The following is a 230,686-nucleotide window of genomic DNA, read 5'->3' as shown; positions in this document are numbered from 1 at the left end:
TGGTTCCGAATGGCAGATGTTGCCGTGCCGTTGGCGATTGCTCTGTCCGCTGCGTGGTTGTTTAGCATGATCTCCCACCGGCGAACTCCAGCCATTACCCTGATAGGTATTTTGGGGGTCTTAGTGCCGGCCATGCTCTTGCTTTCCACGGCCTTTGAGCGCGGAGTCGACAATACGGCTCCAAGCGATTCGAAACTATCGAATCGCTTTGCCTGGCAAGAGGCTTGCGCATGGGCACGCGACCATACTCCAAAGGACGCCCTGTTTTTTATCCCGCGCCACGGACAATCATTCAAATGGTACGCGGAGCGACCAGACTACTTTAATTGGAAAGATGTTCCCCAGGATCAGGCGTCACTTGTCGAATGGTTTAGACGCAACAACGAAATCTATATGCACGAAAACTATTGGGGAGAGCAGGTCCCCTATCGTTCTTTGGGGTATCTCGGCGACGAAAAGATCAAGGAACTTGCCTCGCAACACGGAATTGATTTCGTGCTCGCCAAGGAATATCCACCACTGGGATTACCGGTGGTCTTTGAGAACGATTGGTTTACGATTTATCAAACATCACCGTCTCTGCCTGTTGAAGAAGCTGGGAGCAATGCCACACAATGAACGATTTCCCTGTACCTGATCCTCTCTTACGAGCGGTCGTGTTTGATCTCGATGGCCTGATGTTTGATACGGAAGTGCTCTACCAAGAGGTGGGAAGTACCGTGTTGGCTCGACGTGGCTGCGAGTTCACGGCCGAATTGCTCGATCAGATGATGGGCCGTCAGTCGGCCAAGGCACTGCAAATCATGATCGACTATCACGGGCTCGACATCACCGTACCAGAGCTTGCCGATGAGTCGATGGAAGTCATGCGAGAACTATTGGAAACTCGCTTGACTCCGATGCCCGGTCTACTAACTTTGCTTGACGCTCTAGAAGCAGCGGAGATCCCCAAAGGAATCGCCACCAGTAGCACGCGAGATTTCCTTGACCATGTCCTACTGCTTGCGAATCTTACCGATCGTTTTCGCTTTACCTTATCGGGAGACGACATCGAGCATGGCAAGCCTGCGCCTGATGTTTATCTACTGGCAGCGGAGAAGCACAATTGCCAGCCTGCGGAGATTCTTGTTCTCGAAGATAGCCAACTCGGTTGTCAGGCAGCAGTTGCTGCTGGGGCCTATACGGTGGCAGTCCCTGGTGGTCATTCCCTCACCCATGTGTTCCCCGGTGCCAAGTTCATTGCAGATTCATTGGTGGACAACCGCATTTATCGTGCTTTGAATATTGCAACGGACAGCTAAACGAGTGAAGATGATTGACTCGACTCAAGAGATGCGACACACTAACAACTAGTTCTAGTCCACACGCGGAGGTCTTCCGATGCCTACTCTTGAAACTACCGTCAATGGCTTGAAAATGCCCAACCCATTCGTGATTGGCTCGGGCCCTCCGGGAACCAATGGCAATGTGATCGGGAAGGCTTTTGACGAGGGCTGGGGAGCGGTCATCTGTAAAACCATCAGCCTGGACGCGACCAAAGTCGTCAACGTCCAACCGCGTTACGCTCGACTCCGAGCGCGCGATTCGAAAGAAATCATCGGTTGGGAGAACATCGAACTCATTAGCGATCGGAGTTTTGATATCTGGGTTGAAGAGCTCAAGGCCGTCAAAGATAAGTATCCTGATCGCATTTTAATCGCTTCCATTATGGAAGAGTTTAACAAAGACGCCTGGGTAGAAATCGTCGAGCGATGCCAAGACCTGGGAGTCGATGCCTTCGAGCTAAATTTCTCTTGTCCCCATGGACTCCCTGAACGCAAGATGGGATCCGCCATGGGCGAGAACCCCGACATCTTGAGCGAGGTCTCTGGCTGGGTAAATGCCGTGGCTAAAGTTCCCGTGTGGGCAAAAATGACACCCAACGTCACGCATATCGAAGATCCCACCCGGGCAGCACTCAAGGCAGGTTGCGAAGGGGTAAGTGCAATCAACACGATTCGCAGTGTGTTGGGAATCGACCTCGATACTTTGCGGCCCGAACCGCAGGTCGAAGGTTACACGACTCCCGGTGGCTACTCGTGCCGTGCCGTGATGCCGATTGCTCTGCGGATGTGCATGGAGATTGCCCGTGTGATACGTGATGAATTTCCCAATAGCACGCTTAGTGGAATCGGTGGCGTCGAGACGGGCAACGATGCGGCTCAGTTTATTCTGTTGGGAGCGGATACCGTCCAGGTGTGTACCGGGGTGATGAAGTTCGGGTACGGAATGGTGAAGAACATGTGCGACGAACTGTTGGCATTCATGGTAAAACATGAGTTCGAGACGTTAGACGATTTCAAGGGCCACAGTGTGCAGTATTTCACCACACATGCGGATCTCGTGAAGCGGCAAGCCGAAACTCGCGCTGCGGCTAAAGCCGAGCATGATAAACGTATGATTCGCGACGACGCGCAGTGGACCGGCGACGAATTTGTTGATCAATCCGATGCTTTGGCTCGGGGATAGTCCAAGAGGCTGTATGCCAACATGGAAGTTGCCTCGATTCCCGACTTATCGCTTAGTGAGTGTTTGCGGATCACAGCCAATCAATTCGACATCCAGACCATTGCTGAACGCAAAATCGACGCCACGAGTGTGCTCGAGTATTATCAACAGAGCGATCGGGGCTATCGGCTGTTTCATTCACGCGATGGGGCCATGCATGTGGCCCTCAATTGCGGGGAAGAATTTGCCACAACTGGCTATCTTGGGCAAGTCGAGTTGATCGCCGAGAGGTTGAAGCACGGCGATAGAATTCTGGAAGTCGGTTGTGGAGTAGGTTTCAATCTCCGCAATCTGGCAATCCGCCTGCCTGATTGTCAATTCTTGGGAGTCGATCTCTCAGCGGATCACATCCAGTCAGCTCGCAAGGATGCAGCCGAGTTGAATAATGTAGAAATTCAACAGGGTGATTTTCATTCGCTCAAGTTTGCTAATGCTTCGTTCGACGTGGTATTCGCTGTCGAATGCCTGTGCCAAGGCTCCGATTGGCGGGGCACCCTTGCCGAAATTCAGAGGGTGTTGCGTCCCGGCGGAAGGCTAATTGTCATCGATTGTTTCCGGGACGCTCCGCTAGAAAACTATGACTCCGATCTGCAACTTGCCGCACGGTTGGTAGAAAAAACGATGGCTGTCGAAGAGTTTGCCGTGCTTGCAATGTGGCTTCAACAGGCGGACAATGAAGGCTTAAGATTGCTTGAGCAACGAGATTTGTCGAATGACATCAGCCACAACCTGGCCCGTTTCTACAGTTTGTCGCGCAGATTTTTCAAGATGCCGATGGCCGCTCGAGCATTTCTCAAGGCATTTCCTCAGCGACTATTAGAAAACGCAATCTCGGGACTGTTGATGCCTTTCACCGTGGGCAGTGGAGTGCATCGGTACTACATGCTGACGCTCAAGAAGCAATGAATGATTTGCTACCTCGCTAAAAGTGTGTTGGCTTGCGCGTCAAGAGTTGCCCGTGACCAAGTTCACCGACGAACTTACCGTCGCGCACTTGAACTTTGCCGCGAACAGTCACAGCGCTTGGTCGCCCTTCGATCTCCCAACCTTCGAAAGCGTTGTAGTCGACTGCCATTTCTTGGTTTTCGACCGACAGCGTCCCTCGGTAGTTGGGATCATAAATCACTAAGTCAGCATCGCTGCCCACTTGAATCGTCCCCTTGCGAGGATACATTCCAAAGAGACGGGCAGCTTGGGTGCTGGCAGCATCGACAAACGTATTCAGGTCGATGCGTCCTTTGCAAACACCGTGGGTGTAGAGGATATTGACTCGATCCTGGACCGAGGGGATACCGTTGGGGATCTTGCTGAAATCGTCCCGGCCCATATCCTTCTGACCTATGAAATCGAACGGGGCATGATCGGTCCCGACGGTGCTGATCAAACGCGACCTGAGCGCCGCCCAGAGGGCGTCGTGCTGAGTTTCATCGCGCAACGGGGGGGACATGACGTACTTGGCACCCTCGAAATCAGGTTTTTCCGTGTAGGACTTGTCGAGCACGAAATGCGGAATCACCGATTCGACCCAAGCATGGACTCCTCGCAACTGGGCCTCTTGTACCGCTTGAAGGGCTTCTCGACATGATGTATGGACACAGTAAACATGGGCACCAGTCATTTCGGCAAAGGTCATCAAGTGATGCACCCCTTCCGCTTCAACATGTGGAGGTCGTGAATCGTTTTGCCACTCTGGTCCAGTCTTCCCTTCGCTTAGTAGCCGAGCCTGCAGTTGGGCGACGAGCGTTTCATTCTCGCAATGCGCGGTGACAATCACACCCAATTGCTTGGCCAGAGCTAGAGTCCTAAAAAGTTCTTCGTCGTTGATACCCAAAGCCCCTTTGTACGCCAGGAAGATCTTAAACGAAGCAATGCCTCGATTGACGATTTCGCGCAGCTTGCCCTCGGTCTGATCGTCGAATCTTGAAACCCCCATGTGGAACGTATAGTCACAGCCACTCTCCGCAGCACGAGAGAGCCACAATTCGTAGCTCTCCAAGGGATCTTCGCTACGGGAAGGACAACACATCTCGATCAATGTCGTAGTCCCACCGACGAGTGCTGCTCGGCTTGCAGTCTCGTAGGTATCCTTGGCATAGGTCCCCATGAAAGGGAGGTAGATATGCACATGAGGATCGATGAACCCAGGAAACACATATTTCCCTGAGGCATCAATGACCTCGATATTCTTTCCTGCATCAATATGCGGAGCAATCTGAGCGATGACTTCCTCTTCGCAGAGAATGTCTCCGAAAAAATCCTCTGAAGCCGTGATGATGCGACCGTTCTTGATTAATAGAGACATATGCGACCTGCCAAGATCAAAGGGAACGTGACTTAAGTTGAAGCGAGAAGTACTTATTCGCCAATTGTGACGCTCAAGAGGGGCGGGTCAAGCCGTTTGTGTGGAAATTACCTGTTGCACTGGTGAACTACTAGGATTGCTTGGATCGACATGAATTAAGGTGTTTTCTGTGATCTCCTGCGAGCTAATCTTGTTCAGATTGTCCTCCATAGAAGAAGTCAAAATGAGCATCCTTGTTCAGACTTCATCGAATCAATGCGCCTTCAGGCTATGCCACGACGTCAATGACCAAACTACAAATCCGAAGCCGGTGTTTCCTCTTGGCGCTGTTGGTTTCCGCACAAGCGGGGTGCCTTCTTTTTGGAGTCGCTTGGGCGACTGGATGGCTTTGGGATACTTATCAATTTGTCGTCAACGACTATGTTTCCTCCGCTGGACGGGCCGAAGCTCATGAATTGGCGATCGAAGTGAAGGCCTTAGGAGTCACCACATCTGAACCTGGCACGCAGGATTGGCAGAAACTACAGCAGCTATGTGAAATCACAAACATTCCAAACGACGGTGTGCTCTGCATCATGCGTAGAGACAATGGTGCTTTGCTCTGCCATCCAGATCTCAAGGCCGATCCAGGGCTATTGCGATTGTTTCCAGGAAAAAGCCTCCTGACTAACGACGAAACTTCCGGCCCGATCACGCAGTTAGTCCGGGAAGCAGAGTCCCAAAGACTGCCTGTGGTCAATGGCAAAGTGGAACTTTATGGGCAATTGCATACGTTTACGGGCTTTAGCATGCCCAGCATCAATGCAATCTTGGGCGTTTACCAATCGAACGTGTCCATCGCTTCGTTTGCTGCATCGACGATTCGGCCGGTCATGCAAATCGGTTACATCCTCGTTGCATTTATCGTCGGAGCTACGGCGATGATCACCATATTTCTACTGAATCGGTATGAAGATGGACTAGCTGATTCTAATTCGAAGCTCGAAGAACAGGTCACCGAGCGAACTCAATCCCTGGTACGCACACGCAACGCGGTTACATTCGGACTGGCCCGCCTAGCCGAGTTTCGTGACATTGCCACCGGGAAGCATTTGGAACGGATCCGGTCGTATGTGTCCATCCTAGCTACAGAAATGGCTCGTACGAATCCTGAGATCGCGCCGGGTTTTGTAGCTGACCTCGCGGCAGCTTCTTCGCTTCATGACATTGGCAAAGTCGGCATTCCTGATGCGATACTTCTTAAACCCGATCAACTAAAGCCCAGTGAACGCAAGGCGATTGAAATGCATACAACATTCGGGAAGGAATGTCTGTCTGCGATTCGAAAGCAACTCGGCAACGACGATTTCTTGGAGGTTGCCGAGCAGATTGCTGCAACCCATCATGAACACTGGGATGGCAGCGGCTATCCCCAGGGACTGCAAGGAAAGGAAATACCACTGACTGGCCGAATCGTTGCTTTGGCAGATGTGTATGACGCGCTCACATCCGATCGCCCCTATAAGAAGGCAGTATCACATGAGGCGGCGCGTGAGTGGATTGTCACTCGCTACGCGCAGCAATTCGACCCCGCAGTAGTTGAGGCCTTCGTTGCCCGCGAAGATGATTTTCGCCGTATTTGTCATAGCAAACGCGATACTCGAACCAAAGCGGCTCAGAAAACTAACCCTGTCTCAGACTCATGCGAATTCGATAGTGCGGTATTGGCTGTGACCAGATAGACTAGATCTCTATCAGCAGGCACACCGCTGTTTCAACCTCTAGCCGATAACCATTGAGCAGTGAAGCATTCGAAAGTACGCCGCCAGATCGCTTGGGAAGCAGCTCGCCTGATTCGTGAGCAACCAGAGATGCGCCACTCCGACGCCCGTCGCGAGGCCGTCGAGCGACTTTACCCACAGGGCATTCGGCAAGTCGACATACCTTCCGATGCAGAAGTTGGTCAGCAAATGCGTACACTCGCACGGGCCGATCAGCCCACAGATTGGGACCGTCGTTTTCAACTTTATGCCGAATTGCTGCATCCCCTTGTTGATGTGAAACAGAATCCCTGCTCCCATCCTGAAGGAGATGCGCTCTACCACAGCCTGCAAGTTTTCTTGCTTGTCCGAGAGGAAATTCCGTACGATGAGGAATTACTCACAGCGGCATTGCTGCACGACGTGGGTAAAGCCATCGATCGCAAGCAACCCCAGGCTGCCACGCTCAAGGCACTATTAGGAATTGTAACCGAGCGTACTCTGTGGTTTCTCGAAAATCTGGCGGCTGGGAGTTCGCACTTGAACGCTTCGTTGGGAATCCGTGCCCGCAAGAGGCTTGAAACCTCAGAAGATTTCGATGAGCTCTTGTGTTTAGCAAAGTGTGATTTGGCAGGGCGACAAATTGGCATAGTCGTGCCTGAAGTCGAGGAAGCCTTAGAAATGCTGCGAGAACTGGCCGTCTCGCATGATGATTTGTCTGATTCAGAATAGTTCGCTAGCTTGCGATTATTGCGTATTTTTCTTGCAATCGGCCCGCTCTTTTGGGATACTCACACTCGGGACAGAAGTATCGCACTACCGGAACAAGCGAGGCGAATCATGGCACGGGGATCTGGCTATAAGTACACATCTAAATGCGGCACTCTAACAACCTCAGCGTTTCTGCTGGCCTTCGGGTTTTTGGGAGCGGCATACTCGTTTGGTGCTGCTGTGGGTTTGCATCGGGTGGTTAATGGCTTGAATCAGCCCGTGTTTGCCACATTTGCTCCGGGGGATAAAGAGCGCCTGTTTGTCTTGGAAAGAACTGGCACTATCAAGATTGTTAACTTGTCGACTGAGACAATTATCTCGACTCCGTTCCTGACGGTTCCAGACACGGATAGCAGCAGTAGTGAGGAGGGCCTGCTTGGCCTGGCTTTCCATCCGAACTACGCAACGAATGGCAAGTTTTACATCAACGTGACAGTGGACGATGACGGCGGTACGGCAGCGACACGCACTCACATTCGAGGATACACGGTCTCGGCGGATCCGAATGTTGCCAATCCAGCGGCAACGGAACTGCTCGCTTTCAATCAACCGCAGTCTAATCATAACGGCGGCTGGATCGGTTTTAGTCCGGTCGATGATTACCTGTACATCATGACTGGTGACGGAGGTAATGGAAACGATACTGGCACAGGCCACACGGCCGGCATCGGCAACTCTCAAGACATCACTTCCAACTTGCTTGGAAAAGCGCTGAGGATCGATGTCGATGGTACGAACGGCACGGGAGGTAATTATGGCATTCCTGCTTCGAATCCGTTTGTCGGTGCTACAGGGGATGATGAAATCTGGGCCTATGGACTTCGTAATCCCTATCGGGCAAGTTTTGACAGACAAACGGGTGACCTCTGGATCGGGGATGTCGGACAAGGCTCTCGTGAGGAGATCGATTTTCAACCAGCCTCCGACACCGGCGGAAGGAACTACGGATGGCGAGTTCGAGAAGGATTCATTCAAAACCCAGCCTATCCGAATGATCCTACTCCTGCTGGGGCAGTTAACCCAGAGTACGACTATCCTCGCGGTGGTGGGGCCGCGGTGACTGGTGGCTATGTCTATCGTGGTCCTGATCCGGAATTGCAAGGACAGTATTTTTTTGGCGATTCTCAGCAGAATTTTATTCGCACATTCGACCCCTCGAATCCTATTGGGACCGCAACCAACATCCATGGTTCGCTGCCTCCTGATGCCGGTACGCTCAATGCGCCTGTCTCTTTCGCCGAGGATTTCTATGGAAATCTTTACGTCTTAGATTACACGGGAGAAATATTTCGTTTTGTCACCGATGCCGTTGTTCCTGGGGATTTCAACGGCGACGGGAAAGTCGATGGTGATGACCTGGCAAAGTGGCAAGCAAGTTACGACTTGGACGGTGGCGCCGATGCGGATGACGACGGCGACAGTGATGGTGCCGACTTCCTCATCTGGCAACGCAATTTCGGCAAGACGGCTCAGGATCCGCCGAGTCCCTTGAGCAGCGAACCGCATCAAGTTCCCGAGCCAGCAACATTTGCGCTGTTGGCTGCTGGAATACTCGCTAGTTGGTGTGCTCGGCGGAGGTGAAATGCAAGTCTAAGAGGTCAACCAATCTTCTGCAGGACAAAGCAAGGTAGGGTCGGTCCCGATCGGGTTCGATTTTGCACTCAAGCAACTCGGGAAGACACTAAAAAGCAAATTGTCTGCCGAGATGCGGTCGCGCACAATGGAGTGAATTCACTCTCCCAGACGTCGGAAAGCGCCACGTTCTATTCGAATTATCAAAGAATCCGCAGACTCTGCTGCGGACCCATTATCGTGAACTGGGTGGCCGATTTCTACAATGGTTTCTAGTCTGAAAATGAGCTTCGCTCTCGCCTCGTGAATCAAAGCAGACATTGTCTCGGCGAAAGGAAACGTGCTCTGCACGGTTGGCAGGTGGACGCATAGTTTTCCCAATCGTTAAAGCTTCGCGCATTCGGCTTGCTGCTAGCATCGCGTCGGCTGAGAAAGGGGGTTCAGCCATATCCGGTTCAATTTCACTGACCGATAGAACTGTCAGAGTCCGACTTTCTTATCGACTTGCTAGCAGTGAACCGTTTGTCTATGCCCGGGTTTTGGACACATCGAGCGGCATCGAACCTCATGTCTATGTGCGTTCTTGTGCTCTCGTGCGCGCTGCTCGATGGGTGTAACCGGACCAAGTACCGACGCGCCGCGGATCGAGAATCCTATTGCTTGATCGAGAGCCGTGAAACCGACCCAAGGTGGGAGGTTCCGATTCGGACAGTCGAACCGCAACCCGCTTCCCGCATGTATTTTGCTGCGGAGCAGGACTGTGGTCTGAAACCGCAGGACGATCCCGCCGCCCATCAATACATGGACTATCCCGATGGTTTCAACAATACGAAGTACTACTCGAAAATCGGCGACAAGGGCTATACCGAGAATCCGATGTGGGCAGAGTTCCTGCCGCGGAACAACGAAGGAGAGATTGAGCTAAATCAGCCGCTCGCGATGGATCTGGCCCTGCTGAACAGTCGAGAGTATCAAACACAATATGAATCGGTTTATCTAACTGCTCTTGATCTCTCCAGCAATCGATTTGAGTTCGACGCGCAATGGTTCGGAGGAGTCGGCGCTGATTTTACGGCAACCGGCGAGGACTTGGGGGACTCGCGGTTTCTCGATGTCACAGCTAGCCGACTGGGCTTCACCAAGAACTTGCCTGGTGGGGGACAGTTTGCGACAGGTGTGTTGAACAACCTGTTTTGGGATTTTGGATCTAGTGGCATCGAGGGGGGCTCGGCAGCTCTGGTCACGACCTTCACTCAGCCCTTGTTGCGAGGTGCATTTCGTTATGTCCGGCTGGAAAGTCTCACTCAGGCAGAACGCAATCTGCTTTATTCGGTACGCGATTTCGCTAGGTTTCGCCGACTTTTCTACGTTGATGTTGCTACAGGTTATTTGAACCTTCTCAACCGGTTACAGGGCATTCGAAACGCACGCAGTAATGTGGAAAACCTGCGTCAGAATCTGGTGGAATACAACTTCTACGTGCAGCTGGAAATCAAATCACAAATCGAGCGTGACCAGGTCTTCCAGCAATATCAAAATGGCCGTTCGTCGCTGTTGGGGTCCGAACAAGGTTTTGCTCAAGCCCTGGACGCCTATCGCTTTCAACTAGGGCTGCCGTCCTGGGTGCCATTAGAATTAGACGAATCCCTGCTCACTCAGTTCGAATTAGTCAATCCAGAGATTATCACGCTTCAGGAGGAATCGCAGGAGCTATTCATATCGCTCATGGAGTATCTCCCTCCAACGGAGGCCCCTCGGTCCGTACTGCAGTCGACGTTCGATGAGTATCGTGAGATCCGAGATCGTGTGGAAGCCTTCGTACCCGAGGTCGATGAGGAGTTAAACAAGTGGATAGGACAGTTAAAGAAGGTTGAGATGGCATCGCTCTCAGCAGACGATCGAATGGACATGGAGCAGCAAGTCTCCTATGCCGAAGATGTCGAGGAACTACTGACAGAAATGAAGGACGCCCTGGCCGATCGCGCAACGTTCGACAAAGACCTGCAAGAGCTCATCCATGCAGCTAGTGCCGAAGGTTTGCAGGCGACAGTAGATCCGTTGCAAGTTGACGATGAAGAGCGGCCGATGACGCCCAACGGGCAAGCGTGGGAAGCACTTCAGCAGGCGATTGGCGAGCAGCTTCGAGGCGAGCTGGCCGACCTCTATTTGGCCCAGACCTTGGTGCGCCTGTTCTTGATCGAGATCGAGCCTCACGATGTGCAGCAAGAATCGGCCATCACTTATGCGCTCAATAATCGCTTGGACGTCATGAACAGCAAAGCGACCGTGATGGACGCTTTCAGAAGAGTCGAGGTTGCTGCGGACGCACTGGAAAGTGACCTAACGGTATCGGGCGGTGTGACGATTGGTAGCGATCCTTCGATCAACAATGCCTATCGCTTTGACTCCTCAGCCAACAGATATCGAGTAGGTGTCGAATTCGATGGCCCCCTCAATCGCCTCAACGAACGCAATGTCTACCGTGCGACACAAATTGCCTATCAGCGCGCCAGCCGCTCGTACATAGCCGACAAAGATCTAGTTGCGAACGAAGTTCGTGAGATTCTTCGCCAATTGGAATTGAGTCGGCTCAATTTCCAGATCGCCCGCCAGACGCTGGTCGCGGCGACACGACAGGTTGATCAGACACAGATCGATTTACGGCGAAGTTCGGCAGCCGATTCCAACCTTACTTTGCTGCTCTTGGGAGCGTTGGATGGTCAATTGAGTGCTCGGAACAATCTGATCTCGAACTGGGTCCAGTATCGCATTCAGAAGATGAATCTGTTCGCGGCTCTCGACATGCTCTACCTGGACGAAACCGGTCATTGGATCAATGAAGAGTCCGGGTGGGAAGAACTGGCTAATTTCCATGCGATAGATCCTGATTATTTCCCACCGCAGTTCTCGGATGAAATGGCAGGTATTCAGGACCGAGCGTCCGAGGAAGAAGATGGCCAATCAGTTTCCGATGGCGAGCCAGAACTGCTGCCTCCTCCTGAGATGCCACCGATTCCAGAATTGATTGCGCCTTGAGTAGTCCCCGGGCTAGGGATAGCGCCGACAGTCGTCGGAACCGAGATTGACTACCAGACAAGTGAGTTCGAATGAGTGTCGGTGCTACCCGAAGATATACACCTTCAATTGCTGTGTTTTTTCGGTTTTCGGTGTATCGTAACGCCAAGCTCGGTTAGAATGCAAAGGTGAGCTCTACTTAGTTTGGACAATTGCAATGAAACCGATCTTCTCTTTCTCGATTGTTTTGGCTGTGATGGTCGCACTTGGTTTCGGTGCTATCAAAGTTCCGGGGCTGTTCGGCGATTCTCGCTCTGACTCCGATGAAGCGGCAACCTATGTCGTGAGGCGGCGTACCCTCAAAGATCGCATCATTGAACGCGGTACGATGGAAAGTCAGAAGACAGTCTACGGCAAATGTGAAATTCCTGGTCGAAATAAAATTACCTTCATCGTTCCCGAGGGGAGCCAGGTTAAGAAGGGTGACAAAGTAGCTGAGTTTGAGACGAATGATACTGACAAAGAGATTCAGAAAAAAGAAGTTGAAGTCAACGATGCCAAGGGGAAACACGCAGAGACCATTCAGGCTCTAGAGATACAACTCAACAAGAACAGCACAGATATTGCGACGGCTCAACTTGAATTCGAGTTGGCTGTGATCGACCTCGAAAAATACATCAAGGGCACGTTCGCTTCAGAGGAAGCCGACTTAGAGAGAGCAATCAAGGAAGCCCAAGCCGAACTAGAGAAAGTTCGAGACGAGCGAAACTACACCGAGCTGCTTGTAAAAAAAGGTTATCGCACACCGCAGCAATTGCTGGAAAAGGACCTCAACGTGCAGCGGTATGAGTTTCAAGTAGAGCGAGATCGTCGAAAACTGGAAGTCCTTCGCGAATACGAGAAGAAACGCCAAGAGACGGAGTTGAAAGCGAAGGCAATAGAAAACGAATTGAAACTCGCACGATCCAAAAAAACAGCTGAGGCCGAGCAGAAGAAGGCTGAGGCGGCAGTCGCCAACGCCAAGAACTCAGTAAAGATCCACGAACAACAGTTGGATGAACTGAAGGAGTTGCGTAAAAAATGCACGTTGCTCGCCGAGCAAGACGGAACGGTCGCGTATGCAAATGAGCGGTGGTATGATGCGTCCCAGAGAATTCGCGAAGGAACGGAAATGTATTCTGGACGCGATGTCTACTATCTTCCCGACATGACTCGGATGCAAGTTAAGGCGCAAGTGCACGAGTCGGTCATTGATCGCATCAAGGTCGGACAACATGCGGTGATTCGACTGGACGCCTTCACGGATATCAAATTGGCGGGAACAATCTCCTCTGTGGCGGGAATGGCTGCTAGTAGTTATTCCAATGTGCAGAACTATGAGACAATCGTGCAGATCGACGAATTGCCGGAAGGCTTGGCAATCAAACCTGGCATGACGGCTGAGGTCGATATTCTTGTGGGAACCTATGAGGATGTACTCGCTGTCCCGGTCAGCGCAGTGACTGAGCATTTTGAGCAATCATACGCGTATGTGCTGGATGGTGGTAAGGTGGACCGACGGGTGGTCAAGACTGGACGGATCACGCATTCTTTCATAGAAATTACTGAGGGTCTCGAAGAGAAAGAGATCGTTGCCCTGGACGCTTACCAACGCGGCCTCGCAGATTTTGCCGATGCTGAGAAGAAAGCGATTGTCGGTGACATGCCCCAGCCTGTGCCTGCTCAGCCGGGGGCCAAGTAATGCTGCTCAGTGGGCGCCAGCGGGCCTTGTTGCGCACCGCCGTGAATGGCGTAATGCTACACAAGTTGCGATCCTTGCTTACCGTATTGGGCCTAGTTTTCGGAGTGGCAAGCGTCATTGTAATGCTAGCCGTCGGCGAGGGTGCTAGTCGCCAGGCCCAGGAACAGATCGAAGCGCTCGGGGTCACCAATGTTATCGTCCGAACCGTCAAGCCCACGGAGAGTGACGCGGAAGTCGACTTTCGAGCTTTCGAGCAAGACTATGGGCTGACTTACGCTGACCTGCGACGGATTGATGACACAATCGTGTCCGCCATCAGAATCACACCGATGCGCGAATTTCCCCAGGAGGCACGTTATGGCGCACAGAAAATCGATTGCCGCCTCGTGGCGGTTCATCCTAGTTATTTTGAGGCCAATCGAATTGGCTTAGCTCGCGGTCGATTTCTTGAGCCGGTCGATTTGGAGCAACGTGCGAATGTATGCGTGATCGGCGAGGAAGTTGCTCGAAAAGTTTTTCGTGAGCAATCCCCCTTGGGAAAATCCATTCAAGTGGCCAATCGCCACTTCTTCCAAGTCGTTGGTGTCCAGAGCTACAAGACTCCCTCTGCTGGGGTTGGTTCCAGCCTCTCCGCACAAGACTTGAATCGCGACATCGTGATTCCGTTGAGCACGGATCGAAGTCGGATCGGCGATGTCATTGAGCGGGTAGAACAGGGGAGCTATTCAAGGCAACGACTTGAGTTGAGCCAGATTACCGTCGAAGTCCGGGACCGATACCAGGTGAAGTCAACTGCCAATGCGTTAGAAGGACTGCTGGCAAAATATCACCCGCAGAAGGACTATGTCATCACCGTGCCGCTCGACTTGCTGGAGCAGGCGCAGGCGACGCAGCGAATTTTCAATTTTGTCCTCGGTGCTACGGCAGCGATCTCGCTGCTCGTGGGTGGCATCGGCATTATGAATATTATGCTGGCCACGGTCAGCGAACGTACCCATGAAATCGGCATCCGACGCGCACTAGGGGCAAAGCAGTCGGACATTATCTTTCAATTCTTGATCGAAACCGTTACGCTCTCTCTGTTCGGAACGGGCCTCGGTGTGTTGCTCGGTTTGGCAGCACCGTCGTTGGTTACCTATCTCTCTGGAATGGATACCGTTGTGACCATCTGGTCAGTTGGCGTGGCAGTCGTCGTTTCTTTAACTGTTGGGATTGCCTTCGGCATTTATCCAGCACGCCAAGCAGCCCGACTGGATCCTATCGAGGCATTACGTCGTGCCTAGCGACAAGCTGAGATCATTCGTCCTACTCTGGTCCGGCTGCCGCCTTGCGGCATGCAAGGGGGCTCTGTGGATTTGTAAGGGAGTTGCGTCGGTCGCGCTCTGCTGCGCTGGGGCTACGCATCGCGGTTAACAAGATGTAGCGGGAAGTTTCAGCCGATTTCTTCGGCGAGCTCTTCGGCTTCGACTAAGAGTTTGTCGATGCGTTTCTTGGCTGCGAGGTAGTAGCAGGCTCCTAGCGCGGCGACTACATAAGTAAGGGCACGATAGCAGAGGGCGACCATGGCGCCGTCGGTTTCGCGCAGGCCGATGGTGCCGAATAGTTTGGCAAGGCCGGTTTCGGTGAGACCCAGGCCACCGGGGGTCAGAGGTAATGCGCCTGCGACCAATGCCATCGGGACGATGGTGGCGTTCTCTTGAAAAGTCGGGCCGGTGATGGGGAGGCCACGGCTGATGCACCAGAAGGCGCTTACCAATAAACAATGCGTGGTGAGTGCGAGACAAAAGGCGGCGACCAGGTAGCGACGACGGCTACGGAAGTTGGCAAGACCTTCGCTCAGTTGGCTCAGAGAATGACCAACCAAGGGGAGCTTGCCAAGGAGGTTTTGCATCCACTCGCCTGAGACAAGCCGGCTGGTCATGAGCAGTAGCATTCCCACTCCGACCAGCATGGCGGTCCAGACAACGGCTTCGACGCCACTGAGTAGGGGACTCTTGCGGAGCGAGTCGCTGGCAAACAGCAGTCCCACACTGGCAACGACGAGCATCCCTACCAGTCCGACGAAGCGGTCGATAAACACGGACGCCACCGCTTCGGTCCGGTGCCCCGGTTGTTCGTGGGCAATGAAGGCGGCTTTGAACAGATCGCCTCCGACGCTGCCGGGCATGACCTGATTGAGCATAAATCCGAGTGTGCCGAGTCGGAAGGCATCGCTCAGTAGGAATTGCATGCCGAGACCATGGACGAGCAGATACCAGCGGACGAAGCTGCAGGAGAACGAGATGAGTACCATGCCAAGGGCGAGGGCAAGAAATGACCAGTCTTTGGGTTCGCTTATCAAGCGCGAGAAGCCGGCGTCCCCTTGGATTTTTACCAGGAGGTAGGTGACTATCCCGAGCGCGAGGGCAACCTTGCACACGGTAATCAGCATTCTCAGGCTTCTGGGGAGTTGGCTCATGGGAAGAGGAAATGCACAATGACCAATGCTAGAGGGAGAATCCCTACGCATGGGTCATTGTTCTTTGGACATTGGAAATCCTGCCTTCTTCTGCGGCGTTGACAATTGGGTGGGAGAGTGATAGTTTGCCAGTTCGTCGCCGACAGGGCCAGGGCGGTTCCTACGGACTGCGGGCAGGTGGCGATGTTCGTTTCCCGGGGGATTAGCTCAGCTGGGAGAGCGTCTGGCTGGCAGCCAGAAGGTCAGCGGTTCGAGCCCGCTATCCTCCACTTTCAATTTTTGCCTTACCCGGTCCCTATTTCCAAGACGGATCGGGTTTTTTATGCGCGGTGGAATTCAATAAGCGGATCGGCCTTAGCCGCCGGTGAGAGGGTATTTACCTGCGGCTAGCGCCGATCCGCTCATTAAGTTACTCTCTGCTGGAGAATAAGAGTGCCTGGCGAACGATTTGAAATTGAACCCGAAGAGTCCATTCGTGAACCGCGACAGGGTTCGGGATGCTTGAAGGGCTGTCTGATTGTCGTAGCAGTCATCGTGGCTCTCTTTGTGATCTTTGGGGTAGTCGCTTTCTTTCAGTGGCGGGGTTGGGCGACGGCGATGGCAACGACTGCCATTGAGCAGTCGTTGGATGCGTCGAACTTGCCGGCACAGGAGAAGCTCGAGGTTCAACGTGAACTCGGCAGGGTCATGGAAGCTTTTAAGGCGAACGAGATCACTGTGCCCCAGTTCGGGGAGATCATAACGGCGTTGTTGGAATCGCCGCTGTTGAACATGATCGTCGTTTCCGTCATCGAGGCACAATACCTGGATAAGTCGGATCTCAATGCGGAGGAAATCGCTGCTGGGAGAGTTACTCTGCGACGGTTTGTCAGCGGCGTGATTGATGAGAGGATCAACGAAGAGGATATCGAAAAAGTGCTGTCACATATCGCGGATCTGCAACCCGATGGCACATGGATCTTCCGGCAACAAGTAAGCGATGAGGATTTGAGGGCGATGCTGGCCTCTGCCAAAAAGGAAGCAGATGCTGCCGAAATACCGGAAGACGTTGCCGAAGTGGATCCTTCAGAAGAAGTACGGCAGATTGTTGATGGGGTGCTCGGGGAGCAGATGCAGTAGTCGCTAGAGGCGAGGACGCTCCGCTCCGCCTCGTGAGGCTCGGCGGACTCGTTGCGGCTAACTCACCAACGGTCCGGTGGGCGTCTCGCGAAGATTCCGCAGGTGCGGCTCGTCGAGAATCTGGAACGGGCTTACGAGTTCTTGCCAGTTTTCGCCACGCTGAGTGATACGATTTTCTGCGATTGGTCCCAAGCGATCCGCTGCCAGCGAGAGGTAGCTTACTCGTTCGGGCCTGATTCCCATGATACGCGCTGCGGTGGCGTCGACGGCTGGTAGGGAGCTGCCGACTAGCACCAATCCCATATGCTTCATGCTCCCCAAAATTGGGCCGTCCCCTTCCATGCAGTCAATGGCGTCCACGATAGCAAGTGATTTGGGGAGCGATGCATTGATATCGACTACTGTCTGGGGGATGCCGTTGTGGTGCAGCACATTCTTGGGCCAACCATATTTGATGCCGGGAAGCGTGCCGTAGAAGTTTTTCATTGCACAGGTGACGCCCACCCAGTGGTGGGTTTTCATTTTGGGTAGCGACACGACGTAGTCAGCCTCGCAGACGCTACGAGGGAAATAGATTCCCTTGAGCGGGCTGACTCGACCTCGGTTGACGCGCCAGGCAACATCTTCGTAGTTCAAATCGGCAAATTCTAGTCGTGCATCTCGCAGTGCCTCAGAGACGCCTGATTCGACCAGGGCCATCTCCGTGTCTCGGACATGACCGGGTGCTTCACCCACGGTGACAGTTGCGCCCCAACCGCGGAAAACCTCGGCGGCAGCGATGATCACGGCAGGGTGCGTGGTCATGTGGGGGATTTGGCGGGTTGGCTCGACCATGTTGGGTTTGAGGAGGACCCGTTTGTTGGCGAACTGGTGAGGAACTAAGCCGCAAGCGTTTAGCCCATCGCGAATTGTTTGGACCAACTGGCCGTTGTATTGCTGATTGCGGGCGACGAAAACTTCGGCAGTGGGCAACATCCAGTGGGCCAATGCCTTGGCCCCCGCAAAGCCGGCGATCGCCACGCCCCCGGCGGCCAGCATTGTGCGGCGGGTGGGTTGAGAGAAGGATTCGGGTGAAGTGGGTTTGCGAGGAATTGTCATGCGGTTGCCTCCGACTGGATTCCTGGAAACAGTTCCTTTTCTTCACTGGCCGCCAGCAAGAGCAGAGCCAACTTGTACTCGCTGGTTCCGCTGGCCATTTCACGCCCGTACGCCTGTCGAAGGTAATCTGTGGCTTGCTGAGGACGGCGACCTTGGGCAGTTAGCCCGAGCAATCCGTAGCACATCGAACTGGTTGTGGTTTCTGGTCTAATGTGGTTTTGCAGATAGTCAAGTGATGCCACCACGCGAGGGTCTTTGTTCTCTTCTCCGGCCAAGGCAAGCATAGCAAGCCCTGTCGACTGAACCTGGGGCATCATCTGTTGTCCAAGCACCATCGTGTTGCCATAGTTGCAGCCTCCGGCAGGAAGGAGTCGGTCTGCGATCATTCGCACACCTTCGCGGGTGCGATTGTGGCCATGAAACCCCGCTGCTTTGAGGGCGATAACGAACATGCAAGTCGGCTCCATCCAGGCATGCGTATCAGCTGCCCAAGACCAACCAAGGATACTAGGATCGTGGCCGACATCCGGGTGACGATCCGCAGGCTTGCCCTGGGTTACTAGAGCCCAATCAATGGCTCTCTTGATATGGCTTGCGAAAGTGACTTGATCGCAAGTTGTCCAAGCAAGAATCGCCAGACTTGTGGTCCAGGCAGGGGTGTCACGCTCGGCAAGAGCACAGACTGCCCCATTGCTTTCTTGAGAATCAACAAGTTGATTCGCCAGACGAAGCGCGGCTTCGTGATTGTTGTTGATTTTCAGTGCCAGGCAGGCTAGCGAAGTCGGTTCGGCAGCCCAGGGACCATCAGGACTGTATGCGCAGCGATTGGCCGAGGCTAATTGGTCGATAGTCTGCTGAATGAAATTCACTTTGATATCTCAGATCGCTAAGCCGTAAGCGACAGGTGATTTCTAATCACCACATAAGGAAAGTGTAGGTTGCAAAATGGCAACAAAACGGGCAGAAATCAGGACTGAATTGGTACGAATTGTCCAGTCCTACCGAAAGGAGAGGGGGCCCCGTCTTGACGGGGGAAAATCTTGAGACTATTTGGCCAATTCTTTTTGACTTCGGATGGAACTGACATAAGTTTCAAGTGTGGTCGGAATGACAGGTTGTCAGCCGGCTACAAAAGGTGAGCGCTGCGGGCGCCACCTGCGAGACTTCTCTTCTCCTGACCTTTCGGTTACTCACGGACGTCTAAGGTGAGAGTAGTTGAGCAGAAATTGAGCCTGCTGTGTTATCAACCTCGATAAAGGCAAACCAGCCGCAAGGTTGGGACGCAAAGCCAAGGGACGCCTAACAGCGTACGCCTGGCTGCCGAATGGATACACGACATGCAAAGCAATGATGCTAGCCGACGCGAGAAGTGAGGCACGCTAACTTGTAACAGTTCAGGTTCTGACATCGCAATATTGCAGGCTCTATGGCCAGGAGGGTCGACGACGCGATGGCAGTTCCTACTAACGGGAGCGATTTTGCTCCTGACAACCCTGAAGGGTGTCGACAAAGTCGGCACCGGGAATTGGAGGAATGCTATGAAGAATTTTGCTAAGAAGGTACAACGTTTCCTCGTTTCGGAAGACGGCCCTACCGCTGTTGAGTATGCAGTCATGCTCGCCTTGATCGTCATCGTCTGCTTGACAGCGATTCGGTCTGTAGGTACCAACGCCGCGGCTACCTTTACGGGTGTCGCTGGTCAGTTGACATCTAGCTGATCGAACGTGGGTGTCTCCCTTTCAGGGAGTCAGAACTACGGTTGAATTAACTCCTCTCGGGATCCACTTGGGTCCCGGGAGGTTTTTTTGGTTTGTACTGGATAATAGGGCGTACGTTGGGCATCGCCCACCAACTGCTTCTAGCACAGAAAGGTGGGCGGTGCCCACCCTTAGGTATTTGAAAAAGTCTCGCTTGCCGTTCAATTCGTAAGCTATGGTTCTTTAGAAGAAGCCCAAACAATGGGTGGTAAGCGTCCCTGCTGGGGAAAAATGGGGAGAAAAACGCCATGTTCAACTTGATTCCAGAACAGATGTTTACACATGTGTTTCAATTAGCGTGTTGTGCGTTAGCGATCATGACTTGTCTGGCAACATTCTTTCTGGCTCCTCGAAGCTAAAGCACCGAAAACGGTGGTCGACGCGATAAATCTATCAACCTCGCTCAACGGACAAACCTCATGAACGAATTCGTACAATTTTTTAGTGAAACCTGGCATGTCTGGCTTGTAACCTTCACGTTGATTGTGGCCGCCGTGATTGATGGCCTTCAACTCAAGGTCCCCAACTGGATTACCTACCCGATGATTCTCAGCGGTTGGGTGTACAGTGCAGCGCTGTCCCCTTATGCAGGCTGGGAAGGCCTGGGATATAGCTTACTTGGAACGGTCGTGGGACTTGCCTGCCTGCTCCCGCTCTACGCCATCGGTGGGATGGGTGCTGGCGATGTGAAGCTGCTTGCTGGCGTGGGAGCCTGGATGTGGCCATCAGTCACGTTCATGGCGTTTGCCGTATCGGCCATTGTCGGTGGAGTCATTGCTATCGGCATGGTGCTTTGGACCAAGTCATGGAACAAGCATCGCGACCAGTTTTGGGGCATCTACAACGAAATTGTTACCGTTAAAGATCCTGAGAAGCTTGCTGAAATTGCCGCCGAGAGGAAGCCACGCATGTTCCTGCTTCCCTATGGAATTCCCATTGCAATTGGCTCGATTGCCTACTTCGCGTGGCACGGGATGCAATTGTAGGAAACCTGGTCGCACGACCGGGACAATCGGAGAATTTCCCCAAATAAGTGGACGACAGGGGCTGAGAGAGCCGAAGAATCAGACAAGGCGTTAGAGTCCAGCCAATTTGAAGGACGATGCGCCGAGAGAGGACGAGCCATTTATCGCGGATTCGTTCTGAAAAGTAAGCCTGACGGAATTTGGGCAAAGTAAACCGTAATGGACTGACTATAACAACCATTCACAACGACACGTTGTGGCAGACAACCGGAATCCGATAATTCCGACCTCATGCCAGGGGGGTATGATGCGTCCGAAATCTTTACTACTGTTGGCGCTTGCGCTAGGCTGCGGCCTGGTTGCCTCGATCGGCATTAGCCAGGTGCTCGACAGCAACAACAAGAAGCAAGCTTCTATCGAGACAGTGCCCATTTACGTGGCTCTCCAGAATATCAATCTGGGAGATCCGGTGAATGATGGCATGGTAAGCCTCCAGGAGTGGCCCCGGGACAAAGTTCCTGTAGGTGCTATTACCAAATGGGAGGAGATCGAAAGTCGCCGCCCGAAAACGACCATCTTCCAGGGCGAGCCACTCAACGATGGCAAATTCCTGGCCAAGGGCGAAACGCACGATCCTATCTCCGGGATTCCACCGGGAATGCGGCTCAAGACCGTTTCAGTCGATGCCCGCAAGAGTGCGGCAGGACTTCTGAGCCCTGGTGATCGGGTCGACGTCCAGCTCTATATTCCACAGAACGAGCGACAAGGCATCCCGCACGCCTTCACAAAAATCATTCTGCAAAACATCCGCGTCTATGCGGTCGACCAGACTGTCCAACGCACTGCTGAAGGAACCGAGGAACGAAGCGTTGCCAAGACATTGTCTTTGGTTGTTACGCCTCAGCAGGCGAGCCGCATGACCACGGCCGAAAACATGGGCGAGCTGAGCTTGATTCCACGTCACCCGGACGATGACTTGATAGTCGATGACGCGGAACAATCTCTTGAGGATATCTTCGCCCGAAGCGATTCGAGTAATCGTGAGAAAGAGCGGGCGGCATTTGATAAGAGCGACGAGGATATCGAAGCTTCTCTCCGCAAAGACATGAGCCACAACCCGACGGTCGCCGTCGAGCCTCCGTTCCGAATGAAGTTGATTTTCCCAAATGAGGTCAGTCAAGTTGATTTTGACAATACGACTGGCGAACCTTTGGAAGCTGAAGATGACTACAATACCTACCGTCCAACCGATTCTGTTGACATGGAATCAGGCGAAGAGGAATCGTCTGGACCTGATTTCAGTGCTGATAATCCCGATGGGAAATTCCCGATAGATTTTGAATAAACCCAGGACTGAACACTGGCTGTAGTAGCAAGGATGTTACTTATCCAGTGACTGATAGAAGGTTGCCGACCCTGTCGGTTGCCAGTTTTCAGTATACTCAAAGCGAAGGAAGTACAAGGATGTACCCGGAACAAACTCCCCGCATCTCCGTTGCCAGATTGGCATTTCACAAGTTCACTCTGGCTCGCTTGACACTTGCCACCGTGACTTTATTCACCAGCATTAGCACGGCTGCCTTTGCTCAGATACAACAGTCGCAGGTGATCCGCAATATCACCCAGTCGACCGAGCGTTTGGAGCTGACCGTCAATTCGAGCCGCATTCTCACGCTCGAAAAGCGGATTCCAAGAATGGTGGTCAACAACCCCGAGTTGGTAACCGTCACTCCGATCAGCGCCAACCAAGTGCAACTCGCTGCCCGTAAGCCGGGTGTGACTCAAGTGAATTTGTGGGACGAAGACGACAATGTCTATACCGTAGACGTAATGATCTATGGCGATGTCCGAGAACTGGAACTGGCCTATGAACGTCTGTTTCCCGAATCGTCGATTAAAGTGATGCGTTTGACCAACAGCCTGGTGCTGGAAGGTTTCGTTGAAAAGCCAGAGTCGGTGGGCCCCATCATCCGTCTGGCAGAAGACTACGCACCAAAGATCATCAATAACATCTCCGTCGGCGGGGTCCAGCAGGTCATGCTCAAAGTAAGGGTCATGGAAGTCTCTCGAACCAAACTCCGCAATTTAGGAGTGGATTTTGCCAGCTTCAGTGATAGCGGCGGGTTTGTTTCCAGTATTTCAGATTTAATTACAAGCTCAAGTATTTCGGGCGGATCTGTCACAGCGACTAGTGATACTACAATTGATTTTGGAGTCTTGGGCAGTAACAGTGCCTTTTTTGGCTTCATCGAAGCCTTACAAGAGAATCGGCTTGCAAAAGTACTCGCTGATCCAACCATCACGACTGTTAGTGGCCGTCCGGCTCAGTTCAATGTAGGTGGTGAAATACCCGTTCCAATCCCTCAAGGGATCAATCAAGTTACCATTGAGTACAAGCCCTACGGCACACAGATCGACTTCGTGCCGATCGTCCTGGGGAATGGAAATATTCGGCTCGAAGTTCGCCCCCGTGTTAGCGATCTCGATTATGCAAATGCCATCGGAATCGTAGGAAGCACGACGCCCATTCCAGCTCTGAGAGTTCGTCAAGTGGATACCGGCGTTGAATTGAAGGCAGGCCAAACCTTGGCATTGGCTGGTTTAGTTCAGACGAAAGTATCAGCTCAGGAACAGGGGATACCGTATGTTAGCGATCTTCCCTACATTGGCGCCGCTTTCCGTTCCGTCCGTGAAGAAGTTGAAGAGATTGAACTCCTGATCATGGTGACTCCTGAGCTGGTTGACGGCATGGATCCTCATCAAGTCCCCCTCTGTGGACCGGGGATGGAGACAGTATCTCCGACCAATTGCCAGCTCTACTTTGGTGGCCACTTGGAAGTTCCCGCCTGTGGACCTTGTGCCCCGAATGGGTGTGGGTTGAATTGTGCAAACGCCTATAACAATCCACAGCAGTGTATTGCCACGGATGGTTATGGTCAGCCTATCGGCCAGCAATATGTTCCTACGGAAGCAGATTATGAGTATGGGGACCAGAATTATGACTCACTTTCTGTGCCAGCCGAAACGCTGCAACCGTCAACCCCGACAGAATCTGATGTGCAACCGACGGCTCCTGGGGGGGATAGGTATCCAGCAGGCAATCTGCCGACTGATCCCTCAGCCATGCAAATGAGGGCACCTTGGATGGAAACAGACCAATCAGCGTACTCCAACCTTCAAATTCCTCAAAATCGGCAACCGCAACCCGAGTCTCAGCCCCGACAGGCCAGCACATCAACCCCAGGATTGATGGGCCCGATCGGATACGACATGGAAAAATAAGCTACGTTAGCACAGGAAAGTGTGTAGCTCCTTGGCGACTGCACCCTTGATTATGCTCCGTTGAACTATCCATAAGCTGAACTCGAACCATGGCCAATGTACTCCGAATAGCGGTTGTTGATCCCGACGACGCCTCGCGAGAAGCGCTCAAGAACGTACTCCTCCAGTTGGACAGTGTCTGGCTTGAGGCGGAGAGTTCTCGCTACGATTTCTTTGCTGACGTTGTCGAGCAAACCAAAGCCGATATTGGTTTGATTGCAATGGACGCAGATCCTGCGCGAGCGATCCAGCTTATAGCGGAAGTATCTGCTCAATCGCCGCAATGCACTCTACTTGTAACAAGTAGTAGTACCGATGGCCGTCTGATCTTGGAATCCATGAGGGCGGGGGCGAAGGAGTTCCTCACCGAGCCTCTCAAAGAAGAAGATTTGATCACGGCACTGAACCGTGTGAAACGTCAACATGCTGGTGAAAGTACTAACGCTGCAGTCGGTTGCCGTGTGGTTGCAGTGGCGGGTGCCACAGGTGGTGTAGGCACTACGAGCGTTGCAGTCAACATGGCTTGTGCCATGGCGGCGGATGAGTCCAACTCTGTGGTGTTGGTTGATCTTGATGTTGCGTTGGGAGATGCCGACGTATTCCTTGATACGATTCCTGAATACACTTTGGCGGACGTGGCGCAAAACGTCTCGCGACTTGATCTAACACTGCTCAAGAAATCACTTACAAAACACTCGTCGGGTCTGCACCTTTTGCCTCGCCCGGTGCAACTCGAGGATGTGCAGCAAATCACTGCTGACAGTCTTCAACGAGTCATTGGGCTCTTAAAGACCTCCTTTACGCATATCGTGATCGATTTGTCGAAGTATTTCGGTGAGCTCGATATGCAGGCAATCTATATGGCGGACGACATCCTGATGGTTACGCAGCTGGATCTGCCTTGCCTGCGAAATGTGGTCCGCCTGATGATGACTTTTGATGGTGATGAGTCACTGCGTAGTAAGGTCAAGGTCGTTGTCAACCGAGTGGGCCAAGACTCGGGGCAAATAAGCCTCAAAAAGGCTCGGGAATCGATTGGCCGCGATATCTATTGGCAGATCCCCAATGACTACCGGACGATGATCGAAGTACGCAACAACGGTGTGCCATTGATTCAGCATGCTCCGAAGGCGGGTATCACCAATTCAATCTTACAGCTCTCCGACGCCGTCTGTGGCAAGATTCGCGAAGAAGGCGAACTAAGTGACAGGGACTCCAAGAGTCGTCGTTGGCTGAATCTTTGGCCAGCGAAGTAGTTCTAGCATGACTTCTCGCCTCTTTCTCATGTAGGGCTAAGGATATGCTAGCTCTCATGCGAGAACTGTAGGCTTCCTTCAGGACAATTTGTCGTCCCCTCGATCAGGTTATTGACGAGTTATTTTCGATTCGTCATGCTCTTGCGCTACTCTGATTTCCTCTCGACGGATTTATGTTGTGGTCATGTGGCACGAAGTAGGTTCGGCCATGCATTACCTTCAAGCTCTTCTAGTTGCTAGATACATCAGGGCACCGCCACCCAGCGATGACCTAGCACTATTCTTGACTTTATCGCCACGGCAGTTCTATTGGTTGCGAAAGTCCAACTACCTACGCGAAAGTTTTGTTAATCGTGGCAGAGAACTAGAGTGGCGATGGAGGCTTCTTTCAAATGCTTTCTCGTTTAGGAGGTGTCTCATGAGAACTCTCACCCTAAGTCTTATATCGTCGTTCGCGCTTATCCTTCTGTTGGTGAGCCAGTCCAACAGTCAAACTGTCAGTCACTTATCTAATCCCGGTACACTGCACACAATCACCGATATCTCGGGTTTTATGACAACTGGGGAAGATATGGGCGGTATGCGTGTGACGGCACACTTTACCCCCGATCTGACAACTACCAATCAGACTGTCTTCTGGACCCCTGGAGTTGCTGGTGCAGGGTCTGCTCTTGGAACAGGCTGGCGGCTTGATGAAGCCGGTGACACTTGGGACAACCTTTGGCGGTTGAGCGCTGACGCACCAACTGGCTCGAATTTGACCCTTTATGGTCTCACCCTCGAGGGATTTCTGCCAAGTTCTCAGCCGGTCTCTGTTAGAGCAACGGTCTTCGATCGCACCGATCCATTCTTTGGCACCGACGGCTCATATCGGGGAAATGACCTGGATGCCTTTGCATCCGCTGGGCTCTGGAGTCACGTGCGGGTCGTGTATTTTGACGAGGTTGATAACTTGGCTGACCCCAATTTGGGTCCACAGGGAGATGTCTATCGAGCGATGCAGATTCAATTCGGCCAGCTGATAGATACTGGCCAACTTCCCATCTTCGATCCAATACCGTTTTTGGCTGGGGATGAGCTTCTATTCTTTCAAGATACGGACACGGTGGGGCCTCGTATCCCCAATGGAGATCCAGGCGATGAAGGGTTACCAGAACCCACCAGCCAAATACTACTCCTTTTAGGTATGATCCTTTGCCAAGCTTCGCGCGGACGTGACCGATCGAAATAGTCTGAGAAAGAAAAGTTCTAAAGTGGCTGGCAGATCGCGATATCGGTTACGGCAACTATTGCGATCTTGCCAGCCGAGGGTTGAGATGCCCTATTGGTCGTTTTACTGATGCAAGGATTAGCCCCTAAAAAACGCCGTTGGGGTGGGGTTACTCGCATTATTCAACCCATTCTCTTGCTTAGCAAGCCAAGAACACTCGGTATCTTGCCGTCACAAACGGCTCAATCGTCATCTTATATCTCATGCCCAAATATGCTGGCATGAACCTGCTCCTCTTAGCTCAACCTTACCGGAAATGAGCTATCTTTGCTTGAAGCACTTTCGATCATCTGAGTGATCCGTACGGACGGACTCGATGCGAGATTGCGACCCGAGCCGACTTACCAATCGTGGAGCGACATACAATGACCAAACTCAATACCACCTTGCCTCCCGCTGGCGAGGACAAGAAACTGGAGTTTGAAAAGCTCAAGCAGAGCATTCACTCCAAGTTGGTGGATAAACTCGACTTGTCGCATGTCGGCGAATTGCAAGGAGACGTGCTCCGCCGCGAGATTCGCCTGGTCGTCGAGCACCTCTGTGACACGGAAGACACCTTTCTCAATCGCAACGAACGCGACAAGTTGATCGAAGAGGTCTTGGACGAAACGTTTGGCCTCGGACCGCTGGAAATGCTCCTTAAAGAACCGAAGATCAGCGAAATCATGATCAACGGTCCCAAGAATGTGTTCGTGGAATCGGGTGGCAAGTTGATGAAATCAGAGGTCACGTTCCGCGACGACAAGCATCTGATGCAAATCATCGATCGAATCGTGTCGAAAGTAGGTCGCCGTGTGGACGAAGTTTGTCCCATGTGCGATGCCCGCCTACCGGATGGTTCGCGTGTGAATGCGATCATTCCCCCATTGGCGTTGGACGGTCCCAGCTTGACGATTCGCCGTTTTGGTTCGAATCCGCTCAAGCTTGAAGACTTGTTGAACTATAAAAGCATGACGCCTGAAATGGTCATGCTGCTGGAAGGGGCCATGAAGGCTCGACTGAATATCATCATCTCCGGTGGTACGGGCTCTGGTAAAACGACTCTGCTCAATACACTGTCGAGTTTTATCTCGAATGAAGATCGCATTGTAACGATCGAAGACGCGGCAGAACTCCAGTTGCAGCAGAGCCATGTCGTGCGATTGGAAACCCGTCCTCCCAATATCGAAGGCAAGGGTAAGATATCGGCGACCGACTTGGTGCGGAACTGTTTGCGTATGCGACCCGATCGAATCATCATCGGCGAATGCCGTGGACCAGAAACGCTCGATATGCTGCAAGCGATGAACACGGGACACGATGGTTCGCTTACCACCTGCCATGCCAACACCCCGCGCGATGCCATCGCTCGGTTGGAAACAATGATCATGATGGCCGGCTTTGAAATGCCGATCCGAGCGATGCGTTCTCAAATCGCCAGTGCGGTGGATCTCATCGTGCAGGTGAACCGTCTCTCGGGGGGGCCTCGCAAGGTGACAGCCATTACCGAGATCATCGGCATGGAACAAGATACGATCGTGATGCAGGATGTTTTCCAGTACAACCAAGAAGGAGTCGACGGCAATGGCCGTGCGACCGGTTACTTCCAAGCTACGGGAATTCGTCCTACTTTTATTCCTCGTCTAGAATCTCACGGAGTACGACTCCCAGCCAGTGCCTTCCGCGAACGCATGATGCTTCGCGATTGATCCAAAATAATTGTGCTTGCCGGGGGGCGAGAGGGGGACCCCGGTGAGCTATTTTTCCTAGACAAACAAACTACCGTTGAACCACCATCAGAGCATTGAGAGTCCATCATGCTTCCAAGTGTCCTAATTATTGGCGCAGTATTCCTGGGTGTCGTCGCGTTGATCGTGGGAATCGCCGTCTTTTTTCGCGACCAGTCCGTGTCGCAGATGGAAGACCGCCTCTCCTCGATTACTGGTAAGGGAGATAAGAACGATCCTGCGGGTCTGACGGAACTGACCCAGTTGCTCTCCAGAGAGCGCGGCAAGAATGCTTTCGAGACTGCGTTTGGCAATTTGTTCAATTTGAACTTACTGTTCGAGCAAGCTGAAGTGACGATGTCGACAGCGGCATTCTTGTCGATTTGCTTGGGATTAGGCGTAGGTTCCGCCTCCATGGTAGGCCTGGCGGGACTCAATGTGATGTTGGCTCCCGTCGTGGGCATCTTCTTCGCATCCTTGCCGTTCTTTTGGCTAGTATTCCGCCGAAAACGGCGTTTTGCAAAATTTGCTGCACAACTTCCTGAAGCGCTGGAATTGGTTGCCCGAGCCTTGCGTGCAGGCCATAGTCTTGCCGCTGGGTTTCACCTGGTGTCGCAAGAAGGGTCGGATCCAATTGCTTCAGAATTCGGGCGAGTATTTGAGGAACAGAATTTGGGTCTTCCCTTTGAGGAAGCGCTCTCCAATTTGTGTGATCGGATTCCCAACCTCGATCTCAAGTTCTTTGTCACCGCAGTAATATTGCAGAGGCAAACGGGTGGTGATCTCGCTGAAATCCTCGACAAGATCGGTCGCCTGATTCGCGAACGATATGCAATCTGGGGACAAGTTCAGGCACTTACTGGCGAAGGTCGCCTGTCCGGCATCGTTCTCTTGGCGTTACCGCCGCTGTTGTTTATTACCGTGTATCGCATGAATCCCGACTATCTATCACTCCTGTTTACCGACGAGCTTGGTAAGAAAATGCTTGTTGGAGGCATCGTGATGCAGTTGTTGGGTGCATTGGCAATTCGCAAGATCGTTAACATCCGAGTCTGATATGAGTTTGCTCGCATCGAGTCTATTTGATTCTCCATTGGTCCTGCACCTCTCGATCATCGGCTGTACTGCCGCTGTGATTTGGTGGTTACTTGAAATCTTGGCGGGTGGAAAACCACGCGCTGAAGAGCGACTCAAGGAGATGCGCGATCCAAACAGCCGCAAGGCTGACTTGCTGCAAGATAAAAAGGAGAAGAACGGCGCGATGTCGCGGGTGTTGTCGATGGCATCCCCTGCGCTTTCCAAGCCACTTCAGCCGAAGTCGACTGAAGACATCAGTAAGACCCGCATGAAACTCAACCAAGCTGGTTTTCGCGGCCCTAAAGCCGCTGAAGGCTTTTGGGCTCTGAAAATGATCGGGCTAGTGGTTGGTTTTCTCGTAGGCGGTGGTGCGATGGTCTTCACGAGAGGCCTTAATATCGATTCGCTCACTTACTCCGCTGCCATCGGATTGGTGATGTTCTTCTTGCCCGAAATCGTTATCTGGTTCGTTACCAAGAGCCGACAAGATAACATCTTCTACGGTCTTCCGGATGCGCTCGACCTGATGGTCGTTTGCGTTGAGGCCGGTTTAGGACTCGATCAGGCCATGCGGAAAGTGGCTGAGGAAATGAAGAAAGCGTACCGGATCATTGCCGAGGAATTTGGTCTCTGTAATCTGCAACTCCAAATGGGGCGTGCCCGCAACGAGGTCCTCCATGACCTGGGGGCTCGTACCGGGGTCGATGATCTGAAGGCATTGGCAGCAATCTTGATCCAGGCCGATAAATTTGGCTCTAGTGTGGCTCAGGCTCTGCGCGTCCAAAGTGATTCGATGCGGACACGTCGTCGGCAGATGGCGGAGGAAAAGGCTGCAAAAACAGCGGTGAAACTCATTTTCCCGCTCGTCTTGTTCATCTTCCCAGCCATCTTCGTGGTGCTAGTAGGCCCAGCTGCTATCACCATGATCAACGAGCTGTTCCCGTCGATGAACCCGACCTAGGGCAGCCCAAAACACAATAGGCAAGCCTGGCAAAAAATCCGGGTTCCTACAGAAGTTCCGCAGCTTCTCTCTATTATGGGTCGATAGTGACGATGGGTGCCGCAAAGGCTGCGGTGCTGACTGCCTATTGGTTTACCACCCCGCAAGGTGACCACTAGGAGTAACAGGAAACTCCAAACCTCTAGTTTGCTACAAAACTGGTGGTAAACCCTCGCACAACACGTTGGACCCTGACGATGAAATTGCTAGGAATACTTTCGATTACTTGCTCACTGATCATTTCTGCGACGAGCTTACAAGCTCAATGTCAAGGTGGCCAAGCTCAATGCCACCCATGTCATGGGAGAACACTTTGTGAGTTGTACGTTGCCGGATACTGTGCCAATTCAAACTGGCCTCGCTACTACATTCCGCCCGCGCGATGCGCTGTGAACAATGCCTATTCGGCGATGATTGCCAACGGTTGGCGGAGACAGAATCTGCTTGGGGATTACCATTTTGATCCCGATACAAACGAGCTGACCAAAGCTGGCAAGTTGAAAGCCAAGTGGGTCCTCACTCAAGCACCGCAGGACTATCGTTCGATTTACGTGCAACGTGGCGAGGATGAGTCGACGACAGCGAGTCGAATTGCGGCAGTGCATAGCTGGGCTTCGAACCAGAGTTCTGTTTCTGAACCAGTCATGGTCAATGATACGCATATTGTGTCGGAAGGTCATCCTGCCGGCGCCGTTGATAATGTGTTTGTTGGATTTCAAACGAACCAACCTGCTCCAATTCTGCCTGCTGCGAGTGGGTCAGGAAGTTCGAGTTCGACTACTCAGTAACTGTTTGAATGCCGCGCCGTGGTTTGAGTATTTAGTTTTAGCTCGAACCACGGCCAACGATCTTATTGCGAATTCTTATCGAATTGGATCGAAACTTTCACCAAGGAGGGTGGAGTCATGCGATCGAGTTGGAAAATTAGTTGTACTCTCATTGCCTTGTCGATAGGCTGTTCTACTCCAGGATTTCCTGGATCAAAGAAAGCCTCGACTCCCAATCTGACGACGGCACCAGTTGCTCAGACAAGCTGGACTGACAAAGTCACAGCTCCTTTTAAATCAAAAAGCCCCAAAAAGTCATCGCTTGATGACCGCACCAAAAGCGATCCCATCTCATTCCAATTTGGCAGTGGACCTCCTTCGGCCGCTTTGTATCTTTCCATGGCCCAACTAAGCGACCAGGGGGGAAATGCGTCTCAAGCTAGAGCGCACTACCAAAAGGCGCTCTCGATGGAACCGAAGAACACCGAGTGTCTATTGGGCTTGGCGCGACTAGAAGATCGCGAAGGCAACTTGCAGGTTGCGATGCAAATCTATCAGCAGCTGGTAAAAGAGAATCCGCAAGATGCCAAACCGCTAAACGACCTGGCACTTTGTCACGCCCGCAATGGTCAATTGGACGCGAGTCTGCAACTCCTAGACCAGGCAGTAAGAATGCGACCTGACAAGGAACTCTATCGCAACAATATCGCCAAAGTATGGATTGAGAAGAATCGGCCCGATTTGGCATCTAAGCATATGATGGCCGTCTACAAACCTGCCGTGGCGAACTACAATATGGCCGTGTTGCTTCAGCAACGAGGACGGTCAGCCGAGGCTGTTTCCTATTTGAACTTAGCACTGGCAGAGAACCCTCAGTTCGAAGAGGCCAAAACTTTGCTGGCCGGACTAAACGTTCCGGTTCCCAACAGAGTGGAGCAAGTTTCTCAGCTGAGCAACGGAATTCAGGTTTCCATGCCCTCGACGACGGTGCGTGCTCCAGCGTCGAACGACCATATCCTTCCGACTCCGATGTATCCACCTTCGCAGTCAGCTGCTACCAACTATCCCTCGACGGGGGCTCAGTCGATGATTCCGCAGCCACAGAATTTCCCTGCGGAGACTGCTTCCAAGCCGGTAGGATATTCACCAAGTGATTTTCCGCCGGTGAGGTAACTCTCGAAGCGGTTTCGCAAAACATGTTTAGGAAAGCACTCGCTCCGCGACTCGCATCTTTGCACTTCGCGCGCGGGGATTGCTAGCAGCTTCTGCTTCGGTCGGGGCAATCGGTTTTCTGGTAAGGACTTTGAGTCGTTCGTCGCTTCGGAAGGCATGTTTGACGAGGCGATCTTCCAGCGAATGAAAGCTGATGATCGCGAGGCGGCCTCCAGGCTTGAGGCAATCAGGAAGTGACTTCAGCGCTGATTCCAGTGAATCGAGTTCGCCGTTCACAGCGATTCTCAGCGCCTGGAACGTGCGCGTGGCAGGGTCGATCTTGGAGACATGACTGCGTGGCACACAACTTCTAACTAACTCGGCTAGTTGCTCGGCAGTTTGAATCGGTGCTTTGCGTCGAGTGGCTACTACTTTTTTGGCGATGCGTCGGCTGCAGCGTTCCTCTCCGTACCGGTAGATGATGTCAGCCAGGTGGTCTTCGCCAATGTGGGCAAGAAGTTCAGATGCAGACTCTCCTTCATCGGGATTGAAACGCAGGTCGAGCGGACCACCGGTCTGGAACGAAAAGCCGCGTTCGCCGTCGGCGAGTTGATCGCTGGAGAGACCCAGGTCGAGGAGGATGCCATCGACGACGGGGATTTCAACTTGGGCTAGGACTTCAGGAATTTCCGCGTAATTGGCCTGAACTAGCTTGATAGGCTTGCCGGCCAAGATAGTTTCTGCTCGGTCTATGGCCAGTGGATCGAGATCGACTGCTAGGACCAGTCCCTCTCCTCCGACACGCTCAGCAATGGCAGCGGTGTGCCCTCCCCCGCCTAGTGTTCCGTCTACGAAAGTCTTCCCCGCAGAGGGCTCCAACCATTCGATCACTTCGTCAAACAATACTGGGATGTGGATACTACGCTCCAAGAGAGTCGTCCTCACTCGGCGGCATTGGGATGGTAAAGTCGCATTGCTTCATCAATGCATCCAAGTCTTTCACTACCAGATTACCCCGACGAGCGTCGATGATACCTCGACGCTTGAGATTCTGGATTTGCCGATTGGCGACCACTCGCACAGTACCGATCATATTGGCCAATTCTTCGTGGGACAGATTATTGATCAGTTGTACCTCGTGATTAGCAGATTCAGGATCGACGTGACGGAGGATAAGCCTTGCCAGCCGGATTCCTGTGTCGTGCAATGTCAGATCGCTGGCGAGTTCTGACAGCATCGACATCTTACGGCCCAGATAGGGGAGAAATGTTCGGTTGAATTCTGGATGATGCGCGATCCAGTTGCGAATTTCTTCGGTAGGTGCTGAGAGAAGCGTCACATCATCCAAGGCTTCGGCAGAAAGGTTGTGTGCTTGGCGGTCTAATAAGCTGACAACATCGAATGCTTCCCCGGGGCCGAGGAGAAACAGTGTGATCTCTCTTTCGTTAGCCTCAGCACGGCTAACTAGCTTGACCCTTCCTTTGACAACGATGAAGAATGTGTCCTTTGTTTGCTGAGCTTCAAGGACCACATCCCCACGCGAATGTTCGACAGGCTCCAAATGAAGCAGGCGATCTTGCAAAAACTGATGGTCACATCCGTGAAAGAGGGGGGATTGCGACAAGACTCTGTGATATTTCTCGTAATTTGAAGAGGAGGGGAGCATGATACTATGTCGTAGAGTAAGATTATTGTCTGGGGCAAAAAACACTTGCCGGGACTTTAGCATAATCGCTCTAGGGCAGTCTTCTCAATGCTCGCGCGCAAAAAAAGGCCGACGATGCATCGCGGGGGGAGGATAGCATCGCCGGCCCAGGCAGAATTTCTAGCTTGCAGCTAGTATTAGGCTGCTTTGTTCAACTCTTCAAAACTACGTAGCGAGAGCCCATGTTCGTCCTGACGAATAGGAGAACCCCCTCTTCGTCGGTATCGGACTTCAACTCAGACATCAATTTATTCTTGCTATTGATCTGTTGGCGGTTTACATGAGTAATCACGTTTCCTGGTTCCAGGCCTTCACGTTGGGCCGGGCTGCCATCACGAACGTCAGCGATGAGAACACCCTCGATTCCTTCCAGCCCAAGTTGCGTTGCAATTTCCGGTGTCAGTTCCTGAACGGCCAAGCCAAGTTCCTCAAGCTGATCGGATTCCGCATCTTTTGGAGTTGGAGTCGCCGCACTCAGATCTTCTGGCAAAACCTCGGGACGCAGAGACAACTCGATCGACTTGCCATCTCGGATGACCTTCAACGAGTGGCTCTTCTCCATGTCTGCAGATTCGACGAGGAGTTGAAGTTCACGGGGATCGGTGATCGCTTTTCCTGAGAACTCAACTATGACGTCACCGGATTGGAGGCCTGCTTTTTCGGCTGGTGTGTCGGCATGGACTTGGTTGATCAGGACCCCGGTACGCGGACCAACATGAAACTGTTTGGCCAATTCGGCAGTTACGGGTTGGATGCCAACACCCAAGTAGGCACGGCGAACCTTTCCATCGGCCACAAGTTGTTTGCCAACCCATTTGACCATGTTCACGGGAATCGCAAATCCGATTCCGTCGTTCCCTCCCCCTGAAGAGGAAATGGCCGTGTTGATTCCGATGACCTTGCCATCCAGGTTTACAAGGGGACCGCCACTGTTGCCGGGATTGATGGCTGCATCGGTCTGCAGAAAATTCTCACGGGCGGCGATGCCAATGCCGCGATGCTTTGCACTGATGATCCCCGCAGTGACAGTGCTCTCTAGTCCAAAGGGCTGCCCCAAGGCAAGAACCCAGTCGCCGATTTCAACGACATCGCTATCGCCAAGTTTGGCAAAAGGAAAGTCCGTGTCGGATTCGATTCGCACGATCGCGATGTCGGTTTTTGGATCCGTTTTCACATCAACCGCCTTGAATTCGCGACCATCATGCAGTCGGACAATCACATGATCGGCACCATCAACAACATGGTTATTTGTCAGAATGAGTCCCGACTTGTGAATTAGCACACCCGATCCAATACCCGTTTGGCTGCGGTGTGGAACGGCTTGCTGTTGCCTGCGCCCTTCATTGAATAAGTCTTCAAACGGAGTGCCTTTGAAGGGGTTCTCGCCCTTTGGCAAGCCTTGATCTTGAGTAGCACTTTGCTCTTCTTTCCTTGACTCGATTGCGACAACCGCGTCCATGACTTCACCGGTTGCAGCCCTGAAAGCGCCAGAAAGATCGCGTGCCGCTGCAATCGCAGGGTTGACGGTGTCTGTCGCCGAAACGTTTTCAGTTGTATAGACTCCTAGCACAGCGGCAACCATGAAAAGTTTTGCCACAGTACTCGTTATGCGGGATTCTCGGATCTGTGCTATGAGATTCATCTCAACCTCCAATTGACGTTTTGTTGCAATCAACCCCCGCGGCAATTGCGGTAAGTGCTAGTACGTCGCAAAGAGAAAAAGGGTCTTGAATTTGGCCCGAGTTGCAACAAAAGTTACAGAGTCTGAACTAGACACTGCCAGAGAGGCATATGAGGAATCCTATCAATACCAATGGCACGGATAGGATATGCGAGGGTCCTAGAAAGTTGAGCTAACGAATTGCCAATCCCCCTTCCCGTCAATTCATTGAACTGAACGCGGGAGAGGGGGATTGGTGAATCATGAAACAAGAGAGCCAACTAGCTGGCACTTCCTGCCATGGCTTTCTTGATGAGGCCCACGATAGCGACGAGAACTGCCCCGCCAATTCCCGAGGTACCGGCGTTTCCAAGAATTGCGCCAGCGCCGCCGCTATTTAGAACCGATTCGAGAATTCCCATCCAGTCGGCAGCCTGACCTCCCAGCACACCGCCGACGATGCCGACGACTGTTTGCACAAGCTTTGTGAGGTTCACGTTCTTTAGCAATGCGCCGACGATATTTCCGCCGACGCCACCTCCAAGAATTTGGACAATAATTGGAATGAGTGTTTCCATAACGTTTCTGCCTTTCAATGAAAAGTTGGGGTGACCCGCTGCGATCACGACAAGGGACTCTATTTACAAGCTAACCAGCCGGGGGATTGGAATCAATCACAATCCGGCTCTTGGGCTCCGAATTTTGACTCTATTCATCTAGTCGAATGCGGGTAGACTCCGATTGGGCAACATAGTGAACTAAGCGGTCGTGAGTAGAATTCCAAGATTCCTGCTTTGCCGACCTCTTCGGAATCTTGACTTGCAAATTGGCCTACCCCGCAATGGATTGGCAGATACACTTCAGTCGACACATAAACCTTTGGCCGATGACTATGGAACCTTGGATCGATTACGAACTCCCTGCCGACCTCATTGCCCAGCAGCCACTGGCGCATCGTGCCGATGCTCGGCTGATGGTTCTTGATCGAAGTACCGATTCAATCGACCACTATCATATCCGAGATCTAGCGAACCTGCTCCATTCTGGTGATCGGCTCGTGCTGAATGACACAAAAGTAATCCCTGCTCAACTGAGGGGAATCAGGGACAGTACTGGAGGCCGCTGGCAAGGGCTTTATCTTGGCGCGAACTCTAACGGCGATTGGCGAATAGTCTGCAAGACCCGAGGCCATCTGCATCCCCCTGAGCAGATCAAGCTCGTCGATCGCGATGGAAGAACGCGCGCAACACTGTGGCTGCTCGAACAAATTGAAGAGGGACAGTGGCTGGCTCGGCCGACTGAAGATCGCCCGACTTTGGAACTACTGGAAGAATTCGGCCACGTTCCGCTGCCGCCTTATATCCGCAAGGGAAATATGGTGGACTCGGACATCGCCGATTACCAGACCGTCTTTGCGCGCAATCCGGGAGCCGTAGCAGCACCGACAGCCGGGTTGCATTTTACTCCCGATCTCTTACGGGCTCTCGAACAATCAGGAGTAGAACTCTCAGCAGTGACCTTGCATGTGGGTTTGGGTACCTTTCGACCGATTACTGTCGATGACCCCTTACAGCATCCTATGCACGCTGAGTGGGGGGAACTCAATACTGTAGCAGCCCAGGAGCTAACTACCACGCGAGCTGAAGGGGGGCGAATTATCGCCGTGGGTACGACCGTCACGCGGGTACTGGAGTCGGTGGTGGCGGCTCAGAAACTCGACCGCCAAAAAACGTCATCCATTGGACCCTGGCAGGGAGAGACAGACTTATTCATCCATCCCCCTTACGAGTTCCAACTCGTGGACGCCCTACTAACCAACTTTCATTTTCCCCGCACAACGCTGCTCCTCTTGGTGCAGGCACTGGGGGGGACCGAGTTAGTCAGGCGAGCCTACGAAGAAGCCATCCGTGAGGAGTACCGGTTCTACAGCTACGGTGATGCGATGCTGATCGTGTAGTTAAGAACTGAGAGTCAAGAGACGAAAGCCAGAAGAATGGCTCTGGACTCTTGTCTTTCCGCCTTAGTCACTACTTACGAACCTAGTACTGCATTGAGTTGCGATGCGGAGTTGTCGAAGCTGGCTGCCGTTTCATTCGACAACAAGCCGATCGATGTAAGGCAGGTGGCGACAATCAGGGCGAGCATCACGGCATACTCTACTGCAGTTGGTCCATCTTCGCTCTTCAGAAATTGTTTGATGTGCTTTAACATAAGAAATCCATCCAGATAAGAGGAGTGCTCGCACCGCTTGCAGTGTGAGTGTCCATGTCCTATCTGAACCCTAGGTTACAGATGCACGCGGTGCAGGAGAAACTACCTGGAGAGGAGCGACAAAAGTGGCGGATTGCCACCGCGTGGTGGCTCTGCACGGGCTGTAACGAATGCGCATGCAAACGCTGTAGCGCAAGAACCATCGGCTTCCGCCGACGGCTATGAAAGAGGGAATTCTACAGAGTTCGTACAAGACGAACGACTACGCTTGGAACGAGCTTCCACAGCCGCAGCTCTTTACCGCATTCGGGTTATCGAACGTAAAGCCGCGCTTTTCCAAGCCTTCATAGAAATCGACCGTTGTGCCGTCCAAGTAGAGGGCAGACTTCTTGTCGACAACCACAGGGATTCCGTGGAACTCGAATTTCGAATCAGCTTTTTCATCGTAGGCACGGTCGAAACCGAGCGAATAGCTAAACCCACTACAACCACCCCCGGCGACACCTACTCGTAGCAGTGTGTCGTCTTCGAGTTTCTGGTCTTCAATAATCCGCTTGACTTCTTTGGCGGCGTTTTCGGTCAAGACAATGCTCATCTTAGGAATCCTAGCTATGGGGGAGGGAAATTTGGTCGTTTGTAGTCGCCTCTCGACTACTCCCTAAATTATAGCAAAAACTCCGCAAAGAAAAGGCGAACCCGCTCAGCCGGCCAGTTTTCGCAGTTTTTCAATGGCAGAGGTGACGGATTTTATCGCTGAATCGACTTCCGCAGGGGTATTAAATCGGCCCAGGCCAAAACGCAGGCTACTGCGGGCCAGGTCTTCGCTGAGCCCCAGGGCCAACAGCACATGGCTCGGTCCCGGCTCATGCGACGAGCAGGTCGCCCCCGAACTTACCGCCAGGTTGTCCATCTCGATCAACACGGCCTCACCATCGATATCGCCGAAAGCGACATCCAAGTTCCCCGGCAGACGCAGTCGATCCCCAGCCGGATTTCTCTCATCGAGCGTGGGACCACAGAGCTGGACACCGCTGAGGCGTTCTTGCAAACCTGCAAATAATTGGTCGCGCAAGCCGGCAAGTCGTTCTTCTTCGGTTGGCAATTCATCAATGCACAGCTCCAACGCCCTGGCCATGCCAACGATGCCCGGTACATTGAGTGTCCCGCTGCGACGGCCCCCTTGTTGACCGCCGCCAGTGATCTGAGGAGAGAATCGCACAATGGGACTACCCCGTCGGACATAGAGGGCACCAATTCCCTTCGGTCCATAAATCTTGTGTCCGGAGAAGCTCATCAGATCGACACCCAGTTCGCGCACACTAACAGGAATCTTGCCAACAGCCTGGGTTGCATCGCAGTGCAACAGAACTCCGCTGTGGCGACACACGGCCGCGATTTCCGCCAAGGGCTGGATAACACCGATCTCATTGTTAGCGAGCATCACGCTCACCAGGATTGTGTCGTCTTGAATCGCCTCGGCCACCTGTTCCGGATCGAGCCAACCGGCTCGAGTGGATCCATGTCGCTCAACTTCCAGCAGAGTTACTTCGTAGCCCTGCTGTACGAGACGTTCCAAAGGATCCAACACGGCCCGATGCTCAGTCCGCACACTCACCAAATGTTTTCCCCGCCGCTGGTTCCGCTCAGCAAGGCCACGGATGGCAAGATTGTTACTTTCAGTCGCACCGCTGGTGAAGATGATTTCTTGCGGATCAGCACCGAGTTGGGCTGCGAGCGAAGCGGTAGCAAGTTCCACTGCAGTGTGAGCTTCTGCGCCATATTCGTGCCCAACACTTCCCGGATTGCCATATACTTCAGAGAAATATGGCAGCATAGCCTCGACCACGCGCGGATCGGTCCGCGTGGTGGCGTGGTTGTCCATGTAGATGGGTGTGCTGTGTGCCATGACTCTTTTTATTGTAGCGAACCATAAAGTCGAGAGTTAAGAGATAGCGGACGTTTTAAGGCATCGCTTCTACCGGCTGCTAACGCCGACCCGCACATGTGGATTGCTATTATCAGGATTTTGTGGAGATTCGGACGGTTTCCATTCTAAGATTCAACAGTCACAACAGAATTTCCTGATGAGCTCTGCTACTGTACTATTCTTCGAAGGGGGGTGTCATGCCCAAGAAACTACTCCGACGCGGACAATTGAAGTGCCAGTCGCTGCAAGATGCTCCCGGTCAAACTTGTGCGTTAAATAACAGGTAGTCAAAGAACGGTTCGGAGCATTGGGCAGCGAGTTCGTGTGCGACATTTCTGGCTGCAGGTCGGAAAGGAGAGCGTGCAAGCGTGCGACGGTCGTACCCTTCTCCAGTAGGCACTGGTAGCATAGGTGGTGCGGTAACTTTCTCCGACTGTGTAGCCACAAAGCTGAGTTCAAGAATAGGCGTTGCCTTAAGTCCTTCTTTATCATCGCCATATGTCAACGCAATCGCAGCGTTCAAAGCCCAAGCGGGACTTTCCACGGAAAAGACATCTCGCTGCACATCTTTCATCGGACTGACGACTTCGTCGTAAGTAAGTTGCCATGTGGCCAAGTCGCTCGCGTCGACGTCGCCATCGTCGTCGCTGTCGCCATCGGCCGGCACGGCATTGGACTTTCCAAACCCGCGTTGCCAGGCGAGGAAATCGTGACCATCGACATCGCCGTCGGAATCAAAATCGGCCGACGGCGCAATCTGTGCCTCATACGCACCGATGTCGATCACAAGCGATTCCGGTGGATCGCCGTCGGCGACGCGCGCCAGACCTCGTTGATCAAAAGAGTCTGGATCAAATTGGACAGATGGATCGCCGGCATCAATCGCCGGACTGCCAGGCAACAGGGCATGGGTCTTCGTGGGTCCCCCATTGTCTGCCAAGGGACCGAGGAGTGGAGAGACGTTCAACAAATTTCCTATTCCCGAATTGCCCCCGAGGGTTGAACCAGTCGAATTTCCTATCAGACTATAATTGGCCTGGATGGAACCATTGAACTGAAACATGTCCTTTTCCACAGAGTGAGCCGTGTTGTCCGCGACAATCGAGCCTTCGAGGATTGTTGCGTGCTCTTGATTCCAGACGCCGCCCACGAGAAATGACGCTCGATTGTTGGTTATTGTGCTTTGTCTGAGCGTGAGGTTTGCATTGGAAAAGATTCCTCCTCCTGCTTCGGAAGACCCTCCGGCAAGGTTTCCGCTGACCGTCGAGTTGTCAAGGGTGAGCGGCAAATTGTGAAAGATACCACCCCCAAAACCATCGTCTCCGTAGATTGCATTGGCGTAAACTAGAGAGCGCGTAATGGTGGTTTGCGCTTCGGAAAAAATGCCTCCCCCAACACTCTGGAAACCGCGGCTTTCGTTGTGACTGATCGTGGAAGTCGCGATGTCGGCCACTCCCGTAACGAACAATCCTCCGCCCCATCCTTCAGAACCGTAAATAACGTTGCCGCTGATGTTGGAATCGACAATGGTGGCCTGATTGTCGACCCTCATCCCAGCGCCCCCGGCCTTCAAGCCGTACGTACCGTTTTCGATGACCTGAGAATCAGTCATGGAAAAATTGCCAAAGAAACGAATTCCGCCCCCCTGTGAGAGTTCTCCTTCGGTGACGTTCTGGGCAATCGTCGTCCCGGTGATATTTGCCAGGTCCGAACCAAAGATTCCTCCACCGGCGGAATGATCTCCGTGAGTCTTGTTGGCGAGAACTTGAGAATCCACGAGCGAAAGTGACCGATCGAAGAAAAGCCCTCCGCCCGTGGAGAACTCGCCGGTCGTCGAATTACCTTGGAGCAGTGATTCTACGATCAAGGAGCTCATCGTCGAATAAATCCCGCCTCCTTCGGAGGATTCGCCGTAAGTGTGGTTATCCCTGATTTCAGATAGCGCGACCGATGTATTTGGTGCGAACACTCCCCCGCCACGCGAGTTGTGGCCATGGGTCGTATTGCCACTCACCAAGGCATCTTCTAACCTGGTAGATAAGCGACTATAGACGCCACCGCCGCCCGAACGCGGTCCTTCAGTCTTGTTAGTGGAGATTGTAGAATCGTTAATTTGCACTTCGTCAAACCATGCCGAGATACCGCCACCAGGTGAATCCGCGCCCCTGGTAAAACTATTGCCGATCACAGAGTTAGTCACCGTCGCACTCCGCTTACTATATACGGCACCTCCCGGCGAGTCGTCTCCCTCGGTGCCGCTACTGAAAATTTCCATTCGGTTGAGCGTGAGTACGCCAAACGTTTCTGAGTAGATTGCACCTCCCGGTTGATCAGCACCGGTTGTAAGCCCATTGACCAGACGAAGTCCTGCGACGGAGTTGTTGCCTGTGGGTGTTTGAAGGTGAAAGATTCGCGAATTCTCTTGGGCGTCGATCGTCAAGGTATCTGCGCCAGGACCCTCGATCGAGACAAAGTCGGTAATGAGAAACTCACCGGAAGTGAGAGAGATTGTCCCCGATACCGCGCTCAAGTCTATGGAATCGAACCCAGGATTTTGGTTAGCATCGTCGATCGCTTGGCGCAAACTGCCTAATCCCGCATCGTTGAGATTCGCGACGGCGAAAGTTGCGAGTAGTCGGCGGGATTCCAGGGGTTCAATGCGAAGCGAGCGAGTAAGCCCTCGACCGGTGGAATGGCTTTGACCGATCCACGATCTTGGTTTGAAGGACTTGAACGCTGACATCAGATACCGCATTGATGATCCACCATTGTAGAATGCCCAGCGCGAGTGATTTCTATTCTAATGAGGGTCATAATGCTTGTATACGCAGATCATGGTCACAGCGAGAGCCTTCGATCAAGGTATCAAAATTGTTCAATTCTTATCCTGGGATTCTTTGCCTTACCGATTTTTCTCAACGATCGGCTTGCTAGAAGAGAGATTCCAAGGACAGATAATGCCATGCTCGAAGGCTCCGGAATTGTGAATCTATAAACTGCGCCAGCCTGATCACCTGCTTCATCGTCAAGACGAGCTCCCACCACAAGCGTGGAACCGTCGAGGTCAAGTGAGACTCCAAATTGGTCGTATAAGGAGCTAAATGGCTGACCAGTGCTGACCCATCCCAGCTCATTCCACCCGGCCGACTGTCTTCGGAAGACGTAGACACGTCCTTCTGCATGACCAGTCGCCAAGACGGCTGCGAAGTTTCTTGAAACTGCTACTCGAGATCCGAAGCCATCTCCTGCGAAACTATCTGAGGATGTGAGACGTAGTGTCTCTATCCAATCTGTACCGGACCGCTCATAAACAGAGACGACCCCTGGCTGGGGGCCATCTTTGCTGGGTCCGCCAAGAACTCTGCTCACCATTAATGTATCCCCCTCCAGGTCAATATCCGTGCCAAAACCGCCACGAAAAAGAGGATCAGAGGGGACGAGCCGGTCGGTTGCCTGCCAAGTATCGCTAATTGCTTGGTAAGCGTACACCGCACCACTGTTTGTCGAACCGGCGTCTTCCGTTGGAGAAGCGATTACAGCGGTGCCATTCTGTAAAACAGCTCCACCGCCAAAGCCTTCATTGCCACCCACCAGAGTAGCTATTGGCTTCCACTGATTGGCTAACGTCTCAGTAAATTCGTGGACGACCATCGTCCCGGTGCCAGGGGCTCCATGCCCCACTGCCACGTTGCCATCGATCGCAACGAGTCCACCACCCCAACTGAGTTGCCCAGTAGGTTGATTCTCCCAGCCTGATGAACCCTCAGTGAAGACATATGCGGCGTCTCTCCCTGCGACGATGGCCCGAGAGGGAGTAGAAGTATTGCCATAGCTGATGGCCACGCCGATTCCGAAGTCCGCCGTGAAGCTGGGGGCAATAAGTGTTGCCTGAAAATTCGCTCCAGCAGGAGACAGGTGGAACACGTCGGCACTCCCTCCGTAAATACCGAGTCGCTTTTCGGAAACGATAAGTTGCTGCCCCTGCAAGGCGACCTCGCCCCCGAAAAGCCCGCTCCCTACCGGCGAAGGTGGCAGGATCTTCTCCATTGGAAACGATAGTTGACTAGCCAAGCACTTCGGTGAAAAGACACATGGTTCGACTCCAACTAGCAGGAGGGCGAACCAACAGATGATGAGTCTTCGCATTAGCCACTCGTTCCAACAGTTGAGGTGGGGCAAGATAACCAAGCCTGGGTTTTCCAAGGCGTATAGCCTGGAAACTACTCCCGATCTGGCGAGTCATTCATTATAACTGGTGAGAACGGAATACAAAACGACTGTGTCCTCTGGTCCTGGAAGTAACTGGCAATAAAAACCAGAAGGCATGGGGTGCAAGCGATGGGTATACCCCGATCACTTAGGTCGTGTTGCTCCTTGCGGAACGACAAGTACTCAACCAAACAATGCCCGCACCACGATTTGCGACCATGATTCGAATTCGTCCAGTTCGTTGAGCAATTCGGCGATGGGCCGGAATCCGGCGTTGAGAATCTCTGTCTCGCGGGGTTGGACGAGTGGCTCGGCCAAGTCGAACAGATGTACGACCCCGAGATGTACTTCGCCGACGGGGGTTTCGTCGTCGTTGATCAGGCCGACGCATTCTTCGGTGTAAGCGGTTTCGAGGGCGACTTCCTCGGCTAGTTCGCGTTGCATGCCGACACGGTAGACGTCGGCGATGCTGCCGGCATCGGCATCGTCGGTCGAGATATGTCCGCCAATGCCCACGCTTCGTTTGGCGTGAAGCCGTTTCTCGCCCTGCCCTCCCCCGCGGGTGTATTGGAACAAACAGGGCACTCCATCATCATCGGTGTAACGAAAGACCATGTAGGGGATCAGTTGCTTGAAACTGGGGTCCTGTTCCATCTCACTGCGGGGCCGATAGCTCAAGTTCTGACTCTCGAGAAGCGCTGGCAAATAGGTATTCAGATCTGGAGAGAACCCCTGAAAATGTCCCAGCTCATGAAATTCGCTAGTAGGCAGGACAAGAACTCGTTCCTCGGCAACGGTCGGCATGGTGAATCCCTTCGGGTTTGATGAATCCGGACATGAGTTAGCTTTGAAAACGAGTGTATGAGATGTAATAGAAAAAATGTAGGGGCCCGCTTGGGAAAAGTTCAATCGCTCTACTAAAAGAGCGGTGGATGGCCCATCTGGCGCCGCCAATTTGAGAGATGCCCCAAGTGAGATGCCTCGTGCGTGCTCATCAGATGGGCGATTAAATCGCCGGTCGTTGGCAGCATTTTTTTGAGAAACTCAAAGGGAAGCGGGTTGGGACGCTCCAACATGTCGGTGGGGACCTCGGTGCTGAGTGCAGTCACGGCGGCATGTCCGGCTGAATAGGCGTGCCAAAGTTCGTCTTTCGTGGGGTACGGAAACTCCTTCGAAAGTGGCAGCGATTGGGGACCAAATTCTTTGTGCCATTTTTCTGGAAGTTGCTTCATCCCTCCCATCAGTTCAAGAGCGAAGTCGGTACAGATGGCCAGATGTCCCAGAAGCCACGCCGGTGGATTAATTCCTGGCGACGGCTGGGCGCGCATCTCTGCCTCAGGAATGTCCTTAAGCAGGGCTTCGCAGTAGCCAAGATTGAAGGCATAGACTTGTCGGAAATAATCGTTCATTTTGTTTCCAGTTGGGTTTCAGTTGACACTTCGTTTCGAATGATTCTGATTCCAGCGACCCGTAGAGTCGAGGCTATTCGTTTTGTAGACTTTCTTCTTTTTCGCGCCACTCGGCATCTTCCTGTTCTAATTCTTCCTGCTCTTCGACAGCTTCGCGGTGTTCGCGGTCGCCCCGGCCCCCTGCTCTGCGGCGATCAAGTTGTTCAATGTCCTCGATATTGCCGTAAACGATCAAGGTGTCACCGACTTGGATGCTGTCATCGCCTCGTGGCGTACCATGAAATTTTCCTTCGGGAGACCGAATTCCCAGAATGAGGATTCCCTCGTCCGACAGACGCAGTTCCATCAGCGGCTTATTGGCTAGCCAGTCTTGCGGCTCGACGATCATTTCGCTCACCGCGTAGCCACCCGAAAGCTCCAAGAGGGCCACGTAGTCGCGGACATCGAGATCGGTAAACGTCTTTAACGCCCAGGCAATGATGCGGTTCATATGTCGCTCGACCCAGCGACTGGAGAAGAAAAACCAAAGTAAAATCAACCCTCCAGTTAAGGCTGCCAGAGCAAGCAGCTGTTGATGCCAACTTGTACCAATGGCTCCACCAACAGATACCATGATCGTGGCAATGACCGTCGCCACGCCGATGTTACCCAACAGCATGAGCAACATGATTATTTGACGGCGAACAGGATGATTGACGGTATTCTCCGCCTCGACGGTAGTATATCCCACTCCGGTGAATGCAGACCGAGCTTGGAACTTAGCCGCTTCCCGCGACAGGCCTGTAAACATGAGCGCTAGGGCGGCGACACGCGTAACCATCAGCGACAAGGTCAGGGCAACGAGAACAGAGAATACACCAACTAACTGGGTCAAATGATTGCTCCTATGAGGGCAGAGAACTTTGCTCAGAGGATGAGTATAACGTGGTAATCCACATCGCGTCATTCCCACACAAACGGGCATCAAAGAGGAGTGCAATAAATACTACTTCCCTGCTGGCCTCAGCGGGCTGTGAGCAAGGATGTAGCGTTTCTCGCCGACCGTCACGAAACGGACTGTCGCTCGGCGGTTCTTGCCGGAGCCAGAAAGTGCGACGATCTTGCCGACGCCATGATCTGGATGGACCACAGTCATCCCCTGGAAAAACGCGTCGGGCGAAACCCGCGACTCAGAGGCTTGTACCTCTCCAGCCAGTGCTGCCGCGGTCGTAATTTGCCCAGCCACCATCGGCCAGTTCGGTGATTTTTGAGTTAACTCTTTTTGTGCTGGTTTGGCTGCCGCGCCGAAATCGAAGGAAACATCGTCGGTGTCTTCTGATTGGTCGACGTCTAAATAATCATGCTCCTCGTCGAGCCAGGATTCGTCGTTCCAATCCTCCATCTGGTCCACAGAAGTCTCCAGATGCAAGGCTTCGCGAGGTATCTCCATCAAAAACGAACTGGGGACCGTGTGACGACGCTGGCCACGAAAGTCTCGCTCGACGGCAAAGCTGAGTTGGAGTTCGTCTTCGGCTCGCGTAATACCCACAAATGCAAGTCGGCGTTCCTCCTCCATCTGGGCTTCGTCGCTGGTACTGCGTTCATGCGGCAACAGGCCATGTTCGACCGCCACGATAAACACCACTGGAAACTCCAAACCCTTGGCCGCGTGGAGCGTCATCAGGGTGACCTTGTCCGTTTCGCTCTCCCAGTCGTCGGTCTCGTTCACGAGCCAGGCATTTTCTAGATAAGTCTCTAACTGCCCACCACCGGGATTTTTTTCGTCAAATTGGCGGGCATCGGTCAAGAGTTCCTCGATGTTCGCCAGGCGATTGAGGTCCTCCTCACTGTCGCTTTCGCTCAAAGACCCCCGATAGCCTGATTCTTCCAGCACCGTGCCGAGGATCTCCTCCACGTCACTATCGGCTAAACCACAGAGGCGTTCCATCAGCGCCACATAAACGGCAACCTTCTTCGCAGAACGGGCGGCAAGATCTGGAATTGTGGCAGCCTCGCGGGCCGCGTCCAGCAGCGATATCCCTTGGCGGTAGGCATGGTCGCTCAAGAGATCGACCGTCTTGCGGCCAATGCCGCGGGTCGGGGTGTTGATCGTGCGCAGCACAGCCTGGTCGTCGCGAGGATTGTTGATGAGCTGGCAGTAAGCCAGCACGTCTTTGATTTCTTTGCGCCCGTAGAACTCTTGGCCACGGATGATCTGGTAGGGAACGCCCGCCTCGCGTAATCCCCGCTCCAAGGCACGCGATAAGGCATTCACTCGGTAGAGGATAGCGAAGTCGCAAGCGCGACGCTGACCTGATTCAATCGCTTCGGCAATTCGCTTGGCGATGCCAGCGGCTTCGGCGTCCTGGCTTGCGTATTCCACCAGGCGAACGGAAGTGCCTTCGTCGTTGTCGGTGAAGAGCGACTTCTGTTTGCGACGCAGATTGTGGCGAATTAGGTCATCGGCTACGCGCAGAATCCGCTTCGTGCTGCGGTAGTTTTGTTCTAGCCGGACGACTTTTACTTGGGGAAAGTCCGTCTCAAATTGCAGGATGTTCTTGATGTCGGCTCCACGCCACCCATAGATTGATTGGTCGGGGTCGCCTGTCACTGCCAGATTGGGGTAGTCGACCGAGAGGGCACGGAGCATGACGTATTGCACATGGTTGGTGTCCTGATACTCGTCCACCAGCAGATAACGAAATCGCTCATCCAGCTCAGCGCGGACCTCGGGACTTTGAAATAACAGCTGAGCGACGTGGAGCAGCAGGTCGTCGAAGTCGACTGCGGACGAAGCGATTAGTCTCTTTTGGTAGGCGGGGTAGACCTCGGCAACAATTTGGCTCAGTGGGCTCCCAGGGCGCGGTTCGAATTTGTCGGCCGTGATTAGCTTGTTCTTTGCGTCGCTGATAGCATGAGCGATCCGCTCCGGGGTATAGTGGAGCGTATTGATCTTGGCCACATCGATGACCCTGGCAAGGGTTTGCTTGGCGTCAGTGGTGTCGTAGATCGTGAAATTTGGGGTCAGACCGACTAGGTCTGAGTAGTGCCTGAGCAGCCGAGCCCCAAAGCGATGGAAGGTGCTGACCCAAACGCGCTGGCCGGGTGCCAGTTCCTCGACCCGCTGATGCATCTCATCGGCTGCCTTGTTGGTAAACGTGAGAGCCAGCATCTGAGAGGCGGGGATCCCCTCCCGTAGCAGGTGGGCAATGCGATGGGTCACGACCCGGGTCTTGCCACTGCCAGGCCCAGCGAGTACGAGCATCGGTCCGTCGACATGCCTCACGGCGTCGCATTGGGCAGGATTCAGTGCTTCGAAGAGTGGGTCCACATGTTACCTTTCGCCGGAAACGAATTTGCTAGCCGTCGGCGAAAGCCAGCAATCATTCCATCCTATGCCGCGCGGCTCGTGTGCGCCAATGACAGCATCTGAATGTGAAGTCGAGAATTTTTCCCCTCAAGCGAATTTTTTCTGGTATTGAGTAGCTACTTGTTGCTATACTTCCGGCCATAAGGAGTATCCGGTTGCCCGGAGATGTGGCAACCTTTCACTAGACATCACACCCCCAGGGAGGGACCCCTCGATGACCCGCATTCCACTGAATCAAGCTGAACTTGCCAACCAGGGCATGAAGGATCGCCTTGAGATGAGCACCGCCGAAATCGGCCTTGCCGTCCGCACGACCAACTGCCTCGAAGAAAAAGGAGTCTTCACGGTCGACGACTTGCTGCACTGCACCCGCGAAGACTTGCTAAGCATCTCCAACTTTGGCGAGAAGACACTCGACGAGGTTTACAACGCGCTAGCCCAGATTGGGTTTCATCGGCCGCAAATGCCGCGCTAGGCTTTGCAAGCCAAGGTCAGGTGCTTGCGTTTCTAATACTTAGGTAGCGCTGCCGAGAGTTTCTTCGACGAAAGCCGCGATTGTGTCGCAGATTCTATCTAGTGGCAGATCATCGGCTTCTTTGCCGAATGGCTCTTCGATGACCTCGGCGGTGACTTCCATGGGGAGCAGGAAACCAATTGCCAGGAGTAGGATTGGCAGGGCAGAGATCCCATGGTCGAGAGTCACCGTCCAGGGTGAGAATAGAACAAAGGCCACCGTGCTCCAGCGCAGTAGAGATCGATAGGAAGAAGCAAGAGGCGTGGACTTGATCACCGCAGACTTCCAATTATTCACGTGCATGGACATCCAGTATCCACACGGTATCTTTCAGCGCACCCGCGCGATTCCAAAGGTTGAGCAAATTATGGAATTATGGATCTGACCAGCTAGGTATCCAGGCAAAATGCGAGCCTGGAAGCTGTTCTCCATCATACCCGGGCAGCGGCTCGATGTACGCCTCTTCGCGAAAATGTTGTCGCAACGCATGGGGGTAGGCAACAACCAGCAAATCAGCAGATGTCGAACATTCAGGGCAGGTAATAAACTATTGTTACCATTCACGTAGATTTCGTATTCCTGCCACATGCCCTCAGCTACTCGAATGTCTTCTGCTGGCAGTCAATAAAATCGTTTGAACGAACCAGGGACCAATTTCGTAGAGAAATTGCATCATTCGCGATTTGCAGGGTGAACTTTTTCGACATAGAGTTGCATCTTCTCAACACTCATCAATTATTACTGCCTGTGAGCTAACTATGGGTTAGAGTTGTTTAACTATTTTGAAAGTCAGCAAGTGTGATAGCACCACTGGCAACCAAAAAAGCTACTCCTCCGGCCAACTTATCCCAGGTCGCAAAGTCACGCTAACTTAAATTCCTCGCCAAATTGAGGAACAAAGGTAAAAAATCCTTGCCAACCAAGGGTCCTGGAGTTTAAACCATTAGATAGGGGCCAATGATCCCCCATACCTCTTTTTGTGAGATTAAGATGAAACGCTATTTGAAGCCCGCGGCTATTTGTTTGTGTCTCATGGCACTGACTCTTCTGGAGAAGAGTACAGTCAAAGCTCAATGCAGCACATGCCCAACCCCTGTGGTGGCTTTTTCACCAGTGGTACAGCCAACCGTAGTGACTTTTACGCCTGACAACAGATGGTATCCAGGCAGGATGCTTGATAATTGGCGAATGCGACGTTGGGGGTTTTCTGCTCCCACGACTGTGACGACCGCTTTTGCCCCAACCACGGTTGGGTTTGCGCCAACTGCGTCCACGGCTATCCCCATGACGGTAGGATTTGCACCTGTCCAGACGGCGGGATTCGCTCCCACAGTAACCTCTGTGAATCACGTGACGGCATTTGCTCCCCTTGGCCAACGCCAGGTACTGATGCGTCCGGTGATTGTGGGGAGTCCGGTAGTTACTAGCAGTTGTTCAGCCTGTAGCGCCCCTGCCCCTTGCTCTGCTTGTTCGAGTTGTGCCCCTTGTTCTTCATGTGCGTCGAGCGTCTCACAAGCAACTTTTGCTGAGCCTGCCTGCTCAAGCTGTTCTGGAAGTGGTAGCTCGATCACTTACTCCACACCGAGCAGTTCATCGAGTTCCTCGCAGATGTCTGCCCCAGCTCTGACCCCTCAGGAGGCCGCTCCGCTGCGTTCGGACTATCCTCCTGCAAGTGATCCTGCAAGTGATGACGTTGTTCCTCAGAACGATCCAGGGCCATCAGAATCGAGTACGTACTTCGAAGCTCCAAAGCTGTTTAATCCTCAAGATCGAACAGCCCAGAATAATTCGAATCGAGCCAAACCCATCAATCGCTCGCCGAGCGTTGATGTCTGGACGGCCGTCTATAGCAAGCCTGTGACGACAGACAATATCAGTACCACAACGACCAAGCGTAGCCAAGCAGAAATCGACGCTGCTGGTTGGCACTCGGTCCCTGCCAAATAGTGGCAGATGAGTCCTTGGTAGCCGTCGCCGGCAGGCGATGGTTGATCCGAGGCTTATGACCCTCGCCTTCCGGCGACGGCTATTATTGAGAGTGAAAGACCCTCGCCAGTTAATCGACTGGCGAGGGTTTTCTTGCGTCTCGTCATCCCGACGGGAGTTCCGCGACCAGAGGGATCTGGATAGCAACACCATCACATATAGAGTACCTGTGATGGGTCAACCTGGATTCCTCAGTCGCCAAGGCTCCTTCGGAATGACAGGCGCACTAAGCTGAGCGTCACCTACATGACGGCGAAGTAGTTTTCGACGGCGTAGTCGAAATACTCGCGGCACATGGTGGGCATGGTATCCAGATAGTTGCAGTAATTGCGGATCTGCAAAAGTAGGTCGCGAGGCTGGCAACAGCGGAACGGCCGATTGATGGGATGGTAGTGCGTAGCGATCAAGTAGTCCACCGAGTCCTGGTTGTATTCCATTCCCAGAATCGGTGCCATGATCTTGAACAGCTGGCGGAATTCCTCTTCGCTTGGATCTGGCACTTCGATTTTGTACGGAATACGGCGAAGGAAGGCGTCATCGACTAGGTCTTTTGGCTCGAGGTTCGTCGAGAAAATAATCAACTGATCGAAGGGAACTTGAATCTTCTTGCCATTCACAAGTCGCAGGAAGTCGTACCGCTTTTCCAGTGGCACGATCCAGCGATTCAAAAGCACGTCGGTCGTCATTCTTTGACGTCCGAAGTCGTCGATGACCAATGTGCCACAATTGCTTTTGAGTTGTAGTGGTGCTTCACTGACATTGTTGCCGGTTCCAGGACTGACTTCCAGTGCATCCATAGTCAATTCGCCACCGACGACGATCGTTGGCCGACGGATGCGAACCCAACGTTTATCGATCTCCCGGGCGTGCAAGGGGCCCGCAGCCATTTCTAACGGTATCTCTTCGTGAAGCGCTGGATCGAAAACCCGCATGACTTCGCCATCGATGCCAATCGCGCGCGGAATCCAGACAGTGTCACCGAAGGCCTTTGTGACCCGCTCAGCAATACTTGTTTTTCCGTTGCCTGGAAATCCAAACAGGAACAAGCCACGTCCGGAGTTCACCGCAGGTCCCAAGCGTCTGAGCATGTTCTGATTCACAAGCAAATCGGAGAAGGCACGTTCCAGATCCCCTCTGGTTGGGTGAACTTTGGTGAGTGTCTGCTCGGCGACACTTTCGATGTAGTGTTCGAGGGGAACAGGCGCGGCGCCGAAATAGCTACAATACTCGGTCAGCTTTTTCGCCTGCTCCCGGCCCATTTCGGTAAGCTGATAAACATAATCGTTCATCGGAGCCGATCCGCGGTAAGCGACCAACTGAGCTTGCTTCAACGTCGCCAGGACAGGTTCGATCAAACGGAAGGGAACCGTGTGGTGTTCGGCGAGTTCGTGACCTGAGCAGTCCCCACATGCCCCCAGGCATTTAATGGCCAAGTGTTCGAGTTGGCCTTCGCTGATCCCTGCTTGAGCTAGTGTTTTGGGCTCCGGAGGACACCACTCTTTGCGCTCTCTGCCTGCATCTTCGAAATTGTGGACCGGAGGAACAACGATGGGGCGTGGTCTCTCTGGAGCGACCTGAGATTGCTCAGTTACAGCTCGTTGTTCAGGTTGCGCTTCAACCGCTTCCTCGCCACTCGCAAGCCGGTTGATGCGATCCAGCAGTGCTTCGAGATTGTTGCTGGAAGGGTCTGAGTGCGACTCATCGGAGGAAGCCATATCGAGAGTTTCTGCGGGAGTGTTCATGTGCAATTGTGGGGTAGGTGGGAACGGCGGGGTACTGCTAGTACTGACAGTGGACAACGGGGGCGATGTCCGCAGTAGCGGTAGGGAAAAAACCCATGAAAGGTTAGGTCTTAGAATGAGGGATCGCAAATTATTTGGATGAGGATTGTCCAAGTTGTAGCGGTTAAACTAGCAGTCACATTCCCTGTGATGTAGCTTGATTCCAAACTGCACACAGAGGGTGCCTCCTACTTTGTGTTTCCCCGCTGACATGCCAACGACGATGAATTATGCTGAGTTAACCCCGTCTCAATAAACTAGTGATATCAATTAGTGACGCTTTCCTATGCAATACATCATCACCGCCGTTGGGCCAGATCATCGTGGCTTGGCCGACCCCATCGTCCACTGCGTGACGGAATTGGGAGCAAACATCTCGGAAATCCAGATGTTCGATCACGACGAAGAATCGCTCTTCTCGATGCTCACGCGGGTTGAATTGGCCCCTGGACGAGCGGACGAACTCCACGCGGCGGCAGCAGATATTAGTGACCGTACCGGTCTTTCTATTCGTACCTGGTCGCCGGATATTGTCGGTCGTAAGCCTCGGCTAGCAATCTGCGCAACCTATCGCACCGAAACGCCTCGGGCAGTATTGACAGCAATTCATAACGGGCTAATTAATGCCGAAGCGGCGGTGATGATTAGCAATCGTCAGGCCTGTCGGTCCTTGGCAGAAGAGTTTGACGTGCCATGGTTCACCATCGGAGACGACCAGGGCAATGCCGACGACGAGCGTCTGGTCTCAATCTGCGACGAGCAGAACATCGACTACGTGGTGCTAGCTAGGTATATGCGGATTTTGCCACCTGCCAGCGTATGGAAGTATGCCGGCGGGCGGATTATCAATTTGCACCATGGCTTGCTTCCGAGCTTTCCAGGAATGCGACCTTATCACGATGCCTACGCCGTGCGGATGCTCACCTACGGGGCGACATGCCACTTCATCATTCCGGAACTGGATGCGGGGAATCAGATTATCAACCAATCGACTTTCAGTGTGTCGCCTGGGACGTCGATTGACGAAATTGTCCGCCGCGGCCAGGAAGAAAATGAACCGGCGTGTCTCGTGGAAGGTGTCAGACGGGTGGTCGCCGGAGAGGTGCGACTGCATTTCAATCGGATTGTAGCGAATTCATGAATAAGGAGAGCTGGGCCGGCCCCGACCAATTTGGATATTTCTGTTTGTGCCAGATGTCGGAAAAGACCGGGGCCGGGGACGGCCCGGCTCATTCAGAAGCGGCAATTTTCTTGACGTTTTCTGTAGTCGTGAATAGGGTGGAGGTATCGGAACAATCGAGAGACCTCTTTCCTCACCCTGGTGAAACCCCCCATGATTCGACACCTAGCTTGGGCTCTTGCCCTCGGTCTATTTGCCACCACAAATCTTTCGGCCCAGACGATTCGTTTTGATACGAACGTTGGTACGTTTGATATGAGACTCAACCCAACGGGAAATCCGTTCCTGCAAGGGAACGTGGACAACATCCTTGCTTACGTAAATGCGGGACGTTATGACACGACCGTGATCAACCGTGCTGCAACCAATTTTGTATTGCAAATGGGTGGCTTTCAGGCAAATACTTTGTCGCTTCCGGAAAGTTTCAATGAGTTCCCCTCGGTGCCAACCTTTGATCCGGTAATCGTAGACGAAGATGGCGATGGCCAGGTCGATTTTGATCTCGGAGGTCTCTCCAACACGCGAGGAACCGTTTCTCTGGCATTGAGTGGTAATCCCACGAATCCTAATTCGGGGACGAGCAGCTTTTTCATTAATCTCAATGATACCAACGACTTCCTGGATGACTCAGGATTCGTCCCTTTTGCTGAAATTGTGAATATGGAAACCGTCAATCTAATCATGGCGCTTCCTCAGCAGAACCTCGATCCAAGTGGCGGCAATCTCGGGGCTATCAATATTCCTGTGCTGCAAGATAACCATCTGGTAATCATCGAACGGGCATTTGTTGTCCCGACTCCGGAGGCGATTATTGCTTCTAGTTCACCAGCTGCGAATTCCTCAGCGGCAAGTTCGAGTAGTGGTGGCCCGGCGGCTTCGACTGCTACAGACCTCGCAGTGCCAGAACCTAACACTTTACTGCTAGCAGCGGGCGCAATGATGATGCTAGCGCTGCGAAATCGCAAGCGCACCGCTTAAATCGGCTCTCGATTTCACCGTTGAACGCCCAGGGATTGCAATCCCTGGGCGTTTTTCATGCGCCGGGAAAAATTTCTGGGAGCGGCAATAACTGCTATTGCGGCGCTAAGGGCCACTTTCTACGATTCCACCCGCCTCGAATCGTCCGAGGCGTGAATCTCTTCTACTACCAACTTATCTTCGCATGATTATTGTCTCGATGGGTGATACCTCGTGGGGCACAGTACGCGCACATGGGCTGCGAGAAGTATTGAAACACTTCTCCGCATCAGATATGCGCGCTGAGAACTGCACACAGAGAAGTCGCGATCGAGCCTGACAGGAGAAGCATTGCATGAGGATTACAACTCGCCTCTTGCTGAGTAACTGGTTTGCACACGTCGTCATACTGCTCTCAATATGCAGTTCCAGCGGCAGTCTCTCTGCGCAGGTCATGCCGGCTGATGGAGCCTCCGCAGGAGCTGGGGCCGTGACTCCGGTCAGCTACACCAGTTCCGGAAGCTACCTCAACCGTTCCTTGGGGACTCCCCTGCGCTTTGACTACCATACTCAAGGCTATGGTACCGAGACGGGAGTCGTCAGGCTGGGCACAATGCCCGTGTTCCCTTTGGACAACGCGGTCTGGTTCGTCGATGCAGCTGGAACTCTCAGCGAGGATTTTGGCGGTGGTTTCAATTTGGGTGTTGGCTATCGTGAGATGGTCGATTTCAACAGCACCTTCGATCCAGAACGTATCTTGGGTATGAGTTTCTGGACAGATGGCCAAAGCACGGATGCAGACAACTTTTTCACGGCGCTTGGATTCGGGCTTGAGTCCTTAGGCGAAGCATACGACTTGCGTTTGAACGGTACTTTCCCACTGAGTCGCACTCAGACGGGGGACGCCAAACTCATTGATTTCGACGCACCCATCTTCCAAGGGAACGAACTCTATTCTGGAATCGAATCGGTCGTTACTGATACTGCCTATTCGGTTGTTGATGCAGAGGCGGCCAAGCGAGTGGGCAACCTCGACGCGTGGGCACTGATGGGCGTGTACTATCTTGGCAGTGGCGGTACCGATGCTACTGGCGTGCGCGCTGGAGTGCGAGGTTATGCACTGCCTGACCTGGCGCTCAGCTTGCAAGTGACCGAGGACGACATCTACGACACGAATGTGATGTTTGGAATTACCTGGTTCGTTGGACGTACCCACAGTGGCAATGCGCCTTGTGGAATTCTGGCAGATCGGTTCCGCGAACCGGTCTGGCGCAACGACTTTATCGCGACGACGTCATCGGTCTCAACCCGTGGAGCAGGCGATGCTTTGACCGACGCTGATACAGACGAGTTGTTCAACTTCATCCACGTCGATAGCAATGCGGCTCTGGGAGGAGATGGTACAATCGAGAATCCTTATACCACTCTCGCCGAAGCCCAAGGCCCTGGTCCTGGCGGACCTGGTGCCCAATCGGAAGGCTCGTACGTCTACGTGCATTCCAACTCGGTACTTAGCGGGAATTTCACGGCACTTGATAATGTCAAAGTTCTCGGCGAAGGCGTGAATCAAGATGGCGACATGGTCACCCATACCGTCGACAGTGTGGAAGTAGGCACGCTTGTCTTGCCAGAAACCTCTCCAGGTGCTGGAAGTGCTCCTGCGCCGATTATCAATGGCGTGGGCGACGTCTTCACGCTGGCAAACGACAATCAGATCAATAACTTCAATATCGTGGGTGGCACGAATGCCATCGTAGCTAATGCAGTGAACGCTCCCCAATTGGCGAATCTCGATATCGACACACCGACTGGTATGGGTATCTCATTCACCGATATCACGGGGACTGCTGTAGTTGAAAACACGGTCACGATCGATGATGCCGGTGTTACGGCATTCTATATCAACGGTGGCACAGATGGGATGAACCTGAATCCGATTATAACAACCTCCGTGGGCCGCGCTTTAGAGATCGAAAATCGCACCGGGGGCATAATTGCCTACGGCGGAATGATTACCACCACTGGCGGAACAGGTGTATTCATTCATGACAACACAGATGCCAACATCGCCTTTTCTAACGAGCTCAATCTCACCACTGATGCCGATGTCAATGCGCTCACGATCATGAACAACAATGCCGACGCAGCGACGCCGTCAACGATTCGGTTTGACGGTTTGCTGACCGTGAATGCCTCTGGCACAGGCAATGGTGTCGATATCGACGGTACCGACGAAGACGTCACCTACCAATTCGCTGATCTGCTCATCAATTCTGTGGATGGCACAGGCTTCCTGGCCGCCAATGATGGAACGCTAATCGTCACAAGTGCCAATGGAACCAATGCCGTAACAGCCACTGGCACAGGAACAGCGATCGACATCGACGGGATGGATGTCGGGACCGGTGGAATCACGTTTGATACGGTCAACACGGATGGAGCTACCAACGAAGGTGTCAGGTTGGCAAATCTCGAAGGCACCGGCTTGGTCACGATCGGTGGCGGCACGGACCCCGGCGATGGTGGCGTGATCCGGTCTGATGGTACGGGCATCAGTATCGACAATGTGGCCAACGTAGCCGTCAATAATGTCACGATCGACAACTCGGCCAATGCGGGTGTCGGTATGGAAATCATGAATCAGGACGAAGCAACGGATGCCGTTTCCTTGGCTGGTGTGCAGATTACGACCTCTGGCACTGCCAACGGCCTCGACATCAACAACAATTCGGATGGCACGATTACGGCCTCGGATCTGGTTGCCTCGGCGGTCGATGGCAATGCTGTCAATGTCGAGCAAAACACTGGAGGCACGAACATCTTCAACGATCTCGATGCTTCGACCTCCGGTTCCGGAGATGCAGTCTTCATAAATAATAATGACGGCTCGACCACGACGATCAATGGGATGACATTGGCTGCGACTGGCACAGGTAGCGGATATGTCGCTCAGAACAAAGGCACGGTTGCGATTACGGGAGATACGGAAATCAGTACCGTAAGCGGTGCGGCACTCAGCATGAACGACGTCGAGGTCGATGCGGCAGGGATCTCCGTTGATAAAGTGACCGTCACTGCCGGCACAGAAGATAGCGTTTCCCTCGTCGATTTGACAGGAACAGGCGATGTTGTTGTGGGTGCTGATACGAGCGATCCGGGTTCGATCACGACCACGGGACGAGGTGTGTTCGTCGACGGAGGGACCAACGATATCACAGTAGATACCGAAGTGACGGCCAATGGTGCAGGACGCTCTCTGGAAGTAGTCAACCGCACCGGTGGAGTCATCACCTACAACAGCGATACCACGGACAATGCCATGGGCATGCGAATCGCCGACAACACGGGTGGCACGGTGAATGTGACCGGCGATTTGACCTTCAACACGGGTGCCAACGACGCGATCACGATTGACAACAACAATGGCTCCACAGTCAATTTCTCAAACGCTGGCAGTATCGATCTAGATACAACCAGTGGGAGCGGTGTGCATCTGACGGGACAGAACACCAATGTGGCAATCGATGCGGATATCACCGGTGGCACAGGCACCTCGGTCGATATCGAAGGAAACGCCACGGCTATCGTCAACGGCGATATCACGAATACGGCCGGACGCTCCTTGCGAGTTCATGGTCTCACAGCTGGTATCGTGAATGTTAATAGCGAAATCAACGACACGGGTGAGGGTATCTCGCTGGATAGTAACACGGGTGGCTCGATTAACATGAATGGCGATTCGACACTCAATACGGGTGCCAACGACGCGCTGACCATCACTGGCAATAGTGCGGCCAATACCATCAGCTTTGCTCCTGGGAGCGAGTTGGACATCGATACGACATCTGGTCGAGGCATTCTCATTAGTGGTAACGGCTCGACAATTGTCAATGGTACGCACACCGTCGACACAGGCACTGGTGTTGGCGTTCAAATCGCCAATGCCCGCAGTGCGACAGTCAACGGAGTGACTATCAACTCTTCCGGCAACGACGCTGTAAATATCACTCACGGCAATGCATCCGTTTCCGATGTTACTCTGGGTTCTGTAACTGTAGAGTCCGGCGACCGTGGTGTGAATGTGTCGGCTACGGGTTCGGGCCAGTTTGATCTGACGATGAACAACGTCGATATCAGTGGCATTACCCAGGAAGGTATCTTGTTCGACACCAATGGCAATGCTAATCGCGTTGACTTTACCATGACTAATAGCAATATTGTGGCAGGTAACGATCAAGCCCTGGAAGCGACCCTAGATGCGGCTATCGGAGACGTACGATTCTTGGTTCAGAACAATGTGTTTAATAGCAACAGCGCTGATGCCACGGTTGACATTTTAGTCGCAGGTGGAACTGAGTTTAGTGGCACGATCGGCATATTGCAAAACAACTCGGATCCACTTACGCCACCTATCGGAGACAACAACCGATTTATCAGCACGAATGCAGCTGGAGATCCATTCGCCATCGAGGTCAACAATGCTGCAGCGACTGTCAACCTGGACCTGCGCGACAACACAGCCCAAGGCGGAACTGTAACCTTCCAGCTAGACAATACGGCAGGAACATTCAACCTGGTGGACTCTGTAGATACCATCGCGGGTGACAACAACGTAGGCACTGTTAGCACGAACGGTGTGATTAACAATATCGCCCCCCCCGTCTTGCAGCCGACGCCATAAGTCGTCACACAATCTCGCGGGAATGTTGAATGGATGGCAAAGCATTGGCATGCCCCGACTGTGGCTGGCGAACCGTGTGCAGCCACGACGAACTAGCCCGCAGGCTACGGAAGTTAGGTCTACTACGGCGAGCTCCGCATCCACCGGATGATCTGGTGGACGAGCTGGTTCACACCAATCTCGCGCGGCTGACTTGTGATCAATGCCACGCCGCGGGCTTAGCCATCGTCGAGGCGGACGATGTGAGCAGCTCCGCAGATGCTGACGACTGGCAACAAGCGGCGATCTGTGAAATCTGCCGCAAACCCGTGCCACCTGAGCGGCTGGAAATCTTTCCCTCGGCTCGCCGTTGTGTTACCTGCCAAGATGCTGAGGATCGCGGCCTAGAACCCTCGGCAGTAGAATACTGCCCGAAGTGTGGGTCTCTCTTAGAAATGCGGGTCAGTCAGAGTGGCGGCGTGACACGCTACAAGCAGTTCTGCACAGGGCAACCCGCGTGCCGGCTCTAGGCGATGCGGAACGAGTCTGTCATCATTGACATTTCGCAATCCGAATTCCGCATTCCCAATTCCCTTTATGTCTTTCCAACTTGTTGCCACTGCTGCCTTTGGGCTCGAAGCCGTCGTCGTGCGGGAACTGGCTACCCTGGGCTATGAGGGCCGCGTTGCACGGCCGGGGCGAATCGAGTTCGACGGCGACGAAGCGGCGATCTGTCGCTCAAATCTTTGGTTGCGCTCGGCGGATCGGATCCTCTTGCAGTTGGCAAAGTTCTCCTCGCCAGACTTCGATGCCTTATTCGACACTGCCACTGAGTTGTCCTGGGAAGAATGGATTCACGTCGAGGCGGCAATCCTGGTTCGCGGTCGTTCGCACAAGTCTCAGCTATCGAGTGTTCCGGCAGTTCAACGGACTGTGAAGAAAGCAATCGTCCAGCGACTGCTGAACCAATTCCCCGAGCTTCCCGAGACCGGCCCACCGGTCCCGGTGGAGATAGCGATACTCGACGACGAAGCAACCTTGTCGATCGATACATCCGGCGAGGGATTGCACAAGCGTGGCTATCGCAAGTTGGCCGGGCCAGCGCAACTCCGTGAAACGTTGGCAGCTGCCTTGGTTCAATTAAGTTTCTGGAAGCCCGAGCGACCACTTGTCGATCCATTCTGTGGCACCGGGACAATAATCATTGAGGCAGCCATGCTTGCGCGGCGCATGGCCCCGGGACGCAATCGTGTGTTTGCTGCCGAGCAATGGCCAACGTTTCCCGGCGAACCCTGGCGGATAGCCCGGGAGGAAGCCGCCGACTTGATCTTGCCGAACTTGGAAGAGCGGCCGATGGGCACGGACATCGATTCTGAAACGCTGAGCCTGGCCCGCTATCATGCCGAGCAAGCTGAGGTCGCGGAAGATGTCCATTTTCAGCAACGAGCGTTTGCGGATCTCACCAGCAAGCGGCAGTTCGGCTGCACAATCATGAACCCACCGTACGGACTTCGCATGGGAGAGGAACGAGAAGTCGCGGAACTCTATCGCACGTTTCCCGAGGTGCTGCGAGGATTGAAGTCGTGGTCGCACTACATTCTCTCAGCTCGCGAAGACCTGGAGCAACTGGTTGGCCAGGAAGCAGATCGCCGTCGCAAGTTGTACAACGGAAAAATCGCCTGCACTTACTATCAGTTTTACGGGCCGCGACCACCGAAAGACTCGCAGTACACACAGCCAGCAGAAGCACCGGCATTCGGTGGTTTGCGAGACGAGGCTCGGCGACAGGCCGAAGAATTTGCCAATCGACTTAAGAAGCTTGCCCGGCATCTGCGGCGCTGGCCTACCAAGCGCGGGATCACCTGTTATCGACTCTATGAGCGTGACATTCCTGAAGTTCCGCTGGTCGTTGATCGCTATGAAGATGCACTGCATCTTGCGGAAATCGAGCGCCCGCATGAACGTACTGCCGCTGAACATGCCGACTGGCTTGACTTGATGTGCCGCACTGCTGCTGAAGCACTCGATGTGCCGCGCGAGGCAGTCTTCCTGAAACACCGCGCCCGGCAACGGGGGACCTCCCAGTATGAGCGAGTGAGTGATCGTCAGGAAATCCTGACGGTCACCGAGGGAGGCCTCAAGTTCAAGGTGAACCTGTCGGATTATCTCGACACGGGCCTGTTTCTCGATCACCGTATCACTCGCGAGATGGTTCGTAAGACGGCAGCAGGAAAACGGTTTCTCAATCTGTTCTGCTACACGGGAGCCTTCACCGTGTATGCCGCGGTTGGTGGCGCTGCCTCGACGACTTCAGTCGATCTATCGGCAAACTATCTCGACTGGGCCGTCGAGAACTTGCAACTCAACGGCCTGGCAGGTCCGCAGCATCGATTCATCCGAGCCGATGCGGAAGAGTTTCTATCTGATTTGAAACCGGACGAGAAATTTGATCTAGCAGTCGTCGATCCGCCCACATTCTCCAACAGCAAGCGATTGGAGCACGACTGGGATGTGCAACTGGGGCACGTTCCGCTACTCAACAAGCTGATAGAGCACATGGCACCGGAAGGTGTGATCTATTTCTCCACCAATTCACGAAGATTCAAGCTCGACGAAGCAGCACTAAAGGGTGTTGCGATTCGTGAGATTAGCAAGCAAACCGTGCCAGAAGACTTTCGCAACAAGCGGATTCATCGCTGCTGGCGGTTGGTGGCGCGTTGAAAGACTCGCTCTGCTGCGCTGGCGCTTCGCATCGCGGCTAACAATTCGAAATATATTCGCGTAGTTCGGCGAGTTCGCGTTCGAAGCCACCGGAGAGAATCGGAAAGCGGCACCAACTCTTGGGGTCGAGGTTTTCGTCGTCAAGATGGAACGACGGGGCATAACGTTCGCGTTTCCATTGATTGCGACACCAGAGCTGGAAAAAACGTTCGACCCAGGTGCCAAGTTGCTCGGGCGTGTACTCAGGGAATAGTTCTCGCACCGATTGAAATACTTCAACTGGCATGAGCTTATCTCGAATCGCGGCCCTCTCGACTGCGTCGAGTACCCGATAGGGCATCAGGTCCCCTTCATCAGTTTGTCCCTCCGAGGCTGGACGCAACTCAGCCGTCGGCTGCTGGGCATTGATCACTGAGAGTGCTCCCAACGGGCCGACCCCTTCGGGGCCAGTGGACTCCATCCACTTGAGCCATTCAAGTAAATAGGCCTTGTCGATACCGGCGATGGGGGCAAGTCCTCCGGCGGTGTCGCCATCCATCGTGGCATAGCCGACGGCGGCCTCGCTGCGATTGCTCGTGGTCAGCAGCAAAGAGCCGCTGAGGTTAGCGAGTAGCCAGGCTCCGGGAGCACGAGCGCGGGCCTGAATATTCTGCAGAGCCGTGTCGTCTTGTTCCCAAGTTAGTGGTCGGCCGACGACTTGTGAAACCGTTTCGACATAGGCATCCACCATGGTGTCGACATTCCACTCAAAATATTTAGCACCTATAGACTTAGCGACATAACGGGCTGCATGACGTGTGACATCGCCACTATTGCGGGTCGCCTGATAGGCGCATGTGAGTAGCTCCCCCACCAAATCGTCGGCACGGCTCGCTTCAGAGAGCCGTGACATCTGCGACAATTTCCTGGCGAAACTCTGGCAACCCAACTCTGCTACTCCAAACTTCACCATCAACCAAGCCATCGTCGCGACCGTGGCAGAGTCGGCACCACCACTAAGCGAAATCACGAGCCCCCCTGCCCTGCTCTTTCGCAGGTAATCAAACAAACCCAGCGCGACCGCGCGAGCAAATTCCTCTTCTTTGGGAGGAGGTGAAGCGTCCCAAGGACTCGGTTGAGTTGGTTCAATTTCCTTTTCAGGGGGGGAAAGGTGAAAGTCGCAGTCGAGTGTCGTGCCATCAAGCTCAATGATGGGCAATTTTGCGGCGGCTCGATCGGCTCGTGTGGCGTCCACATCAATGTCGGCATGTGCCAGGGCATAGTCCTCGAAAGAAAATCTCGGCCCTACGGCAACCAGTTCACCGCGTGTAGCAATTAGTGTGCCACCATCGTAAACCACATTGCCTGCTTCGTTCCCTAACAGATTGGTGTATGCGTAGCTGACATGAAACTCGCGACTACCGCGGAGTACAATGTCACGGCGAATTTCTTGTTTCGCGAAGGCAAAATGGCTCCCACTGGGATTGAGGATGATGTCTGCCCCCCGCACTGCAAGTCGTTTGCCGGTCCGCTGAGCAACCCACGCATCGCGGCAGATTTCCATGCCAATCTTGATGCCTCCGCATTCAAACATCAGATCGCCAACAGGATACTCATTGCCAAGGCAATCAACCTCGCTCACTTTTCCGACGGGCCATGGCTTGAACCAGCGTGGTTCGTAGTGGATGCCGTCTCCGGCAAGGCACTGCTTGGCGACGAACCCGATCAGTCGCCCATCGCAGACAAATGCACAGGCGTTGAAGATTTGCTCCTCAACCACGAGCGGCAAACCCAGCGCAACGGCGAGCCCCTTCGTAGCGGGCAATATCTCGGCGAGCATATCGAGCGACGTTTGCTGAACGCCCTGTGCGAAAAAAGCATCTTCGCAACCATAGCCACTGATGCACAACTCGGGCAAACAGAGCAAGGAGACGTCTGCCACTCGTGCTGCCTCTAAAGCGGCAACAATATTTGAACGATTAACGTCCCATGCAAGCGGGGTTTGGTTGAGCGCAGCAGAGGCAAGGCGAATCTGATTCATGCCTCAAATATACGCAGCGGGCTAAGTAGCGTCATCCCTACCAAGCTTCAGCAATTCAAGTCGCAATGCGTTCAAGGCCTGTTTAGCAGTGCGAGCCTGCAAGATTGCAGGATGACTGGCGCAGCCGAATCGCCATTTGTGTGTGCGCTCTTCTGTAGCCAGTGCCATGCAAACGTGTGAATCCGCCCGATAGGGATCGGGCGGATAGGCCGCAACCGACAACCCATAGTCCGCACGCAACCGATGTCTTACCAATTCTGCCATTACGGCGGCGACGGCCGGTTCGTGATCCTCGATCTCGGCGTTCAATTCAGCCGAGGTTGACATAGAATCGAGATCGGCACGATCGTTGATAGTCATTCCGCCGACAAATACATTGCTATGGCCATCGACCGCCTGAAGCCACTCGGCGATTCGACCTGCGGTGGCCCATTCTGCGACGGCAAGAGTCTTGCCTCGCTGTTTGAGTAGTCGCAAGACAACATGCTCCAGTTCATCGTCTTCTTCACCAAAAACTACTTCACGGAGCGATTCACGAATCACTGTGATCGTTGGTTCCATCGTCGCAAGACACGTTTCTTCCTTGTCGGCGGTCGCCGTGATGCGGAGCGTGATTGTCGCGTCACTCACGGTAATACCCACCTTCGGTTCACGACCCCGCCGAATCAGATCGGGAAGCATCGCTTCGAGTTGGCTCTCGCCGAGGCCAAAACATTTGATTCGGCGGTGGCGAATTACAGTTTGCACTTGTTGAAGTTGGCCGATTCTTTCCGCAACGGTATTGGCCCACATCTCATGCATTTCAACCGGCACCCCAGGCAAGGCGAACAAGCCGCATGGTTCTCGACCCGTGCGTTCGACCAACATTTCAATACCTGGGGCCGTTCCATGGAAATTGGGAATCGGTCGTGATCCTGCGGGGAAGTCGGCCTGCACCTGATTCCGCTCGGGCATTTCACGTCCGCGGCTTGCGTAGAGATTCTGAATATGTGCCAGTGACTGGGCATCTCGCACGAGCGTCGTTCCTGTGGCTGCGGCGATCGCCTCCCGCGTCAGATCATCAGCAGTCGGGCCAAGTCCACCTGTCATGACAATCACATCTGCCCGCTCGATGGCCACACACAAGACGGCGATGTTGTCTTCGAGTTCGTCACCGACGGTAGTGTGAAAAGCGACTTCACAGCCAAGTTGCGTCAGTTGCTGGCTAAGCCATTGGCTATTGGTATCAAGCCGCTGGCCAGTGGTGATTTCGTCGCCGATGGAGATGACTTCTGCTCGCATATTGAGCAGTTTGGTGGGAAAGTCACGAATTGGGAAGGGGCAGCGCTAAATCAGCAACCTAGCCCTCAGCGAATGCCGTGGGTTCTTCTTGGTCCACTTCCCTGAGCGTGGTATAATCAGAGTATGACGAAATCCCTGGAACAAGCAATCGAACGGCTAAAGAAGATTCCTGAAGATAGGCAGGAATTGCTCGCCCAAATGTTAATCTTCGAAATGGAAGAGGATGAGCGTTGGCAACAGTCTACTGCCGAGCACGCCGACAAGATTTCAGCTCTAGTAGCAGATGTATTGGAAGCCGAACATCGAGGCGAGTGTGAGACTCTAGACCCGGACAAGCTGTGATATCAAAGCTCACACCCGGATTTCGTCGGGATTTTGACAAGCTGCCCAAGTCAGTTCAGGAGCGGGCACGGGCTGCTTATCGTCGTTTTCAAACAGACTCTTCACACCCAGGATTGCAATTTAAACGATTGCAAACAAGTCAATCGCTTTGGTCAATTCGAGTGACCGAATCCTATCGTGCGGTGTGCGTGAGAGAGTCCGCAGACAAAGTCATTTGGTTTTTCATTGGCACTCATGCCGAGTACGATAAACTTCTCTCTAACCTGTAACCCAACTCTTGAAATAGCAAGATCTTCTCTACTTTACCACCGTCACCCCAAAGCTCGTCCTCGCCCCACAGCGTGGACCGCGGTAGTAGCCGTAACCGGGGCCCCAGCATGGTGGCGGACCCCAGGCGGGGCCACCATAGTAATGTTCCTCTACGACTACTGGGGGTCCTTGGGCCAGTGCCACCGGCGCCGGGGGGGTTTGCATGATTTGAATTACGTTCGTGGCGACACCCTGGTTGTGGAGATAAATCACGTCGGCCGCCGTGACCGGACGAGACATTCCTGAAGTACGGACATAGTTCTGAATCAGCGACGGATCGACTCCCGAGTTGGTCATCGCGACGACCTCTTCGATCGAGGCGGCACCGACCGGAATTTGGCGTCCCATCTGTGCGGCAATCTCTGCACGGTTCTGCGCCTGCATGGCGTCCATCTCAGAACCCACGACGCCTCCTGTTACTGCGCCAAGTCCGGCACCAATCAGGGCACCGGTTCCGGCGTTGCCGCCAGTTGCGTCGCCAATGATCGCGCCCGCACCTGCGCCGGCTAAAGCACCCAAACCGGCACCTCGGTCGGCGTAGTAGGGCGACCGGCATCCAAGAGAGGAAACACCGACAATCAATAACATAAAGAGAGAGACCCTCTGCCGACGAGCAATTTGCGCACGCATAACGATTACCAGTTGAGTGAGGTGCAGAAGCGGGAACGGATTACGGGGCGGGAATCGTCCCAAGCAGCAGGCCGACGGTCAAGATCAGCGAAGGGGTGACAGCAGTGATTGGGCAATCTCATAAATCACTTCTTGGATACTAAATGCCCTCAAAGAACTGCCTCCATGAGTGCAATGAACCGCAGGTTTTGGCCTCCGCTAGCAATTCAGGTTGCAATCAGGTGCGTCTAGACGTAAACTTAAGGCAACTCGGGATTTGTGGCCGCTTGCAGCCGAAACTGCTAAAGAGCCAGTGACATTAGCCTGCTGGCGCGTATTCTCAGTTATTGAGACTTAATGCAAGCAGCAACAACCTAACGAAGCTTGCTTGTATCAAGCCGCATTTACCGAGAGTATGTGCGGCTTTTTTTATTGGCAACCGATTACGGCAGTGGCCGCCAAGGACACCACCTACCCCAAGCCTAGCAAGAAGAACCATGAGTCACGTTGAAATGTCAAATCCTCCGAAGAATGCAGGAACATCGGACCACACGCCTCGCGAACCCGCAGAGGGCTTTGGGGAAGATTTCTCCACGCTCTCTGTCCACGCCGGCGAAGCGCGGCAAAAGCCGGGGGACTCGATCACCGATCCGATTTTTTGTGCCTCGACTTACACATTCACCGATACGCAGGCGGTGATCAACTACATCGAGCAGAACCAGGCTCGTGAGGAATATGGCCGCTACGGCAACCCGGGAGAAAGGGTCGTCGAACGCAAATTGGCCGCACTCGAAGGGGCCGAAGATGCCATACTCTATTCGAGTGGCATGGCAGCCTTTGTGGGCCTCTTGATGACGAAGCTCAGCGCCTGCGATGAAGTCATCTTCTTCGACGAATGTTACCATCGCAGCCGTGAGTTTTGTACTAAACATCTCTCGCGGTTTGGTGTGGTGACGCGGCAGGTTCGTGCCTGCGATTATGAAGCGATGGAAGCAGCCATCAATCCACACACAAAGCTCTTGGTAAGCGAGTCACCAACCAATCCGCACATGAGCTGCGTCGACTTGGAACGGTTTGCGCAGATTGGAAAGGAATACGGAGTCGAAACACTCATCGATGCCACCTTGGCAACGCCTTACAACTTGCGTCCAATCTCAGCCGGGATCGACTACGTGCTCCACTCCGCGACGAAGTATCTGGGTGGGCACAACGATCTGCTGGCTGGTGCTATCATGGGCAAGAAGGACAAGCTGGAACCCGTACGCAAGCTCCGCGGGATCATGGGAGCCGTCAATGGTCCCCAAAACGTATACCTCCTTTCACGAGGCTTAAAGACCTTTGAGCTCCGTATGCAGCGGCACAATGAGAATGGTCAGCGTGTTGCCGAGTTTTTGGAGAATCATCCTCGCATCGAGCGGGTATTGTATCCTGGTTTGGCCTCGCATCCGTATCATGAAATCGCTCAAGAAACGATGCGCGGTTTCGGTGGACTGATTACTTTCTTTGTAAAGGATGCTGACTGGCGTGAGACGGCCAACATCGTCGACGCGGTAAAGATTCCGCGAATTGCACCAAGCCTGGGTGGCGTCGAATCGCTCATCGAACAACCCTTAGTGATGAGCTACTACCAATGCACCCCCGAAGAACGCCGCGAATATGGCATCCCCGACAATATGATCCGGCTCTCCTGCGGCATCGAGAACAGCGAAGATCTGATCGCAGACCTAGAGCAAGCGCTGAGGAGTTGAGGGTGCAGTGTTGAAAGTTGAGTAAAGGAAATAGGCCACAGATGAACGCGGATTTTGCGGATTTTCGCGGACTCTTATTTTACAAATCCGCGTCTATCCGATTAATCCGCGCTTGTCCGCGGCTAATTTCTTCCTGACCCTCAACACTAAACACTCAACCCTCAACTCACATGCAATTCCGAACTCGGGCTATCCATGTTGGCAATGAACGCTGTCCTACGACAGGGGCTGTGGTGCCGCCAATCCATGTCGCTTCCACGTTTGTGCAACCTGGCGCGGGCGAATGGGGCGAGTTCGACTACTCGCGGAGTGGAAATCCTACCCGTAAAGCATTGGAAGCTACGCTTGCCTCACTCGAAGCTGGCAGCGGCGCACTCGCCTTTGCCAGTGGCATGGCCGCTACCCACTGTGTCACAGCCATGCTCCGCTCGGGGGATCATATTGTCGCCGGCAGCGATATCTACGGTGGCAGCTATCGCCTGTTTCACAAAGTAGCCAATCGAGCGGGCATCACCATCACTTTGGTCGACACCACCAATCCGGAGAATCTCCAGCAGGCCTTTACTGAGAAGACGAAACTCGTCTGGATCGAGACCCCCGGCAACCCGCGAATGTCGATCACCGATATTGCCGCCTGTGCCGAGATCGCCCATGAGCACGGAGCACTATTGGGCGTCGACAGCACGTTTGCCACACCCGTGCTTTCGCGACCACTGGAATTGGGGGCCGATATCGTGATGCACTCGGCAACCAAATACCTCGGCGGACACAGCGATCTCATGGGTGGCGCGCTGGTGATGCGCGACCAAGCCCTTCGCGACGAATTATACTTTGTGCAGAACGCCACCGGGGCCATTATGGGACCACTCGAATGCTTCTTGTGTTCGCGCGGTTTGAAGACTTTGGAGTTGCGAGTCCGCGAGCAGAGCCGCACCGCCCTCGCCCTGGCCGAGTGGCTCGATTCCCATCCGCAGGTCAATCGTGTGCTCTACCCCGGATTACCCGAGCATCCCGGCCACGAGATTGCTAAAAAACAAATGGACAGTGGCTTCGGCGGAATGCTCACCTTTGAACTCAAAGGCAACTTCGAGCAAACCAAAGAGTTCGTCCAAGCAACCAAGCTCTTCCAACTGGCCGTCAGCCTGGGCGCCGTAGAATCGCTCATCGAACAACCCGCTTCCATGTCCCACGCCAGCTATGATGCTGCTGACCGAGCCAAACACGGGATCACCGACGGCCTGATCCGCCTCTCGGTTGGCCTGGAGGCTCTTGACGATCTCCAAGCTGATCTGCAGCAAGCGTTTGAATCCGTACGCTGAATTCAGATCAAACCGCTTTGGGTGCGAGACGGTTCCTTCCACTACTGAGATCACGATCCAAGTAATCGAGCATAGTCATTTACGGGGTCTCGTTACTCTGAGGAAGATCTCCTTCCTCAACCTCAGTCACCGTGAGATCGGAATTGATTGCTCGAATGATCCCTTCCTCATTGCGCCACCAGAATACGATCGAGGGCTGGCCATCGGTCGTTTTTCCCTTGCCAAGATATTCGTAGTCGGTGGACGACTTGGTTACCAGGAATGGTGTGATAGCGCCTAAATGTCCCATCACTTGGGTGTCCTCGTCCGACAACTCTCCATCCCGTGAAAACAAGACTGCCCATTCCCCCCAATCAGTGATGCTATCAGGAAATTTACCTTCTGAGAGTTTGAGATAACCTTTCAAAGCAGAGATGATACTTTGTTCGCCACCCGTGGCTTCTGTGATGCTTTTCAGTTTCTGGATGCGATACCCAGGAGGAACCTCCAGACTGAAAAGTGATTGTTCAAACTCCTGGTTGAATTGGAAGTCTTTCATTACGATCTGCCGGATCTTTGTCCCCTTAACCAAGGGTCCGAACTCGATTTGAACCAGTTCGTTCGTTGCCACGTCGATCCACAAGACATATTCCTGATGCTGAACCTTGGCTACAAAGCCATCAACAGTACGACCGTCGAGTTCCTTACGATCCAAACGCCGCTCCGGCTTGCCTGAATGGTTACGTAACTTTTCAAACCAATCCAGAATAGTTTCATTGGTCGGAGGATTCTTACGCTCCACAGGAGTAGGAACAATTGCCGTTTGTGTATCCGTTAGCAGTGTCAAACGCGGAACTCCAAAGGCATCTGAGATCGAAACCGTTTGCAACAATTCGTGACGCTGCCGCCCGTTCTCAGCCACCATCACGGTGCTCTCGATGGGTTGCTCCGAATCGTCCATGTAAAGCAGATAAACATAGCGAAACGCACCAGCTTCGCGAAGCTGTTTCATGACCTGGCCAAACGCAGAGTTCGTCGAGGGCGAGAGCACGGCAATACCGATCGCCAATAACAAGCTGGCGGCCAACGCCATTGAAACCCAGGTACGCCGCGAAGAACTCGATTCCGATGCAGTTCGTCGTCTTTCAGAACGAGGCGAAAGCTGTTTCGCTTTTGCTTTGATCCGCTCGATCGCAGCGAGGTCAATCGGCTCGGAAAGAACCGCTGACACGGCCGCTTGCAGTTCTGGATCCAAGTCGAGAGCTGAATCATTTGCAGGGATATTTTCAGACATTATTCTGTTCCTCCATCTAAGACTTGCAGTTCAGATCTTAGCCGTTTGCGTGCCTTGTAGAGGCATGTCGAAACAGCCTCGGGTTCAATCTCTAAGACCTCGGCAATAGTGCCTCGATCGAGATGTTCATAGTAAGTCAATGAAAACACGGCTGCCTGTTGATCCGGCAAGCGACTAGTTGCTTCGCGGAGCCAGACGGCGAGCTCAGCACCAATGGCCTCCTCGGCAGGCCCGCTCTGGGTGGCCCGATCGCTTTCGATCAGTTGCAGCACACTCCGGCGACTTCGCCGCATGTCCAAAGCCCTCAATGAAGCAAGACGCACAAACAGTCCAAGCCAACTTTGGATGGGCCCCGCCGCATGCAGTTTGACCGCCTCACTGAAGACATTTTGCGAAACATCCTCGGCATCTTGAACGGAACCGAGAATTCTATAGGCAATCCTGAATACCCGTTCAGCGTGTTTATCGACCAAACAGGCCCAATCGGGCTGGGTTTCACTCGCCACGGGACTCTCCTTCGGAAGAATGAATTGGTATCAACAAGAAGATAGTCGATGAGTTGATCTCAAAATGACCCAAAAATTCAAAAAAATCTCATACCCACTGCTTCGGCTCTAGACTCTTGACCCTAAGCTCTCGACTTTCTTTGAAGGCACGAAAAAAATGCCGAAAAACTACCCAACGCCAGGTACGAGGCTAAACCGCATCGGTTACAATAGCTACCATGCGTTCGCACTGATTTGCCCGCTCCACCATGCGGAAACATCAAAGAGGAGATTTGGCATGCTCTTCAGTTCACTTTCAAGCAGAACATATTCTATAACGGTCACCATGGCTTGTTCGCTATGTCTGACCCCGATCGCCCAAGCCGACGGCGACCTGCGAACCGTCGTCCTCACCGGCGACCAAGCCCCCGGCGCTGACCCCGGGGTCGTGTTTAGCAGCTTCCCAAGCTTCGGCATAGGTGCAGGCGTTCCTCCCATGATCGACGCTATGGGTCAGACTGCATTCTTTGGGCAACTCACCGGCCCAGGCGTGAACTCGACGAACGACGATGGCATCTACAGTGAGGGGAAAGGCACTCTAGCCGAAGTCGCTCGCAAGGGCGACCAAGCTCCTGGCGCGGACTCTGGTGTTGTGTTCAGCGGCCTGCGATCCCCCGTCTTAAGTGCTGCGGGGCAAACCGCGTTTGGTAGCTTTCTAGCGGGTCCTGGTGTAAGCTCGACGAATGGGATCGGGATTTACATCGAGGGAGGTCACTCACTTTTCGAAGTGGCCCGTGCAGGCAACCAAGCCCCGGGTGCCGACCCTGGTTCTGTCTTTAGCGGCCTCAGCTTTCTCAACCTCTCCGTGCTTAACACCTCGGGGCACACTGCATTCAGCGGAACTCTCACTGGCATGGGAGTGAACTCGACAAATGGCATCGGTATCTACAGCGGTGGAAACGGCTCCCTGGCCGAGGTGGCACGCGCCGGCGATCAAGCCCACGGAGCCGATCCCGGCATCTTCTTCAGCAGCTTCGAACTCCCCTTGCTGAACGCCACGGGCCAAACTGTGTTCATTGGCGTACTTGCCGGCCCGGGCGTGAATTCAAATACCGACTCCGCCATCTATAAAAATGAGGGCGTTCCGCTGACCGAGGTTATAAGAGAGGGCAATCAAGCCCCCGGTGCCGACCCCGGCGTCGTGTTCAGCGGCTTCAACAGCAACCTCGGGATCAGCAGCGTGCCCGTGCTCAATGCCGCGGGGCAAACTGCTTTCTTCGGCGTCCTCACTGGCCCGGGCGTGAACGGATTAAGCAACACTGGCATTTACAGTGAGGGCAGAGGCCCTTTGACAGAAGTGGCCCGTGCAGGCAATCCGGCACCTGGCGCGAGTCCCGGTGTCGTGTTCTCCAGCTTTTTTTCTGACCCTGTAATCAACTCTACAGGACAGACTGCGTTCCAGGGTCGCATCAGAGGTCCGGGAGTCTTTTTCAACGAGGCCATTTATAGCGAAGGGAGTGGCACGCTCGCCGAAGTGGCCCGCGAGGACAACCAAGTTCCCGGTGCCAATCCCGGAGTGACGTTCAGTCATTTTGATTTAGGCTCCCTTGTACTAAACGGTGCGGGACAGACCGCTTTCAGTGCGTACCTTTCCGGCTCGGGTGTGAGCTTTGCTAATGACCTTGGCATCTACGCCACAACGCGCGACGGCTTGCTCATCGAGATTGTGCGCGAAGGAGATCTCATCGATGTCAACGACGACCCACTGATTGACGATCTGAGAACGATCTCCCTGCTAAGCGTCCTTAACAAGACCGGAAACGAAGATGGGCGCGCGTCAAGCTTCAACGACCACGGACAGCTCGCCTTCAGAGCTACCTTCACTGATGGCACAGAAGGCATCTTCGTCTCCAACCGCGTCGCCATCCCCGAGCCCACTACAGCAGCGCTCCTCGCCCTCTGCCTTTCCGCACTTATTCCCCGACGGCACAGCAAGTAGGGTGGGCACTGCCCACCAAACTTCATTTTTGCTCTATTCATGTTGGTGGGCGATGCCCACCCTACGTCATGCTTATCCGCATCTGCGGATACGGGCCTACCATCCACCTACTCTAATCACCTTCTTGCTCCGCGTCTCCGCGCCTCTGCGAGAAACAATTCCTGACCTGGCCCAGATTTTCTCGTAGAAATTGTGCCACCCGATTTGAGATAATGGGGTATGCGGAATATAGTATTCCGTTCGCACAGCAAGTTGAAACTGGGAGTTCAGTCGTCGTAAGAGGAGATTTTGTTTTCAAAACTATTGAACAAACTCTATAAAACAAGGGGTGAAACGAATAGTTTTGTTTTGAAACAAAGTTTTCGCACAAAATGACAAAAACAATTCCCCACCCCGCGCTCAACCTGCGCGCAGACTATTCATCAGCCCTCCAGATCCTAATAGAATATGTGCCTCCTGATTTGTTATGATACGAGTCAAGATTCGAGAGACTAGAGTCAAGAGACAATCATTCTGGCTCTTGACCCTAAGCTCTCGACTTTCTTTGAAGGCACGAAAAAAATGTCGAAAAACTACCAAACTCCAGGCACGAGGCTGAACCGCATCGGTTACAATAGCAACCATACGTTTCCCTAATTTCCCCTCTATCATACTGGAACATTAAAAGAACATATTACATGCTCTTCGTTTCAAACTTCCGCCGCGCGTTGTTGACTGCGACGACCTTGGCCATTTCGTTTTGTCTGGCCCTCACCGCCCAAGCCGACGGAGACCTGCGAACCGTTGCCCTCACCGGCCACCAGGTACCAGGTGCCGAGCCTGGAGTCCGGTTCGGCGGCTCCGTTGCGCCTCCGGCGCTAAACGCCGCCGGACAGACCGCGTTTGTCGGCGGTCTCATTGGCTCTGGTGTGGACTCGACGAATGACTCCGGCATCTACCTTGAGGAGGGCGGCACGCTGCGTGAAGTTGCCCGTGAGGGCAATCAGGCCCCCGGCGCTAACCCCGGTGTAGTATTCGGACCCTTCTATCCCCCTTTGTTAGATGCCGCAGGTCACACCTCATTCCGCAACTTTCTCGCTGGTCCGGGCGTGAACTTTACGAATGAGTATGCCATTTACAGCGATGGAACCGGCACTTTAGTCGAAGTTGCCCGAGGGGGCAGTCAGGTTCCTGGCGCCAATCCTGGTGTCAAGTTCTTTTTCTACTTCAGTGTTCCCTCGATTGTACTAAATTCTCCTGGGCAGACCGCGTTCCGAGCCGAGCTCAACGGAGAAGGGGTGATTTCAACTAACGACGAGGGAATCTATAGTCAGCGAGGAGGCACACTGGCCGAGGTTGCCCGTGCTGGCAATCAAGCCCCCGACGCAGGTGCTGGAGTGGTGTTCAGAGGCTTCTCCGACCCTGTGCTAAACTCCACTGGGCGAATCGCTTTCTTCGGGGAACTGAGTGGCACAGGAGTAAATGGAGCGAACAATTCCGGAATTTATAGCCAAGTTGGCGGTACTCTGGCAGAAGTCACTCGCGAGGGTAACCAAGCACCCGGAGCCGCCCCCGGAGTTGTGTTCAGTTTCCCTGACTCCACCTCCCCCGTGCTTAATTCTGCGGGGCAGACTGCGTTCAGAGGTTTCCTCACAGGTCCGGGTGTGGACTCGACGAACAACAGCGGCATTTACAGCGGATGGAGAGGCTCACTGGAAGAGGTAGCCCGCGCAGGGAACCAAGCACCCAGCGGCGGCCAAGGCGTCGTTTTCGTCGGCTTTTCTGCTCCTGTGATAAATGCTGCGGGACAGACCGCATTCGGCAGCCGTCTGACCGGCACTGGTTTGAACTCGTTGAACGATTATGCCATCTACAGTGATGGAACCGGCACGTTAGCCGAAGTTGCTCGAGCGGGCAGTCAGGCCCCTGGCGCCAATCCCGGTGTCGTTCTCAGATTTTTCCTTTCCCCTATGTTAAATGCCGCAGGGCAGACCGCGTTCGAAAACATTCTCGCTGGTCCGGGCGTGAACTCGACCAACGACTTCGGCCTCTACGCAACAGACCGCAACGGCCAGCTTGTTGAAATCGTACGTGAAGGCAACGTAATCGACGTCAACGACGACCCGCTGGTCAACGACCTGCGGACGATCTCCTCCTTCAGTGTGGCCACGAACACCGGCAACGAGGACGGCCGCCCGTCGGGCTTCAACGACGTCGGCCAGCTCGCCTTCAGTGCACAGTTCACTGATGGAACTTCGGGTATTTTCGTCTCCAACCGAGTCGCGGTTCTACCTGAACCCGGTGACTTCGATCTAGACGGTGACGTGGATGGCCGGGACTTCCTGGCTTGGCAACGCAATCCCGCAGTCGGCGACCTTGTGAATTGGCAACTTAACTATGGTTTTAATTCACCCACTTTCTCGGCTGCAACTGTTGTCCCCGAACCCGCCACCGCAGCACTACTCGCCCTCTGCCTCCAGGCCCTGCTCCCCCGGCGGATTCGTTAGTAGCTTCATGCCGGAACTGACAAGGCTTGTTCCGGAATACGCCCCTCGGCTCCAATCTCCGTTTTGCATTGCGCCTTTGCGCCTTTGCGAGAGATTACTTCTTGGACTGGCCCACATTTTCTTGTAGAAAATGTGCCACTCTATTTGGCATAATGTCCCTTAAGGCTACTTGTTAACCACCCGCACTCAGAGCAGGAAATCCGCTGCCAAATCAGCCGCATCCCGCTAGCGATCGGTTCATCCAGTGCTGCGTGAAAGGTGCCAACGCTAACCGTGTGCTAACATGTTCGGCTGATGCATGCTTTGAAGGGAGTTTTTTCCGGCGTGAGAGGAGGTTTTGTTTTCAAAACTATTGTGCAGACTCTATAAAACAAGGGGTGAAACGAATAGTTTTGTTTTGAAACAAAGTTTTCGCACAAAATGACAAAAACAATTCCCCACCCCGCGCTCAACCTGCGCGCAGACTATTCATCAGCCCTCCAGATCCTAATAGAATATGTGCCTCCTGATTTGTTATGATACGAGTCAAGATTCGAGAGACTAGAGTCAAGAGACAATCATTCTGGCTCTTGACTCTCAGCTCTCGACTCTCCACAACTGGCAACGGACAACTAACCACGGACCAAATATGCAACTCGGATTTGTCAGCGCCATCTTTGGTGATTTATCCCTCGAAGAAGTCCTCCGGCATGCCCGCGACATCGGCTACGACTGCGTCGAAGTCATGTGCTGGCCCCCCGGGGGACCCGATCGCAAGCATGGCGGTGTGATGCACATCGACGTGACCGAGTTTTCTCAGTCGCAAGCGGACGATGTGAGAGCGCTCTGCGAAAAGTATGGCGTGGGCATCTCGGCCTTGGGCTATTACTCTGTGCCACTGTCGGCTAACGAAGAGCAGGCCCGCGCCGCCATCGAACATATCCCCAAGGTAATCGACGCCGCAGTCAAGCTAGGTTTGGACAATGTCAATTCATTTATCGGAGCGAATCAGAACTTACCGCTAGAGGAGAATTTCAGAAAGTTCACTGAGGTCTGGCCAGCTCTGATCAAGTATGCCGAAGATAAGAACATTCGTATTGGCATTGAAAATTGCCCGATGCTGTTCGAGAACACTTGGCCCTCTGGCTTGAATCTGGCTCGCACTCCAGCCATTTGGCGGCGGATGTTTGAAGCGATTCCGTCGGCGAACTTTGGCCTAAACTATGATCCATCGCATTTGGAGATGCAGTTGATGGACCCCATTGCTCCGATCAAAGAGTTTGGCAGTCGAATCTTTCATACTCACGCTAAGGATATGCGTGTGAATCTCGACCAACTTGACGAAGTCGGTTCGCTCGCACTCCCCATGGAGCGTAGCACTGCCAAGATCCCCGGTTTGGGAGACATCGATTGGGGTCGCTGGATCGCGGCACTCACGGACGTGGGGTACGATGGTCCCGTCTGTGTTGAGGTAGAAGACGAATCCTTTGAAGGCTCAGTCGAACGACGCCTACAATCGCTGAAGATTAGCCATAATGTTTTGCGGCCTCTGATTGCTTAAAATCACTTTTGCAACCGAAACAATTCAGTGCAATCCCGTGGCCTGGACAGTACCCAAGATACTACGACTATGCTAGAATAGAATTTATTGAACTATAGTATAATTCCTCTTATCCGCGATTCCCTATGCAAATCATTACCGCAACTTTTCAGGCAGGCCGCATCGAGTTACCCGGCTCGATTGATTGGCCAGATGGAACTCAGGTGGAAATCAGACCACTACCTGGGTCAGTTCATTCCGAATCGATGAAAAGTGACAACTTTTTACCGAAAGGATTTTTTGAAAGTCTTCGGGCGCATTGGGGAACGGAAGCATTTGAGCGTCCTTCGCAGGGAGAGCTTCAACAGCGAGAGGATTGGTAATGCCTTGGCTCCCCGACACGAATGTCTGGATTAATCTGCTCAAATATCCTGACAGCTTACTTGAGCATACTTTGCTTAGTCATTCTTCAGATCAAATCTTCTTGTGGTCCGTTGTCAAGGCCGAGCTTTAGCATGGAGCTCAAAAGTACGGAAGAACCGACCAGCGACTGGCAGTACTCCAAGAATTGTTTTCCCAGTTCGCTTCACTTCCGTTCGACGATACCGCTGCCTGGCACTACGCCTTACTACGTCATGAACTCGAATTAATCGGTTGTTTATCGGTCCCAATGATCTTCAGATAGCCGCCATCTGCCGCTCTCATGGAGTGACACTTGTTACTTCCAACACGCGTGAATTCTTACGCGTCCAAAATCTAAAAATCGAAGATTGGTCTGCCCCATAGAACTGAAAACTTTACCTCGAATGGTGGTGAATCAATTAAAACGTCACCGGCAGATCAACAACCTCTACCAGCCTTTGCAGATACTCACTCCGCGGTATCTCAATCACCCCCAAACTTCCCGTGTGCGAAGTCCACTGCTGGACGTCGAGCAGTTGGTAGCCGCGGGCATTGAGATGTTCGACCAAACGGAAAAGTGCGACCTTCGAGGCATCTCGCTCTCGATGGAACATACTCTCGGCAGCAAACAGCCCTCCAACGCTTACGCCATAAACACCGCCGACGAGTTTATCGGCCTGCCACACTTCGACGCTGTGGGCGTGACCAAGTCGGTGAAGTTCACAATAGCCCTCAATCATGTCAGGAGTAATCCAAGTGCCACCCGCACGCCCAGGGCCAGTTGCGCAAGCCCGCATTACTTCGCCGAACTCCTTGTCGAAGGTAGTCGTGAACTGTCCCGAACGAACTCGCCGCAAGAGTCGCCTCGAGGCACGAAATCCATCAAGCGGCAATACCGCTCGAGGATCAGGTGACCACCACACATGCGGCTCAAAATCATCCATAGGCCAAGGAAATATCCCATGACTGTATGCGTCCAAAAGCCGCTCAGGCGCAAGATCCCCTCCTACAGCTACCAGGCCGTCAGCGGAGGACTCTGCTGGATTCGGGAAGTATTTCGGGGGCATGGGAAAAATGCGGTACGCTTTCACGTTCGAAAATGCTTGAAATTCGCTCACTGGGATACAAAAGCGAAAAAACTAGTATAATGAAACCGTAGGCCGCGTGCTGTGCGCCGACCGCGTGATGTGCGCCGGAAATGGCATTTGAGTTGCAACTCCAGATTTCCCAGGCTTCTATACCATGCAGCAAGAACCACATAGTGATGAATTCGGTGCTTTACCGGTTGTCGAAGTTCGTAATCAGACGACTCCGTCGCTGCTGGCCGAAACTGTGCCTGCCGATCAGTTGGTCACCCAGAAGGATCTCTCGCGGCTACGTCGTTTATTGTGGATCTTTGGCATCCTCATGGCGTTGCTGATTGCACCTTCCCTTGCTGGTAGAATCCAGTATGCGCTGGTTGAAGCTGAGGAGCGAGCGAAGTTCGATGTCGCCAGCGACAATATCCATCAGCTCGATCTGATGCAGCTTAACGATGCCTCGCGAATGTTGTTCGATTATGTCAGCCCCAGTGTCGTTCATATTCGTACTCATCGTGGAAGAGACATGGGCCAAGGAGCCGGTGTGATTGTAGACGAGGCCGGTTATATCGTCACCAATTATCATGTGGTTGAAGGAGTCGGATCGCTGGAAGTTCAATTGAGCGATGGCCGCCGTGGACCGGCAAGTGTCATCGGCAGCGACCCGCTAGTCGACGTTGCAGTATTGAAGACAGAACTTGACGATTTGCACGCTGCCCAATGGGGCGATAGCGACAACCTAAATGTTGGCGAATGGGTCTGGGCCTTGGGCAGTCCCTTTGGATTTCAGAAAAGCATCACTTTTGGAATTCTTAGTGCCAAGAATCGCCGGGGGATCACCACCGCGCGAGACCCCGGAGTCTCCACAGAACGAAGTTCGATCTATCAGGAGTTTTTGCAAACCGATGCAGCAGTTAACCCTGGTAACAGTGGCGGTCCCTTGGTGAACGTCGAAGGCAAGATCATTGGCATCAATACAGCTATTTACGGCAATACCTATCAGGGAATCAGCTTCTCGATCCCCAGTTCCATCGCTCAAGCCAGCTATGAGCAACTTCGAAAAGTGGGACATGTGGATCGTGGATATCTGGGAGTTGGTCCCCGGTTGGTCCCCGATCCTGTGGCACGACTCTTAGGCTTGGAAAAAGACCAGGGGGTACTGGTAGCCGACATCCGCGATGACACACCTGCAGAAGATGCCGGGATCGAATTGGGAGATGTCCTGCTAACATGGAACGGCGAGGAATATTCTGATCCAACCCTTTTGAGCCGAGCCATTGCTGCGACTCCAATCGGTACGACCGTGCCGGTAGATCTGATCCGTCAGAATCGTGACGGTATCAAGCGACTGACCGTCCAGGTGAAGGTAGGTGCGCGGCCGCAGAATGAATCGCTTTAGCTCACTGTCCAAGTACCAAGCCTAGCCGAATGCACACTTGCTTTCGGAACTTCCGGACCGCGTGGCGGACCGGCTAAGCTATTAATCCCTTTAGCCACCTATCACGGATGACCAATCGTGCCACTCAATGATTTGCAGGATGCGAAAGAACAAGTTCGTCAGGCCGTCGACATCGTCGACCTGATCGGGGGCTATATGGCTCTGCGTCGTCAGGGGCGCAATTTCGTCGGCCTCTGCCCCTGGCACGATGATTCGCGCCCCAGTCTGCAAGTAAACCCCGAGCGTCAGTCCTTCAAGTGCTATGTCTGCGACATTGGTGGTGACGTCTTCAGCTTTATCATGCGAACCGAGGGATTGGAGTTCCGCGAAGCTCTGGAAATGCTGGCCGAACGGGCGGGAATTGCGTTGACTCCGACGAAGAACTCCGGTCAGCCTAGTCAGTTCGATCGCCGTAATCTGCTCGCAGTGATGGCATGGGCTGAGCGTGAGTTTCATCAGTGCTTGCTGCATGATCCCGCGGCAGAGGGTGCCCGGCAGTATCTTGCCGACCGCGGAATCAATAGTGAAAGTGTGGAACGTTTTCATCTCGGTTATTCGCCAGAAGAATGGGATTGGCTCCTGCGTCGAGCCCAGGCGGCAGAATTTTCTGGGGAAGTTCTCGAACGCGTAGGGCTGGTGCTGCGCCGGGATTCGGGAGGATTCTACGACCGATTTCGAGGGCGGCTGTTGTTCTCGATCCGAGATGCTCTAGCGCGTCCCATCGCCTTCGGTGGGCGTGTTCTCCCTGGGGCTGTCAGTAGCAGTCCCGAACGGACCGAGGCCAAGTACATCAATAGCCCCGAGACGCCGCTGTTCAGCAAAGGGACACAACTCTACGCACTCGATCTAGCACGGGATGCGATTTCCAAGGAGCAAGGCCTCGTAGTGATGGAGGGCTACACTGACGTGATTATGGCCCATCAGTACGGGATTAATAATGCGGTAGCTGTGTTGGGCACTGCTCTCGGTGAGAAACATATCCCCTTGGTACGTCGGTTCACTGATAGCATCACGCTAGTACTCGATGGGGATGAAGCAGGGCAGCGTCGCACATTGCAGATCCTGGACGACTTGCTAGCACTCTTTGTAGCTCATGAGATAGATTTACGAATTTTGAGCTTGCCAACAGGGGCCGATCCATGTGATGTTATTTCATCGCAAGGAAGCGAGGCCTTTCAACAAAGGCTTAACAAATCACTCGACGCCCTCGATTATAAGATTGACGCTGTGACCAAAGGATTGGCATCAGCCCCTGGCACTCATCGCTCTGCACTGGCAGTGGAAGAGCTACTCGGTACGCTCGCTCGCGCGCTGCCGACCAGCGCTCGTTCTACTTCGAGGGCACTTCTTCGTGAACAACAAGTCTTGTCGCGTCTCTCGCGACAATTCGTCGTTGGCGAAGGAACACTTCGATCCCGTTTGGCAGCAGTTCGACAAGATCATAGCTCTCACCCTACGCGGCGCTCACAAGATCAAGACGCTCCCACTCACGAAAAGGCAACTCCCCTCGCCGCTTGGGAGCGCGAACTCGTGGAGATGATAATTCACCATCCGAACGTACTTGCCGAATTGTCCGATCACCTCACAGAACAAGACATCCCGCATGATGTATGCCGTGAAATTTTCGAGACTTCGCTCGAACTGATGCACGCCGGTCAAATCCCAACTTTCGATCAACTAATGCTAGCCAGTGACGAAGCAGCTGTGAAGAATCTGTTGGTGGATTGCGACGAATCAGGCCGCGAGAAAGCCGAAAGCGATCTCCAGCAACGTGTAAGCGACTTGTTGGCTTTGCTAGCCAAGCAAAAGCAATCGGTCCGCCATCAGGCGGCTGTAACTGAAATATCTCAGAAAACACTTAATCCAGGTGACGAAGACCTGGCTCTTAGCGCTATTTTTCAGGACCTGAAAAGAAAGGATGAATCCCAACGCCGACAGGCAGGTTACGCACCCACGGATGGGTGAGATGTCTGACTCGGTTCCCCGCTGCAACTTTTTCCCAAACACAGGAAGTGTAGGAGGAGTTTTCGATGACCCAAGCTACGAAATCAAACGCTACGAAACCCAACGAATCCCAAAGCTCGCCCGTTACCAAGATTTCTTTTGCCGAGCTTGTTACTTTAGCCAAGACTCAAGGTTTTCTGACCTATCAGCAGGCCGATTCTCATCTGCCGGATGAATGTGCCGACTCGGTGCATGTCGATCGTCTGCTTGACCTAGTGGACACTCTCAAAATTGATTTTGTTGAAGGCGAAGGAAGTCCTCGCTATTCAGAAGATGTGGTTCTCGGCGACCGAGAAGCCATGTACACGGATGAGCTTCCCAAGCTGACCGATGATCCGATAAGAATGTACTTGTCGCAGATGTGCCGGATTCCCTTGTTAAATCGAGAAGAGGAAATCATCTTGGCCAAGAAGATCGAACTCACACGCAAGCGATTCCGCCGCAATCTCTTGCGTTCATTCTGTGCTTTGGCCAACACAGTTGAGGTACTACAGAAAGTGCATGCCGGAGAACTTCCCTTCGATCGCACGATTAAGGTCTCGCTCACCGAACGGCTGACCAAAGAGCAAGTTTCCAAGCGGATGCCGATTAACCTTCCCACGTTAACGCACCTGATGGGACAACAACAGCTGGATTTTGCCATTCTGATCAACCGGCTGGCACCCGCCGAAGAAAAGCAAGCAGCCAGGGCTCGCTACATAAGTCGCCGTCGTAAGATGCTGCACTTGGTCGAGGAAATGAGTCTGCGCACCCGTCGGGTGCAACCGATGATGAAAGTCATTGAGGAACTTTCCCAAAGGATGGACCGCTTGCAGAGCCATCTCCAGCAATTGAAAGCCGAAAATGCCTCGGTGGCACGCATGGAACCTGTCCGCCGCGAATTGAAGGAACTGATGCTCCGCACACTCGAATCACCTCAGAGCTTGCGGAATCGCTGCCAATTGCTTCGCAAGCAATTGAAGGAATTTGAGCGAGTGAAGCGCGAACTTTCCAGCGGCAACTTGCGATTGGTCGTTTCCATCGCCAAGAAATACCGTAACCGCGGTATGAGCTTTTTGGATTTGATCCAAGAAGGCAACACAGGTTTGATGCGAGCGGTCGATAAATACGAATATCGACGTGGATTCAAGTTTTCCACTTATGCTACTTGGTGGATTCGCCAGGCGATTACGCGAGCCATCGCCGATCAAGCCCGCACGATTCGCATCCCAGTTCATATGATCGATGTCCTGAGCAAGCTGCAGCAAACGGCCAAGCGACTTCAACATGAGATGGGCCGCATGCCGACGCACGAAGAAACCGCTTTGGCGGCGGGTATCGACCTCGATGAAAGTCTGCACGTACTAGATATCGGCCGTACTCCAGTAAGTCTCGACCGCCCCATAGGCGAGGGAGATGATTGCAGCTTTGGTGAATTTGTGGAAGATTCTCATTCAGACAATCCACTGAAGTTGGCCAACAATGGGCTACTTCGTGAGAAAATCGACGAACTCTTGAAGACGCTTACCTATCGAGAGCGGGAAATCGTGCGGCTGCGCTACGGCTTGGCTGATGGCTACTGTTATACACTCGAGGAAGTCGGCCGCATCTTCAAAGTGACTCGCGAACGGGTACGTCAGATCGAGGCCAAAGCAGTTTCGAAATTGCAGAACCCCGTACGGAGTAGCGAACTCAGCGAATATGTAGCCGACAGCCCAGTCCTGGCAGAAGAAGAAGTCTGGGATACGGCTCCCGTAATCGAAGAACTGGCCGCTGCCTAAACCAGTCCGATAGAAATAAAAGACTTGGCGACCTCGACCAATTTGGTCGGGGTCGTTTTGCTTTACTTCACAGTGGTCCGTCCAGTCGAACCTGCATAGCTGAGCGTTGAGGAAGTTGGCTTTAGATCTGTCTCTAAGTCTCGATCCGGTCGAATACCCATTTCTCCCAATTCAGTATGATACGCTCGAACTGCATCTTCTGGTTTGGCCTGTCCATCCGCCAGCGCTCTCAATTGCCTTATGAATGAAAGCTGATGCTCTGCATTGTTAATCTTTCTACCAAACAAGGCTGCACGAGCACCATGCTGCTTGGCTTCCCACAACATTTGAAAAGCGTCATAGGTTGTTCCTGCCGACCCTCCCAAGATTCCTACGACGAGAGAAGGATCGTACGTCACTAGTTCCGCCATCGGTTCGGGGCCGAAATAGGGAATCTTGAGAAAGATCGGTCGGGCAGTGGGAGGAACACCGGCCAGTGCACGGGCGATCGAATCATTGACGAACCTGGGGACATCCTCTGCGGCAAGATTCGTACACGCATTGGGAGGAAAGACTTCCAGGAAATGGCGAAATCCCTTCTCCTCAGCCTCGATTCGAAATGCCCGATAGGCTTCTAGAGCCAGGCGATCTAGGGTCGCGTCATTGTTGAACGTGATCGAATAGAGACCCAAATCGGCACCCAAGCGGCGCTCTTCGGGGGTGCAGTTCGCATGGCCACACATCGCATGATCGATGGTTGCCGAGCGAAAGGACAGCGAGGGCTGTGTTCCGTAAGCACCCACTCCCCCTGCCAGCCAAATGTCGGTTGTGTCATTGGCTCGGATCGCTGGTGTAACGGGACTCTTCTCAAAGAGTCGCTTTGCGATCGTCAGGCGAGCGCTCGTGTTGACACTCATCAGCATAATATCAACGAGACCTTGTTCGACTATTTCACAAATCGTTGCGTGGTAATCTGCAAGCGTGAGAAACTCTGATTCGCTATTTGTGGGATTTCGGCGCCGACCTGGCGCGGAGATGCCGAATGCCATGTCGGCGTCCTTGGCATCCGCCACGATAAAATCATCGCAGGACGGGTCTGCAGCGATGCGTGATAGTTTTTCGTCGAGTGTTTTAGCCATCCTTATCTTTCATTAGGCTGTTTGGTCCTGTTAGTGCATCTCCGCCTCAACGGTACCAATACCACCGCGATAATAATTGAACCTGACCTGAGGATGGTCCGCCAGCAGCGACATTGGGACCGAACTATCGGGGATTTGCTTACTGATCATGAGGGCTGTCAAGCGCATGCCGAACGGATTGTCGTGATGGCCAGGATGCCAGATCGAAACAGTTTCTGCTTTCCAGGTCTCGACAGGGCCCACGGTGGCTGCACAGGTCGGGACTTGGGGGACGTACCCACCGCCCGAGGTTCGCGCGTTCTGAATGACCGTCATGGGGTGCAGATCGGTAATGCGAGTCCCTAGCTGGCGATACTCTTCCGGCGAGGGAGGCTGGTCCTGGTAGGGGCCATTGCGTTTGGGGGGATCGTTGAAGGCCCAGTGCTTGACTTCGCCCTGCCCTCCTTGCATTAACACGCAGCGAACGGCGTCGTAACTCTTGGAATATGCTTCTAAATCTGTCGGGAAGTGGATGTTTCCTGTCGGCATCAGCAACTCAGGACGAATGCGATCAAAGCACAGTTCCATATCGGCTTTGGCGAAGGAAAGGGGGTGATCAGTGGCTACCGGCTTACCGTCCTCGATCCATTCATCCATGCCCCAGAAATGGGCGTTATGAAGTTTCAAACCAAGTTCGTTGACGATCTTGGCTACCAAGGGGAGTTGCTCAGTAGGTCCAATCGGACCGCAAATGCCTGCCGGATTGTCAGGAGTTGCTTGCTGCCAGGCCTGGATATACTCCAATGCCTCGGCACAGAAGAATTCTTCCAAGGTATCGTAAATAACGACTTCAAAACCGTCGCGCGAAAGTCCCACCAAATCAGCGGCAGTAAGCCGAGCCGCGTCTTCGAGGATTGCCAGATCAAGGGTTGTGTAATCCCACCACTCGGGGGCAACCTTACTAAGGGGACGGCCCACCTATTTTTCTCCTAGAAGTTCGCGAAGCAAATCGGATTGGGGATAGGGATGTCCTCGATGTTGAGTGAAAGCCTCCGCATAGGAACTGCCAATTTCTTGGCCTCGCATCGCACCTAACCGCTTCATGGTCTCGATGTATTCATCCATCCCATGGTGGGCTCGGAGCCACTCACGTTGCGAAGCATGGCTGGCAAGCATCTCACTCTTTCGCTCTATCACCTCGGTGATGTCGACACACACCGTGTGGCTCGCAACTTCTCTCGTATAGGGATCACATCCTTCAATGGGATCACAGTAGTAGAGCCAGGGAATCATGGATCCTGCGACTAACGGCAATGACGACCCATTGGGAGCGGAATAGCCGAATGCGGCACTCCTCGCCAATTGATGCACTTGCTCGTGATCGAGCATGTAGTCGAAGAGCGGATGAGTGAAGACTAGCGAGGGGGCAATCTGGCGGAACAAATCGATCACTTTTCGATTCGTCGGCTTATCGAAAACAACATTCAAATCACGTTCTTCTACGCAGTGGTAGGTACCACCGAGAACCTTGGCGGCCGCCGCGCCTTCGGCACGACGAATCTCGGCGATCTCATCCCTCGACATGGTAGCCGATCCACAATCCCCAGGAGTGGCGGTTGCAATGTGGATTTCCCAGCCCAGCTCAGCGAGGCGCAAGAGAGTGCCTGCGCAGAACATCTCCGCATCGTCGGGATGGGCCAGAAATGCCAGGGCTACTCGCCTCGGAGAAGATTTTGATGTCATGAATTTTTGCGCCACCTGTGGACAACGACATTGAAGTGCCTGTGTACCTCGACTCGAACTGAATCGGAATATGAACGTAGACGAATAGCGATTCTTGCATGTGACCACCCATTCTGTACATAGTCTATGACGTAATGGATTTTTCGAGTGTCATTCCCTGAATACCTACGCAATAGTGTTAATCAAGCAACTTCATAAAAGAGCTTCCAACAAAGTGATGCGCCGGAGCTTGAGAGATCACTTCCTGCGGGAGGGTGGTCATCTACCAGTTAGCAGCTAACTCCATTTCCCCGGGTTAAAGTTCGGTCAGCTCGAGGTTGCGCCAACGCACTTCGTAGGGACCAGTTCCCTTGCCAATTTGGTGAACTTGGAGTCCGATGAATCCACTAGCCATGCCGCTTTTCTCGTCGACAAGGTCTGCAACGGGTACTCCATTGATCCACGTCTGAATCGTCTTCCCCTTGGCAACTACGCGGTATTGGTTCCACTCGCCCTTCTTGAAGGCTTCTTGAGCCTGCTTATCACTACGGTCTTCGCTGAGCCAGCCGGTGTCGAGGGCCTCGCCATAGATGAAGCCCGCCGTGCCGTTGGTGGCAATCTCTACCTGTGGGCCATGCACTCGGCCTTCCGGTGTATCGCCTTCGCACTTGGAGCGTATCTGGACGCCCGAGTTTAACGGATCATCGACTTTCACTTCGAAACTCAATTCAAAATCACCATAATCCTTCGTCGTGCAAAGAAACGAGTTAGGACTTCCTTCGTTAGTTTTTCCAACAATCATGCCATCTTCAACACGATACGATGCCGTTCCATTTCGTTGCTGCCAACCATCGAGCGACTCGCCATTGAATAAGGAGACTTTGAGCTGGCGATCTTCCTCAGCGCAAACACCGTAAGCCAATGCAACTAGGGCCAATGTAAAAGTAACGACTTTCAAATAGTTCATTTCAAATCTCCAAAGATTGCGTATCCAGTGTAGAATGAGTGAAGTTAAGATATCACCTACGCCGTTGCTCCAGTGCCGCGATATTGAACGGCAACACAAACAATCCATTCGACCGAAGTTATAACAAAATACCCCCGGCAGGATTCGAACCTGCGACCTGCGGTTTAGGAAACCGTCGCTCTATCCCCTGAGCTACGGGGGCTCGTGTTCTCTATTTTTAGTCCGGGTTGCTTTCGGAGGATACCCCTTCCTGATCCTGTCCGAGCAAGCTGTGTGTGGTCGAGAGGTCTCCTTGGCCAGGTGTGGTCAGGCGAAATGTCTGATTTTACCCTTCAGTTCGCTCTGGACGCAGCGAGTGGAAAAAACGATAATGAATTCGCCAGTAATTGCATTTCCCTCCATTCCATGATGATCTTTCATTATGTTTGTACGAAGACCATCTCGAAGCTTCCAGTCAGTCACGCGATTGGTTTTGGGGAGCGTGTTTGCAGCGGCTTTGCTTATGATGACCGGTCCGGTGCTAACTGCAGAATCGCACAATAATTGTGGCTCGCCCGTTTCGTCTGAGGATAGCTCTTCGCTCGGTGAGGTCGTTGGGGTGGAGTTTCGTCTGGTGCGAATCCGCACTTATTGTCCCTCGTGCCGTACACTTACTTTCGACCAGGGATTCAAGCCTGTTGCTCCGCGTCTACCTCGGGCACTGGTGGGACACTGTCTTTCGAATGAGCTCTGCGCTCCATTGCGCTGCTAAGACTGTGCATAGTGATCTATGCCAAGCTGCTCGCTTTCTTGCAGTTAATCGTAGACATCGATTGGCCTTTCGCATTAGCAGCGTTCTTCTGCCTGAGAAGTAGTCCAGACAAGTATTGGCTTTGGCTGTCGAGATGTGCAAGCCATTCACTTCTGAGTAAACGTCATGAAGAAATTCGTCAAAGGAGTTTGCCAATTTCAGCAAGATACTTTTACCTCACAGCAACTTCTCTTGGAGGGATTGGCCAATGGTCAACAGCCACTGGCACTGTTTATCACTTGCTCCGTCTCGCGCATTGTACCCAATCTGATTACAAAAACTGACCCTGGCGAATTGTTTATTGTTCGCAATGCGGGCAACTTCGTTCCAGCCTATGGAACAGTTGCTAGGGGCGAAGCTTCTACGTTTAAATACGCAATCGGCGTGCTGAATATCAAAGACATCATAATCTGCGGGCATTCGCAATGCGCAGCGCTGAACGGCCTCTTGCCCCCGGATCAACTTCCGGATTTGCCAGCAGTCAATTCGCGGTTTGGCCAGGCTGAATCAACGGCGCGCATTATCAAGGAGAACGACTCCCACATCACAGACTCTCAGACACTGCTCACCGCAGCTGTAGAGATCAATGTTCTCGTGCAACTGGAGAGTCTCCGCACTTATCCTACGGTTGCATGGGCTTTGAATCGGGGTGATGTGCGACTTCACGGCTGGGTCTACAAGTTCGAAACTGGCCAGGTATTTTTCTATCAGCCTGATCAAGAACATTTTGTTCCGCTCGATGAAGCAGCCTTGGGTCCCAGGAGCGAACAGGCATTTTGCATACCATTTGATCTATCACGATTTCATCTTTTTTTCTGGAGTCCATGCATGAGTTCGAAACATTCAGCCTCTACACCGTTGTTACGCCGAGTTGCTCAAGACCACGAATCGCAGATTTGTTTTGGTGCCGCTTTGATTTGCTTGGGGATTGGTCTTTGCGGACTAGTACTCAACATGTTCTTTACGCTTCCTGCGTCGCTTGACGCTTTATTTGTGACCAGCGTATTTTTCGGGCTGCTTGGTACAGTGCGTGCTGCTCACCTCCAGGGTGAGTACTCCTCTGGCCGTTTGGACCTTCCTCGGGAGGATTCAGCTACGCACGATCAAGAAAAAATCCGTTCCGCTGCTTAGTAGTCCCAGCATCCTTTTCGCCAGGTTACTTACTCGCCACTCAAGAGACCAATTGCCTTCACCCGGACCGATTCAACGATGTTTAGATTCAAGCAAGATTTCCTCGCCTCGATTGTCGTCTTTCTCGTAGCCCTGCCGTTGTGCATGGGTATTGCGATTGCCTCAGGCGCACCCGTGGCAGCGGGGCTGATTACAGGCATCATTGGCGGACTTGTTGTGGGCTCCATCGCAGGTTGTCCTCTGCAAGTGAGTGGCCCTGCGGCGGGGCTTACAGTGATTGTTTATGAGATTATCCAAACGATTGGCCTCGAAATGCTGGGGTTGGCCGTGCTGCTGGGTGGAGCGATCCAGGTCGTGGCAGGTTTACTGAGATGGGGTCAATGGTTTCGTGCTGTTTCTCCAGCGGTGATTCAGGGGATGCTCGCAGGGATCGGTTTTTTAATTCTGGCAAGCCAGTTTCATGTGATGATCGACGACAAACCCAAGGGGACAGGGGCTCAGAATTTAGCGACTATCCCTCAAGCCATCGGCAAGAGTCTAGCCATGCCGCAGTTCGCGCCGGTTGAGGTTCGTGAGCTTCGCTCCGATCTTCTCCATGAAGTAGGAGAGCTCCATCGGCGTCAAGTGAACATCCAAGAGCGGCTTGCCGAGCACGCCCCGCACGTTCCTGGAGCTGAACCCTCTGTGGCAGAAGACGCTGAGCCGCCAGCAGTCACCATGCCTGAACTTGTCGATCAACAGCAAAACCTGGTCGAGCATTTGAAGGCACTCACAAGCCAGGTTCAGCGACTTGAAACAATCACCGAAGGAAGCAAACGCTCGCAACGGATTCAGGCCGCCACGGCCGAAGCCCTTACCCAGAGCGAGGCTGCGCTGGCAGGCATGCAAGACGGCACGCTGAATGAAGCATTAACATTGCAAAAGGAAAGCATTTTGGCGTTCGACAATTTGCTGGCGAATCTCAAGAACCATCATCTGGCCGCTGCGTTGGGGGTCGTGACTATTATGACGATCCTTCTCTGGCAGGCGTCTGCTCCCAAAGCCCTCAAAGTTGTGCCGGCACCCCTGGTTGCCATCATACTTGCTACAATTTTAGCAACCGTGTTCGTTATTCCCGTGTTGTATGTCGAGATCCCCGACAACCTTTGGGAGGATGTAAGGTTTCCTAATCTTGCGATGCTCAGCAATGCTCCCTGGGCTGAACTGGCGAAGGCGGCCATCTTGATCGCTGTGGTCGCCAGTGCCGAGACGCTGCTCTGTGCGACGGCTGTCGACCAGATGCAGCAAGAGTCACGTACCTCCTATGATCGTGAACTCTTTGCCCAAGGGGTGGGCAACGTGCTTTGTGGATTAGTAGGCGCCTTGCCGATGACGGGAGTCATTGTTCGTAGCTCGGCCAACATCCAGGCAGGTGGCAAAACGCGTCTGTCGGCAGTCCTCCACGGCTTTTGGCTCTTGTTATTTGTCAGCGCACTGTCGTTCTTATTGCGGTTGATCCCCACTTCGAGCCTTGCGGCCATGCTTGTTTACATTGGCTACAAGCTCATTAATGTTAAAGCAATCGTTAAGCTGCGTGAATATGGTTGGGGGGAAGTTGCCATCTATGCCGCCACAGTGGGGACAATTGTGTTCACCGACTTGCTCACCGGTGTACTAGTAGGAATTGCTCTCTCGGCTCTGAAGATTCTTTACACTTTTTCCCACTTGGAAACAGAACTTTCGATGGGTGAAAATGGTGAAAAAACAGCCGTATTGATGCTAAAAGGGTCGGCAACTTTCATCCGTTTGCCGAAGCTGGCCGCCATGCTGGAGAAGGTTCCTGAAGATGTGGATCTCCATGTGGACTTTTCCTATCTAGACTATATCGATCACGCCTGTCTTGATCTCTTAATGAACTGGGCTAAACGGCATGAATCTGGCAAGGGAAACCTAGTCATCGATTGGGGTTCGCTCCACTCGCGATTCGACCGCATGGCACGCATTAAGAAAGACGAATCCGAGCGTAAGGATGAAGGGAAACAGCTAGCAGCTAGTAGTTAGCTCAGGAAGAGAACTGTCTGGCCAGTAGCGAACGACTAATAGCTCTCTCCTACGACCAGGTTTCTTCTTCCTCGATTGGATTCTCCTCAGCATCTAAGACGGCTAGATCCTTTTCACTAAACAGATAGCCGAGCGTGTATCGAAAAGGGACCAACAGGGCGATAAACAACGGGAACAGAATCCCGGCGGCACTACTCTTTATGATCCACAGCACTACGAGGCAGGCGAACTGGATTAACGTGAAGAGGTGCAACGTCTTTTTCGATACCCGTCGAACATAGTGGGTCGAGGGATATAGCGCTGGGTCCGTGAGCCAGAGTCCAATGCGTTGGAAGAACTGGTTCCCTCTCATCGAAACGACCCCCATGTACAGGAAGAGCCCGAACAGGACTGCCAAGGGAATGTAGTGCAAGGCAGGCAACAACAGCAATGACATTCCAATAAGAAGATGGATCGAAACACCTGTAATGCGATTTTCTCGTACGTGAAGGATCTGGGTGTGCGATACGCCCCTTTTATCGATCACCTCTTCCGAGGTGGCCAGGCTGCGCAAGTGATTCAGCGAACGGACCGTAGCGGCAACTAACCACGGCAAACCAAAGATTGAGCAAATTGCGATCAAGACGCCCACAATGCCCAAATCGAGATGGTAGGACGAACCCTTCTTCAGACGGTTATCGGGGCTGTTTACGAGTCGCACCGTGATATTCTGGTCCAGAAATACCAAGACGCTACTCAATAGGCCAGGGGCAATCGTACCCCAGATGAGCCAGTTAGGAGCGTCCAGGAAGGGCACCAGCCAAGGACGTCCGGAGGTGGTTCCAAAAACTGAAGGAGCTGGCAACGGTTCCAAGGGGGTAACATCTCGTGCGAAGTAAGCAATCGCGGCCATAGAAGCGATGGCAATGGTCGGCCCAAAATCTGCGAAAAACTCCCGTACTGCCGGCAAGAGGAGATGACTATGTCGAAAGCGGCTCAAACTCATCGCCACATAGAAAGTCCCCAACGCCAGGAGCAGAGACAGGTTGGCTACGCCATAACCCTGGGAATTTCCCTCCGGGACTCGGTCGTAAATGGCGATCAAGTTTTTGACGGCTTCAGAGATAAAAATCAGTGATATCAGGGCAGCAAAAATTTCGTCAGTAAACCGGGTAAAGAATCGCATCAGGCAACTGGCATCCGTGACGGACATGATCACAACGAAGACGGCCGTCCAAATACCCACCCAAGTATAGGCAGGTAAAAATGGGATGTCGTGTGTATCGCAGTAGGTATAAAGAATCGCTGTGAAAGCGAGCATCGGCCCTGTACCGCCGATGAGAGCAAGCGGTTGTCCCGCGAACAGGGCATAGACGATTCCACAGAAAGCGGTCGCGACGATCAGTTCCACAGCACCGATGTGGTCTTCAGTCAACTTTCCCATGAGACCACCGAAGATGATCGTGGGTGCCATGCAAGCAAAGAAGAGGAACAACGTCGAAGCGACGCACTTGCGATTCAAGCCATCTCGAAAATCGCTCGCATAGTAAGGCAATCGGCGGCGAATGTCCGCCAACAATCCTCCGAAGAGCCGGCCACTATATTGCAGCCCTTCGCTAGAATCGACGGGAACCGCCGGGGCGACTTCTCCTTCGATCCTGGAAGCCACTGCTGCTCGAAAATCCTCGGGTGTCTTGGCGATTTGGGCTTGGTAGCGGAACTCGCCATCCGACATCAACCGGGCGACACTTGCTAAGGAATCAAGATGTTCTGCCGTAGCATCGGTCGGCCCCACAAGCAGAAACACGAACCTCGTAGGAACCCCGTCGGGGGCACCGGCGTTGATTGCGTGCTTGAGCCGAGCAATCACAATCTTCGGCTCTTCGATGCAAGAAAGATAAGAATGCGGTACCGCCACCGAATGGCCGATGGCAGAAGCGGCCAGCTTCTCACGATTCCTGAGGGCGGCAAGCATCTTGGGAGCATCGGTCGCCGAGAGCGCCCCCGTGCGGATCAGCATGTCCACCATTTGCTGGATCGTGTCGTCAAGACTCGTTGCCGAAACATCGAGCATCAAGAGACCGTCGTCACATGCTTCCAACAATCGCTTCAAATCAGGGTCTTTCGGGTTCGTGGTTAGCTAGAACTTGGGAAACTTGGTGCGGTGCAATATAGCCGCCCACTATTCATTGCTGCAGCACCAAAACTGGGTGATTCTTGGTAACTGGCAATTTGCTTTTGCACGAGTTAGAGGGGGCCCCACTTCGACGTGCAAATCTCGCTCTATTTTGGACGGTTCATCTGCAAGATTTCTCGAATTTTTAAGTGTGGATACGCGAGTAGAGTAAGCACTATGCTCTGAATTTACTCTCCCAGATTTCTAATTTGGCCACGTATGACTTGACTTGGAGCAAGATCCGCGTGGAATTTGCCGCGAGAACCATTATCGCTACACAGGGGGCTTGGCTCTACAACGATTCTTGGGCCAGGAAGTCTCGGGAAGAAGAGGGATGGAGTCTGTAGGCGTTGCGAAGAGCTCGATTCGCTTCGTGTCGAGCAGCAGTTCTTTGGAAGAGTGTCAGTCGCGGCGCGGCGAAAGGCTTATTAACGTCGGCGTGCTGGCTCGACTTTTTCGAGATTAAAGTCGAGATCTTCGCGATCTTCGGTGATCTCCGCTTGGAGCGTACTACGGGAGTTGTAGACTGCAGGAATGTATTGAACCAATTGGTCCGCGGGAGGCGAGCCATCCTCGCTAGGGATCTTCTTGCCGCTGGGTTGCTGGGCTTCGATCCAGACTTGGTAGGTACCAGCAGTAGGTCCTTGTTTGCGCGGGAATTCATAGTGCCCATCGATGAGGTCTGCCGCAACACCCTTGCCCTCACTAGAATCCGCAGGAGCGAAGCTGATCGACCCATTGGTTACGGGCTGGCCATCGTAAGTGACCTGCCCACTAACAGCAAAACGGGGAGGCCCGCTTGGACCGCAGCCTAAAGTTGCGCAGAAGGCGCCTAGAAATCCTGTCGCGATAACACGCCGTGCTAACTCGATTGATCTGCCTAGCTTCATGCTATCCTTAGAAAGAGGAATCAACGACTTCCCCACCATCGGAGGTGCCGAGCGCCATCCACACCAAGAGATCAGTATCATTGGAGATGAACTTTGTCGATCCATCCGCCATAGCTAGATTGACTCCGCCAGTATGATAACTGCGGGCTGAATGTTGCCATAGTCCCTTCCAACCGTCCGAGGCTTGCTTGCAAGGAGCAATTTCTCTGGGGAGGCCAAGTCGATCGCAATAACGTGTCCAATCTTCCGCTTTGAAGCCGTTCAGCGTATTCAATTGCCCTGATGGGACGTTGGGCACCCAGTCATGCATGTAAAGGGAAGCGGGTCCAAAGTGCATGGCTCCACGCGTATCCAAATCGGGGACCAGCCGCAACTCACTCACCGCCGCGGTATTGCTGGTGCCATCAGTGAATTCGCTGAATCTTCTGCCTTTCACTGGGTCGACAGAACTGACCACAAAAGAACCTAAACCCGTCATATGAATTCCCGTCGCGGAGGTACTAGGTCTTGCTTTCAAAGGGTTTCCACCTGCACTCGTGTCTGCCAGCCAGCCAGCGAGTTGGTCGTTGGGAGAGACATCTTCAGCCCAGAACCATCCCAATCCCGCGTTGCCTACGTAGTTGCCTCGGGCTCCATAGAAGGGATTCACAATGCCAATTTCAGAAGCCTGGTTAATTTCTGAGGGGCAGGCAAAGGTCTTGATGAAGATGTGATGTGCCGGATTGATAGCACTTTGATTCAATTCCAAACCCTGGGTCCAGTCCATCACACCGTGGGCGTTGGCCTCTTCGATGTAGGGCATGATCAATGTGATCCAGCTATACATCGATTTGACCTGCGTACCGCCGTTGAAAGTTGGATCGCGGACGTCGCCTGGAGGAAGTGTATTGCGGGCGCTGGCGTAGTTGTGGACCGCCAAGCCGATATTGTGCAGGTTATTGGTACACTGAGCGCGGCGGGCCGCTTCGCGGGCAGCCTGAATGGCAGGCAACAGCAGGGCAACCAAGACGCCGATGATGGCAATGACCACCAACAGCTCAACCAAAGTAAACGCGCAGTGAGAACGGGTATTGCGGCGAACCATCACGATATCTCCCCAATAGAACGTGTAGGATCGGCCAGTGCAGCAGTTTGGCCGAAGTGTGTACCACCCTGAATTGTAATAGTTTACCCCATCTAAATCAATTCCCTTTGTCGAGAAGGGACATTGTTTTGCAAAACTCTTCTGGCACGATTCTGAATCGAGTGTGGGGGAAAGCCGTAAGGCTCCTCCTAGAAGTCTTTCGAGGTGACTTCGGCGTTTCCGAAGAGTCACTATCAATCTCAGTTAGGACAGATTTTCGACTTTTTCTCCGTGATTTTCTTGGCATTTTCTCAAGAGGGTGGGTAGACTGCAGGGTGAGTCAAAGTTCTATGCACTTTTGGTTCCCGCCCCATCCGTAGGTCGGTTGGGCCGGATAAAGTACCTCACATCTAAGGGGAATGTCTAATGAAGCAGTTAAGTACTCTTGCAATCGCTTGTGTCGTCTTAAGCTTCGCCACCTCGGCGCAGGCCACCATCTTGGACGACTTTAACAGTGGCGTGATCGTCACCGACTTCCAGTTTGATGATACACTTGGCACGCAGATTCAAAGCGCTGCCAACTCTGCCGCGGGTGGGCTCATGTTTGATGTAGATACAGACAATGACCTAGTCGTCACCGATGGCTCAGGACACCTTGATGCTTCGGGAAAGAACAATACGGAGTTTGGAAGCAACTACGTAGATATTGCTGGAATTACTTCAGGGCGAGTCATTGGGCTATTCGATGTTCAGTGGGCGTTCGATGAGAACGTCTATGACTCAGCACAAGATGAAGAGTTCCGTCTTTCGCTTATCCAGTTCGATCCTCGCTCGACCTTTGTCACGGGTGAGATCTTTTTTACTCGCACTTCTGCGACGGAAGTGGAACTTGTGGGCAATGCTGTTGGTACTGGCGCCACCGACACATCTACCGTTACTCTGGGAAGTAGCGGGCAGTTGTTGACCATGCTCGACGTAAATCTGAGCGCCAGCACAATGGAATTGCTCTATTCGTCTGACAATGGCACTTCATTTGTTTCTGCCGGCGTTGGTGCATTGGATCCTACGCGGGGGATTGAATCTGTTCGCTTAGTTATCAACGAAGACTTTACCGGCGACAGGCTCTTGATCGAACGCTTCGCGGTGTCACATATTATTCCTGAGCCAGCCACAATGAGTCTTTTGCTATTTGGCTTCGTTGGCTTGGTAGGACGTCGCCAACGCGGCTAGGACGTTGAGCTACATTAATTTCATTGTTGCTTTAAAAATCGGGGCTTCGTGCAACTGCTCGAAGCCCCTTTTCCATTTTGAGGTAGGCACATTGTAGCACGCCTCTCCGAGTCGTAACCAATTATGACTCGGAGAGGCGTGCTACTCTAAGGGACAAGAGATGGAGTATTCAAGATTACCATTGGTGGTCTTATTAGCGGTCGCCCTGACCGACGCGACAGCCTCCGCACAGCAGGTCATTGAGGCTGAGAAGTATGCCGTTGCCAGTGGGCACGAGGCTGCGACCACCATCGGACTGGAAGTGCTTCGCGATGGGGGGAACGTCATAGACGCCGCTATCGCAACTTCATTGGCCGTGGGGGTTGCCGAACCCTATGGCTCTGGCTTGGGTGGCAAGCTGATACTTCTCTATCGCGAAGCGGCCACAGGGAAAGTGTATTCCATTGTGGCACTGTGTACTTCGCCGGCTGATTTGGATCCAAAAGAGTTTACCCAACTCTCCTCTGCAGAACGTAAGATTGGCTACAAGTCCGTGGGAGTGCCGGGGCTGGTTGCCGGGCTTGATGAAGCCTATGAACGGTGGGGGTCGAAACCCTGGCAGAGTTTAGTTGAGCCAGCCGCTCAGTTGGCCGAAGACGGCATCGAGATCGATGCGACAATGCAGGGCCTCTACAAGTCGCATGTCTCAGACTTGCAAAAAGATCCCGAGGCATCGGACCTCTATCTGTATGAGGGAGAGCTCCCACCGATTGGTGCGCGACTCAAGAACGCCGACCTGGCAGCGACACTCCGTGTGATAGCGAATGAAGGTGGGCGGGCATTTTATGAAGGGACGACGGCCAAAAACATTGTCCGTGCTGCCCAGAAGGCAGGCGCGGCGATGTCAGTCGATGATTTCCGCAACTATCAAGCCGATTTCGGCGAGCCACTTTCGGTTGAGTACCGGGGATATCGAATTTATTCCTGCCCACCACCACTGACAGGTGGAGCAACGGTGCTTGCTGTACTCAAGGCCATGGAACAACAACCACCTCTGGGTGCCGACGCAAGCTTTCTGACTTATGCAAATCGAATGGGGCGAACCTTACTGTGCCTCTATCCACAGATTCAAGCCGAACTGGCGGATGCCGACACTTCCCCGAGCGATGCCGAGGCTATGCTCACCCAGCAGGCTGCTGAACGGCTAGCTGCGGCAGCCAGCCAGGTTGATCCCCAGAATCCGTATCCGAAGACTGAAAAAGTTGACGCTGCAGCTGACGGTTTGCCGGCGGCCAGCACCACGCATTTGGTCGTCGCCGACTCAGCAGGCAATATGGTGAGCCTCACCCAATCGCTGAGTCTTCATTTTGGGGCCGCGGTCGTGGCCCCTGGAACAGGGTTCCTACTCAACGACAGCATGAGTAATTTTTCTACGCATGATCCAGAAAACGTGAATCATGTGGGTGCCGGCAAACGAGCGCGTAGCACGATTGCGCCAATTCTTGTCACCCAAGGAGATCGGGCAGTGCTAACGCTGGGGATCCCCGGCGGCCAGCGTATTCCTACCACGACGACCCAATTACTCTGGCAGTTTTTTGATCGTGGACAAAGCTTGAAAGAGACATTTGCAGCGCCCCGATTCCATCTCATGCGGCCCGTGACCGCTAAGCAACCGTTCAACTTGATGGAGTTTGAGAAGGACGCCCCGGCAAGCTGGGATCAAGAGTTGGCAGGCCTGGGATGGAAAACGAAACGCTATCCCCGCAACGGTCATTACTTCGGGGGCGGCAATGCGATCGAGATTGCGGAAACCGGCAAATTAATTGGAGTCGCCGACCCCAGACGCACAAACTTCGTCGCGGGAGATTAGAATACAAGCTCGGCTTGCACATATCATGCACATAAGCAAACGGAGGTAAGAGGTTTAGAAGAAATAGAACACAGATGAACGCAGATACAGCGGATTGACGCGGGTAAGAATGACCGTTGTTTCTCGAATCCGCGCAGATCTGCTGAATCAGCGTTTGTCCGCGTTCCATTTATTTCTTTCATACGCTTCCTAACCTACATGTATTTGCCAGTTCGATTAATTGCGTGTGTGGGGATGTTTCTCTTGCTGGGCACCAGCGCTCGGGCTGTTATCATGCTCGATGGTGATTTTGATCACGGCGGGCTGGATGAAGCCAACTCATCCGTGGTTGGCAGTCAGGTGCAGTTGGCAGGTCGAGACAACTACAATCCGGGGCAGTGGAAGTGGTTGTATTTCTCCGCCAGTGGTGTCAATGGACTCCAGCCAATATTTCAGATCGACGATGATTTCAACACGGGTGGCAGCAGTCTCAACGGCCATGAAATGGTTTACAGCTACGATCAGGAGAATTGGAGTTTCTTCGACAATAATGTCCGCAATAGCAGTGCAGATACATTTACGTTTTCCAACGATAGTGCCTTCTCTCAAGACCAGGTCTGGGTTGCCTATGGACTCCCCTACCCCGCCGCCCGAACGGCTAATCATACCGCGGAGCTAGTCTCTAGTCCCTGGGTAAGTCCAACCCTCAGTGGCAACAGCTCCTTGGTGATCGGCCAATCACCAGGGGGAATCGATGATCTGGGTCGCACCGTTGCGCCGCAGGACATGTATGGTTACAAGATTTCCGATCCTACGGGGGCGGCAGTCAAGAAGAAAGTCGCCCTGGTAAGCGGAGTTCACTCCAACGAAACCCTGGGGAACTTCAATCTAGAGGGACTCGTGGATTTTCTTGTGAGTGACGAATTAGAAGCAGCCCTGCTGCGCAAGTACGCTGATTTTTACGTCTATCCTATGGGGAATCCTGACGGTCGTTTTGCAGGGTACAATCGCAGCACAGTTCAGCGAGAATCACTCGACCCCAATCGGTACTGGGTACCCCCTAACTACAACAATCTGGATGATATCGAAGTCGTAGGGGATGCGTTGATAGCCGACACGGGAGGCGATGTGGACTACCTGCTCGATTTTCATTCGACTGTGAACGATACGTATGCCTATCATCATGGACTGCTTTTACCAGCCTATCAATCAGATCCGATGTGGTTGAATCTCCTTTCTTTAGAACCGAACGTAATCACTGGCGGCGCATCGTTGATTGATGACACGGGCGCCAAGTTTGGACGTGACCATCTCAATGCTGAATTCTCAGCGACGTTCGAAACTCGTTTTCTGGCGGGCGAGAACGTCGACCGTTTCCTCGCGCTGGGACGCAACTTTGGCCTCGCCTTTGAACAAGCTTTTGTTGTTCCTTTGGATCTGAATTTCGATGGCCAATTCAACGCTCAGGATTGGACAAAATTCCTTGCCGGCGCCGAAACCAATCTGTCCGTACTCTCGACAATTGACGCTTATGCGGCTGGCGACCTGAACGGAGATGGTTTCAATAACCTTGTTGATTTTGGTATCTTCAAAAACGAATACATCGCCGTCTATGGTCTTGCCGGTTTCCAGGCGCTCGTTGCTGAAGTGCCGGAGCCGAATTCGTTATTGATCCCGTTACTTTTGCTTGGCAGTGTTCCACTGTTGAGACCCATTCGACAACCCATCAGTTTCCTAGGTCATTAAGGAGCTATCCATGTCTCGCAATCAATTGTTCCAATTCGCAAGTGTGGCGATTTCCAGTGCGTTACTTTTTTGTCAGCCATCGCATGGGGTCGATTTCCATGCGTTCGAGTTTACTGGCGGTGCAGGCGCCGAGTTATTTCAGGCTGCCAACACAGGCAATCCTGGCGGTCAAGTGTGGGACCAATCGAACGCCCTGACTGAATCTTTTACGGACGGTGCAGGGAATTTTCGCATTACTAAATTCAGCGACAATATTGCCAGCAATTATCTGCAGATTGATAACATTACTTCCTCTACTGTTGGGAGTCGCTATATCGTCGTGCGGATGTCAGGCTGGGATTTTTACGACAGCGTTGTGGGAGAAGGTGAGGAGATACGATTTGATTTCTTGGACGACGACACCGGCAACAGTGGAAGTTCGGTGACATCGCAAGTCCGTATCGACCGAAATACGGATACTGGGGACATCGAACTTCGCGGAACGGCGATTGGTGTAGGTTCAAGTGATATCTCCAGTCGTGCCACGCTTAGTACAACCCAAACCTCTCCATTCACGATGGTTTTGGAACTCAACAAGACCTCGAATACGTATAAAGTCTTTTATAAAGATGGATCGAATCCTTCTCAGGCTCTAGGCGCGGCTCCTATTTCACCAGACCGCAATGGGAATTCGATGCGTTTTACAGTGAACAACAATTTTGGCAGTACTCTTGACGAGTTCTTCTCGATCGACCGAATTGCCCTTTCCGACGCGAATCCATTGAATGACCTCATGACACTAGAGGTGGATCGTATCACTGGCGTAATGACGCTTAAAAATACGACAGGGCTAGCATTGAGCGGACTGCGGTCGTATTCGATCACTTCGGAAGCAGGTGCCCTGAATGCAGCGAACTGGAAGTCAGTGACAGATAACTATGATCAGGCTCCTCAAAATGGAAGCGTCGACATTGATGGAGCGTGGTCGAAGACTTCGACTACTGCTTTCGATTTGAGCGAAGGCGTCATTGGTGGCAATGGCGGAAACCTGAGCAACAATCAAATGGTCGTCTTGAGCCAAGGGAGCGGTCCCTGGATCAAGAGCCCGATTGAAGATTTGGAGATCACTCTTAATTTTGATGGCGGAATTACCCGCAAGGCAAACGTCAATTTCGTTGGCAACGGTGGGAAACGATTCCAAGTGGGAGACTTGAATTTCGATGGCATGCTAACTGTGGCCGACTGGACGACTTTCAATGCAGGGGCTGAAACAAACCTAGCGGGGTTGTCCGAGGTGCAAGCGTATCAAGCCGGAGATCTCAACAATGATGGCTTCAACAACATTATCGACTTTTCTATCTTCAAAGATGCTTATGTGGCAATCCATGGATTGCCAGCTTTCGAGGCAGCAATTGCTGGCGTACCCGAACCAAGCACAGCCCTACTGTTGACAGTAAGTACTTTGTTACTCGCAAGCCGGCGCCGACGAGTCACACAAAACCCTGGACATAGCAACAGCGAAATACCTACTCCCAAAGAGGAACTTACCATGAAATACACCTTTCGACCAATTTCCCTATGTCTGGCAGTGGCGGCCCTGCTGATCGCCAGCAGCACGACAAACGCCGCGATTCTTGAAGAATTCTTATTTGACGATTCGAATGGCACACTGCTCGATGGAGCCACAAACAACGTGAATACTGGCAACATGTGGCTAGAAGATACTGCTGATATGACAGGTTCCTCAATCCAAAATGGGAAATACCGCATTCAGAAAGCTAATAATGAATTTGGAACCAATTATCTGGATATTGCCAACGTCACCAGTGGCAAGTCGTGGCTCGTAGCTGAAATGTCTGGTTGGAACTTCTCTTCTCTTGTTGGCCCGTCAGAATTTGACGCCGCTGAACTAGAAGAAGTACGTTTCGCATTTATCAATAACGACAATCTCCAAGGTAGTGAGATTGTGGGACAAGCGAACATCCAGCGCAATCCAGCGGGCGGCATCGAACTTGTGGGAAGGCTCACCACAGGTGCTCCAGAGTTCGGTCCGCTGCCACTTACACTCAGCCGAGCAACTCCCTTCACCGTAGTATTGGAAATTGACGAGGACTCCGAAGAGTACTCCGTTTACTACAAAGATAATGCGGGACCTTTCAATCTACTGGGGACGGCACCTCACGCTGCTGGGCGGGATGGGAACAATCTTCGCCTTACAGTTAATAATAATTTTGGTGGCACGGGGGAATTCTTTGACATCGATCGTATCTATCTTACCGACACAAATCCAACGAATTTGAATCCCGATAAACTCACTTTGCAGGTCGATGCCACTACTGGCCTGATGCAGATTACCAATGATACCTCGTCTACCATTGAGATGGATGCTTACACGATCACAAGTTCTACACTCAGTGGCGATTTGAATTTCGCCGGATGGGATAGTTTGAGTGACAAGAATCCACTCGTCGATCCGGTCGATGGCCCCGATGGAGGCACAACTCTAGGCGATGGCCCTGGTGAAACGTGGGACGAGGCTCCTGGATCCACTGACAAGGTGCTTGCCGAGCGGTTTCTCTTAGGAAATTCTGTATTTGCCGGCAACGCCAATCGCACGGAGATGCTTGGCAACGCCTTCAAAGTGGGTGGCGACATAAACTCGCTCAATTTCCAGTATCGCAACGCCGATACGGGCGCCGTCGTGACTGGTAATATCGTGCCTGCGTCGTTAGGAATCAGCGGTGATTTCGACAATGACGGCGATGTTGACGGTCGCGACTTCCTCGTTTGGCAACGCGGTGGGACGACTCCGCCTTTGAGCTCCGCTTTGCTTGCCGCTTGGCAAGCTCAGTACAATGGTGGCGCACTACAGGCTGCCGCACAGGCTGTTCCAGAGCCCGCCGCGATGCTGTTAGTTGGCATGGGGTTGGTCGGCTTGGGCTGCTTCCGAACTCGTCGATAGAATCCACGAATTCGAGGCCTAAAGCTGATAGCTAGTTTGTGGTATGCTGAAGAACTGCGTATCTCCGCGGACGTACCGCGGAGCAGACTTCTAGCCTAAACCGCCAAGTAGCGTGTCGCATATTCCTCATAGCACTGGTCCCTACACAGTCGTTGGCTTGGGCGAAGCGCTGTTTGATTGCTTTGGCGAGCGGGCTGTGCTGGGTGGGGCGCCGGTGAACCTGGCGGTGCATGCGAATCAACTCTTGCGTCACAAGAATTGTCATGGGGTAATTGCCAGCGCCATTGGGGATGATCCCCTCGGCGAGCGTCTGAAGAAGGAACTTGCTTCGCGGAGGATGACTACCGAACATCTGGCGGTTCTCGCTGATTTGCCGACGGGGACGGTGCAAGTAACAGTCGATGCCGCTGGGCACCCTGAGTACGAGATCACAGAGAATGTTGCCTGGGATCGGATCGAATTCACTGACTCGCTCTCTGAATTGGCAGGGAAGTGTTCGGCCGTTTGCTTTGGGACCTTGGCCCAACGATCGCCGACGAGTCGCAAGTCGATTCAGCAGTTTCTCGATACGGCCAAACATGCCTTGCGAGTGTGCGACACCAATCTTCGGCAGCAGTTCTATTCGGCAGAGGTAATCGAAAGCAGCCTACAGGCGGCTAACGTCTTGAAGCTCAATGAAGAAGAACTCACGGTGATCGGCGAGTTGCTGCAGCTGGAATCACGTAATCTTAGCGTCGACGAACAGGTAGCGGGTATACGCGAGCGGTTTGACCTATCCGTGGTTGCCCTCACCCGAGGCGAAGCGGGGACGGTCCTCTATTCAGCTGACGAGCGAGTCGAAGGGAAAGTGCCAAAGTATCCGCGACAGCCTCAGGCAGACAGTGTTGGAGCGGGAGATTCGTGCTGTGCGGCGCTGATAGTCGGGCTGCTATTGGAAAAACCGCTCGCTGAAATCGTCGCTCTCGCCAATCGTGTGGGGGCCTTTGTCGCTTCAGTGCAGGGGGCAACGCCGGAATTGCCGGTGGAGATTCTTGATCGAGTGTGAAGGCCGCCGTCGCCGCAAAGCCGCAAGCGGCTATTCTAACTGTTTTCTAAAGCGGGTGACACTGATGGTGAGGACCACGATAGCGCAGATCGTCAGCCCGGTGACCATCGGCACGAGGTCCATTAGGCCGGCACCCCGCAGAACGATGCCGCGCAGGATTTCGATAAAGTACGTCGCGGGGATGGCAAACGTAATAAGGTAAATCGGCAAAGGCATCTGGCTGCGGGGGAACACAAATCCCGAGAGGAGCACCGAGGGGAGCATCACAATGAAAGCGAATTGCACGGCCTCGACCTGACTCTTGGCAATGGTCGAGACCAGCAATCCCAGACCCAGCGAGCAGACCATAAACAGCATCGAAAGCGACAACAACAGACCCACGCTACCGCGGATCGGCACGCCGAACAGATAGATCATCACGGTGAGCATGATCAGTGTCTCAATAAATCCCACGATGGCATAGGGAATCAGTTTGCCCAAGAGCAAACCCGCGCGGCTCACGGGGGTGACAAAGAGTTGCTCCAGCGTGCCCAGTTCCCGCTCGCGGACGATCGCGAACGAAGTGAGAAACAAGGTCACCAGCTGCAGAATGATGCCGACCAGTCCGGGGACGAAGAAGTGATCGCTCTCGAGGTCGGGATTGTACAAGAGTCGCGGACGGATATCGATCGGCAGATCTGCTTTTCCGGTGGGATCGCGGGCAGGGGCCAATTGGACTGCCTCGGCCTTCTGCTTGGCCAATTGGAGCGAGAGGTTGACGCCCAATAATTGCGACGTGTTGAGGGCCGTGGTCGCGACCTGGGAATCGCTGCCGTCGATAAGTACCTGCACCTCGACTTGCTCTCCGCGAAGCAGCCGGTCGGAATAGTACGGCGGGATTTTCATCCCGACTTTCGCATCGCCGGTGGCCATCCAGTGATGGAAGGTATCATCGTCTTCGACATAGGCAACTGTATCGAACCGCCGTGTGTTGACAAACGAATCAACAAGCTGCTGGCTCGGCTGACGGCCATCCATATTGAAAACGACCATCGGGATGTGTTCGACCTGGATATCGATGGCGTAACCAAAGATGATCGTCTGCATTACGGGCACGACCAACATGAAGAAGATGGTCGAGGGTTGCCTGCGGATGTGATAGAACTCTTTCACCAGGATGGCTAGCAAACCTGCAAAGGGACGGCTGCGTTTCGTTGGAGGAGCAGGTGCTTCAGGTGGGACAACGCCCAGGCCAACTTTTTGAGATACCGTCAATCCCTGGGCGTTGTCGGGGGCTGGAACAATTGGCTCTGGAGGAACCGTGTCTTCTTGCGCATTTTTCGTGAGCGTGACAAACACATCCTCTAGTGTTGGCGGCACCTCACGGATGTCGGCTTCGTCTACCGAGGTCGATAGTTCGGCAGCGAGATTCTTAGGCGTGAGATGTTCATCGACCATCACGTGGACTGTCTCGCCAAAGAGGGTCGCATCACGGACACCGTCGAGCTTGCGAATCTCGGAAAGCCGTTCCGCTGGTCGAGGAACTCGCAGCTCGTAGCGGCGAGAGCCAGCAGGGGACACAGCGGGGAGCGACTTCAAGTCGGACGGTTTGCCCAGCACCAAGAGCTGGGACATGTAAATGTAGCCCACGTCCGTGCAGCGTTCCGCCTCGTCCATATAGTGCGTGGTGACAAACAGCGTGACCCCACGACCAGAAAGCTCGAACAACAGGTCCCACAGTTGCCTGCGTGCCACGGGGTCGATTCCCGCCGTAGGTTCGTCGAGAAACAAGATCTCCGGATCGTGAATAAGCGAACAGGCCAAGGCGAGCCGTTGCTTCCAGCCGCCGGAAAGCGTGCCCGCCAATTGGTCGAGTCGATCTTCCAATCCGGTGAGGCCGAGCACCACTGCTTGCCGCTCGGCAATGCGGTCGCTGGAGAGCCCGTAGATGCGGCCATAGAACTCGATGTTTTCTCGAACCGAGAGGTCCGCATAGAGGCTGAACTGTTGCGACATGTAGCCGACACGCCGCTTGATCTGTTCGGCATCGCGCTCGGCGTCGTAGCCCAGGACATTTGCCGAGCCGGACGTGGGAGAAAGAATACCCAGCAACATGCGGATGATGGTCGATTTGCCGCTGCCGTTAGGACCAAGTAGCCCAAAGATCGATGCCCGCTGGACCTGGAAGCTGACGTCGCGCACGGCAACCAGTTCGCCGAAGGAACGACTTAACTCATGGACATCAATGACGACAGCGGAAGACTGATCGCTCATTGCGTGGGCTTCTCCGCTTTTCCTGGCACTCGATCAAGCCAGACGTCCGCCGAGATTCCTGGTCGCAGCACATCGAGTCCCTCCTTGAGCGTCACCTTGATGCGAAACACTTGTTTGGAACGCTCCTCGGGAGTCTGCACGTTGCTGGGCGTAAATTCGGCGCGACGCGAGATAAAGGTCACTTCGCCTGCAAAACGCCGATTGGGCATGCTGTCAACAGTCACTTCGACCGCTTGCCCCAGTTTTAAATCCATCCATTTCTGGGGGACGTAGGTCCGAACCCAGTAGTGACTGTTGTCGAGCACCGACATGACAGGCGCACCTGCTGCAACGAGGTCGCCCGGTTGAAGTTCCAGGGCCTCGACCATCCCGTTGACAGGACTCTTGATCGTAAGCTCAGAGAGCCGATCGCCGATCGCCGCCAAACTGGCCGCGGCAGAATCCCGCGCCGCCTTAGCTGCCGCAATTTCCTCACTGCGAAATCCCTTCTGCGCGAGTTGCCAGGCAAGCCGAGCTTCTTCGACTTGGGCCTGGGCCGCTCGAATTTCTTCTTCGCGCGTGCCTGCCTCGATCAAGCTCAACTCTTCCCCGCGCAATAAAACGGTGGCCTTTGCCGATTCGAGACTCTCTGCCGCGCGATCAAATTCTTCCTTGGTAATCGCATTGGTATTGGCCAAAGCTTGAGTGCGGTTGAAATTTTGAGTCGCCAGCCGCATCTCCGCTTCTGCGACTTTCAACCTCGCACGGGAGGCATCGATTTCCTGTTTCCGAGCCCCAGCCACGAGTTGATCCAACTTTGCTTGCAGCTGTTCGTAACGGGCCTTCGCCTGGCCGATTTCTTCCTCGCGATTGCCGGCTTCGAGCCGTGTCAAATCAGCTTCGCGGGCAACAAGGTTGGCCCTGGCCTCCTCGCGTTGCTGTTCCAAGTCGAAGGGTTCGAGCCGCACCAGTAACTGACCCGCCTTGACTGCGGCGCCCTCTTCGACAAGCACCTCTTGCACGCGGCCACCGACCCGCGACCCCAAACGAATTTCCTCCGCTTCGATGAAACCGGACACGTGATTCGACTCGGGACGCAATTTGCTGTAAGCAATCAGGCCAGTCAGCAACACAACAACCAAGAGAATTGCCAGAATTCGTGCTGCCATGATGCGGGATTCTCGCTTAAGATTTTTCCATGGAATCAGATACTTTGATCTTAGCTTGAATTATGCAGTGAAACTACAGCGCCTTGAGCATTGAATGTAGATGGATGCAGAGCGTCATTCCCGCGCAGGCGGGAATCTAGATTTCACCTCCAATTGCTGGGTTCCCGCCTGTGCGGGAAGGACGAAGAAGATACGCCCTGGGAAACCACCGCGACAAAGGTTACAACCGACAGCATGGACAAATGCACAAGTTTTCTTCGTCACGTTGTGATACCCCTGACTCTGCTGCAAACGGGGCAAATGGCTCTTCCGTTGCCCGCTGAAACTTTTACGGAAGAACCTTTGGTTCTTTCCGAGTTTCTGGTCCTGCCCGCTGTGGGTCGGTATGGCCGGGTTCCGATTCATGTTGATCCTCTGCAAGCAGCGGTTGCCAAAGATACTTGGAGAACACCCCAGGCGGGTGACACCATTGTGGGCCACGGTGGACGGGCGCTCGCCTGGAACGTAGCTCGGGCCGATTCCACTGGCTGGCTCGAACACTCCTCTCTACGGGGAGGATACGCATTTGCCGAAGTCACTTCTCCACAACGGCAAGTGGTCTTGCTGGAGGCTTCGGGCCATGCGATGGTGTTCGTCAACGGCGAACCGCGGGTTGGTGATCCATATCTCACGGGACAGACCATTGTGCCAATTGTCTTACGAGCAGGAAAAAATGAACTGCTGTTCCATTGCGCAGCTGGCAAAGTGCGAGCAGAAGTGCTCAAGCCTCAGCGAGAGGTCTTCTTCGAACAACGCGACCTGACATTGCCTTCGCTCATCGAAGGTGAAACGAGCCCACTGTGGCTCGGTGTCTTATTGGTGAACTGTCGCGAAGATGCACTCAACGATTGCCAGGCAACCGCTTCGCTTGATTCAGGAAGTTCCTTGATTACCAAAGTGGGCAGTATTCCACCGCTAGGCATCCGTAAAGTAGCCATTCCGCTCGATCCACGGACTACCAAGCAGTTAGAATTATCAACGAAGATCCCAGTAGAGCTGACTTTAAACGAACAGACACAACAAGGTACGGCACCCCTAGGGAAACTTTCGATCGAATTGGCTCTGGTCGGCAAAGAGCAACTGCAGACACGTACGTTTCGCAGTCAGTTGGACCAGAGTGTCCAGGCATACGATATCCTCCCGGCTCACGCGGTCTCGGATCCGGGGAGTGAATCACCCATCTTGCCGCGGGGGATGCTCGTGACCCTGCACAATGCCAACGAAGCAGGCGGACATCACCTTGCCCACTATGAACCGCAGTCCTCGATTTCGACTCTCGCACCGACTGGTCGGCGAACTGCAGGGTGTGATTGGGAAGACTGGTCGGCGACCGATGTACTTGAATCACTCGACGATGCAGCCCAGCATGCTGCGTTCGACCCACGCCGCGTGTGGTTGCGGGGCACAGGAACGGGAGGGCATGGAGTCATTCGGCTGGGGAGCACGTCGCCCAACCGCTGGGCGGCCTTGGCACCCACCAATGCCTGGCTGGAATACGCAGCGAATGAACCGCGTGCGAGCGAAGAACAGACTCCTATTCAAGCGATGCTATCAAGAATCCAAGCCACTGGGGAACTGGCTCCACTTTTGGTGAACACGGCCAATGCGGGAATTCTGCTCGAAAGCATCGGACCACGAATCGAGAGGTCTACCGACGACTCCCGAGAGATCGCCCAAACCTTGGCGTTGTTCCACTCAGATTTTGTATTTCGCCAGCGGTCGGATTTTACAGAAGCAAATCTAAAAGCCGCTAATGAGGAGTTGCTGAGGTTTTGTCACGAACAAACGGCTCCACTTCCCACAGAGGTGGAACTTGCTGATTGTGTTACCTTCGATCCGGGGAAAGTCTCGCAGGTTCAATGGCTTACCGTACTGCAACAAATTGAGCAGGGTTCCTTGAGCCGAGCCGCGGTACGATACGATGCCGAGCAGAAACTATTTTTGGGGCTCACGTCGAACGTTGCGGCGTTGGCGATTGCAGTCGATCACTTAGAGAATGGCACGGAGGTAGAAGTCGCCCTCGATGGCGAGGCAATCGGGCAGTTCAGAGTGGAAACCGGAGAACTCCTGTTTGTGCGTGACCAATTCGGCTGGCATCCCGCGCCAGAATTGCCGAGGGTGCTCAAACAACCTCAGCGCTACGGTGGTTTTCGCAGTGTGTTCGCCCACGAGCCGACTCTCGTCTACGGCACTCACGGCACTGATGAGGAAAACGCCTGGGCGTTGGCCAAGGCTCGTTACGACGCCGAAACTTGGCTCGTTCGCACCAACGGGTCGCTGGAGGTCGTGGCCGACACTGAGTTTGATCCCACCATTGAACCAAACCGGAACGTACTGCTCTACGGCAACGCCGACACCAACTCCGCCTGGCCGCGACTTTTATCAACTTCGCCCGTGCAAACTCGTAAGGGGAGCGTGACCATCGATCGCCGACCCGAGCTTGGCGATGATCTAGCTTGCGTGTTTGTCCGACCACGCCGCCGGAGTGCGACTGCCGTAGTCGGCGTGGTAAGTGGCACAGGAATCACCGGCATGCGGGCCACCGATCGCCTGCCGTACTTCGTCAACGGCACGAATTTCCCCGATTTGTTGCTGTTGAGTGCCGACAGTCTCACGGAGGGAGATGATGATGTGCGTGCCGCTGGTTACTTTGGCCTTGGGTGGACCGTAGAGCCGGGGGAGATCGCATGGCGCGATGTGGCGTTGTAGTTGAGAGCCGAGAGTTTAGAGCCAGCAATTAAGACACTCTCGACACAAGGCGGTATGGCGCCAGTCGCCGGGCAACAAGATTCAACAGTGGGAAATAGATTGAATCGGAACTTAGCCAGCCCATTTTTTCAAATTCACTCCACCGTCACGCTCTTGGCCAGATTCCGCGGTTTATCGACATCGCAGCCGCGGGCGATGGCGATGTGGTAGGCCAGCAGTTGCAGAGGTACTGAGGCTACAATGGGCTGCAGGAAATCGGTCACGGGGGGGATGTGGATCACGTCGTCCGCAAGTTCGGCAACGCGGCTGTCGTCGTCATCCACGATGGCGATCACGGGGCCGCGACGGGCCTTGATCTCTTCGATGTTGGCTAACACTTTGTCGTAGACGGCTCCCTGCGGCACGATAAACACGCTGGGGGTGTTCTCGTCAACCAGCGCAATCGGACCATGCTTCATTTCCGCGGCTGGGTAACCCTCGGCGTGGATATAGCTAATTTCCTTGAGCTTGAGGGCTCCTTCCAGGGCTGTGGGAAAATTGTATTGCCGACCAAGGTAGAGGAAATTGTTGCAGTTGGCATATTTCTCCGCGATGCGGCGGGCGTGGCTGTTGGTTTCCAAAGCCCGTTCGACCTGATCGGGTAGCCGTTCGAGTTCTTCAATGATTCGCAGGCCACTTTCGTAGCTCAGGTGATGCAAGCGACCAAAGTAAAGGGCCAACAACGACATCACTACGCACTGGGCCGTAAATGCCTTGGTGCTGGCGACACCGATTTCCTGCCCGGCATGGAGGTAGATCCCGCCGTCCGCCTCGCGGGCAATCGTGCTTCCCACGACATTGCAGATCGACATTGTGGGATGCCCCTTGCGTTTCATTTCCCTCAGTGCTGCGAGGGTGTCAATCGTCTCGCCGCTTTGGGTGAGGGCGAACAACAACGTCTGATCGTCGAGGGGCGGATTGCGATAGCGCAGCTCGCTGGCGTACTCCACTTCGACTGGAATACGTGCGAGCGTCTCGATCATGTATTCCCCCACTAATGCGGCATGCCAACTCGTACCACAGGCAGTCAGTACCATCCGCTTCACGGACTGTAACTGATTGGGGGTCAAGTTCAGCCCGCCGAAGACGGCCGTCGCCGAATCTTTGTCAAGTCGGCCACGCATTGCATTGCGGACCGTTTCGGGTTGCTCGTAGATTTCCTTGAGCATGTAGTGAGGAAAGCCATTGAGATCGACTTCCGTGGCATCGATATCAAGAGTCTGTACGTCATGGGCCACGTCTCCCGAATCGCGATGAATCACACGAATCGTGTCGGTGGTGACCAGTGCAATTTCATTATCCGCCAAGTAAACGATTTTCTTCGTACGACCGGCCAGAGGAGAGCTATCGCTGGCGATGAAGTTTTCACCTTCGCCTACGCCGATCACCAAGGGGCTACCCAAACGAGCGGCGACGATCACATGAGGCCAATCGCGGAAGATGACGGCGAGTCCATAAGTTCCCCGCAATTTGGCAAGTGATTTCTGTACCGCTTGGATCACCGGGGCCAGTGGGTCTTCGCTATCTAGGGTCTCATCGGAAACTTTCTCCAGTTCGTAGGCCAGGAGTTGAGCGACAACCTCCGTGTCGGTGGCCGACTGAAACTCGTAACCCTTGTCGATCAGTCGATCCTTGATCGCGCGAAAATTCTCGATGACTCCATTATGAACCAAGGCGAGGATCTGATCGCCGCCGAGGTGGGGATGAGCATTGATGTCGGTAGCAGGACCATGGGTTGCCCAACGGGTATGGCCGATGCCTACGGAACCATTGTGATGCCGCATTTTCAGCAGAGCGGCTAGCTCTTCCACTCGACCTGCGGCCTTGGCGACATCGAGTTCCCCGTCTTCGACGGTAGCAATACCCGAACTATCGTAGCCGCGATATTCGAGCCGGCGCAACCCATCCAACAGAAACTCAGCCGCCTGGCCTTGACCGATGTAACCAACAATTCCACACATATGTTTTCTCGATAAGGAAAGTGAAGCACTCTCTGCTAGCAGACCCCGGGAGTTGCGGAGATAGCATTTGAATCTTAGCACCTTGCTCCAATTTCAACCACGGCAGACGAGTAGAAAGCTTCGGATTGCCGTAGATGCAAGAGCGCGAATTCGTTATTTTTCGCTGGCTTGCCTGGAGGCGTGTGCTTCCGGCTAAGGAAACTTTCTCCCTTGGACGTTTGGGATCTTGTTCATGACTGCTTCGACACTTCGCAAATCGAACGAAAAGTGCATCCTGGTTATCCCTGCCCGCCGCCAATCGACTCGGCTTCGCGATAAGATGCTGCTAAGGGAAACGGGCAAGACTCTCCTGGAACACACTTACTCCGCTGCCCGCGAGGCCAAGAATTTAGATGCTGTGTACATCGCCACCGACGATGAGGACATTGCCACAGAGGCCCGGCGATTTGGCGCTGAGGTTGTGATGACTAGCAACGATTGCCCCAGCGGTACCGATCGCGTCGCGGAGGTCGCCCGGGCGATTCCCAACGCTGAGATCATTATCAATCTGCAAGGAGATGAACCGGAGACCGATCCCCAGGCTATCGATCAATTAGCAAGTTTGCTCAAATCGCATCCCGAGTGTGCGATGGCCACCTTGGCCGCACCAATTCGCGACCGTGAGTCCTTGGAAGATCCGGCGGCTGTGAAGGTGGTGTTCGACAATCAAGGGCGAGCGATGTATTTCAGTCGCAGCCCGATCCCGCATCCTCGCGAGTGGCACGATTCACTAGTTACTGCGGAGCCGGCAACTTTTTTTCTGCACATTGGTATCTATGCCTACCGCCGAGAGCTTCTACTGAGGTTTGCAGGTTTGCCTGTGGGCAGAACCGAACAGATCGAGAAACTCGAACAACTCCGCATTCTTGAGCAGGGTGAAGCGATTCTCATCGGCCAGATCGATCATGCAACTCGTGGCATCGACACCCCAGAAGACTACGCTGCTTTTGTTGCCCGGCATCAAGCTAGACTACCGCTCGTGGCCTAGCGATTCGAATCGTCGTAAGGCACAACCGCAGGTTCCGGGGCATCAGCCTCGAGGAGCCACACCTTGCGATCGCCGAAAAAGCCGACAAGCCGCCTATCATCCTGAGGACTCATCTCACGAGCCCAAACGATGTCCGCCGCGTCGATGTCGGCTCGATTGTAAACCCACTCGGCATTGGGATCGTGGTCGCTACCATATCGCACCATGACCAAGTCTTTTTCTGGAGTGGCCTTGAGTTGGGCTACTACGCGAGCCCGCTCCCAGCGCGTGCCATCAGCCTGCCATCCAACGTATTCTCCCAACAGAAGCCCGAGCAGCGCCACTTGCCAGACCAGAAGAATTGGAACCACACAGCGCATTTTGGGATATTGATGCATGCTAGCCCTGAGATAGCGCAAACCCTCGACAACAATCAAGAACAAGAGCGGGGCAATCGGAGCGTAGTAATGGGGATACATCCAAGGGACGGCAAGTTCGGCTAGCAAGAACACGGCCAGAGTAATCCAAACGAATCGCAAATGACGATTCTTGAGAGTCCAAGGTATCGCCAGGAGAGAAATTGCGAGTGGCCCACCGAGATAGAAACTTCCTAGGTTTCGCAATCCCGCGACTTTCGCCCGGAAGAAACCTGAAAGTGTGCGTTGCTGCTCATAATCTTGAATTCCCCAACCCGTCTGATACTCGCGCAATGCTTCATGGCGATAGGCAGGTTCTTCGGGGGTGCTTTGCCAAAGAAATAAAGGGCTGTAGCCGTAGGTTGCTTCATGAACACTATAGGGAAGCGTGAAGGGCGAACCTGTCGTCGCGTTGTTGTAGGTTGCAAGTCCGGCCAAGCCCACCGCCAAGACGAGTGTGGCAGGAAGCACAATCTTCTGGAGTGTTGTTCGCCAAGGGAATCGCTGCTCGACGAATAATTGCCAAGCCAACGCGATCGAGATCACAATGCCGACAAGAAATCCTTCATACGGCCTTGTGGCGGCCAACACGATTGCTCCTCCTGCCAGCAGGATTGCGTCGCGTGCTCTAGGACTTCGCAGGAGTCGTGGCATTGCTCCGAACATCAATGCGCCGCCTAGAAGCGGCAGCGACCCGCCCCAATAGCTGAGTGTCCAATTGAGAACAATCGACTGATTGAGGGCTACAAAGAGTCCGCCGACTAGTGCCCACCGATTGGGTAGCCAACCTCCTAGCATCCAGCAAACTGCGGCAGTCGCGAGAGCAGTTCCGATCACTGCCCCAGCAGCAGGAAACCCGCCCAGGAGTGTCCCCAAAGCGAGCAGGAGTCCTTGGCCGGGTTGGTACTTCGAAGCATAGGTTGGTTGTTGGATGACATGGATTGTCTCGAAATGCTGCCAGAAAGGATGTGGAGGATTTGCGAGCCTCCCTTCCAGGAACGTATCTGCGGCCAAGAGATAGCTGAACTCGTCATGGGCTCCTGGCTGTGGAAAACGCACCAACACGAACAGTGTGCCGATCATCAGACTCAACGCACCGACCGCACAAACCGCGGCAGTGCGGCTATGGAGCACGCAATGAGCTAACCGTGGAAGCCAGTGTTGACTGCTAGAATTGGGCATGGTGATGGTTTATTGAGTTGAGAGCTTTGAAAAGTATCAATAGTGCAGACCCGCAGGTGCAAGTATCACCCTTACATTCGGTGACCTAGTTTAGCGGCTTGCTGTGATATCCAATTTTACCTGCGGGTAATTCCACGGTCGCAAGTTCGGCGAATCGGCATCGGCTGATAAACGCCACGCCTTGCGATCGGAGAAAAACTCTCGCAATTCGAGGTCTTCCTCCTCTGACATACTGCGGGCCCATACGACCTTGGAAGCATCGATGTCGGCCTGATTGTAGACCCATTCCTGCAAGGGATCGTGGCCCGTTTCGTAGTCGACAAACACGAGTTGCTTACCCGCCATTTCGCTTAACTCAATTTGCCGGTTCTGGCGAACATACTGCCAATCATCGAGTGGCATGGTTGCATACTTCCAGGCTTCCCCCACGAAAAGGAGCATCTGCCCAACAAGTAAGAGCGCGACTGGACTTATCGGCCACTGCCACTGGTGAGTTGAAACGTTGAGATTTCGCAGGCCATACACCACAACAAGCAGAATAAGAGCAAGTCCTGGTGCCAAGTAGTGAGGGAGGTTCCAAATCGTGACCTGAGTAAGTAGCCAAAACAAGCAAAGCACAATCAGAGGCCCGCGTAGATTTCTACCTCGCCACCACAAGATTCCAAGCAAAGGAATTGCTGCGACTATCGGCAACAATATCTTTCCGAGCACTTGTAGCATTATCCACTTTGCCTGCAGGATTTGACTCAAGGATTGTTGATCGCGATAAAAAGGCATCTCCCATTCACGATGAAACTTGTCCATGGCGGGGTGACGATACTGGCGATCTTCCTGTGGCGCTTGCCATAAGAATAGGGGACACATTCCATAGGATTGATCATGCACCTGATACGGCATGACAAAAGGTGACCCTGTGACGGCCGTATTGTAGGTTGCCAAAGCCCACGTACCTGCGCCAAGGATTCCGAACATTGGTAGCAAGAATCGTAAGACAAGCGGACGCCAAGCGGGCCATCCCAAGCGTATCCAGCCGACCACCAGCCAACCTCCAGCGAGAAGGAATAGTACAACTCCCTCGAAAGGCCGGGTAACTGCTAGTATCAAGGCTCCACCCGCAAAGACTATCGCGTTTTTGATGTGCAAGGATTTTTGCAGTCGCGGGATTGAGCCAAGCAAAAGCGCGCCACCAATACAGGCCAGTGTCCCACCCCAATAGGATTGTCCCCAGTAAATCTGATAGCCTGGGAGCATCACGAGCAGGCTAGCTCCCACAACTGCCCATCGTGCAGGAACGAATCCCAACAACATCCAATAGCTGGCTAACACTCCCAGTGCGGACATAACCCAGACACCGACAATGGGTTGGTCCATCACAACCTGCCCGAGAGCCAACATCACACCTTGGCCTGGAGGATATTTTGATGCGTACGTCGGCTGATGGATAACGTGCATCGTCTCGAAGTGCTGCCACATCGGGTGTGGCGGATTCGTGAGCCGCCCCTCCGCGAACGTGTCCCCAGAGAGCAAATAGGCGAACTCATCATGCACACTTGGCACGGGGGGATGCAATTGGGAGAGCCCCCACCCGATCAACAAGCTGATGAAACAGACTAACAGTATCGATCCAGTAGGGTTGGAGCCTGCCCATCGCTTCAGCCGTTTCCGATAGTATTGGCACTCGGTGTTCTGCATTGCGTCACTCATTGCCCCTCAAGTGTCAGTGGCTTCTGCGCCAACACAAGATACTGGGCCCCGAAGGGAATTCGATGAACGAGCCATTCCAGAGGTCGCAGAGCGCGCAGTCTGTGAGGAAATAGGAACCAGGCATCAGTACGAACCGGGTTGAAACCTGAGCGGCGTAGGAGGTGATTCGCTTCGTAGGGGGAAATCGTAATGGCGTCGCGATCAAAGGGAATGCGATTCATCACCAATCTTGTGCCGGGATTCCAGGGATTGTTTTCCCAGAAGGCGAACCACCCACCCGGACGCAATGTGCGCCAAATTGTCGCAAATGCCGTTGCTCGTTCACGAGGGGGAATATGATGGAATACTCCGTTGGTGTAGACCAAGTCGAATTCCGCCGAAGGAAGCTCGTCGGCACAGTCGACGAATTGATTCGGCGAACCGGGTCGATCCTGACGAGCTCTGGCAATAGCTGCAGTCGAAGGATCGAAACCCCATATGCACTGCGGATTCAGGATTTCGTTTAGCAAGGGGGCCGCGATGCCCACACCGCAACCAAAATCAAGGACGGTGTTGATTTCGATATCCCTGGAATCAAGCAGTGCATGAGTCCATTCAATTCGACGCCGAGCGAAATACTCGGGATGCTCACCCGAAACTTGCAGTCCGGTTTGCAGGGCCTCTTCATATTCATTTGCGTAGTCGTCGAACTCTACAGGCACCGATTCGGGCAACCTTTCCGAGATAGACGTACTTGTTTCGTCGACCATGATCATGAGTGTTGCCTCGCATACGTTTGCGGCTATTTGCGACGTCCCATTCGCAGGATGCTCACGAAGAAGCTGGCAAAGATGGTTTGAAAACCGAGGGCTGCCAAGGTCACGCCGGGGATGACCCAACGCATGGTCGTGGAGTAGTCGAGTGCTCCGAAATCAGCCTTCCACCAGGAACCAGTGGCCGTCAACAGCAACCCAGTCCCCGCGCAAAATGCCAAAGTGCCTCCGATCAGACAACGCTCTAGACTCATCACTTTCAAGAAGCCGCCCAATCGAGAATCGTCGGGAAGTAGTCCCTCCGAGATGGCAAATGTCTTGGCAAACACGGCGAATTGCACCAATTGAAAACCTAAGAGTATCGAGAGACTTGCCGCCAACAAAGTATGCGCATCGAGCGTGGCCCCTAGGACACTGGTTCCCGGCATGGCTAGCAAGTACCCCACGAGTCCCACAATCGCAAGTCCGATTCCCGGAACCAAGAACAGCCAACGAGGACTGTACATCAAGAAGAACCGCAGCGTCCTCCATCCATCGCGAAAGGTCCGCAGATGGGGGGCATGGGCCTTGCGACCATCGGGATGCAAAGTCGTGGGAACTTCAGCGATGTCCACCTCGAACAGGCTGCACTTGATGATCATCTCCGTGGCGAATTCCATTCCCGTGCAGCGAAGATCGAGTCGATTGTAGAGCTTCTTAGTGAAACCGCGGAGTCCGCAGTACACGTCGTGGATTGGTGCGTTGAACATCCGCTGTACGAGCCAGGAGAACATCGGGTTACCCAACCAGCGATGCGAAGGAGGCATCGCTCCGGGTAGCACCTTGCCGCCACCACTGGGCAGCCGACAGCCTTGCACTAATTCATGGCCCGCCCGCAGTTTGTCAACAAACTTGGGAATTTCCAGGAAGTCGTAACTATCGTCGGCATCTCCCATGATGACATACTCACCGAGTGCAGCGCGAATGCCACCCATCAGAGCGTTGCCGTAACCCTTTTCCGTTACAGGCACAACTCGGGCACCCAATCGCCTGGCAATCTCTTGGGACCCATCAGTACTACCATTGTCGGCAACAATCACTTCCCCTTCGATACCAGCCCCGCGCATAGCTCGCTGGGCTTTTTCGATGCAAATTGCCAAGGTGTCTGCCTCGTTGAGGCAAGGCATGACTACCGACAATTCGGTTTCAATGGCGACCGAGTTATCACTCGCAATCGCATCGCGAACCGTCTGTTCCGTTTCCTGCAAACGCTGCAGAATTGCGTCCGCAGCCGTTTCCATTTCTGGGGTTAGGTGCGGAGGCAAAGTCTGAGGGGCAGATTGTGACATCGTAGGCCAATCGGGTGAACGAGGGGACAACAGGCTTCTCATGGAGTGGGTCAACAAACCTAGCTTTTGCAGGGGGAGAGTCAAAAACAGGCTGCTGGCTGCGTACACCAAAACACCGACAACTGCTACAATCCGTATCACTATGGCTGATACCCATCTTCATACCGATTGTGCTATCTCCCTGCCGCTGTTGATCACCGGAATCGCCGGGGTGGCGGGCTACAACGCGCTGGCCTATTTCCAAGATCGCTATCCTGGCCAAGTAATCGGGATTCGCCAGGCAGACAACTGGCCACTCACGGGTCCCGGAATCGAAGCCTGCAACGCCGAAGACCGGGATGCGCTCGTCGAATTGTTCGACAAATACCAGTTCCGCAGCGTTCTCAATTGCGCCGGCAATTGCGCACTCAAGGCTTGCGAACTCGATTCACGGCTTGCTTGGCGGACCAATGTCGAAGGGATGATCACACTGTTGTCCATCTGCTGTGATCGCGAAGTACGGTTAGTGCATACCTCGATTGATTTGGTGTATGCAGGCAGGGACCTCATGCCATTGAATTGGCCCGGCTATACGGAAAGCGATCCAACCGATCCAGTGACTGTGTACGGCACAACCATGGTGGCCGCCGAGCAATTGATACTCGATTCGATGCCAAGTGCCTGCACGCTGAGGATTTCCCTCCCGATGGGCATTAGTTTCAATGGCCACGCGGGAGCAATCGATTGGATCCAGTCGCGATTTGCCAAGAACCGGCCCGCTACACTTTACTTCGACGAAGTCCGCACACCCACCTACACCGACTGCCTGAACGGCGTGTATGAATCGCTACTGGCAAACGACGTGGCTGGGCTTTTTCATGCCGGGGGACCACGGCGACTTTCGCTCTATCAGATCGCCCAGGTAATCAACCGCGTCGGCGGATACGACCCCGCACTGTTACACGGTTGCCCACGCATCGAAGCAGGACCGATTCCACCCCGTGCGGGGAATGTAACGATGGATTCCTCTCAACTTGCGACAGCTCTCGGCTACGAGCCGTTCGATCCGTGGCCACTGGATGAGGAAATGGTACCCACCGACGACCTCTGGCATTTTGAGAGGACCGGTTTCCAAGGTTCACCGGAATTACTGGCCGAAGTGCTGTATCGCAATCCGCGGCGTGTTAACGGGGCGGCGTGAGTCAAAACTCCGCATTCCCAGGCGTTCGTGGAAACGGAATCACGTCGCGAATATTGGCCATGCCGGTGACCGCCTGCACCATGCGCTCGAGTCCCAGTCCAAACCCTGAGTGCGGCACGGTGCCGAATTTCCGCAGGTCGAGATACCACCAGTAGTCCGCCGTGTTGAGCCCCTGCTCTTCCATGCGGGCGGTCAGCACATCGAGTTGATCCTCACGCTGACTGCCTCCGATGATTTCGCCGACGCGTGGTACCAGTACATCCATCGCTCGGACGGTGCGGCGGTTCTCCACCTCGCCTTCATTCACTTTCATATAGAATGGTTTGATTGCCGCGGGGTAGTCATAGAGGATGACGGGTGCCTTCAGGTGTTTTTCGGTGAGAAATCGTTCGTGTTCCGCTTGCAAATCGGTCCCCCAGGCGATGGGGAATTCAAACTTTTCGCCAGACTTCTCCAAGATATCGATCGCCTCGGTGTAACTGAGTCGTTCAAAGTTGCGTTCTGCGATAGTTTGCAGGCTCTCCATTACGGTCTTGTCAATCCGCTCGTGGAAAAACTGCATGTCTTCCTCGCAGTTGGCCAGCACATCATTGACAATTCGCTTCAAGAACCGCTCAGCCAGATTCATGTTGTCAGTTAGCTCAAAGAAAGCCGCCTCAGGTTCGACCATCCAGAACTCAGCAAGATGCCGCGAAGTGTTGGAGTTCTCTGCTCGGAAAGTGGGCCCGAAGGTGTAAATCTTCCCCAATGCTGTAGCGTAGATTTCGCCTTCCAACTGGCCTGACACGGTGAGATAGGAAGGCCGGTCGAAAAAGTCCTGCGAGAAATCGACCGCCCCTTTGGCGTCACGGGGCACATTTTCCGGGTCAAGCGTGGTCACGCGGAACATCTCGCCGGCCCCTTCACAGTCGCTCGCCGTGATGATCGGCGTGTGGATGTAGAGGAAGCCATCCTCTTGAAAAAAATCGTGGATCGACCGACAGATGCGATTGCGAACGCGCATCACGGCACCAAAAGTATTGGTGCGCGGTCGCAAATGAGCCCACTCGCGGAGCTTTTCCATCGAGTGGCGCTTCTTCTGGAGGGGAAATTCCTCTGGATCGGCCCAGCCGTGGACGGTCACATCAGCTGCGTGTAGTTCCGTCGCCTGCCCTTTGCCCCCCGATGCCTTGATTTCACCTCGCACCGAAACACTGCAACCGGCCGAGAGATGTTTGATTTCGGACTCATAGTTGGGCAGATCGCCATCGGCAACGACCTGGATATTGGCGAGGCAACTGCCGTCGTTGAGTTCCAGAAAGCTGAAGCCCCCCTTGCTGTCGCGGCGCGTACGAATCCACCCCTGCAATAAGGCCTGACGGCCAATCGCATCGGCGAGTCTTGCCTCTCGAACGGAGAGCTTTTCCATGGCAACTTCCTTGCTCTTGTATTGTCAAATTCCCTTTGTCGCCAACCAGCGTTCGGCGTCCAGAGCCGCCATGCAACCTGTACCCGCTGCGGTAACCGCCTGACGATAGTAATCGTCGGCCACGTCTCCCGCAGCGAAGACGCCCTCGACACTGGTCTTCGTTCGAAAGGGAACAGTCCACTTGAGATATTTCTTGGCAGTCATTTCCAGTTTGCCTTCCAAGAATCGTGTGTTCGGCGTGTGGCCAATCGCCATAAAGGCGCCGGCAACTTCTTTTTCAGAAAAACTATCGTCGACTGTCGATTTAATTTTTACCCCAGTCACGCCATTCTGATCGTCGCCCAGAATTTCTTCGACTTCGCTATTCCAGAGGATGTCGATCTTGGGATTCTCTTTGGCACGATCTGCCATGATCTTGGATGCCCGCAACTCGTCGCGGCGATGCACGAGATACACAACGCTAGCAAACTTAGAAAGATAGTCACTCTCCTCGACAGCCGAGTCTCCACCGCCAACGACTACGACCGGCTTATTGCGGAAGCGAGGTAGTGCTCCGTCACATACGGCACAGGCACTCACACCGCGATTCTTGTATGCTTCTTCTGATGGAAGTCCCAAATAGTTGGCACGAGCTCCAGTGGCAATGATTACGGCATGGGCCTCGACTTCCTTACCTTCGAGCGACTTAAGCTTGAAAGGTTGGCCACTGAAATCGACTTCCGCAATATCATCCGTAACTATCCGCGTGCCGAAATTCTGCGCCTGACGACGCATCAAATGCATCAACTCGGGGCCCGAGCACCCTTCCTTCTGATGCATGTCAACGAGCCACTGATGTTCTTCGGGAAGCGACGATTTGAGGTAGGCGCTCAGGTCTCCCGCTGGGAAGCCAGGGTAATTCTCCACCTCGGTCGTTAAGGCGAGCTGCCCCAAGGGAAGCGTGCCATCCAAACGATTTTCCTCGGTGACGGCCCCTTCATACAGCAAAGGTTCCAAATTGGCGCGCGAGGCATAGATGGCCGCCGTAAAGCCGGCGGGGCCGCTTCCCACGATGACTACTTTTTCGGGCACAGCTGACATCCTTTCCTATAAAGTTCTTGCTTTCCAGTATCGAGTTGGAAATGCGAGTAGATTGTTGACTGCGGCGATTATAGGTCTCCGCGCACTGGTCGTAAACCAATCCCCCGGACGATTGGGGAGAAGTTCAAATCGAGTCCGTACAAGTGGCAAAATGACCAAGGTTCAATTGCCAAGGACCAATTCTGGCAGGTAACCCCAGTGTTATGGTCATTGGGCATTAAAATTGGGTATTCAAGGGAGGAGCCCGACTCTACGTTTCCTTCGCCTTGCTGTTTGTGTTTCTCCATCAGACCTGGGGTGGTATTATGATAATGCAAGCCAAAGGTCTTATTGCTTTTGACAACATTCGTTCCATTTTCATTACTGCTTATTATTCATGGATACTCTGCTCGTCGCCCTTGGTTCCTTTCTGGGATTCATCATTGCCTATAACACTTACGGCCGCTGGCTGGCTCGGAAAGTGTTTGGAGTCGATCCCCAGGCGGTGGTCCCCAGTCAGGAATTGCGGGACGACGTCGATTTCGTACCGACCCGCCGGAGTGTCATTTTCGGGCATCATTTCACCAGTATCGCCGGCACGGGACCGATCGTGGGGCCCGCGATCGCCGTCTTCTGGGGCTGGTTGCCGGCACTCTTATGGGTCGTCTTTGGGTCGATTTTCATCGGGGCGGTCCATGATTTTGGCGCATTGATGGTCAGCCTGCGCAATCGAGGGCAAACGGTCGGAGAAATTGCTGGCCGACTGATCTCACCTCGAGCCAGCGTCATTTTTCTGTTGATCCTGTTTTTCGCACTCACCGTTGTCTTGGCTGTGTTCGGGCAAGTGATCGCGTCAATCTTTTCGATCTATCCCCAGTCGGTACTCAGCGTATGGCTGTCGCTGCCATTGGCGGTAGTGATTGGGCTGTGGTGTTGCCGACACGGTGGCAATTTGCTACTTCCCTCGCTGGGGGCCTTGGGCTTACTGTACTTAGGGGTCGTAGTCGGTGCCGATTCGCTTCCGATCAACCTGCAGCAATGGCTCCCTGATGTCGCCGATCACCCGCTCGTGGGAAATAGTACGGTGGTCTGGACCGCGATTCTGTTCGTCTATTGTTTTTTCGCCTCCGTGCTGCCGGTGTGGCTGTTGTTGCAACCACGTGATTACATTAACAGCTTGCAACTGGTTGTTGCCTTGCTGCTGTTGTTATGCGGTATGTTCGCAGCGGGACTGTCAGGGCATGCGGGACTCGTGGCCAGCGCGCCGGCAGTCGCCAAGGAAATCCCCGCAGGCGCACCGCCGATCTGGCCGTTCCTATTCATCACAATAGCATGTGGAGCCATCAGCGGATTTCACTGTTTGGTTTCTAGTGGGACCACTAGCAAGCAAGTTGCCTCAGAGAGCGATGCTCTCTCGGTGGGATACGGCTCGATGCTCTTGGAGGGAGCGCTAGCTGTTCTGGTGATTCTCGCCTGCTGTGCTGGAGTCGGCATGGGAAAATTCGATCGCCAGACAGACGGCACGTATCAAGTCGCAGTAAACTCGGCAGGCAGCCCGATCCTCGGCAGTGATGCCTGGCATCTCCGCTACGATTCCTCAGGAAGCTGGAGCAATTTTCGACTCGGCCAAATGGTGGGAGCTTTTGTCGACGGAGGGGCCAATTTCCTCAGTGCCCTGGGAATCGCCCAACGCTATGCCATCGCCCTCATTGCCATGCTGGTTGCCTGCTTCGCTGCCACCACGCTCGACACGGCTACCCGCCTGCAACGCTACGTTGTCCAAGAGTTGGCCGGCGTAGTCAAATTTCCGCCACTGGCCAATAAGTACGTAGCGACGACAATAGCTGTAGGGTCCGCCTTGGGGTTGGCACTCATGCGCGGCCCGAGCGCGCCCGGGGGACCACCCGCCCCCTACGGCACCGGCGGACAGTATCTCTGGCCCCTATTCGGTGCGACCAACCAACTGTTGGCCGGGCTGGCTTTCATGGTAACCGTGTTCTATCTGGCCCGCCGCAACAAGCCCGTGTGGTTCATCGTGCTGCCAATGGTCATGATGATCATCATGCCCCTCTGGGCACTGCTGTGGAACATGTTCAACCCATCCAGCGGCTGGTGGCAACAAGGCAACTATCTACTCTTTTCCGTCGGCACGGTCACGATTCTATTGCAGATATGGATGGTGGCCGAGGCACTGCTTGCTTGGCCGAAGGCGAAAGGAACTTTAGAGGAAGCCTTGCCGCCGTTGCAATTGAGGGGTATTGGTTCGGCATCGGGCTGACACCGGCCGAGTTGCTATAAGAGATGTGAGGACCAGTGCAGCAGGATTTTGCGCTAAGGGCCCCTTGGTTCCAAGAATGGACATGCTGCGACAGGACAGCGGAGAGCCGTTCGAGACCCATGACGAGATCTCATGAGCGCGCAATCGTTCCAATCTAAGCGACACAGCACACGCACACCTGGTGCACGGACGTGAGACCAGCGCGGAACGTAGACAAACAGGAACAACTTGTGGTCAATGTGGTGGCGCATCTACCGAGGTAGTCAACACCGCCAGCAGTTGGGCAACAGGCTAAGCTGCTGAAGTTGGTCCAACTTCTTTCAGTTCCGGAATCTGCGAGTTGCAGTCGGTGGCGCGACCGCTGCGCCAGCTAACTTCCATTTCCTGCGGAGGTCGTGAACACCCCCGCTAGTTGCGCGGCGAGTTCTTGATGGTATCTGGTGGCCCCTGGAGCGGATTCGTCGGGCGATGAGCGCCATCATATGGACTGCAAAATCGCCTGGACTGCCTGCCGGCCGCAGGTGATTCAGCAGCTGCTGTAACAGTCCCAGATTCATTGGCGCGCTAGACTCGTAAGTCCACGTCTTAAACTGAAGATCATGATGATCGTGCGCCGACGAAGACTGGTCATCGGGTGACGACTCATGCGAGTGCTCCACTCCAAGCAACACCTCCATCGGAATCCGGCCGAAAGTCGCGTCGAAGATTTGCACCGTCGGTTTGACTTCTCGAATCTACTGTTTGACCTCAGCTAGAGTGGTCGACATGGATCGTCGGTCGGTTGCGAAGGCCGGATTAGAAATCGATCTTGGCTCTCAATCCAAACATCAGCAGTGTATCGGCACGCTCGCGCGACGGTTCGACGACTTGCAGGTCTGCCGTGACGTGGCACCAGGGGGTCACGCCAACGTTGTAAAACATCTCGACACCCTTCTCGTCTCGAAGTGGCAACAGAATTGGAGCCAACTGTTTCAATGGTTCGCTGACACCGGTGTAGAAGTAGCCGATTCCGAAGGTGTCCTGCGGACGATTGCCCAGTGGATTCGAACCACCGATACCTATGTTCGCAGCCCAATTAAATGGATTTGGATTATCGTCTGCGATCCCGAGGTTTCCGAAGACACCCCAGGAATGCGTTGGATCATCCGGCGAAACGTAGAGAGCCTGGTCAAATGCGTACGCCAGTAACCACGAACCAGTTTTGTCAGGGTTTGCCAAAACCAGTCCCCCGCTCGGGTCAAAATAGGGATTGGGATCGAGGTTGTTATACGTCCCGCTACTGTACAATCCATAAACCATCTGATGCCCTGGCTTGTTCAGAAACTTTGTCGGCAAGGTACCGGAAACAAACGTCGACACTCCATTATCGAAGAACGTATCAAAGCCACTCACTGTCGGCGTATTATTGGTATCGTAGACGAACGCCGAAAAGACAGCTTCCTGGTTTTCATCGAGTACGACCATTCCGGCCCCGAAACATGAGTACGGAAACGCCAATACAAGGACTGGATTGAAACACAAGGCAAGGTTTTGAAACCCGTCTATACCGTTTGCTCCTCCGGTGAACGGCTGAACAAAACCATCGAGTGTGTTGATTTTTCCGGCTTGCACCAAGACGGATTCACTCAGTGCCTGCGTAAAAGTTACGTTCGTGAGCGCCGTGACCGAGCGATTTCCGTCGGGTAGTATTTGCGCCGTGCTGACTGGCAGAATTGTTCCAGAAAATTGGTTGATCGAGCTGCCAAACACCGACTCACCGTGCAGGTTGAACGTCAGACCATCCCATAAACCAACCTTTTTACCATCGATGCTCAGGAGCATATCGACCCGGCCGCGGTATCGGAATGTTTGCTCGAGTCCGCCGGTTGTAATGCCCGAGTAGAAATTGGTGTTGTAGATGTCCCACGTGTAACCTTTATCCTCAAGGCACGACCTCAGGCCACACCAGTCCCCGGATAAGGTTGAGCGTTCCCACCATGAGCTACCACAGTCTGACGCCTCGAACAGTGAATCGCAGGAAGCGTCGCACTGCGCCGCCGCTTGTTGGGGTAAGCATGCGGACAGACAGACTTGCACGCCGATGAAAAGTCCGAGAGTCAACAGAAGTAGCTTTTTTTGATGTGAACCTAGCAGGGCTTCGCTTCCTTGCGATCAAAGTTGATTTCGACGTGACTGGTAGTGGCTGTGGCTTCCAGCCGCAGATTACTGGGGCAAGATGCTCCGGTCTCTTTCCAAAAAACAAATACCAAGTTACGCGCACGTACTCTCGCGCAACCCGTCGTTCAGTCGCTATCGTCACAATTGATACGACGATGCAGATTGATGGACGATCAGCAGTCTGAAAGCGATCTGCGGACGCGGTTATTCCGACTAGGCAACCTTGTCGGGCGGGAAACGCGAAACCTCTTCATCGAAGGTGCTTAGAACCAGCGGGAAATAACTGTCGTAGTGCAAGCTGCCAGCCTGTGCTACGACTTCACGCTTTGCTATTTGTTTTGCTTCGCTGGAACGTATGGGTCCGGTGTACCTGGCTTGATCGGTGGTTCTGCAGCCAGCGATTTTTCGTGCTCTACGAGGATTGGGCCCAATCCCCATCGGTACCACAGACGCCCCGCCATCTGCTGGGTGACGGGATACTCTTCTTTGGGATCGGCAAAGAGGTTGTAGAAGTGGGGCATCGGGAAGACGTTCAATTTTCCTGTTCCCCGATCGCCCTCCAATTCCTTGAACAGCATTTTGTAGTTTCGCCACTTCACGCCGTGGACATCGTTTCCGACATACACAACAAAACCTTCACGTCCGGACTCCTCTGACTTTCCAAGCAGGAAATCAGAGACATCGATACCATCAATCACGCGATCCTGCGGCACCTTGCCTCCTGCAATACTCGCAAAAGTCGTGAAGAGATCGAACTGGTGAACGATCTCGTTGGAGACTTTGCCGGCCGGCACCTTACCGGGCCAGCGGATGATAAACGGCACCCGCAACGAACCTTCCCTGCCCGTAAAATAGGAACCGCTCCAGGGCCCATTCCAGCCAGCGTAACCCGGTACCATTTCGCCTCCGTTGTCCGCTGTGAAAATGAAGATGGTATTCTTCGCGATCTTGTTATGTTCGAGCGTATCGAGCAATTCGCCGGTGTAGGCATCAATCTGCATCAACACATCGCCCCAATTGCCGTTTCCGCTTTTCCCTTCGAACTCTTTGCTAGGAAGATTTGGCATGTGCGTCTGCGTATACGGCAGGTACAGGAAGAACGGCTTGCCCGCCTTCGCCTGACGCCCAATGAAGTCCTTGGCATGGTCGGTAACTTCCCGGTCAATCTCTCGCCTTGCCGGAATGTCATACACCTTGACCGCTTTTACCGGAGAGCCTTTCCTGGCCGTGTAGATGTGCTCTTCCTTGATCATCGGATTCTTGCCGGTTTTCTCCGCCAGCTTTGCATACTTTTGGAAATCCTGCTGAGCGGGCCAGAGGCTTTCATCCGTTGAATTCGGAATCCCATACCATTCGTCAAATCCCTGGTCGGTAGGGTAACGCCCTTCCGACTGCCCAAGATGCCACTTGCCGAACATGGCGGTCGCATAGCCGGCATCGCTCAACATTTCCGGCATCGTGTATTCCCACTGAGTCAAACCGTAGTCGGCGACGGAAAGCGGCACCGAACCATTCCCCGTGCGGATCGCGTAGCGACCGGTCATCAAAGCCGCCCGACTGGGCGTACACTGTGCCTCGACGTTGAAATTCAACAACCGCATCCCTTCGCCAGCCAATTTGTCGATGCGTGGCGTGGCCCCGCCTCGGAGAATACCTCCGCCATAGCATCCCAGTTCGCCATAACCGAAGTTGTCCATGTTGATCAGGACGATGTTGGGCTTGGAGGCCTCTTCCTCGGCCACCGCATTCTGCGTAACACTCAGACCTGCTGCCAGCAGGCAGGACCAGGCGAGTATCATTGTTTTCATTTTGGTTTTCATTTTGGTTTTTCCTTTTTGCCAGAATTCAGGTGTCGGTGGTTGTTGAACACCGACACCTGATAGGGTTATTGTGGCCTCCAGCCGCAGCGTTCTTTCTCAACCGGGGCTCGAAGCCCCAGCCACTTACTTCACGAGCTCCAGTTCGCTCGGACGCCAGGTCTTGTTGAGCCACGGCTCGAGCGGGCCGTACATTCGCAGAATGATGAACCAGCTTTTGCCAGGGATCGTCTGAATCCAATTTCCCTCTTTGCCCGCGGGCGTTGTCGGTGAGAAGTAGATGTCGAAGGAACCGTCGTCGTTGGGTTTTACTTTTCCGCTCAGACTGTTCACGCCGGCGGTCGGCTGATCCGTTTGCAGCATGCTGCGGGTCTGCGGGTCATAGATCGTTACCGACCAGTTGTCCTTGGCCGGCACGTTCGGAGGCAGGTGCAACGTGTAGGTTTTGGCGCCATCAAGCGGTTGATGATTCGCATCCATCCCGGCGATCCCGTAATCGGAACCTGCGCCAGGCTTGGTAAGCGCCATCGCGGGAGTCACGCAAATGGCGTTGTAGTGTAACCATAAACGCGCGTCGATTCGCCGAGCTCCGTCCTTGAGGAAGAAGCAGTCTTTGCCCGCGTATCCCATCACCCACTCGCTGTTGTCGTCATAGATACGAGCGCCCGGATCACGAGGATAGACAGTGTTGGCTCGAGCATAGGCGTTGCCAATCGCCACGGCTTCGGTGAGCAGTTTCTTCATGCGTGCGTCCGGTTTGAAAGGCTGCCCCTTGACGATGCCGATACCCGCCATCAAGCCGCGAGTCTCTGCGTCGATGAAGGAGATTGGTTCCTTTTGGATCACCTCGTTCAGTCGCTCAAAGTAGCTGAAGTCGTTCGGGGGAATCGTGTTGTAGTGCTTCCCCGTCATGTTCGTGAACTCCATCTTGGGAGGGTTGTCTTTCTTTGCCAGCGGGTAAACCTTCAAGTTGTTCTTGACGTTGTCGGCAGCCTTCTTGACGTCGGCCGGGTTGGTCACACTTCCCCGGACATAACCTCGCATAAAATTCCACACCACGTAGCTGGTGGATTTGACCACGAAGTAGCCTTCCGGCACGTCTCCTTCGTAGCCCGGCGGCAACACCAGGTATTTTCCACCCTTACCCTTGTCCGGACCGGCGGCTCCCATGTCGCTGAGGTAACGCATGTCGCCGTCATCGAGGATTCCCAACACATCGGGCGGAATCTCGATCACAGTCGGGCCGTCCTTCTCAAGATCCAGAAATCCCCAGGTGTACAGCGACGTATTGTTGAAGGTGAGCACCAGCACTTTGGAATCAGCCAGCTGCTCCCAGATCAGGATCTGATTGGAGTTACCCGCATTCATGTCGCGGCTTCCCTGCAGCAAACTATAGGTGGATACCGCAGGGAGCATGTTGGTATAGACCATCACCGCGCGGGCTCGGTCCATGTAGTCGTAGACGCTCTCCTTGGTGTCGCCGATCGGAATGCCATCGAAGAACTGCAATTCGCCAATCGGCGTTTGCACCTTGTCAGTAGTCGTGATGTCCTTCGGAATATCCGTGGTCATCTTCATCTCAGGCCTATGCGTGTCCTTCGTTTCTTGAGCGACAGCCAGCCCGGTCGTTGCACACAGAATGCCTGTCATCAATAGCGTTGCTACAACAAGCCCTGATTTCGTATGGAATATTTGTTTCATGTTCATGGTCTTTACTCTGGTATTAGTTTTTTTGACTTAGGTGTCTTTACGTGGCTGTGGCTTCCAGCCGCAGTGTCCTCCTAACTAAATTGCGGCTGGAAGCCACAGCCACGTTAGTTTCCGGTATTGCCTATTTCACTTGCTCAATCTTGCTCATCGGGAACGTTTGGTCGAAGTAAGCTTGCTCTGGGCCATAGAGCCTCAGGTAAACGAAGAAGGACTGGCCTTTGTTCGTCTGAATCCAGTTCACTTCCTTGCCCTCGGGCGCTGTTGGACCGAAGTAAATATCAACCGATCCGTCGTCGTTCTTGAGGAGACCTTCCGTGCGGGATGAACGATCCGACCGCTTGGTTTCGTTGCGGATGATCAATCGATTCTCGATGTCATAGACGGTAACCGACCAGAAGTTGGCTGCCGGTGGATTGGGGCCGACGTGGAGCTTGTAGTTGTTGCCCCCCATCAGTGCATTGCCGTCGGCATCGTAGTAACTGCCCAGATAGGCTGAGCCTTTACCTGCCACCCGCGAGACCATGCCGGCCGACGTGGTGGTCGCCTCAAAACCGTAGGATGCCCGCTCGTTGAACTGCGAGTAGGTCGGCAGATCGATTTTCGGATTCATCCCGGCCATCGCGTCTTCAAAACCGGAATCCTTGCCATAGAGTGATGTTGGGAACATCTCCCTGGTTTTGTTGAAGGAGATCGCTTGCGACATGGCCATACCAACGTCCAGGCCTTGCTGCAAAATCTCTTTCTGCTGAGCAGTCGGTTTGAAGGGTTTGCCTTTTTCGATTCCGAGGTCCTTGAGCCAGGCGTAGAAGAAGCGGTCGCGGTCTGCCATCGGCTCGCGTTGCACGTACTCGTTGACCAACTCCCAAAAGCGCATATCGCGCGGTTGAGTGTTCAACTCGACCTTGTCACCCGACTTGGGCGCGTACTTGATAAAACTCGTTTTCGGCGGATTCTTTGCTTCCGAAAGCTTGTAGGCTTGAACGGCCGTCCTCAACTTCTTTGCTTCGTCCCCTGTGCCGAGCGCCCGGTAGAAGTAAAGCACCAGGAAGGTATTGGACTGGACGATTTCACCTTTGAAATCCTCGGGCGCCTTTTGACCGGGACCCAGCAGTAACAGGGTCTCCGGTTTACCCGAACCGATCTCCTTGATCGGCTGCATCCAGGCGTCGTTGACCACGCCGTAGATTTCTCCAGCGGGAAGATCGAGTACCACAGGTCCGGTCTTTGACAGGTCCGACATTGCGATCGTGTAAGGCGTGGTCACGTTCGCGGTCATGTACGGATAGACGCCATCGTAGCCGTCACACAAACTGAAGAAGACGTCGTTCTCACTCATCTTCTGGTTGCTCAACATCGCCGGATAAAGCGTGTTGAAGTTCATCATCGGCATCGCCCAAGTCACCAGTTGGGTGGCCCGCTGCTGAAGAATCCGGCGATGCAAAAGCTCAGCCGTCTCCTTGGTAATGGTTTGGCCCTGAAATTCAAGATCACCCAAATAGGTTTCCTGGACGGTTTGAGCCGAAGCTCGTGACAGCATGGTGCTGCAAGCGATAACTGCAACCAATCCTGCGATAAATCGTGTTGGTATTTTCATGGTTTTCTTTCTTAGTAATTCGTTCTGTGTTTGTACTTGCTGTCTTTCTTGACTTACTTCAGCAACTCGAAGTCGTTGAGGACCCATGACTTTTCGATGTAGCCTTCCAGTGGGCCATAGAATCGGAAGACCACGAAGAATCCCTTGTCAGGATCTGTCTTAATCCAGTTCTTTTTGCCTTCAGGCATTGTCGGGCCGAAGTAAATGTCTACTGAGCCATCCTCATTGATGTCGGGTTTGCCCGTGCTGCCGACGTTTATGTTTCCTCCCGAACCGAGCAGGCTTCGGCTGATTGGGTCATAGGCAGTTACCGCCCAGAAGCGTTTGACAGGCGGATTGGCCGGCACGCGCAGTCGATAGTTCTTGTCACCGAGTAGATAGACGCCGTTCTTGTCCCTGAACGCGGTCAAGTAGGAAGTGCCAACGCCTGCTGTTGTCGAAAGCAGATTCGGTGAAACGCAAATGGCCTGATAGTGCCAGAGCGTCCGGGCGTCGATGTCGTCGTGACCGTCATCGACGAACTCGGTGTTGCGGATGAACATTTTTTCCCAGTGCCGGTTCGGCCAATACTTAATCTCCGGATCGCGCGATGCGTAAACGATCGCTCGCGACATGGCGACGCCTTGCTTGGCTGCCGTGTCGAAGATGCCTTGCATGCGTTCGTCCGGCTTAAAGGGCTTGCCCTTTTCAATGCCCAACGTGGCCAGTCGGCCCAATAATTCCTTGTCGAACAATTCGGTTGGCTCGTACTGGATGATCTCGTTCAACATCGTGAACACGGAACCGTCTTCCGGAGGCAGAGTATTCGCACCCATCCCGGAGCAATTGACGGCGGTATGTTCGCGGGGCCCCGTAGCCAAAGGGTAAACCTTGAGACGATCCTTGAACCATTTCACGGCCTGATCGCCATTGCCAACTTCGCCGAAGCCGCGCATCATCGCCCAGATCCGGTAGCCCGGTGAGCGGAACACAAAATAGCCGTTCGGAGCTTCGCCTTTGTAACCTGGAGGCAGGAAGAGATATTTGCCGCCCTTGCCCTTGTCCGGTCCGGTGGGACCGAAGTCGGTGAGGTATTTGAAAGCAGCGTCGTTGGCATTGCCATACATTCCCGGCGGGATCTCCACGACGGTGGGGCCGTCAACTTTCAAGTCGATGGAGGCAAAGGCGTACACCGTGATATTGTTGCCGGTCAGGTAGTTCTCAGTCGGTGTCATGAAATCGGCCATGACGCCGACGTCCGAAGCGGACTTGAACCCGAAGTCGCGAATCTGCGATTTAACGATGCTGTAGAGCGAGAGCGACGGATAGAAATCCATATACGCCTGAGTGGCCCGCTGCCGATCCATTTCATCGTAGATCTTTTGCGTCGAGGCTTCTGTCGGAAACGCACCGCCTTCAAACTCCAGCGTGCCGAATTTGGTTTCCATCTTGTCGGGTGCCGGTTTGAAATCTTTGGCTGTCTGTTTGCTGCCCGCCGACTCAAACAGATTCCTTTCGCCGGATTGCTGCGCAAAAGCGGGTGCCACCAGGCTGACCGCCAAAAGACCAGCAGCGATTGTGACGCCGAGCTGTTTCGATTTCATCGTATTTCTCTCTTGAAGTTACGTTTCAGTTCACGAATCCCAGTCCGGTGATCCCAGCCGACTCGCGGTGTTTTGATTGGTGCAGGCGGCGGCAGAAATCCTGCCGCCGTGTTTTGCTTTCATGGTTGTCAATTACTTCACGAGTTCGATCTCGCCCGGTCGCCAGGTTTGGTCGATCCAGGGTTGTTCGGGGCCGTAGATGCGCAGGGCGATGAACCAGCTCTTTCCAGGGATGGTCTGGAGCCAGTTGCCTTCCTGGCCTGCGGGCGCTTTCGGCGAGAAGTAGATGTCCATCGATCCGTCCGCGTTGGTCTTGATTCCCTTGTCCTGACTTCCCTTCGTCGGGAACTGCTGGTCCGTTTGAAGCTGCGAGCGGGTTTGGGTGTCATACATGGTGATCGCCCAGAAATCCTTGGCTGGCGGGTTCGGCGGAATCCGGAGCCGGTATGTCTTGGAGCCATCCAGAACCTTGCCCTCGGAATCGAGCATTCCCATCGAGTAGTCCGATCCTTTGCCGGCCACGGTCATCGCCATCGCAGGCGAGACACAGATGTAGCCGAAGTGGAACAGCACGCGTGGGTCAAGGCGATAGGCTCCGTTGCGTGTGAAGGTGGTGTCCTTGTCCGCATAGGCAGTCACCCAGGCATCACTGTCCTTGTAGGTCAGGTTGCCGGGATCACGCGGGAAGTAGCTGATGGCGCGGGCGGCGCCGTTACCAATCGCGGCGGCGTCGGTCAGGATCTTCTTCATGCGTGCATCCGGAGCGAAAGGCTTGCCCTTTTCGATACCGATCGCCGCCATCATTCCCCTGGCTTCCGGGCCGAGATACGACTCGGGTTCGGTCTGCATCAGTCCATGCAGTTTTTCAAACGCGCTGTAATCATTCGGAAGGATCACGTGCATGTCCTTGCCGGATACGTTGATAAACTCGGTGGCCGGGGGGGCATCCGCAGTTGACAGCGGGTAGACTTTCAGCGTGCTGCGGATGTTTTTCGACGCGGCCGGGACGGCTTGTGCGATCGGCATGCTCTTATCGAGATAGCCGCGCATGAACACCCAGACTCCACTGGTTTTCGACGGGACAACGAAGTAGCCCTCGGGGACATCACCTTTGTAGCCGGGAGGAAGCACGAGGTACTTGCCGCCCTTGCCCTTGTCAGGACCCGCGACGCCGAGGTCGACCATGTATTGGAAAGCCATGTCGTCGAGGATGCCGAGCATTCCCTGCGGCAAGTCGACAACGGTCGGGCCGTCTTTGAGCAGGTTAAGGAATCCAACCGCGTACATGGTCGAAGTATTCCCGGTCAGCAGGATGGACTTGGAGTCCATCAGATTGTCCCAGATACAGATCTTATGGCAGGCGTCTGCGCCCATCGCCGCTTGCCCTTCGCGCAGGGCGTTGACAGAAAGGGCGGGGATCGAATTGAGATAGACGTTCACGGCTCGCGAAGTGTCGAGGTAGTCGTAGACGTTTTTCACGGTCTCCGGCGACGGAACCCCGTCGAAGTAATCGAGAGCCCCGATGGAGGTCTCCACGGAATCCGGAGCCGTGTAGGCATCAGGGATCTCGGTGGTCATTTTTAGTTTCGGCGACTGCGCTTGGGCGTGCGTGGTCAGGGCAAATGCGATTGCGATGGGCGCAATGGCGACTCGCGAAATTGGAAGTCTCGATAACATCGTTTTTTCTCTCATAGAGTCGTGGTTGAAGAAAAAGTGTTTCGTCATTTCGTTTCTTTGATTTAGAAGTTACCTGATGTCTCTTCTGATTCGCCAAAGCAGACGAGTGCCGAATCCGGCCGCCACCAGGAAGCCCAGGCCTCCGGCAACAGATTCCCCGAACAGAAGTGGCGGAACTTTGTGACTTAGCAGCACAGCTGACGCGATCAGCACCGAAGCGATCAGCAACCCGCCGACGATGCGGTTGGCGACCAGTTCGAGGTTGTTAACCTCGTGTGTCATCTGCAGCTTGCCGGATTGCGCACGATCGAGAATGTCGGCGATGTTTCGGGGACCATTTCGCACCAGACGATCCACGTCACGCATCGACTGTTGCAGTCGGCGAGCTAAGCGTTTGGGGTCCAGGCGAGACCGAATCAACTGGTCTTTGAACGGTGCGATGACGTCATTGAGGCTGAAGGTCGGACTGAGCAGACGGGCGGTCCCTTCCAGCATTACCAATGTCTTTAGCAGCAGCGACGCGGCCGATGGCATCACAACATGGTGCCGTCGAACAATGTCCATCAACTGATCCATTGCTCCACCGATATCAAAGTCTTCCAGCGACTGTGATCCGTATTGCACCAAAAGATCACTGACATCGGCTCGAAACGCCACTCGATCCACGTCGGCCGGCGCGGAACCGGCACGCAACAAAGTATCGGAAAGCCCTTCGGCGTCTCGCTGCATCAGCATCAACAGCAGGTCTTCAAACAACTCACGCGTGGAATCATCAAGCCGACCGACCATGCCACAGTCGAGCAGTCCGACCACGCCACCGTCGAGCACAAAGAAGTTTCCCGGATGCGGATCCGCATGATAGAAACCGTCACGAAAAATCATGTTCATGAAGATCGTGGCAGCATCTTTGGCCAGAAGGTTCAAATCCACGCCCGCCTCGGCCAGTCGTTCCGGCTTTGATCCCGGAATCCCGTCAAGCAACTCCATCGTCAGCACGCGTTTACTGGAGCGATCCTTGTACGCTGTGGGGATGTGAACCGTTTCGTCGCCCTCGAAGTTGCGAGTGAAGGTCTCCATGTTGGTGCGTTCGCAAGTGAAATCCAGTTCACGCAGCAGCGTGCGACGAAACTCGCGAGTCGTCGCCTCCGGCTGGAAATTCCTCGACTCCGGCACGTACTCTTCCAACAGCTTCGCCAGCTTTCCGAGCAAATCCAGGTCGATGCGAACGGTTTCTTGGATGCCCGCGTGCTGGACTTTCAGGACGACTTGCTGTCCGTCAGCCAATCTCGCACGATGCACTTGACCGACCGATGCCGAAGAAAACGCCTCGGCTTCAAACTCAGTGAACAGTTCCTCCGGTGCCTGCCCTAATTCTTCGATGATCGTTTGCCGAACAACGTCCGCCGTGTCAGCGGGCGTATCGGCTTGCAGCTTTCGCAGTTCCGTCGCGATATCAGGTCCGACCAGGTCGGCTCGTGTGCTGAGGACTTGCCCCAGTTTGATATAGGTCGTTCCCAGCTCCGTCAGAGCCAACCGCAGTCGTTCGCCGACGGGCAAGTCCGCGATCGCCTGCGTTTCCTTGCTCGACAACAGATCACGAACCGACTGCAGCGGAATCTTGGCGAACCAATCTGCCAATCCATAGCGACCCAGCACCTGGACGATTTCCGCCAGGCGCTTGCCTTCTTCGCGATGTTGATTGAGGTTCAGTAAGTCCATGTTGATTCACCATCCCAAGAATGTGAGATTTAGCCGTTAACCTTCTTTTCGAGTAACTCCAGCCGATGCGTGAGCGATTCAACATCCTCCGTGCGAGCGACGCCGATTCGCTGAAGAGCTTCATCAACACGTTGATCGACAAAAGTCTGAAAGGTATCGCTAGCCGAGTCTGCTGCCTTGCGAGCCTCGGCTTTGAGCAACCCCATCTGGATCATCGCGCTGTCGATTTGATGATCCACCAATTCGGTCAAGTTTTTGCGTGCTTCGTCGCTTCGTCGATCGACCTCTTCTTGAAACTCGCTGGCCTGTTGCTCGGTCAAGTCAGCTTGTTCCTTGATCTCGGCCACAAGTTCCGAAACCTTGTCCTTGGTCAGGCTCGCCAATCCGATGCTGGTGAACACACTTTGTTTCAAGACATCAAACATTTTTCATTCCTCAAAAGTGATGTAGGCCAAAACCGGTCCTGGCCTACGTTTGACTTATACAATCAATCAACCAGTTCGATCTCGCTCGGTCTCCAACCTTTGTCGTACCAGACTTGCGTCGGACCATAGATGCGCCACAGCATGTTCCAACCTTTAGATGGATCGGTTTGAATCCAGTTGACGTTTCCGTCGGGCTTCTTCGGGCCGATGTAGACGTCATAAGAACCGTCCGCGTTCTGTACGGTCGCCTTGTCGATGCTGGTGACGCCCGGGTAGGGATTGTCGGTTTGCAACAGCGAGCGGGTCTGGTTGTCGTAAACAGTGATGTCCCAGAAACGCTCGGCTGGAACGTTGGCAGGAATGTGGATCTTGTAGGTCTTGCTGCCATCGAGGGCATTCCCTTCGGCGTCGCGCAGTCCCATCACATACTGGGATCCCGCTCCGACAGGTGGTTTGACCATCGCGGGCGTGATGCCGGTAGCGTAGAAGTGGAAGCGGACACGCGAATTGATCAGACTGACGCCGTCGTTGAGAAACTCGTAGCTGCCACCAGCGAAGCCTAGCTCCCAGCTTTTGCTGCCCGGCCAGATCGCGGTGTCCTCCGTGTCGCGGTTGCGGAAGAGGATGGTGCGCTGCGCGGCGGTGCCGACTGCGGCGGCCTCAGCGAGGATCTTCTTCATGCGGGCGTCCGGTTTGAAAGGCTTGCCCTTCTGGATGCCGATGGAGGCCAGCAACCCGAGGATCTCGGAACTCTCGGCCGAGTTCGGCTCTTCCTGGACCGTGATGTTGACCTCGTCGAAGAAGGTCTCATCCTGGGCGTGCAGGGTGTTGAAGTCCTTCATCGCTGTGTTGACCCAGTTGACTTCCTTCGGTTCACTACCCAGCGGATAGAGACGGAAATGCTCCTTCATGTTCTTGACCACGGGAACCGGATCGAAGTCCGTCATGAAACCGCGCATTGCCAGCCAGTGGCCGTAGGTTTTCGACTTCTTGACGATGTAGCCTTCGGTGGGCAATTCGCCTTTGTAGTTGGGCGGCACCAACAAGAACTTCCCGCCCTTGCCCTTGTCATCGCCAGCGTTGCCGAAATCGCAGACGTAATGGAACCAAGCATCGTCGATGATGCCCAACACGTTGGGCGGGGTCTCCATGACCATGGGGCCATCCTTGAGGTCGATCCACATGAATGTGTAGACCACGGTGGTATTGCCCGTCAGAAGCAAGCCTTTGGAATCCAGACGCCCGCCCCAATAGATCATGGTCTCGTTGTCCGGGCCCCACTTCTGGATGCCTTTGCGAAATCCCTGCAGCGAGGCCGCGGGCGTGGTCATGATCATGGCCTCGACGGCGCGGGAGAAGTCCATGTGGTTCCACACCTTCTCCGCAGTCGCTTCGGTGGGGAATCCATCAACGAACTCCAAAGCCCCGAGGCGTGTTTCCGTCCGATCGGGGGTGACGACATTCGTCGGAATCTCGGTGGAGTATTTCATCTTGGGTGCCTGTGCAATTCCGGTCGAAGTGATGGTTAATCCAACGAATAGACTCAGCGTTGACGCGACTGACGTTTTTCGTTTCATGTCCGCACCTTTCGATGTGCTTAGGAGGTTTTCGATCTTGATGTCTTCGCGCGCTTGATTCGACGTTTTGATACACTGCCGCTCAATGCCCGGTCGCCGTAGAGCGTAGAGACCCAGATTTGAAGAATTGCTTCCCGAACTGAATCTCGGTTTCCCCGCGGACGTCGTCCAAAGTGGTGAATTAGCAAATAGGCATCCATGCGGTTGAGCGCAATGGCTACCGGACGTGCGTCAAAAGGCTTGATCAACCCCGCTTTCTGATGTTGTTCGATTCGATGAGTCACCGCGTCGTCGAAGTCCTTCAGGAAATTGGACCACGCCTTTTCCAAACGTTCATCCATTGGGGCAGCGTCAGAAACAGCCCTCAAAATCGGGCCCTGTTGATAGCAGACACGCACTAGGCCTTCCATGGTTTCTTCGAGAAGAAGAATGGGACTACCCTCTCCTTGCAACCAGGGTGCGGCGATGCCAAAAATGTCTTCTTCGATTGTGCGGAGTAGCGCCTCCATCAAGCCGTGCAGGTCCTCAAAGTACTGATAAAACGCCGACCGGCTCGTACCGGCAAGCGACGTCAATTCAGCAACTGTCAAGTCGCGGAAGGGATGCGTCCAAAGAAATTTCAACGCAGCATCGAGCATCGCTTGCCGAGTTCGTTCAGACTTACGCAGCGCAGGACGATTCCGAGGATCGTTGCGACGACGAATCTGAGACTGTTTTTTTTCTGACATAACGTCATATTATGATGGCGCGATGCCATAATTGCAACCGTCGCTCGAATCGTTAGTACGACTGGTAGTCGGTCGAATGCCGCTGAGGGAGAAGCCATCGGATCGCGATGGTTAAAGCAAACCACTCTGCCAGACGACTCTTGCTTTCGCAAAATAAGCGGAGTGAAGTACAATCGCCCCGCAATATGGCGTTGAATCATTAATATTTTAGCCGGTATTCCGGCCCGGCCGCGCCTTCAAAATGCCCCCCCCCCAATGATCTGGCCACACTGCCCAGCTGATCGCCACCGCGACGAGGTTGGCCGTTTGCTTCCTGCGAGCGTTTGCATCAACCTCGGCTTTCGAGCGAGTGACCGAAATGCGCGAGGTGAAACTCACCCGTGCAACTTAGCGTGTTCCGTTCGACGCACGGGATGCCCCCAACTCGTGCAGCACCGGGTTAGATACCAACGGCACGCCCGTCGTCGAATGGATGGCGCGAATCTGGTCGGTATGGCCGTGCGGCTGCGTGCGGTGTCAAGAAGATACACCAGCCGAAACTGTAGCTCGCCAACTAGCGGGGGGCTAAACGACCTCCGCAGGAAACTGCAGTTAGCCAGGGCCAGCGGTAAAGACACTGCCCGCAATTGGCGGGATCTCGAAGTCACCGCGGGTGCATCACCCGCCACCAGTTGGCTCGGTAATTTTGCTGCCCTCTTCGTACGATTTTGGATCAATTTTTGGTGAACTGTGCAGTTGTTCCCGAATCTGCAAAGGTGTCGACATCGATTCTCGACTGCAAATCAGCTATGCTAGGACAAGGCATCCAACTTCGTTCACGATTACAATCGTGACCTACATTCGATGAATAACACTGCAAGGGCTCGGCCATGATTCTCCGCACAACCCTATCTTTGATTTATTCACCACTTCTGGTTGTTCTCCTGTTCCTCACCGGTGCAACGTGGGCGGCAGACATGCAGGCAGTCAGAGTCGCTCCCAACGAGAAGGGATTCATCCTTTTTCCGTCTGGCGATCGCTACACGCCCTGGGGCCACAACTACGCCTCGGTCGACATCCTGCAACGATTGGCCAAGGACCATGACCGTGTCGAACGAGAGTTCGCCGAGATGAAGGCCGCTGGCACTACGGTTGCTCGAATTCACCCCGAGATGCCTCAAATCATGATTGCTCCGGGCAAGGTCAATCCACAGGCGCTGGATCAACTCAAAAAGCTCCTCCAGATCGCTGAGAAATCGGGCATCCACCTCAAGATCACCGGCTTGGCCTGTTACAAGATCGAGGATCGTCTGGCATGGTATGATTCGCTGGATGAGCAGGATCGCTGGAATACGCAGGCCTTTTTCTGGGAAACCATTGCCCGCACGTGTGCCGAGAGCCCCGCCGTTTTCGCCTATGACCTGGTAAACGAACCTGCTGCCGTCGGCAAGAGCACCGATGGGTGGTATATGGGCAGGATGGGCGACGTCGAATTCTGCCAGCGGCTCAGTCTAGATCCAGGCAGCCGCACCGCTGACGAAGTCTTCCGCGAGTGGACAAAACGCATGGTCGCCGCCATCCGCAAGCACGATCAAACGCACTTGATCACTATGGGAATGCTGCCGTTTCCTGGCGCATATACGGCAGCCGCCGAACAGCTCGATTTTGTTTCGCCGCATCTCTATCCCAAGTCCGGCAAGATTGACAACGAGATTAAGCTCCTTCAGAAGTTCGACTGGGGTAAGCCAATCGTGATCGGCGAAACCTTTCCCTTGAGTTGCAGCGCAGACGAAGTGCGAAATTTCCTTCTCAAGAGCCGCGAGTTCTCACACGGCTGGATCGGACACTGGCCGGATGAGTCCCCTGCGGAACTAGCTGAATTGAAAAAGACTGGTAAGGCCACGATCCAAAATGCGATCTGGCTCTCCTGGGTGGACCTCTTTCAGGAGATCGGCCCGCAAATGATCGTCGAAACATCGAAATAGCTACTATCACCTGAATCGCCTCGGCGCACAGAAAATGCCCTCTGCTGCCACATAGCGCTCCAGAGGTATGAACACTGCCTGCAATTCGTGGCAAACTCAACTCGTTGAAGTTGCATTGCCCGAGAGGCCCACGGATATTCGCTTACTTGCAGCGATCTGTTGCCGGGTGAGACACCGATGCGAGATAGCGTCAGGCGCAACTTGCTTCTGTTTATTCAGCCGATTGCACGAAGCAAGTTCTTGACATGCGGGAGGTCGATTTCACCGACGGTGCGATAAGAACCCTGAGAGGATGTCATTATTCCAATATAAATGGAGACTTGTCCTGGCGAGTCTTCTCTTCAACTAGGTGACAACTCGCCCCACTTTCAGCTATGATGCTCTCGCCGGAGAAGCTTGGCACACATCAATATCTCCCTAAATTCTTTGAGCTAAGAGAACATGAACTCTTATCGCATCACCTCTCGCCATGCTAGTGCGGATTTGCGACATGGCCGTTTGACTTCTCACATTAGGGCGGGCTACTCCAGCGTACGACGATTACGATTTGAATCACTCGAAAACCGATTCATGCTTACTGCCGATCTTATCGCGAACGGCATTAGCGTGTCAGATACGACCGTCAATCCAGGTCAAAGTGTCACCGTCAATTGGACTGCCAGTAATATAGGTAATTCGGCCACAGGCTTCTTTCCCCTCGGTACCAGTCAACAAGGCGTGATGTGGTCCACGGATACGATTATTTCGACCAACGATACGCTCTTGGAAAAGGAGTTCCTTGGTTGGCTTGACGATGGCGATACGACCGCTGAAGCGCACACTATCAACATTCCAGGAAATGCAACCCCTGGTAGTTCCTATTGGATTGGGGTGATTGCAGACTACGATGGTGACATCAGCGAATCCAATGAAGGCAACAATAGTGGCGGAGTACCTTTCAAAGTAACTGTTAACCAAGCAGACCTGGATGTGCTGTCGGTCACTTTGGATGAAACGTCTGACGTCTGGTATCTCGGTGAAGGGATTGACGCCGAGGTGACGGTCAAGAACATTGGCAATGCTACGGCGAATAACGCCGAAGTTGACTACTTCCTGGGCACGCAGGGGGATCCTGATTCATACTTCATCGGCAACGGCCTGTTGGGAGGCCTCATCGGATTCAACGACATGTCGCCCGGTGAAACCGCCAACGATTGGATTGGCAGCCCCTTGCCTGGCGGAGGCTGGACGATACCCGCTGACGTCACGCCCGGTTTGGGCTATGCCATCTGGGCTCGGGCGTCCACTACTTCCATCGACGGTGATAGTACTAATGATTGGGCAAGCTCGGCCGAGTTTTCGATTCTGTCTCCCGTCAGTTGGCGTGAAAGCTCGGTTGCGGATGCTGCCTTAGTGGACACGATCCGTGCAGGGCTGACCGTCTTTGCCCGCGTCGAAGGTACCCCAGGCGAGCAGTTCGAAATCGAAGTTTGGGAAGAGGATGGCCTGGGCGACGACAAGATCGACGCCTTTACGATAACCGTCGGTGCTGAAGGTTTTGGCATCGAGCAGTGGACCGCAGCTTGGCAGGGCAATGACGGCGATGATCCCCAGAATCAGTATTATTTGTATTACGACGGCCCTGGCTTATTCAACCCGCAGTCGGCACCGCTGAGCGTCTTCGTCGGAGCTGAGCCCAATGTGGTTTCTTATACAAATCGATTGACGTATGACTGGGGGAGTAGTGGGCCAAATGAGGGGGTCATTGACGTCAGGCTCGCGCGTCTCGTTACTGGCCTCTCCTTTCCGTTACCTAAGATCGATCCGTTGATGCGCACTTGGGTGGTCATTCATGGTCGCAATGGATCTTTCGATGGCGACACCGATCGTGTGAAGATACTTGCGGACCAACTGTTCGATGCTAGAGACGAGGATCAAATACTCACCCTCGACTGGAGCCAAGGAGCGAACAGCTTGAATGATGCCGACTTCAGTCAGGAAGCATGGATTGTCTCTGTCGCGAACTGGGCTTCGCAGGTTTTGACCGCCTACGGATTCCCAGTCGAGAATATCAACCTCATTGGACACAGTTTCGGTGGAGTCATTGCCGGGGAACTTGCCGCAGCCTTGCCAAGCGGAGTAAACACGCTTCTAGCGATCGACCCGGCAGAAGATCCACCCATCGCTGCTAGCGGTTCGACGTATTCGACTGACAACGTGGTGTTCGGTGCCGACAATAGTAGTTACTCTTGGGCGTTTTACAGTGCGGACGGAGGTCCAATCAGCGGGTTGGCCGGCAACGAAGAAACACCCACGACGGCGGATGAGGCATTCGTGGTCGAACAGAGCGAACACACGAGAGTTGTGAGTCTGGTTTCGGCAATGATTGCAGCGCCTTATGGCACCGTAAGCCGCTATTTTTCCCTGGATCGCCTGCTTGCTTACGCCGACGGCCCTTGGCAGCGAAATCGATATTTAGCCAACGGGAATTTGGACTTCGACGACGGCCTTTACGAAGCCGTTATTCTCTCCATGGACCAAGGGACTAATCCCGTCATCAGTGTCCCCGTACTCATCGATTTTATTTACAATTCAGGATTCCCAGTCCCAGCCCCCGGAGATTATGACCAAGACAACGACGTTGATGGCGGAGATTTTTTGCGGTGGCAACGCAGTTTCGGTTTGGTCGGGACGCAGCTTCCTGCAGACGGTAACCTCACCGGCAAGATCGACCGAGGGGACTTGCAAATGTGGGCTGCCAATTATGGTCCCGCTTCGCCGCCGCAAATAAATTCGGCGATTCAAGTCACTGACCCGTTAGATTCCAGCCCAGAGGCGACGTCACTAGCCAGTTTCTGGCTCTCCTTGGAGCTATTCAGCATCGACAATGAACACTCGTTCGCGTCGCCACTTGAAGATATGCATCTCGACGAGTGGTTGCTAAATCCCGTCGGCCAACTTTCGGAAAAAAGTGAGCACGCGACGCTCAAACACGCAGTCTCAGCCGTTGTTGCGACTCCAGAACATGACGACCAAGTTGTCGAGCCGTGGCTGACAGACGAGTTGCTTGAGCAAGTATTTGGCTAAGCCATCAGTAACAACCATCACTTGCTATTCGCAGTCGAGAGACCCTTATTCCGCAGAAATAGCTTGGTCGGTTGAAGACTTCTCAGCAGCAAACTTGGGATTTCTACTTCCCCTTTCGTGCCTGTTTTCGGGAAAGCTTTCAACGCAAATCGGTTGCGATCAACCGGCAAGGTGGAGAATGCTCTAAAACCGATCGCGGGGGTCTTCCAAGCTTTCCGCCATGCGGTTGAGGGCTTCGGTTTCGATCTGGCGGACCCGTTCGCGTGTAAGGCCAAGTTGCTCGCCGATTTCTTTGAGGGTCTTGGGCTCGTAGTGGTCCAGGCCGAACCGCATCTTCAGGACAGTTGCCTCGCGGTCGTCCATCGTGGTAAGCATTTCCATGACGTGCCGCAGGCTATCGTTCTCGACGAGTGCATCGTCGGGGCTCATTTGGTTCTCGTCCATCACCATGTCGCCCAACGTCCAGCCCGCTTCGGTTTGGTCGGTTTGCGGGGTGGCGTTGTAGATCTTAATCGCTTTCTTGATGATCGGAAGTTTCTTCTTCGGTAGTCCCAGGACGCGGGCCACTTCCTCGGGGGTGGGACTACGATCCAATTCTTCTGTCAATCGAGCGGTCGCCCGCCGCCATTTAGATAAGAGTTCGACCATATAAGCGGGGATACGAATCGTCTTGCCCGTATTGATCAAGGCCCGCTTGATCGATTGCTTGATCCAATAGCTGGCATACGTGCTGAAACGCGTCCCCATGGCAGGATCAAAACCTTCTACAGCACGCAGCAAACCTAGATTTCCCTCTTCAATCAGGTCCTGCAAGCTCAACCCTTTGCCGGAGTAGCCGCGGGCGATGTTCACAACCAAACGTAGGTTGGCTCGCACCATGCGATCTCTCGAAGGAGAATCTCCCTGTCCGATCTTGACCGCCAGTTCCTTTTCTTCGGCAGCGGTCAGTAGGGCGGTCTCGTTGATCTCGCGGAGATAGGTCTCCAGCGGTGTTTGGACAGCGGACGATCGGCGGGATTTGGTCGTAGTGGCCATCAGTTTGAACCGTATGTTGTTGGGGGAGAGGCGTCTACCGCCATACCTCGATGAGCACGCGAGCGTTTGCTCCCGATTGCTCAATCCCGTCCTGTTGGATAGGTGCTGGCGCCACTTTCAACCGGTTCAGGTCTGCCTTCGCAGTCAATTCTAACTGCGACCTGCTGCCCGCCTGGTCTACGTCCTGTTGCATTAAGAGTATCGACGAGAGAGTAAAAAACCTGCACTACGGCAGGAAGATGTTGAAGTGGGAGGGTTGTACGCGAAGTAGCGACCGTACCAAATGGTGGGGCACCGCGCATGAAAGAAGGGCACGGCAGAAACAAATCCGCCGTGCCCTTGCTAGGTAAGAACGTCCAAGCCAGTTTATCGCAGGGTTAACCCTCCTGCTCGGCGGCTTTGACGGTGTTCTCCTCGTCGACTTCCTCGGCTGATTCAGCGGTTTCAGTCGTCTCAGTCTCATCTGCTGATTCCGAGTCTGTGACGTCATCAGATTCAGAAGCGGCTGGCTTGAAGAGCGGTCCCGAGTCGGAGCCGATGCCCCCCTTCAATTCCAAAGGAGTATCTGCCCTGGCAGCTTCTGCTTCGGCAGCCTCGGCAGCGGCTTCGTCTTCCTCAGCCCATTCCACTCGCTTGCGGGAGAGGCCGATCTTGCGCTCCTCAGAATCGACACGCAGGACCTTGACTTCGATGTCGTCGCCCACGTTCACTACTTCCTGAGGATTTTCGACCTTATGGTCGGCAAGCTCGGAGATATGCAGCAGACCTTCCAGGCCATCTTCCAGGCCGACAAAGACTCCAAAATTGGTAATCTTGGTTACCTTGCCGTTGACGAGTTGGCCCTGCTGATAGCGATTGGGGATGTCCGTTGCCCAGGGATCTTCATCCATCTGCTTGAGGCCCAAGGCAATGCGGCGACGCTCCTGGTCGACCGAGAGCACCTTGCACTCGACTTCTTGCCCCTTCTCCACGACTTCGCTCGGATGGCTGATTTTGCGAGTCCAAGACATGTCGCTGACATGCAGCAAGCCGTCGATCCCTTCTTCGATTTCGATGAACGCACCGTAATTGGTAAGGTTGCGTACCTTGCCTTTGACCAAGGCGTCGGTTGGATAGCGGTCGGCAACACGCTCCCAGGGATTGTCCTGGGTTTGCTTCATACCGAGCGAAATTTCCTGCTTCTGCTCATCAATGCGAAGCACCACCACATCGATCACGTCGTCGATGTTGACCAATTCGTTGGGATGGCTGATCCGCTTGGTCCACGACATTTCGCTGATATGAACCAGTCCTTCGATGCCGTCTTCGAGCTTCACAAAGGCACCGTAGCTCATCACGTTGACCACAGTCCCCTTGATAACGGAATTGACAGGGTACTTGCCGGCCACATTCTCCCACGGACTGGCGCTCTTCTGCTTGAGACCAAGAGCAATCTTTTCTTTCTCGTAATCGATATGCAGAATCTGCACTTCCAGCTCGTCATCGATTTTGACCATCTCCGAAGGATGGTTGATGCGGCCCCAGCTCATGTCCGTGATATGCAGCAGACCATCAATGCCGCCGAGATCCACAAACGCACCAAAGTCGGCGATGTTCTTGACCGTTCCCTTGCGGAGTTGGCCAACTTCCAACTCTCTCAAGAGTTCCGACTTCTTCTCTTCGCGCTGGGCTTCGATCAAGCTGCGCCGGCTGACTACGATATTGCGGCGGGCATCGTCGATCTTGAGTACCATACACTCGATCGTCTTGCCGATGTATTCGCCAATATCGTGTGGACGGCGAATGTCGACCTGGCTGGCAGGAAGAAAGACATTGACGCCAATATCGACCAGCAAACCACCTTTGATCTTACGCACTGCTTCGCCGGAGATAATGTCTCCTTCGTGAACGGTCTCCATGACCTTCATCCACTTTTCGATCTTCTCAGCCTTGCGTTTGCTGAGCACGATCATGCCACGCTCTTCAAGCGGGCTTTGGCTGTCTTCGACATCTTCGACGAGAACTCGAACAGTTTGTCCAATTTCGGGTTGAGGTTCCTCCTCATCCCATTCGTCACGGGCGATGGTGCCCTCACTCTTATAGCCGACGTCGACGAGGACGAACTCGTCGTCGATTCGGATGATTTTGCCTTCTACAATCTGATTCACATCGACGTCGGTCGCATCCAACCAGCCGATATCATCTTCGGCGAGTTCGCCGACGGCTACGTCCCAGTCTTCATCAGAAATGTCATATTCGCGGATAAGGTTACGGTTGACCATGAAATAAAAAAACCAATCGGGGACGTCGCGCCCAGCGACAGACGTTGCCGTTGCGACCGAGCGTCCCAAGCAATAAAGGAATGTCCGTTTTCCGATTACCAACCGAGGCAATCGCACAATAAAAACGGGCGTAGGGAAAGCTCGTTATCCTAGCAAAATTTCCGAGAGGCTTCAATCGGGTTAAGACCTTGCCAGCAAGGCGATTAAATGGGGATACGGGCCCCTAGATTTTCTAAACTGACCACCGCCCCAATTCTCAGCCCAAAACCCTACGATTTAGTAAGTGGCGGGACGATTGCGCGGCCGCGATGAACAGAATGCAGAAGCAAAGCAACATGGTTGTGGGCTCAGGAACATCGGTGAACGCCATCCCCGCGGGGCGTGTGAGTGATGACCCCACAACTGTGAGGGCTCCGCTGGTCAAATTAATCTGGTAAAGACTGTAGCCAAAGCCGAGTCCGTACATGATACCCGAGTCGGGATCAAAGGCCATGTCTTCCATACGCGTGAGCGGCATTGTCGCAATGGTTGAAGTGACGCCCGATTGTTTGTTGACAGAAACCAGCACATTGCTATTTGCTACGCCGAACAGATTTCCGAGCGAGTCGAATCCCAAAGCTCGATCGATCGCCAATGCAGTTGGTCCCACGAGAGTCGTTGCGCCAGTCTGATTGTTGATTTGATACAGATTTGCTGTCGACGCACCATAGAATGCCCCTGTCAGTGGATCGATGGCCAAGCTGCGAATCGCTTCCGGTGCGTTGATGGAAGTTGTTGCCAGAAGTTGCTGACTGAATGGATCGATGGACACGAGCTGGTTACCCGCTAGAGGGTTCCGTACTCCCCAGATGACACCCGGTTGGCGCATAGGGTCTGAAGCCATGTCGTCGACAGACGCCGATCCCACGGCACCAATATTTATCACAGGTGCTACCGCGCCTGTTGCGATGTCAATGGGCGTTAGACCAATGTTTGAACTACTTCCCGAATAAGTACCCCACAATTGTGAGCCGGAGGCGGCGGTTATAGGACTTGCCAATGCAAGCAAAAGAGACATCGCGATGCGTCGTGAGAAGTACATCTTGTTACCTTAACTCTTTGGCACAGGACTGACCAGTCAATTCACAAGAGAAACCTGCCCTTATTCTGCTTCAGAGGTCGCCTCCGGCACCTCGATCAACGTCACCGACTGCTTGAGATACGTCCTCGGCATTGGACCTTCCTTCACCAGCGATAGCTTGGAATCATAGAAATCGAACTCTTCAACCACATTGGCTACGCTTGGCAAGAGAGCGATTATTTCTGTGACGGGCTTGAGCTGGTCCGTATTGGCATTTCCGCCCACCATGCCAAGAAACAGCGGGGCGATGCCTCCCACTTTGCGAATCATGTCGGCCCCATTTTCGATACTGGCTCGTAAGTTCGTATAGGAAAGGGATTGCACGGCATCCTGAGCTGGCAGGTGGAACTTGGCAAAGTGTTCGCTGGTGCCAATTCGCTCGGCTTCGCCAGCACGAGCAGCCAGAACCCGTTCAATGGTGTTGGCATTCGAACCGATCATGAGCCAACTGTCATGAAAACCGATAACCGGCTTCAAGTTGAATGCGCCGAGGATTGAGGCATTTAACGTTTCAAATCCATCCAATGATTCTGATTCGACCAAAGCCAACTGCTGAGACTCTAGAGCTGGAATCTGACTGAGTCCTTGAATCAGGCGATGCAACAGGTCTCGGATACGCTCCGGATTGGTACAGCGAATCGCAGTAAAGTTCTCTTGCCCGCCCCCCTCACTGGGTAGTGTCACGGAAACACTTTCCCCACTGAAGGACTGCAAGATATCTTTATCCAGGTGCAAATCGATTTGATCCTGCACCTCTGCGAACTTCTGCAGGGCATCTTTCGTTTCAGGAAACTGGGAATTCAAGATCTCCATGAGGTGATCGTAGGCCGCGTGCAGCCGCACCCCTGAGGAGAGGGTATAGCCTTCGGCATCGGCGGGGATCCAGCTTTGCCAATCTTCAAAAGGTTTTCCGCCAAGGGCTAGTTGGCCAATGAGCGTGTTCTCAGCTCCCTCTTCATAGCGACCGAGTGAATCCGAGCGGTTTTCATGCCCGTCGGTTGTCTCAACGGTGACTTCGTAATCGATCACCGAGACTTCATCCATCACCAAATTGAAGATGTGGTTGAAGCGGGCGAGGTTTTCTTCATTGTTATTTGCCTTTGACTGCTGGCGGATGAAATCACCGAGTCCACGCAATTTGGAAAACAACTGCTTTCCATCAAAAAAGGTCAAACTGTCTTCGGGAGTAGGTAAGTGCTTGAGTGCTTCAACGAGGCGAGGGTCATCAAATTTCGAGACCGCATTTTCGTCTTCCAGTGCCGATAGTGCGGTAGTGAGCATGGATTGGGAGGTCGAGAAGAACACCACGTCGTCGATTCTGGCACACGAGGGCTGAAGAGGAACTTCAGCCGGCAAGCCCATGGAAAGGATCTGCGTCTCTCCGTGCTGAATAGTGCTCAGAGGAACTTTGCCCTCGCTATACTTCTCTACTAGGGCAAACAGATTCTTGAAGGTTGCCTCGAACTCGGGAGCGCTACCCTCAGGTAGTCTCAAAGCTACCAACGACTGATTAGAGGGGAATTGCATGACCTGGGCGACGACCACTTCTTCACAATCCCAGATAGCTACATTCGAGAGAGGCTCTAGGGCTGCCCGGAATTCATCGATCACGGACTGCGCCTGAGTCAGATCCTTTTCAGACATCCGCGAAGTGATAATCTTCAAAAAACGGTCACCTAACTTCTCTTCCTTAAACTTGCTCCAGACATTGGCGAAGAGAGGCCGTTGATAGTCTCGCTCGGGATTATGCCGAGCATAGACAACCAGATGAGCATCCTGGGGAGCAATACGGCGGAGATCCAGCTCAACTGCTGTTTCCTGGGTATATGCCCCTTGCGAAGCTATTAGTAAGAAAAAGGCTAGAGACGCGGTGAAAGCTTTCATCTTGGAAACCTCCCTTTGAAAAGCAACTGACTTGTAACAGGCACCCGTATTCTCTACCAGAATGCTGTGCAATACCATCCTCCGAAGTCTGGAGGATATGTAGGGGTTTCGCAGCTTTGCGGAGAATCTTGGCGAGAATCGACTAGGAAAAAGCAAAAAACAGACAAGACGCTCTGCTGGTGCCTTGTGAATCTCGGCCAACGATGAATTAGTGCATCCGCTCGCGGACGAGAGCTTCGAGTCGTTCGACTACCTGTGCGGGGGTCATCCCATTGGTGTGGATCTCAATCGAATCATCTGCCTTGCGCAGGCCACCTATGCGGCGTTCTTCATCTTGCTGGTCACGAATTCGTTGGTTGTCGAGTACCGAATCAAGAGTCACTCGCTCACCTCGCGAAACCAGGTCGAGAAAACGGCGCTGGGCTCGCACCTTTTCATCGGCAGTCAGGAAGATCTTACACTGAGCTTGGGGAAAAACGACCGTTGCCTGATCGCGTCCCTCAGCAACGACGTCCTGGCCCTCGGCAAACTTGCGTTGAGCCTCGACGAGAATCTTGCGGACCTGCGTATTGTCAGCAGCATATTTGGTGAGTTGGGTAATCTCGACGGTGCGAATCTCTTGGGTGACATCCTGTCCATCAAGAAGTATTCGATCTTGGCTCAACTCAATCTGGCTTTTTTGGGCAATTTGGGCCAACTGGTCAGGAGCGTCCCAATCGACATCCTCCCGCTGGCCGGCAAGCGCCACTGCCCGGTACATTGCCCCAGTGTCCAGGAACTGAAAACCCAACCGCCGGGCAAGTTGGCGAGCCGCACTACTTTTTCCTGACCCGGCGGGCCCGTCGATTGTTACGATCATGCGTCCAGTAGAGCCAAGGGAGTTCGATAGGTCAAAGTGCAATGTAAATCGGCCATGTTCTCAGAGGTAAAAGATCTTACCACGAAACTCCCCAGCTTCCATGATGAAGCACATCGCATCAATATCGTTGACAATTCGGCCGAAATGCTTGCCCGAGGCCCAATAGATGACCCCAGGATGATCAGACTCCGTTTTGAGCAGCCTCAAGAAGTCTGCATCAGCAGTAACGATTACGCGATTTTCAGCTTTGCAGAACGCAACTTGCTCTTCATCGCTAGAACCGAGCATGTCCATTTCCTGCGAAGTGGAGCAAATACGGTCACGGCGACGTAGGCCCGCCGCAATATCCGTTGTCACACTCTCGTCAAGATGGAACCTGGGAATCGGCGGCATCCGAGCTCAATCCATTCACAATCACACTGGTTCCGGTCAACTCTTTCTTAAGTGCCTCGACATAGGCTTCGTCCTCGCGGATACAGTCCCATACGGCTTGGCGATTTTCAAAATAGTACGCCAAAGCTCCATGCACCTGAGCTAAAGTCAAATGCGGAAGGCCCCGTACGATTTCTTCGGCAGCCTGGCCGAGGCGATCGTGATAGAAGACCACGTCTTGGACGCGCACACGAGTACCGGCTATGAAAGGCCGATCTTGGCCATCACGGTTCTTGCGAATCTCGATGTATTCTGGTTGCGAGGCGTCCATATGTCCTATTCTAGCCTGTTTCCACATCGCGAAGCAAACTCATTGTCCGTGGACTGATAATTGGAAATTGTCCCATAGAATTCTACATTTCCCCATCAAACCGCCTGTTCTTACCCTTCCTCCCCATCCATGGCCACCAATTCTATACAAATCGCAAATTCCGACTAAAATAGGTGGGGAGGGGGAAGTTTCCTTCTCCGAGGCAATGTCCATGTTTCTGTAATTTGAAACAGAAAATTGACGAATCCTTCCGTGAAACGATAAACTTGTCATAGAGGCAATTCGAGAAGCGCAGCGCTGGTTGGCTATGCCGCAACGTCATTGATCCGTTGTGGCAGGAGACGCACAGTCGCGTATGATTTTTGGGAACAGGGGTGCAAGGTATGGCGAAGAGTAACGCCGTCTGGGGAATCGACATTGGCCAATGCGCGCTGAAGGCGCTTTTGTGTCGGCCCCATGAAAAAGAGGCCGATCGCATCATCGTCGAATCCTTCGACTACATCGAGTATCCCAAGATACTTTCTCAGCCCGAGTCCGAGCCAGAAGAACTCGTTCGGGAAGCCCTCTCACAATTCCTGTCACGCAACGAAGTGGCTGGAGATCGGGTCGCGATTTCTGTTGCTGGCCAGAACGGTTTGGCACGATTCATCAAATTGCCACCGGTCGAATCAAAAAAGATTCCTGATATTGTCAAATACGAAGCTCGCCAACAGATTCCCTTTTCACTCGACGACGTGGTCTGGGACTATCAGCAACTCACCGGCGGGAGCGAGGAAGATGGCTTTGCCTTGGAGCCTGAGGTCGGCATCTTTGCGATGAAGCGGGATCAAGTCGCCAGAGCGCTCAAGCCCCTGGAAGAAGCGGGCATCGAGGTTGATTTTATCCAACTCATGCCTTTGGCGGTCTACAATTTCGTTTGCTTCGACCGACTAGGAGATTTCAAGTCAGGCACCTACGATCCCCAGAATCCGCCCGACTCGACGGTCGTTATCTCTTTGGGAACCGACACAACGGACTTGGTGGTAACGAACGGCTTCAGGGTCTGGCAGCGAAACATTCCCATCGGAGGTAGCCATTTCACGCGTGCTTTGAGTAAAGAGCTCAAGCTCACTTTCGTCAAAGCGGAGCATCTCAAGCGGAATGCCACCGAAGCAGACGATCCCAAAGCAGTGTTCCAGGCCATGCGGCCAGTATTCAGTGATTTGCTGTCTGAGATTCAGCGATCGCTGGGCTATTTCACGAGCATCGACAAAGCAGCCAAGATCGGCAATGTATTGGCCCTGGGCAATGCGATGAAACTGCCCGGCTTGCAGCGGTATCTTTCCCAAAACTTGGACCATGAAGTCAAACCAGTAACGGAGTTTCAGCAACTCAGTGCCGGCAGCGCTGCAGGAAAGCCCCAGTTCAAGGATAACACCTTGAGCTTTGCGGTCGCCTACGGTTTGTGTTTGCAGGGACTGGGAAAAGCAGAACTAAGAACCAATCTCTTGCCTGAAGAAATCGTTCGCACACGCCTCGTCATGAGCAAGAAGCCCTGGGCAGTGGCTGGTGCGGCGGCCATTTTGGCGGGGCTTACTTTCAACTACTTCTCCCATGTGTCTGCCTGGCGAGAAACTGACAATGAGGCGATGGCAGCAGCGGAAAGCCGAGCACAGTCCGTGCAAACCACTGCCACCGGCTATCAAAGCAAGAAAGACAGCATTCACAGTGAGTTTGAGACGGTCTCACTGACTGGCGAGAAGCTTATCAGTAATGTGGAAGGTCGTTTGCGCTGGCTTGAACTGTTTAAAGCGATCGATAGCGCCCTCCCCAAGGATCCGCGCCCTGCCAAGGAGCGTAAAGAGACCGAAGAGGACATCAGCAGTCGAGAAGAGTTGCATATCGCTGCAGTGGAATCTCAACAATTCCCAGAATTGAGTGAATGGTTTTCCCAGGTGGAGACGGCCTACACAGAAGCTAAGGGGATAATGGCCTCCTCCGATGCAGAGGGAGACATGGGTGATCCGGCTGCGGAAATGGACCCGATGGGTATGGAGCCTGGAGCTGAAGGAGAAGAAGGCGCTCTCTCCGGCGCCGGTTGGGTCATTCAGCTTACTGGACACCACTATCACAACAGCAAGGCGGATCGCAGCAATCAGATGGGAGAGTTCGTGAAGAACACCCTGATCACGAATCTCGAAGAAGGAACGGTCGAACTCCCTGATGGTGAGAATGGCGAAATGATTGAAGTGCCCATCAAGGATTTGGCGATCAGCCATGTTTGGCTGGTCAAGGATCAAAAACTGCGGGACGAAATCATCGATCCTGAGGCAAACTTGACTGGCACGGCGACCGCGGGAGGCTATGGAGGCGGATACGGTGGAGAAGGTGGCTACGGTCGTGGCGGAGCAACCATTACTGCTGGTCAAGATGGTGAGAAATCCAAGTTAATCACATTGAGCCGGTTCGATTTCATCGTGCAATTCGTTTGGCAGCCTAAAACTCGCGCCGAACGTCAGGAGCTGGCCTTAGCGCGTCGAGAGGCCGCAGAGGCAGCCGCTGAGGCCGCGGCATTGAATGCAGAAGACGAGAGCGCTGCCGAGTCAGAATTAGAACCTGAAAACTAAGTCAAGCTTTGTAGTTGGAGTCCGTTATGGATCAAATTCGTGCGATTCTAAAAGTGATGTGGAAGCAGAGATTCTGGATTCTCAGCGTAGTCGCTGTGATCATTGCAGTCGTCTGCTGGAGTATGGCCAAAAACGACTTGGACGCCAAGTTTACTCAGCGCCAATCAGTGATCAAGGATGCATTTAGCAAGATGCAAACTCTCGCTAGCTCCCAATCCTTTCACAATAATGACGTGATTGAGGTGGACAAGAAAGAACTTGTCGCTCAGCAAAAATACGTGCTGGATGTGTGGAAAGACCTCTATGAACGCCAGCGAAATGCGGTGCTTTCCTGGCCCCAAGAACTCGGCGAGGAATTTATCGATTACATTGACAATCGCAAGTTTGGTGATTCGATCAGCAACAAAATGCGTACCATCTATCAGAACTACATTGAGAATCGCATTGATGGACTATTGGATATCGTCAAAGCTCAGAAGATCGAGGGAGCTGCAGCAGCTGGAGGCTATGGCGGACGCGGCGGCGGATATGGTGGCGAAGGTGGTTATGGTGGCGAATATGGCGGAGGCGCCGGATATCAGCCTGGCCAACCAGGAGCCGAGGATGAAGATTATCTGGTCCAATGGCTCGATCAGGGGAGCCTACGTGAGAAGCTCTTTTTCGGCAACAAACCATCGTCGATGGAAATCTGGGTTACCCAAGAAGACCTCTGGGTCTATGAAACACTGCTCAACGTAATTGCCAAGACCAATGAAGCTCGCAAGGCGACTCGTCCAGACAATACGGCAGTACGGGTGATCGCCGCATTAGAAGTAGGGCAAGCCGCTTCCATGGCCTCGACCCAACCTGGCCAAGTCTATATGCCAGCGCCAACTGGTGGTGGTGGAATGGGCGGCGAAGGTGGGTACGGTGGTTATGGTGGAGAAGGAGGCGGCTATGGTGGCGAGCGTGGTGGTTACGGTGGTGAAGGGGGTGGCTATGGTGGAGGCTACGGCGGTGAAGGAGGCTATGGCGGATACGGAGGGGAAGGAATGGAAGGAGGCGGGGGTGATGATGCCCTATTGAACAATCGCTATCTTGATGAAGAGGGCGCTCCTCTCCCAGCAGGCGAACCTGAATCCTTTGGCGCTGAATTTCGCCAGTTGCCCATTCGCATGTTGTTGGTCATGGATCAGCGCTGGCTCCCTCATCTGTTGGTCGAATGTGCCAACTCGCCACTACCCATCGAAGTCAACCAAGTGCGAGTCAATCCCGGCAACGCGCTAGAAGGATTTGGACAGTCGGGTGGTATGAGTGGCGGCTATGGCGGCAGCGCTGGCCTGAATAATCTCGATTTAGGATCTTCTCCTTCACTAGCTCAAATCGAAGTGAAGGGAGTTGTTTACATCTATATGCCACCCGACGAAGAACAGCTTGGCACACCAAGTGCGGAATTAGCTGAAGCAGATATTGCAATCCCTGAGTGAGCCTGTGAAGCTGCCTCGTGGGGCTGGAACAAAAACAATAACGGAGCATTGACCATGAAAGCAAATCTCAAAGGTGGAAACGCGATTGTTCGTTTGTTACTCGCTCATGGCGAGAAACTCGGCATGATAGCGATACTGGCTTGTGCGGGATGGTTGCTGTGGTCGGCTATGGGTGTAAGTCGGCTAGAGTCTGGAAAAGACCCGGCGACTCTCACTAATCTGGCACAGCAGGCGGAGGACCACATCAAGAGCTTTACATATCAAAAGATTGCCGAGGTAGCTCCAGAGGAAGTGCTTAAGGCGGATCCTCTCGATGTGGAGTCGATGAAGCCACCCTCCAAGGAAGACTTTCCTCGGATAGCCCCCCTTAACCGACCTGTTATCCAACCCATGGGGCCACGTACGGATCCCGTTCTCTTGGCACCTGAAGATCTGGAAGTTAACTCTGACTCCGGTCTGTGGGCGTCTGCAAACCCAGATCAGATCAAGCAACGACAACTCGAAGCCGCCGCTGAAAAGCAACGCCAAGAGCGGGAGATGGAAGCTGAGCAAGCGAGGAATCGAGATGAAGATGGCGATAGACGTGGCAGGGGAAGAGGCAGAGGCCGTGGAGAAAGAGGCGACAGAGGCCGCGACGAACCTCCGACACGGAGTCGCAACGATTCCATTGTCGTTCCGCCTCAGGTAGGCATCGCGCTGCAGGGATTTGAAACCGTCCGGCCCCAGTCCTGGGTGACCGTGCTGGCAAAAATTCCCTACGAAGCTCAAAACCAGATGTACGAAGACGCGCTCCAGTCGGCACGAGGCTACGAGCCCCAACGGGATATGCCCATTTATCTCGGTTACATCGTCGAGCGAGCGGAAGTCACCAACCAAGGCCAAGGCGACTGGGAGGTGATTTCCTCCATAAAAGAATCGACTCTGCAAGAAGAGCTTGCCACGTATCCAGTGAATCCTCCGGAAGTGGTGGCCAGCCGCTTCGTTCACCCGTTACTCACGCATCCTTTGCCGCCACTAATCCTCAAGGAATGGGACAACCGTGTGAGCCACTCTTCGATGCCATTGGCTGTCGAAGATGCTATTCTCGAAGCGGAAAAACTCGAAGCAGCGGCCGAAACTCCAGTCGAGGAGGATGCCGAAGAAGACGAAGGATTTGGTCGAGCTCGCATACCTGAAAACGAGATGGGAATGGGACGAGGTGGGGAATTTGAGGGTGGCTACGGCGGTGGACGAGGTGGCTACGGCGGTGGCTATGGTGGCGAAGGAGGCTACGGCGGTGGCCGTGGAGGCTACGGTGGTGGTTATGGCGGTGAAGGAGGCTACGGTGGCGAAGGAGGCTACGGTGGAGGATATGGTGGTGGACGAGGTGGCGGCTACGGATTAGGTGCCGGAAGCGGTGTTCAGATTGCTGATTTCGTTTGGGACCACAAGACCTCCAACGTATTGCTACGCTTTTTTGATAACAGTGTCGAACCGGGACATCGCTATCGCTATCGCGTTCGTTTAGCGCTCGCTGATGTCAACAATCGAGTCTCTCTGTCCTATCTCGACCCCTCGGTCAACCAGCGTCGAGAGAAGCTCTCGAAATCGCAAAAGCGTTATCGCTTGACCGATTGGAGCAAACCGAGCCCTGTGGCAAGTGTACCACTACCGGCCCGAATCTATCTGGCGAGTTCCGAGCCCGCAAAGGAGACGAGCTTCAATTCTCAGCCAGAGGTGGAGATGATTATTAAGGCACTCAATAGTGAATACGCGGCAGAAATTGCTATTAAAGAGTCCTTCATTCGCGGCAGCGTAATGAATCTATTGGAAAAGGCGATGATCATTTGGTCGAATCGCTACCCACAGGATGATCCTGAATTTAAGGCCCCTGAATTTGATTTCCGAACAGGTGCGACAGTAATCGATATGCGTGGCGGTGAAGATCTTTCTTCCAAAAATCGTGATCTGATTGCACCGGCCCGCGTGGTCCTGATGGATGCTGCTGGAAAGCTGAGTATTCAGCAAGAACTGAAAGACGAACCTACTGTCAAGGAATTTGATGCCATCATTGAACAAGGTCAGAATGACCGTACGCGTGGTGGTTATGGCGGCGAAGGGGGCTATGGGGGTGGACGACGAGGAGGTCGAGGAGGGTTCTGAAATAGCGAACCTACTTTTCCTAGCAGTTGGCGGAAGCCGATGGTCGATTCCCCAACACCATCGGGTTGCCCCGGCGGCTATTTCGAAATCTTGTTGCGCTGTTTTTCTAGTTTCTATCCGTTGGCGATAGCGACGCTAGCACAGAATTTTGTATCACTTGCGACTCAAATTTTCTCAAATTTGCGTCCGTTCTATTTCTGCACTTGACGCTAATCTACCTGCCAAGTATTTAACTGCCTCTCGTCTCCAAGGAGACTTGGACAGGTCCTCCGAAAGAGGGCAGCGGAACGTACCTATTTACGCAAATATCAATCGGGGTGGTTACACCTCGGCAGTCGATGTGAATCACGCTTTATTGAGACACATTTGCTGACGTGGTGTTGCGAGACTCAGCCAAGGATTAGGCACAGATCTCGAAAGGAGTATCGAGTTGAACCGGTTCATCAAAAGAGTTGGTTGCTGCTACGTATTGTGGATGATTGCCATTTTAGTACCGGCAGCACCTTCAACAGGAGCGGAGACGTACAATACTGCGCAATCTAGCGCTGTACTGACCCTGTCTGACGTAGACTCATTGCTGTCGCGAACCAGGCAGGCGATGGCCCAGGGGGATTACTCCCTGGCAGATACCTTGCTGCAGCGCGCCGAGAATGCGAAGCCGACCTATCCGGTCTTGCATTTTGGGGATACTCCAGCGCGGGTGCGTAGAGATCTCGATAAGCTCATCAGCAACCGCCCCAGCGGATCGGTGCAGAAGTCCGCTTCCAATCAAGTCGCGAATCCCTTCGCCAATCCTGAACAGGTCGTGGCAAAGGAAACTAGTAGTTCCAATCCAGTCGCTACTCAACCGAAGAGTCGTGAAGCGTGTGATCGTTTGCTTTTGGCTGCGCGCCAATCCTTGGTGGTGGGTGATTTGCCACAAGCTGCCAAGCATCTAGAGACGGCTCGAACTTTCCAAGTGGAATATGCCGAGTCGGAAGACTCTCCCACGCGAATTGCCCAATCGATCGCCGAACTCCAACATTTGGAATCTACGAAAGACAACTCTGCAAGTTGGAAACACAGTTACGCAAAGTTTCTTGTTACTCAAGGAGATGCCCTGCTCAATTGGGGTGATTTGGAGAATGCCGAACGCGCGGCTTCCGAGGCAGCCGGTTTGAATTCTGCCTTGGGAATCGAAGACACCAATCCAATCAAACTTCTCAGCCGGATTCGTGAGACGCGCAGAGCCAAGCTTGCTCAATCCAACGCAAACAACGTCACTGTTGACCAAGTCGCGGCCAATACAGCAGAACCTCAAGGTTCTGCTGCCAATCGAATGCTCCTCGATCAGTCCGTCGCGCCCGCCGCGGCCGCGGTGCCTATTGATTTGACCCTGCCAAATCTCGATCAAACACCTGCCATCCCCAAAATTGCTCAGTTGCCTACCACGGAGCCAGAGCCGTTACCTTTGGCTGAAGATGTGGTGACTAAAGATCTGGCACCCGAAATGATGGATCCCTTTGCCCTGTTGCAAGAAGGGGAAGTTGCTCTGCGCGCTGGAGACCGTGCCCAGGCACTAAAGTTATTCCGTCAGGCCTACAAGCGTCGGGGTGAGCTCGACCTGACCAACCAGCAGCAGCTGCAGGACCATTTGCAGATGCTGTCAGCTAGTCCCGAAAAGAGCCCTTCGAGCGCAACAGGAAATACCCTGATCGACGCCGCCACAAGCGGACAGGTCGTTATTGCGCGCCAGTTGGCTGCGGAAATCGGCAAGCGCCAAACCGAAGCAGCCAAGCTTCGTGAAACCGATCCTCGCCAGTCTCTTGCAATCCTGGAAGAAGCGGGCGAGTTGGTCACCAAGTCAGAATTGGACCAGAGCACCAAAACTCAACTCCAGCGTCGGCTTGAGCTAAGCATTGCCGAGACACAGCGCTACATCAAAGAACACCAATCCGAAATCGAACTCGACGAGGCCAACAACAAGGTCCTGGAAGAAGTCGATCGCAAACGCGCCGTCAAAATCCAGGTTCAAGAGAAGATCGCCGAGATGGTGGATCAATTTAACAGGTTAATTGATGAACACCGGTATGCCGAGGCAGAGGTGGTCGCGCAACGACTTTATGAGATGGCTCCTGAAGAACCAGTTGCTCAGCAAGTATGGCAAAGTGCGAAGTTTATCCGCCGGGAGAAGCTCAATCAAGAAATAGCCAATATTGCCGAAGACGGATTCATGCGGGTGACCCAGGACATCAGGCTCACAGCCGCCGAAGGCATGAGAGACTCCAATGATCCGATCACCTATGATATTGAGCATTGGAAAGACATTCCAAATCGCAAAGGCTCTAGCGATCGCAATTCTTATCGCACTGAACGTGAGCTAGAAATTGAGCGAAAGCTTCGTACGCCGGTTTTACCCAGCTACAACAACATGCCTCTCTCCGAGGTGGTCGATGGATTGTCGAAGCTTGCCGGGATAAATATCCATCTCGATCCTCGCGGTTTGAGCCAAGAGGGAGTGCAAAGCGATGCGACAGTTACCCTCAACCTGGGCAAAGAGATTTCGCTTAAGAGTGCCTTGAGCCTGATTCTTGAGCCATTGCATCTCACCTATATGATCAAAGACGAAGTTCTTAAGATCACGAGTGAGCAAATCCGCGATGGCGATCTTATTACTCGCACCTATAACGTCGCCGACCTCGTGATTCCAATTCCCAATTTCGTACCTAGCAACAACATGGGTTTGCAAGGGCTGATCAACGATGCCTATGCGGCCGTACCGTTCAGCAATGGTGCCCGACAATCGGCTCCCGTTGCGATGGTTCCAGGTGCTCCTCCACAGGATGGCATGATGCCAGGTGGTGCAATGGCCCAGCAATTCGGAGCAAACAGCGGCGCGCCCGGTGCATCGTCGGTTCCCATGGGAGGTGGTCCAGGTGGACTGGGTGGGGCGGCGAATGCTGACTTCGATTCTCTCATCGATCTGATCGTGACGACCGTGGAGTACGACAGTTGGATGGAGAACGGTAGTGGTGAAGGAGAAATCCAACCCTTCCCCACGAATCTCAGTCTCGTGATTAGCCAGACTCAAAAAGTCCATGATCAGATCCGTGACCTGCTGGAACAACTGCGTAGATTGCAGGATCTACAGGTCACGATCGAAGTCCGCTTCATTCGTTTGTCCGACCAATTCTTTGAGCGAATCGGTATCGATTTCGACTTCAATATCGAAGACGGAACTCACATAGCGAATCTGACGAATACGGCTAATCCTGTTTTCGAGCCTAGTCGAGCCAGTGCAACAGTCGGTATTTCCAGCAATCCAACCGGTTTGACGGATCCACTGCCTGACTTCACGGTCGATCTCGACATCCCCTATCGCAATAATTCGTTCAGTTTGACGGAACCCACCGTTGGTGGATTCCAGGATGTCGGCTCGTTTGGATTCGCGATCCTAAGCGACATCGAAGCATTCTTCTTGATTAATGCGTCGCAAGGAGACCAACGCTCGAACGTGCTGCAAGCCCCCAAGGTAACGCTCTTCAATGGCCAGCAAGGTATTGTGGCTGACACCTCCTTGCGACCGTTCGTGATTAGTGTGATTCCTGTGGTCGGAGAATTCGCGGCCGCACAACAGCCGGTGATCGTGGTGCTATCAGAAGGTACCTTGTTGACTGTCCAGGCCGTCGTCTCTGACGATCGTCGTTATGTGCGACTCACGCTGGTTCCATTCTTCAGTCAAATCGGTGACGTGGATACCTTTACCTTCGAAGGATCAGAAACGACCTCGGTGAGCAACAGCACCAATTCGGGTCAGGATGGCAATGACGAGACTGAGGACAATGCAGAACAGATCACCCGGAGTGGTACGACAGTTCAGTTGCCGACGTTCCAGATCATTACCGTAGCGACCACGGTCAGCGTCCCCGATGGGGGAACCGTTCTGCTAGGCGGAGTGAAACGGTTGAGTGAGCAGCGGAGCGAATTTGGCGTCCCGCTGTTGGGTAAGATTCCTTATGTGGATCGACTCTTCCGCAACGTTGGCATCGGACGAGATACCAACAGTTTGATGATGATGGTCACGCCTCATATCATCATTCAAGAGGAAGAAGAGGAACGCCTGGGAATTTCGCAGGAGTAGGTGGAGAAAATGACGAATGACGAAGTACCCAATGACGAAAGAAATCTAAATTTCGAATGACGAAGTGAGTTGCTTTGGTCATTCGTCATTGGAAATTGGTCATTTACCTCATGTCCAATCGTGTTGCCTTATCCTTGGGAGCTTTCCTCGCCGCGATTGCGGTCGCACTGGGTGCTTATGCAGCGCACGGTCTGGAGGAGAAGATTCTCAACCTAGGCTACGAAGCCGATCTTGCTCGGCGCATGCAGTGGTTCGAGACGGGCGTGCGCTACAACCTGTTTCATGCGATAGGCATCTTGTGTGCCGTGCTAATTACTGAACTCAGTGATGCCTCTCAGTGGTTTCGCGCCGCTCCAACACTTTTTCTGATAGGGATCGCACTATTCAGCGGCTCCCTCTATGTTATGGCGCTGGGACCTGAAAGCTTGCGCTGGTTGGGAGCAATCGTGCCCCTGGGGGGCGTTGCCATGATCACCGGCTGGATCTGCGTGTCCTGCGGAGCGATGGCCTCTAAGAAATAATGGAAAAAAACAACGCCGGAGGATTGCAATCCCCCAGCGTTGCCTTTACGCAGACGGCTTATACTGCCTGCAAGCACTCGAGTTCTCTAGCGAGACGCTTTCGTGCTACGTGCAATCGTCGTTTGATCGTGCCCACGGGGGCATCGAAATCATCGCTCATCTCGTTGATCGAGCGACCGTCTAGGTAAAACGCTTCCAGCGTGCTACGGTCCAGCGATGCCAATCGCCGCAAGCCTTGGTGCAATTGAGTTTCCCGCTCCGACGCCAACAGCGAGTCAAGCGGTGCAACGTGCCGATTGTCGGCATTGTCCAGGCTCTGGGGTTCAACAGCAATCGACGGAGGCCGACGGGTAGCCCGATTGATTGCTTGTCTGACAGCAATCTGTCGCAACCATCCCGCAAATGCGGCAGGCTCTTCGAGCTGGTAAAGCTTTTCGTAAGCCTTGATAAATACATCCTGGCTTACTTCAAGTGCCTCATCGTGATTGCGTAGCCGCTGCCAGCAGACCACATAAACCATGCGCTCGAATCGACTTGCCAAATCCCCGAACGCATTGGAATCGCCCAGTTGGGCTGCGCGAACGAGGTCTTCATTGCTGATCTCTTCAGTCTCGATATCATCCAAATACAAAGTACTCATGGTTCTCTCGTTATCTCTCAAAATAAGCCGCGCGTCGGGAGGGCATGTAAGTGCCCGAAAAACGCCAGCGGAAAATTAGACCGATGGTCAAGTGGGAGCAATTGCCGAACAGCCGTGCGCGATCAGGGGCTTGGGCTGTTAGCGGTCAACTTGAATTTTGGGAGGCGTTGCTAGTGCCTGGGAGTCCCAGAATCAGCTGACTGAGCGGGGGCGCGTAACTCGCACATTCCGCTCCTGCTGCTTGGCTAGGGCAAAGCAGCAGGCCTTGTGCGACGCGGGCTTCCCGCTGAGCACATGCCACATGACGTCGCACATGTCTATAGACACGTAGGACGCTAACCACTGGAGCGCTCGTGAAGAATTGGCGCAAAGGGAGCGAAATGCTTCACGGCGAACGATCAGCGTGATGCCCTGGCGAATAATCTGAATGCCAAAGGTGCTGATGGTGCTTGAAATATTACGCATGATTACCCTCGCTGCGCCGAGCGCTGCTTAGAGAGATCCGAAGGAAAAATGTCGACTTGCAGTGTGGACAAACCACTTTGGTCGCCTGCACAGGTTATCGACCCGATAATAGGAGTTTCGCTAGAGGATTGCTAAAGGTCAAGCGAAACCTTGCCTTTTTCATGCGTCCCGCTCTCGCGAATACCTGTGAAGAGTCAATTTTGGCACAAAGGTTCGCGGATTTGATAAGAAATCCGCGAAAATTCTGTGTCTTGCCGAATAAGGCCTAAATACATACGCTGCAATGGTTTGCATCATTCACAGACCTGCCACGACGAGCAACAAAACCTGAGATTAACTCATTTTGCCGTAGAACTTGCTGCCCCCGAGATGAAAAGCCAATTCGTGAGTAAATCTGTGCCAGCGGCACGCCCTAGTGCCGATCGCTAGCTGGTCCCCTGGGACACCTTGTTGTAATTTGTCTTACCATGATTGAACTAGTTGAGAGCTCCTGCCAATTAACGAGGAATTTGCAATGACCGCTGCCATCATGGAACAGGTCGAACAAGCCGTTGCTGCCGACAATCTAAGTGACACAGCCGCCGAAAATATCCGTGCGTGGCTCACCGAGCCTCGCTACGCAGATTATGCCCCGCTGGTGAACGAGCATATCGAGGCAGGGAAGTGGCAGGAACTCGACGACGCCTTTTGGACCATTATCCCGTTTGGCACGGGAGGTCGGCGGGGACGGATGTACCCGATCGGTAGCAATGCCATCAACGACCGCACGATTGGCGAGAGTGCGCAGGGATTGGCCAATTACGTGAAATCGCAACTTGGAGCGGATGCTCCATTGGCCTGTGCCATTGCCTACGACACACGCCATCGCTCGGAACACTTCTCGCGGCTCTGCTCCGAGATCATGGTGGCTGCGGGTTTCAAAGTTTACTACCTCAAAGGCTATCGCAGCACGCCGGAACTCTCGTTCACGGTGCGCTACAAGAATTGCTCCTGCGGGATTATGGTCACCGCCAGCCACAATCCGCCGAGCGACAACGCAGTGAAAGCGTATTGGTCCACCGGAGGCCAACTGCTCCCTCCCCATGATCAAGGTGTGATCGACGAAGTGATGTCTGTCCAGACAATCGAACGTGCCGACTTCGACACGGCCCGGGCTGCAGGACAGATTGTGGAATGTCAGGAAGAAGTGGATCGGAAATTCATCGATGCCGTGGTTCAGCTTTCTACTCCTGGACCTCGCGACTTGAAGGTCGTCTATTCACCGCTGCACGGCGTGGGCGCTAGTGCCGTCTGTCCTGTGTTAGAAAAAGCTGGGTTCCAAGACGTGGAACTGTTCGCTTTGCAAGCCAAACCGGATGGAGATTTTCCTAATGTACCCGGGCATGTTTCCAACCCAGAAAATCCCAAAGTATTCGATTCGATTGTAGAACAAGCTCGTTCTGTTGACGCAGATCTGGCCTTGGCAACTGATCCAGATTGTGACCGGATCGGTTGCTCTGCACCTCTCACGACGGATCCGAAGTCCGACTGGGATACGCTCTCAGGAAACCAGCTTGGTGCCCTTCTGGCCGAGCATGTTCTGCAAACTCGACAAGCAGCCGGTAATTTATCGCCAGAGAAGTTTATCGTCACCACGCTTGTGACTACCCAACTCATCCGCCGGATCGCTGACAGTTATGGTGTGCGAACTTTTGGCGATTTACTGGTCGGGTTCAAATGGATCGCCGGAGTCATTGATGAACAGGGGGCAAATGATTTCCTCTACGGCACCGAAGAATCGCACGGCTACATGGCTGGCCAGCACGTCCGCGACAAAGATGGGGCCGCCGGTGCCTTGTTGCTTTGCGAATTGGCGGCTCAGCTTAAGGCTGACGGGAAAACATTGCACGAAAAACTAGATGACTTGTTTTGGCAACATGGCTTGCACTCCGAACGCACGGTCTCCGTTCAAATGCCTGGCAGTGAGGGAATGGACCGCATGAAGGAAGTCATGCAGCAGTTCCGTTCGGCGCCACCGCAGTCGATTGCTGGGTTCAATCTTAAACAGATGCGCGACTACCTTAACAAGGAAACGGTGTTGCCCGATGGCTCCAAAAAGAAACTCGAAGGACCGAAGGGAGACCTCGTAATCCTCGACCTTGAGGCTGACGGGAATTACGTTGCAATCCGCCCCAGCGGCACCGAACCTAAAATCAAGCTCTACATGTTCACCTACGAACCACCAGAGCAACTCTCTAATCTCGATCGCGCCAAAGAAATGCTCAACAAGCGTCTGGATAAGATGGAGGCAGACATGCGGACCTTTGCTGGAGTGTAGGTGGGGACGGATCGTCGCGGATCCGCCCATTCCAAATCTAGCTAAGCTGGCCGAACCCGCTGCGATAACCTACGATTATCGTGCCATGGACGACCAATCGGACGCAACTCACGACCTACCAGAACCGAAAACGCAAGCAGAATTCTTTCTGCGTGCCGGCGAGAAGGTGCGCTCGAAGTTCCCGAATACCCCGGGAGTCTATCTCTTTCAGGATCAATCAGGCCGAGTGCTGTACGTTGGCAAGGCCAAGAATTTGCGTGCCCGTGCAGGGAGTTATTTTCTCAAAGCCGCCGCCGAGGATCAGCGGACTCGTAAACTGGTCCAAGCGGTCTATGACGTTGATTTCATGGATGCAGAAAGCGAAGTCGATGCCCTCTTGATGGAGGCGCGACTCATTAAGGACATTCTACCCCCCTTCAACAAGGAGTTGCGCGACGACAAGACATTCCCCTACTTGCAGATTACGACCCATGAAGATTTTCCCCGCATCGAAGTCACCCGTGAGCCCCGTTCCTCGGGAGTGAAACTCTATGGCCCCTTCACCAGTGCCGGGAGTCTCAATGGTGCGATCCAGGTGCTGCAACGCGTCTTCCAATTCCGCACCTGTTCGCTCGACATCGACGCCGAGGATGAGCGGTGGCGGTGGTTTCGGCCTTGCCTGCTCGCTTCAATCAAGCAATGCACGGCCCCTTGCAGCTTACGCATCTCGAAAGAAGAGTACCGCAAGGACATCGGTCGCTTGAAAAAGTTTCTGGAGGGAAAACGCAAGCCACTGCTCAAAGAAATGAAGAAGGAAATGCAGGAGGCCGCCTCAGCACGCCGCTTCGAACAGGCCGCCCGTTTGCGTGATGAGATTGCGATGCTCGAATCGCTCAACGAGCGAGGCGATCTCGATAAGAATGTTCAGCCGGAGGTGTTTTATATCGATCCCCAAAAAGGCCTGAAAGGACTACAAAAGGTTCTCAAGCTCAAAGTCGCGCCGCGTACCATCGAAGGGATGGACATCGCCCACTTGGGAGGCGACGAAACGGTGGCCAGCCTTGTACAGTTCATTGATGGCATGCCCTTCAAACCGGGCTATCGGCGTTATCGCATCCGTGAAGTCGAGGGGATCGACGACTACGCCAGCATGCAGGAAATCGTCACCCGCCGATTCGCTAAGCTCCGCGACGATACCGAAATGTTTCCCGATCTGTTGTTGATCGACGGCGGCAAAGGGCAACTCAACAGTGTGCTCAAAGCCTTTGATTCGCTGGGGATCGAACCACCACGTGTGATCTCCCTAGCAAAAAAAGAGGAGCTGATTTTCGTCGCCGGTCGCGGCGAGCCACTACGGCTTACACGCCATTCTTTCGCCCTGCGGCTCCTGCAATACATCCGCGACGAGGCCCACCGGTTTGCGCAACATTATCATCACCTGCTGCGCAAGAAGAAGACGTTGGGGGAAGGGTAGCGAACCCACGGCTTCCGCCGAGGGCTATCAGAAAACCCTTGTCTTCCTCAGATTGCTCTCCCTTGCTTGCTTTTCAGCGAATCTCGTATTTCTCCCGATCTCGTACTTGCATGGGTTCCAAAAGCGGGTAAAATCTCCCCTATTAAGTGGGATATAAGCCCAATATAGGCTTTATTAAGCATATTATTGGGGAAACAAGCCATAAAAGGAGTTTATCGTGGCGTAGTCAATGCTGTCCGATGGGTACTCCATGGCCGAAACCTCCGAATTGTTTCTCGGTGAATGGGCGCGTTCGTTGGACGAACGGTTTCGGTTTTCACTGCCTGCGGAGTGGGCGGAGGAACTCAGTGACGACAGCAACGAATGCGTCTTGGCCAAGGAGCAGCCCGGCTGCGTCAGCATTTGGCACCCGCAGGAGTGGGACAAATGGCTGCGTGAAGGCGTCTCACTGGTCACTGGCAAAATACGAAGTGGCAGACTTGGAGGGCGGATCGACAAAGTGCAGATGTTCGGTCGGTTGCTCTCCACCCGCCATAAGACGGTTCCGATAGCAGGTCGCGGACGTATCGCAGTTCCCGACAGTTTTCGGACTTTTTTAGAAGTAGAACCCGCAGGAGAACTATTGGTCGTCGGCGCCGCGGTGTGCGTGGAAGTATGGAATCCCTCGCGCTGGAGCGAGCACATCGGGGAGCACATGCCAGAGTTCAGAAGTTTGTTTGATGAGTTAGCGGATTAGAAAGCAGTTAGGTATTAGCTATTAGTCATTAGCAAGAGTAATTCCAAGAGGTCTCTGGCTAAGGACTAACTGCTAATAGCTAACCGCTATTTCGTCACCATGCCCGGTCGGCACGATAGCCATTACCAACCCTCCGTTTGTCACCCGGTGGGAAATGCAAGTCGCATCCTAACAGGCTATTGGGCTCATAAAGCCGCGGAAATCGCCGGCTGGGCATGGTGATTTTTTTATTGAGAGCCACCACCCCCTTCCGGGGGCGGCTTTAAAGGGATGTGATCGTCGGCGAGTTCTTTTAGAGTTCCAGCTTTGACTTGGTAGGCTCTGCGGCTGCCTGCTCCTTGACCTGCCCCTGCAAGGCGACAAAGGCCATTCGCAGTTGATGCAACAGGCTTTCGAGCATGGCGGCTTCTTCTGTCGAGAGATTTCCTTTGGTCTTCTCTTCCAAAACCTGCAGCATGTCGATGGTATAGCGAGCGTGCTCAAAACTGATCGTGTACTCGTTGTTCATCGGATTGGGCACCTGCCCTAGGGCGATCAGTGCCTCCGAGGCGAAAGTGCTTACCAGCATTTCAAAACTTGCCGGGGGCAAGGATTGAGCTTGAGCATCTTTCGCTTCGTCCGTCTTGGGCTGCTCATCATAGGCTGCTTTTTCAGCTTCGACCTGGTCTTTCCAATTCTCGTCAACAAAGATCTTTTTATCATCACTCATCGTGGATTCTCCTTGAGTGGGTTAGTGCGCCTTGCGGAGAAATGGAACGGTATCTTCCTCGTCCGACGTCAGATTGTCTGGGGAACTTTCATGAGGCCGATCACCACGGCCCTGATGGTGCTCGACCGCTGCCTGAATAAAACCGGCAAATAGTGGATGAGCCGCTGTCGGCTTCGACTGAAACTCGGGGTGGTATTGAACCGCTACGAACCAGGGATGGGCAGGAAACTCAATGATTTCCACTAGCGAACCATCGGGGCTAGTTCCAGCGAGCGACAGACCATGCTCTATCAGTTGCTCACGATACTCGTTGTTGACTTCGTAGCGATGGCGATGCCGCTCCGAAACTTGCTCTGTTGCATAGCTCTTGGCGGAATGACTCCCAGCGGCGAGTTTCGTGGGCTGAGTACCGAGCCGCATGGTGCCTCCCATGTCGGTGATCGTACGCTGGTCGTCCAGCAAGCAAATCACTGGGTGACGTGTTTCCTTATCGAACTCAGTCGAGTGGGCACCTTCCAGGCCGCAAACATTGCGAGCGATTTCCACCACGGCACATTGCATTCCCAGACAGATCCCAAAAAACGGAATGTTCTTCTCCCGGGCGTAACGAATTGCAGCGACTTTGCCTTCGATGCCTCGTTCGCCAAAACCTCCTGGAACCAGCAGGCCGTCAAAACCTGCGAGAAGTTTCTCGGCACCTTCGTCCTCGACATCCTCGCTACGAATCCGGGCCAGCCGGATCTGAGCCCCATTGGCCATGCCGGCGTGATCAAGTGCTTCGTAGATTGACTTGTAGGCATCTCGATGCTCGGCATATTTCCCCACAACCGCAATGCTCACTTCGCAATCAGGATTGCGAAGTCGCTTGAGTAAATTTCGCCAATCCTCCAGATCGGGCTCAGGCGTCTGCAGCCCCAGCTTTTCACAAATCAGCCCGTCCAAATTGTTATCCAACAGGCTCAACGGCACCTCATAGATCGAAAAATCCTTGTCACGTTCCTCAATCACGGCATCGAGCGAGATGTTACAGAACAGGGCGATTTTCTCACGATCTTCGCGGCTGATCGGCTGTTCGGTGCGGCAGATGAGAATATCTGGCTGGATGCCGATCTCACGCAACTGACCAACCGAGTGCTGGGTCGGCTTGGTCTTGAGCTCGCGGGCAGCCTTCAAATAGGGAACCAAGGTAAGATGAATGTAGAGGCAGTTTTCCTTGCCCACATCAAGGGCGAACTGACGGATCGCCTCGAGGAAGGGCAGGCTTTCGATGTCACCCACGGTCCCACCGATTTCGGTGATGACCACGTCGACCTGCTCGTCCCTTTCCTTGGCGACGCTGTCTTTGCCGACCTTGTGAATGACCGACTTGATTTCATTGGTGATATGCGGGATTACCTGCACGGTCTTGCCCAGGAACTCGCCGCGACGCTCCTTGTTGATGACCGACTGATAAATCTGACCGGTGGTGTAGTTGGAATCGCGTGTAAGCGGGGAACTTGTGAATCGCTCATAATGGCCCAAGTCGAGATCGGTCTCGCTGCCGTCGTCGAGCACATAAACTTCGCCGTGCTGATACGGACTCATCGTGCCGGGATCGACGTTGATATAGGGATCGAGCTTCTGCATTCGCACGCTCAGTCCCCGCCTTTCAAGCAGCATCCCTACTGACGCGCTGGTGAGCCCTTTTCCCAAGGAACTGACGACACCGCCGGTTACAAAAATGTGTTTGGTCATATAAGAAAACTACCTTCCTGGCTAGCAATTGACCTCGGCGTCTCTTTCCGGGTCGGAGGGCCCTGTAATCTTCCATCTTAGCGGAATCAATGCTAGCAGGGGAGGGTCGCAATATGTCGGATATCAGCCGATTTTGAGCATGTCCCAAAGCCCCACTCGGTCTGATCTCGTGGGATCATCAACCGATCTTGACCCATCGGGAAGTTTGAGACAAATTTCAAGCGGTTTCTCCCCATGAGCATTCACTTCCGGGAGCGACCTAAACGACCCAGGGCCGGGAGACGATGCTCGGCCAACCCGATTTTTTCCCCGTGCAAATGGAGGTGCACATCTATGAGACGCGAATTGGATCTCGCTCGGCAGTTGCTGCTGGACATCGAAGCAAAGGGGGCCGACTGCTCTGTGAGCATTCTGCGCCCAAATATGAATCACGAAACCGAAGAGCGAATTCGGTATCATCTCCGCCTACTCATCGACGCCGGCTTGCTCAAGGAAGTGGATCGCACCACGGCCGGTGTGCCTTGCGTCCGCCTCACGTTTGATGGGCACGAGCTGCTGGAACTTGCCAGACATGAGAATCTGTGGCGCGAAGCGAAGTGGCTTTGCCAAGAACGCACCGGAGGTTTGTCGCTCACCGTTATTCGCACTTTCCTGCTGCGACTGGCGTCGGGCCCCGCTGGAACTCTCCCGCGGGCGCGCAGACGCTATATGGATCGGCTCGAGGCAGATCGCATCGAACCACTTCGCTATCTCCACCGCGAATACGCGGATGAGCTTGTCGACGGCGACCGCTATCGATACGTACGTGTGCGGCCAGATTTGGCAGAATATGCGGAAAGGCCTATACGTGGTGCTTATGACTGGGAAGAGGAAACCCGACTGAATGGCGAATGCGAGACGCATTTTCCGACCCAACTGATCTAAGCAGCGATCCACACGGGATCGGTGATGAATCGGGGCGCTGCTCTCGAAAAGCAGCGCCCTCTTTTCATAACCCACAGCGAGCCGGGTCGTCCTCGACCCCGGGCTGCTCGACCCCGGGCTACTTGAGATCGGTGACCAGATCTGAAACAGCCCGGGGTCGAGGACTACCCGGCTCGCTTGAGAAAGAAAGGATTTCAAATGACAAACTCCAATAGTTTCACTAGCTCGGTTCTGCTTTCGCTAGGTATGATCCTCACCCTAAGTCCATTGGGTGACGCAGCGACTCTGAAAAAATCGTCCGAGGCAGGCGATCCCACGGCCGCGTATGTCACGGATCAACCCGGGGCGTCCTCGCCGGCAGCGGAGGAAGTGGCTCGCGAAGTCTTGCGTTTGCAGGAAGAACTAGGGGGGTCGATCGTCAGTGATTTCTCGGCTCCCGAACCTCCGAAAAGTCGCCCATGGGCCCCTCCCCCAACTGCGCCACCTGTGCCGACCTATCACCTTCACCAACCCAGCTGGACAGCGCGGCAGTCAACGCCCGTCGATGCACTTCGTGAAACCGCCTGGCGAATGGAGCAATCGGCATATCTGTTGGAGTCGCTGGATCTCTATTCTCAGGCAGATGCGCTCCGGACGACAGCCACACGATTGCGACAAGACGCACGTAAAATCAAGTCAGGGAAGAATCCAAGCGAATCTACTGCGAACGAGTCTGTCAAAACGGCTAGATAGCCCACACCTGCCCTCGACTCTCGTCACTAATCTCTAATCTCCCGCCTCAGGAGAACTGCAAATTCAAAAAACACATGGCTTTGCAATTGGCCAATTACCAAGGACCAATGACCAAAACTGTCGAGAATCCTGCTGAAATTAGTCATTGGAAATTGTACATTGGTCACTTTCCTACGAATGCCGACGTACTTTGCAGTTCTCCTGGCTCTCGCCCCTCACTTAATTGACATTCTGCCTTTCCGCCATTAGCCTAGAGACTATGCGGTGAGGTGGGGAATGTGCGTAACTCCCCAGGGGGCACGGACTTCTGTCCAAAATGGCAGGCCAGCAGGCTGGCTGGGTCGTTTTGCGATTCGGGAGTTTCGTTCTTGTCTTGCGACATTGTGATCTTTTCTCAGCTGGCCAGTGAGGCAAGCGGAGATTGGAAGCAGAGTCAGCAAGTTCTCCCGATATGCCGCGCGGACCAGAAGCGAAGAGAACAGAGACTTTTCTGCGATGTCTAAATTTGGTGATTATCTCGTCAAGAATCGGATCATCGGCCCCGAGCAATTGCAAGAGGCCGAGACGGTCTCAAGTTCGCGCCGGCTCACGCTTCAAGAAGCGATCGTGCAGTTAGGTTATGCCGCCCCCGAACAGGTTTGGCGCGCCCTGGCCAAGATGCACAAGTATGAATACTACGATCTCAACAGTGTGCCGATTCCTCCCGCCGTGGTGGAACTCGTACCCGAGTCGGTCGCTCGCGAAAATGCCGTGATTCCATTTTCGGAAGACGATGGCAAATTGAAAGTGATTGTGAGCAACCCCGAAGATTTTGAAACCTTCGACAAGCTCCAGTTCATCCTCAATCGCAAAGTCGATATCGGCATCGCCACCAAGGAAAGTATCCTCGAAGCGATCAACCGCAACTACGGCCAGATGGATGGCGAGTCGGCAGACTCGATGTTGCAGGAATTTACCGACACGGCGATCGACTTTACCGAGACCGAAAGCGACGATGATGCTGGCGACGACGACGTGGTTGACGAAACCAGTGCTCCTATCGTGCGGCTTGTGCAGTTGATGATTACCGAAGCCGTGCAGCTGCGGGCCTCAGACATTCACGTAGAACCTTTTGAAGAAGTCGTGCGAATTCGCTATCGCATCGACGGAGTTCTCGTGAAACGCGATAGCCCCCCTCGGCGACTTTTGGGTGCCTTGCTCTCACGTATCAAGATTCTAGCGAAAATGGACATTGCCGAGCGGCGCCGTACGCAAGATGGTCGCATCAAAATCACGGCTGGTGGCAAAGAACTCGATCTCCGCGTCAGCATGCTCCCCACCTCGCACGGTCAATCGTGCGTGATGCGACTTCTGGACAAAGACAACATCAAGGTCGGCGTGCGCCAATTGGGCCTCGCCGAGGCAGACTTCCGCAAGTTCCGCAGTTTGATTCGCCGGCCCAACGGGATCTTTCTCGTCACGGGACCGACCGGTTCCGGAAAAACAACAACCCTCTATGCGGCACTCAACGAGCTCAATCGGCCCGATCGCAAAATCATTACCGCCGAGGATCCCGTTGAATACTACTTGCCTGGCATCAATCAGGTGGAAGTGCGTCACAACATCGGGTTGGACTTTGCCTTGATTATTCGCGCGATGCTGCGTCAAGCTCCTAACGTCATCCTGGTTGGCGAGATGCGCGATCACGAGACGGCTTCCATGGGTATCCAAGCTTCACTCACCGGTCACTTGGTATTTAGCACGTTGCACACCAACGACGCACCCGGTGCGATCACGCGTATGGTCGACATGGGGGTGCCGGCTTACCTGGTAGCTGGAAGTATTATTGGCATCCTGGCCCAACGACTCGTTCGCGTGGTCTGCACGAAGTGCAAACATCCTCACACCCCCACCGACGGCCAACTCGAAGCCGCCGGCATCACTCCCGAGCAGGCCGCCACCGCCACGTTCATGAAGGGGCAAGGCTGCTCGCATTGTGGAAAGAGTGGCTACCGTGGGCGACTTGGTATCTTCGAGTTGATGATGATGAACTCAAAAGTGCGGGAGCTCGCCTTCGCGGGGGCCTCGACCCCTGAGATTCGCAAGGCAGCCATTAAATCCGGCATGACCACACTCTACGACGATGGAATCCGCAAAGCCCTCCAAGGAATCACCACTTTAGAGGAAGTTTTCCGCGTCTCGAAACGCACAGAAAACTAACTCGCAATTAGAATAAAAGTTAGCCGTCTCGCAACGCGGCACACGGAACCAGAGTTATGGGCACAATCTTAATCGACAAACTGCTCTCTGCCCAAGTCAAGCAGGGAGCAAGCGATTTGCATATCACGGTGGGCCAACCACCTGTGCTCCGTTTGCATGGCCACATGCAAAAACTCAAGACCAAAGTGCTCGAACCGGCCGACACGATGGGCCTGATGAAAAGCATCACGCCGGACCGCTGCCAGCAGGAATTCCAGGAGACCGGCAGTACCGACTTTGGCTTCGCGTTCGGCGACCAGGCACGTTTCCGTGTGTCAGTGTTTCGCCAGCGTGGCAATGTGGCGATGGTGCTGCGGCAGATTCCCGTGCATTTGATGAGCATGGAGGATCTCAAGATCCCCACGATTTTCAAAGATCTGATCATGCGTCCCCGCGGTCTGATTCTTGTGACCGGTCCCACGGGTTCAGGAAAATCGACCTCCCTCGCGGCGATGATCGACTACATCAATTCCACGATCGATCATCACATCATCACAATCGAAGACCCCATCGAGTTTTACCACGATCATCGCAAATCGACGATCAACCAGCGCGAAGTGGGAGTCGACGTGACTTCCTTCGCTGAGGCAATTCGCCGTGCCTTGCGACAAGACCCCGACGTGATTCTCGTCGGTGAAATGCGTGACCTCGAGACGATCGAAGCGGCTATCACCGCGGCGGAAACGGGACACGTAGTGTTTGGCACGTTGCATACTAGTAGCGCCGCCGGCACGATCAATCGTATCATCGACGTCTTCCCCACCAACCAACAAGATCAGATTCGTACCCAGTTGGCCAGTTCGATCATTGGTATTCTCGCCCAGCAACTGATTCCACGCATCGGCGGGGGGCGTGTCGCTGCGTTTGAGACCTTGGTCGTCACGCCGGGTATCGCCAACTTGATTCGTGAAAACAAGATCTTCCGCATTACTTCGTCGATTCAGACGGGTTCGAAGCATGGCATGAAATTGCTCGACGACCACTTGTTCGAACACTGGAAAAACGAGCTCGCGACCAAGGAAGACGTCATCGCCAAAGCCAACATGCCCGAGGAACTCGCCCGCAGAATTGCAGGCGCCGAACGAGGCGTCTTCGACGAACCCGAACCCGGTGAAGATGGGTGAGGAAGCGGGATGAACGACGAGTAATGAATGAAGACCCCTGCGACTCGTTGAGTCGCGGCTATGCACGGATCGAAGATTCTCCGCGATAAACAACTGACCACTGACCACTGACAATCCCGGAAGCTAACGCATCCGGCTCGCCACTAACCGCTAACACCTAACCGCTAACACCTAACCGCTAACAGCTTCAAAATGGCCCTACGTCGCATTGGACAAATCCTGGTTGACCTCGGATATATATCCGACGAGCAGCTCGAAACGCTGGTCGAAGAGCAAGAGCAGCGCCCCGGCCAGCTCTTGGGTCAGGTCGCTATGGACATGGGCTTGGTGAACGATGAGCAACTCGTTCAGGCCCTCGGCGAGCAGATGTCGCTCCGCACCGTTGCAGTGGGTGACCTGACGATTGCCCCTGAGACTCTGGAAAAAGTCACCGAGCCGATGGCACAGATGTATCGCATCGTGCCAATCGAATTTGAGAACGATACGCTCACGATCGCGATGTGCGATCCGCAGAACTTAAGTGTCCAGGACGAACTCCGCACTTTCCTCGGCTACAACATCAAAGTGGCCGTCGCCACCGAGCCCGGCATCCTGGCCGCGCTCGACCGCTACTATGGCGAGAACACCGAGAGCGTCGAGAGCATCGTTCACGATCTGGAAGACGACAAAGACCTCGCCGCTGCGGTGGCTGCCGCCGAGGGCAACTCGGTCGACCTGGCCAGCGTCGAAGCCATGGCCGACAGTGCCCCGGTCCGCAAGCTTTTGAACATGGTGCTGCTGCTGGCGATTAAAGACCACGCGAGCGACTTGCACTTCGAGCCGTTTGAAGACGAATTCCGTATCCGCATCAAGGCGGACGGCGTGCTCTACGAAATGGTTCCCCCGCCACGTCACTTGGCCTTTGCGATCACTACCCGCATCAAGGTGATGGCCAATCTCGATATCGCGGAACGCCGCATGCCACAGGATGGACGCATCGAGCTGACCGTCGGTGGCCATCCGGTCGACCTGCGTGTGAGCGTGCTCCCCACCATGTTTGGCGAAAGCGTGGTTATGCGGGTACTCGATCGCTCGGTCGTATCGCTCGATCTGCAAAAAGTCGGCATGAATGATGATTTGCTCGCGATCTTCCGCGATGTGATTTCCAAGCCGAACGGCATCGTGTTGGTGACGGGTCCCACCGGCTCGGGCAAAACGACAACCCTCTACTCGGCACTCAACGAGCTGAACACGATCGAAGACAAACTAATCACCACCGAAGACCCGGTCGAGTACGACATGGAAGGCATCATCCAGGTGCCGATCGATGCCTCGATTGGCAACACCTTTGCCCAATGTCTGCGGGCGATCCTGCGGCAGGACCCGGACAAAATTCTCGTCGGCGAGATCCGCGATCTGGAGACCGCCGAGATCGCTGTCCAAGCGTCTCTTACAGGCCACATGGTGTTTAGCACACTGCATACCAACGATGCCCCCAGCACGATCACGCGTATGAAAGACATGGGGGTCCCCACGTTCCTGATTACGGCCACGGTCGAGGCGATTCTGGCCCAACGGCTGGTACGGCGGGTCTGCGCCAAGTGCCGCGAAGAATACTCACCTTCCCAAGAGATTCTCGACGATTTGCAGCTTTCCCCCGAGGATTTGAAGGGTAAGAAATTTTATCGTGGTTCTGGCTGCGAAAACTGCAATAATACAGGGTACAAGGGACGCGTCGGGCTTTTCGAACTCATGATCATGAATAACGAACTGCGAGAGATGATCATGCAGAACGCCTCCACCGACGATCTCCGCAAAGCTGCCCAGAAAGCCGGCATGTTCACCTTGCGAGATGCCGGTATGAAAGTTGCCTACGAAGGAGTCACAACCCCCGAGGAAGTGGTAAGAGAAACAATTATTGAAGGATGAGAGAGAAATGCGGAATTCGGAGTGCGGAATGCGGAATCTAATCACGCAAAACTCGCGACTCGCGACTCAAGACTCATAACTTAATTCCTATGCCTACTTTTCAATTTGAAGCGATGGATTCGACCGGCGCTGAGATCAAAGATGTGATCGAAGCGGCGACCGAGGAAGATGCCCAAGCCACCATTCGGCAGATGGGCTACTTCGTCACGAAGATCTCCGTCAAAAAGGCGCGCAAGAAATCCGAAGGGGGCCCCGGTAAAAAGAAGCGGGGATTCGTCTTCGGCGGCGTCAAATCCAAAGATCTCACCGCGTTCACGCGCCAACTGTCTATTCTCCAAGACGCCGGCCTGCCGATTTTGCGCTCCCTGCGCATCCTCGGTGATCAGGCCAAGCCGGGGCGACTCAAATACTCACTCGAAGACACTTGCGAAGCGATCGAAGGGGGCGACACGCTCTCCGAAGCGATGTCCAAGGCGCCCAAGGCGTTTGACCGACTCTATGTGAACATGATCAAAGCTGGTGAGGCGGGTGGTGCCCTGGAAGTCATCCTCCAACGTCTGGCCGACTTCAAAGAACGAAGTGAATCTCTCAAGCGCAAAGTCAAAGGGGCGATGATCTATCCGATCGTCGTCGTGTCGGTGGCCGTCGGTATTTTGACGTTCATCATGATCAAGATCGTCCCGAGTTTCCAAGCGATTTTCGACGATTTCGATCTCGATCTCCCCATGATGACGGTCTATCTGATCGCATTCTCCAACTGGTGCGTGAGCTACTGGTACCTGATCCCCGGCGTGCCGGTGGCCATCTGGCTCACGATCAAACTCATCCGCAAATTCAAGGCCGGCCGCATGGGTTGGGACCAATTCACGATCAAGGTCCCCATCTTCGGCAACCTGATCGAAAAGAACATCATGGCCCGCACCTCGCGGACCTTGGGAACCCTGATCTCCTCCGGCGTGCCGATCCTCGAAGCCTTGAACATCACCCGCGAGACCGCCGGCAACGCGGTGTTCGAAAAACTCTATGCTCGCATTAGCGAACGCATTCGCGAGGGTGATGCCATCGCCCAACCGATGAAGGAATACTCCCAACTCAGCTTCCATCCGGTCGCCGCCTTCTTCTGGTTCTGCTTCATCGGCGGCCCGGTCGGACTGTTGATGTACATGTTTAAATACCGCCAGCGAGTCGTCGACGACATTGTTGTGAACATGGTCGACGTCGGCGAAGAGACGGGCGAACTCGATACGATGCTCTACAAAGTGGCCGACACCTACGACGAAGAAGTCGCCGTACTCACCGACGGCCTCACCAAGCTGATGGAACCGCTGCTGATCCTCTTCCTCGGCGGTGCCGTCGGTTTCATCGTGATCGCCCTCTTCATCCCGCTGGTAGAACTGATCAACGGACTAACTGGATAGACGCTAGTTGTTAGGCGCTAGGCGCTAGTCAGAGTTTGTTGGAACGATTTCTGACCAGCGCCTAGTAACCAGCGCCTAGCGCCTACTGTTCTATTCCGCTACAATACACTGCCGCGACAGCGCAAAGTGTCCAGCGTCGCGGGGCGGCAAAACCACCCCATCTGGGGGGGTAATGTTCGCAAAATGAGACGTTTCGGCCTGCCAGAAGCGAGAAATCGCGACTTTTGGCCAAAAACGCCCAGCTAGCGGCCTTGCGCACACGATTTGCACCTAATTCAACCAGTTAAATCAGGAGAAACTGCTATGGGACGGAAAAGAAGTTCGGAATTCGGAATTCGGATTGCGGGATATAAGGGAAATCAGAACCCGCGATTCGGCTTGCGCAATGCCCATTCCGCATTCCGCAATCCGCATTCCGCCTTCACATTGACCGAACTCTTGGTCGTAATCACGATCATCGCCATCCTGGCAGCTCTCATCACGGCCGGCGCCGTCAATGCGCTCAACGCCGCCAAGCGGGCACGAATCTCTGTGGAAATAAACCAGCTCGCACAGTCAATGGAGGATTTTAAGGTAGGAAAGCAGTATGGGATTTATCCGCCGAATGGGATGAACGACAGTAGTAACAGTTTTCTCGGAAATTCGATCTACCAAATGACCATCAAAGACTTTGAGCGAGCGTTCAAGAAGGCTTTCCCACGCCACCAGGAACCACTCGGCTTGATTCAACGTTTGGGGGGTGCCACCGGAACTCTTTCGAATGGTAACCCTTCAGCACTGGATAATGGCTTGAATGGTGCTGAAGCGATCTATTTCTGGTTGGGTGGTTTCAGTGATGATCCGCAATATCCTATCTCGGGACCGGGAGGACCATCGTTCATCTCTACATCCGTTGATGGTGAAATTCTCGAAAGCCGCAATCGCATCTATGAATTCGACCTCGCTCGTTTGGGTCCACGTACCGATGCCGGCGTCTTTGACGGACGATTTATTACTTACAACGATCCTAAAGACCCTAGCATTGAGAGACAAATCAATCTTTGGACTTATAACCCTTCAGGTTCCGAACGTCCCTACGTGTATTTCGATGCTTCGCGTCATGATCCGATGGAGTACTGCATAAATATGACTGGCTTGGCTACCAGCCCCGACCAAATTTATGCTCTAACAAAGCTTCGCGAAGGCTTTAGCTCCACAGCGACTCCTGTGGCCAAAGATTACGTTTTTGTGAACAAAAACAAGTTTCAAATTCTTCACGCCGGCTTGGATGATGCTTGGGGGGATATGTCTCCGTTTGCAATGACGCAATCCAATCTACCTCTGATCCTCTTCCCCGAAGGCCCGTTCACCGGCGATGTTGCCGATACGCTCACCAACTTCACCCCTGGCACACTGGAGAGCGCACAAGAATGAAACTGAATGCGGATTGCAGAATGCGGAGTGCGGAATTAATTCGAATTCGGAATGCGGAATTCGGAATGCGGAATCTATATACCCATTCCCCATTCCGCACTCCGCACTCCGCATTCCGCTCCGGCGTCACTCTCATCGAGCTGCTAATCGCCGTCGCGATCATCGCCACGCTCAGCGCAGTGTTCCTCGGTGCTTCGCGCTCTGCGATGGAATCGGCCCGCGCCGCCCGCACCAAAACCACCATTGCGAAACTCCACACCCTGCTCATGGAGCAGTATGCGAGTTACATGACGCGGCAAGTGGATATTGATATTCCAAGTGGAACCGATCCCCAAGTCCGAAATGACTTACTAGTTATTGGCCGGCGAGAGTTGATGAAATATGAGATGCCTGATCGATGGAGTGATGTAGACCTTTTGGCCAATCCACTTAATAAACCGACTAGTACTGCACAAGGTAGTCGAGATCGCTCCACAGTGGTACTGAGAAATGTACCGGCAGTAGCAAGAATGTATTATCGCAGATTTGAGAAAGCGCTAGCCACGACTAATAACGACATGGGCAAAGTCAATCAAAATGGCAGTGCCGAATGCTTGTATTTGACAATCATGCTTTTAACTGGAGATGGTGAAGCCCGCACGCTTTTCAGCCCACAGGATATTGGTGATACAGATGAAGACGGTGCTCCAGAGTTTTTGGATGGCTGGGGCAATCCGATACGTTGGGTCCGCTGGCCTGCAGGCTTCGCACTCAAATCATCCCTCATGACGGGTGACACCGATTCCGATCACGATCCGTTTGATCCATTTCACAGAGATTCAGTGGATGAACCTACGAATCCCAAACAACCTCCTGTTTCGTCTTATCCATCGCAATTACAGGGGTTTGTTTCTCGGTTGCGGGACAACAATCCTGCCTTTAGGCTCGTGCCTCTCATTTTTTCATCGGGCCCAGATGGAATCGGAGATGTAAGTACTCGAACTGACAATATCACAGATCCGTCGACAGCTGATCCTTATTATCTGGACCCTTACACATGGGACACGACATATAACGCATATCAATTTGGGTCTACAGGAGACAACCCCGATGATCCAGACGGCGACGATAATTCCATCGACAACATCCACAACCATGTGATTGATAATAGGTAGGCGCGAGGCGCCAGCTACTAGGCGCTGGTCAGAGGAGAAGAAGCTACGAGAATAGCCGCGACGCTACGCGTCGCAGGAATACAGTAGGGGCAGGGACAGAAGAAGAGAACTGAGTACAGAAATGAACAAACAAACCAGAAAACGATTGACTAGCGCCCAGCGCCTAGCGCCTAGCGACTCCTCCCTGCGACGCGTTGCGTCGCGGCTAGGGTTGTCCTGCTCATTCCGCACTCCGAATTCCAAACTCCGCATTGGAATGACCCTCATCGAGCTCATGGTCGTTGTGGTGATTCTGACCACGTTGGTCGCCGGCGTGTTGCCGTTGGTTTCGCCCAATAATGATGCCCGCAAAATCCGCGAGGCGTCGCGGGGCCTCAAGACCTTTCTGATGATGGCCCAAGCCGAAGCGGCCCGCACGGGTCGGCCGGTCGGTGTCGGCTTTCGCGAATCAAGCATCGGCAGCGGCGCGGCAATCGAGGCCTACCAGTTGGCTGTCCCGCCCGAATACTCCGGCGGTAGCCCGGACTCTCGTGTCGGAGTTCAAGAGATCACGGATTATCTCTCGAACAACAGTCTCTCAAGTTCCCAAACTAGGTATGGGCCAACAGATGAAATCATCAATGGGAACGACGGGGAGGATTTTCGAGCATTGTATGGTGCCCGACTGTACGTCGTAACACCCAAGTACGCGACAACAGCAGCCGATGAACCGCTTCCCCCGGGGATGATCCGGGTTGGAGATGTCATCAAAGTCGCGGGAAAACAGTTTAAAATAGTGGATGACAAACGCAATGCGCAAGAGACTTCAGCTTCTGGTGCGAATTTTCTCGACCCCAGACAGAACCCAAATGGCTACGAGAATCGACTTATCTGTGTCTGGCTGGATGAGGCGTCCCAAGGCCAGGGAAAAGTTCCTCCGCTGGCAAACCCGAGCACTGGCGAGCGATACATCATCGAACGACAGCCAGCAAGCGATAATGCCCTCGGCGTAAGCGCCCAACCTTCGTTCCAGTTGCCTGCCGGCATGGCGATCGACTTCAACGGCTCCGGAATCGAAAGCGGCGGTTTGCCCCTCTTCTTTATTGATGAGCCTGGCTCACCGACTCCTACCGTGCCCAATACGGCCGGCGTCATGTTTTCGCCCAACGGGGGAATCGAGAGCGTCTGGTACAAGGGGACCGAAATCAAAGCGGTCGATCGGGTCTTCTTCCTCGTAGGCCGCGGAGAGAACACTGCCCTCGGCAAGCCCCTTAATTATGACGAAACCAATTGTCCCTGGTATGTCGGCATGCAGTATTCGGACGACCAACTCCAAGAGAAGCGGGAACAAATCAACTGGCTCAACCCCGAAAGCCGATGGCTGATGATTGAGCCGGCCGGCAATCGCCTCAAAGTGGTTGAGAACGCTGTGTTTGATCCTCGCACAGACGAGTTTCAAGGCGAAATGAGGCAACTAGCCAGCGAGATGAAAGAGAAGCGGATAGTAGCGGATGTCGCCCGGATTGTCCAAATCGAGCACGCCCACGAACTGGCTCACGGCCTGGACCATGACCACGGCGGGGGGCAGTGATTATGAAGTGGTTGGTTGCTAGTGGTTGGTGGTTAGAGAATTGTGGTCCGGGGACTGGGGATTGGGGGCTAGGGATGCGCACTCGCCACTCGACACTCACCACCCACCACTCGCCACTCACCACCCGCTCCGGCATCACCCTCATCGAGATCCTCATCTCGATGTTCGTGCTGCTATTCGGCCTGATGGGCGTGGCGGCCATCTTCCCGGTCGCCAGCCACTACCTGGTACAAGGCGACCAAAAAGACCGCAGCGACCAGTTGGCAAATAATGCGTTTGCGGAGATCGAAGCGCGGGGGTTCATGGATCCACATTCGTGGTACTACGCCGATCACATGGATGCTACTCCTAACAACCTATTGGACAATTATCCGGTTGGCACGAAAGTTACTGCTAGCCCAACTGGCCTTTTTACTCTCGGATCCGATGCAGGGCATGCCTTTGCGATTGACCCACTTGGATCAGCCGAGGTGGACCCCAATGATCCAAATCCATCTTCATATCGAGCTTACTTCCCCTATGGTGCATTAGATGGATTACCGTGGCCCAATGTTCCTCTTTACTTTCCGCCAGTTCCTCCGGGGACTCTATCAACACTGTGGCCGGTCCGCCGTGTCACTTTCGAGAGAACTACTGGATATGTGCTAGATACAAATAAAGCCGAGACAACCTTCCGCCTGCGCGACGATCTGGCTGTCGAACTCCCCGACCAGGGAGATCGCCCGGCAATGCAGCGGTGGAGCGTGGACAATACAACAGGAAACCTGCTCGCCCGCCAATACCAGGGAGACTACTCCTGGCTGGCGACTGTGGTGCCCGTAGACAACAACGCGCTCTTGGGCCTTCAACCCGCGGCAAACCTCGACGGCGGACTCTACGATGTGTCGGTCGTCGTGTTTTACAAGCGCGACATCGTCCCTTCGGCCAGCGCATCCGGCAGTCCCGGCAGCGAGCGACTGATTGCCGCCGAGTTTCTCAATCAGGGGGAACTCCTTATTTATGATGCGAACAGCAACGACCCCGATGTAGTCGATGCGGCCGTCGATGGCCTACGAGCAACCAATTGGATTTGTGTGATGGGAGTCAACCAGATCAATGGCCAGTTCATGATGAAGTGGTATCGCATCCTGGCGATGGATGAGGACTCCGAAGATATGCAATATTCGCCAGCAGGTATCACAGGCAATGCGATAGGTCGCACCCTGATGGTCTCCGAAGGAGGCGCTTGGCCCAGCGATTCCTGGCAAAACCTCCAGGTCGCGATCCTCCCCGGGGCAATCCACGTGCAAACCCGGCAAATGCCGTTGAGCTGTGAATGTTGTCAGTAGGGGAGGCTAGGAGTCGGGGGCTGGGGGCTGGGGTAAAAGAAAAGAGAGAATAGCCGCGACGCTACGCGTCGCCGGAAAAAAAGAGAAGAACTATGAGTACAAGATTTCGACTACAATACAACCGCTTGGCTACCGCCCAGCGCATATCGTCCAGCGCCCCCGCCCCCCGTTTCCCTTCCCCCTATTCACCCCAGCCCCCAGCCCCCAGCCCCCAATCCCCACCTCGCGGCATCCTCCTGCTCGTGGTCCTCGGCCTGTTGACCCTGTTCCTGTTCATCGGCACGGCGTTCGTCATCTCCTCGAACCAGTTCCGCCTCGCCAACCGCAGCTACCAACAAGCCGGCAACCAGGAAAACATCTCTAACACCCAACACAATTTCCTGGACGAAGTCCTCAACCAATTGGTGCGCGATACCAACAACCAGAACTCGGCCCTGCGGTATCACAGCTTGCTCAGGGATCTGTATGGAACCGACGGGTTCACGGCGACGATCCAGAACGTGCGGTGGGCACAGAACCCGGCTGGTCCGCCATTGCCACCCTATGGTGTGACCAACGGGCAATTCATCGAATTTCAGATCACAGCTGCTCAGGACATGCTTGGCAACAATTTAGCATTGCCTAGCGCGACTCCTCCGCCTGGCATGGAAATGCTGAGTGCTATCGAGAATTACTACAATGGACAACTGGTTACGTTTGTCTCGCCGAGCAACTTCAACGAATGCATCGCGGGCTATACGACGCGCATTGTGAGCTATGTGCAGGAAGACCCCACCGTTCCCAATTCTCCGTATTGGTTGCGTGTAGTGGCGACACCGCTATCGAATGGCCAACCGTTGACATCGCTAGCCAATCTGGCACTTCTTAATGGCACTCAGATTGTAGTCAACGGCCGACCGTTTAACGGTACAGGGGTTGGGTATGACCCCACAGTGACTGCTGCAAATACGCAAAAGCTTGGCACAGGTGAGGATGTCAATGGCTTTCCACGGCTGCTTGCGTTGATGCCGAATGCTGCCTTTTTTGACGTAACCAACAATCCTGCAAATGGTGCAGTCAATTCGACCTATTTCGGTTTCCCAAGTTACCCCGTACCTCTCAATCTAAGACCTTTCGACGGCCTGGGTGGCAGCGATGAATCGTACGATGCCGCCGACTTCCAGAATATGTTCCTGGCGTGGAGTCCATCGAGTCCAGGCGAGAAAGGGATTCACAACTTCGCCAACGTTTCTATGGATCCAACAACTCTGAGTGATCCCGGGCCGGACGACATATTTGGTAACGCGGATGATCGCGGGGGGCTTGTTCTACCTTCTTTCCATCGACCGGCATTAATTCATCATTGGGCCAAGAAAACTGATTTTTGGACCTCCGGCGACCCCGTTTGGAATTCTACATTGGGAGCCGCAGCAAACGCAGCAATATTGCGAAAAATACTTTTGCGGCCCAATTGGCAAGATCATCCGTCGTTCACCGGTAGCAATCCTGAATTTGCAGCAGCGACTACTGACGGTCAAAGGCTAGCTCGCATGATCTACGGACCGTGGGACGTGGACAACGACAAGGACGGTGTGCGCGAAAGCCTGTGGGTCGACTTCGGGGCTCCGATCATTGCCGGGCCGAATGGCAAAATGGTGAAGCCGCTGGCGGCGATCTTGGTGCTGGATATGGATGGACGGCTAAATGTAAATGCGCATGGGACGGGGGAATTGGCAGGAACCATCAACGGCCCCAACAATCCCGGCTATTCGCTCGCTGGGGTTGGCTGGAACAACGCTCCTCGGGGACAGGCTTTTGGGCCGGCCGAGATTAGCTTGGAACCGCTCTTGGGAGGCAATCGATTTGAGAGATTGCTCGAAGGTGGAATGGGTTATTCGGGCCGATATGGTAGCGGCGGAGATGACGAGCCGGGCGTCGACGGTAGGTTTGATTTGAGTGCCCAACTCAAAATGCAAGGTTTTCCAACTCAGTTTGTCGTTCCCCGCAGCAACTTCGGAACGCTTCCTGACCTGAGAGCCCGCTATGCGATGGGGCTCAATGATTTCGGCCAATCAATTACCGATTTTACATCAAGCAATAATGATTTCGATCGACTCACCAATGACAATCCGTACGAACTCAACCTCTCAGCAACCGCTCCGCGGGGAGAGGGGAGTAGTGTGGACAAACCCTTCTCACTCGCCGAATTTGAGCGGCTTTTGCGGGCTTATGATATTGACTCACCGACCTTACCGCCACGATTGTATGAATTGTTGAAGGGCAACCAAACTACTCCTCCGATCAATGATCTGAACAACTGGCGAACATTACTCACCACCGACAGCTACGATTTGCCGGAGCCAGGGTTTCAGTTGCCGGAGTGGACAAGTACGGGCATGCCCGGTTTGGCAAATAGCGATTACGCATCCGTCATGGGCCGTCAGCCCGTGAATGCCACGTTTGCGGATTTAATAGAGTATCGTTTGCGAGCTGCGCAGGACCCAGTTTGGAACGTAGCAACCGACACCCCCGCTCGAATTAGCGCATTGCGCACACAAATGGCATTGCTCATCGCCCCCGAGATGATGGCGGGTCTCAAGCTAAATCTCAACCGCCCGTTGGGCAATGGGCGGGATGATAACAACAACGGTGTGGTGGATGAACCAGGGGAATTTGAGGATGCAGGCTGGCAAATTGACTATGGGCGTGCAGGAATTACAGCGACACCTGCTACCAGTGATTTTGAGGACGTAACTTTTACCTCTTATCACGACGCCTTTGACCGAAATGGCGATGGTACGATAACCGACTTTGAGCGGGGCGATACTAACGGGGACGGCGTCGTCGACAACAACGATGACCTTGTAAGTTTACACAACTTTCGCCGCCAACTCCTGGCCCGGCATTTGTATGTGCTGGCACAAGCCGTAGCCGATCCACAGCCGATTCCTCCAGGCGGCCCGTCGGACCCGACCTATTTGGAAAAGCGAGCTGAACGTGCCCGTCAGCTTGCCCAGTGGGCAATCAACGCAGTCGACTTCCGCGACCCCGATAACATCATGACTGCGTTTGAGTATGAAGTTGATCCTTTCGCATTGAAATCGAGTAATGCTTGGCAAGTCGATGGCAATCTCACTACGACGGCGGATTGGACCGGGATGGATACCCAACCTGCGACGAACGACGACACGGGTGGTGTGGTCTGGGGCACCGAGAGACCCGAACTCGTGATGACCGAGACTCTTGCCTGGCACGATCGGCGTACCGAGGATGAAGACAACGAAAACCCCGAGCCAAATGCACCTGACTCGAAAAAGGCAGGAAAGGTAGATCCGGCAAGTCAAACATACGATCAAGACTACGATCAGATAAGACCACCTAAAGGTGCAGCGTTTGTCGAGCTCTACAATCCGTGGCCAGCAAGCCCTGGTGCGAATAATGACACTCACGAAGTAGTCAATGGCAACGACAACGGAGTCGACCTGGCGGCCTTGGACCCCGTCTCTAACAGTTCTCCTGTGTGGCGGTTGGCGGTCTACAAAACTACGTTCTTGCAGAATGGAACCTATCGATCTCTGGCAGGCCCAGATAAGGACCCGGATTCTCCAGACAAAAACCATCATCCGCGCGTGCTCGATCGCTGTGTGTATTTCACAGGACAAAACCCCAACAGCATCACCATTCCCGACAGCGCTGGGGGCAGAGCATTTGTCAATTCGCCAAACCTTCAAGTCCCTCCGGTGCGTCCCGGACGGTACTTAGTGGTAGGATCGGGCGACCAAGTCTCTGGTCAACCTGGGCAATACCGTTCTCATTTTGGTTTGGGATCTTCTGGAGTGAATTCTTCCCGCGGCATTGTATTAGATACGAGGAGTACGCCGGGAACACCGAAGGTGAAACTAGTAGGTTCCAACGGAACAGATATCGTCGCATCTCCTACCTCACCAGATATTGCGGACGTAGCAATTATCAACGAACCAAGGCGATTTACGATTAGCGAACCCGTTAGAGGTTATCCTCCAATTAACATACCAGGTTATGAAGATATACCGCACGACGATCAACGTGCTCAAGGAGGCGGGGGCATTGGCGGCAATTCTTGGAAAGATGGTGAGACGCGGTTGAGATTACCTATCACTAATTCCTCGTCGGGAGGTCAGGGAGGAATTGGACAACCACAAAATCCAAACAGAGCGGTGCTGAGAACGATACCTGCTTTTAGTTGGATTTATCTCCAGCGGCTTGCTAATCCACTCTTGCCTTGGAACAAAGATACGAATCCGTACCTTACCATTGATTCGATGGGTGCCAATGTCACCGTCTTTAATGGAAGTGATGATGGACCAGCACGAGGAGAACTGAAGCTGGATTCCAATGGAAACGTTGTAGAATATCCCAATCGTGATGCAGAATTAAGTTTCTCTAGCGTGCAACGCGGCAGGTCCAACAATCCGGTAGATGCTCCTCTTCCTAATGCTGCTGGGATAAGCCTGGACTTGCTCCATAAAGGAATGTTCCTGGACGGAAGAAGACTAGATAGAAATCGACAAATCGATGGCTACCTTAACAACGACATTAGCTCGACCATACAGGCGAATCAGCCTGCTCAAAATCTCTGGAATCCCGAGTGGATTGGATGGTCAAGAACGAGTAACAAGCTCTATGGAATTTTTCGAAACCGAGCCGGCAATGGAAGTGGCCAGGAACCCGCCGGTTCTAGTGACTATCATTTCCGAGGAATTCCCGATCAGACTCTTGGGTTCCTAAATGAATCGTTCAGCAGAAACACGAATTCACAAACGCAACCCGATACTCCGTTTCCTTGGATCACCTGGAACAATCGCCCCTTTGCCAATCCTGGCGAGTTAATGCAAGTTCCGCACCGCCGAAGTTCGCAACTCTTGCAGACGTTTTCGTTCCTCAATCCCTCGGCAACTTCGCCGACTCCCAATCAAGAACTTTATCGTGATACGAATCAACGTAAGGCTGTTGAGGTAGAACTCTCGAACGCAACAAACGCTTTCAAGTGGGTTCTTGACGGTCCCTACGGCCATTTGCTGAATTTCTTCCGTGTGGATGCAAACGGAGTGGATGGCACTGCTGGTAATAGCGATGACCTTGGTATCGCCGGCCTCTATCGCGTCCTTGATCTGGTCGAAGTTCCCAGCCGCTACGTCGGCACCGAGACGTGGCTCAATCCCCAGACTTTTGGACAGACTTTAGCGGACGCCCCGAGTGGACCACCCAATAAAGACCCGCGTGATCCCCGCTACGGCTGGCAGCCCCCCTTCAACCGGTTGCCCGAGAGACGTGATCCGGGGAAAGTGAATATCAATACTGTTGCTAACGGTGCCGTTTGGCATGGGGTATTCCACGGGAGCGCCAAGCGAGATGGAAGCGATCCAGGGCATCCTGTTGTCGACGATGATGACTTTGCTTCTTTCCGTAGGGGCTATGGTCAATTGAATGACGCACCCACTAAGCTAGATGCTGATTCTCCAACTCTTTTTGCAAATCCATTCCGAACCTCGGATACTGGTGATATGGTGCCTACACCAGCCATGTTGCGTGATGGACTGGATTCCATGTTATTGCGCAGTTCAGAGTTGCCGGCTACACTAACAGCAAGTTTGAATCTATCCGGCGATCCACTCTTCACAGCAGAAGTCAATCAGGCAACCAATGCCTCTGGTCATAAATATCGTGACACCGATCGCAATCCATACTTCCGCTACTCACCCATCTCGCGCTTGTCGAGCATGACCACCAACCGGTCGAACGTGTTCGCCGTGTGGATCACGGTCGGATTTTTTGAAGTTGAGGAAGCACCCGCTTTTAACGCTACTATTCATGGTGATATGACTACTTACCGGCGCATCTACCCCGATGGTTACCAATTCACCAAAGAAGCCGGCAGTGACACGGGGGACTTCACCCGCGTGCGAAAGTTTGCCATCGTCGACCGCACGATCCCCGTCGGCTTCCAACCCGGGGCGAATCATAATGTGAAAGAAACCGTGAGATTGAAAAGAGAAATTGAATAAGTGGGGACTGGGAGTTGGGGGCTAGGGACTGGGCGAAAAAGGCGAGCCGGTTGCGTTAGCTTCCGGAAATCCGTTTGCCACGAAAAGCGCGAAAAGCCACAAGAAAGAATTGAACATGAGAGAACCGAGGTAACAGAGATTGTAATTGACAATAACTCCGTTTACTCAGTTGCCTCCTGTTCATAGATGAATAGAGATTAGAGGCTGGAGGTTAGAGACTAGAGAAAAACGGGACTGGGGCAAGAATCGCATCCCTAGCCCCCAAATCCCAACCCCCGTTTTCCCCACTAACGACTAACACCTAAAAGCTAACCGCTTTTCATTTGACATCCCCGAAATCCCCAATGAAAATGGAACTAACCGTCGGCAGGGTCACCGGACGCCCGCTGGCACATACCATCCGAGAGAGGCACTTCTATGCGTTTATTGATGAGCATTCAATCTAGTTCCCTGGTCCCAAGGCTAATGGAAGTAGGACGGGCACTCCTGCCCGTCTTCAGATCAACGGCCAGGAGTGGCCGTTCTACGGGAAGCGTATTGGTTCCACGCTGGCTGGCTGGTCTCGCTGTGCTGACTCTCGTCGGCCTGCAATCGTCTGTTCATGCAGATTTGAGCGTCGTGGGTGATACGGACCCAACTCCGGGAAACATTAGCGATGCTGGAGGACCAATCGGCGGTGATCTCATCATTGGCGATACGGGTATTGCCGGCTTGTTCATGGACAGTTTTCCACCTTTCTCTGGTACACTCGCACCGATCGAATCCGACAACGGCATCATTGGCAATCAGGAAGGGAGCATCGGCGCAGCCACGCTGGAAGATTTCAATGGCGGCGATTGGATCGTTACTAATACCTTTTTCCTCGGCAATGCTGGACAAGGCTTTCTTGATCTGTCTGATAGTGCCAGCGTGGAGGCCCTTGACTTTGTTGTTGGTGCATTAGAGACGGGTGACGGCGTCGGCACAATCACTGGACAAGGATCAAGGATTATTACCGACGGACTCATCGTGGGCGACTTCGGTACTGGGCAACTTGACGTCAACGCTCGTGGAATCCTCGTCTCTGGTGACGGAGGGAGCGATTCGATTATCGGCAACGAGAGCGGCGGCGTGGGTATCGTCAACGTGACCGGCATCGGCTCCCGCTGGAATGTGGGTACCTCCGGCACCAACGCCAATCTGTTTGTAGGTAATGGTGCCTTGAATCTCCTCGACCCGGGGCAGGGAACTCTCAACATTGCCAATCGAGCCATAGTACAAGTGGCCGGTTCGACGTTTATCAATCGTGGCGGGCAAGTTGTTCTTTCCACCGGTGGTCGTTTGCGGAGACTTCCTTCTGCAAGTGGATTGATTGAAATCGAAGGTGAACTCTATGGCGACGGCTATGTCGACGGTCCCGTTCTCGTCGGACCTTTCGGTCAGATAGGCAGTTCGGCTGGTGATGTTACCTTTCGCGATAATCTGGTCTTCTCTGGTCCGGTCGATAACTTCGGCACTATCTTTGTCCAAGATGGTCAAATGGATTTCAACGCTACACTCCTACCGTTGATCAACAACTTCGAAATTGTTGTCCGCAATGGTGTGATGAATTTCCCTGCGGGTCTGGAAAACGAGCCGGGTGGCACGATCTCCATCGGCGGCAACAGTACATTGCATGGGCTAATCAATAACAACGGCGGCGATATCCAGATTCTTTCTAACAGCGAAGTGCTCTTCGTCGGTGATTTGACCTTTACCTCGGCCGGACTCTTGGGACTCGCAGCCGGTCCTTCGGCAGGAACGCTCGATATCACCGGAACTGCCGACTTGACCGACGCGATTATCTCGCTGGACTACTCGGCGGGCGTGCTGCCAACCCCAGGCGACAGCTATCAACTGCTGCATGCAGTGGGGGGAGTTACCGGTACTTTTCCACAAGTGGCGTCGGCTGGAGGACGGCTCTGGGACATCGACCTGATGGGTACCACAGATACGCTCTTTGCCACAGCCACCGCGGCCATCGCTTTGCCAGTTGGAGCCGACTTCAACGGCGACGGCATTGTCAACCAACTCGATATGCAGATCTGGCAGAATAACTATGGCCGGACCGCGCCTCCTGACTTGTCTGCACTGGGCGACGCCGATGGCGACGGCGACGTCGATGGACTGGACTTCCTAAAAATCCAGCAGCAGTATGGTGGAATGGGTATGCCCCTGACAGCCGCTCTAGCCAACGTCCCCGAGCCCAGCTCGCTCGTGCTGATGCTCGGCGCCGTACTGGGATTCGGCCTTCGTAGGCGCTAGAGAAAGACGAAGGGGCTAGGAGTGGGGGGCTGGAGGCTGGGGAAAATGCGACGATGTATGTTCCCAGTCCTGAGCCATCAATTCTCAACCTCCCTCCATGCCGTAGGCCATAACGAGTAACGCGAGTTCCGGCATCTCTCCCGGGCAAGAGTTCTCCCCAGTTCAGTGCCGGAACTGCGCACGGCTTGTTCCAGCCTACGACCAGACCCAAGCCCCCAGATCCTAGCCCCTTCTCTCTCCTCCCCGTCCAAAAATCCCCGGTGGCGGTTTGCCCTGAAATCGCGATAATGGGCGAGGGAACGGTTTTAGCTATTGGCTATTAGTGGGCAGCGAGCCGGGGCGTCCTCGACCCCGACACCATAGCCGCCTTTCACTCCGCGAAAGTAGGGCTACTTTCGGCGGAGCGAAAGGCGACGAACATGCAAAGAGCTTCCTCGCAACGTTCAGTGGCTAAGCGAACTGTCATCCCGAGGTACTCCGAGGGATCTGGCCAGATTTCTCGGAGTACCTCGAAATGACAAGAAGTGGATTCCCGAACTCACAGATAATTTTTGTTCAAAAACTCAAAAAATTATGCACGCGGACGATGAGATTTACCCCTGTTTTTATCGAACTGAATGACAACATGACGGTGCAGAAGGGAATTAATTATTTTTTGAAAAGCGGTTTTTTCCAAAATCGAGAGCTCCTCTCTTCACGACGCTCTGCGTCGGGGCGCGGCTAACCTCTAACCTCTCACCACTATGCCATCTTCCAAACGAACCACTACCGGTTGGGGTGAAATCCTCGGTTTTGCCTTGCTGGCCACAGCGTTGGCGGTGATCGTCTGGCCGAGAGGCAGCACGGGATCACTTATTGCCGAGGGGACACCGATGCCGGAGTTGATGGCCGAGGGGTGGGTGAATAGCTCGACCGCGCCGTCGCCGGCGAGTTTGCGTGGTGAGGTGGTGTTGGTCGATTGCTGGGCGACCTGGTGCCCGCCGTGTCGTGAGTCACTTCCCAAATTGGCCAAGCTGTATGGGAAGTACCAACCCCTGGGCGTGGAGTTTATTGGTCTCACGCCGGAAGGGGGATCCGCCCACCAAGCAGTCAAGAACTACATGGCGACAGTCCCCGGCTTCGATTGGCCCGTGGGCTACGGAGCGAATCCCACGCTGGACATGCTCGGAATCCAATTCTTCCCAACCTTGATCCTGTTCAACAAAGAGGGCAGGGCAGTGTGGTCGAGCACTTCGACCTACGGCCTGGAAGACGCGCTGGATGCAGAACTGGGGAAGAGGGGGTAGTGGTGAGTGGTTAGAAGTGACTCATACTCGAATCTCCTCTGCGGCCTAGCCGCGATGCAACGCATCGCAGGGGAAAAAATGGAGCCGCGCGATGCGTTGCATCGCGGCTACTTTCTCTAACCACCAGCCTCTAACCTCTATCTCACAGTTGCTCCCGAATGTACTTCACCGTCGGTTTGCCGCTGCCGCGTACGGGGACGCCGATGAGGTAGTCGCTGGCGTAGCGGAGCCGTTCGCGGGGGCGTTCGGGGACACGGAAGTTGTCGCCCTTTTGCATGATGACACGTGGGGTGGGCATCTCGCCGAATGCACGCATGCCGGAGGATTCCGAGGGAAACCAATGCAGGTTACCTTCCTCATCGGCCAAGCAAAACTCGGGGTAGCAATGTTCATGAACCCATACCAGCCGAGCGGGGACCTTGTCTGCCCGGCAGAGTGCGACGAACAAGGCACTGATGTCGTGGCAATCGCCGCTCCCTTCGGTGAGCGTTTCGACAGCCGTCTTGTCGTCGCCTTCGACGTATTTGACGTTCTGTTGAACGTAGTCGTAGATGGCTTCAACACGCTGCCAAGGGGTGAGAGGAAGAACTTCAGGAGTTGCTTCGGTTTCTTCGGCGACTTCGTCGGTTGATTCGTCATCGTCCGCTGAAGCAGTCTCGCCGTCGGAAGACTCGTCGTCGGAGGGTTCCTCTGGTTTTACCTCGAAGATCTTGCGAAGGGTCTTGCGGATCTTGCTGTCGGTAGATTGGATGTAGTCGCTGCGGCCGAGGTATTTTTTGAGGTGACGATCGGGCCTTTCGGGAACAACGAGCAGCGCCGTTTGATCCTCCTCGGGGGGGAGAATCGTGCTGGTAGTGACGTCGAAGGTGACAATCGCGTGGGCTTCCTCGCCGCCGGCGAGATAGGGGATATTGATGAGCATTTGGCGTGCTCCCCCATCGAGCAGCCGATAGTCGACCAGATCGACGCCAGGAGAAATATCCTCCTCGGCGATTTGCACATCCTGCTCCGCACACTCAAACGGCACGGCCACCATCGCGACGACGTTTTGGACGGGCCCCCGCTTGGCGGTGATCGACGCACCAACCCGATAGCGCACCACCTGGGACTGGCCAAGATTCAGGAGCGGGTCGACATCGGTCGCTTCCTTGATCTGCGCCAGGACAATAGAGGACGTGCTGAGGGCGACCAGCAGGGTGAGAATGGTAGGAAAGGATCGAGCGAGGAAAATCATACCGGTTCTTTTCGATGTAGTGCGATGCGAGTGGTGGCGCAATGCCGGAACAGTGCTACCGCTCGTTCCGGCCTACAAGTATTACGCCACTACTTCCATTGTAGCTTGGCGAGAGGGCAGGGTGGTCGCTGTCGACCAATTTCTACGCGAAACAGAGAGTGTTTCTGATGGGCGTTGCCCCCCCTACAGAACGCAGCGCATGAAAAAGCCGCTCGACCGCGTTCAGGATGGCACGGTCGAGCGGCACTCAAGGTAGGTCGTGGTTGCGCTTGCTCCGAGTGGCTTTGGTAGACCCAGTTACTGGGCGGTGGGAGGTTTACTCTCTACCAGCTGAGCCACACGAAACGTCGCATCCAATGGTTCTACATATTTCTTTTTTCTTTGAGTTATTCTTCTTCCTTCTCAGGATAGTTAGCGCGACTTTCGGGAGCAGGACCCGGTGTGATCGTTGTCTCAGGGCTGACAAATGTCTGCCCGCTGGGCATGTAGGTTTCGCCTTCTCCCATTTCAAACGTGCCAGGATTGTATCCGCCGGACCAAGCGCCCTGGCAGGGATCCGTGGGGCAGCACATGTTGGCACAGGGGTCGTAGCAGGGTTGGCACATCGGCACACACTGGGGTACACATTGTGGAATGCACTGCTGTTGGGGAACGCACTGTTGCTGCGGCGCAACCATTTGCTGCATCACAGGGGCTTGTTGCATTACGGGAGCTTGGGGGGCAACGTACGGGGTTCCCAACGCGACAGGGGATCCCATCGCCGCCGGGGTAACGGTTCTCGTCCCGCAACGTGCCCCGCGATGGAGCCAATTGCGAAAACCCGAACAACAGCCGGAGTTGGCGGTCGTTAAAACCGTCAACGCCAGCAAAAGTAATATATTCCTTCTCATTCGTAAGTCTCCTCGGCGGGGCACCCGTGGCGGGTGGAGTGGGGAGGGACGGTTGGTTCGTAACGGCTTTGCTGGTGGGAGACTATTGTTACCATCGTAACGAATAGTCAATTCGCAAGTGTGATCGAACGGCTTGGTAGCCATCCCAATCCGCAAAGCCATCTTCTAACCGGTGGGCTACGAAACTCTACAACATGCTGCGTGATGTGCAAACGCAACGGTAGAATTTTTTTGTGGTTTTTTTCCGACACGCGCGCCTATTACATGCTACGTTTGTTTAGCCACGTAGCTGAGTCTCTGGAGAGACTCGGATTTCTTGCGACGTTGTCGCTCTGACTCGGAGAGTCGGACCTACGTGAAATGATACGACTCGGAGAGTCGTGCTATTCTGAACAGTACATATTGTTTGGACGGAACCAATCCATGAACGAACATGACAATTCGCTCATTTATTCGCTTCGTTGTCTGAAGTCTCTCGCGATTGCGCTCGTTGTTGCGCTGATGCTGGTGAGCGCCGCAACAGCTGCGCCGCCGTTCGCCCCACCCCCTACGCCTCCCCAGGCCGACGAGATTCTGCTCATTAGCACTCGCGAGATGGGTACCACTTGTGACCCTACGAAGATGGAGCGGGAGTTAGTCTGCCGAAGGTTGACAATTGATTCTGAGGGGCATCCAACCTGGGACGACTACGATTGGCACAATCTGCAAAGTCCATCCTCCAGCCATCTTAAGACGGTTATCTATGTCCACGGTAACCGAGTGGAACTTGGTAACGACGCTGCCGAAGGGATGGCTGTGTACGACTCATTAGTACGTGCCCGGAGCAAGCAGGAACCCTTGAGATACATCATTTGGTCCTGGCCCTCCGGACAAATCCCCGGATTAATTAAGGATTACAAAGTCAAAGCGGAGCGTACAAACGAGGTGGCCTGGCAATTGGCCTGGTTTGTCGATCAAATGCCTGCGGAGATGCAAATATCGCTAATGGGATACAGCTACGGCGCACGCACTGTCAGCGGTACTATGCATCTACTCGGCGGGGGCCAACTCGACCAATTGCGATTCACCCAGCGGAAGCATCCGAATCGGCCTCCAGCACGAATCGCGCTCGTTGCGGCCGCATTTGATGCCGATTGGCTTCTCCCCGGTGAAATCCACCAGCGAGCCCTCTCCCAAACGGACCGCATGGTCGTGGTGACCAACCGTTTGGATCCTGCAATGCGGTTCTTTCGGCTCAGCACGCGTCACAGTCGGGTCGACGCATTGGGGCTCGCAGGAGTGCTTAACCGAGATAGACTGGGGACCGCCTCGAATCGCATACAACAGATCGATGTCACCGCCGAAGTAGGTCGTAGTCATGTGATTTACGATTACCTTGCCGATGAGCCCAAGATGAACCGGATGTGGCGGCAATTGCTAGGCGATTCTAATGATGTGGACCATGAAGCGGTAATTCCTGCCTATGCCCACATCAATTCCCGCTCCGAGCGAAGATAGGCGTCCCACCCACTTTTGACGCGTTTACTGCAATTTGCAGATTCCTAAACTCGTCCCGACTCGTCATATTGGCGGGATGAATTCTTCAATCGCATATTTAGATGGCATCTGGATTCCCGCATCCCAACTGAGCATTGCCGTGGACGATTTGGGTTTCCAAATGGGAGTCACGCTTACCGAAAGGCTGCGCACCTTTGGGGGTCGTCCGTACCGAGCGGATGAACACTTCGCGCGACTGGAGCATTCTCTAGAAATCGTGGGTTGGGATTCCAAGACACTTTGCAGGGAGGTCTCTGCAGCAGTTGAAGAGTTCATGGACCGCAACGCAGAGTACGTTACCAATGGGGACGACTGGAATATCGTTGTCTTCATCACGCCGGGCAGGTCTGCTGATGCTAGCGGTCCCACCGTGTGTGTGCACGGCCACCCCCTGCCCTTTCAGCAATGGGCACACCAATTTGTGCAAGGTGTCTCGGCTTCGATTGCCGATTCCCGTCAGGTTCCTGCCAACTGCTGGCCGTCTGAGCTCAAGTGTCGCAGCCGGATGCATTACTACCTAGCTGAGCGTCAGATACAGCAAGCAAGTCCCGACGCACGGGCCATCCTTTTGGACCAGGAGGGTTATGTGGGAGAAGGAACCACCGCCAATGTCATTGCCTACTTTGGTGATTGTGGGTTGGTGACACCCCGTCGTGACAAGGTTCTCCCAGGTGTCAGCCAGCAAGTGGTTTTTGAGCTTGCCCAGTCGCTAGGAATTGAGCAGCAGGAGAACGATCTCCTGCCTGCAGAATTGGCCAAGGCTGATGAAATCTTTTTCACCAGCACCTCAATCTGCCTGCTCCCTGTCGTGCGGCTCAATGAATTGCCAATTGGCACCGGCAAGCCGGGGTCGATTTACAATCGGCTTCTGGAAGCGTGGTCCCAAGAGGTAGGGCTCGACATCGCCGCCCAAGCACAGAAGTTTGCGATTCGGTAGAACGAGTCATCCGTCAGGCCACTGACGGCAGTATTCATAGAGTGCCATCGTGGTGGCGGTTGCTACGTTGTAACTAAAGGGCATTCCCCAAACGGGGATTTCTACTACGTCGTCGAGCAACTGCAAGACATCCGGCGTGAGCCCTGTGCGTTCGTTGCCAATTACGAGCGCGGATTTCCGCTCAAAGGTGTATTCGTGCATGTTGATGGAATCGGTGGTCTGCTCCAATCCTACAAGACGAAAACCTTCCTTCTTGAGTTTCGAAAGCACGGGCGGCAACGTACGGTGGCTTACAATACGAATCGCATCGGCGCCGTCGCGGGCAATTCGGCGTTCTAGCTTGGCGGGTCCAGTGCAGAGTATCTCATCAAGTCCACAGCAACTAGCAGCCCGGGCGATTCTTGAGAGGTTCACATTGCTCCGCAGTGGAGCACACACAAGCAGTAATTCGCGTGGTTGCGAGAGTGTACGAGGCGGCTTGTGGCGTTGATGTTCAAACAACCGTGAAAATCTCCTTTGAGCGAATCGGAACTTAACGTTAAGCTGACGCATAGTCTAACACTTTGCTCGCTTCAAGAGATGCCGATTTTTGCTTATGTCGCCCACTTCCCGCAGTCTGATCGCCTGTCTCTTGCTGGGGAGTCTGTTGCTGGGAGCGGTATGGACGACACTTGGAGGTGGTCTGCCTCCCGCAGATTTCACGTTTATCAACGAGAGCGAGATTAAGAGCGTTGATCCGGCTTTGATCACGGGACAACCTGAGGGTCGAATTGCATTTTCTATCTTTGAAGGATTAGTTCGAAATGATCCCAAGACATTGGAGCCGATACCAGGCGTGGCCAAGCGTTGGGACATCTCCGAAGATCGCCTCGTATACACTTTTTACTTGCGAGACGACGCTCGCTGGTCCGATGGATCGGACGTTACGGCCGACGATTTCGCCTACTCATGGCGGCGTTTCCTCGACCCTCGCACGGCGGCCGAATACGCCTACCAAGCGTGGTACATCAAGAATGCCCATGACTATAGTCTCGGTGGCAGTGGGATCAAACCTGGTGACGAAGTTGAGGTGGAACTCAATCTTCCCCCCGACGCGATCAATACGCTGAGAGGAGAAGTTCTTCATGGCGACCTCGTCCGCATAGTTCCTCGGAGTGAGGATGAGCGCGATTTTCTTGTCGAGATCGATGGCAGAGAAACTATGTATCGCCCGACGGACGACACCGAAGCCGCAAAAAATGACCCGCCCGAGGGAGTCACCTGGTGTCGACAAGTGCTCTTGGATTTCCGACAAGTTGGAATCAAAGTAGTCGATGACTTGACTCTGAGGGTCACACTAGAAAATCCTACCCCTTATTTCTTGGGACTGGTAGGGTACTATCCGTTGTTTCCAGTCAATCAGAAGTGCTTGGAAACTTATGGTGCTCCTGATTGGACCAAGGCAAGAAACGTCGTCACCAACGGCCCCTACAAGATCCAGTTTCGCCGAATTCGCGATCGCATTCGGATGATAAAGAGCGACCAGTATTGGAATCGCGAGAATGTCCGCTTGGAGGTTGTGGACGCGTTGGCTGTGGAATCACTTACGACTGCTCTCAATTTGTATCTGACCGACAAGGCCGACTGGATTGGCGACGTTCCGCCTCCTGCAATGCGAGAGTTAATACGCGAGGAACCTGCGCGCAACGATCTCAACCCAGCCCCCTATTTGTCGAGCTATTTCTACTTGATCAACACACGGCGAGAACCCTTGGACGATGTACGAGTTCGTCGGGCTTTGTCTATGGCGCTTGACCGTGAGGAGATCACTTCCAAGTTGCTTCCTGCAGGGGAACTACCAAGCTTGAGTCTGGTATCTCCAGGGATCGAGGGTTATCGAACGCAAAACGCAGAAGCTGAGAACCCTGCGTTAGCAAGACAACTCTTAGCCGAGGCGGGTTACCCCAAGGGTCGTGGATTCCCACGACTAGAGATACTTACGAATACTCACGAGGCTCATCAAGCGATTGCCGAGTTGATCCGCAAGCAATGGCAACGTGAGCTGGGCATCACGGTGAAGACCCGAAATGAAGAATGGGGAGCTTACAACACCAGTATGCGCCAAGGCAAATATGACCTCGCCCGTCGTGGATGGATCTCTGACTACACCGATCCAAACACATTTCTCGACATGTTTACTACGACGAGTGAACAGAACAGCACCGGCTGGAGTAACGCTCAGTATGACGAACTAGTCGATTCAGCCGCAACTGAGCCAGATCCTGACAAGCGTTTCCGCCTGCTAGAACAGGCCGAGCGAATCTTGCTCGAAGATCTACCGCTAATACCTATCTATACGTACGTCTCCAAGAACATGGTGAAGCCCTATGTTCGCGGGTTCTACAACAACGTGCGTGATGAACACCCTGTGTCGGATATGTGGATCGACCGTTCACTCAAATCTCCCAATGAATTCATGCGAGGCCGACCATGATCCGTTTCATGCTGCGGCGGCTATTCTGGATGGCTATCACTCTGCTGGTAGTTTTCACCGTGTCGTTCTTTCTTATGCGCAGTGTACCAGGTGGCCCCTTTGATCGAGAGCGAGTCCTTGAGCCAGAAATCATGAAGAATATCGAAAAACGATACAATCTCGACAAACCGCTCTATCAACAGTTCTTGCTGGAGTTAGGAAAGGTCTTGCGAGGCGATCTGGGATATAGCTATAAGATCAATGATTACTCAGTCAACGAGATTATCGCTGAAGGTCTGCCAATCTCTGTAGCACTGGGGTCGCTTGCCTTAGTTTTTGCCACCACACTGGGACTAGTTGCGGGAGTAACTTCCGCCGTGCTGCGGGGCACATGGGGGGACGTACTCTTGATGCTGATCGCTACGCTGGGGATTGCGCTCCCCAACTTTGTGATCGCGGGAATCTGCATCATCTTGTTTGTATTTCTAATTCCTCTCTTCCCTGCAGCAGGCTGGGGAAACTTTAATCAACTCGTACTCCCTGCGTTTTGCTTAGGTGCCCCCTACGCGGCCTATATAGCTCGTATCGCACGCACCAGTATGCTCGACGTCCTTTCGCAAGACCACATCCGCACAGCGCGTGCCAAAGGTGTCGGACCGCTACGCCTGATCTTGGTCCATGCCCTTCGAGGTGCTCTACTGCCAGTGGTTTCGTTTATTGGACCTGCCGTGGCGGGAATTCTGACAGGTTCCCTCGTAGTGGAACAGATTTTTGCCATCCCAGGACTCGGCTCCCACTTTGTTCAGGCGGCACTTCAGAAGGACTATACCCTCGCTATGGGTCTGGTATTGTTGTATACCGTGCTGCTCTACTCAATGAATTGGCTGGTCGATCTGTCCTACGCTCTGCTCGATCCGCGCGTGGAGCTTTCCTAGATGTCAGCGCCTAAAACAAATGAGATCGAATTGTCGCCACCCGCTGCACTAGTGTCGGCTCAGGGGATGTCGCTCTCACAAGATGCCTGGCGGCGACTCCGCAAAAATCGGGTCGCAATGCTCTCCTTGGGGACGTTGATTACCATTTGCTTGCTGGCTATTCTAACTCCACTCTTGCCACTTCAGCCTCCCGATCATGCCCAAACAGCCCTGCAATATGAGCATCCGACGGCATCTCCTTTCTGGGTGGCAAGCAGGACTCTCGACGAGGACGAAGTTGCGCGAACTCCGAAAATAGTGTCCGAGTTATACAAAGAACTTGCCACTCTCAAGGAAAGTTATGAGCACACAACGATCGATACAGAGGAACATGCTAATGCCCGCAACCTAGTACGGCGCAAAGAGGCCGAGATCCAGGATACAATCCAGGCTCCTTATCGAAAACTAGGTTATCCACCACTCGGGTTTCTTAGCCGTTGGATGGTGCAAGCCCGGTTTTCACTATTTGGCGACCGGAATGTCAATTCACTCTGTGGCCGAGACCTCTTGGGGCGCGATCTGCTGTCACGATTGTTTTGGGGAGCAAGAATATCACTCCTGGTGGGTTTGGTCGCGACGATTGTTTCTTTGGTGATCGGAGTGAACTATGGTGCAATCTCAGGGTACTGTGGAGGTTGGATCGACGACGCGATGATGCGACTAGTCGATGTACTCTATTCCGTGCCTTTCATATTCGTCGTCATCTTTCTGCTCACTATCCTTAGTGAAGAATCCATTGCCGATGAGTTGGCCTATTGGGGAATCAACCGCATCACGGTTTTCTTCCTGGTAGTGGGCGCTATCTATTGGCTCACCATGTCGCGTGTTGTCCGTGGCCAGGTGATTTCGCTCAAGCACGAACTCTTCGTCGAGGCAGCAAGGTCGCTGGGGGCCAGTCAAACGCGAATCGTTTTTCTGCATCTATTACCGAATCTATTGAGCGTAGTGCTTGTCTATCTCACTCTGACTATCCCACGCGTCATGCTCTTCGAGGCATTTCTGTCATTCCTCGGCTTGGGCGTCGAACCGCCGGACGTCTCCTGGGGACTGCTGGCCAACGAGGGTATCAAGGTGATCACGCCGGTGAAAATCTATTGGTGGTTGATACTGTTCCCCAGTCTTGCCCTTGGAACAACCTTGCTTGCCCTAAACTTTCTGGGAGATGGCATGCGCGATGCACTTGATCCACGTCTGCGAGACGCGTGAAAATGGGCTTTGTTAAATTAGGCAAAATCCAAAGGCAACTTTTTTCCAACAATCCTTTTTGACAATCGCTGGGTGAAGTGCTAGATTCTGGGCATTCATCTGACTGCTCTCTTTTTATTGAGCTGTTTCGAATGTCATTCGTTCGAAACGGCTCTTTATTTTTGCGCGAGCCAGTCATCTCCATTCGTCTGAAGCTGCTAGTACTTCCAACTGCGGTACGATTGCCCGCAGCGCCCGAGCACGATGGCTAAGTGCCGACTTCACATGGGGACCAAGTTGGCCGAAGGTTTGATGATATTCGCGAATTTCAAATAAGGGGTCGTAGCCGAATCCATTGTTTCCAGCTGGCACGGTACGAATTCGGCCTCGGCACTCACCCCAACTCTCAGCGCAAACTAATCCAGTGGGATCGGCTACTGCAATATGACAATAGTAGCGCGCTCCCCGCTTCTCCCAGGGAATGTCTGCCAACTCAGCGAGCAACTTCGCGTTGTTGTCGGCATCGGCCGCCGTGGCACCTGCAAACCGGGCAGAGAAGATCCCCGGAGCACCATCGAGTGTGTCAACTTCGAGCCCGCTGTCGTCGGCCATCACCCAGCACTTCAGGTGAGATGCCTGCTCAGCAGCCTTCTTGCGAGCATTCGCTGCGAAGGAATCGCCATCCTCAACAACTTCCAAGGCGTTTGGATAATCTTTGAGAGTTTGGATATGAAACCCATAGGGTCCCAACATCTCAGACAGCTCACGGCCCTTGTGTGCGTTGGTGGTCCCAATCACGAGTCGTCGCGCTGCACCCATTATTCACTACCCATTTTGAACTGGTCGCTTAAAGCACCAGTCAATTCCGCGCATAAGCCGAACTAATAGACTTCCGCGGCACTGAGACAACCTCAGGAATGATATCAAGCGGCAACCCAACACAACGCTTGGGATGAAATCCTGTGGCAGTCTTCCCATAACCCTGAGAGAACAGATTATTAAATCGCTGCTTCTGTAGATTCTCCAATTGTCGATCCTGGGCAGCAGGCTTCTCAAACACGTTGTTAGGAGTGGCTGCTCCAAAAGTGTTGATAATAATCTGGGCATCGCGAGAAGTGAGTGCGACCCGGCCGTCCGCCAGTTTCTGGCCTTCCTCGAATGATCCCACGGTCACATAGCTTTCGACTCGATCATGGAACTCGTAGGCCTCCCAGCCTTTTTCACGCAACGCAAGCGTCAGTTTGTGAGCATTTTCTGCCTCGGTAGCTAGCGGAACGGAGTCGGAAGCTTTACGTTTTGGCTGATCTTCTTTGGTAGAGTTTGAAACAAGACTCACCTTGCCACGAAACGTCGCAACTCGAATCGAATACTTACCGGGACACTTCATTAGATTGTATTCTAGGCCTTCGTTCCATTTCGCGACCTGCGCCTCAACTCCCTGAGGCACAAAGTACTCCTTAGGCAAGAGGGGATTTCGCGTGAGAAATGCATGTCCCATTGGTCCACGTTTCTTGTTTGGATTGAGCTTTTCTCGCAAGGATTCATGATACTGACGAACAAGTGCAAGGCTCTGATCGGAATCATGAATGTCCGTTTCGGTAAGTGCTTTGGGAGAGAGATGCTTAATAACTTCCAGCAAGTCCTGACCTTCTGGATCGTCTACGGCCGGGAAATCGCCGACGAGCACTGCATGCTCAACTACCTGATCGCCTCGGTTGTAGCGACGTTTGATAGGGGCTCCGTAGTCATCAATACCCCGACCAGGATTGATGTCGTCCATCTCGAATTTCATGCCGTAGTAGTAGGCAGGGAGATTGTATTTGCTCCGAAGTTCCAAGATCAATTCCTCGGCCTGGGACTTGCCCGTCTCACCACTGAATGAGGCCGCCATCACGAGCCAAGGCCCTTGAGTTTCACTCAGTGAATAGTCCTGTTGCGGGTCGGCCTCAACCTGCTTACGCGGGACCAATTGTTGCCACAATGGTGGCGCAGCCTGAATCAAGTCCAAGTTGTGGATGGAGCAGACACCAAGGAACAGTAGAAGCCACGTGTGTCGCATAGAAATTCATTCTCCTCGCTAGGCGGAATCGTTCCGTAAGTCGTGATAGCGGCGGGAAAATAGCAGACTTCCGCGCCATATTCTAGGTCGATCTCAGCGGGTCCTGACGTATCGAAGGAGGGATCTGCCAGAATACCCGCCTCCAAACCTCGAAAATCCTGCAATCAGGCATTTGCCCGGCAGAATCGGGGAAGAAATAACGGTATAATGCAATATTGTTTCATTTCGAGCGAACTACTTTTGACAACGGTGCCTGCATTGGCATAAATCTTGAAATCTAGAACTGCTAACTATGGGGTCCAACATGCGATCACGTTTCCTTTCGACCGATGCTGTGTTGCTGGCGATGCTAGCGTGTCTTTCTTTCGCCACATCTCTGCAGGCAGATACGGCGACTGCTGAACCCACCGAGAAAACTCAGGAGGCAACGGCGTCAGACAAAAATGTCGAACCAAGTGCCGAGAAGAAAGACGTAAAAGTTCGCCTGGCACATATCAAGATCGAAGGAGAGCTTCCCGAGTCGGCTGGTCAAATGTCATTCTTTGGTGATCTAGGTCTCGACCTTCGCAAGACAATTGCTCGGCTGGACAAAGCTGCGAATGACAAAAAAGTCGACGGAATAATCTTAGAAATCGGCAGTGCTGCCCTCTCCCGTGGCAAGCTAAACGAGCTGCGTGAGGCGATATTGAATATTCGAAAGAGCGGCAAGAAGGTATTCGCCCAACTCGAATCTGCTGATGGATCTCAATACTTACTTGCCAGCGCTTGCGATGAAATCATCATGCCCGAGGCAGCTGTAATCGTGATTCCGGGTGTGCAATTGCAGATAGCCTACTACAAAGAATTGCTCGGCAAGATCGGTGTCGAAGCAGACATGCTTCATGTGGGTGAGTCCAAGGGAGCTGCTGAGCCACTTATGAGGCACAATATGAGTGAGCCGGTGCGCAAGAATCTTACCGCTCTGGTAGATGACCTCTACGACCAGATGCTCACAACCATCGCCGCAGATCGTGATTTGCAAATCAAGGAGGTGAAACGTATCGTGAATCGCGGCCTGCTCACCGCCAATCAAGCGAAGTCCGCCGGGCTCATAGATCGCGTGGAATACTACGATGAGTTTCGTGATGAGCTAAAGCAGGAATACAAAGCTGACCAGTTGGTTTATGTCATCAACTATGGCAAGCAGGAAATCGATACTGATTTCTCCGGTCCAATGGGGATGATCAAACTGTTCCAATCCATCATGGGTGGTTCCTCAGGCGGCGAGTCTAGCAAAGGACCTAAACTTGCTTTGGTCTATGCCGTGGGTGCCATAACTTCCGGAAAGAGCGAAAGCGGCTTTGGAACCGAGGTGATGGGATCAGAGACGATCGTCAAGGCTCTGCACGAAGCTGCTAAGGATGAAAACGTCAAAGCAATCGTCTTGCGCATCAATAGCCCCGGCGGTTCGGCACTTGCAAGCGACATCATTTGGCGCGCCACACAGGCTATCGACAAGCCGATAATCGCCAGCATGGGAGACGTAGCCGCCAGCGGAGGCTATTACATCGCCATGGGTGCCGACAAGATCATCGCCGAACCAGGCACGATCACCGGATCGATTGGAGTGGTGGGTGGCAAACTCTCTTTGGCGGGATTATTTGACAAGATTGGCGTCTCGACCGACTCGATCAACCGTGGCGAAAACAGCAACATATTCTCCTCGACGACGAAATTTTCTGAAGGAGAGCGCAAAGTTGTCACCGATATGATGCAGGACATCTATCGCCTGTTTACGACCAAAGCAGCCGAAGGCCGGAAGATGGATCTAGATAAACTGGAAGCTCTCGCCGGAGGGCAGGTCTACACGGGCCGCATTGCCAAGCGGAACGGCCTCATCGACGAAGTCGGTACCCTCAAAGATGCTTTCCAGACAGCGAAGACCATGGCCGGTCTCGATCCCGATAAGAAATACGAACTTCTCATTCTGCCAGAGCCTACCAATCCCTTGGAGGAACTGTTCGGCACGGACCTGGACAAAGAGCGTGAGACTCATGCTCTTAGTAGCTTGGGACAATTGGTGCCTGAATTGGCCGGCTCCTTAAATCACGCAACCCAACTTCGCGGCCTGATGCGCGAGCGGGCGATGCTATTGATGCCGTTCTGGGTTGAAGTGAAGTAGCGAGTGGAGGGGAAGATGAGCTTGACGGAAGTGCCCGTCTTAGCTTTTTGAATACCTCAGGTATTATTGCCAAACTGAAAACAGGAATACAAATAGCCCGCAGATTACGCGGATGATCGCGGGTTATATTTATTCTCAATTTCCCAATTGATTTCCTCGCTAAGTAAGGAGCCAATCCTAGGATCCAGGCCAATTCACACTACATCCGCGTGATTCGCGGGCCAATTTCTTTTCAGTCTGAGTATTATTGTATTCGTTTATTGCTGGATTAGTAGCAAGCGTATTCGCGCCATGGCTTGATTTTGTACCCTCCGGCATCTCCAACCAGATCCCTCGGTCGTGAAACTCCCTCGGGACGACATTTTACACCCTTTACTCCTCAGCCGTCCCGATTCGATCTTTACCCACCCACTTTCGCAAGACCTCAGGTACAACGACCGTACCATCGGCTTGCTGGTAGTTTTCCAAAATGGCAATCAGCGCCCGACTGATAGCGACGGCAGTGCCGTTGAGCGTGTGGACCAGATGGGTTCCCTTTTCACCTTGCACTTTGTAGCGGATGTTGAGGCGACGAGACTGATAGTCGGTGCAGTTGCTAGTGCTGGTGACCTCGCCGTATTCGCCATTCTTGCCGCGACCGGGCATCCACGCTTCCAAGTCAAACTTGCGATAGGCCGGGCCACCCAGATCGCCTGTGGCCGTGTCGATGACCTTGTAGGGAATTCCCAGGCCGTCGAAGATTTTGCACTCAAGATCGCAGAAATATTGGTGCATCTCCTCGCTTTGCTCAGGGAGCGTGAAAGCGAACATTTCCACTTTCGTAAACTGGTGGACTCGGTATAGACCTCGCGATGCTCGACCGGCTGCTCCGGCCTCGGTGCGAAAACAATGGCTCACACCACACATTTTCAGTGGAAGTTGGTCTCGATCGAGCACCTCGCCCGCATACAAACCTCCCAGGGTAATCTCGGCCGTGGCGACTAGATTGAGATCGTTGTTCTCGACGCTGTAAATTTGCGTCTCCGGCCCGCGAGGAATAAACCCAACTCCCTGCAGGATTTCATTGCGGGCCAAGTCTGGAGTGATCGTGGGAATAAACCCTTCAGCCACAAGGAACTGCATTGTGTATTGCTGAAGTGCCAGTTCCAATAGAGCCGCTTCGTTTTTGAGAAAATAGAAACCGTTGCCAGCGATACGCGCACCACCCTCAAAGTCGATTAGATCATGCTGCTCAGCGATTAAGACATGATCAAGGACAGGGAAGCTGAACTTGCGAACCTCGGTTTTTCCACGGCGGAATTCGCGAGCGTGATGTTCCTCACCCACAGGGGCATCGGGATGTGTGAGGTTTGGCATGCTGCGGTAGATGGCCCCTGCCTCAGCCGCAAGCCGATCAACTTGCTCCTGCTTGACGTCCTTCTGTTCTCGTAGTGTGCGGCCTTCTTCTTTTCGCTGCTCACGTTCAGCATCGTCTTTGGCCTTACCGATGGATTTGCTGACAACATTCGCCTGGCGGGAAAGCTCCTCGATTTCCTGCTGCATCTGACGACATTTGCTTTCCAATTCTACAAAGCGATGCACATCAGCTTTCACGCCACGATTAACGCAGTTCTTTTGAACAACGTCGGGGTTTTCGAGAATATATTTCTTGTCGAGCATATTTGTCTAAGTATCCTGATTAATCTTGGCCAGTTTGTCCCACAATGCAGCACTGGTGCGAATGCCACGCTGAAAATCTGCTAAAGTGAATTTTTCGTTGGGAGAATGAAGATTGTCATCATTCTGTCCCCAGCCCAACAGGAGCACATCAGCATCGAGTATTTCAGCAAATTTGTTGACAATGGGAATTGAACCCCCTTCTCGCATGAAAACTGGGCGTTTGCCAAACCCGACCTCAATCGCGTCCGCTGCCGCAGAGAGATAGGGACTCTCCAGCGGAATGACTATACCCGGGGCACCATGATAGTCGACCAATTCCATGGTAATCCCGGCGGGAACCAGAGGTTCGAGCAATTTCTTGAGCCCTGCCGTTACTTTCTTGGGGTCTTGCTGCGGCACAAGGCGGAAACTGAATTTTGCCGACGCTTGCGAAGGGAGCACTGTTTTGGCCCCTTCTCCTTGATAACCTGAGGTCAATCCACACACGTCGAAGGTTGGACGTGCCCAGCGACGTTCCAGTGTGCTGAAGCCCGCCTCGCCGGTTACTCCGTTGATACCGAGTTCCTGCTCGAACGCATTCTGATCAAAAGGCAAACCTTGAAACTCTTCACGTTCTCGCTCGGTCAGTGGAACAACATCATCATAGAACCCTGGAAGTTGAATCCGACCCTCGTCATCAATGATTGCAGCAAGCATCTTACTCAGGGCAATCGCTGGGTTTGTCACGCCTCCACCGAAGACACCCGAATGGAGGTCGCGGTTTGGACCTGTTAGATGGACTTCGTAGTAGGCAATGCCTCGCAAGCCATAAGTAATTGCAGGCACCCCGGGAGCAAACTGACTCGTATCGCTGATCACCACACAATCACAAGCAAGCTTTTCGGCGTGTTCCCTGAGATAGCTTTCCAGATGTTCGCTGCCAACCTCTTCTTCCCCTTCGATCAGGAATTTTACTTGCAATGGCAGAGAACCATTTGACTTCATCCAGGCCTCTACACTCTTCACGTGGGTGAGCATCTGACCTTTGTCGTCGGTCGCACCTCGGGCATAGATTCGTCCATCGCGGATCGTCGGCTCAAACGGTGGGTTCGTCCACTTGTCAAGCGGATCAGGGGGCTGGACATCGTAGTGCCCATAAACGAGCGCCACGGGTGCGCCCGGTACGGGTGCTGTTTCGGCGTAGACCAGGGGATGTCCCGCAGTCTCGATTAACTCTGGACTAAGCCCCATTCCACCGAGATGCTCGACCAGCCATCCCGCAGCCCGCTTCACATCGGGCGCGTACTTCGAATCGGCGCTGATGCTCGGTATTCTCAATAACTCCGAGAGATCGACGACATATTGTTCCTGTTGCTTTTCAACGAGATCGAGGACTCGATTTACAGTAGATTTTGTCACGGCAGAAAGCAGTTTTTGAGGGTAATGGTGCCAAGGTGTTTCCTCATCCTAGGGGCATCCAATATAATGTCTGTTCCTTAATCCCGCCACCTGATCTGGACAGTCTGCAGGAGGAGACTTGGTTATACATGTCCAGCTCGACCGTCGGTGGTAGGTTAGCGGCCAACTGGATGCGAACTAGTTGCCGCAATTATGCTACGTCCTCACTTCGATTGGAAGAAAAGCGATGAATTGGCAAGATGATGATCCAGGTGGGGCAGTGACAGTCGCCCCAGCCAAACAGGAAGCTCCCGAGCGAGTCCACGAACGGCAACCTCGCTATAACGTTCTCTTGTGGGACAGCGACGACCACACCTTTGAATATGTCGAGAAGATGCTGCGAGAATTGTTTGGTCATGAAAAAGAGCAGTGCAAGGAAATTGCAAAAGGCGTTGACAAAGATGGCAAGGCCGTGGTGCTGACCACCACCCTCGAACATGCTGAGCTCAAACGCGACCAGATCCATGCCTATGGCAAAGATAATCTTGAGGGGAGCAAGGGCTCCATGTGGAGCACAATCGAGGCGGTAGAGTAGAAGGCTTAGGTATTCGATGAAACTGAAAACTGTTACCCTAGGCTGCAAAGTCAATCAATACGAAACAGAATTCCTGCGCGAGGGACTTCTAGGGATTGGATACCAGGATGCCACCCTTGAGGACCCTGCCGACCTTTGCGTCGTTAATACTTGCACGGTCACCTCAGAGGGAGATTCCAAGAGTCGGCAGATTATCCGTCGTTTGGCGAGGGAGAATCCTGCGAGCAAGATTGTTGTCATGGGTTGCTATGCGACACGTGCTCCAGAAGAAGTCGCAAAGCTTCCCAATGTGACCGAAGTCCTTACCGACAAACGAGAGCTTGGCGACCTGCTGGGTCGGTTTGGCGTGACCGACGTGCCGACGGGCATCTCTGGCTTCGGACGACGCCATCGAGCGTATGTGAAGGTTCAAGATGGCTGCCTGCTGCGATGCAGTTTTTGCATTATCCCCATGGTTCGTCCCGAACTAGCCAGTCGCCCTACGCTGCATATTCTTGATGAGGTGAGGCGGCTTGTCGACAACGGATATCGTGAAGTCGTACTCACCGGCATCCATCTGGGCCACTATGGCGTCGATTGGAATCGCTACCAGCCGAAAGAGAAATGGACTAGACTTTCACACTTGGTCCGTGCCATTGCAGAGTTGCCCGGGGATTTTCGCGTTCGACTTTCTAGCATTGAGGCTACCGAGGTAACTCGGGAACTAATCGAGGTGATGGCCGAGAATCCAGACAAGATTTGCCCCCATTTGCACATTTCCATGCAGAGCGGCAGCGACAGTGTGCTTCGCCGCATGCGCCGCCGCTGGGGGAGCCGCCGATTCATCGATCGCTGCCAATTGCTCAAAGAACGGTTGGACCAGCCGGCAATAACTACCGATATTATCGTGGGATTTCCGGGAGAGACGGATCAGGAATTTGCGGAAACCTGCGAGACGGCTCGGCAAGTTGGTTTCTCGAAGATCCATATCTTTCCCTTCAGCGCCCGCCGGGGGACTCCCGCCGCTGATATGCCTGAGCAACTTCCCAAGTCCACTAAGCAAGAACGTCTGCAGGAATTGGCTCGCGTCGAGGACGAATTGCGCGACCGCTATTATTCCATGCTGCAAGGCAAGCAACTCCGCGTTTTGGTAGAATCGCCTCTGGATGATCGCCTTGGTTTTTCAGTGGGAACCTCCTGCCGCTACGCGCCGGTGGTGGTCTCCAATGACTTGGCAAGCTGTGGTGAATTTGCGGATGTCAATGCTGGGACTCATATCGATGGCCGCATCGAATCAGCCTAACCCGTTAGCCCAGCAATTCTGCCGTTTCGTCACATAAGCGTTTTGCTTCCGTGGGCGTAGGTGCCTCGGCAAAGATTCGCACAATTGGCTCTGTGTTACTCGCACGAATGAGTAGCCATTTTCCAGGCCAATCAAGCCGTAGACCATCCAGGCGGTCCGCCGTGGCATCGGCAAAGTGCTTCTCCAAGAGGTTGAAAGATTCCGCGACCTTCTCCGCCGAGAGCGTTACTTTCGATTTATGGATCGCGTATTGAGGCAGCTCGTCAGCAAGCGCGCTGACTGGCATTTCTCTCGCCGCCATCGCGTCTAAAAGCAGCGCCATGCCCACAAAGCTGTCACGGACCAGGCCGACGCGTGGATCGATCACGCCACCGTTCCCTTCCCCGCCCAACACAGCGTTCACTTCCAGCATTTTGTCAACGACGTTGGCCTCCCCCACTTGTGAACGAAAGAAGGGCACACGATATTTCTCTGCCAAGTCTTGTGTCATTCGGCTGGTTGAACAGTTCGTTACCACAGGTCCAGGTTTGTGCCGCAGTACATGATCAACCACCATGGCGAGAGTGAATTCTTCGCCCACATAGCGTCCTCGTTCGTCGATCACCGCCAGCCGATCCGCATCAGGGTCTTGGCAAAAGCCGACGGCAGCACCCTGTGTACGCACCTCTTCTAGAACCGACACAAGATTCTCGCTCGTTGGTTCAGGCAGATGAGCAAACTGACCGTCGGGCGTACCGCCCAGTACCGTCACTTTGCAACCCAGCGATTCCAACATCGGCACCGCCAGCACACTCCCTGAGCCGTGATTGGCGTCAACCAATACTCGAAATTTGCAAGCTCGGATCCGCTCGACGTCGCAGTTCGCGAGCACCAATTCCTTGTGAGCCGAAGTCGTATCCTCAATGACTCGAGCCTCGCCTGATTGGTCGAGAGAGATACTACACGGCTGTTGCGATTGATAACGGTCCAGCACTCGCTGACCCGCGGCGGCGGGAATTACTCGTCCTGTGGTATCAAACAGTTTCAGCCCATTGTACTCACGAGGATTGTGACTCGCGGAGATCTGAATCCCCCCGGCCGCCTTCAACTGTCTTACTAGGACGCCGGTAGTAGGGGTTGCAGCAACCCCAGCGTCGAGACATTCACGCCCTATCGATTTCAGCGCCGAAGAAATCGCTGTAGCCAGCATCGGCCCCGATTCGCGGCCATCTCGTGTTACCACAATCGGCCCCGATGGCAGCTCATGTGCAAAGGCAGATATGTAACACATCGCTACATCGGCAGTAAGAGACTCACCCACGATTCCGCGGAGGCCCGAGACGCTGATAACTAGATGACTCATGAGATTCCTGGATATTTGCCGCTCGATTTAGTTCATTCAGAAAAATACTAACAATATTCTCGTTAAAGCAAAACCATCGCCCTGCCCCGCTGACTGCTTAAAGGGCTATAATTGTTGCATGGAAGAACATCACCACCACTCCCGGCGATCTTTTTTACAAGGGAAGGCAGCGGCGGAGACGCTTGCCAAGCAAGCCCTGGAGTGGCTGGAATCTAAAACTGCGCTAATTGACCGCTTACCCTCCGATCCTGCCCTCCACGTCCGAGCGAGTCGCCGGGCAATGGCTTGTGAATTCGCTGTGCAGTATCATCGGGCCGATCGCCAAGCCGCCGGAGACTTTCTCGATGCGTTCGATATGATTGAAGCGGTTGAAGACGAACTTACCATTTATCGCGATGTAAGTTCTGTCGTCGAAATTAACCGGCACGCCGCCGAAAGTCCGGTGGAGGTGAACGGTGAGTTATTCGGCTTACTGGAGCTTAGCCTCAACCTCTTTCAGGCAACCAAGGGAGCCTTCGATATCACGAGCACTCCTCTTTCCCGGGTTTGGGGATTTTTGAAACGCGCGGGGCGGCTTCCCGACGAGCTGGAAATCACCGAGGCCCTTTCATGCATGGGTAGCGATCAATTGGAACTTAGTAGCCAAGACCAGACGATTCGATTCCTTCAGCCTGGGATCGAGATCAATTTCAATTCCATCGGCAAAGGTCATGCACTGGATCGGGTTGCTGAGCAGCTGGATGAAAAAGGAATCGGTGACTATCTCTGGCACGGCGGCAGTAGCAGTATCTTGGCACGGGGTCGCAATCGAGCCAGCCTCGATGAGTGCTGGAGCATCGGTTTGCGGCATCCGCTGCAGCCGGAATGCCGAATTGCCGAATTTCATCTGCGAAATCGATCACTCGGTACTGCGGGTGGAGCGACCCAGTTTCTTGAAATCGATGGTAAAAAATATGGCCACATACTTGATCCCCGCACAGGTTGGCCCGCCACTGGCACTTATACATCCACGGTACTAGCCCCCACGGCAGCAGAGGCAGACGCCCTGGCAACTGCTTTCTATGTGAGCGGTGTTGAAGGAGCAGCCGATATCTGCTCGAATCGCCCAGATGTTGGTGCCGTCTTGGTATGCCCTACTGAAAATGATGCCAAGATTAGAATTCACGCCTATAACATGCACTCCGAAGATTGGACTCCATCGCAGGATTGGCAAGTGTCGATATAGACAGCGTCGAATCGCACCTACTATGGGGAACCACAGTTTTTATCTCACCCACTTTAACCTTCAAAACCGAGAACGACGGACGTGGATGTTTTGATCGAAAGTGGCGGGTATCTGGGAATAGTCTTCTTCCTGCTGTTGACGGGTTGTGGGCTTCCCATCCCCGAAGAAGTACCGATCGTATTGGCAGGGATAGTGAGTTCTCAAGGGAATCTGAATCCCGGCTTCGCTTTCTTAGCCTGCGTCGTAGGTGCCTTGCTTGGCGACACAGCAATGTACGCCATCGGTTACCACTTCGGTCATGGCTTGGTCATGCGCCATCCCAAGCTTAGCAAGCTCGTAGGCGCGCAGCGCGAAGAATACTTCGAGCAGTCCATCCAGCGGCATATGTTCAAGGTCATGCTACTGGCTCGCTTTATGGTCGGAGTGCGAGCACCAGTGTATCTCTCCGCAGGAGTTGCTCGCGTATCATACCGCAAGTTCATTCTTTACGACTTGTTTTGCGCGACATTAGTCGTCGGAACGTTTTTCACCGTGGCCTATTTTTTTGGCGACAGCATCGTAGAAACAATCCGTGAAGCGGAGGTGGGTTTCACTCTGTGCGTGATCCTCGTGCTCTTGATTGGTTTCTTATGGTGGCTACGCCGTCAGAGGCAACAGGTCCTCGATGAAGTCCTCGTTCGTCATACAAGCAAGAACGATAGAGTTGATGAAGTATCGAAAGAGCAGAGTCTCGACTAATCCCACCACCAGCTTTCCGTCGACGCAGTCTTCTTCACTTGGGCAACGTTCGTTAGCTGCTTTGTATTGGCAGACTCCACCTCAAGTGCTCGGCGACTGTCGACCCAAACACCTCCGCTAATCCCCGCAATGATCTGTCGTCGATTGATCAGCCGATGATTGACTACCGTTTGTACTTCACCTGGAATTCGCATTGTCGGCAACGGTAGCCTCTCCGAATCTCCTAGCAAAGTGGGGTGCCAACCGGACCGTTCGAGCAGATGCTCTCTGTCGATGATCGCCAATAGAAGCGCCAAGTCAAAAAGATACTCCAATTCACCGTAAAGCGGATATCTCATGCTAACTTGGTCGAATTCAGCAGTGAAAGACTTGGCAAAACGTTCATTGAGCTCCTCAGATTGATGCGTATGGACACGCTTCCCACGGGCAGCCAAGAGCTCATTCTCGCTCAACACTTTCACTCCACTGCCTGGAAGCCGAAAAATCTCGCGATCGTCATCGGTGACAACCGGACTGTGATTCAATGCAAACCACCAACGCAACACGCTCATCGGCGGAGCAGATCCGTCAGCATCCAATTCCACTGTGTCAAGGTAGCTGGACACCCCAGCGACACTGTCCGCGAGTCCCATGCCGATCAACTTCATGTGGTAGTCGGCCACAAGCAAGACGAGAGCCGCATGGCTATTGGGCGTGAGCCCAAAGAATTCGACATCTTGACTGCCGAGTGTATCGCGAAGTCCCGCAAGCCAATTCTTTCTACCACCGGGTTCGAGCGGTTTACCGCCGGTTACTTGGAGATACTCTTGAGTCGCTGCTAGGGCCGCTTGGCGCGGCACAATCGAGCAACCGAACGGTGACAACACATCAGGGCGCCGCCAGAGGGTTAGCAAGTCGTCTAACCGCAATACAGCGATGCCGGTCTTTACGCCAACTAGAACTCCATCCTGGCCAACATGCCAATCACCAGCAGGACCTGCAAGGATTAGATCCTTAGTTTTTGGATTGATGACCACATACTCGACACGCTGCAAACCCGCCAAGGTGAGCATTTCGGCAGGAAGCGGCTTGCCCATTCGCTGGTGCTCGCCGATGGCTTGCTCCAACCGAGGCAAAGAAACGAAACGCAAGGGGGAAGGGCTTCGTACGTCAGTTGCTGCACCAATCGAGGGGGAGCTAGGTGTTCGTCGCAGCTTCTCCGAAGAGGTAAGTGAGTTTGCAAACCGCAATGTCCCTTGAGCGTCTGCGTAAACTCCATTGATTGAAAACGGCGAGATCTCTCCTTCGCCAGTTCCATTTTCCATCCAGGAATCATAGGCCACCGTAGACTGGATCAAATCGATCAGAGAATCAAAATCTGCTTGGGCAGCACCCCCCGCTGCACCACTATTACTCGCCGATCCAATAGAGTTAGTCGACTGCTGAGCGACTAAAGCCGATTGCAAGCAAAGCCCAAGCAAGCCCCAAGCAACCACAAACTGCCATCGTCCACAGAGAAAGAAAAGCATGCCACTTGTTCCTTGTTGCCAGTGTGCCCCCAACTGATTCTACGGCTAAACGTATCCTGAGAACATGTCCCCATAGCGTGAAAAGATAAAATTGCTCCGGCTTCTTCTTTGGTTTTTGCGATCCAAGGATGGAGAATCCACAGCATGAAGACTGAGAGATCGTATCCCAGTGATTTGACGGACAGGCAATGGCAAGTTATCCGACTCCTGCTACCACGATGGAGTGGATTTGGCCGAGAACCGATCTGCCGTCGATAGGTGATTGACGCCATCCTGTACGTGTCACGCACCGGCTGCCAGTGGCGACAATTACCGCATGACTTTCCGAATTGGAAAACGGTGTACAACAATTTTTGGACATGGCGGAACGTTGGAACTAGGCAGCGGATTCACAACACACTTCGCGAAAAGGTGCGGAAGTCGGAAGGCAAGAAACCAGCTCCCACAGCAGCTATCATCAATAGCCAGTCGATTCGCTCTGCCGAGGGAGGAGAAGAACGGAGCTATGCTGCAGGCAAAAAAATCACTGGCCGCAAACGACACTTGGCTGTGGATACGTTGGGAATGGGCTGACGGTGGTCGTCCATAGCGTGAGTTGCCTACATCAATGTGGAGCGCAGTGGGTGATGAACAAACTTGAGGAACAATTCCGTCGGCTGAGAGTTGTGTTTGGCGAGTCGGCTTACGGAAGGTCGAGGCTTCCCGATTGAGTGCATGAAACTTTTGGCTGGGTCCTACAAACCGTGCTGCGACCCGTTCACACTAAAGGATTCGTTGCGCTACCCAAACGATGGATCGTCGATCGAATCTTCGCCTTGCTTGCGAGATATCGTAGGCACAGCAAGGACTATGAAAAAACTACAAAGTCGGCAGAACCGTTTTTGGTAAGCTGTTACTACACGGTTGACTACACAGTAAGATGTCAAACCGGGCAGTTGAAGGCATACTAGGCAGTAACTAGAATGAATTTTTCCCAATAATAGCTGGCGTTTCCGCGTTTGCTGAGAGGGTTGCATGGCGTTCGCAATGCAGAGGTCGAGGGTTCGACTCCCTTTCGCTCCACTCAGTTTTCGCTCTGTAGGGGCACTCCGAGTACCTTTTCGAAAACTGTGACATGCAACCTAAATGGACTTCCTATCGAAAAAGTGATCACTTTGAGGATGCCGTCTGTTTCCCCCGTGGCTGTCAAGAACAGTATTTGGCTCACCCTGGACACGCCAAATCATCATTAGATGAACGAGGTATCTTTCTGAGTGGCATCAGTCGATTTGTCACACCTTATGTCGTTCAGAGAAGAAATCCTGGTTACCACGTCGTGCTTCTCTCAACCGCTGGCTCGGGAGAGCTGTTGACCGACGGACAGAAAAAAGAACTCAAGCGAGGTGACTTGCTGATTGCTCCTTCTCATTGTGAATATACTTACAAAGCGAAAAGTGATTGGTCGTGTGTTTGGTTTCACTTGGCCGACGAGACAGAATGGTCGCATTTTCTACCACGCAAAGTAGTGCTCCTCGAATCTCGCTCGACCGACTTTCTCTCGGTGATCGCAAATCAGTATCTTGCAGAGAGACAGAGCCGGTTGCCTGATTCTCAGTCCGCCCTACAGTCGCTCGCCGACTTGATTGTATTGCTACTTGACCGTGAACTGCGGCAACTTCCTCAAAGCCGAAAAGACGTTGACATTCGCAAGCGCATCAATCAGTTATGGCAGACGGTTCACGGCAATCTTAACTTTCCTTGGACGACAGACAACTTGGCCCGACAGGCTGGTATCTCACCAGCTCAATTCAATCGCGTTGTAAAACGATTTCAGAAATCAACTCCCATGGCGGTTGTTACGAACTATCGAATGCAGCGTGCGCGTGAAATGCTCTCCTATACAGACCATACCCTGGAAGCAATAGCGGCTAGCGTTGGCTATGAAACGGCATTCTCATTCTCACGTGCATTCAAGCGCCATGCTGGCAAGAGTCCAAATGATTTCAGAAAAGCGATGCTAAAGGACTGACCAACAAGCATAGTTTTCATCGCTGCGTGACTCAATTGGGTATGGCGGCGTACGTTCTAGCCATTGTGCAGGCACTTGCCAGAAAGCCTAATGAAGAGAAGAACTCTTGAACTGCAAGACTGCCATTTTCGCACCAGTTTTTTATACTAATGATTAAATCCATCAGTTATTGGTCAATGAGAGAGGGGCTTTCGGGTACTCATCCCCTTTCAGATGCCTTGGGACTTGCACAATCGGCAGGATTCGAAGGGTTGGAACTCTGCATTGGCACCGAGGGTGTCTTGACTCCTGCTACTTCGCAGTCTGATTGCGAAGCTATCCGTCGAAGAATTGAGAGTTCAGGACTGGTGGTTGAAACATTGGCCAGTGGTATGAGTTGGGCACTTAGTCCGACGAGTGATGACAGTCAAGTGAGAGATCGATCCATTGAACTCCATCTCGGTGCAATAGAGCGTGCTGCTTGGCTGGGCTGTGAAGCTGTGCTGTTTGTCCCGGGTGTTGTAAATAGCCCCATCGCACCTCACGAGAACATCCGGAACGATATCGCGATCCAGCGAGCAAACGTTGCCGTATCTCGATTGCTTGAAGCTGCTGAAGCGTCTGAAATTGATTTGTGTTTGGAAAATGTCTGGAATGGAATGTTCACTTCGCCATTGGAAATGGCGACTTTTGTCGATTCTTTTGCCACCGAACGCTTGGGGGTCTATTTCGACGTAGGGAACGTATTGAGGTATCACCAACACCCGCCACATTGGATCGAACTTCTCTCGCATCGGATTAAGCGAGTTCATGTCAAGGATTTCGTTGAAAGATTCGACTGGAACGGCGATTATGCGTTTTGTGATCTGGGCTGTGGCGATGTCCCATGGCAAGCCACGATGGAGGCGCTAAAGAAGATAGGCTACGACAGTACTCTCGTAGCCGAAGTACTGCCCTACAAGGAAGGGATCCTGGAGCAAACTAGCATGGCAATGGATAGAATAATTAGTCTTACCAACGACGCTTTGCAAGTCGTCAGTCGAAGATTTGACACAGAAAGCAATGAAACCGTAGGCTTAGCGTCCCGGTCGGCAAAGCCAAGTTCTCTTGATAAGAAACTCTAAGCACTCCCAATGACACCTGAATTGAATCCGGCTTTTCTATTAAGAAGATCAAGAGTCATGAGCTCAAAGTCCGCTTGGGCCGGGGGATACCTTGTCAGCTTTCATGGACTTCTATAGTGTTGGAACTGCCTCAAAGAGGTTGTGGGTATGTGTATTTGAGAATTTAGCTATGTTAGAAACAGTCGGTACTTTCGCATGAAACACGTAAATTAGCGATTTATTCGACCAAACATGGCCCAGAAGGAAGGCTTCCTCATATAATAATAATGACAAGAAATGGTATGTCATTGTTTGTCCAGGCTATTCCGCTTTCCCCTGCTTTCGACGATTATTGAGGGTGTAGGCAGAACAAAGTGGCTCTATTGAGAACAGGTTTATTTCCTTTCCCTAATAAGCTCCCTACCACTTTTCTGGAGAATCAAAGGCATGCTGTCTTCAAGAATAGTTCCGGCGAACGAGCGTCCTGATCGCAGAAATACTTCAGGATTTACTTTAGTTGAGCTATTGGTGGTAATAGCCATTATCGGAGTCTTGGTCGCGCTCCTCCTACCCGCCATCCAGGCTGCTCGTGAAGCGGCCCGTCGAACCCAATGCTCTAATCAACTGCGCCAGCTCGCAATCGCGTTTCAAAACCATCACGATGTTCATAAGCATTTGCCAACGGGTGGTTGGGTGTTCAATTGGCTCGGTTACCCGGAGTATGGATTTGGCAAAGATCAGCCTGGCGGATGGCTTTACAATATATTGCCGTACATCGAACAGCAGAACCTTCACAATTTGGGCGACGGCCTAACAGGCGCCAGCCGTGCGGCTGCTACGTTGCAGCGCGTGCAATCGCCATTTGAGGGAATGACTTGTCCCAGCCGTCGAAGCACTAATGTGTTTCCTTTGACAAGCACATCACTACCCTATGCCTATTGCGAAACACCCATCGAGGTCTGCAGCAAGTCGGACTATGCTGCTAACGCGGGGGACATGTTCGTAGCTGAGCCCGCAGCTGGTGGTTCAGCCATTCCCTACGGAGAAACTGACTACCTCACAGGGAAGAATTATACCTGGAAACCTCAATGGACTTCGCGGGAACCAAACAATCCGAATCAAGTCATCATCATCAGTGATGCCACGGGAGTCGTGTACACGAGATCGGAAGTTGCATTTCGCAATGTGGAAGATGGAACTTCAAACGTCTATATGGTGGGTGAAAAGTACATGTCAACCGATCACTACCTAGATGGGCTGGACAAGGGTGACAACGAACCAGGATTCAGTGGAGCGAATGCCGATACACTTCGGGTAACGGCAAGTCTGATATCATTTAATCGCAGGATTGAGTTGTCCTCCGATCAACCAGGTCAAAATACCGGTGACGAACTGAAATTCGGATCTGCGCACTCATCCGGCTTGAATATGGCTTTTTGCGACGCTTCGGTCAGGTTTGTAGCTTTTGATGTTGATTCAGATATCCATCGGCTACGTGGCAACCGTTCGGACGGATTAGTAGCGGATAGTCAGTAGGAGAAACCGTTCGACAATACAAGTTTGCATTTGAAAGAAATCAAGGGACAATAGAGGCAATCGTGCACTGGCATTTTGTAACCCAATGACAACCAGGAGTAAGTACTAATGAACAAGACATTTACATTGCTGGCTTATTTGAGTCTGGCAACCTTGTGTCCCATTGCTCATGCAGGGACCTTCAAGACCATTACCATAGACGACGACCACTCGGATTGGATAGGTGTTCCGGTGGTTGATTCTGATGCTGCTGACAATCCAGGCTTTGTTGATATCGCAGAGACGCAAATTGCGAACGACAATAATTTTCTCTACATTCGCAACACTTTTCACAGCAGCCTGTCGCTTGGTTTGTTTACTGGGATCGATGTCGATGAGAACATCGCCACAGGTTTTGACATTTTTGGGTTGGGTCTCATCGGCCAGGATTCCGGTTGGCAAAATGATTTTCCGTTTACCTCCTCTAACGGATTGGGAGGCGGTGTATTTAATGACGGCCAAGGAATGACTGGTGATTTCTTCGGCAGCGGGGCTGCGTTGCTTGACGCATTCGCTGACTCTAACGAACGCGAACTGGCCATTTCGCTAGACATCGTACGCAATCCTCCTACAGCCCTAGTTGACGTATTTCCAGATAGTACTGTCCGTCTTTTGTTCTGGACGGACCAAGGCCCCAACGGTGATGTTAGCGGTGTCATTAACTACACCCTAGCGGTACCAGAGCCTGCCACAGTAGCCTTGCTTACTGCTTTGGTTGGTTGTTTGACAATCAAGAGACGACGCTAAAACTCAGTGAACGAACAGGGCAGGCGCAGGGACTGCCGCGCCTGCCCTTATTAAATAATACTGCTCAACTTCCAGAAACTAATCTGTTATCTCGCAATGTGCGTGATGGCATACATATACAGGAAACTAGTAATGCTCTCACATCGAATTGTAGTTCCACTATCAATGTTGGCGTTGATGCTGACCTGGAGCGGTATCGACATAAGTGACGCGTACGGCGTTGTTGCTCCAAGCACCTTTAGTACCGCTATACAAGTTCAAGGCGAAGCGGCTGGGACAGAATTCGACGACTGGGCAGGAATTCCAATTGCTTTTACGGACAATGGAGGTTTGGCAGACAATCCAGGTGGTTTCATTGACATCAACACCATCCAAATCGCCAACGACGACGACAATTTATATATCTACGTCGATCTCGTGACCTCAGATATCGTTGCGATGGCAACGATGTATTTGGCGTTCGATTTAGACAATGACCTACTCACCGGGCATGACCTTTTTACGCTAGGTGCAATCGGATCGGAACTCGGTTACCAAACTGACTTCCCTTTCGTGCAAGACGCTGCTAACTTTAACACGGGTGTGGCTGGAGTTGTCGATTTCGGTGGAGATTTTATTGGACTGGGATTTACCTACCCGTTCTTTGATGATAACGGACCTCCGACAGGCAATGGCATGGAGTGGACCATACCACGAAATCTGGCGATTGGCCCCACGGCTCCTGGGACTCCCGTCTTCACCGGAGATACTTTTAGGTTTATTGCGTATACTGATCTCGGGGCGGGTGACCTGCCGAACGATGGCGGGACTTTCGAACAGATTACCTACACGTTTGCCACGAATCCGAATCCCAACGACCCTGGTGATTTTGACAACGACGGTGACATCGATGGCAACGATTTCCTGATCTGGCAGCGTGGCAACTCGACCACGGGTCCTTTAGATGCAGGGGATTTGGTCGATTGGCAGAATAACTACGGCACTGGACCTTTGCTAGCAGCCTTTGCGGTTCCGGAGCCTAGTACTCTAATTCTCTTAGGATTACTCCTGGGTGCGTGCCCTATACGATTTTCCATAGGTCGCTGATGAGTGATTGCCAGTGCATGGGGGCAACATGCTCCGCAGATCTTTGCGCGATTTCCGATGACCAGATAAGGCAATGGTTAATAATTACTAGATCGTAAGTTTAATGCTCAGTTCTTCGAAGAACGAAATTCCTCATGAAGTGCAAACTAACGAATTACGAAATCTTTTTCAGCGCTTTCGGGCAGTCGCTCCTAGTCCTCGGTATCTTGCTGGCTCCGTGGTTTTCATCGCATGGAATTGGCGATGAGCCCCCCTTACAGACCATCGTCTTTCAACCATCGACCGAGGACTTCGCCAATCCAGAACGGGGCTTCTTCCACTTCCGCGATCTGACGAATACCTCTGGCTACAACTCTGTCCGATCCCAAGATCATTCGCTGATCTATGGCCGTATCCTAGCTAGTAATTTTCGCAACGGCCCTCTCAGCCAGTCATTTCTGAATCAAATCCAGGCAGGTTTTGATGCGGCGCGGGCCAATGGAATTAAGGTCAAACCACGGGTAGCCTACAACGACGGCAACGGTCCAGACGCCCCCAAGTCAGTGATACTAAACCATATTCAGCAACTTAAGCCGTTATGGGAGGCCAATAAGGACGTCATCTACCTTATGGATGCCGGTTTTATCGGCTGGTGGGGGGAATGGCACCATTCCACCAACGGATTGGATAACAACGCCGATCGCACGGAGATTCTCAACGCGCTTCTTGACTCGCTTCCTGTTGATCGAATGGTGGGTATTCGCACGCCTCATTTCAAGCGAGAGATCTTCAATGGCTCTCCCGCAGACGCGACTTTAAGTATTTCTGCAGAGAACGCGTTCGATGGCTCAAACCTCTCGCGAGTCGGACATTTGAACGACTGTTTTTTGGCTTCCTCGTCCGACGCTGGAACTTATGTAACTCCTGGTTGGACACGGCAGGAAGAAATTGACTATATCGGCGGCGAGAGCTTGTACGGACCTCATGGTGGCGAAACTTGCTCGCTGAGTGTGTTTTGTGCCGGACCCAACGCGATTAGCGAAATGCAGCAATTACACACCGATTACCTACACATCGGCTGGCACCCCGACGTGATTCAAAGCTGGCGAGATGACGGCTATTTCGATGAAATCAGTACACGCTTGGGATATCGCTACGAACTCCAGAACGCGAAACTGCCGGACGAAGTGAAACCGAGCGGACTGCTGAACATGGAGTTCACCATCGACAATATTGGATTCGGCGAATTGTTTAATCCACGCAATGTGGAGATCACCCTAGAGAATAACACTTCCGGCGAGATTACTTCGGCACCACTTCAGATCGATCCGAGATTCTGGTCTGGTGGAACCAGCAACGAGGTAGAAGCCGTGATGAGCATTCCTGAGAATATGGCCGAAGGAACCTACACTGTTGGCATCAAGATGCCAGACTATGAGGCTTCAATCTCAGATGATGTCCGCTACTCCATTCGTTTTGCCAATGAAGGTGTTTGGGATGATGTCACAGGTATCAATGTACTCAAAACCGATTTGCTAATCTCTGAAAATGCCGCTGGGGCGACCTATCAAGTGGGTGAAGAGTTTGAGGAGATTGAGGACTCCAGCACCATTTTCTTAAAGGGTGATTTCGATTCCGATGGTGATGTTGATGGAAGTGATTTATTGCAGTGGCAACGTGGAATCGGAAATCCCTTTCAGTTTAGTGACCTAGCCGATTGGCAGGCTAATTATGGCAAAAGTTCGGTAGTCCCAACCGGCATTCACGCCATACCAGAGCCGGAGAGTTTGATATTGGTTGGTAGCTTTTTCTTGGGTCTCATTTTTTTAAGGTGAGTTAATTGGCCATTCTTGCTTCCGATCGACGACAGTTTCTTTTATATTCTGCAGCTTCTGTAGTGGGAACTTCTCTGCTGCCGTCGATCGCGACTCAAAGTGCTGCTGCGGACCAATCAGACTTGCTGCCACATCCTCGAAAACTCTATACGGCAGTTAAATGGGGGATGATCGAGACGGATGGCAGCGTAGCGGAAAAATTTCAGCTGTGCAAAGATTTGGGCTACACCGGCATGGAACTGGTAAGCCCCCTCGACGGAATCTCAATCGCCGAGATTACTGCTGCTCGGCAGTCGACGGCATTGCCGGTTCATGGCGTTGTTGATATGAAGCATTGGAGCATTCGGCTTTCTGACCCGGATGAGAAAGTTCGGGCCCAAGGGGTTGAACATCTAAGGCAAGCCCTCGTCGATTGTCGTGCGATGGGAGGGTTCTCCGTATTACTTGTGCCCGGTAAGGTTTCAGGAGCTGAGGAAACGCACGAGGATGTGTGGACTCGATCCATTCAAGGGATTCGTCAGGTCCTTCCCTTAGCCAGCCGGCTTGGTGTCCGAGTTCTGATCGAAAATGTGTGGAACGGATTCTGCGAGACTCCCGAAGAAATGCGCGACTATCTCGATGAGATCAATAGTCCTTGGGTGGGAGCGTATTTTGACATCGGCAACGTGCGCAAGTTTGGCCCCAGTGAGAAGTGGATCAGCGTACTTGGCCAGCGAATCGTGAAGCTCGATGTCAAAGACTGGAGCGAGAAGGATGGCTTCTGTAAGATTGGAGATGGCGACGTCGATTGGCCGCAAGTTCGCGAAGCTCTACAGGAGATTGGATTCTCTGGGTGGTGTACAGCAGAAGTTAATGGTGGCGGCGCAGAAGAATTAGAAGATATCCATCGACGCATGACTGAAGTGCTTGAGATAGGATAGTTCTGTCGCAAAGCAGAATCACTGAAATGACAATAGGAGTGAAAGGTACTCAGATGACAGAACTTAATCCCGCACAAGCAAGTTCTCGTCGCACTTTTTTGCAGAATACTGCAGTCACTGCGGCGACTATCAGCACTCTCGGTTTTCCCCAAGCCGTTCACGCTGCGGAGTCGGACACTTTGCGAGTCGGCTTAGTGGGGTGCGGTGGCCGGGGAACAGCCGCGGCCATTGATGCTCTAAGTGCCGATCCTCAAACCACACTCGTAGCCATCGGCGATACTTTTCCTGATCGTAGTGCAGCGTGTCTGCAAACACTCAGTGACACCCCAGAGATAGCCAGCCGTGTTGCTGTGACCGAGGATACTGTCTTCTCGGGTTTTGATAACTTCAAGAAGGTGATCGATTCGGGAATCGATGTTGTGCTCTTGGCGACGCCTCCGCATTTTCGCCCGGAACATCTGGCCTATGCCGTCAAACAGGGCAAGCATAGTTTTGTGGAGAAGCCGATCGCCGTGGATGTGCCCGGCGTGCTGAGCGTACAAAAAACGTGTGAAGAGGCGCGTCAGAAAAATTTGGCGGTGGTATCAGGTCTATGCTGGCGATACGACTTGGGTGTCAAAGAAACCATGAAACGTATTCAAGATGGTGCGATCGGCGAAATAGTTTCCATCGAGTCCCGATACAACACCGGAACGCTCTGGCACCGAGGGCATGAGCCTGGATGGAGCGATATGGAGTATCAAATTCGCAATTGGCTCTATTTCACTTGGCTTTCGGGCGACCACATTAATGAACAAGCGATTCATAGTTTGGACAAGACCGCCTGGCTTACGGGCGATACCCAACCGGTCCAAGCCATGGGTATCGGGGGACGTCAGCAGCGCACGGATAAGAAATACGGCAACATCTTCGACCATCATGTGGTGTTCTATGAATACCCAAGTGGAGTGCGTGTTTTTTTCACTACCCGGCAACAAGATAATTGCACGCCCTTTGTGGATGAGATCGTGATGGGGACCAAGGGTACCGCCCGAATTCTCACCAACCGCATAGATGGCGAGAAAAAATGGAAGTACCGAGGGCCCAAGCCGAGCATGTATCGCGTGGAACATGAGGAGCTGTTCAAGAGCATTCGCGACGATACACCGATCAACAACGGCGGATACATGACCAACAGCACTCTGCTAGCCATCATGGGCCGCATGTGCACCTACACGGGCCAAGATCTCAAGTGGGACGACGTGATCACAAACACCGAGCGATTGGGCCCCAATACCTACGAATGGGGAAGTGTCTCCGAAGGAACCGTGGCCATTCCCGGGAAAACGACGATTGCTTGATCTGTTCAACTAGAAATTGAGTTTTCAACGGTTAAATAAGATTTTGAAACGCAGAGTTCGCAGAGGCGCAGAGGATGAAGACATTGTATTCTTTGCTTAACTCTACGCCTCTGAGTCCTCTGCGTTTAACTATTATTGCCGCAAGTTTCCTGAGTTCCTCTTGCTATTTGTGGTCAGCCCCCACAACTCAATCAAAGAGTGAGCAAGAGCATACGCCTCCTGACGCCGCAAACGCTCCCATGGAGTCGTACCAGGCTCAGATTCCAGGCTCCGAAGTTACGTTTGAAATGATTGCCATACCGGGTGGCCAATTCGAGCAGGGTAGCTCTCATTCTGATGGCAATGCAGACGAACAACCCGTTGTCCGTGTCGAAGTTCCTGCATTCTGGATGGGCAAGCATGAAGTCACTTGGGCTGAGTACAAACAGTTCATGAAGCTTTGCAGTATCTTCGAGAAGTTTGATGATCGTGAGATTCGCCAGGTGACGGACGAGAATGAGATTGACGCGATCTCCGCACCATCCAAGCTTTATGATCCCAGTTTCACTTTTCAGGCCGGTGAAGAACCCGATCAACCGGCAGTCTCGATGAGTCAGTTTGCTGCAAAGCAGTACACCAAATGGCTGAGTTTGCTCACAGGGGATTTCTATCGCCTTCCCACAGAGTCGGAGTGGGAGTACGCCTGTCGT

The 230,686-nt window shown here is 53.5% G+C and carries 167 protein-coding genes, 2 tRNA genes and 1 riboswitch (2 of these 170 only partly in view); of the genes, 95 read left to right on the top strand and 74 right to left on the bottom strand.

Annotated features, from left to right (window positions below; translation table 11 throughout):
- The 4 genes from Pr1d_RS09180 to Pr1d_RS09165 all read left to right on the top strand — a co-directional run.
- A protein-coding gene (locus Pr1d_RS09180; protein WP_148073253.1) for a DUF6798 domain-containing protein crosses the window boundary here: on the top strand, positions 1 to 618 show its 3' end. Its footprint begins 897 nt before the window's first position; only the last 618 of its 1,515 coding nucleotides appear in the window; its start codon lies off the left edge, out of view; its stop codon occupies positions 616 to 618.
- A complete protein-coding gene (locus Pr1d_RS09175) occupies positions 615 to 1,301 on the top strand; it encodes an HAD family hydrolase (protein ID WP_148073252.1) in 687 nt (228 codons plus the stop codon). The genes Pr1d_RS09180 and Pr1d_RS09175 overlap by 4 nt, the downstream gene beginning before the upstream one ends.
- A 79-nt stretch (positions 1,302 to 1,380) precedes the next feature.
- Complete coding sequence (preA, locus tag Pr1d_RS09170) at positions 1,381 to 2,508, top strand: NAD-dependent dihydropyrimidine dehydrogenase subunit PreA (protein WP_148073251.1); 1,128 nt, start codon at positions 1,381 to 1,383, stop codon at positions 2,506 to 2,508.
- 21 nt (positions 2,509 to 2,529) lie between these two features.
- Entirely contained in the window at positions 2,530 to 3,453 is a 924-nt protein-coding gene (locus Pr1d_RS09165) for a class I SAM-dependent methyltransferase (RefSeq protein ID WP_148073250.1), read from the top strand.
- Positions 3,454 to 3,469: 16 nt separating this feature from the next.
- Here the strand turns inward: Pr1d_RS09165 and hydA are convergent, their stop codons facing one another.
- Positions 3,470 to 4,849 (bottom strand): dihydropyrimidinase, encoded by a 1,380-nt coding sequence (gene hydA, locus Pr1d_RS09160; RefSeq protein ID WP_148073249.1) that lies wholly within the window; start codon positions 4,847 to 4,849, stop codon positions 3,470 to 3,472.
- Positions 4,850 to 5,133: 284 nt separating this feature from the next.
- Between hydA and Pr1d_RS09155 the strand changes: the two genes are divergently transcribed.
- The 6 genes from Pr1d_RS09155 (at position 5,134) to Pr1d_RS09130 (ending at position 14,970) form a co-directional block, all read left to right on the top strand.
- The gene (locus tag Pr1d_RS09155) at positions 5,134 to 6,570 is read left to right on the top strand and encodes an HD-GYP domain-containing protein (protein ID WP_148073248.1); all 1,437 of its coding nucleotides are present in this window, start codon (positions 5,134 to 5,136) and stop codon (positions 6,568 to 6,570) included.
- A 60-nt stretch (positions 6,571 to 6,630) separates the two neighbouring features.
- A complete protein-coding gene (locus Pr1d_RS09150) occupies positions 6,631 to 7,320 on the top strand; it encodes an HD domain-containing protein (protein WP_148073247.1) in 690 nt (229 codons plus the stop codon).
- 108 nt (positions 7,321 to 7,428) lie between these two features.
- Entirely contained in the window at positions 7,429 to 8,940 is a 1,512-nt protein-coding gene (locus Pr1d_RS09145) for a PQQ-dependent sugar dehydrogenase (protein ID WP_148076321.1), read from the top strand.
- Positions 8,941 to 9,498: 558 nt separating this feature from the next.
- Positions 9,499 to 11,967, top strand: a complete 2,469-nt coding sequence (locus Pr1d_RS09140) for a TolC family protein (protein ID WP_148073246.1) — start codon at positions 9,499 to 9,501, stop codon at positions 11,965 to 11,967.
- 196 nt (positions 11,968 to 12,163) lie between these two features.
- Positions 12,164 to 13,687, top strand: a complete 1,524-nt coding sequence (locus tag Pr1d_RS09135; protein WP_148073245.1) for an HlyD family efflux transporter periplasmic adaptor subunit — start codon at positions 12,164 to 12,166, stop codon at positions 13,685 to 13,687.
- The gene (locus Pr1d_RS09130; protein ID WP_148073244.1) at positions 13,687 to 14,970 is read left to right on the top strand and encodes an ABC transporter permease; all 1,284 of its coding nucleotides are present in this window, start codon (positions 13,687 to 13,689) and stop codon (positions 14,968 to 14,970) included. Before Pr1d_RS09135 ends, Pr1d_RS09130 begins: the two co-directional genes overlap by 1 nt.
- A 149-nt stretch (positions 14,971 to 15,119) precedes the next feature.
- Here Pr1d_RS09130 and Pr1d_RS09125 read toward each other — a convergent pair whose 3' ends face one another.
- The gene (locus tag Pr1d_RS09125) at positions 15,120 to 16,118 is read right to left on the bottom strand and encodes a lysylphosphatidylglycerol synthase transmembrane domain-containing protein (RefSeq protein WP_168205136.1); all 999 of its coding nucleotides are present in this window, start codon (positions 16,116 to 16,118) and stop codon (positions 15,120 to 15,122) included.
- A gap of 223 nt (positions 16,119 to 16,341) precedes the next feature.
- Between Pr1d_RS09125 and Pr1d_RS09120 the strand changes: the two genes are divergently transcribed.
- A tRNA-Ala gene (locus Pr1d_RS09120) sits at positions 16,342 to 16,414 on the top strand.
- A 163-nt stretch (positions 16,415 to 16,577) separates the two neighbouring features.
- The gene (locus Pr1d_RS09115) at positions 16,578 to 17,264 is read left to right on the top strand and encodes a hypothetical protein (RefSeq protein ID WP_148073242.1); all 687 of its coding nucleotides are present in this window, start codon (positions 16,578 to 16,580) and stop codon (positions 17,262 to 17,264) included.
- 57 nt (positions 17,265 to 17,321) lie between these two features.
- Here Pr1d_RS09115 and Pr1d_RS09110 read toward each other — a convergent pair whose 3' ends face one another.
- Both Pr1d_RS09110 and Pr1d_RS09105 read right to left on the bottom strand, forming a co-directional pair.
- Positions 17,322 to 18,362: a DUF362 domain-containing protein gene (locus tag Pr1d_RS09110; RefSeq protein ID WP_148073241.1), complete on the bottom strand. Its 1,041-nt coding sequence runs from the start codon at positions 18,360 to 18,362 to the stop codon at positions 17,322 to 17,324.
- Entirely contained in the window at positions 18,359 to 19,231 is an 873-nt protein-coding gene (locus tag Pr1d_RS09105) for a hypothetical protein (RefSeq protein ID WP_148073240.1), read from the bottom strand. Before Pr1d_RS09105 ends, Pr1d_RS09110 begins: the two co-directional genes overlap by 4 nt.
- A 378-nt stretch (positions 19,232 to 19,609) precedes the next feature.
- Positions 19,610 to 19,687: riboswitch (cyclic di-GMP riboswitch) on the top strand.
- Between the two features lie 213 nt (positions 19,688 to 19,900).
- Between Pr1d_RS09105 and Pr1d_RS09100 the strand changes: the two genes are divergently transcribed.
- The 11 genes from Pr1d_RS09100 to Pr1d_RS09050 all read left to right on the top strand — a co-directional run bounded on the left by Pr1d_RS09100 (position 19,901) and on the right by Pr1d_RS09050 (position 32,654).
- Complete coding sequence (locus Pr1d_RS09100; protein WP_148073239.1) at positions 19,901 to 20,080, top strand: Flp family type IVb pilin; 180 nt, start codon at positions 19,901 to 19,903, stop codon at positions 20,078 to 20,080.
- 458 nt (positions 20,081 to 20,538) lie between these two features.
- Entirely contained in the window at positions 20,539 to 21,105 is a 567-nt protein-coding gene (locus Pr1d_RS09095) for an A24 family peptidase (RefSeq protein ID WP_148073238.1), read from the top strand.
- A 283-nt stretch (positions 21,106 to 21,388) separates the two neighbouring features.
- On the top strand, positions 21,389 to 22,429 hold the full coding sequence (cpaB, locus tag Pr1d_RS09090) for a Flp pilus assembly protein CpaB (protein ID WP_148073237.1): 1,041 nt from the start codon (positions 21,389 to 21,391) through the stop codon (positions 22,427 to 22,429).
- A gap of 119 nt (positions 22,430 to 22,548) precedes the next feature.
- Positions 22,549 to 24,366 carry a type II and III secretion system protein family protein gene (locus tag Pr1d_RS09085; protein WP_148073236.1) on the top strand — a complete coding sequence of 606 codons (1,818 nt, stop codon included), beginning with the start codon at positions 22,549 to 22,551 and terminating at the stop codon, positions 24,364 to 24,366.
- An 89-nt stretch (positions 24,367 to 24,455) separates the two neighbouring features.
- Complete coding sequence (locus tag Pr1d_RS09080) at positions 24,456 to 25,661, top strand: AAA family ATPase (protein ID WP_148073235.1); 1,206 nt, start codon at positions 24,456 to 24,458, stop codon at positions 25,659 to 25,661.
- Positions 25,662 to 26,079: 418 nt separating this feature from the next.
- Positions 26,080 to 26,892 carry a hypothetical protein gene (locus Pr1d_RS09075; protein WP_148073234.1) on the top strand — a complete coding sequence of 271 codons (813 nt, stop codon included), beginning with the start codon at positions 26,080 to 26,082 and terminating at the stop codon, positions 26,890 to 26,892.
- 404 nt (positions 26,893 to 27,296) lie between these two features.
- A complete protein-coding gene (locus Pr1d_RS09070) occupies positions 27,297 to 28,619 on the top strand; it encodes a CpaF family protein (RefSeq protein ID WP_148073233.1) in 1,323 nt (440 codons plus the stop codon).
- Positions 28,620 to 28,727: 108 nt separating this feature from the next.
- Positions 28,728 to 29,693, top strand: coding sequence for a type II secretion system F family protein (locus Pr1d_RS09065; RefSeq protein ID WP_148073232.1), 966 nt, complete (start codon positions 28,728 to 28,730; stop codon positions 29,691 to 29,693).
- 1 nt (position 29,694) lies between these two features.
- Entirely contained in the window at positions 29,695 to 30,675 is a 981-nt protein-coding gene (locus Pr1d_RS09060; RefSeq protein WP_148073231.1) for a type II secretion system F family protein, read from the top strand.
- A gap of 428 nt (positions 30,676 to 31,103) precedes the next feature.
- On the top strand, positions 31,104 to 31,502 hold the full coding sequence (locus Pr1d_RS09055; protein WP_148073230.1) for a hypothetical protein: 399 nt from the start codon (positions 31,104 to 31,106) through the stop codon (positions 31,500 to 31,502).
- 117 nt (positions 31,503 to 31,619) lie between these two features.
- Complete coding sequence (locus Pr1d_RS09050; RefSeq protein ID WP_148073229.1) at positions 31,620 to 32,654, top strand: tetratricopeptide repeat protein; 1,035 nt, start codon at positions 31,620 to 31,622, stop codon at positions 32,652 to 32,654.
- A gap of 27 nt (positions 32,655 to 32,681) precedes the next feature.
- On the opposite strand, the gene rsmH is transcribed toward Pr1d_RS09050, so the two are convergent.
- The 4 genes from rsmH to Pr1d_RS09030 all read right to left on the bottom strand — a co-directional run bounded on the left by rsmH (position 32,682) and on the right by Pr1d_RS09030 (position 36,576).
- Positions 32,682 to 33,563 carry a 16S rRNA (cytosine(1402)-N(4))-methyltransferase RsmH gene (gene rsmH, locus Pr1d_RS09045; protein ID WP_148073228.1) on the bottom strand — a complete coding sequence of 294 codons (882 nt, stop codon included), beginning with the start codon at positions 33,561 to 33,563 and terminating at the stop codon, positions 32,682 to 32,684.
- Entirely contained in the window at positions 33,553 to 34,257 is a 705-nt protein-coding gene (locus Pr1d_RS09040) for a Crp/Fnr family transcriptional regulator (protein WP_168205135.1), read from the bottom strand. Before Pr1d_RS09040 ends, rsmH begins: the two co-directional genes overlap by 11 nt.
- 232 nt (positions 34,258 to 34,489) lie before the next feature.
- Positions 34,490 to 35,980, bottom strand: coding sequence for a Do family serine endopeptidase (locus Pr1d_RS09035; RefSeq protein WP_148073226.1), 1,491 nt, complete (start codon positions 35,978 to 35,980; stop codon positions 34,490 to 34,492).
- A gap of 299 nt (positions 35,981 to 36,279) precedes the next feature.
- Positions 36,280 to 36,576, bottom strand: a complete 297-nt coding sequence (locus Pr1d_RS09030) for a hypothetical protein (protein WP_148073225.1) — start codon at positions 36,574 to 36,576, stop codon at positions 36,280 to 36,282.
- A 308-nt stretch (positions 36,577 to 36,884) separates the two neighbouring features.
- Here Pr1d_RS09030 and queA point away from each other — a divergent pair, with 308 nt between their 5' ends.
- Positions 36,885 to 37,955, top strand: a complete 1,071-nt coding sequence (queA, locus tag Pr1d_RS09025) for a tRNA preQ1(34) S-adenosylmethionine ribosyltransferase-isomerase QueA (protein ID WP_148073224.1) — start codon at positions 36,885 to 36,887, stop codon at positions 37,953 to 37,955.
- Between the two features lie 74 nt (positions 37,956 to 38,029).
- On the opposite strand, the gene Pr1d_RS09020 is transcribed toward queA, so the two are convergent.
- From Pr1d_RS09020 to Pr1d_RS08980, 9 genes are all read right to left on the bottom strand, one after another.
- Positions 38,030 to 38,209, bottom strand: coding sequence for a Flp family type IVb pilin (locus Pr1d_RS09020; protein ID WP_148073223.1), 180 nt, complete (start codon positions 38,207 to 38,209; stop codon positions 38,030 to 38,032).
- Between the two features lie 262 nt (positions 38,210 to 38,471).
- Positions 38,472 to 38,804 (bottom strand): HesB/IscA family protein, encoded by a 333-nt coding sequence (locus Pr1d_RS09015; protein WP_148073222.1) that lies wholly within the window; start codon positions 38,802 to 38,804, stop codon positions 38,472 to 38,474.
- 105 nt (positions 38,805 to 38,909) lie between these two features.
- On the bottom strand, positions 38,910 to 40,115 hold the full coding sequence (locus tag Pr1d_RS09010) for a cysteine desulfurase family protein (RefSeq protein ID WP_148073221.1): 1,206 nt from the start codon (positions 40,113 to 40,115) through the stop codon (positions 38,910 to 38,912).
- Positions 40,116 to 40,395: 280 nt separating this feature from the next.
- Positions 40,396 to 42,879: a choice-of-anchor Q domain-containing protein gene (locus Pr1d_RS09005; RefSeq protein ID WP_148073220.1), complete on the bottom strand. Its 2,484-nt coding sequence runs from the start codon at positions 42,877 to 42,879 to the stop codon at positions 40,396 to 40,398.
- 122 nt (positions 42,880 to 43,001) lie between these two features.
- On the bottom strand, positions 43,002 to 44,282 hold the full coding sequence (locus Pr1d_RS09000) for an FG-GAP repeat protein (RefSeq protein ID WP_148073219.1): 1,281 nt from the start codon (positions 44,280 to 44,282) through the stop codon (positions 43,002 to 43,004).
- Positions 44,283 to 44,528: 246 nt separating this feature from the next.
- Positions 44,529 to 45,149: a phosphoesterase gene (locus tag Pr1d_RS08995; RefSeq protein ID WP_148073218.1), complete on the bottom strand. Its 621-nt coding sequence runs from the start codon at positions 45,147 to 45,149 to the stop codon at positions 44,529 to 44,531.
- 113 nt (positions 45,150 to 45,262) lie between these two features.
- Positions 45,263 to 45,754 carry a DinB family protein gene (locus Pr1d_RS08990; protein ID WP_148073217.1) on the bottom strand — a complete coding sequence of 164 codons (492 nt, stop codon included), beginning with the start codon at positions 45,752 to 45,754 and terminating at the stop codon, positions 45,263 to 45,265.
- A 73-nt stretch (positions 45,755 to 45,827) separates the two neighbouring features.
- A complete protein-coding gene (locus Pr1d_RS08985; RefSeq protein ID WP_210417933.1) occupies positions 45,828 to 46,628 on the bottom strand; it encodes a TrkA C-terminal domain-containing protein in 801 nt (266 codons plus the stop codon).
- 111 nt (positions 46,629 to 46,739) lie between these two features.
- On the bottom strand, positions 46,740 to 49,064 hold the full coding sequence (locus Pr1d_RS08980; RefSeq protein ID WP_148073216.1) for an ATP-dependent helicase: 2,325 nt from the start codon (positions 49,062 to 49,064) through the stop codon (positions 46,740 to 46,742).
- A 253-nt stretch (positions 49,065 to 49,317) separates the two neighbouring features.
- Here Pr1d_RS08980 and Pr1d_RS08975 point away from each other — a divergent pair, with 253 nt between their 5' ends.
- Positions 49,318 to 49,578 carry a DNA-directed RNA polymerase subunit alpha C-terminal domain-containing protein gene (locus Pr1d_RS08975; RefSeq protein WP_148073215.1) on the top strand — a complete coding sequence of 87 codons (261 nt, stop codon included), beginning with the start codon at positions 49,318 to 49,320 and terminating at the stop codon, positions 49,576 to 49,578.
- 39 nt (positions 49,579 to 49,617) lie between these two features.
- On the opposite strand, the gene Pr1d_RS08970 is transcribed toward Pr1d_RS08975, so the two are convergent.
- The 3 genes from Pr1d_RS08970 to Pr1d_RS08960 all read right to left on the bottom strand — a co-directional run bounded on the left by Pr1d_RS08970 (position 49,618) and on the right by Pr1d_RS08960 (position 51,188).
- Positions 49,618 to 49,926, bottom strand: coding sequence for a bestrophin family protein (locus Pr1d_RS08970; RefSeq protein ID WP_148073214.1), 309 nt, complete (start codon positions 49,924 to 49,926; stop codon positions 49,618 to 49,620).
- A 761-nt stretch (positions 49,927 to 50,687) separates the two neighbouring features.
- Positions 50,688 to 50,948: a hypothetical protein gene (locus tag Pr1d_RS08965; protein ID WP_148073213.1), complete on the bottom strand. Its 261-nt coding sequence runs from the start codon at positions 50,946 to 50,948 to the stop codon at positions 50,688 to 50,690.
- Between the two features lie 15 nt (positions 50,949 to 50,963).
- Positions 50,964 to 51,188, bottom strand: a complete 225-nt coding sequence (locus tag Pr1d_RS08960; RefSeq protein ID WP_148073212.1) for a hypothetical protein — start codon at positions 51,186 to 51,188, stop codon at positions 50,964 to 50,966.
- Between the two features lie 37 nt (positions 51,189 to 51,225).
- On the opposite strand from Pr1d_RS08960, the gene Pr1d_RS08955 reads away from it, so the two are divergent.
- Positions 51,226 to 51,564 (top strand): hypothetical protein, encoded by a 339-nt coding sequence (locus tag Pr1d_RS08955; RefSeq protein ID WP_148073211.1) that lies wholly within the window; start codon positions 51,226 to 51,228, stop codon positions 51,562 to 51,564.
- A 281-nt stretch (positions 51,565 to 51,845) separates the two neighbouring features.
- Here Pr1d_RS08955 and Pr1d_RS08950 read toward each other — a convergent pair whose 3' ends face one another.
- A complete protein-coding gene (locus Pr1d_RS08950; RefSeq protein ID WP_238476664.1) occupies positions 51,846 to 53,345 on the bottom strand; it encodes an ATP-binding protein in 1,500 nt (499 codons plus the stop codon).
- 325 nt (positions 53,346 to 53,670) lie between these two features.
- Here Pr1d_RS08950 and Pr1d_RS08945 point away from each other — a divergent pair, with 325 nt between their 5' ends.
- The 5 genes from Pr1d_RS08945 to rlmKL all read left to right on the top strand — a co-directional run bounded on the left by Pr1d_RS08945 (position 53,671) and on the right by rlmKL (position 62,902).
- The gene (locus Pr1d_RS08945; RefSeq protein WP_148073210.1) at positions 53,671 to 54,525 is read left to right on the top strand and encodes a formyltetrahydrofolate deformylase; all 855 of its coding nucleotides are present in this window, start codon (positions 53,671 to 53,673) and stop codon (positions 54,523 to 54,525) included.
- A 192-nt stretch (positions 54,526 to 54,717) separates the two neighbouring features.
- On the top strand, positions 54,718 to 55,542 hold the full coding sequence (locus tag Pr1d_RS08940) for a peptidylprolyl isomerase (protein WP_148076318.1): 825 nt from the start codon (positions 54,718 to 54,720) through the stop codon (positions 55,540 to 55,542).
- 334 nt (positions 55,543 to 55,876) lie between these two features.
- Positions 55,877 to 60,202 (top strand): beta strand repeat-containing protein, encoded by a 4,326-nt coding sequence (locus Pr1d_RS08935; protein WP_148073209.1) that lies wholly within the window; start codon positions 55,877 to 55,879, stop codon positions 60,200 to 60,202.
- A 29-nt stretch (positions 60,203 to 60,231) separates the two neighbouring features.
- The gene (locus Pr1d_RS08930) at positions 60,232 to 60,711 is read left to right on the top strand and encodes a TraR/DksA C4-type zinc finger protein (RefSeq protein ID WP_148073208.1); all 480 of its coding nucleotides are present in this window, start codon (positions 60,232 to 60,234) and stop codon (positions 60,709 to 60,711) included.
- A gap of 67 nt (positions 60,712 to 60,778) precedes the next feature.
- Positions 60,779 to 62,902 (top strand): bifunctional 23S rRNA (guanine(2069)-N(7))-methyltransferase RlmK/23S rRNA (guanine(2445)-N(2))-methyltransferase RlmL, encoded by a 2,124-nt coding sequence (gene rlmKL, locus Pr1d_RS08925; RefSeq protein WP_148073207.1) that lies wholly within the window; start codon positions 60,779 to 60,781, stop codon positions 62,900 to 62,902.
- Between the two features lie 37 nt (positions 62,903 to 62,939).
- Here the strand turns inward: rlmKL and nadE are convergent, their stop codons facing one another.
- Positions 62,940 to 64,922, bottom strand: coding sequence for an NAD(+) synthase (nadE, locus tag Pr1d_RS08920; protein ID WP_148073206.1), 1,983 nt, complete (start codon positions 64,920 to 64,922; stop codon positions 62,940 to 62,942).
- Positions 64,923 to 64,943: 21 nt separating this feature from the next.
- Positions 64,944 to 66,203, bottom strand: coding sequence for a CinA family nicotinamide mononucleotide deamidase-related protein (locus Pr1d_RS08915; protein ID WP_148073205.1), 1,260 nt, complete (start codon positions 66,201 to 66,203; stop codon positions 64,944 to 64,946).
- Between the two features lie 123 nt (positions 66,204 to 66,326).
- On the opposite strand from Pr1d_RS08915, the gene Pr1d_RS08910 reads away from it, so the two are divergent.
- Both Pr1d_RS08910 and Pr1d_RS26840 read left to right on the top strand, forming a co-directional pair.
- On the top strand, positions 66,327 to 66,545 hold the full coding sequence (locus Pr1d_RS08910) for a hypothetical protein (RefSeq protein ID WP_148073204.1): 219 nt from the start codon (positions 66,327 to 66,329) through the stop codon (positions 66,543 to 66,545).
- Positions 66,542 to 66,814 carry a ParE family toxin-like protein gene (locus tag Pr1d_RS26840; RefSeq protein WP_148073203.1) on the top strand — a complete coding sequence of 91 codons (273 nt, stop codon included), beginning with the start codon at positions 66,542 to 66,544 and terminating at the stop codon, positions 66,812 to 66,814. The genes Pr1d_RS08910 and Pr1d_RS26840 overlap by 4 nt, the downstream gene beginning before the upstream one ends.
- A 28-nt stretch (positions 66,815 to 66,842) precedes the next feature.
- Here the strand turns inward: Pr1d_RS26840 and Pr1d_RS08900 are convergent, their stop codons facing one another.
- On the bottom strand, positions 66,843 to 67,442 hold the full coding sequence (locus tag Pr1d_RS08900) for a glycine zipper domain-containing protein (RefSeq protein ID WP_210417932.1): 600 nt from the start codon (positions 67,440 to 67,442) through the stop codon (positions 66,843 to 66,845).
- 518 nt (positions 67,443 to 67,960) lie between these two features.
- Between Pr1d_RS08900 and Pr1d_RS08895 the strand changes: the two genes are divergently transcribed.
- A complete protein-coding gene (locus Pr1d_RS08895; RefSeq protein ID WP_148073201.1) occupies positions 67,961 to 69,211 on the top strand; it encodes a trans-sulfuration enzyme family protein in 1,251 nt (416 codons plus the stop codon).
- Between the two features lie 170 nt (positions 69,212 to 69,381).
- Positions 69,382 to 70,530 (top strand): trans-sulfuration enzyme family protein, encoded by a 1,149-nt coding sequence (locus Pr1d_RS08890; RefSeq protein WP_148073200.1) that lies wholly within the window; start codon positions 69,382 to 69,384, stop codon positions 70,528 to 70,530.
- Positions 70,531 to 70,609: 79 nt separating this feature from the next.
- Here the strand turns inward: Pr1d_RS08890 and Pr1d_RS08885 are convergent, their stop codons facing one another.
- The gene (locus Pr1d_RS08885) at positions 70,610 to 71,803 is read right to left on the bottom strand and encodes a hypothetical protein (RefSeq protein ID WP_148073199.1); all 1,194 of its coding nucleotides are present in this window, start codon (positions 71,801 to 71,803) and stop codon (positions 70,610 to 70,612) included.
- Complete coding sequence (locus tag Pr1d_RS08880) at positions 71,803 to 72,309, bottom strand: RNA polymerase sigma factor (RefSeq protein ID WP_168205134.1); 507 nt, start codon at positions 72,307 to 72,309, stop codon at positions 71,803 to 71,805. Before Pr1d_RS08880 ends, Pr1d_RS08885 begins: the two co-directional genes overlap by 1 nt.
- Positions 72,310 to 72,586: 277 nt before the next feature.
- Between Pr1d_RS08880 and Pr1d_RS08875 the strand changes: the two genes are divergently transcribed.
- From Pr1d_RS08875 to Pr1d_RS08865, 3 genes are all read left to right on the top strand, one after another.
- Positions 72,587 to 74,287 carry a DUF7453 family protein gene (locus Pr1d_RS08875; protein ID WP_148073197.1) on the top strand — a complete coding sequence of 567 codons (1,701 nt, stop codon included), beginning with the start codon at positions 72,587 to 72,589 and terminating at the stop codon, positions 74,285 to 74,287.
- 677 nt (positions 74,288 to 74,964) lie between these two features.
- Entirely contained in the window at positions 74,965 to 76,773 is a 1,809-nt protein-coding gene (locus Pr1d_RS08870) for a DUF7453 family protein (RefSeq protein WP_148073196.1), read from the top strand.
- 628 nt (positions 76,774 to 77,401) lie between these two features.
- Positions 77,402 to 78,313, top strand: coding sequence for a sugar phosphate isomerase/epimerase family protein (locus Pr1d_RS08865; protein ID WP_148073195.1), 912 nt, complete (start codon positions 77,402 to 77,404; stop codon positions 78,311 to 78,313).
- 800 nt (positions 78,314 to 79,113) lie between these two features.
- Here the strand turns inward: Pr1d_RS08865 and aat are convergent.
- Positions 79,114 to 79,761 carry a leucyl/phenylalanyl-tRNA--protein transferase gene (aat, locus tag Pr1d_RS08860; RefSeq protein WP_148073194.1) on the bottom strand — a complete coding sequence of 216 codons (648 nt, stop codon included), beginning with the start codon at positions 79,759 to 79,761 and terminating at the stop codon, positions 79,114 to 79,116.
- A gap of 175 nt (positions 79,762 to 79,936) precedes the next feature.
- Here aat and Pr1d_RS08855 point away from each other — a divergent pair, with 175 nt between their 5' ends.
- The 3 genes from Pr1d_RS08855 to Pr1d_RS08845 all read left to right on the top strand — a co-directional run bounded on the left by Pr1d_RS08855 (position 79,937) and on the right by Pr1d_RS08845 (position 84,975).
- Positions 79,937 to 81,172, top strand: coding sequence for a S1C family serine protease (locus Pr1d_RS08855; protein ID WP_148073193.1), 1,236 nt, complete (start codon positions 79,937 to 79,939; stop codon positions 81,170 to 81,172).
- 117 nt (positions 81,173 to 81,289) lie between these two features.
- Positions 81,290 to 83,176 carry a DNA primase gene (dnaG, locus tag Pr1d_RS08850; protein ID WP_168205133.1) on the top strand — a complete coding sequence of 629 codons (1,887 nt, stop codon included), beginning with the start codon at positions 81,290 to 81,292 and terminating at the stop codon, positions 83,174 to 83,176.
- A 65-nt stretch (positions 83,177 to 83,241) separates the two neighbouring features.
- Positions 83,242 to 84,975, top strand: a complete 1,734-nt coding sequence (locus tag Pr1d_RS08845) for a sigma-70 family RNA polymerase sigma factor (protein ID WP_148073191.1) — start codon at positions 83,242 to 83,244, stop codon at positions 84,973 to 84,975.
- 62 nt (positions 84,976 to 85,037) lie between these two features.
- Here Pr1d_RS08845 and Pr1d_RS08840 read toward each other — a convergent pair whose 3' ends face one another.
- The 5 genes from Pr1d_RS08840 to Pr1d_RS08825 form a co-directional block, all read right to left on the bottom strand.
- Positions 85,038 to 86,093 carry a beta/alpha barrel domain-containing protein gene (locus tag Pr1d_RS08840; protein ID WP_148073190.1) on the bottom strand — a complete coding sequence of 352 codons (1,056 nt, stop codon included), beginning with the start codon at positions 86,091 to 86,093 and terminating at the stop codon, positions 85,038 to 85,040.
- A gap of 30 nt (positions 86,094 to 86,123) precedes the next feature.
- Positions 86,124 to 87,050: a sugar phosphate isomerase family gene (locus Pr1d_RS26010; RefSeq protein ID WP_210417931.1), complete on the bottom strand. Its 927-nt coding sequence runs from the start codon at positions 87,048 to 87,050 to the stop codon at positions 86,124 to 86,126.
- On the bottom strand, positions 87,051 to 87,815 hold the full coding sequence (locus tag Pr1d_RS26005; RefSeq protein WP_238476663.1) for a PIG-L deacetylase family protein: 765 nt from the start codon (positions 87,813 to 87,815) through the stop codon (positions 87,051 to 87,053).
- Between the two features lie 295 nt (positions 87,816 to 88,110).
- Positions 88,111 to 88,761 (bottom strand): 3-keto-disaccharide hydrolase, encoded by a 651-nt coding sequence (locus Pr1d_RS08830; RefSeq protein ID WP_148073189.1) that lies wholly within the window; start codon positions 88,759 to 88,761, stop codon positions 88,111 to 88,113.
- Positions 88,762 to 88,890: 129 nt separating this feature from the next.
- A tRNA-Arg gene (locus Pr1d_RS08825) sits at positions 88,891 to 88,963 on the bottom strand.
- A gap of 714 nt (positions 88,964 to 89,677) precedes the next feature.
- On the opposite strand from Pr1d_RS08825, the gene Pr1d_RS08820 reads away from it, so the two are divergent.
- Both Pr1d_RS08820 and Pr1d_RS08815 read left to right on the top strand, forming a co-directional pair.
- Positions 89,678 to 90,682, top strand: coding sequence for a carbonic anhydrase (locus Pr1d_RS08820; protein ID WP_148073188.1), 1,005 nt, complete (start codon positions 89,678 to 89,680; stop codon positions 90,680 to 90,682).
- A 78-nt stretch (positions 90,683 to 90,760) separates the two neighbouring features.
- Positions 90,761 to 92,722 (top strand): SulP family inorganic anion transporter, encoded by a 1,962-nt coding sequence (locus Pr1d_RS08815; RefSeq protein ID WP_148073187.1) that lies wholly within the window; start codon positions 90,761 to 90,763, stop codon positions 92,720 to 92,722.
- 49 nt (positions 92,723 to 92,771) lie between these two features.
- Here Pr1d_RS08815 and Pr1d_RS08810 read toward each other — a convergent pair whose 3' ends face one another.
- The 3 genes from Pr1d_RS08810 to Pr1d_RS08800 form a co-directional block, all read right to left on the bottom strand.
- Positions 92,772 to 94,814 (bottom strand): PTS sugar transporter subunit IIA, encoded by a 2,043-nt coding sequence (locus tag Pr1d_RS08810; RefSeq protein ID WP_238476662.1) that lies wholly within the window; start codon positions 94,812 to 94,814, stop codon positions 92,772 to 92,774.
- A gap of 491 nt (positions 94,815 to 95,305) precedes the next feature.
- Positions 95,306 to 95,767: a hypothetical protein gene (locus tag Pr1d_RS08805; protein WP_148073186.1), complete on the bottom strand. Its 462-nt coding sequence runs from the start codon at positions 95,765 to 95,767 to the stop codon at positions 95,306 to 95,308.
- A 7-nt stretch (positions 95,768 to 95,774) separates the two neighbouring features.
- Positions 95,775 to 96,851: a DUF1559 family PulG-like putative transporter gene (locus tag Pr1d_RS08800; RefSeq protein ID WP_148076316.1), complete on the bottom strand. Its 1,077-nt coding sequence runs from the start codon at positions 96,849 to 96,851 to the stop codon at positions 95,775 to 95,777.
- A gap of 405 nt (positions 96,852 to 97,256) precedes the next feature.
- On the opposite strand from Pr1d_RS08800, the gene Pr1d_RS08795 reads away from it, so the two are divergent.
- The 5 genes from Pr1d_RS08795 (at position 97,257) to Pr1d_RS08775 (ending at position 105,620) form a co-directional block, all read left to right on the top strand.
- On the top strand, positions 97,257 to 98,060 hold the full coding sequence (locus Pr1d_RS08795) for a PEP-CTERM sorting domain-containing protein (protein ID WP_148073185.1): 804 nt from the start codon (positions 97,257 to 97,259) through the stop codon (positions 98,058 to 98,060).
- Between the two features lie 160 nt (positions 98,061 to 98,220).
- Positions 98,221 to 99,909 carry a gamma-glutamyltransferase family protein gene (locus Pr1d_RS08790; RefSeq protein ID WP_148073184.1) on the top strand — a complete coding sequence of 563 codons (1,689 nt, stop codon included), beginning with the start codon at positions 98,221 to 98,223 and terminating at the stop codon, positions 99,907 to 99,909.
- 234 nt (positions 99,910 to 100,143) lie between these two features.
- Positions 100,144 to 101,634: a M14-type cytosolic carboxypeptidase gene (locus Pr1d_RS08785; protein ID WP_168205132.1), complete on the top strand. Its 1,491-nt coding sequence runs from the start codon at positions 100,144 to 100,146 to the stop codon at positions 101,632 to 101,634.
- 10 nt (positions 101,635 to 101,644) lie between these two features.
- The gene (locus Pr1d_RS08780) at positions 101,645 to 104,575 is read left to right on the top strand and encodes a PEP-CTERM sorting domain-containing protein (protein WP_148076315.1); all 2,931 of its coding nucleotides are present in this window, start codon (positions 101,645 to 101,647) and stop codon (positions 104,573 to 104,575) included.
- 112 nt (positions 104,576 to 104,687) lie between these two features.
- A complete protein-coding gene (locus Pr1d_RS08775) occupies positions 104,688 to 105,620 on the top strand; it encodes a carbohydrate kinase family protein (RefSeq protein WP_210417929.1) in 933 nt (310 codons plus the stop codon).
- A gap of 30 nt (positions 105,621 to 105,650) precedes the next feature.
- Here Pr1d_RS08775 and Pr1d_RS08770 read toward each other — a convergent pair whose 3' ends face one another.
- The gene (locus tag Pr1d_RS08770; protein ID WP_148073182.1) at positions 105,651 to 107,873 is read right to left on the bottom strand and encodes an ABC transporter permease; all 2,223 of its coding nucleotides are present in this window, start codon (positions 107,871 to 107,873) and stop codon (positions 105,651 to 105,653) included.
- Entirely contained in the window at positions 107,870 to 109,021 is a 1,152-nt protein-coding gene (locus Pr1d_RS08765) for an HlyD family secretion protein (RefSeq protein ID WP_148073181.1), read from the bottom strand. Before Pr1d_RS08765 ends, Pr1d_RS08770 begins: the two co-directional genes overlap by 4 nt.
- A 234-nt stretch (positions 109,022 to 109,255) precedes the next feature.
- On the opposite strand from Pr1d_RS08765, the gene Pr1d_RS08760 reads away from it, so the two are divergent.
- Complete coding sequence (locus Pr1d_RS08760; RefSeq protein ID WP_148073180.1) at positions 109,256 to 111,769, top strand: hypothetical protein; 2,514 nt, start codon at positions 109,256 to 109,258, stop codon at positions 111,767 to 111,769.
- Positions 111,770 to 111,903: 134 nt separating this feature from the next.
- Here the strand turns inward: Pr1d_RS08760 and glmS are convergent, their stop codons facing one another.
- A complete protein-coding gene (gene glmS / locus Pr1d_RS08755; protein WP_148073179.1) occupies positions 111,904 to 113,769 on the bottom strand; it encodes a glutamine--fructose-6-phosphate transaminase (isomerizing) in 1,866 nt (621 codons plus the stop codon).
- 232 nt (positions 113,770 to 114,001) lie between these two features.
- On the opposite strand from glmS, the gene kdsB reads away from it, so the two are divergent.
- Positions 114,002 to 114,796, top strand: coding sequence for a 3-deoxy-manno-octulosonate cytidylyltransferase (gene kdsB, locus Pr1d_RS08750; RefSeq protein WP_148073178.1), 795 nt, complete (start codon positions 114,002 to 114,004; stop codon positions 114,794 to 114,796).
- On the opposite strand, the gene Pr1d_RS08745 is transcribed toward kdsB, so the two are convergent.
- The 4 genes from Pr1d_RS08745 to Pr1d_RS08730 all read right to left on the bottom strand — a co-directional run bounded on the left by Pr1d_RS08745 (position 114,793) and on the right by Pr1d_RS08730 (position 120,157).
- On the bottom strand, positions 114,793 to 116,373 hold the full coding sequence (locus tag Pr1d_RS08745) for a hypothetical protein (RefSeq protein WP_148073177.1): 1,581 nt from the start codon (positions 116,371 to 116,373) through the stop codon (positions 114,793 to 114,795). The two genes, kdsB and Pr1d_RS08745, sit on opposite strands and share 4 nt — an antisense overlap.
- Before the next feature lie 90 nt (positions 116,374 to 116,463).
- Positions 116,464 to 118,077: a hypothetical protein gene (locus Pr1d_RS08740; protein ID WP_148073176.1), complete on the bottom strand. Its 1,614-nt coding sequence runs from the start codon at positions 118,075 to 118,077 to the stop codon at positions 116,464 to 116,466.
- Positions 118,074 to 118,832 (bottom strand): class I SAM-dependent methyltransferase, encoded by a 759-nt coding sequence (locus Pr1d_RS08735; RefSeq protein WP_148073175.1) that lies wholly within the window; start codon positions 118,830 to 118,832, stop codon positions 118,074 to 118,076. The genes Pr1d_RS08740 and Pr1d_RS08735 overlap by 4 nt, the downstream gene beginning before the upstream one ends.
- A 26-nt stretch (positions 118,833 to 118,858) precedes the next feature.
- On the bottom strand, positions 118,859 to 120,157 hold the full coding sequence (locus Pr1d_RS08730) for a glycosyltransferase family 2 protein (RefSeq protein ID WP_210417928.1): 1,299 nt from the start codon (positions 120,155 to 120,157) through the stop codon (positions 118,859 to 118,861).
- 142 nt (positions 120,158 to 120,299) lie between these two features.
- Between Pr1d_RS08730 and Pr1d_RS08725 the strand changes: the two genes are divergently transcribed.
- Complete coding sequence (locus tag Pr1d_RS08725; protein ID WP_148073174.1) at positions 120,300 to 121,337, top strand: SDR family oxidoreductase; 1,038 nt, start codon at positions 120,300 to 120,302, stop codon at positions 121,335 to 121,337.
- Between the two features lies 1 nt (position 121,338).
- Here Pr1d_RS08725 and asnS read toward each other — a convergent pair whose 3' ends face one another.
- Both asnS and Pr1d_RS08715 read right to left on the bottom strand, forming a co-directional pair.
- Positions 121,339 to 122,745, bottom strand: coding sequence for an asparagine--tRNA ligase (gene asnS, locus Pr1d_RS08720; protein ID WP_148073173.1), 1,407 nt, complete (start codon positions 122,743 to 122,745; stop codon positions 121,339 to 121,341).
- Between the two features lie 24 nt (positions 122,746 to 122,769).
- On the bottom strand, positions 122,770 to 123,825 hold the full coding sequence (locus Pr1d_RS08715; RefSeq protein ID WP_148073172.1) for a thioredoxin-disulfide reductase: 1,056 nt from the start codon (positions 123,823 to 123,825) through the stop codon (positions 122,770 to 122,772).
- Between the two features lie 376 nt (positions 123,826 to 124,201).
- On the opposite strand from Pr1d_RS08715, the gene Pr1d_RS08710 reads away from it, so the two are divergent.
- Positions 124,202 to 126,082, top strand: a complete 1,881-nt coding sequence (locus Pr1d_RS08710; RefSeq protein ID WP_148073171.1) for a carbon starvation CstA family protein — start codon at positions 124,202 to 124,204, stop codon at positions 126,080 to 126,082.
- A gap of 795 nt (positions 126,083 to 126,877) precedes the next feature.
- Here the strand turns inward: Pr1d_RS08710 and Pr1d_RS08705 are convergent.
- The 10 genes from Pr1d_RS08705 to Pr1d_RS08660 form a co-directional block, all read right to left on the bottom strand.
- Positions 126,878 to 128,182: a carbohydrate porin gene (locus tag Pr1d_RS08705; RefSeq protein ID WP_238476661.1), complete on the bottom strand. Its 1,305-nt coding sequence runs from the start codon at positions 128,180 to 128,182 to the stop codon at positions 126,878 to 126,880.
- Between the two features lie 386 nt (positions 128,183 to 128,568).
- Positions 128,569 to 130,059, bottom strand: coding sequence for an arylsulfatase (locus Pr1d_RS08700; protein WP_210417927.1), 1,491 nt, complete (start codon positions 130,057 to 130,059; stop codon positions 128,569 to 128,571).
- Positions 130,060 to 130,182: 123 nt separating this feature from the next.
- Positions 130,183 to 131,757: a DUF1254 domain-containing protein gene (locus tag Pr1d_RS08695; protein ID WP_148076310.1), complete on the bottom strand. Its 1,575-nt coding sequence runs from the start codon at positions 131,755 to 131,757 to the stop codon at positions 130,183 to 130,185.
- A 130-nt stretch (positions 131,758 to 131,887) separates the two neighbouring features.
- Positions 131,888 to 133,360, bottom strand: a complete 1,473-nt coding sequence (locus tag Pr1d_RS08690) for a DUF1254 domain-containing protein (RefSeq protein ID WP_168205131.1) — start codon at positions 133,358 to 133,360, stop codon at positions 131,888 to 131,890.
- 53 nt (positions 133,361 to 133,413) lie between these two features.
- On the bottom strand, positions 133,414 to 134,943 hold the full coding sequence (locus tag Pr1d_RS08685; protein ID WP_148073169.1) for a DUF1254 domain-containing protein: 1,530 nt from the start codon (positions 134,941 to 134,943) through the stop codon (positions 133,414 to 133,416).
- A gap of 132 nt (positions 134,944 to 135,075) precedes the next feature.
- Positions 135,076 to 136,668: a DUF1254 domain-containing protein gene (locus Pr1d_RS08680; RefSeq protein WP_148073168.1), complete on the bottom strand. Its 1,593-nt coding sequence runs from the start codon at positions 136,666 to 136,668 to the stop codon at positions 135,076 to 135,078.
- 21 nt (positions 136,669 to 136,689) lie between these two features.
- A complete protein-coding gene (locus Pr1d_RS08675; protein ID WP_148073167.1) occupies positions 136,690 to 138,339 on the bottom strand; it encodes an ABC1 kinase family protein in 1,650 nt (549 codons plus the stop codon).
- A 29-nt stretch (positions 138,340 to 138,368) separates the two neighbouring features.
- On the bottom strand, positions 138,369 to 138,764 hold the full coding sequence (locus Pr1d_RS08670; RefSeq protein ID WP_148073166.1) for a phasin family protein: 396 nt from the start codon (positions 138,762 to 138,764) through the stop codon (positions 138,369 to 138,371).
- 62 nt (positions 138,765 to 138,826) lie between these two features.
- Positions 138,827 to 140,341 (bottom strand): DUF1254 domain-containing protein, encoded by a 1,515-nt coding sequence (locus tag Pr1d_RS08665; RefSeq protein WP_238476660.1) that lies wholly within the window; start codon positions 140,339 to 140,341, stop codon positions 138,827 to 138,829.
- A 20-nt stretch (positions 140,342 to 140,361) separates the two neighbouring features.
- Positions 140,362 to 141,069, bottom strand: a complete 708-nt coding sequence (locus tag Pr1d_RS08660) for a TetR/AcrR family transcriptional regulator (RefSeq protein WP_148073165.1) — start codon at positions 141,067 to 141,069, stop codon at positions 140,362 to 140,364.
- A gap of 869 nt (positions 141,070 to 141,938) precedes the next feature.
- Between Pr1d_RS08660 and Pr1d_RS08655 the strand changes: the two genes are divergently transcribed.
- Together Pr1d_RS08655 and Pr1d_RS08650 are read left to right on the top strand one after the other, a co-directional pair.
- Positions 141,939 to 143,033 carry a cellulase family glycosylhydrolase gene (locus Pr1d_RS08655; RefSeq protein ID WP_148073164.1) on the top strand — a complete coding sequence of 365 codons (1,095 nt, stop codon included), beginning with the start codon at positions 141,939 to 141,941 and terminating at the stop codon, positions 143,031 to 143,033.
- A 441-nt stretch (positions 143,034 to 143,474) separates the two neighbouring features.
- Positions 143,475 to 146,099, top strand: a complete 2,625-nt coding sequence (locus Pr1d_RS08650) for an alpha/beta fold hydrolase (protein ID WP_148073163.1) — start codon at positions 143,475 to 143,477, stop codon at positions 146,097 to 146,099.
- 183 nt (positions 146,100 to 146,282) lie between these two features.
- On the opposite strand, the gene Pr1d_RS08645 is transcribed toward Pr1d_RS08650, so the two are convergent.
- The 7 genes from Pr1d_RS08645 to Pr1d_RS08615 all read right to left on the bottom strand — a co-directional run bounded on the left by Pr1d_RS08645 (position 146,283) and on the right by Pr1d_RS08615 (position 153,961).
- On the bottom strand, positions 146,283 to 147,134 hold the full coding sequence (locus Pr1d_RS08645; RefSeq protein WP_148073162.1) for a sigma-70 family RNA polymerase sigma factor: 852 nt from the start codon (positions 147,132 to 147,134) through the stop codon (positions 146,283 to 146,285).
- Positions 147,135 to 147,511: 377 nt separating this feature from the next.
- Positions 147,512 to 149,395 (bottom strand): 30S ribosomal protein S1, encoded by a 1,884-nt coding sequence (locus Pr1d_RS08640; RefSeq protein WP_148073161.1) that lies wholly within the window; start codon positions 149,393 to 149,395, stop codon positions 147,512 to 147,514.
- Positions 149,396 to 149,651: 256 nt separating this feature from the next.
- Positions 149,652 to 150,476 carry an NHL repeat-containing protein gene (locus Pr1d_RS08635; protein WP_148073160.1) on the bottom strand — a complete coding sequence of 275 codons (825 nt, stop codon included), beginning with the start codon at positions 150,474 to 150,476 and terminating at the stop codon, positions 149,652 to 149,654.
- A gap of 60 nt (positions 150,477 to 150,536) precedes the next feature.
- Entirely contained in the window at positions 150,537 to 152,399 is a 1,863-nt protein-coding gene (locus tag Pr1d_RS08630) for a hypothetical protein (RefSeq protein ID WP_148073159.1), read from the bottom strand.
- Positions 152,400 to 152,607: 208 nt separating this feature from the next.
- A complete protein-coding gene (gene cmk, locus Pr1d_RS08625; RefSeq protein ID WP_148073158.1) occupies positions 152,608 to 153,258 on the bottom strand; it encodes a (d)CMP kinase in 651 nt (216 codons plus the stop codon).
- Positions 153,259 to 153,318: 60 nt separating this feature from the next.
- The gene (locus Pr1d_RS08620; RefSeq protein WP_148073157.1) at positions 153,319 to 153,615 is read right to left on the bottom strand and encodes a DUF5615 family PIN-like protein; all 297 of its coding nucleotides are present in this window, start codon (positions 153,613 to 153,615) and stop codon (positions 153,319 to 153,321) included.
- A 7-nt stretch (positions 153,616 to 153,622) separates the two neighbouring features.
- A complete protein-coding gene (locus tag Pr1d_RS08615; protein WP_168205130.1) occupies positions 153,623 to 153,961 on the bottom strand; it encodes a DUF433 domain-containing protein in 339 nt (112 codons plus the stop codon).
- A gap of 383 nt (positions 153,962 to 154,344) precedes the next feature.
- Between Pr1d_RS08615 and pilM the strand changes: the two genes are divergently transcribed.
- From pilM to Pr1d_RS08585, 5 genes are all read left to right on the top strand, one after another.
- Positions 154,345 to 156,567: a type IV pilus assembly protein PilM gene (pilM, locus tag Pr1d_RS08610; protein ID WP_148073155.1), complete on the top strand. Its 2,223-nt coding sequence runs from the start codon at positions 154,345 to 154,347 to the stop codon at positions 156,565 to 156,567.
- Positions 156,568 to 156,593: 26 nt separating this feature from the next.
- Positions 156,594 to 158,033, top strand: a complete 1,440-nt coding sequence (locus Pr1d_RS26000) for a hypothetical protein (RefSeq protein WP_210417926.1) — start codon at positions 156,594 to 156,596, stop codon at positions 158,031 to 158,033.
- A 54-nt stretch (positions 158,034 to 158,087) separates the two neighbouring features.
- Positions 158,088 to 160,175, top strand: coding sequence for a hypothetical protein (locus tag Pr1d_RS25995; RefSeq protein WP_210417925.1), 2,088 nt, complete (start codon positions 158,088 to 158,090; stop codon positions 160,173 to 160,175).
- Positions 160,176 to 160,650: 475 nt separating this feature from the next.
- Positions 160,651 to 164,295, top strand: a complete 3,645-nt coding sequence (locus tag Pr1d_RS08590; protein ID WP_168205129.1) for a type II secretion system protein GspD — start codon at positions 160,651 to 160,653, stop codon at positions 164,293 to 164,295.
- A 110-nt stretch (positions 164,296 to 164,405) separates the two neighbouring features.
- A complete protein-coding gene (locus tag Pr1d_RS08585; RefSeq protein WP_148073153.1) occupies positions 164,406 to 164,816 on the top strand; it encodes a DUF423 domain-containing protein in 411 nt (136 codons plus the stop codon).
- A gap of 58 nt (positions 164,817 to 164,874) precedes the next feature.
- Here Pr1d_RS08585 and Pr1d_RS08580 read toward each other — a convergent pair whose 3' ends face one another.
- Positions 164,875 to 165,456, bottom strand: a complete 582-nt coding sequence (locus Pr1d_RS08580; protein ID WP_148073152.1) for an RNA polymerase sigma factor — start codon at positions 165,454 to 165,456, stop codon at positions 164,875 to 164,877.
- Positions 165,457 to 165,648: 192 nt separating this feature from the next.
- Positions 165,649 to 165,921, bottom strand: coding sequence for a hypothetical protein (locus Pr1d_RS08575; protein WP_148073151.1), 273 nt, complete (start codon positions 165,919 to 165,921; stop codon positions 165,649 to 165,651).
- A gap of 514 nt (positions 165,922 to 166,435) precedes the next feature.
- Between Pr1d_RS08575 and Pr1d_RS08570 the strand changes: the two genes are divergently transcribed.
- The 3 genes from Pr1d_RS08570 to Pr1d_RS08560 all read left to right on the top strand — a co-directional run bounded on the left by Pr1d_RS08570 (position 166,436) and on the right by Pr1d_RS08560 (position 170,427).
- Entirely contained in the window at positions 166,436 to 168,238 is a 1,803-nt protein-coding gene (locus Pr1d_RS08570; RefSeq protein ID WP_148073150.1) for a phospho-sugar mutase, read from the top strand.
- A gap of 85 nt (positions 168,239 to 168,323) precedes the next feature.
- Positions 168,324 to 169,691, top strand: a complete 1,368-nt coding sequence (locus Pr1d_RS08565; protein WP_148073149.1) for an excinuclease ABC subunit UvrC — start codon at positions 168,324 to 168,326, stop codon at positions 169,689 to 169,691.
- A 250-nt stretch (positions 169,692 to 169,941) separates the two neighbouring features.
- Positions 169,942 to 170,427, top strand: coding sequence for a division/cell wall cluster transcriptional repressor MraZ (locus Pr1d_RS08560; protein WP_168205128.1), 486 nt, complete (start codon positions 169,942 to 169,944; stop codon positions 170,425 to 170,427).
- A gap of 292 nt (positions 170,428 to 170,719) precedes the next feature.
- Here Pr1d_RS08560 and Pr1d_RS08555 read toward each other — a convergent pair whose 3' ends face one another.
- Entirely contained in the window at positions 170,720 to 171,136 is a 417-nt protein-coding gene (locus tag Pr1d_RS08555; RefSeq protein WP_148073147.1) for a DUF1844 domain-containing protein, read from the bottom strand.
- Between the two features lie 21 nt (positions 171,137 to 171,157).
- The gene (locus Pr1d_RS08550; RefSeq protein WP_148073146.1) at positions 171,158 to 172,870 is read right to left on the bottom strand and encodes a CTP synthase; all 1,713 of its coding nucleotides are present in this window, start codon (positions 172,868 to 172,870) and stop codon (positions 171,158 to 171,160) included.
- A 333-nt stretch (positions 172,871 to 173,203) separates the two neighbouring features.
- Here Pr1d_RS08550 and Pr1d_RS08545 point away from each other — a divergent pair, with 333 nt between their 5' ends.
- The 13 genes from Pr1d_RS08545 to Pr1d_RS08485 all read left to right on the top strand — a co-directional run bounded on the left by Pr1d_RS08545 (position 173,204) and on the right by Pr1d_RS08485 (position 196,271).
- Entirely contained in the window at positions 173,204 to 173,794 is a 591-nt protein-coding gene (locus tag Pr1d_RS08545; protein WP_168205127.1) for a DUF2513 domain-containing protein, read from the top strand.
- Between the two features lie 198 nt (positions 173,795 to 173,992).
- Positions 173,993 to 174,526 carry a hypothetical protein gene (locus Pr1d_RS08540; RefSeq protein WP_148073144.1) on the top strand — a complete coding sequence of 178 codons (534 nt, stop codon included), beginning with the start codon at positions 173,993 to 173,995 and terminating at the stop codon, positions 174,524 to 174,526.
- 495 nt (positions 174,527 to 175,021) lie between these two features.
- Entirely contained in the window at positions 175,022 to 176,725 is a 1,704-nt protein-coding gene (locus Pr1d_RS08535) for a GspE/PulE family protein (RefSeq protein ID WP_148073143.1), read from the top strand.
- Between the two features lie 56 nt (positions 176,726 to 176,781).
- Positions 176,782 to 177,888, top strand: a complete 1,107-nt coding sequence (locus Pr1d_RS08530; protein ID WP_148073142.1) for a type IV pilus twitching motility protein PilT — start codon at positions 176,782 to 176,784, stop codon at positions 177,886 to 177,888.
- A 192-nt stretch (positions 177,889 to 178,080) separates the two neighbouring features.
- The gene (locus Pr1d_RS08525) at positions 178,081 to 179,796 is read left to right on the top strand and encodes a GspE/PulE family protein (protein WP_148073141.1); all 1,716 of its coding nucleotides are present in this window, start codon (positions 178,081 to 178,083) and stop codon (positions 179,794 to 179,796) included.
- Positions 179,797 to 179,885: 89 nt separating this feature from the next.
- The gene (locus tag Pr1d_RS08520) at positions 179,886 to 181,214 is read left to right on the top strand and encodes a type II secretion system F family protein (protein ID WP_148073140.1); all 1,329 of its coding nucleotides are present in this window, start codon (positions 179,886 to 179,888) and stop codon (positions 181,212 to 181,214) included.
- A 303-nt stretch (positions 181,215 to 181,517) separates the two neighbouring features.
- Positions 181,518 to 182,627, top strand: a complete 1,110-nt coding sequence (locus Pr1d_RS08515; protein WP_148073139.1) for a type II secretion system protein — start codon at positions 181,518 to 181,520, stop codon at positions 182,625 to 182,627.
- Positions 182,628 to 182,692: 65 nt separating this feature from the next.
- The gene (locus Pr1d_RS08510; protein WP_168205126.1) at positions 182,693 to 183,781 is read left to right on the top strand and encodes a type II secretion system protein; all 1,089 of its coding nucleotides are present in this window, start codon (positions 182,693 to 182,695) and stop codon (positions 183,779 to 183,781) included.
- 121 nt (positions 183,782 to 183,902) lie between these two features.
- Positions 183,903 to 185,351, top strand: a complete 1,449-nt coding sequence (locus Pr1d_RS08505) for a pilus assembly FimT family protein (protein ID WP_148073137.1) — start codon at positions 183,903 to 183,905, stop codon at positions 185,349 to 185,351.
- Between the two features lie 2 nt (positions 185,352 to 185,353).
- Complete coding sequence (locus tag Pr1d_RS08500; protein ID WP_148073136.1) at positions 185,354 to 186,679, top strand: type IV pilus modification PilV family protein; 1,326 nt, start codon at positions 185,354 to 185,356, stop codon at positions 186,677 to 186,679.
- Between the two features lie 92 nt (positions 186,680 to 186,771).
- Positions 186,772 to 192,702, top strand: a complete 5,931-nt coding sequence (locus Pr1d_RS08495; protein WP_148073135.1) for a hypothetical protein — start codon at positions 186,772 to 186,774, stop codon at positions 192,700 to 192,702.
- A 417-nt stretch (positions 192,703 to 193,119) separates the two neighbouring features.
- Positions 193,120 to 194,985 (top strand): PEP-CTERM sorting domain-containing protein, encoded by a 1,866-nt coding sequence (locus Pr1d_RS08490; protein ID WP_148073134.1) that lies wholly within the window; start codon positions 193,120 to 193,122, stop codon positions 194,983 to 194,985.
- A 743-nt stretch (positions 194,986 to 195,728) separates the two neighbouring features.
- The gene (locus tag Pr1d_RS08485; protein WP_148073133.1) at positions 195,729 to 196,271 is read left to right on the top strand and encodes a TlpA family protein disulfide reductase; all 543 of its coding nucleotides are present in this window, start codon (positions 195,729 to 195,731) and stop codon (positions 196,269 to 196,271) included.
- A 142-nt stretch (positions 196,272 to 196,413) separates the two neighbouring features.
- On the opposite strand, the gene Pr1d_RS08480 is transcribed toward Pr1d_RS08485, so the two are convergent.
- Both Pr1d_RS08480 and Pr1d_RS08475 read right to left on the bottom strand, forming a co-directional pair.
- A complete protein-coding gene (locus Pr1d_RS08480; protein ID WP_210417924.1) occupies positions 196,414 to 197,505 on the bottom strand; it encodes a transglutaminase-like domain-containing protein in 1,092 nt (363 codons plus the stop codon).
- Positions 197,506 to 197,891: 386 nt separating this feature from the next.
- Positions 197,892 to 198,395, bottom strand: a complete 504-nt coding sequence (locus Pr1d_RS08475) for a hypothetical protein (RefSeq protein ID WP_148073132.1) — start codon at positions 198,393 to 198,395, stop codon at positions 197,892 to 197,894.
- A 423-nt stretch (positions 198,396 to 198,818) separates the two neighbouring features.
- Here Pr1d_RS08475 and Pr1d_RS08470 point away from each other — a divergent pair, with 423 nt between their 5' ends.
- Together Pr1d_RS08470 and Pr1d_RS08465 are read left to right on the top strand one after the other, a co-directional pair.
- Positions 198,819 to 199,892, top strand: coding sequence for an alpha/beta hydrolase (locus Pr1d_RS08470; protein WP_168205124.1), 1,074 nt, complete (start codon positions 198,819 to 198,821; stop codon positions 199,890 to 199,892).
- 76 nt (positions 199,893 to 199,968) lie between these two features.
- The gene (locus Pr1d_RS08465; RefSeq protein WP_148073130.1) at positions 199,969 to 200,868 is read left to right on the top strand and encodes an aminotransferase class IV; all 900 of its coding nucleotides are present in this window, start codon (positions 199,969 to 199,971) and stop codon (positions 200,866 to 200,868) included.
- Positions 200,869 to 200,874: 6 nt separating this feature from the next.
- On the opposite strand, the gene Pr1d_RS08460 is transcribed toward Pr1d_RS08465, so the two are convergent.
- Positions 200,875 to 201,369, bottom strand: coding sequence for a TrmH family RNA methyltransferase (locus Pr1d_RS08460; protein WP_238476659.1), 495 nt, complete (start codon positions 201,367 to 201,369; stop codon positions 200,875 to 200,877).
- A gap of 94 nt (positions 201,370 to 201,463) precedes the next feature.
- Here Pr1d_RS08460 and Pr1d_RS08455 point away from each other — a divergent pair, with 94 nt between their 5' ends.
- Genes Pr1d_RS08455 through Pr1d_RS08445 form a run of 3 tightly spaced genes read left to right on the top strand, consistent with a single transcriptional unit; the run spans position 201,464 to position 205,500 of the window.
- Positions 201,464 to 203,341: a peptide ABC transporter substrate-binding protein gene (locus Pr1d_RS08455; protein WP_148073129.1), complete on the top strand. Its 1,878-nt coding sequence runs from the start codon at positions 201,464 to 201,466 to the stop codon at positions 203,339 to 203,341.
- Positions 203,338 to 204,255 (top strand): ABC transporter permease, encoded by a 918-nt coding sequence (locus Pr1d_RS08450; protein ID WP_148073128.1) that lies wholly within the window; start codon positions 203,338 to 203,340, stop codon positions 204,253 to 204,255. Before Pr1d_RS08455 ends, Pr1d_RS08450 begins: the two co-directional genes overlap by 4 nt.
- Complete coding sequence (locus Pr1d_RS08445; protein WP_148073127.1) at positions 204,256 to 205,500, top strand: ABC transporter permease; 1,245 nt, start codon at positions 204,256 to 204,258, stop codon at positions 205,498 to 205,500. It abuts the gene before it with no gap.
- Between the two features lie 174 nt (positions 205,501 to 205,674).
- Here the strand turns inward: Pr1d_RS08445 and Pr1d_RS08440 are convergent, their stop codons facing one another.
- Entirely contained in the window at positions 205,675 to 206,298 is a 624-nt protein-coding gene (locus tag Pr1d_RS08440) for a non-canonical purine NTP pyrophosphatase (RefSeq protein ID WP_148073126.1), read from the bottom strand.
- Positions 206,299 to 206,338: 40 nt separating this feature from the next.
- Positions 206,339 to 207,538: a hypothetical protein gene (locus Pr1d_RS08435; RefSeq protein ID WP_148073125.1), complete on the bottom strand. Its 1,200-nt coding sequence runs from the start codon at positions 207,536 to 207,538 to the stop codon at positions 206,339 to 206,341.
- Positions 207,539 to 207,842: 304 nt separating this feature from the next.
- On the opposite strand from Pr1d_RS08435, the gene sppA reads away from it, so the two are divergent.
- Positions 207,843 to 209,699: a signal peptide peptidase SppA gene (gene sppA / locus Pr1d_RS08430; protein ID WP_168205123.1), complete on the top strand. Its 1,857-nt coding sequence runs from the start codon at positions 207,843 to 207,845 to the stop codon at positions 209,697 to 209,699.
- 372 nt (positions 209,700 to 210,071) lie between these two features.
- Here the strand turns inward: sppA and serS are convergent, their stop codons facing one another.
- Together serS and Pr1d_RS08420 are read right to left on the bottom strand one after the other, a co-directional pair.
- Complete coding sequence (gene serS / locus Pr1d_RS08425) at positions 210,072 to 211,358, bottom strand: serine--tRNA ligase (RefSeq protein WP_148073123.1); 1,287 nt, start codon at positions 211,356 to 211,358, stop codon at positions 210,072 to 210,074.
- A gap of 6 nt (positions 211,359 to 211,364) precedes the next feature.
- A complete protein-coding gene (locus Pr1d_RS08420) occupies positions 211,365 to 212,756 on the bottom strand; it encodes a dipeptidase (protein WP_148073122.1) in 1,392 nt (463 codons plus the stop codon).
- Positions 212,757 to 212,982: 226 nt separating this feature from the next.
- On the opposite strand from Pr1d_RS08420, the gene Pr1d_RS08415 reads away from it, so the two are divergent.
- Positions 212,983 to 213,330: an ATP-dependent Clp protease adaptor ClpS gene (locus tag Pr1d_RS08415; RefSeq protein WP_148073121.1), complete on the top strand. Its 348-nt coding sequence runs from the start codon at positions 212,983 to 212,985 to the stop codon at positions 213,328 to 213,330.
- Between the two features lie 16 nt (positions 213,331 to 213,346).
- On the top strand, positions 213,347 to 214,612 hold the full coding sequence (mtaB, locus tag Pr1d_RS08410; protein ID WP_148073120.1) for a tRNA (N(6)-L-threonylcarbamoyladenosine(37)-C(2))-methylthiotransferase MtaB: 1,266 nt from the start codon (positions 213,347 to 213,349) through the stop codon (positions 214,610 to 214,612).
- Between the two features lie 4 nt (positions 214,613 to 214,616).
- Here mtaB and glmM read toward each other — a convergent pair whose 3' ends face one another.
- Positions 214,617 to 215,954 (bottom strand): phosphoglucosamine mutase, encoded by a 1,338-nt coding sequence (glmM, locus tag Pr1d_RS08405; protein ID WP_148073119.1) that lies wholly within the window; start codon positions 215,952 to 215,954, stop codon positions 214,617 to 214,619.
- Positions 215,955 to 216,072: 118 nt separating this feature from the next.
- Between glmM and Pr1d_RS08400 the strand changes: the two genes are divergently transcribed.
- On the top strand, positions 216,073 to 217,179 hold the full coding sequence (locus Pr1d_RS08400; protein ID WP_148073118.1) for an FAD:protein FMN transferase: 1,107 nt from the start codon (positions 216,073 to 216,075) through the stop codon (positions 217,177 to 217,179).
- Between the two features lie 81 nt (positions 217,180 to 217,260).
- Positions 217,261 to 217,917, top strand: coding sequence for a DedA family protein (locus Pr1d_RS08395; RefSeq protein ID WP_148073117.1), 657 nt, complete (start codon positions 217,261 to 217,263; stop codon positions 217,915 to 217,917).
- Here Pr1d_RS08395 and Pr1d_RS08390 read toward each other — a convergent pair.
- Entirely contained in the window at positions 217,914 to 219,425 is a 1,512-nt protein-coding gene (locus Pr1d_RS08390; RefSeq protein WP_148073116.1) for a DUF1598 domain-containing protein, read from the bottom strand. The two genes, Pr1d_RS08395 and Pr1d_RS08390, sit on opposite strands and share 4 nt — an antisense overlap.
- A gap of 258 nt (positions 219,426 to 219,683) precedes the next feature.
- Here Pr1d_RS08390 and Pr1d_RS08385 point away from each other — a divergent pair, with 258 nt between their 5' ends.
- From Pr1d_RS08385 to Pr1d_RS08335, 10 genes are all read left to right on the top strand, one after another.
- Positions 219,684 to 219,998 carry a transposase gene (locus Pr1d_RS08385; RefSeq protein WP_148073115.1) on the top strand — a complete coding sequence of 105 codons (315 nt, stop codon included), beginning with the start codon at positions 219,684 to 219,686 and terminating at the stop codon, positions 219,996 to 219,998.
- Positions 219,999 to 220,539: 541 nt separating this feature from the next.
- On the top strand, positions 220,540 to 221,433 hold the full coding sequence (locus Pr1d_RS08375) for an AraC family transcriptional regulator (RefSeq protein WP_148073113.1): 894 nt from the start codon (positions 220,540 to 220,542) through the stop codon (positions 221,431 to 221,433).
- A 149-nt stretch (positions 221,434 to 221,582) separates the two neighbouring features.
- Positions 221,583 to 222,536, top strand: a complete 954-nt coding sequence (locus tag Pr1d_RS08370) for a sugar phosphate isomerase/epimerase family protein (RefSeq protein ID WP_148073112.1) — start codon at positions 221,583 to 221,585, stop codon at positions 222,534 to 222,536.
- Between the two features lie 426 nt (positions 222,537 to 222,962).
- A complete protein-coding gene (locus Pr1d_RS25990) occupies positions 222,963 to 224,051 on the top strand; it encodes a DUF1559 domain-containing protein (RefSeq protein WP_148073111.1) in 1,089 nt (362 codons plus the stop codon).
- Positions 224,052 to 224,159: 108 nt separating this feature from the next.
- Positions 224,160 to 224,837, top strand: a complete 678-nt coding sequence (locus tag Pr1d_RS08360; protein WP_148073110.1) for a PEP-CTERM sorting domain-containing protein — start codon at positions 224,160 to 224,162, stop codon at positions 224,835 to 224,837.
- Between the two features lie 132 nt (positions 224,838 to 224,969).
- A complete protein-coding gene (locus Pr1d_RS08355) occupies positions 224,970 to 225,923 on the top strand; it encodes a PEP-CTERM sorting domain-containing protein (protein WP_168205122.1) in 954 nt (317 codons plus the stop codon).
- A 134-nt stretch (positions 225,924 to 226,057) separates the two neighbouring features.
- Positions 226,058 to 227,737, top strand: coding sequence for a DUF4832 domain-containing protein (locus tag Pr1d_RS08350; RefSeq protein ID WP_148073108.1), 1,680 nt, complete (start codon positions 226,058 to 226,060; stop codon positions 227,735 to 227,737).
- A 5-nt stretch (positions 227,738 to 227,742) separates the two neighbouring features.
- Entirely contained in the window at positions 227,743 to 228,657 is a 915-nt protein-coding gene (locus tag Pr1d_RS08345; protein ID WP_148073107.1) for a sugar phosphate isomerase/epimerase family protein, read from the top strand.
- A gap of 53 nt (positions 228,658 to 228,710) precedes the next feature.
- The gene (locus Pr1d_RS08340) at positions 228,711 to 229,997 is read left to right on the top strand and encodes a Gfo/Idh/MocA family protein (protein WP_148073106.1); all 1,287 of its coding nucleotides are present in this window, start codon (positions 228,711 to 228,713) and stop codon (positions 229,995 to 229,997) included.
- 239 nt (positions 229,998 to 230,236) lie between these two features.
- A protein-coding gene (locus Pr1d_RS08335; RefSeq protein WP_168205121.1) for a formylglycine-generating enzyme family protein crosses the window boundary here: on the top strand, positions 230,237 to 230,686 show its 5' portion. The gene runs 612 nt beyond the window's last position; the window shows 450 of its 1,062 coding nt (coding positions 1-450); the start codon lies at positions 230,237 to 230,239; its stop codon lies beyond the right edge, outside the window.

Origin of the sequence: Bythopirellula goksoeyrii, assembly GCF_008065115.1 — a bacterium.
GTDB lineage: Bacteria > Planctomycetota > Planctomycetia > Pirellulales > Lacipirellulaceae > Bythopirellula > Bythopirellula goksoeyrii.
Note: the sequence above shows the minus strand (reverse complement) of the source record. Positions and strands in the feature narration are given on the sequence as shown.

Coding starts and splice junctions, on each gene's coding strand:
- Pr1d_RS08665 (WP_238476660.1), bottom strand. CDS start 140,341: ATGAAACGAAAAACGTCAGTCGCGTCAACGCTGAGTCTATTCGTTGGA.
- Pr1d_RS08685 (WP_148073169.1), bottom strand. CDS start 134,943: ATGAAATCGAAACAGCTCGGCGTCACAATCGCTGCTGGTCTTTTGGCG.
- Pr1d_RS08580 (WP_148073152.1), bottom strand. CDS start 165,456: ATGAGTACTTTGTATTTGGATGATATCGAGACTGAAGAGATCAGCAAT.
- Pr1d_RS08340 (WP_148073106.1), top strand. CDS start 228,711: ATGACAGAACTTAATCCCGCACAAGCAAGTTCTCGTCGCACTTTTTTG.
- Pr1d_RS08700 (WP_210417927.1), bottom strand. CDS start 130,059: ATGAAAACCAAAATGAAAACAATGATACTCGCCTGGTCCTGCCTGCTG.
- Pr1d_RS08890 (WP_148073200.1), top strand. CDS start 69,382: ATGCAATTCCGAACTCGGGCTATCCATGTTGGCAATGAACGCTGTCCT.
- Pr1d_RS08575 (WP_148073151.1), bottom strand. CDS start 165,921: ATGCGTAATATTTCAAGCACCATCAGCACCTTTGGCATTCAGATTATT.
- Pr1d_RS08555 (WP_148073147.1), bottom strand. CDS start 171,136: ATGAGTGATGATAAAAAGATCTTTGTTGACGAGAATTGGAAAGACCAG.
- Pr1d_RS08770 (WP_148073182.1), bottom strand. CDS start 107,873: ATGAGCGATCAGTCTTCCGCTGTCGTCATTGATGTCCATGAGTTAAGT.
- Pr1d_RS09060 (WP_148073231.1), top strand. CDS start 29,695: ATGAGTTTGCTCGCATCGAGTCTATTTGATTCTCCATTGGTCCTGCAC.
- Pr1d_RS08990 (WP_148073217.1), bottom strand. CDS start 45,754: ATGAACGATTATTTCCGACAAGTCTATGCCTTCAATCTTGGCTACTGC.
- Pr1d_RS08945 (WP_148073210.1), top strand. CDS start 53,671: ATGCAATACATCATCACCGCCGTTGGGCCAGATCATCGTGGCTTGGCC.
- Pr1d_RS08540 (WP_148073144.1), top strand. CDS start 173,993: ATGACAAACTCCAATAGTTTCACTAGCTCGGTTCTGCTTTCGCTAGGT.
- mtaB (WP_148073120.1), top strand. CDS start 213,347: ATGAAACTGAAAACTGTTACCCTAGGCTGCAAAGTCAATCAATACGAA.
- Pr1d_RS09070 (WP_148073233.1), top strand. CDS start 27,297: ATGACCAAACTCAATACCACCTTGCCTCCCGCTGGCGAGGACAAGAAA.
- Pr1d_RS08570 (WP_148073150.1), top strand. CDS start 166,436: ATGACCGCTGCCATCATGGAACAGGTCGAACAAGCCGTTGCTGCCGAC.
- Pr1d_RS09035 (WP_148073226.1), bottom strand. CDS start 35,980: ATGAATCTCATAGCACAGATCCGAGAATCCCGCATAACGAGTACTGTG.
- Pr1d_RS08815 (WP_148073187.1), top strand. CDS start 90,761: ATGTTTAGATTCAAGCAAGATTTCCTCGCCTCGATTGTCGTCTTTCTC.
- Pr1d_RS08710 (WP_148073171.1), top strand. CDS start 124,202: ATGGATACTCTGCTCGTCGCCCTTGGTTCCTTTCTGGGATTCATCATT.
- Pr1d_RS08490 (WP_148073134.1), top strand. CDS start 193,120: ATGCGTTTATTGATGAGCATTCAATCTAGTTCCCTGGTCCCAAGGCTA.
- Pr1d_RS08790 (WP_148073184.1), top strand. CDS start 98,221: ATGGAGTATTCAAGATTACCATTGGTGGTCTTATTAGCGGTCGCCCTG.
- Pr1d_RS08640 (WP_148073161.1), bottom strand. CDS start 149,395: ATGGTCAACCGTAACCTTATCCGCGAATATGACATTTCTGATGAAGAC.
- Pr1d_RS08350 (WP_148073108.1), top strand. CDS start 226,058: ATGAAGTGCAAACTAACGAATTACGAAATCTTTTTCAGCGCTTTCGGG.
- Pr1d_RS09135 (WP_148073245.1), top strand. CDS start 12,164: ATGAAACCGATCTTCTCTTTCTCGATTGTTTTGGCTGTGATGGTCGCA.
- Pr1d_RS08970 (WP_148073214.1), bottom strand. CDS start 49,926: ATGTCCATGCACGTGAATAATTGGAAGTCTGCGGTGATCAAGTCCACG.
- Pr1d_RS08875 (WP_148073197.1), top strand. CDS start 72,587: ATGCTCTTCAGTTCACTTTCAAGCAGAACATATTCTATAACGGTCACC.
- Pr1d_RS08505 (WP_148073137.1), top strand. CDS start 183,903: ATGAACAAACAAACCAGAAAACGATTGACTAGCGCCCAGCGCCTAGCG.
- Pr1d_RS08445 (WP_148073127.1), top strand. CDS start 204,256: ATGTCAGCGCCTAAAACAAATGAGATCGAATTGTCGCCACCCGCTGCA.
- Pr1d_RS09075 (WP_148073234.1), top strand. CDS start 26,080: ATGAGAACTCTCACCCTAAGTCTTATATCGTCGTTCGCGCTTATCCTT.
- Pr1d_RS09005 (WP_148073220.1), bottom strand. CDS start 42,879: ATGTCAGCGTTCAAGTCCTTCAAACCAAGATCGTGGATCGGTCAAAGC.
- Pr1d_RS08940 (WP_148076318.1), top strand. CDS start 54,718: ATGATTCGACACCTAGCTTGGGCTCTTGCCCTCGGTCTATTTGCCACC.
- Pr1d_RS08895 (WP_148073201.1), top strand. CDS start 67,961: ATGAGTCACGTTGAAATGTCAAATCCTCCGAAGAATGCAGGAACATCG.
- Pr1d_RS08500 (WP_148073136.1), top strand. CDS start 185,354: ATGAAGTGGTTGGTTGCTAGTGGTTGGTGGTTAGAGAATTGTGGTCCG.
- Pr1d_RS09085 (WP_148073236.1), top strand. CDS start 22,549: ATGTACCCGGAACAAACTCCCCGCATCTCCGTTGCCAGATTGGCATTT.
- cmk (WP_148073158.1), bottom strand. CDS start 153,258: ATGATCGTAACAATCGACGGGCCCGCCGGGTCAGGAAAAAGTAGTGCG.
- Pr1d_RS08855 (WP_148073193.1), top strand. CDS start 79,937: ATGCAGCAAGAACCACATAGTGATGAATTCGGTGCTTTACCGGTTGTC.
- Pr1d_RS08635 (WP_148073160.1), bottom strand. CDS start 150,476: ATGTACTTCTCACGACGCATCGCGATGTCTCTTTTGCTTGCATTGGCA.
- Pr1d_RS09095 (WP_148073238.1), top strand. CDS start 20,539: ATGAACGAATTCGTACAATTTTTTAGTGAAACCTGGCATGTCTGGCTT.
- Pr1d_RS09175 (WP_148073252.1), top strand. CDS start 615: ATGAACGATTTCCCTGTACCTGATCCTCTCTTACGAGCGGTCGTGTTT.
- Pr1d_RS08370 (WP_148073112.1), top strand. CDS start 221,583: ATGATTAAATCCATCAGTTATTGGTCAATGAGAGAGGGGCTTTCGGGT.
- Pr1d_RS08510 (WP_168205126.1), top strand. CDS start 182,693: ATGCGGAATCTATATACCCATTCCCCATTCCGCACTCCGCACTCCGCA.
- Pr1d_RS08645 (WP_148073162.1), bottom strand. CDS start 147,134: ATGGCCACTACGACCAAATCCCGCCGATCGTCCGCTGTCCAAACACCG.
- Pr1d_RS08800 (WP_148076316.1), bottom strand. CDS start 96,851: ATGGTTCGCCGCAATACCCGTTCTCACTGCGCGTTTACTTTGGTTGAG.
- Pr1d_RS09015 (WP_148073222.1), bottom strand. CDS start 38,804: ATGAGCATTGTCTTGACCGAAAACGCCGCCAAAGAAGTCAAGCGGATT.
- Pr1d_RS08545 (WP_168205127.1), top strand. CDS start 173,204: ATGAGACGCGAATTGGATCTCGCTCGGCAGTTGCTGCTGGACATCGAA.
- Pr1d_RS08715 (WP_148073172.1), bottom strand. CDS start 123,825: ATGTCAGCTGTGCCCGAAAAAGTAGTCATCGTGGGAAGCGGCCCCGCC.
- Pr1d_RS08450 (WP_148073128.1), top strand. CDS start 203,338: ATGATCCGTTTCATGCTGCGGCGGCTATTCTGGATGGCTATCACTCTG.
- Pr1d_RS08550 (WP_148073146.1), bottom strand. CDS start 172,870: ATGACCAAACACATTTTTGTAACCGGCGGTGTCGTCAGTTCCTTGGGA.
- Pr1d_RS08630 (WP_148073159.1), bottom strand. CDS start 152,399: ATGAAAGCTTTCACCGCGTCTCTAGCCTTTTTCTTACTAATAGCTTCG.
- Pr1d_RS26000 (WP_210417926.1), top strand. CDS start 156,594: ATGGATCAAATTCGTGCGATTCTAAAAGTGATGTGGAAGCAGAGATTC.
- cpaB (WP_148073237.1), top strand. CDS start 21,389: ATGATGCGTCCGAAATCTTTACTACTGTTGGCGCTTGCGCTAGGCTGC.
- glmS (WP_148073179.1), bottom strand. CDS start 113,769: ATGTGTGGAATTGTTGGTTACATCGGTCAAGGCCAGGCGGCTGAGTTT.
- Pr1d_RS08530 (WP_148073142.1), top strand. CDS start 176,782: ATGGGCACAATCTTAATCGACAAACTGCTCTCTGCCCAAGTCAAGCAG.
- Pr1d_RS08485 (WP_148073133.1), top strand. CDS start 195,729: ATGCCATCTTCCAAACGAACCACTACCGGTTGGGGTGAAATCCTCGGT.
- Pr1d_RS08845 (WP_148073191.1), top strand. CDS start 83,242: ATGACCCAAGCTACGAAATCAAACGCTACGAAACCCAACGAATCCCAA.
- Pr1d_RS08560 (WP_168205128.1), top strand. CDS start 169,942: ATGGCCGAAACCTCCGAATTGTTTCTCGGTGAATGGGCGCGTTCGTTG.
- Pr1d_RS08785 (WP_168205132.1), top strand. CDS start 100,144: ATGTTTCTCTTGCTGGGCACCAGCGCTCGGGCTGTTATCATGCTCGAT.
- Pr1d_RS09130 (WP_148073244.1), top strand. CDS start 13,687: ATGCTGCTCAGTGGGCGCCAGCGGGCCTTGTTGCGCACCGCCGTGAAT.
- Pr1d_RS09000 (WP_148073219.1), bottom strand. CDS start 44,282: ATGCGAAGACTCATCATCTGTTGGTTCGCCCTCCTGCTAGTTGGAGTC.
- Pr1d_RS08910 (WP_148073204.1), top strand. CDS start 66,327: ATGACGAAATCCCTGGAACAAGCAATCGAACGGCTAAAGAAGATTCCT.
- Pr1d_RS08455 (WP_148073129.1), top strand. CDS start 201,464: ATGTCGCCCACTTCCCGCAGTCTGATCGCCTGTCTCTTGCTGGGGAGT.
- Pr1d_RS08765 (WP_148073181.1), bottom strand. CDS start 109,021: ATGGCAGCACGAATTCTGGCAATTCTCTTGGTTGTTGTGTTGCTGACT.
- Pr1d_RS08480 (WP_210417924.1), bottom strand. CDS start 197,505: ATGATTTTCCTCGCTCGATCCTTTCCTACCATTCTCACCCTGCTGGTC.
- serS (WP_148073123.1), bottom strand. CDS start 211,358: ATGCTCGACAAGAAATATATTCTCGAAAACCCCGACGTTGTTCAAAAG.
- Pr1d_RS08805 (WP_148073186.1), bottom strand. CDS start 95,767: ATGAAGCTAGGCAGATCAATCGAGTTAGCACGGCGTGTTATCGCGACA.
- Pr1d_RS08375 (WP_148073113.1), top strand. CDS start 220,540: ATGCAACCTAAATGGACTTCCTATCGAAAAAGTGATCACTTTGAGGAT.
- Pr1d_RS08735 (WP_148073175.1), bottom strand. CDS start 118,832: ATGATCATGGTCGACGAAACAAGTACGTCTATCTCGGAAAGGTTGCCC.
- Pr1d_RS09080 (WP_148073235.1), top strand. CDS start 24,456: ATGGCCAATGTACTCCGAATAGCGGTTGTTGATCCCGACGACGCCTCG.
- queA (WP_148073224.1), top strand. CDS start 36,885: ATGACTATGGAACCTTGGATCGATTACGAACTCCCTGCCGACCTCATT.
- Pr1d_RS08515 (WP_148073139.1), top strand. CDS start 181,518: ATGGGACGGAAAAGAAGTTCGGAATTCGGAATTCGGATTGCGGGATAT.
- Pr1d_RS09030 (WP_148073225.1), bottom strand. CDS start 36,576: ATGGAAACACTCATTCCAATTATTGTCCAAATTCTTGGAGGTGGCGTC.
- Pr1d_RS09065 (WP_148073232.1), top strand. CDS start 28,728: ATGCTTCCAAGTGTCCTAATTATTGGCGCAGTATTCCTGGGTGTCGTC.
- Pr1d_RS08935 (WP_148073209.1), top strand. CDS start 55,877: ATGAGGATTACAACTCGCCTCTTGCTGAGTAACTGGTTTGCACACGTC.
- Pr1d_RS08475 (WP_148073132.1), bottom strand. CDS start 198,395: ATGAGAAGGAATATATTACTTTTGCTGGCGTTGACGGTTTTAACGACC.
- Pr1d_RS08975 (WP_148073215.1), top strand. CDS start 49,318: ATGACCCGCATTCCACTGAATCAAGCTGAACTTGCCAACCAGGGCATG.
- Pr1d_RS09050 (WP_148073229.1), top strand. CDS start 31,620: ATGCGATCGAGTTGGAAAATTAGTTGTACTCTCATTGCCTTGTCGATA.
- Pr1d_RS08725 (WP_148073174.1), top strand. CDS start 120,300: ATGGCTGATACCCATCTTCATACCGATTGTGCTATCTCCCTGCCGCTG.
- Pr1d_RS09010 (WP_148073221.1), bottom strand. CDS start 40,115: ATGGCACACAGCACACCCATCTACATGGACAACCACGCCACCACGCGG.
- Pr1d_RS09125 (WP_168205136.1), bottom strand. CDS start 16,118: ATGCTGATTACCGTGTGCAAGGTTGCCCTCGCGCTCGGGATAGTCACC.
- nadE (WP_148073206.1), bottom strand. CDS start 64,922: ATGAATCAGATTCGCCTTGCCTCTGCTGCGCTCAACCAAACCCCGCTT.
- Pr1d_RS08495 (WP_148073135.1), top strand. CDS start 186,772: ATGAGTACAAGATTTCGACTACAATACAACCGCTTGGCTACCGCCCAG.
- Pr1d_RS08730 (WP_210417928.1), bottom strand. CDS start 120,157: ATGTCACAATCTGCCCCTCAGACTTTGCCTCCGCACCTAACCCCAGAA.
- Pr1d_RS08745 (WP_148073177.1), bottom strand. CDS start 116,373: ATGCCCAATTCTAGCAGTCAACACTGGCTTCCACGGTTAGCTCATTGC.
- Pr1d_RS08585 (WP_148073153.1), top strand. CDS start 164,406: ATGTCCAATCGTGTTGCCTTATCCTTGGGAGCTTTCCTCGCCGCGATT.
- Pr1d_RS08680 (WP_148073168.1), bottom strand. CDS start 136,668: ATGACGAAACACTTTTTCTTCAACCACGACTCTATGAGAGAAAAAACG.
- Pr1d_RS26005 (WP_238476663.1), bottom strand. CDS start 87,815: ATGACATCAAAATCTTCTCCGAGGCGAGTAGCCCTGGCATTTCTGGCC.
- Pr1d_RS08465 (WP_148073130.1), top strand. CDS start 199,969: ATGAATTCTTCAATCGCATATTTAGATGGCATCTGGATTCCCGCATCC.
- Pr1d_RS25990 (WP_148073111.1), top strand. CDS start 222,963: ATGCTGTCTTCAAGAATAGTTCCGGCGAACGAGCGTCCTGATCGCAGA.
- Pr1d_RS08470 (WP_168205124.1), top strand. CDS start 198,819: ATGAACGAACATGACAATTCGCTCATTTATTCGCTTCGTTGTCTGAAG.
- preA (WP_148073251.1), top strand. CDS start 1,381: ATGCCTACTCTTGAAACTACCGTCAATGGCTTGAAAATGCCCAACCCA.
- Pr1d_RS09100 (WP_148073239.1), top strand. CDS start 19,901: ATGAAGAATTTTGCTAAGAAGGTACAACGTTTCCTCGTTTCGGAAGAC.
- Pr1d_RS08950 (WP_238476664.1), bottom strand. CDS start 53,345: ATGAACACTCCCGCAGAAACTCTCGATATGGCTTCCTCCGATGAGTCG.
- Pr1d_RS08390 (WP_148073116.1), bottom strand. CDS start 219,425: ATGCTTTTCTTTCTCTGTGGACGATGGCAGTTTGTGGTTGCTTGGGGC.
- Pr1d_RS25995 (WP_210417925.1), top strand. CDS start 158,088: ATGAAAGCAAATCTCAAAGGTGGAAACGCGATTGTTCGTTTGTTACTC.
- pilM (WP_148073155.1), top strand. CDS start 154,345: ATGGCGAAGAGTAACGCCGTCTGGGGAATCGACATTGGCCAATGCGCG.
- Pr1d_RS08795 (WP_148073185.1), top strand. CDS start 97,257: ATGAAGCAGTTAAGTACTCTTGCAATCGCTTGTGTCGTCTTAAGCTTC.
- Pr1d_RS08435 (WP_148073125.1), bottom strand. CDS start 207,538: ATGCGACACACGTGGCTTCTACTGTTCCTTGGTGTCTGCTCCATCCAC.
- Pr1d_RS09145 (WP_148076321.1), top strand. CDS start 7,429: ATGGCACGGGGATCTGGCTATAAGTACACATCTAAATGCGGCACTCTA.
- Pr1d_RS08650 (WP_148073163.1), top strand. CDS start 143,475: ATGAACTCTTATCGCATCACCTCTCGCCATGCTAGTGCGGATTTGCGA.
- asnS (WP_148073173.1), bottom strand. CDS start 122,745: ATGGAAAAGCTCTCCGTTCGAGAGGCAAGACTCGCCGATGCGATTGGC.
- Pr1d_RS08740 (WP_148073176.1), bottom strand. CDS start 118,077: ATGAGTGACGCAATGCAGAACACCGAGTGCCAATACTATCGGAAACGG.
- Pr1d_RS08830 (WP_148073189.1), bottom strand. CDS start 88,761: ATGAACTATTTGAAAGTCGTTACTTTTACATTGGCCCTAGTTGCATTG.
- Pr1d_RS08820 (WP_148073188.1), top strand. CDS start 89,678: ATGAAGAAATTCGTCAAAGGAGTTTGCCAATTTCAGCAAGATACTTTT.
- Pr1d_RS08415 (WP_148073121.1), top strand. CDS start 212,983: ATGAATTGGCAAGATGATGATCCAGGTGGGGCAGTGACAGTCGCCCCA.
- Pr1d_RS08675 (WP_148073167.1), bottom strand. CDS start 138,339: ATGGACTTACTGAACCTCAATCAACATCGCGAAGAAGGCAAGCGCCTG.
- Pr1d_RS08915 (WP_148073205.1), bottom strand. CDS start 66,203: ATGCGAGCAGAAGTCATCTCCATCGGCGACGAAATCACCACTGGCCAG.
- sppA (WP_168205123.1), top strand. CDS start 207,843: ATGCGATCACGTTTCCTTTCGACCGATGCTGTGTTGCTGGCGATGCTA.
- Pr1d_RS08400 (WP_148073118.1), top strand. CDS start 216,073: ATGGAAGAACATCACCACCACTCCCGGCGATCTTTTTTACAAGGGAAG.
- Pr1d_RS08930 (WP_148073208.1), top strand. CDS start 60,232: ATGGATGGCAAAGCATTGGCATGCCCCGACTGTGGCTGGCGAACCGTG.
- Pr1d_RS08865 (WP_148073195.1), top strand. CDS start 77,402: ATGCAACTCGGATTTGTCAGCGCCATCTTTGGTGATTTATCCCTCGAA.
- aat (WP_148073194.1), bottom strand. CDS start 79,761: ATGCCCCCGAAATACTTCCCGAATCCAGCAGAGTCCTCCGCTGACGGC.
- Pr1d_RS08840 (WP_148073190.1), bottom strand. CDS start 86,093: ATGGCTAAAACACTCGACGAAAAACTATCACGCATCGCTGCAGACCCG.
- Pr1d_RS08955 (WP_148073211.1), top strand. CDS start 51,226: ATGTCTGCCCCAGCTCTGACCCCTCAGGAGGCCGCTCCGCTGCGTTCG.
- Pr1d_RS08360 (WP_148073110.1), top strand. CDS start 224,160: ATGAACAAGACATTTACATTGCTGGCTTATTTGAGTCTGGCAACCTTG.
- Pr1d_RS08660 (WP_148073165.1), bottom strand. CDS start 141,069: ATGTCAGAAAAAAAACAGTCTCAGATTCGTCGTCGCAACGATCCTCGG.
- kdsB (WP_148073178.1), top strand. CDS start 114,002: ATGACTGCTTCGACACTTCGCAAATCGAACGAAAAGTGCATCCTGGTT.
- Pr1d_RS08995 (WP_148073218.1), bottom strand. CDS start 45,149: ATGCCGACCGTTGCCGAGGAACGAGTTCTTGTCCTGCCTACTAGCGAA.
- Pr1d_RS09020 (WP_148073223.1), bottom strand. CDS start 38,209: ATGTTAAAGCACATCAAACAATTTCTGAAGAGCGAAGATGGACCAACT.
- Pr1d_RS08615 (WP_168205130.1), bottom strand. CDS start 153,961: ATGGACGCCTCGCAACCAGAATACATCGAGATTCGCAAGAACCGTGAT.
- Pr1d_RS08440 (WP_148073126.1), bottom strand. CDS start 206,298: ATGGGTGCAGCGCGACGACTCGTGATTGGGACCACCAACGCACACAAG.
- Pr1d_RS08780 (WP_148076315.1), top strand. CDS start 101,645: ATGTCTCGCAATCAATTGTTCCAATTCGCAAGTGTGGCGATTTCCAGT.
- Pr1d_RS08590 (WP_168205129.1), top strand. CDS start 160,651: ATGATTGCCATTTTAGTACCGGCAGCACCTTCAACAGGAGCGGAGACG.
- glmM (WP_148073119.1), bottom strand. CDS start 215,954: ATGAGTCATCTAGTTATCAGCGTCTCGGGCCTCCGCGGAATCGTGGGT.
- Pr1d_RS09110 (WP_148073241.1), bottom strand. CDS start 18,362: ATGACAATTCCTCGCAAACCCACTTCACCCGAATCCTTCTCTCAACCC.
- Pr1d_RS08525 (WP_148073141.1), top strand. CDS start 178,081: ATGGCCCTACGTCGCATTGGACAAATCCTGGTTGACCTCGGATATATA.
- Pr1d_RS08760 (WP_148073180.1), top strand. CDS start 109,256: ATGGACAAATGCACAAGTTTTCTTCGTCACGTTGTGATACCCCTGACT.
- Pr1d_RS09140 (WP_148073246.1), top strand. CDS start 9,499: ATGTCTATGTGCGTTCTTGTGCTCTCGTGCGCGCTGCTCGATGGGTGT.
- Pr1d_RS08535 (WP_148073143.1), top strand. CDS start 175,022: ATGTCTAAATTTGGTGATTATCTCGTCAAGAATCGGATCATCGGCCCC.
- Pr1d_RS08670 (WP_148073166.1), bottom strand. CDS start 138,764: ATGTTTGATGTCTTGAAACAAAGTGTGTTCACCAGCATCGGATTGGCG.
- Pr1d_RS08690 (WP_168205131.1), bottom strand. CDS start 133,360: ATGAAAATACCAACACGATTTATCGCAGGATTGGTTGCAGTTATCGCT.
- Pr1d_RS08655 (WP_148073164.1), top strand. CDS start 141,939: ATGATTCTCCGCACAACCCTATCTTTGATTTATTCACCACTTCTGGTT.
- hydA (WP_148073249.1), bottom strand. CDS start 4,849: ATGTCTCTATTAATCAAGAACGGTCGCATCATCACGGCTTCAGAGGAT.
- rlmKL (WP_148073207.1), top strand. CDS start 60,779: ATGTCTTTCCAACTTGTTGCCACTGCTGCCTTTGGGCTCGAAGCCGTC.
- Pr1d_RS08355 (WP_168205122.1), top strand. CDS start 224,970: ATGCTCTCACATCGAATTGTAGTTCCACTATCAATGTTGGCGTTGATG.
- Pr1d_RS08900 (WP_210417932.1), bottom strand. CDS start 67,442: ATGTTATTGATTGTCGGTGTTTCCTCTCTTGGATGCCGGTCGCCCTAC.
- Pr1d_RS08870 (WP_148073196.1), top strand. CDS start 74,965: ATGCTCTTCGTTTCAAACTTCCGCCGCGCGTTGTTGACTGCGACGACC.
- Pr1d_RS08885 (WP_148073199.1), bottom strand. CDS start 71,803: ATGTCTGAAAATATCCCTGCAAATGATTCAGCTCTCGACTTGGATCCA.
- Pr1d_RS09165 (WP_148073250.1), top strand. CDS start 2,530: ATGGAAGTTGCCTCGATTCCCGACTTATCGCTTAGTGAGTGTTTGCGG.
- Pr1d_RS08695 (WP_148076310.1), bottom strand. CDS start 131,757: ATGAAACAAATATTCCATACGAAATCAGGGCTTGTTGTAGCAACGCTA.
- Pr1d_RS09155 (WP_148073248.1), top strand. CDS start 5,134: ATGACCAAACTACAAATCCGAAGCCGGTGTTTCCTCTTGGCGCTGTTG.
- Pr1d_RS08565 (WP_148073149.1), top strand. CDS start 168,324: ATGGACGACCAATCGGACGCAACTCACGACCTACCAGAACCGAAAACG.
- Pr1d_RS08520 (WP_148073140.1), top strand. CDS start 179,886: ATGCCTACTTTTCAATTTGAAGCGATGGATTCGACCGGCGCTGAGATC.